Here is a 224,563-nt window from a genome sequence, read left to right on the forward strand (position 1 = left end):
TGTCGTAGCCGCGGAAATCCACGAGGATCACGTTTACCACGTTGGTCCCGCCGCCGCCGGTGTAGGAGTTGGCGAGGTGGAAGTCCGAGATGGTCGAGAAGTCGCGGGTCAGGAAGGCCAGCGCCAGCGCCGCGACCCCGACGCCGGTGGCGACCGCGATGGCGGCATCCCGCCCGCGGCGCAGCCCGCTGCTTTCCAGCGGCGTGGTCTTCGGCATGAAATGCAGCGCCAGCAGCAGAAGCAGGATCGTCACCGTCTCGACCGAGATCTGCGTCAGCGCAAGGTCCGGGGCCGAGAGATAGACGAACCCGCCCGAGATCATCATGCCGATGACCCCGATCAGCACCAGCGACAGGAACCGCTGGCGATGCATCATCACCACCGACCCGGTCGCCACGATCAGCAGCACGAAGCCGATCGCCGCGATGGGAGAGACCGGCAGCATCGCGCGAGTGCCGGTCACATGGCCGCCCCCGCTCCAGGCTACGGCGCCAAGTGTCACGGTGGCCGCGACGAAGATGGCAAGGTAGCGGCTGAGCGCGCCGTCATGCGTCGCCTCGGTCAGGGCGCGGCAGCCCGACACGATGCGGGCGACAAGGCCGTCGAAGATGTCCTTGGCCTCGGGGCGCCGTGCGTTCTGCCAGATCCGGTCGAGCGGGCGATGCCGCGAGAGCAGGATCAGGCCGCCCGCAACCGCGATGATCGACATGAACAGCGCGGGCGTCACGCCGTGCCAGATCTTGAGCGAGTAGTAGGGCAGTTCGGCCTGGATCACCGCGCCGCCCGCGACCGCGACCAGCGGGCCCACGATCAGCGCCGGAAAGATGCCGATCAGCACCACCAGCACGCACAGCAGGGCGGGCGCGGCCCACATGCCGAAGCCCGGGTCATGCGGCTTCGCGGGATAGTCGTCACGCACCGGGCCAAAAAAGACATGCAGGATGAAGCGGAAGGAATAGGCCACCGACAGCAGCGCGCCGAGAGTGGCCAGCGCCGGCACGGCCCAGCTGCTGCCCGCCCAGGCGGTGTGCGATGCCTCTTCCAGCATCATCTCCTTCGACAGGAAGCCGTTGAACAGCGGGATGCCGGCCATCGACAGCGCCGCCACCGTGCCGATGGCAAAGGTGACGGGCATCAGGTGACGCAGGCCGCCCAGGCGCTTGATGTCGCGGGTATGCGTTTCGTGATCGACGATGCCCGCGGTCATGAACAGAGCCGCCTTGAAGGTCAGGTGGTTGATGATGTGGAACACCGCCACCACCGCCGCCAGCGGCGAGCCGAAGCCCAGCAGCATGGTCAGCAGGCCCAGGTGGCTGACGGTCGAGAAGGCGAGCAGCGCCTTCAGGTCATCCTTGAAGAGTGCGATCAGGGCGCCCAGCACCATGGTGATCAGGCCCGTGGTGGCGACGATGTAGAACCACGCATCGGTGCCGGACAGAACCGGCCACATGCGCGCCATCAGGAAGACGCCTGCCTTCACCATGGTGGCCGAGTGCAGATAGGCCGATACGGGCGTCGGTGCCGCCATCGCGTGCGGAAGCCAGAAGTGGAACGGGAACTGGGCTGATTTCGTGAAGCAGCCCAGCAGGATCAGGATCAGCGCCGGCAGGTACCACTCGGACGCGCGGATCTGGTCGCCCGCCTGGAGGATGTCGGTCAGCTGGTAGCTGCCCACGATGTTGCCGAGGATCAGCATGCCCCCGATCATCGCGAGGCCCCCCGCGCCGGTGACGGCCAGCGCCATGCGCGCGCCCTGCCGCCCCTCGGGCAGATGCTTCCAGTAGCCGATCAGCAGGAAGGACGAGAGCGAGGTCAGTTCCCAGAAGATCAGCAGCAGCAGGATGTTGTCCGACAGCACGATCCCCAGCATCGCGCCCTGGAACAGCAGCAGATAGGTGTAGAACTGCCCCATCGGATCCTCGCCCGACAGGTAGAACCGGGCGTAGAGGGTGATGAGAAGGCCGACGCCCAGGATCATGCCCGCGAACAGCAGGCCAAGCCCGTCCAGGAAGAAGCTGACCGACAGGCCCAGTTGCGGCAGCCATTCGATTTCCGCCTGAAGCACCTCGCCGCGCATCACCGCGGGGGCCAGCAGGATCAGCATGGCCAGCGCCAGCGCGGTCGGCACCGCGGTGAAGCTGGCACAGGCTGTTCGCCCTGCGCGGATCATCAGCCCCGGAACGAGTGCCCCCAGAAAGGGCAGGATGGCGATGATGGGTAACAGGGCTCCGGCGTTGGTCATGCTCACTTCCCGTCGGGTACGTTCTTGTTTGCGGTGTCTTATTCGGATTCTGCCCGCGATGGAATTGTCGGATGGTCGGTTCAGGGCTCCTGCGACATAAGAAACGCGTGACCAATGTTACGTTGGGGCAGCCGGAGCAAGGTATCGCAGCGCAAAATGGCGCCGAAGCCTGCCCGGTCCGGTATCCCACGGCATGTGATTCGCCGCGCGCGCGCCATGGCCCGGAAGCGCAGCAATCCGGGCCAAGCCCTTGCATTGGCAGTCGGAGCAGTATTTGAACGCCCGTTCAGTTCGCGCCGTTCGCCCCCGTGACCGTCAGCCCGAGCAGCCGCCAGACCTGCATGCCGCCGCGGTACCAGTGCATGCGCTCTGCCGGAAAGCCCGCGGCGATCATCGCGCGGATCGCCGTGGGCGACTGGCCGCACCAGATGCCGTTGCAGAAAAGCGCGACCTCGGCCGCGTTGGTGCAGTCCCAGCCGTCGAAATCCGGCTCGCAGCCCAGCCGGCCCAGCTCGTCCACCGCCTGCGTGTAGGGGATCGAGATGGCGCCGGGGATGGTGCCGCCCCTGAACCAGTCATGGGTGCGGCTGTCCACGACGACGGCCTCGGGGTCCTGAAGCATCTCGAGAAGTTCCAGCTCTCCGATGGTGGCGACGCCCTCGGCAGCCTCGATCGGCTGGATGCAGAAGTCGGGGCAGGGGCGCGAGGTGCGCGCCCACTCGCCGTCGAGTTCGTGCATTGGGTCCTGGATCCGCGAGATCTCGACCGGGCCGTTCGGCGTTTCGACCGTGACCGAGGGCAGATCGCGGCCAAGGTTCACGGCGCCTTCCTGGGCCACGGCCGGCACTGCGAGCGTCAGCGCGCCTGCGATGACAAGAATGCGTTTCATCTTGTTGTCCTCCCTGGTTCCTGCGGGCAGTGTGGCAGCCGACCGGAGGGCGATCAATCTCGCCCGGTCCGAGGGGCATGGGGCCCCGGCGGCGCATACCGGCATCGGAAGAATGAGACATGACGCTCGACCAGGGATTGATCTTCGCCATTCTGGCCTTGGCCGTGGGCCTTTTCCTTTGGGGCAGGCTGCGGCATGACGTGGTTGCGCTTGCGGCGCTGCTGGCGGCGGTCGTTCTTGGTCTGGTACCATCGGACACCGCCTTCGAGGGGTTCGGCCATCCCGCTGTCATCACCGTCGCCTGCGTGCTGGTCCTCAGCCACGGGCTGCAATCCTCGGGGGCCGTCGACCTGCTGGCGCGTCGCGCCCTGCCGCGCGAGGCGGGGCAGCTTGGCAGCATGGCGGCGCTGATCGGGCTGGGCGCGGTGCTGTCGAGCTTCATGAACAACGTGGGCGCCATGGCGCTGCTGATGCCCGTGGCCCTGCAACTTGCGCGGCGGCTGGACCTTGCGCCCGGGCAGGTGCTGATGCCGCTTGCCTTCGGCACCATCCTCGGCGGCATGACGACGCTTGTGGGAACGCCGCCCAACCTGATCGTGTCCGGTTTCCGCGAGGATGCGGGGCGGGGCGCCTTCGGCTTCTTCGCCTTCACGCCCGTGGGGCTGTCGGTCGCGGTGCTGGGCGTCCTGTTCGTCGTGGCGGTCGGCTGGCGCATCGTGCCGCTGCGCAAGCCCGCCTCGGCGGAGGGGTTCGAGACCGGGGCCTACCTGACCGAGGTGCGCATCCCCGAGGGCAGCCGCGCCGTCGGCTTGACCCCGCGGGAATTCGAGGAAGGGATGGAAAGCAGCGACGCCCAGATCGTCGGGCTGGTGCGAAACGAGGTCCGCATTGCCGCGCCGCAGGGCTGGCGGCGGATCCGGGCGGGGGACATCCTGATCATCGAGGCGGATGTCGAGACGCTTTCCGAGACGCTTTCCGCCTTTGGCATCAGGCTCGAAGAGGATGAAGCCGAGAAGAAGAAGCAGAAGGAAAAGGAGGTGGAAAAGGACGCCGAGACCGCCACCACCGACAAGGACGACAGCGAAGGCACGAAAGAGGGCGAGGAAACCCAGCACCGGGACGAGGAACTTGTCCTGCGCGAGCTTGCGGTGCTGCCCACCGCCCAGATCGCCGGACGTTCCGCAAGCGATCTGCGGCTGCGTACCCGGTACGGCATCAACCTGCTTGCCGTCTCGCGTGCCGGGCGGCCGCCAACGGCCCGGCTGCGGACCCTGAAGTTGAAATCCGGCGACCTGCTGCTTGTTCAGGGCCCGGCCGAGATCATCGCCGACTTCGCCAGCGAGACGGGCTGCGTGCCCCTTGGGGAACGCTCGCTGCGGCTTCCCGACCGGCAGAGGGCGGCGCTGGCCGTCGGCATCATGGCTGCCGCAATCCTGCTCGTGACGCTTGGCCTGCTGCCGGCGGCACCCGCCTTCGCGCTGGGGGTGCTGGCCTCGATGGTGCTGCGCACCGTTCCGCTGCGCGAGGTCTATACCGCGATCGACTGGCCGGTGATCGTGCTGCTTGCCGCGCTGATCCCGGTGGCAGGCGCCATGCAGGCGACGGGGGCCGCCGACCTGCTGGCGCGCTGGCTGCTCGACACCGTGGCGCAGGGCAATGCGGTGGCGGCACTGGGCGTGGTGATGGTGACCACGATGTTCCTGTCGGACGTGATGAACAACGCGGCCACCGCGGCCGTGATGTGCCCCATCGCGCTGGGGATCGCCGCCGGGCTGGGGGTCAGCCCCGACAGCTTCCTGATGGCGGTGGCGATCGGCGCCTCCTGCGCCTTTCTCACGCCCATCGGGCACCAGAACAATACGCTGATCCTGGGGCCTGGCGGGTTCCGCTTCGGGGATTACTGGCGGCTGGGCCTGTTGCTGGAGGTGCTGGTCGTGGCGGTCAGCCTGCCGATGCTGCTGCTTGTCTGGCCGCTCTAGTCGGGGGGCGGGGGGCCTTCGGTCGGCCCCCCGGTCGCATCAGTAGGAGCGGGGCAGCTTCAGCACGTTCTGCGCGATGAAGGCCAGCACCATGTTGGTCGAGATCGGCGCGGTCTGGAACAGCCGGCACTCGCGCCACTTGCGTTCGATGTCGTACTCGCGCGCGAAGGCAAAGCCGCCATAGGCCTGGAAGCAGGCCTCGCCCGCCGCCCAGGCCGCCTCGGAAGACAGAAGCTTGGCCATGTTCGCCTCGGGCCCGCAGGGCTGGCCCGCGTCGTAAAGCGCCGCCGCCTTGCGCGCCATCAGGTCCGCCGCCTCCAGGCTGGCATGGGCGCGGGCGATGGGGAACTGCACGCCCTGGTTCTGCCCGATGGGCCGGCCGAACACCGTCCGTTCCGAGACGTACTGGCTGGCGCGCTGCGTGAACCAGCGCCCGTCGCCCACCGCCTCGCCCGAGAGCAGGATGCGTTCCGCGTTCATCCCGTCGAGGATGTAGCGGAAGCCCTTGCCTTCCTCGCCGATCAGGCTGTCGGCCGGGATCGACAGGTCGGACATGAAGACTTCGTTGGTGTTGTGGTTGATCATCGCGTCGATGGGCCGGATCTCCAGCCCGTTGCCGACCGCCTCGCGCAGATCCACCAGGAATACCGACAGTCCCTCGGTGCGCTTGGCCACCTTGTCCAGGGGCGTGGTGCGCGCAAGAAGCAGCATCAGGTCCGATTGCAGCGCGCGGCTTGTCCAGATCTTCTGGCCGTTCACGATGTAGTGGTCGCCCTCGCGCCGCGCGGTGGTGCGCAGGCTCGAAGTGTCCGAGCCCGATGTCGGCTCGGTCACGCCGAAGGCCTGAAGCCGCAGGTCGCCGCTGGCGATCTGGGGCAGGTACTTCGCCTTCTGCTCGGGCGAGCCGTGCCGCATCAGCGTGCCCATGGTGTACATCTGCGCGTGGCAGGCGCCGGCGTTGCAGCCCGATGCGTGGATCGTCTCGAGGATCACGGCGGCCGCGCGGATCGGAAGACCGACGCCGCCATGTTCCTCGGGGATCAGCGCGGCCAGGTAGCCGCTTTCGGTCAGGGCGCGGACGAATTCCTCGGGGTAGCCCGCTTCTGCGTCCAGCTTGCGCCAGTACTCGCCCGGGAAGCCCGCGCAGATACGTTCCACCTGTTCGCGGATATCGGCATAATCGTTGTCGATGGCCATTTCGGTCATGGCAGCACCTTTCCTGTAGTCCTGTGGGTGGGGCGCCGTGCTCAGCTGGCGCGCGCGATCATCCTGGCGGCATAGGCCGGGCGGGCCGAGACGCGTTCGTGCCAGGCCTGTACCTTGGGCCAGTTCTCAAGGCTGCCGCCCATCCAGAGATAGCGGTGCACCGAAACGGCCAGCGGGATGTCCCCGATGGAGAACGCCGCGCCGCCCACATGGGGGCGGTCGCCAAGCAGCCATTCGAAGCCCGCGAAATTCCTGGCGCCTGCCTCAAGCTCGGCCGTCACCGCCGGGTCGCCCTTTTCGGCCTGGCCCGTCGCAAGCTTCAGATAGGCCAGGCGGAAGCCCGCCCAGAGCACGAGGTGGTTCCAGTCGAGCGCCATGTCCACGCGCAGCATGTCCGCCGGGTCCGACGGCAGCATCCCCGCCTTGGGGTGCAGTCGGGCGTAGTGGCGCAGGATCGCGTGGGATTCCCACATGACCAGCCCGTCATGTTCGATCGTGGGCACGCGGGAATTGGGGTTCAGGGCCTTGTATTCGGGCGTGTCGAGCCCCCCGAAGGACGCCCCGCGGTCGATGCGCTCATATTCGAGGCCCAGCTCGTCGAAGAGCCAGAGCACCTTCTGCACGTTCGTCGAGTCGTTGCGGCCATGCAGGACGATCATGCGTCTGCCCCTTTCTTCCAGCTGAGACGGTCGAGAATGACCGAGACATCGTCGAGATCCCGCATGCCCCAGGCGGCATCCAGCACGGCCCGGGTCGTTGCCTCGTCGATCAGGCCGGCGGCGCAGTCGCGGAACTTGCCCTCGACTTCAGTGTCGCTCAGCGGGTTGTGCGGGCTGCCGCGGTAGTTCTCGTCGGCCCAGCGTTCCAGCACCCGGCCATCCTTCGTCTCGACCACCACCTTCGAGCGGATGCGCTCCCAGCCCATGTCCTCGATCTGCTGGTCGAACAGGGTCTCGACCTTGTGCTGCATGGCCTGGCATTCCTCCGAGGCGACGAACTCGTCGGTGAACTCGGCCTTCCCGCAGCGCCCGCGCAGGATGATGGCCGACAGCAGGAACGCGAAGGAGAACTTGCCCTCGAGCTCTGTCTTCGCGATCCGGTAGCGGATCGGCCCGAGCACGTTCTTGCCCGCGCGCAGCGTCACCCCTGCCACGTCGGCCGCCGTCAGCCCCTCGTCGCGCATCAGGAACAGAAGCGCGTCCATGCTGGGATGGGTCAGCACGCCCGAGGGGTAGGGCTTGATCGACACGCCCGGCGAGACCATCGACAGCGGCGCGCCGAAGCGTTCGCGCACCAGCGCGGGCTCGCCACCGATGCCCGCAACTGCCAGGTAGCCCCACTTGCCGTCCAGCGCCTCGGTGTTGGCGGTGAAGCCACCCCGCGCCAGCAGCGCCGCGGTCACGCCATTCTCGGCGGCACGGCCCACATGCATGGGCTTGGTCATGGTGCCAAAGCCAGCCCGGATGCCGGACGCCATCGAGGCGGCCATGCCCAGTGCCCGGGCGATGCCGTTCTCGTCCAGCCCCAGCATCTTGGCCGCGGTCGCGGCGGCGGCAAAGGTGCCGATCGTGCCCGATGTGTGAAAGCCGCGCATGTAGTGATCGGGGTCGATCGCCTCGGCGACCTTGCAGCCCACCTCGAAACCCGCGTTGAAGGCGGTGAGGAAGCGCTTGCCGTCAACCGGGCGCCCTTCCTCGCGCGCCACCAGGTCGGCGGTCACGAGGGCCGCGGCCAGCGGCGGGATCGTCGGGTGCATCAGCAGCCCATAGGGCCGGCCCGGCCCTTCGGCCAGCTGGGTGTCGTCCCAGTCCATCGCGTGGCCCGCGGTTCCCGCCCAGAGTGCTGCGCGCGTCGCGGGCAGCAGGCGGTCGGCCTGGCCCAGCATCCGCGCCTTGCCGATACCCCCCTCGGCCGCGATGAAGGCGTCGAGCGGCGCCATTCCCGGCTGTTCCGTTCCGGCCAGCATCACGCCCAGACCGTCGATGATGCAGCGGCTCGACAGGTGCAGCGCCTCGGGCGAGAGCTGCGCGAAATCGAGCCCCGCCACGAAGCGCACCGCGGCATCTGTCAGGCCCGAAAGGTCCTGCCCCGGGGCGGTTGCGTGGATATCGACTGCTGCGGGCGTGTTCATATGGGATCAGTCCTCTTTGTTCGGGGGCTCCTTGCCCCGTCTTTCCTCGTCTTCCATGGCCGCCAGCATCCGGGACTTCGCCCGTTCCACATGGCGCCAATGGGTGTTGAAGGCGCGCTCGGGATCGCCCGAGGCCAGCGCGTTCAGCATCTCGGCATGTTCGCGGTTCGACACCGCAAGCCCGCCGCCCTGCACCAGCGACTTCGCGCGGAACAGGTGCATCTTCTTCTCGAAGCGGGTGGATTCCTCGATCAGCGCCTTGTTGCCGCTTGCCTCGATGATGGCTCGGTGGAACTCTAGGTTGATCGGGTAATAGGAATCGAAATCCCCCCGCGCCGCCGCCTCCTCCATCCCGCGCACCAGCGCGGTCAGTTTCTGGAGCAGCTCGTCCGTCATCTTCTGCGAGACGATCCGCCCGGCAAGCCCGAACAGCGCGCCGCGCAGGTCGTAGATCTCGAGCGCCTCCTCGATGGAAAGCTGGCGCACAAACACGCCGCGGTTGCGGATCACCTCCACGAAGCCCTTGGCCTCAAGGCTGCGGGTCGCCTCTCGCAGCGGCCCACGGCTGGTGCCGAAACGCTGCGAGAGCTGTATTTCGTTCAGACGTTCACCGGGGGCGAGTTCGCCCTCGATGATCAGCTTTTCCAATGCCTTCTCCAGCGCGCTTGTGAGCGAACTGGAGCGCAGGATGGCGAGATCGCCTCTGTCGTCATCCATGCCCATGTCCTGTCCAGGATGTTGTAGATTGTTTACAATCATAGCTTTGACAGGACCGTCCGCAACAGTTTCCGACTCAGGACGACGAAAGTGCCGCGATGACCGCGCGAGTGACGTCCGACGTACCGGCCTGACCACCCATGTCCGGGGTGCGCGGGCCGTTCAGCGTGACATGGGAAATCGCCCGCATCAGCCGCTCGGCCGCGGCCGCCTCGCCGAGATGCTCGAGCATCATCGCCCCGGTCCAGAACGCGCCGACGGGGTTGGCGACACCCTTGCCGATCAGATCGAAGGCAGAGCCGTGGATCGGCTCGAACATCGACGGAATGCCCGGGGCGGGGTTGATGTTGGCGGTCGCCCCGTTGCCAAGGCTGCCGGTCAGCGCAGACGCAAGATCCGACAGGATGTCCGCGTGCAGGTTGGTCGCGAGGATCGTGTCGAAGGCGGCGGGCCGCGTGACCATCAGCGCGGCCATCGCATCCACCAGCTTGAAATCGACGTCGAGTTCAGGGAAGTCGGCCAGCACCTCGCGGCAGACGGCATCCCAGAACACCAGCCCGTGGCGCTGGGCGTTCGACTTGGTCACAACGGTCAGCCGCTTGCGCGGGCGCGACATGGCCAGTTCGCAGGCGTAGCGGCAGATCCGGCTGACCCCCTCGCGGGTGAAGACCGAGACATCCATCGCTGTCGCCAGCGGCAGGCCATGATGCACCTGCCCGCCGACGCCCGCGTATTCCCCTTCGGAATTCTCGCGCACGATCACCCAGTCGATCGCCTCGCCCAATTCCGGCTTCATCGGGCCGGTCATGCCGGGAAGAAGCCGGGTGGGGCGCACATTGGCGTATTGATCGAGGCCCTGGCAGATCTTCAGGCGCAGGTCCCAGAGCGTGATGTGATCGGGAATGTCCGGGTCGCCCACGGCGCCGAAATAGATCGCGTCGAAGGGGCGCAATTGCTCCACCCCGTCATCGGGAATCATCTTTCCGGTCGCGCGGTAGCGGTCCGAACCCCAGTCGAAGCCGGTCACGTCGAAGCCGAAGCCGCCGTCGCCCTGGGCGACGGCCTCCAGCACCTCGATCCCGGCTGCGACAACGTCGGGGCCGATGCCGTCGCCGCCGATGGCGGCAATGCGATAGGTTTTCATGGCCTTACGCCTCTGCCCGTTCCATGCCGTCGAGAATGCCCTGCACCATCGAATGCAGGTTGCCGGTGCCCTTGATGTCGCCGGTGCGGGTGGCCGGATCGGCCAGAGCGGCGTCGATCCCGGCGCGCAGGATCTGCGCCGCCTTCACGCCCGCCGGCATTTCATGGGCGCGGCCCAGGTGTTCCAGCAGCATGCGGGTCGACTCGATCATCGCGTAGGGGTTGGCGATGCCCTTGCCGGAAATGTCCGGGGCAGAGCCATGCGTCGCCTGCGCCATCGCGACAGAGCCGCGCCCGATGCACAGGCCTGGCGCCATGCCAAGCCCGCCCACCATGCCGGCGGCCTGGTCGGTCAGGATGTCGCCGAACATGTTGGTGGTCACCACCGTGTCATAGGCATAGGGGTCGCGCAGCAGCTTCATGGCGAAGGTATCGACGATGCACTCGTCGATCTCGACGTCCGGATACTCCTTCGCCACCTCGTAGGCCGAGTCCACGAACATGCCGCAGCCCAGCTTGTAGACGGTGTTCTTGTGCACCAGCGTCAGCTTCTTGCGCGGGCGCGAACGGGCGATGTCGAGTGCCGCGCGCACGACCTTCTTCGAACCCTCGACGGTGATCACGCGGACCGAGATCGTCACGTCATGGGTCGGGCGGAACTCGCCCGAGCCCATGACCACGTTGCGGTCGGGCTGGAAGCCCTCGTTGTTCTCGCGCACGATCACCAGGTCCAGATCCTCGAAAAGGCAGCCGATGCCGGCATAGGACCGGGTGGGCCGCACATTCGCGAACAGGTCGAACCGCTTGCGCAGGATCGGGTGCGGGTTGATGGCCTCGGGCACCTTGGGATATTCGCGGTGGCCGATGGGGCCCAGGATCCAGCCGTCCAGCCCCTCGAGCGTCTCGAGGGTGCCGGGGGGCATGGTATGGCCATGGGTGTCGAGCGCGCGACGCCCGATCGGCACGTCGGTCCAGGCGATGTCCAGCCCGGCCCTGGCGGCGGCGGCCTTTGCCACGGTGACGGAGGCGGGCACGATCTCGTGCCCGATGTCGTCGCCTTCGAGTATCCCGATTTTCAGGTGGTCCTTGCCCATGATCCCTTACTCCACTGCGCGGGTTGCGGCGGGAACCGATGCCGCGGCGATGTCCGCGGGGTTCAGCTCCTCGATCTTCCAGGCGAGCGCCAGCAGGTTGCGGGTGATCTCTTCCCCGACGACCAGCTTGGCCTGGTTGACGAATTTCGTTTCGATCTGCTCGTTGGACAGCGGCCGCTCTAGGCTGCCGATCGCGCGCTCGACGTGCTTTTCCAGCGTCGTGCCGTCCTTGAAGGTGACGGTGATGTCCACCGACGCCTCGTGGCAGGCGGGGTTCGCCTCGGCCGTGATGCGGTCGCGCAGGTCGATGATCTCGGGCAGGGTCACCACCTCGTCGGTGAAGGCGGTGGGTGCCCCGTCGCCGCGCAGCAGGGCGCAGGCGGCCGAGTGATAGACCGAGAACTTGCCCTCCAGCCCGGTGCGCGGCGTCTTCTTGCCCGTCAGTTCCAGCACCAGCGGGTGCGCGCGCAGATGCACCGATGCGATGTCGGCGACCCTTGCGCCGATCTCCTCGCGGATCTGCTGGCAGCCGTCGATGGTCGGGTGGATGACGATGCCGCAGGCAAACGGCTTGTAGCTGTTGAGCGCCGCTTCCCAGCGGGTGCCCAGTTCACCCAGGATCTCGTCGTAGTCCTGCTTGGTCGAGGCGACGTTGGCCCAGCCGCGCTTGGCCTCGATGCCCTGCTCGGAACTGTCGTAGCCGGCTTCCGCCATCAGCGCCGCGAACATGCCGTTCTGCGCCGCGCGGCCCGGATGGAAGGACTTCGTCATCGTGCCGAACATCTCGCGCAGGCCCGAGGACTGCGTGGCGGCAAGGCCGAGCGCCCACTGCATCTGCTGCTTGTTCAGCCCGATCACATGGCCCACGGCGGCGGCGGCGCCGAACACGCCGGCGGTGCCGGTGATGTGCCAGCCGCGGTCGTAGTGATCGGGATAGACGGCATTGCCGATCCGGCATTCCACCTCGACGCCGATCACCAGCGCGGTCAGGAAGTCGTAGCCCGACATCGGCCGCGTCTCGGCCAGCGCCATCAGCGCGGATGCGATGGGCCCGGCGGGGTGGATGATGGTCTTCAGGTGCGTGTCGTCATAGTCGAGCACATGGCTGGTGATGCCGTTCAGCAGCGCCGCATGCAGCGCGTCCAGCTTCTCGGTGCGCCCGATCACGGTCGAGGTCCGCTGCCCCGAGAAGGGCATGACCGCGCGCAGCGCGGCGTCCGCCGTCTCGTGGTCGGCGCCGCCCACGGCGCAGCCCAGCCAGTTTACGAAGGTGCGCACGCCCTCGGCGCGCACGCTCTCGGGGATGTCGCTGCCCTTGAGGCCCACGACCCATTCGGCAAGCTCTGCCGTCACCTTGCGTTCGGTCATTCTGTCGTCCTTTCGATCAAAGCAGGCCGCGGGCGATGCCGCCGTCGACATTCACCGCCTGGCCGGTAACGTAAGAGGCGAGCGGGCTGCCAAGCCAGACCACCATCACCGCGACTTCCGCCGGTTCGCCAAAGCGCCCGGCGGGGATGTCGCGGGAAAAATCCTTCAGGATCTCTTCCTGCGGCCGCCCCTCGTCCTGCGACATCTTCGCGGAGCGGTTCAGCCAGAGCGGCGTCAGGGTGCGGCCCGGCGCCACGCAGTTCACGCGGATGCCCTGGGGCGCAAGTTCGGCGGCAAGGGTCTTGGTCAGGCCCAGAAGCCCGGCCTTGTGTACGTTCGAAACGATCTGATGCGCATAGGGCATCTTCGACGCGGCGGCGCCCAGCGTCACGACCGCGCCGGCGTTGCCCTGTTCCAGCGCCGGGATCAGCGCGCGGATCGCGCGCACGGTGGAAAGCACGTTGAAGGTGTAGTTGCCGATCCAGTCCTCGTCCTTCAGATCGGCAAAGGCCGACCGGATCGAGCCGCCCACGGCGGTCACCAGCAGGTCGAGCGCGCCCCAGCGCCGGGCGACCTCGGCGGCGAGGATGTCGCCGGATCCCGACTCGGTCACGTCGCAGACCAGCACCGACGGGCGCTGGCCGGTTGCGGCCTCGATCTCGTCGGCGGCCTTCGCCAGGTTGTCGGCGCTGCGCGAGGCGATGACGACGTCGGCGCCTTCCTTCAGCATCAGTTCGGCCGCGGCCTTGCCGATGCCGTAGCTGCCGCCCACCACGAGAACGCGGCGCCCATTATAGCCGAGATCCATCGGCCCCTCCTGTAAGCTTGTTGTAGATCCTGAAAACGACAAGGATGGTCGAGCAGACGAGAAAGATCCGCATGACGTGGAACGCGGTCACCACTTCTGCGTCGAGATGCATCACCTTGGCGGTGATGGCCATTTCGGTCACGGCTGCCGGCGCCAGCGCCAGGAACGAGGTCGTCACCGGCACCTCGGTCAGCGAGGCCATGGCGAACGCGCCAAGCCCGGCTGCCGCCACCATGAAGAGCGACACCACCACGCCCGAGGCCGCCACGCGGGGCAGCGCCATCAGGGCCCGGCGTTCGAAGCGGGTGCCGAGCCAGGCGCCGATCGCAAGCTGCGCCGCGATGATCAGAAGCGGCGGCACGGTAAGCCGCAGCAGACCCGACGCGCCCAGCGCGATGCCCAGGAACATCGGCCCCACCAGCCACGGGTTCGGCAGCACGGTCCTTTGCAGCAGCTTCACGACGCCCACCGAGCCGACCAGCGCAAGTGCCAGCCAGATCAGCCCGGCGCCATCGACGGGCGGCGCATCGGGCTGCGTGCCGGGCGCGCCGAAGGCGATGACCACCAACGGGATGATCGCCACGGTCGTCGAGACCCGAAGCGCATGGACCATCGCGACGGCAGAAGTCTCTCCCCCCTTCTGCCGCGCGATGATCGCCATGTCCGCCACGCCTCCGGCGGCGGTGGCGAAGAAGGCGGTGGTCTTGTCCACCGCCGCAAGCGGCCTGAAGATCAGGGCCGCAATGAAGGTGTAGACCATGACGTAGATGGTCGCTGCCAGCATCGCCGGAAACAGCGCGAGCGTCGCCACCAGCGTGGCCGGCGTGAAGCGAAGCCCCACCGCAAGGCCCACGGCAAGCTGGCCGAGTTCCCGGCTCATCGGGACCGCGGCCAGCCGGGCGCCCGCGGCGGCAAAGACGCCGCAGGCGAAGAACGGCCCCAGCATCCAGGGCAGGGGGATCCCCGCCCGGGATGCGGCAGTGCCGCCCGCGAGCGCAACCGCATAGGTCAGCGCGGCGCGGGACCACCAGGTAGGGTCGCGCCACCAGGGGGCGGGGGCCGCCCCCTTGCTGTCCCGGGTTGCACTCATGGCCGCATCACGCCGTGCGCAGGGCGGCCATCAGCGTGTCGATGCTGGGCAGCTTCTCGAAGCCCGACACCATCTCGACCACCTGCTCGGCGCGGGACTTGTCCCAGTTGGCGAACTCGGCGCATTCGAGGAACTTGCCCGCCACCTCGTCGTAGGACATCGGGTTCGCGGGGCTGCCCTTGCCGAAATCGGCCATGCCCGAGATGGTCCGGCCGTCCGTGGTCTCGATGTCGATATAGGTGGTCATCAGGTGGTAGCCGGCGGCCTCGGCGCGCTCGTCCACCACGAAGTCCACCTTCTCGATCATCGCCTTCACGTCCGCACGGTTCACCACCTCGTCGGTGAATTCGTTCAGACCGGCGCGGCCCTCGATCAGCAGGATCGCCATGCAGAACTGCATGGAGAACTTGCCCTGAAGCTCGTTGGTCGGGCGGTGGTGGATCAGCGCGTTCGGCATGTTCGAGTTGGTGCCCACGCGCACATGCTTGACCTGGTCGGCGGTCAGGTTGTTCTCGCGGATCAGGCGCAGCATCTCGGTCATGCCCGGATGGGTCAGAGAGCCCGACGGATGCGGCTTGATCGACACGCCGGGGCTGTCGAAGGTCCAGGGCGCGCCCAGCTTGCCGCGGATCGCACCGGCGTCATAGCCGCCGCCGGCCGCGCGGAAGAAGCCGCGCATCGCCTCGAGGATGTTGTCCGAGGCGGTCCAGCCGTACTCGGCGAACTGTGCCGCGGCAACGCCCGATTCCGAGCTGCGCCCGGCATGGAACGGCTTGGTCATGGTGCCGAAATTCTCGCGCAGGCCGGCCGACTGGCTGCCCGCGACGGAAAGGGCGCGCAGCATCGCGTCGCGCGACAGCCCCATCAGGCGCCCGGCAGCCGAGGCCGATGCGAAGGTGCCGCAGGTCGCGGTGGCGTGAAAGCCGGTCTGGTAGTGGCGCGGGTCGATCGCCTCGGCGATCTTGCACTCCACCTCGACGCCCAGGTGATAGGCCAGCATGATGTCGGCGCCGGACTTGCCCAGCGTCTCGCCCATTGCCAGCGCAGAGGGCAGGGCGGGGGCGGTCGGGTGGGTCAGAAGCCCGTAGACCCGGTCCTTGGCGACGGCAAGCTGGGTGTCGTCGTAGTCGTCCGCGTGGATGCCGACGCCATTCGCGAAGGCGGCAAAACGGGGCGCCACCTTGCGGTTCGAGCCGATCACCGTGGCAGTGCCTTCGCCCAGGTTCAGGTCCGCGAGATGCCTGCGGACATATTCGCCGGACTTCGCGACCGATCCGGACAGCGCAAGGCCAAGACCGTCGAGAATCGACTTCTTGCCGTTCTCGACCACGACGGCGGGCAGGTCGGACAGGCTTGCCGAAAGCACGAAGTCCGCAACCTCGCCGGTCAGGCCGGCGCCCACCTCGGCCCAGGCCTCTGCCGGGCTGGCGTTGGTAACGATCTTGTTCAAGCGGACCTCCTATGGCTGAAAGCGATCTCGGGGGATTTTCCCGGCCGGATCGTGTACATTCATGTGCGACGGGGGCGTGTTCAAAGCCTCGCCGGTATCCTGCGATACTGGCGAGAGCTGTCGATTGTCAACACTTAACGCCAAGGCGCTGACGGGCTGCCATGCGCCTCGACAGGCGCGCCTGGACTGGTTTCATTGCCTGATCCGCTGCCCCCCAAGCCGGGCGGCGACAAACTTGATGAATTAGACACGCCAACATTGTTGACAGTTAACGGGCCGGCCCGTAGCGTCCGAGTCGCGTGTCCGGTATCCGGGGAGGGATCCGGGCGCATGGCCATCGGTTGATGGTCTATCCGTAATGTAAACGGGAGGAGAGCAATGGCTCACAACTATAATCGCCGCTCCGCGCTGAAGCTGGGCGCTGGCGGTCTGGCGGCAGCGACGCTGGCGTCGCCGTCGATCCTGCGGGCGCAGTCGGGGTATCCGAACCGGCCGATCAACATCGTCGTGCCGTTCGACACCGGCGGCTACAACGACCGTCTGGCACGCGCCTTCGCGCCCTTCCTGCAGGAAGCGCTGGGCCAGCCGCTGACGATCATCAACCGTGGCGGCGCCGGCGCCCTGCTGGGCCACACCTTCTTCCTGCAGCAGCCCGACGACGGCTACACCATCCTCTGCACCTCGGCGGCGCCCTACATCCCGCTGAACATCCTGACGCAGAACGCGCAGTTCTCGCTGGATGACTACTACATGGTGAACCTGCCGTCGCAGGACTACACGCTGATGGCGACCAGCGCCGGCTCCAGCGTGCAGTCGATCGACGACGTTCTGGCCGCGCTCAAGGCCGATCCGGGCAGCCTGTCCATCGGCATCCAGCCGGCATCGGCGGACCTGGTGAACCTGAGCATCCTGCTCGATGCCAACGAGATCCCGCTCGATAGCGTGCGCCTCGTCACCTATGACGGCGGCGGCCCGACCCGGAACGCGGTTGCCGGTGGCGTCGTGGACATCGGCCTGGTGGGCGGCGAGGGCTTCCTGCCGCTGGCCGAGCAGATCCGCCCGCTGCTGACCTTCGACAACCGCCAGCGCGACAACTGGGAAGGCAAGATCATCACCGACGTGCTGGGGGCCGATGCGTCCTTCGTGAACGGCTCGCAGCGCGGCTGGGGTCTGCATGCCTCCATGCAGCAGTCGAACCCCGAGGCGTTCCAGACCCTGGTGGCAGCCATCGAGACCGCGTCGAAGAACCCGGCCGCGATCGAGGCGCTGACCAACCAGCAGCTCGCGACCGACTGGTATGGGCCGGAAGAGTCCAACGCGATGCTGCGCCGCACGTCGCAGGTCATGGAGCAGTATATCGAGCTGCTTCAGGGCACCTGACACGGCGTTCGCAGGACAACGGGCCGTTCGCGCAAGCGGGCGGCCCAACTGTATCGGAGGAAAGCACATGAGCAGCAAGCCGGCGCGCAAGGTTGTCTGGGGACATCTCGCGCTTTTGTCCGTCATCGTCGTCGTGATCGTCGCCTATCTGCTGGATGCACGAGCGGTATCGCTTCGTCCCAACAACCTGCTGCTGGTGCAGCCCGCGTCCATCCTTGGCATCATCCTTGCCGCCTTCGTGCTGCCGCAGTGCTTCCCGCGCACGGATTCGCCCGAAGTCGTCGAAAAGGCGGCCGAGACGCCATTGGATCTGCTGCGGATATTCATCCTGATCGCGGCGCTGGGCGGTCTGGCCTTTTCGCTGGAAACCATCGGCTTCGACATCGCCACATTCGGCTTCATGGTGATCGGGCTTGCCGTCTGCGGCGAGCGGCGCTGGTGGGTCAACCTGGGCTACAGCGCGATCTTCACCGTACTTCTCATCTATGGCTACGGGACTATCACGCCGTTCCCGTTTCCGCTGACCGTCCTCTGAGGGGCCCGCGATGATCGAAATCGATTCCGTGAACGGCGCCTTCGCGCTTCTCACCTCCAACCCCGAGGCATGGCTCTACCTGCTGCCGGGGCTTCTGATCGGGCTTGTCTTCGGCGCGATGCCGGGCATTTCCATCACCATGGCGATGGCCTTCGCGCTGCCTGCCACGCTCTACATGGATTTCCTTCCGGCGATCGTGTTCCTGACCGCGATCTATACCGGCGCCGGGTTCGGCGGCTCGGTGCCGGCGGTGCTGATGAACATTCCGGGCACGTCGTCGGCGGTCGCCACCACCTTCGACGGCTATCCCATGGCGCGCGCAGGCCGCCACAACGAGGCGCTGGGCGTGGCGCTCGCCTCGTCGGTGATCGGCTGCCTGGGCAGCTACATCCTGCTTCTGTTCCTGATCGCCCCCGTCTCGCGCGTGGTGCTGAAGCTGGGTCCGCTCGAGATGTTCGCCGTGGCTGTCTGGGGCATGCTGCTTCTGGGCTCGCTTGCGGGCAGCTTTATCGCGCGCGGTCTTCTGGCGGGCGTGTTCGGGGTGCTGCTCGGGACCGTGGGGATGAACACCGCCGGCTTCGTGCGCGGCACGATGGACATTCCCTGGTTGCTGGACGGCGTGCCGCATATCCCCGCGATGATGGGGCTTCTGGCGGCAAGCCAGCTGATCGGGCTGATCAACACCACCTACCTGATCGAGGATGAAAGCGCCCGCAAGATCAGCTTCGGCAAGATCATCGGCGGGGTGAAGCTGGCGCTCAGCTACCCCACCATCATCGCGCGCGGCTCTGCCATCGGCACGATCATCGGGTCGATCCCGGGCGTGGGCTCGTCGATCTCGAACCTGCTGTCCTATTCCGAGACCAAGCGCAACGCGCCCGATGGCGACACCTTCGGGCAGGGCAACCCCAAGGGCGTGATCGCGGCCGAGGCGGCGAACTCCTCCTCCGAAGGGGGCGCTATGGCCACGATGCTGGCGCTGGGCATCCCCGGCGGCGGGGCGACGGCGATCCTGCTGGCGGCCTTTGCGATGCACAACATCGTGGGCGGCCCCAGCTTCATCGCCAACAACAAGGACATCGTCTACGCGGTGATCTTCTCGAACTTCGCGCAGGCGATCCTGCTGCTGTTCGTGGGGCTCGGCTTCGTCTATGTAGCGGGCTATGTCGTGCGGGTGCCGCTGCGCTTCCTGATCCCCAGCGTGCTGGTGGTCTCGACCTTCGGCGCCTACGCGATCGAGGGCAGTTCGTCTGGTCCGATCACGCTGTGGATCTTTGCCGTGCTCGGCTGGGCGATGGTGCGCTACGGCTATCCGCCGGCGGCGGCTGTCGTGGGCCTGCTGCTGGGCAGCCTTCTGGAGGGGAACCTGCTGCGCACCAACCAGATCAGCGGCGGCGATTTCATCGGCTACGCGATGGAGCGCCCCGTGGCGGTCGGCGTCTTCGCGCTGATGCTCGTCTCGATCGCGCTGTCTGCCTGGTCCAAGCGCAAGCGGGCACGCGCGGTCAAGCTGCGGTCCGAGGCGTCGTGACAGCGGCCCTTGACGGTTGAAATGAAAAGGGCGCCGGGATGACCGGCGCCCTTTCTCGTTGGCGGTTTGCTCAGGCGGTCGCAGGCAGCGCGAATTCCGCCCGTTCCTCCGGGTCGAGTTGGGCGATCAGCCCCTGTTCCCAGGTCAGGTACAGGCGCGAGGCGGCCAGATCGCCGTCATGGCGGCCATGGGCGAACCAGGTGAAATCCACCGCCTCGGCATCGCTCGGACTGTTCGGCGTGGCGACGATCCGCGCGCCTGCCTCTACCAGCGCCGCATGCCCGCCTGCGACGACGCGCACCGAGGCGTGACCCATGCGCGACAGATCGGCCGCGGCAAGCGCTGCTTGCTCGGCGGACCCGGCGATCACCAGAAGCGGCTTTGCCGCCACTTCCTCCGGCCCCGGCAGGTGCGCGCGCACGGTCCAGCGGGCGCCCGAGACATGGCCATTGCGATAGGTGCCAGATCCGCGCAGGTCGAGCAGGACCGCCGCGCCGCCCCTGAGCGCGGCAAGCGCTTCAGCCGCGGTCGCGCTGCCAGACTGTTGGATCGCTGCCGCGGGCACTGGCAGCGGGGTCAGGGCCCGCGCCGCATCGTCGATGCGCAGCACATGCACCTCGAAGCCCAACGCCCGCAGCCAGTAGGCGGCGATTGCGGCGCGCAGCCCGGCATCATCCGCAAGGATCAGCCTGGCATGGCGTACGCCCACCCATTGATCCGTCGCCTGCACGATCTGGCCCGACAGCGCGTGGGCAAAGGCGGGCAGGGGATCCGCCTGCGCCTCGGCTTCCGAGCGGACATCGAACAGAAACGTCGTGCGCCCCTGCTCGTGCCGCAGCCGGTCGGCCAGGGCTGCGTCGATCACCGACAGCCCCTCGCGGGCGATCAGCGCATCGGCCCGCGCCCGCGTGCGCGCCAGCGCATCGGCATCGGGGATGGGGAAGTCGTTGACCGGGTTGCCCCGCTCCAGCGTCTGGCCCGAAAGCGCCCAGCCCTGGGTGCCGTTCTCGAGCGCGTGGACCTCGCCCTCGATCCCGGCGACGGCAAGGCCGAGCACGCCGATGATCCCCCGGGTCCGCCCGGCGCAGGTGATGACCACGGGGCCGTCATCCGCCGCCATGTCGAAGCGGTGCGCAAGTTCGCCATTGGGCAGGCACAGCGCGCCGGGAACCCGCATCTTCGCGTATTCCGCCGGCGGGCGGCAGTCGTAGAAGCGGAAGTTCCGGCCTTCCGCCTTCCATGCGGAAAGCGTCGTGGCGTCGATGGTCTTCGGGTGCATGGCATGTTCCGCCAGCTCGCCCAGCGTCTTGGACGGCACGTTCACGCCCTTGTAAAGCGTGAAGCCCGCCGCCGCCCATGCAGGCGCGCCGCCCGTGACGATGGCGATGTCGGCATAGCCCATGGCCGCCATCGCCTCGGCCGCGCGCTCGGCCACGCCGTCGCCGCCATCGATCAGCAGGACCGGCACCGCGCGGCGCGGCACCAGCGTGCCGACCGTCAGTTCCAGCCGGCTGAAGGGACAGGGCACCACGAACAGCGGGTGCCCCATCGAGAAGGGCCCCGCCTCGCGCACATCGAGAAAGGCGATCTCGGTGCCCGCATGGACCGCCGCCTTCGCCTCTGCCGGGGCGAGGTGACGGATCATGCCGCCACCGACTTCGGCTCGACGCCCGCGAAGAACGCACCGAACGCGGCCAGGATCAGGTCCGGGCGCTGCTCGGCCGGGTAGTGCCCGGTGGGGACTGCAAAGCCGCGCAGGTCGTCGGCCCAGTCCGCCCACATCTCGACCGGGCGGAAATGCCGGCCGCAATGGCTGTTCGAGCCCCAGATCACCAGCACGGGGCAGGCGATCTTGCGCTTGCCGAAATCGGCCTTGTCCATCGCGAAATCGACGCCGACGGTGGCGCGGTAATCCTCGCAGACGGCGTGGATCTGCTCGGGCGTGGTGCAGCGCTTGTATTCGGCCATCGCGCGCGGATCGAAGATCGACAGGCCCACGCCCTTCTTGTTCAGCTTGTAGTCGATGTAATAGCCCAGGTCCGCGGTCAGCAGCTTTTCCGGGAAAGGCGCCTTCTGGGCCATGAAGAACCAGTGATAGGACTCGAGGCCCCAGCCCAGCGTCACGTTGCTCAGCACCGCGTGGGTCGGCACGATGTCGAGGGCGGCAAGCCGCGTCACCCGCTCGGGCCGGTCGAGCGCCATGCGGAAGCCCACCCGCGCGCCGCGATCATGGCCGGCGACGGCGAATCGCTCGAAGCCGAAATGGTCCATGATCTCGAAATTGTCCTGCCCCATCGCGCGGAAGGAATAGGCGGCGTGATCCTCGCCGCCCTCGGGCTTGGAACTGTCGCCATAGCCGCGAAGGTCGGGCGCGATCACGGTGTAGGTCTTTGCCAGTTCCGGGGCCACCTTGTGCCAGCTGACATGGGTCAGCGGGTTGCCGTGCAGCAGCAGAAGCGGCGGGCCGTCGCCACCTTTCACCAGCGGGATCTCGGCCCCGGACGTTTTCACCACATGGGATTCGAAGCCGGGGAACATGTCCCGATCGGCTGCCAGCCTTGCCTCGTTCATTTTCTGTCCTCCGAGGTTGTCAATTGTTGACAATCCTACAAAAAGAAGGGATGGTCTGGCAATATCAAGAAAAGAGGCGTCCATGAAAATCAAGGACATCCGCGCCAGCCTGCATGGCTTCTCGATCGAGATCCCGCTGCTCGAGGGCCGTGTGCAGGGCTACGGCCGCGAAGAGCAGACCGTTTTCGTGTTCTGCGAGGTGGAAACCGACGAAGGCATCGTCGGCTATGGCCTGACCGGGCATTTCCTGGCCCGCGCGGTGATCGAGGCGCTGCACAAGCATGTGCTTCCCGCCGTGCGCGACATGGATGTGCGCGACACCGAGGCGATCCACCAGAAGACCTGGAAGAAGCTGAACCCGCGCGCGATGACCGGCACGGTCTCGATGGCGCTGTCCTGCCTCGACATGGCGCTGTGGGACATCATGGGCAAGGCCGAGGGCCGTACGGTCGCGCAGCTTCTGGGCGGCGCGCGCACCAAGGTGCCCGCCTACTGCACCTTCGGCTTCCCGCAGTATGACCGCGACCAGTTGGCCGAAGCGGCGAAGCTGCATGTCGCCAACGGCTTCACCGCGCTGAAATCCGTGGTCGCGGTGGACAAGGGCGGCTGGCGCGAGGATGCGCGCCGCGTCAAGGCGATCCGCGACGCGGTGGGTGACGACATCGACCTGATGATCGACGCCAACTACCTGTTCAACCCGGTCGAGGCGAAATACCTCTGCCGCGAGATCGAGGACTGCCGCATCACCTGGTTCGAGGAACCCTTGCAGCAGAACGACGCCCGCGCCCTGGCCGATCTGCGCCGCGGCACCCGCATCCCGCTGGCCGCCGGCCAGATGGAAGGGCATCGCTGGCGCCTGCGCGAGTTCGTCGAGCACCAGGCGATCGACATTCTCCAGCCGAACGTGACCTATTGCGGCGGCTATACCGAGGCGCGGAAGGTCGCGCACCTGGCGCAGATCTACAACATGCCCATCGCCAATGGCGGCGGATGGCCGCTGTTCAACATGCACCTGCTGGCAGGCATGATGAACGGCTGGATCGTCGAATGGCATCTCGGCATGGTCGCGGTGGGCGAGACGATGTTCACCGACGCGCCGAAGCCCAAGGACGGCTTCATCGAGATCCCCGACCGCCCCGGTCTTGGCCTGACGCTGGATCGCGACGCCTATAACGAAACCCGCATAGCCCTGGACTGACACAATGCGCATCACCGAAATCCGCGAAGCGGTCGTCCCGATCTCCTCTCCGATCCGCAACGCCTATATCGACTTCTCCAAGATGACGGCGAGCGTGGTGGCCGTTGTCACCGACGTGATCCGCGACGGAAAGCCGGTCGTCGGCTACGGCTTCAACTCGAATGGCCGCTACGCCGCCTCTGGCCTGCTGAACGAGCGCTTCCTGCCCCGCCTGCGCGAGGCGGCGCCCGACAGCCTGATCAACGATGCGGGCGACAACCTGGATCCGCGCAAGGTCTGGGCCACGCTGATGAGCAACGAGAAGCCCGGCGGTCACGGCGAGCGGTCGGTTGCCGTCGGCGTGATCGACATGGCGGTCTGGGACGCGGTCGCCAAGATCGCGGGTGTGCCGCTCTATCGCTACCTTGCCGATACCGAGGGCGACGGCACGGTGGACGACAGCGTCTTCGTCTACGCGGCGGGCGGCTACTACTACCCCGGCAAGGACGACACGCAGCTTCAGGAAGAGATGCGGCGCTATCGCGACATGGGGTATGAAGTCGTCAAGATGAAGATCGGCGGCGCCTCGCTCGACGAGGATATCCGCCGGATCGAGGCCGTGCTGGAGGTGGTGGGCGACGGGAAATACCTGGCCGTCGACGCCAATGGCCGCTTCGACCTGGATACCGCCATCGCCTATGCCAAGGCGCTCTCGCCCTACAAGCTGTTCTGGTACGAAGAGGCGGGCGACCCGCTCGACTATGCGCTCCAGGCAGAGCTTGCCAAGCATTACGACGGGCCCATGGCCACCGGTGAGAACCTGTTCAGCCACCAGGACGCGCGCAACCTGCTGCGCCATGGCGGCATGCGCCCCGACCGGGACTGGCTCCAGTTCGACTGTGCGCTGTCCTACGGGCTGGTGGAATACCTGCGCACGCTGGCGATCCTGCCGGAATGCGGGTTCTCAACCCGGAACGTGATCCCGCATGGCGGGCACCAGCTGTCGCTGAACATCGCCGCCGGCCTGAAGCTGGGCGGCAACGAGAGTTACCCCGAGGTATTCGCACCCTTCGGCGGCTTTGCCGACGACACGCGGGTGGAGGCCGGCCGCGTCGGCCTGCCGGATGCGCCGGGGATCGGGTTTGAGAAGAAGCAGGGCCTCATCGAATGCATGAGGAAGGCAACAAGCACCTGACGAGCAGTGAGGCCCCTCGCTCGGCAGCCGGGGGCCTGCAAAAAGAATACTGGGGCGGCTCTGCCGCCCCTTTTTCGTGGCTCACAGAAGCGGGCGAAGATCCTTCGAGACAAGCCCGGAAATCCGCCGCATGCCAAGCGCATCGCGAAGCTGCGCCAGGCTGCGCAACCCGTCGATGACGGCGAAGAATTCGTCCAGATCACTTGCGCCCGGCACATCGGCGCGGGTGCGGAACAGGAAGCGACGTTCGGACAGGCTGGGCGGCATACCCAGCGCCAGGGGCCAGAGGGCGAAGTTCAGGTAGCGATCCTCGGGCGCCCATTGCGAGTGCTGGAGATTGAGAAGCTGGATGAAATCCGCCGTCTGCCGTACCCAGTTCCGACCGGCCCTGCGCGTGAAGCCATGCGCCCTGGCCGCCAGGTCGAGCGCGCCTTCGTCGAGCCGCTGGAAGGGTCCGGTCGGTGCCATGACGCAAGCCTAGGGCAGGGGCGCCGAAGCGGCAATCCTGCCTGCTGCCTTACAGCGCGCGCCAGATCATCGAGCCGCCACCCACGAGGATCAGCGCCTCGACCATCAGCGTATGCACCCGGATCGAGGTGTGGCGCACGACCCAGACGCCCAGCCAGGTGCCGGGAATGGCGCAAAGTCCCATCGCCAGCGCCAGCCCCGTCATCGGCAACGTCAGCGCGTCGAGCCCGCCGTAGAAGATGATCTTGGCGATGTTCACCATCACGGCGATGGCCGCGTCGGTGGCCAGCAGCGCCGGGCCCAGATGCCCCAGCCCCATCAGGATCGGGATGATCAGCATGCCCGCGCCCACGATGATCGAGGTCAGGAATCCGAAGGCGCCCGAAACCGCGATCACCGTACCCTTGCCGGGCCTAAGCTCGCGCCCCTCCATCCAGCGGCGCAGCGGGATCGAGGCGATCAGGATGGCCCCCAGCATGATCTGGATCGCCTCTCCCTCCAGCCGGACATAGACCAGCGCGCCCAGCGCCGAGGCGGGGATCGCGATACCGCCGATCAGCAGCGCATGTTTCCAGACCAGCGCCTCGCGGTAGAACCAGACGCGGGTGCCGTTGTTGATGAGCATGTAGACCGACAGGATCGGCAGCACCGCCTTGGCGCCCACGATGGGCGTGATGAACAGCGTGACCAGCATCCCGCCCCCCATGCCCGAGACGGCGCCAAGCGCCGCGGCGAGGAAGCAGACGACCATGCCGGCGATGGCCACCGCCGGCGACAGGCTGGTCAGGACATCGGCATCCACTTACGCGCCAAGCCTCCCCAGGGGGGCGGCGTCAAAGCGGGCGTCCGCACCGAAAAGGCCGGTCGCGAACTGCTCCAGCGTCTCGGCCGCGCCCGCCTTGCGGCCGGCGAAATCCAGGTTGGCGCGCGCCTTCTTCAGGATGTCGGCCCGGCTCATCGGCTCGCGCGTGCCGCCACGCATCTGGGCCTGCCGCTCCTCGACCACACGGCCGTCCTTCAGCGCGGCCCGGACATGGCCCGTGTAGTTGCGCGGGTATTCGTTGTCGGGGTCTATGACGAAGCTGACCTTCGCGGCCAGCGCCAGCGCGCGCGGGTCGGTCACTGCCTGGTCGGTGAACTGGGCAAGCCCCGCATCGCCCCAGATCAGCCCCGCCGCCACCGTGTAGGGCGACGAGAACTTCGCCGCATAGGCGGTGGGCGGCTTGCGCTTCAGTTCCAGCGGTTCCCACAGCCGGTGAACGGTGCCCTCGCCCACCTCGCAGGTGATGGCGACGATGTCCTCGGGGGCGATGCCCTGCTCCTTCAGGCGGACGGCGCAATCGATGAAAGGCTGGGTCATGGTCCCGCAGGCATAGGGCTTGAAGGCGACGTTGCCGGCCTCCCAGCGGGTGCCCAGCTCGTCCGTCAGCAGCGAGAAGTCGGGCGTGATCGACGGTGCGAAGGCGGCGTAGAGCCCGTGGACCCCCTCGAACACCGTGCGCGGCCCGCGGAAGCCCGCCGCCCCCATCTGCGCGGCGCGCATTCCCGCCTGGGCGGCCCAGCCGGGATGCATGCGCTTGGTCCAGGTCCCGTCCGCGAGGTATTCGATGATGCCCGACGCCATCGACGCGGCGACGCCCAGCGTGTCGCGGATCTGCGCGGGGGTCTGGCCCATGGCGTGCGCGACACCCGCAGCCGCGCCCATGCAGCCCAGGATGGCCGTGGGGTGAAAGCCCGCCGAATGGACCGCCTTGCCCGAAACCTGTCCCAGCCGGTTGGCGATCTCGGTGCCGACGACCATCCCGCGCGCGACCGCGCCCGACGTCAGGCCCATCGCCTCGCCCGCTGCGAACAGGGCGGGGACCACGACGACGCCGGAATGGACCGGGCAGCCCTCGTAGGTGTTGTCGTAGTCCTCGCCGTGGCCGCAGGTGCCGTTGATGACGGCGGCGGCGGCGGATTCGAAGCCCTGCTCCAGCCCCCAGACCGTGCAGGCGCCGCGCTGGTCGAAGGCGCGGCGCACGGCCTGCCCGTAATCGGTGCCGAGTGCGGCCACCGTCAGCCCGACGGTATCGATCACCGTGTTCTCGGTCGCGCGGCGGGCGGCGTCGGGGATCGCGTCATCGGTCAGCCCTGCGATCCAGTCGGCAAGGATCTCGGAAACGCTGCGTCCGGTCTGGTCGGTCATGGGTTATCCTTTCATGCGTGTGGCGGCGGTGTCAGTGCCGGAAGTCGGTCATGGCCGACAGGTCGGGCCGGTCGGCAAGGGTCTGACAGAAATCGAGCAGGCGTTCGGCGCGCCCCGCGTCCCAGCCGCCATGGGCGGCGTTCGAACGGAACTTGGCCAGGATCTCGGCCTCGGGCAGCGGTTCGTGCTGGCCGCCGCGCATGTGGGGCTGGAAATATTCCAGCACCCGCCCGGACTTCAGCGTCACCCGCATGTGGCCGATATAGTTGCGCGGATAGGGGTTCTCGGGATCGATCTCGTAGCGGATCTTGCCGGCGAGCGAGAGCAGTTTCGGGTCGAGCACCTTCGCGTCGTCGAACTGGGCAAGCCCCGCATCGCCCTCGTGAAAGCCCAGCGCCATGCAGAACGGCATGGAGAACTTGGCGGCATAGCCCGATGGCGGGCGATGCTTGGCGGCCAGCGGCTCCCACAGCCTGTGCACCAGCCCCTCGCCGGTCTTGCACAGGATGTCCTCGATCTCGTCGGCCGGGATCCCCTCGGCGCCCAATCGGCGGGCGCAGTCGATATAGGGGTGGATCATCGTCCCGCAGGCATAGGGCTTGAAGACGATGCGCCGGAAATACCAGTCCTCGCCCAGCCCCTTGCGCAGATGGCTGTAATCCGGCGTCGCGGTGGGGGCGAAGGCCTTGAAGAAGTTGTGCCCGCCCTCGAAGACGGTGCGCGGCGCAAAGAAGCCGGTGCGCGCGATCATCGCCGCGCGGTAGCCCGATTGTGCCGCCCAGCCCGGATGCAGCCGCTTCGTGTGCGCGCCGTCGGTGAGGTACTCGATGATGCCCGACGACATGGAAGCGGCCACGCCGAAGGCGGCCGCGATCCGGTCGCGGTCGAGCCCCAGCGCCACCGCGGTGCCCGCCGCGGCCCCCAGCGCGCCGATGATGCCCACCGGATGAAAACCCGCCTTGTGCATGTGCCCGGCCGCGACATGATTGATGCGGCAGACCGACTCGAGGCCCGCGACGATGCCCAGCAGCGTGCGCTCGCCGCTCAGCCCGTGCCGTTCGGCCGCCGCCAGCACCGCCGGGATCACCATGGCCCCCACGCGGATGGGGGCGCCTTCCAGCGTGTCGTCGAAATCCTCGCCATGGATCGCGACGCCGTTGACCAGCGCGGCCCCCGCGGCATCCAACGCGCGCGCATGGCCGAGCGCCGTGCAGGGCCCGTCGCTGTCGCAGGCGTCCAGGATCTGGCCGATGTAGTCCGTGCGCCGCGCCGCAAGGCAGAGCCCTGCCGCGTCGATCAGGTCGCGGATCGCCACGTCTCGCGCGGCGTCGGGAATGTCGGACAGCTTGAGGCCGGCAAGGAAGCCCGCGAAATGCTCCGAGACGGTTTCCGCGATGGGGGCGGTTTCGGCCATGTTGTCCTCCCGTTATTTTTCGACGACATTTTCACCTGATGCGTCAACTGTCAACAATTGACGATCTTTTGTGCAGGCGTCATGGTTGGGCCATTGGCCCGCACAGACGGGATGGCAGCGGAGGGATCCATGACGACGACAGGGGAACAGGCGCTTTCGGGGCGTGTCGCAATGGTCACGGGCGCCTCGCGCCGCATAGGGCGCGCCACGGCGCTTGGGCTGGCGCGCCACGGCGCCGACGTGATCGTGACCGCGCGCAGCGCGCGCGACGAGATCGAGGCGGTGGCCGAAGAGATCCGCGCACTGGGCCGTCGTGCGCAGGTGGTGATGGGCGATGTCACCAGCGAAAGCGACGTGATCCGCATGGGCGAGGAGGCAAGATCCGCCTTCGGCCGCATCGACATCCTGGTCAACAACGCAGCCGTGCGCCGGCAGTCGCCGCTTCTCGACATGAGCCTGTCCGAATGGCGCGAGATCAATTCCGTGGTGCTTGACGGCGCCTTTCTGGTGAGCCGGTCGATCCTTCCGGTGATGATAGAGAACAGCTACGGCGTGATCGTGAACATCGGCGGCGTGACCGGGCATATCGGCGCGAAGAACCGCGCCCATGTCTGCACCGCCAAGGCGGGTCTGGTCGGTCTGACCAAGGCGATCGCGGTGGAATTCGCGGATCGCGGCATCACGGCCAACTGCCTTGTTCCGGGCAAGATCGGCGGAGAGCGGTCAGCCACCTCCGGCGAAAGCCCCGCCATGCCCGCGGACATCCTGCTGGGCCGCGAGGGCGAGATCGACGAGGCGGCCGGCATGGTCGTGGCGCTGTGCCTGCCCGCCGCCCGGTTCATGACCGGGCAGACGGTGCATGTGTCGGGCGGGCTCTACATGCCCTGATGCGTTCAGGCGGCCCCGTCCGTCATCAGAAGGGGCCGCAGGTCGCGCACATCCGCGAGGCGCTCGATATCCCGGACCGCCTCGATCAGGCGCCCGGTCTGGTCTGCGCCCAGCACGGGGGCGATCAGGTCGCGCGCCTTCGCCTCGACCTCCTCGGGCCGCATCGGGTTGTCGGGCGTGCCCAGCACGGCAAAGGTCCTGTGGCGCAGGTGGCGACCGTCCTTCGTGTCGATCTCGATGATGGCCTGACGCGCCGGGCGCGCCTCGGTCAGTTCGGGGCTGGGGATCGCGGTGATCTTCTCCCGCAGGTCCAGCACGCGCGGATCCTGCATCCGCCCCTTGTCGTGGGTCGAGGCGAAGCTCAGTTCGCCATCCACCAGCGCCAGCGCCAGCAGGTGCTGGAGGCACACGTCGGGCATGTCGCGATTGTCCACGATGGTCAGACGGTCGTCGGGCATGATTGCCCGCAGCGCCACCACGTCCGCGGCCGTCAGCCCGTCGCTCGCGATCAGGGCCATGACCGAGTCAAGCGCCGCCTGTATGGGCGAGCCGACGCACCATTTCTTGATCGAGGCGGCCATGATCTCGAAGCGGCTTCCCAGTCCGGCTGCCAGCGCCTCCGGGTCGGGGTTCTCGCCGAAGGCCGAGAGATAGGAGAAGGGGCCGGTCAGCGATCCGGTGCAGCCCGAGGCGCCCGAGGCGACGAACAGCGCCCCGAAGACGCCGTTGCGCGCGCCCATGCCACCGAAATCGAACGCCTTTTCCACATGCTCGCTGTCGCGCTGCCAATAGGCGATGCCGCTGGCCTGCTGGGTCGCGTAGGACAACAGGTGTTCGGCCTGCGCCGGGGTCAGCCCCGCCAGGGCACCGGCGGCGGCGGCGGCGCCGAAATTCGCGCCCAGGCAGTGGGTCGAATGGGTGCCGCTGCGCGGACCCGAGAACCCCAGCGCGATGGTGGCGCGCGCCCCGATGTCGTAGCCGCAGGCGACGGCGCGCAGAAGTTCCGCGCCGCTGCGCCGCCGGTGATCCGCGACCGCAAGCGCCGCAGGCACCACCGCGCAGCCCGGGTGGAAGCGTCCGCCCAGGTGCGAATCGTCGGTTTCGTCGGCATGGGCCGCCATCGCCGCCGCAAAGGCCGCGTCGATCGCGGTGGTCAGGATCGGCGTGCCGGGGACACAGGACTGCGCGGGACCCGTCTGCCCCTGGATGAAGGCCATGGCCTTCCTTCCGGCCTTCAGCCTTGTGCCGCTGATGATCGCGGCCAGGGTGTCGAGCAGATGCAGCTGCGCCTTCTGCGCCACTTCGGGCGGCAGCGCGATCGCGGCCGCGGATGCGACATGCGCCGCGACCTGGGCGGTGATGGTGGTTTCGGTCAATCTGTCCTCCGGCACGAATTCTGACGATCGTTTTGCGTTCCGGCAGTCTCCGAAAATTGTCGGCAGTTGACAACCTTGGATCGCAGCGTGAAACTGGCGGGGCTTGAGACTTGGACAAACCGAGTCCGACAGACACTGGATGGGAGGAGAATCCATGCTACCCAAGATCCGCACAATTGCGGCCGGCTTTGCCATGGCCGCAGCCGTCGGGGGGCTCAGCCTGCCCGCCGTGGCGCAGGATTACCCGCATGACACCGTGGTGCTGACGACGCATTCCTCGCCGGGCGGCGGCACTGACGTGTTCCTGCGCGAGATGACCCGCTACCTGGGCAAGTATCTTGGCGTGAATTTCGCGGTCGAGAACGTGCGCGGGGGCTCGGGCGCGGCTGCAATGGCCGACATCGCGACATCGCCCGCCGATGGATCGCGCTTCTATGGAACGACGCCCACCTACATCAACACCTCGCTGCTGAGCGCGCCGGAATACGATTTCCGCGACATGTCCGGCGTGGCCAACGTCTTCCTCGATCCGCAGATCGTGTTCGTGCGCGCCGAAAGCCCCTTCACCAACCTGGCCGAGGTGGTCGAGGCCTCCAAGGCGAGCCCCACGGCGGTGAAGTTCGGCGTGACCACCCCCGGTTCCCTGGACCGGCAGGTGATGGAGCAGTTCAAGCAGCTGACCGGCGCGCAGGGCCCGGTGATCACCCATGACGGCGGGGGCGAGCTGCTGATCAGCGTGCTGAACGGCACCGTCGACCTGGGCATCGGAGAGATCCAGGAACTGTCCACGCAGATCGAGGCTGGCGAGATCCGGCTGATCACCACCTACACCAAGGAGCGCCTGAGCGACTTCCCCGATGTGCCCACCGCCAGCGAGCAGGGCATCGATCTTGTCGTGAACAAGTTCCGCGGCATCGCCGGGCCGAAGGACATGCCCGAAGAGATCTATGCCGCCTGGGAAAAGGCGATCCAGGAAGTGCTGGAAGATGCCGAATTCAAGGCCTGGTACGAGGCCCAGAGCCTGGTGCCCGCCTTCATGGGCCACGAGGAGTATGACGCGTTCCTTGAGGAATTCGCGACCGAACAGGAAGCGTTCCTGAAGGAATACGGGATCATTCAGTAAAGACTGACGGCGGCACACGGGGAGAGCAGACATGCCCAAGGATTTCTGGATAGGACTGGTCACTTTGGGTGCCGCCACCTTTTACTGGCTGGAGGCGGACAAGATCCGCATCAGCCCGCTGGACGGCCCGGTGGGGGCATCGGGCCTGCCCAAGACGCTGGCGCTGGCGCTCGGTGCGCTTTCCGCGCTGCTGATCCTTCGCGCGCTGTTCGAGAAGCTGCGCCCGCTGCCCGACAGCGGCGCCCCAAAGGCGCCGCTGCGCGAGCGGATGGTTCCGCATCTGCGCGCCATGGGAATGCTGGGGCTCGGCATCGGATACGTTCTTCTTCTGCCGGTCTTCGGCTACGCCCTGACCGTGGCGGGGCTTCTGATCGGGGTCGGGCTCTATATCGGGGCGCGCCCCGACGCCAAGCTCTTCGCCGTCGCCATCGGCGGGGCGATCTTCTTCCATTTTCTCTTCGTCGAGTTCCTCGACGTGCCCCTTCCCGTCGGTGCGGTGATCGAAACGATCCTGTCCACCGGCGCCTGACCCCAGACCAGAGGATACCGGACATATGGAAGGCCTGTCTTACGCCTGGACCGCCCTGACAACGACCCCGGCCGTGTTCGCGGCATTTGGCGGGGTGATCTGGGGCATCCTCGGGGGGGCGCTGCCCGGCATCTCGCCGTCGATCGCGATGGCGCTGCTGCTGCCCTTCACCTATGCGATGGAACCGACGACGGCCATCGTGCTGCTGGCGGCGGTCTATGTGGGCGCCGAGTATGGCGGCTCTATCCCCGCGATCCTGATCCGCACCCCTGGCACCAACGCCGCCGCCGCCACGGCCATCGACGGCTACGAGATGAAGCGCCAGGGCCGCGCCGGCGAGGCGCTGGGCATCTCGCTTGTCACCGGCGTGATCGGCGGGCTGGTCGGCTGGGCCTTTCTCGTCATGCTGACCGAGCCGCTGGCGCAGGTCGCGCTGATGTTCACCCCGCCGGCCTATTTCGCGCTGGGTGTGCTGGGCCTGAGCGTCATCGCCTCGCTGTCGAACGAGTCCCTCGTCAAGGGCCTGATGGCGGGCGTGGTGGGGCTGATGATCGCGACCGTGGGTACCGACCCGCTGTCGGGCGTCAACCGGTTCACCTATGGCTCGCCCGAGTTGCTGGCGGGGATCCCTTTCATCCTTGTCATGGTGGGCGTGTTTGCCGTGTCCGAACTCCTGGTGCAGAGCGACAAGAACGCCTGGGAACGGACCGACGCGGCCCAGGCAAGGATCGTGCTGCCCTCGTGGGGGATGCTGAAGAAACTGCGCCGGTCCATGGGCATCGGTTCCGGGATCGGCGCGGTCGAGGGCGTCATGCCCGGCGCCGGCGGATCGATCGCCGCGTTCATGTCCTACAACGAGGCCAAGCGCTGGTCGAAAGAACCCGAGAAGTTCGGCCACGGCTCGGAAGAGGCGGTCGCCGCCCCCGAGACGGCGAACAACGTGGTGGCCGGCACGGCGCTGGTGCCGATGCTCAGTTTCGGCATTCCCGGCTCGAACTCCACCGCGATCCTGCTGGGAGGGCTGCTGATCCATGGCCTGCGCCCCGGCCCGATGCTGTTCGAGCAGAGCCCCGAATTCATCTATGGCCTCTTTGGCGGCCTGCTGGTGGCGAACGTCTCGCTGCTGGTGATCGGGATCGTGATCATGACGCCGGCGATCTGGCTCGTGAACCGGCCCAAGCCCTATCTGCTGGCCGCGATCTATGCGCTGATCTTCTCGGGGATCTACTCGATCCACCACAGCTTGTTCGATCTTTACATCGTGCTGCTTGCCGGCGGGATCGGCTACCTGATGCGGCTGATGGGCTTTCCGTTCCTGCCGCTCGTCCTGGGCCTGGTGCTGGGCTACCTGATCGAGTCGAACTACCGCCGGTCGCTTCTGCTGACCAATGGCGATCACATGGTCTTCCTTCAGGATCCGGTGTCGCTGGGCCTTCTGATCGTGGCGGTGCTGTTCGTTGTCGGCTCCGGCATCCGCGACTGGCGCGCGATCCGGCGCAAGCGCGCGCAGGCGCAGGCATGAGGCTGCACGAGGTCCGGCCACTGCGTCCCGGCGCCCGGCTGGCGCCGGAGGAGCAGCTCGCCTGGAAGATCGCGGCGATGGCGGCGGACCCTGCGGCGCTGGATCCTGCGGCGGCAGAGATGGCCGCCAACCGGATCGTGGATGACTGGGCGGTGGCGCTGGCCGCGATCAACCGGCCCGCGGTGATCGCTGCGCGCGGCGCGGCGCTGGCCCATCCGCGCAAGGGGGGCGCGAGCGTGATCGGTCTGCCCGCCGATCGGCGCTTCGACTGCCTCTGGGCAGGCTATGCGAATGCCGCCGCGATCCGCGAACTGGACTTCAACGACGCCTTCTTCGCGGCCGAAAGCTCGCATCCCGGCGATGTGATCGGGCCGATCGTGGCCGTGGCGCAGCAGACCGGCGTGGATGGCGCGGCGCTTCTGCGCGGCATCGTCACAGCCTACGAGATCCAGGTCGACCTGGTGAAGGGGATCGACCTGAACCGCCACCGCATCGACCATGTGGCGCATCTTGGCCCGGCGGTCGCGGGCGGCATCGGCGCCATGCTGGGGCTGTCGGTGCCGGTGCTCTACCAGGCGGTGAACCTGGCGGCACACCTGGCGATATCGACCCGGCAGACCCGCAAGGGGCAGATCTCGTCCTACAAGGCGGCGGCGCCCGGCCATATCGGACAGATCGCGATGCTGGCCATCGACCGCGCCATGCGCGGCGAGACCAGCCCCGCGCCGGTCTACGAGGGGGATTACGGGCTTCTCGCCATCCTGCTGGGCGGCCCCGAGACGGTGGCCCATGTGCCCCTGCCGGAACCCGGAGAGCCGAAGCGCGCGATCCTCGAGACATATCCGAAGGAACATTCCGCCGGCTATCACGGGCAGGCGCTGATCGACCTGGCCTTCCGCATGCGCGAACGCATCGGCGATATCGAGGAAATCGGGGACATCGCCATCCACACCAAGAAGCTGACGCATCTGGTGATGGGCTCGGGCGCCGGCGATCCCGAGAAATGGGACCCGCAGGCCAGCCGCGAGACGCTGGACCATTCCGCCATGTTCATCTTCGCCGTGGCGCTTCAGGACGGTGTCTGGCACCACGCCGACAGCTACGCGCCCGCGCGGGTGGCGCGGCCCGACACGGTGCGTCTGTGGCGCAAGATCCGCACGGTCGAGGATCCCGAATGGTCCGCCCGCTTCACCGATCCCGCGCCGCTGGACAAGGATCACGGCGCCCGGGTGGTCGTCACCTACGCCGATGGCCGCGTGCTGACCGAAGAGATCGCTGTCGCCAACGCCCATCCGCGCGGCGCGCGTCCCTTCGGCCGCGAGGATTACCGGCGCAAGTTCCGCAGCTTCGCCGAGGGGCTGGTGGCCGAGGCCGAGATCGACCGCTTTCTCGCCACGGTGGACGGGCTTCATGCGTCGGGCCCGAAGGCGCTGGCCGGTCTTGCGATCGAATGCCTGCCGGGCCGGCTTGAAAGCGGCGCGCCCGGGCTGTTCGACATCCCCGTCTGACCTGCCCTCAGACGCCCAGCCAGCGGTCGGCCTGATCCGGCGACAAGGCGTCAAGCGTCCCGGTCCAGACGGTCTGGCCACGCTCCACGATCACGGCGCGGTCGGCGATGGCGCGCAACTCCTTGAGGGACTTGTCCACCAGCAGGATGGACAGCCCGTCCGCCTTCAGCGCGCGGATGGCGGTCCAGATCTCCTGCCGGACGACCGGCGCCAGCCCCTCGGTCGCCTCGTCCAGCACCAGTAGCCGCGGGTTGGTGACCAGCGCCCGCGCGATCGCCAGCATCTGCTGCTCGCCGCCCGACAGGGTCGCGGCCAGCTGGTCGCGCCGCTCGCCCAGGCGGGGAAACAGCGTGCAGACCCGCGTCATGTCCCAGGATCCGGGACGGGCGGCGACGGCGATGTTTTCGGCGACGCTCAGGGGCGCGAAGCAGCGCCGCCCCTCGGGCACAAGGCCCAGACCCAGCCGCGCCGCGCGGTGCGAGGGCAGGGCGCCCAGGTCATGCCCGGCAAAGGCCAGCCGCCGCGCGTTTGCGGGCATCATCCGCATCAGCGCGCGGATCGTCGTGGTCTTGCCCATGCCGTTGCGCCCCATCAGCGCGACGACCTCGCCTTCGGCCACGCTCAGCGACACGCCGAAAAGCGCCTGCACCGGCCCGTAGGAGGCGGTCAGATCCTCGATCTCGAGAAGGGCTGTCATGCCTCCTCTCCCAGGTAGGAGGCGCGGACCTCGGCGTTGGCGCGGATCTCGTCCACGGTCCCGGTGGCGATGACCCGTCCATAGACCAGCACCGACACGCGGTCGGCCAGCGCAAAGACAGCGTCCATGTCATGCTCGACCAGCAGGATCGGCGCCTGGCTGCGCAAATCCGACAGGATTTCCGTCATCGCGCGCGCACCTTCGGCGCCCATGCCGGCCATCGGCTCGTCCAGCAGGAAGGCGCGGGGCTTCAGCGCCAGCGCCATCGCCAGTTCCAGCCGCCGCCGCTCGCCATGGGAAAGCGCCGCGGCGGCGATGTCCTCGCGCCCCCTGAGCCCGGCATGGGCGACATGCGCGCGCGCGGGGCCGGTCAGGTGCGGGTCGCGCAGGGCGCGCCGGAAGAAGCGGAAGCTCGCGCCCGAGGCGCCCTGCACCGCCAGTACCACATTCGCCAGCACGCTGAACTCGGGAATGACGGACGACACCTGGAAGCTGCGCGCAAGCCCCGCCCGCGCCCGCGCCGCCGTATCGAGCCCGCCGATATCCCTGCCGCCGAAACGGACATGCCCGGCATCGGGGGCAAGCTCCCCCGCGATCAGCTTGATCAGGGTGGACTTGCCCGCCCCGTTCGGCCCGATCAGGGCGTGGATCTCTCCGGGCCGCAGGTCGAGGCTTACGTCGTCGGTCGCCCGCAGCGCGCCGAAGCTCTTGCAGAGCCCGCCCAGGGAAAGGATCGGCTCAGCCATGCCGCCGCCTTTCGGCAAGACCCAGGATGCCGCCCGGTGCGAAGAGCACGATCGCCAGCAGCAGCAGGCCCACCAGCGCCAGCCAGTGCTCGGACACGCCGCCCAGCAGATGTTCGAGCAGGATGAACACCATCGCGCCCGCCAGCGGCCCCGCCAGCCGCGCGACGCCACCCAGGATGACGAAGACCATGATCTCGCCCGACATCTGCCAACTCATCATGGCGGGGCTCACGAAGCGGTTCAGGTCCGCGTAAAGCGCGCCCGCAAGCCCGGTTATCATGCCCGAAAGAACGAAGGCGGTCAGCTGCAGCGGGAACGGGCGGATGCCCAGGGCGCGCGCCCGTCCGGGGTTCTGCCGCGCCGCCTGCAACGCCAGCCCGAAGCGCGAGGCGGTCAGCATCGCGGTCAGCCCAAGCGCCAGCATCAGAAGCCCCGCGCAGATCGCGAAGAACTGAAGCGGCGCGAAGGTGTTCAGCCCCGGAAAGCTGTTGCGGACGTAGAAGGACAGCCCGTCCTCGCCGCCATAGGCCGGCCAGGAGATCGCGAAATAGAACAGCATCTGCGCGAAGGCGAGCGTGACCATGATGAAATAGACCCCCCGCGTGCGCAGCGACAGCGCGCCGATCACCAGCGCCGCCAGCCCGGACAGGATCATCGCCACCGGCCAGATCGCCAGCATCTGGTTGGTGCCGGAAAATCCGAAGGGCAGGGGCTGGCCGCTCATGGCATGGCTTGCCAGCACCCCTGCCGCATAGCCGCCCAGCCCGAAATAGGCGGCGTGGCCGAAGGAGACCATGCCGCCATAGCCCAGGGCAAGGTTCAGCCCCACTCCGGCCAGGCCCAGGATTGCGGCCTTGGTTGCCAGCGTCACCAGATAGGGCTGCCCCATGAATTGGGCTGTCAGCGCCGTTCCGATCAGCAGCGCCAGCACCAGCGCATCGGCAAGCCCCGCACGCGCCATCAGCGGGCCCCCTGTCCGTAAAGCCCCTGCGGGCGCAGCACCAGGACCACCGCCATCAGGATGTAGATCAGCATCGAGGCGACCGCCGATCCGATCGCGTTGGCCGAGGACGGGTCCATCACCTGCGCCAGAGCCGAGGGCAGCAGCGCCTTGCCCAGCGTGTCGGTCATGCCGACCAGAAGCGCGCCCACAAGCGCGCCCCGGATCGAGCCGATCCCGCCGATCACGATCACCACGAAGGCCAGGATCAGCACCGGCTCGCCCATGCCGACCTGTACCGACTGCACCGTGCCGACCAGCGCCCCCGCCAGCCCCGCCAGCGCCGCGCCCAAGGCGAAGACGGCGGTATAAAGCCGGCCGATATCGACGCCGAGTGCCGCCACGATCTCACGGTCGGCTTCACCGGCGCGGATGCGGATGCCAAGGCGCGTGCGCCCGATCAGCCAGAACAGGCCAAGTGCCACGGCAGCGCCGATCACGATGATCGCAAGGCGAAAGGCGGGATAGGTCACCCCGCCCGGAAGCGAGACCGGGCCGGACAGAAAGGGCGGAACCGACAGATAGAGCGGGAAGGACCCGAACACCCAGCGCGTCCCTTCGGAAAAGACGAGTATCAGCGCGAATGTGGCCAGCACCTGATCCAGGTGGTCGCGGGCATAAAGCCTGCGGATGACCAGAAGTTCGACCAGCGCGCCGGCGGCGGCGGCGGCCGCAAGGCTGGCGGCAAGCCCCAGCCAGAACGAACCCGTGGCGGCCGCGACCGCCGCGCAGGCAAAGGCGCCGATCATGTAGAGCGATCCATGCGCAAGATTGATCAGCCCCATGACGCCGAAGACCAGCGTCAGGCCGGCGGCCATCAGGAACAGCATCATCCCGTATTGCAGGCCGTTCAGGGCCTGCTCGATCAGAAGCGTGAGCGGCATGGAACTCCCGGGGGTGCCTGCGGGCCGGGTCACGGCCCGCAGCGCGTGGGGGCGGTATTACATCTTGCAGTCGGCGGCGTAGGCGTCGGCCCGATCCTCGAGCGCCGTTCCGACGATGCGGTTGGTGTAGACGTCACCTTCCTTGATTACCTCGCGGACATAGATGTCCTGGATCGGGTGGTTGTTCGGCCCGAAGGTGAAATCGCCCCGGGTCGAGGCGAAATCCGCCTCCTTCAGCGCCGCGCGGAAGGCGTCGGCGTCCGAGACATCTGCCTTGGCCATGGCCGACAGCAGCAGGTTCGCGGTGTCGTAGCCCTGGCTTGCGTAAAGCGAGGGAAGCCTGCCGTATTCCGCCTGGAAGGCGGCAACGAAGGCGGTGTTGGCCGCGTTGTCCAGGTCCTTGGACCACTGCGAGGTGTTCTTCACGCCGAGCGCGGCGTCGCCCACCGCCTGAAGGATCGCCTGGTCGAAAGAGAAGGCCGGGCCGATCAGGGGGATATCCACGCCCGATTCCGCATACTGCTTCATGAAGGCGATGCCCATGCCGCCGGGCAGGAAGAAGAACACCGAATCCGCACCCGAGGCCCGGATCTGCGCGATCTCGGCGGCGTAGTCGGTCTGGCCGAGCTGGGTATAGACCTCGCCGGCCAGCCCGCCCTCGTAGAAACGCTTGTAGCCGGCCAGCGCGTCCTGGCCGGCGGGGTAGTTCGGCGCAAGGATGAAGCTGTTGGCATAACCCTCTGAATTCGCATAGGCACCGGCGGCCTCGTGCAGGTTGTCGTTCTGCCAGGCGACGTTGAAATAGTTCGGATGGCAGGCCGACCCGGCCAGCTGCGAGGGGCCCGCGTTCACCGACAGGTAGAACTTGCCCTGCGCCACCGCCGCAGGCACCACCGCCATGGCAAGGTTCGACCAGATGATCCCGGTCAGCACGTCCACCTGCTCGGCCTGGATCATCTTGTCGGCCAGTTGCACCGCGACATCGGGCTTCTGCTGGTCGTCCTCGATCACCACCTCGACCTCGGTCCCCGCGTCGCCCGCCATCTTCAGCGCCAGCAGGAACCCGTCGCGCGCGTCGATGCCCAGGCTTGCGCCACCGCCCGAAAGCGTCGTGATCATTCCGACCTTGACCGGCTCGGCGATCGCCGGCGCCGCCATAGCCATCGCCACCGCCGCGATCCCCGCCATCAGTTTCGTTCTGTATTTCATGGACGTGCACTCCCCGTTGCTGTCTTTGGATACCTGTTTAAAGGGCAAATCCCGGCTGTGGTATCCCCTTCGGCGCCCTTTGGCGCGATTTCCACGTCCCCCGGCCCCGGCTCGCATTCCGTGGGCCGGGGGACTAGGGTCCGGCTGCCCGCAGGCAAGCGGCACAAGGGGGATTCGTCCATGGCGCGGCTCTCGCGCGAATGGCTCAGGCTGAAGTTCAGGGCGCTGCTCCGCCGTATCGGGCGGCATGTGCCGCCCGGCATGCGGCTTGTGGTGGGGCTGCTGCTGATGGCGGGCGGGCTGCTGGCCTTCCTGCCGGTGCTGGGCATCTGGATGCTGCCGCTTGGCATCGCGGTGGCCGCGCTCGATGTGCGCACCATCCAGCGGTGGTGGCGCCGGCAGCGGCTGAGGCGCAGGCGGCAGAGGGGTCGCAAGGGTTTGTAAGCGGGTGCGTTCCGGGGCAAGACTTGGGGACCACACCGGAAACGCGCCCATGTCCTTCACGCTTCGCCAATTGCAGTATTTCATGGCCGTGGTCGAACATGGCTCGGTCAGCCTTGCGGCGCAGAGCCTGTCGATCTCGCAATCGGCTGTGACCGAGGCGATCAAGAACCTCGAGGCGGATCTGGGCGTGCAGCTCTTCGAGCGTCACGCGCGGGGGCTTGCCACCACCCATAACGGCCACCAGTTCCTGCGCCACGCAAGCACCGTGCTGGCCAGCGTGTCGGCCGCGCGTCGCGCCTTTGACGCCGAGGCGGACATCCGCGCGGGCCGGCTGCACCTGGGCGTCACCTCGCTGATGGCGGGCTATGTGCTTTCGGACCTGCTGGCAAAGTACCGCCGCGCCAATCCGCAGGTCGAGGTGACGGCGGTCGAGGACAATGGCGAGTATCTCGAGCATCTGCTGATCGGGGGCGAACTGGACGTGGCCGTCATGCTGACATCTGCGCTGCATGACCGGATGGCGCTTCAGACCGAAATCCTCGACGTCTCTCCCTATCGGCTGTGGCTGCCGATGGGCCACCCGCTGGGCACGCAGGAAAGCATCAGCCTGCAGGACGTCACCCGCGAGAAGCTGATCGTGCTGAACGTGGACGAGATGGAGGAGGGCACCGTCAACCTGCTCTCGGTGCTGGGCCAGCGCCCGCAGATCGCCTTTCGCACCCGCTCGGTCGAGGCGGTGCGCAGCCTTGTGGCGACCGGGGCCGGCGTCGCGCTGCTGCCCGATCTGGTGTACCGGCCCTGGTCGCTGGAAGGCGACCGGATCGACTCGCGCGACGTGTCCGGCGCGCTTCCCGTCGTGCAGGTGGGAGTTGTCTGGCGCAAGGGCTCGCCGCTGTCGCCCCAGGCGCGCGACTTCATCGCCATCGCCCAGGTCCACCAGGCGTTGCGGGGGCGGTGATCCCGGTATCGGAAAAACCGATATCGTGTTTCTTCATTATGAATTTGCGAAAGCGCAGGGGCGGCCGCATCCTTTCGGCCAAGTATCGGCACAAGAACCGCCGGACCATCCTCAACAGGGAGCCTCACCATGACCTCACGCCTGAAATCCTGCTCTGCCATGGCGCTAGCCCTGGCCATATCCACGCAACCCGTCCTGGCCCAGATGACCGAGATCGGCGCCGGCGAGGGCGCGCTCTCGATCGTGGCCTGGCCCGGCTACATCGAGCGCGGCGAGACCGACCCCGCCTTCGACTGGGTGACAAGCTTCGAGGAGGCCACCGGCTGCATGGTCAGCGTCAAGACCGCCAATACTTCGGACGAGATGGTGGCGCTGATGAACGAGGGCGGCTTCGACCTGGTCACCGCCTCGGGCGATGCCAGCCTGCGCATGATCGCGGGCAAGCGCGTGCAGCCCATCAATACCGACCTGGTCCCCAGCTGGTCCACCGTGGACGACCGCCTGAAGGAGGCGCCCTGGCATACCGTGGACGGCGTGCATTACGGCGTGCCCTACATGTGGGGCCCCAACGTGCTGATGTACAACACCGAAGTGTTCCCCGAGGCGCCCACATCGTGGAACGTGGTCTTCGAGGAAATGACCCTGCCCGACGGCCAGTCCAACAGCGGCCGGGTGCAGGCCTATGACGGGCCCATCCACATCGCGGACGCAGCCCAGTACCTGATGTTCCACAAGCCCGAGCTTGGCATCACCTCGCCCTACGAGCTGAACCAGGAACAGTACGATGCTGCGCTCGACCTGCTGCGCGGGCAGCGGCAGCTTGTGGCGCGCTACTGGCACGATGCCTTCATCCAGATCGACGACTTCAAGAACGAGGGCATGGTCGCCTCGGGGTCCTGGCCCTTCCAGGTGAACCTGCTGGCCGCCGGCGGGGCGCCCGTCGCCTCGACCATCCCGCAGGAGGGGGCGACCGGCTGGGCCGATACAACCATGATGCATGTGGACGCGCCGAACCCGAACTGCGCCTACATGTGGATGGAGCATTCGCTGGCCTCGAACCTGCAATCGGATCTTTCGGTCTGGTTCGGCGCCAACCCCTCGGTTCCGGCCGCCTGCACCGACGGGCGCGGGATGCAGACCGCCGAGGGCTGCACGACGAACGGCTTCGACGAATTCGAGAAGATCCGTTTCTGGACCACGCCGGTTTCCGCCTGCGAGAGCCAGGGCGAATGCGTGCCCTACTACCGCTGGGTCAGCGACTACATCGGCGTGATCGGCGGCCGCTGAGGCCCCGTCCCATCCATTGAACCAAGGCCCGCCGGGGACACTTCCGGCGGGCGACAGCCGGGGCTTGCATGAGTGTTCCTGCCGTATCCTTCCGGGGCGTCTCGCGCCACTTCGGGTCCGTCCGTGCGGTGGACAGGGTCGACCTCGACATCGAACCGGGCGAGTTCTTCGCCATGCTGGGCCCGTCGGGCTCGGGCAAGACGACCTGCCTGCGCCTGATCGCCGGGTTCGAGCAGCCCACGGCGGGCCATGTCCGCATCTTCGGTCAGGCGGCCGAGGGGGTTCCGCCCTACAAGCGCAACGTGAACACGGTCTTTCAGGACTACGCGCTGTTCCCGCATCTGAGCGTCATCGACAACGTGGCCTACGGGCTGATGATCGCGGGCATGCCCAGGGCGGCCCGCCACTCCGCCGCCGAAGAGGCGCTTTCCATGGTCAAGCTGCCGGGCTTCGGCGCGCGCAAGCCCAGCCAGCTTTCGGGCGGCCAGCGGCAGCGCGTGGCGCTGGCGCGCGCGCTGGTGAACAAGCCGCGCGTGCTGCTGCTGGACGAACCGCTGGGCGCGCTGGACCTGAAGCTGCGCGAACAGATGCAGGAAGAACTGAAATCGCTGCAACGCCAGCTTGGCATCACCTTCGTCTTCGTGACCCACGACCAGGGCGAGGCGCTGTCCATGGCTGACCGCGTGGCCGTCTTCAACGAGGGGCGCATCGTCCAGGTGGGCAGCCCCGAGGACATCTACCACCGGCCCGAGGTGCCCTTCGTGGCGGATTTCGTGGGTTCCTCGAACGTGTTGCCAGCCGAGGCGGTACAGGGGCTGACGGGGCGCGCGGTTCCCGCCAGCCTGCGCCCCGAGGCGGTGCGCCTTCTGCCCGAGGGCGGGCACGCGGCCCGTGTCACCGGGGTCAGCTTCCTGGGTTCCGCGTCGCGCGTCACGCTCGACTGGAACGGCATCCGCCTGGCGGCGCTTCTTCCGGGCGGCACACCGCGCCCCGAAGAGGGCGCCGAGGTCCGTATCGGCTGGGATCCCGAAGCCCTGCACCTGATGGAGGGGCGCCCATGACCGACGCAGCCGCCATCCGCACGGCGCGCGGCGGACTGCTCGACCGCACGTCGGACGCGCTCTGGCGCCGGCCGGGCCTGCTGATCCTGCTGCTGATGGCGCCCCCGGCGCTGTGGCTGGGGATCATCTATCTCGGCTCGCTGTTCGCGCTTCTGGCGCAGAGCTTCTTCTCGATCGACGAGTTTTCGGGCCTCATCAACTACGAGTTCACGCTCAAGACCTATGGCGAGCTGTTCACGCCCGCCAACCTCGACATCATCATCCGCACGCTGGTGATGTCGGCCAGCGTCACCGTCGCCGCCGCCATCGTGGGCTTTCCCATCGCCTATTACGCGGCGCGCTACGCCCGGGGCCGCTGGAAGGCGGTGTTCTACCTTGGCGTCATGTTGCCCCTTTGGTCGTCCTACCTGGTCAAGGTCTATGCCTGGAAGCTGATCCTTGCGAAGGAGGGCATCCTCAACTGGCTGTTCGAGACGCTGCACCTGGGCTGGCTGCTGAACGCCTATCTCTCGCTGCCGGGGGTGGGCGGCAACTCGCTTTCCACCAGCTTCACCGGTACCTTCTTCGTCTTTCTGTACGTCTGGCTGCCCTTCATGGTGCTGCCGATCCAGGCCGCGCTGGAACGCGTGCCCGTCTCCATGCTGGAAGCCTCCGGCGATCTGGGCGCGCGGCCCGGCCAGACCTTTCGCCATGTGCTGCTGCCGCTGGCGCTGCCGGGCGTGATCGCGGGGTCGATCTTCACCTTCTCGCTGACGCTGGGGGACTACATCATCCCGCAGCTGATCGGCACTTCGGCCCGCTTCATCGGGCAGGCCGTCTACCAGTACCAGGGCACCGCCGGGAACATCCCGCTGGCCGCGGCCTTTGCTGTGGTGCCCATCGTGATCATGGGGGTCTACCTGTGGGTGGCCAAGCGCAAGGGGGCTTTCGATGCGCTCTGACCGTGCGCCGCTGGGCCTGAAGATCGCCGCCATCGCGGGGCTTCTCTTCATGCACCTGCCGATCCTGCTGATCTTCGTCTATGCCTTCACCACCGAGGATCGCAGCTACCAGTGGCCGCCGCCCGGCTACACCACCAGGTGGTTCGCGGTGACATGGGAACGGCCCGACGTCTGGCAGGCGCTGTGGCTCAGCGTCCGCGTCGCCGCGATATCCACCGTGATCGCGCTGGTGCTCGGCACGCTCTGCGCCGCCGCCGTCGCCCGCACGAAGTTCTTCGGGCGCGAGACGATCTCGCTACTGGTGATCCTGCCCATCGCTCTTCCGGGCATCATCACCGGCATCTCGCTGCGCTCGGCCTTCAACCTGGCGGACATCCCGTTCAGCTTCTGGACCATCGTGCTGGGGCACGCCACCTTCTGCGTGGTGGTGGTCTACAACAACGCGGTCGCGCGCTTCCGCCGAGTGTCCGGCAGCCTGGTCGAGGCGTCGATGGACCTGGGCGCCAACGGCTTCCAGACCTTCCGATACGTGATCCTGCCCAACATCTCTACCGCGCTTCTGGCGGGCGGAATGCTGGCCTTCGCGCTTTCCTTCGACGAGGTGATCGTGACCACCTTCACCGCGGGCCAGCAGGCGACGCTGCCGATCTGGATGCTCGAGGAACTTGTGCGGCCGCGTCAGCGGCCGGTGACCAATGTCGTGGCGATGGTGGTGGTGCTGGTCACCTTCCTGCCCATCCTCGCCGCCTATTACCTGACGCGCGGCACCGACACGGTCGCCGGGCAAGGCAAATGACGAGGGAGGAGACCCCAATGAACACGCAAATGCTGATCGGCGCATCTTTCGAGTCGGGGACCGAGGCCGAGGAAACGATCCTGAACCCGCGCACCGGCGAGACGATCCTGAAACTGCCCGAAGCCAGCATCGACCAGATCGACCGCGCCGTGGCCGCCGCGCGCAAGGCGTTTGCCGGCTGGTCGCGCACGACGCCCGCCGAACGCTCGGGCTATCTTCTCAGGATCGCCGACCGGATCGAGGCCGAGGCCGACGCCTTCGGCGCGCTCGAGGCGCTGAACTGCGGCAAGCCGATCAACGCCGCCACCGGCGACGAGATCCCGGCCATCGTGGACTGCTTCCGCTTCTTCGCGGGCGCGGTGCGCTGCATGACCGGCAGCCTTGCCGGTGAATACATGGCCGGCCACACGTCCATGATCAGGCGCGACCCGATCGGGGTCGTGGCCTCGATCGCGCCCTGGAACTACCCGCTGATGATGGCCGCCTGGAAACTCGCGCCGGCCATCGGCGGCGGCAACACGGTGGTCATCAAGCCGTCGGAACAGACGCCGCTGACGACGCTGAAGCTGGCGCGCATCCTGGCCGAGGTTCTGCCCGAGGGGGTGGTCAACGTGGTCGTGGGGCAGGGCGGCACGGTCGGCAACGCGCTGATCAACCACCCGGACGTGGACATGGTGTCGATCACCGGGGACATCGCCACGGGGCGCAAGGTGTTGCAGGCCGCGGCAAAGACGGTCAAGCGCACCCATCTTGAACTGGGCGGCAAGGCGCCGGTGATCGTGTTCGACGACGCCGATATCGGCGCGGTGGTGCAGGGGCTGCGGGCCTTCGGCTATTACAACGCCGGGCAAGACTGCACCGCCGCCTGCCGCATCTATGCCGGGCCGAAGGTCTACGACAGGCTGGTCGCGGATCTCAGCAGCGCCGTTTCCTCCATCGCCTTTGCCCAGCAGGACGACACCAGGAACGAGATCCCGCCCCTGATTTCGCAGCGTCAGCGCGACCGGGTGGCGAGTTTCGTGCAGCGCGCCAGGGAGCTGAACCATATCGAGGTGACGACCGGCGGCCACGTCCATGACGGTCCGGGCTTCTACTTCACGCCCACGGTGATCGCGGGCGCGCAGCAGCAGGACGAGATCGTGCAGCGCGAGGTGTTCGGCCCCGTCGTGTCCGTCACCCGCTTCTCGGACGTGGACGAGGCGGTGACCTGGGCCAATGACAGCCAGTACGGCCTGGCGTCGTCCATCTGGACGAAGGATGTCGGCCGGGCGCTCGCCACCTCGGCGCGGCTGCAATATGGCTGCACCTGGATCAACACGCATTTCATGCTGGTCAACGAGATGCCGCATGGCGGGCTGAAACAGTCGGGCTACGGCAAGGACATGTCGTCCTACGCGCTCGAGGATTATACGGCCGTCCGGCATGTGATGATCGCGCATTAGCGCCCGAAGCGCAGCGTCACCGAAAAGGAGAATGCCGGGCCGTCCAGACCGCCCTCGGGCAGGGGGTAGGGGGCGGCCCGGGCAGCAGTTGCCAGCGCCTCGCGGTCCAGCACCTCGTGGCCGGTGGCGCCAAGAAGGCGCGCGTCGCGCAGCGCGCCGGCGGCGTCTATCGTGACCGCCAGCCGCGCGGCCCCACCGATCCGCGCGCGCTGGGCGCTGGCGGGATAGCGCTTGTGGCGTTCCACATGGGCCAGCAGCCTTTGCGCATAGGCGGCGCTTACCCCCGCGCTGGCCGCTGCCCGGTTCGATTGCGCCCGGGCGGGGGCGTCCGGCGCCGCCTCGCGCGCCGCCTCGGGTTCGGCCCGGCGGCTGATCTGCGGCTCGGGCGGGGCTTCGGGGCGCGGCAGGGGGCGGATCGCGGTGGCAAGCGCCCGCGACGGCGGCTCGAACGGTGCGGGGGCGCTTTCCGCGACCAGCGCCTGCGGTGCATCGGGTGCGGGGGCCGTATCGGGCCGGGGGCGGGAAAGCGCCCCGGGGGACGGTAGCGGCGCCACGGGCTGCGCCATGCTCTGCGCCGAATGGACCGGCCGGTCCGGGCGGTCGGGCGCCACCGGCGCTGCGTCGCGCCCGGACAGCGTGGCCAGTTCCATCGGCGCGGTGCGCGCGGGGGGCGGGCTGTCGGTCGGCGCGACGTCGGGCGCATCCGTCGTCTCTGCGGGTGCGACCGGCGCGGCCGGCGCGCCCCCGGCCAACGGGGCCGCCTCTGTCGATGCAAGGCTCGGCGCCTCCAGCACCAATTCGACCGAGATCACCTGCGCCTCTGCATCGCCCGGCGGACGGCCGGGCAGGCCGATCGCCAGCGCCACGGCAGCGGCATGGGCCAGCCCCGACAGTGCCAGCCAGATGCCCAGCGTCGCGGTCCCGCGTGGGCGGGGCGCCTCGGGGATGCGGGCCTTGGGATCGGGGATCATCGCGTCGCCATCCCGGCAAGTCCCGTCGGCGCGACCAGCAGGCCGCACTCGTCCCGCTCGATCCGGGCGGCGATGCCGAAGACCCGCTCCAGCAGGGCCGCCTGCATCACGACCTCGGGCCGCCCGTCGGCCGCGATCATGCCTTCGTCCAGCACCACCAGCCGGTCGCACCAGCGTGCCGCAAGGCTCAGATCGTGCAGCGACACCAGCACCGCGCGCCCTTCGGCCGCGATCCGCCTGAGCGCCGACATCATTCCGATCTGGTGTGCCGGATCCAGCCCCGAGGCCGGCTCGTCCGCCAGCAGCACCGGGGTGTCCTGCGCGATGGCGCGCGCGGCCAGCACGCGTGCCTGCTCGCCGCCCGAAAGCTCGGTCGCCGGGCGCATCGCCAGTGCCGCCACGTCCATCACCGCCATGGCGGCGGCACAGATCTCGCGGTCGCGCGGCCCCATCCGCTGGCCAAGGCGCAGCCACGGGTGACGGCCCAGCGCCACCAGGTCCGCGACCGCCACGGGCCAGCCGACGACACGGGCCTGCGGCAGATAGGCGATGCGCCGCGCGCGCGCCTCCGGTCCCAGCCTCGCCACGTCCGCCCCCTCGGACAGGACCGGTGCGGTGCCGCGCAGCTGCCCGGCCAGCGCGCGGATCAGCGTCGTCTTGCCGGCCCCGTTCGGCCCCAGCAGCCCCAGTATCTCGCCCCGCCGCAAACCAAGCTCCACGCCGCGCAGCACCGGACGCCCCGACAGCGTCAGCCCCAGACCCCTGGTTTCCAGCGCGATCCCCGTCATGCCCCCACTCCCCGGCTGCGGATCACCAGCCACAGGAAGAAGGGCGCGCCAATGAGCGCGGTCAGGACGCCCACATTCAGCTCCCGCCCCTCGATCGCCAGCCGCGCGGCGATGTCGGCCGCCAGCAGGAGCGCCGCGCCGCCCAGTCCCGAGGGCAGCAGCAGCGCGCCCGGCATCCGGTTCGTGAGCGGGCGCAGCAGATGCGGCACCACGAGCCCGATGAAGCCGATCGCCCCGGTCACCGCCGTGCCCGCGCCCACGCAGAGCGCCACGCCCGCGACCAGCCGCAGCCGCACCCGCGACAGCGCCACGCCCATGCCGGTTGCCGCCTCCTCGCCCAGCGACAGCGCGTCCAGCGCACGGGCGGTGGAAAGCACCAGCGCCCAGCCCGCCAGCATCAGCGGCAGGGCAAGCCAGACATGCTCCATCGAGCGGTCCTTGATCGAGCCGAGAAGCCAGAAGATGATCTCGTAGCTGGCAAAGGGATTGGGCGACAGGTTCAGCACCAGCGATGTAAGCGCCCCCGCCAGGCTGGAGATCGCGACCCCCGCAAGGATCAGCGTCAGCGTGCTGGCCGCGCGTGCCGCCAGCGCCAACAGGACAAGAACCGCGACCGCCGCCCCCGTCAGCGCACCCGCCGGCAGTACCCACAGCGCGGCCCCCGCCACACCGGTGTAGAACATCAGCACCGCGCCCAGCGATGCGGTCGCCGAGACGCCGATCACGCCCGGTTCGGCCAGCGGGTTGCGCAGGAAGCCCTGCAACGCCGCGCCAGACAGCCCCAGCCCGAAGCCCACCAGCGCCGCCAGCAGCGCCCGCGGCAGCCGCACCTCGCGCAGGATCAGCGCGGCCGGATCGTCGCCGCCAGCGATCAGCGCGCGCAGCGCATCGGGCGTGGGTATCGGCGCGGGACCGATGGCAAGCGAGGCCGCGAACAGCGCCAGGGTCAGCGCCGCAAGGGGCAAGGTCAGCCGCCCGATCATGCGCCCCCCCCTGGCCGCAGCCGTGCCAGCGCGCGCAGCGCATCCAGCGTGAAGGGCCCGCCGCAGGAGAACGCCGCCTCGGGCAGGGCGCCCCGGCCTTGCGGGGCGAGTAGCGCCAATGCCGGATGGCGCATCGCCAGGTCCGCCAGCGCGGGCGCGCTGCCCTCGGGCTCGGACAGCACCAGCAGGTCGGGCGGATCGCTCAGCAGCAGCTCAAGCGGGTAGGGGGCGACCCCGGTCACGCCGTAGATCTCTGCCTGGTTGCGCAGACCCAGCGCGGCAAGGGCGCTGGAGGCAAGCGTGCCGCCGCCGGACACGACGCCGTTCTGGCCGTAGAACAGCGCCGTCGGGCTGCCCGGCGTCACCGGACGCGTCAGCGCGGAAAGCTCTGCCTCGAAGGCGGCGGCCATGGCCTCGCCCCGCGCTTCCTGCCCCAGAAGCCGGCCCATGCGCCGGATGTCACCGGGGATGGTGTCGAGCGTCTGGGTGTAGTCGAAAGCCTCGATCCGCGTGCCCAGGCCCTCGAGCAGGCGGGCGGTGTCGGTCAGCCCGAAGGTGCCCGTGACCACCAGGTCGGGGCGCGCCGCCAGCACCTCCTCGGCCGCGCCGCCGTTCTTGGGATAGGCGGCCGCGCGTTCCCAGTTGGCCGACAGCGAGGGGTCGTCGGCCAGTACGGAAAGCGATACGATCTGGCCGGGGTCGGCCAGATCCAGCACCAGCTGATCGGTGCACAGGTTCAGCGACATCACCCGTGGCAGCCGCCCCTCGTCGGGGCGGACGGGCGAGGCTGCGACCAGCCCCGCCATCACCGCGAGCCATGCCGCGCGGATCATCTCAGAACCGCGCTTCCAGCCCGGCAAAGATCCCGATGCCGGGGGTGCCGTAGCCCTTGATGACCTGGTAATCCTGATCGAGCAGGTTCTCGCCGCGGACGAACAGCTCCACCCGCTCGCTGGGCCTGTAGGACACGCGCGCGTCCACCAGCAGGTAGTCGTCCACCGGCACGTCCGCGAAGGTGCCGGACCCGGTCGAGACGCGATCCTCCACATCCGCGACCGCGCGGACCGAGCCTGCCACTTCCCACCGGTCGGCGGGCTTCGCCACCGCCGTCAGGCTGAGGGCGTGGCGCGGGATGCGCGGGCGTCGGGCGCCGTCGGGCTGCTCGGTATCGGTGTAGGTATAGGCGCCCCGCACCTCCAGCCGGTCGCCCGGCGACCAGGTAAGCGAGGTTTCCACCCCGCGCCGCTTCGTGGTGCCCGGCAACTGCTCGTAGGAGAAGCTGGCGAAGCTGTAGTCGATCAGGTTGTCGGTATCGAGCAGGAAGCCGGTGACATCCGCGACCAGCGCGCCCCCCAGAAAGGTCTGCTCCAGCCCCAGGTCGATGCTCAGGCTTTCCTCTGGCTCCAGCGCCGGGTTGCCCGTGCCGAAGGGCGCGTAAAGCTCGTAAAGGCTGGGCGCGCGGTAGCCGGTCCCGACCGAGCCGTGCAGCCGGGTCGCGCCGCCGCCCGGCCGCCAGCTGGCGGTCAGCCGGCCGGTGGTCTGGCCGCCGAAAACCTCGTGGTCGTCGTGGCGCAGGCCGGCCGTCAGGCTCAGATCGGCCGAAGGCGTCCAGGTGCCCTGCGCCCAGATCCCGAAGATCGACACCTCGTCCGAGGTCGCGCCGCCGAAATTGTCTGTCACATCGGCGGTCTGCGTCTCGTGATCGGCGCCGAATTGCAGGGTCACGGTGTCCGTGGCATCGAAGCGGCCCTGGTATTCGAGCTTGGTCCGCCGCCCGATGTAGTTGGCCTCGAACGGGCCGAAGCCCGAGACGGTCAACAGGTCGCGATCCACCTCGAAGACCTGCGCGGCGAAGGTGTTGCTGAGCCGCCCGTCCAGCGTCTCGAGCGTGACACCCAGCCGCGCGCCGGTCTGCACCGCCTGCGTCTGGTTGAAGGGGTTGTCCGCCGGGGGGTTGCCGCCGTCGTCGAACTCGGCGTCGCTTTCGATCCTGAGCGCAGAGCCGAAGACGGTGACGCCCTCTCCCACCCGCTGCTCGCCGGCAAGGGTCAGGGTCAGGTTGTCGTAGCCGTCCTTTTCCGCGCCGCCATCCGCCGCGGAAATCCCGTCCGTGCGCAGCCCGCTCAGCCCGAAGGAAAATCGACCGGTGTCCGAGGCCGCGTCGAGCGTGTAGCCCGCGCCCAGCGTGCCCTGCGCACCCGCCTCGATCCGGAAGCCCTGGTAGAGCCCCGGCCCGCGATCCGACAGGGTAGAGATGCCGATGACGCCCGCCACCGCGTCCGCCCCGTAAAGCGTGCTCTGCGACCCCTTGAGCACCTCGACCGAGGCGATGCCCTGGGCGGGCAGATGCTCGAAGGGCACCTGCACCTGGGTCGCGCTCGGGTCGGATATGTCGATGCCGTTGAACAGCGTCTTGACGTATTTCTTGTCCGCGCCGCGCACCGAAAGGCTGGTTTCCTGCCCGGTTCCGCCGGGGGACGAGACGCTGACGCCCGGCAGGGCGGTCAGGTAGTCGGTCAGGCGCGGCTTGCCCTCGGCCTCGATCTCTTCTTCGCTCAGCGTCTCGACCGTGGCGCCGGTCGTCTCAGGGTCCGTGGGCGCGCGGTTCGGCAGGATGACGATTTCCCCGATATCCAGCGTCTGCGCCTGCGATTGGCCATGGGGCGCCAGCCCCGCGCAAAGTCCCGCGAGGACAAGGGGTCCGGTTTTCAGAACGTGCATGCAATCCCTCTTTCGCCCCGACTGGCGGGGGCGTCTTCCGATGTTGCTTTCCACCGGAGGGATCGGACGATTCCACCGGCGATGACGGGCGTCACCACCGATTTGCTCAGTGCCAGGCGCTCCCCGCACCCGGAATGTGACTGTCAGGGCAGGTCTCCTGGCTCGCGGGTCACCGACCTGACCGCCTTCCCGAAGCGCATCGCGCCGCAGTGGCATGTGGATCAGGCCTCACCGCTCACAGTTGCGGGGGCAGCTACGGCAGCGGGCCATGCCCGTTCCGTATTCCCTCTTTCCTCCCGCGCCGACGGTGTCGCCGCGGGAACCTCTGACAGCTTGACGCTAACAGCCGCGTCGGGCGGGGTCAATCACGCAGCCGTGAGAGCCCCGGCTCAGGCCGCCTTCGCTGCGGCCCCCAGCAGCGCCACGTTGCCGCCGGCGGCGGTCGTGTCGATGCAGACATGGCGCTCCAGCCGGCACATCGCCTCCAGGTCGGTGGTGCCGGTCGACAGCGGCAGGATCGCGCCCTTGCGGGCGGCCAGCGCCTTGCGGATCTCGCGCGCCTGTGCCTCCGGACCCCAGAAGGCGACCACGTCGAACCCTTGCAGGTCGCGCAGCGCGCCCGGTGCCAACGTGCCGCGCACGCCGTCGCCCTGGGGCAGGTCGGGGGCCACCATCAGCGCGGTGCAGCGGCGGCCTTCGGCGATGCGGGCCTGTTGCCGCGCCAGTTCCGCCGAGGGGCCGAGGCAGAGCACCCGGCCGCGGGCATAGACCGACAGGCGGTTCGATTCGCCCGTGGGCCCGGGCAGGTCCGCCACCGATTGCGCCTTGCGTGCAGGCCGGGGCAGCGCGGCCAGCGCCGCCGCCACCTTCTGCGGGTCCGCCTCGGCACCCGAGGGCGCATGGCCCTGCACCATGTCCGCGACGGCGAAGCGCGGCAGGTAGTTCGGCCCGCCCGCCTTCGGCCCGGTGCCCGACAGCCCCTCGCCGCCAAAGGGCTGGGAGCCGACGACCGCGCCGATCTGGTTGCGGTTGATGTAGATGTTGCCCACGTTCAGACGCGAGACCGCCTGTTCCACCCTGTCGTCGATGCGCGAATGCATCCCGAAGGTCAGCCCGTAGCCGGTCGCGTTGATCGCATCCACGACCGCGTCCAGATCCTCGGCCCGGTAGCTTGCCACATGCAGCACGGGACCGAAGATCTCGCGCTCCAGATCCGCGATGCCGTTCACGCGGATCACGGTGGGGGCGACGAAGGTGCCGCTTTCGGGCACGTTCAGCCGGTGCAGGACGCGGCCCTCGGCCTCGGCCTGGGCTACATGGGCAAGGATGCCGTCGCGCGCCTCCGCATCGATCACCGGGCCCACATCGGTATCGAGCGCCCAGGGGTCGCCCAGCCTGAGTTCCGCCATCGCCCCGTAAAGCATGCGCAGCACCGTCGCCTCGACATCCTTCTGGACATAGAGCACGCGCAGCGCGGAACAGCGCTGCCCGGCCGAGCGGAAGGCCGAGTTCACGATGTCACGCACCGCCTGCTCGGGCAGGGCGGAGCTGTCCACGATCATCGCGTTCAGCCCGCCGGTTTCCGCGATCAGCGGCGCGGAAGGGGCAAGCGCCCCGGCCATCGCCCGGTGGATCGCCTGCGCCGTCTCGGTCGAGCCGGTGAACGCGACGCCGGCCACCCGCGGGTCCGAAGTGAGCGCCGCGCCTACCACGGCGCCGTCGCCGGGCAGCAGTTGCAGCGCATGGCGCGGCACGCCCGCCTCGAGCAGGATCGCGGTCGCCAGATGGGCTGTCAGCGGCGTCTGCTCGGCCGGTTTCGCCAGCACGCCGTTGCCCGCGGCCAGCGCCGCCGAAACCTGCCCGCAAAAGATCGCCAGCGGGAAGTTCCAGGGCGAGATGCAGGCAAACACGCCGCGCGCGGGCCGGTCCAGCCGCGCCGCCTCGTTGCCGTAGAAGCGCAGGAAATCCACCGCCTCGCGCAATTCGGCCACCGCGTCCGCGGGGGTCTTACCGGCTTCACGCGCGAGCAGCGCAAAGATCTCGCCGAAGCGGCGCTCCATCAGGTCGGCGGCGCGGCGCAGCACCGTGGCCCGCTCGATCGGTCCGGCCTCGGCCCAGGGGCGCGCGGCGGCCAGCGCCGTCTCTACATCCGCGGCCGAGGCAGGCGTCACCGTGCCGACCGTGTCGGCGTGATCGGCCGGGTTCAGCGCGGCCACCGGCTCGCCCCCCGTGGCTTCCCCTGCGATCAGCGGCCCGGCTTGCCAGGCATGGGTGCGGAACGGCGCGCGCTCGGCTTCGAGTTCCGCCAGCAGAACCGGGTCGTGCAGGTCGTAGCCGCGTGCATTGAGCCGCCCCTCGCCGAAGATGGCGGCGGGCGCCACCACCGCGGGCATGCCCGCGCCCAGCGCGCGGTCGAGCGCCGCGAAGGGATCGGCCGCCACGACCGCGGCCGGGATGTCCTCGTCCACGATCTGGTTCACGAAGGAACTGTTGGCGCCGTTCTCCAGCAGGCGGCGCACCAGATAGGCCAGCAGGTCGCGGTGCTTGCCCACCGGCGCGTAGATCCGGCAGCGCGTGCCTTCGGCCTTGCGCACCTGCTCGTGCAGCGCGGCCCCCATCCCGTGCAGGCGCTGGAACTCGTAGGACGCGCCTTCGGGCGCCATTTCCAGAATGGCGGCCACGGTGTGGGCATTGTGCGTGGCGAATTGCGGATAGATGCGGTCCGTCAGGCCCAGCAGCTTCTTCGCGCAGCTGACATAGGACACGTCGGTCGCCACCTTGTGGGTGAAGACCGGGAAATCCGTCAGCCCCTCGACCTGGGCGCGCTTGATCTCGGTGTCCCAGTAGGCGCCCTTGACCAGCCGGACCATGATGCGCCGGTCAAGCCCGGTCGCCAGCGCGTGCAGCCAGTCGATCACCGGCGCGGCACGCTTGCCATAGGCCTGCACCACGACGCCGAAGCCGTCCCAGCCGGCAAGCTCCGGATCGCGCAGCAGCGCCTCGATCACGTCGAGCGACAGGTCCAGACGGTCGGCCTCCTCGGCGTCGATGTTCAGCCCCATGCCCGCCTTGCGCGCCGCCCGCGCGAGGCTCTGGGCGCGGGGGACGAGTTCCTCCATCACGCGGTCGCGCTGGCCTTCCTCATAGCGCGGGAACAGCGCCGACAGCTTGATCGAGATGCCGGGATTGTCCCGGATATCTGCGTTGGTGCAATGGGGTGCCAGCGCCTCGATCGCGTGGCTGTAGGCGCGGAAATAGGTCTCGGCGTCGGGCGAGGTCATCGCCGCCTCGCCCAGCATGTCGTAGGAATAGGTATAGCCCTGGTCCACCCGCGCCTTGCCCCGTTCGAGCGCGTTCTCGATGCTGGTGCCAAGCACGAACTGGCGGCCCATTTCCTTCATCGCGCGGGACACGGCGGTGCGGATCACCGGCTCGCCCAGGCGCTTGACCGCGCGGCGCAGGGTCGAGGCGACGCCGCGATCGGCCGGCTCGGTCAGCACCTTGCCGGTCAGCATCAGCGCCCAGGTCGAGGCGTTGACCAGCGACGAGCTGGAATGGCCCAGATGGCTGCCCCAGGCGGAAGGCGCGATCTTGTCCTCGATCAGCGCGTCGATGGTGTCGGCGTCGGGCACCCGCAGCAGCGCCTCGGCCAGGCACATCAGCGCGACGCCCTCTTCGGTCGAAAGCCCGTACTCGGCGAGGAACACCTCCATCATGCCTGGCGCGGTATCGGCGCGGATCGCCTCGACCAGCCGGGTGCCCCGGACAACGGCGGCGGCGCGCGTCGCCTCATCCACGGGGTGTGCTGCACGCAGACGGGCAAGCACTTCCTCCTGCGGGGCAAGGTGGGTCTGGCGGATGCGGGTGCGCAGATCGGCAAGCGTGGTCATCGGGAACCTCAGGGGAAAAAAGCCTGGGCAGAAGATACCAGATGGCGGGCAGGCATGTTTCCCGTTGATTGCCTTTTGACGGGACGGCATCCTGATCTGAGTGCAGTTTGCAGGATCACATGGGATGCAGGGCTCTGACGACGGGTCATTGGACCGCTACGACCGCGCCATTCTCGATATTCTCTCGCGCGAGGGGCGGCTGGCCATCACCGAGATCGCGAAACGAGTCGGCCTGTCGAAAAGCCCCTGCCAGGTACGCGTGCGCCGGCTGATCGACGATGGCTACATCCTGGGCTTCCAGGCGGTGCTGAACGCCGAGAAGCTGGACCGCACCCATATCGCCTTTGCCGAGGTGAAGCTGTCGAACACCACCGAGGCGGCGCTTGCCGCCTTCAACGCGGCGGCGCGCAAGGTGCCCGAGATCGAGCAGTGCCACCTGATCGCCGGATCGTTCGACTACCTGCTGAAGGTGCGCACCGCCGACATCTCTGCCTATCGGCGGGTGCTGGGCGAGACCATCTCGGCGTTGCCCCATGTGGCAAGCACATCGACCCACGTCTCGATGGAGGCGGTGAAGGAAGCCGGCCACCAGGTGATGGCCGATCCGGGCTGAGGTCTATTCCGCCGGCCGCGGCGCGGGCGCCTCGGGCGCGCGGATCACCCGGCGCAGGATGCGCGGCATCAGAAAGCTGCCGGTGGTGGCCAGCGGTACCGCCAGCGACCAGGCGACCGCGAAGGCCTGCATCCAGCGCCCCGCAAAACCCTCGCCAAGACCGGTATTCACGCCGGTAACGACCCCGGACATGATGAAGGACATGAAGCTTCCCATGATGAAGCCGGCCACCAACGGGGTGAAACGTGGGCTGAACATGATGCGCACCCTTCCGAAATGACATGCGGCGCGGATCGCCCGCGCCGTTCATGCCGATCCTAGGGCGTGCCCCGCGAAAGGAAACCCCCCTGCCGCGGGGAAGGGGCGCACCTGTCCGGCGCGCCCCGTCCGGCCCGGGTCAGGTCAGCCCGGTCTCGAGCGTGACGAAGCGGCGCATGCCCTCGCGCTCCACCAGCACGAGCACGCTGCCGCGCCCGTCGTCCTGCGCCGCCTGCACCACCTCGGCCACCAGCGCCGGGCTTGTCGCCTCGGTCTGGTTCACCGACAGGATCAGGTCGCCTGCGCGCAGGCCGGCCTCGTCCGCGGCCGCGCCGGGCAGCACCTCGGCCACCGCGACGCCCGCCTCGGTCGTGCCCAGCGTCAGGCCAAGCTGCGGCACCTCGACCACGGCGGGCCGGACTTCGGCCGTCCCGGCCATCTCGGCATCGAGCAGGGCCGGCGTGATCGCGAGCGTCGTCTCGGCACCGTTGCGCCAGATGCGGATCTCGGCTTCCGCGCCGACGGGCGCCTCGGCCACCGCGCGGGTCAGGTCGCGCAACTCGCCGACCGGCTCGTCCCCGAAGCCCAGCACCACGTCACCCGGCATCAGGCCCGCCTGCGCCGCGGGGCTGTCGGGCGTCACTTGTGCTACCAGCGCGCCGGTTGCATCCTCCAGCCCCAGGCTTTCGGCGATGTCGGGGCTGACCGGCTGGATCGACACCCCGATCCAGCCGCGCTCGATCCGGCCATCCTCCAGCAGGTCGGCCACGATCTCCTGCGCCTGGTCCGAGGGGATCGCGAAGCCCAGCCCGATGTTGCCGCCCGAGGGCGACAGGATCGCGGTGTTCACGCCGATCACGCGCCCCTCGAGATCGAACAGCGGCCCGCCCGAGTTGCCCCGGTTGATCGCCGCGTCGACCTGAAGATAGTCGTCGTAGGGGCCCGAGTTGATGTTGCGCCCGCGGGCCGAGACGATGCCGGCGGTCACCGTGCCATCCAGCCCCAGCGGGTTGCCGATGGCCACGGCCCAGTCACCCACGCGCACCGCGTCGCTGTCGCCCCAGGCGACGGTGGGCAGATCGCGCCCGGCATCGATGCGCAGCACGGCGATGTCCACCCGGTCGTCGCGGCCGACAAGCTCGGCCTCGTGCTCGCTGCCGTCATCCAGGATCACGGTGATCTCTTCGGCACCCGCGACGACGTGATTGTTGGTCACGATCACCCCGCTTTCGTCGATGATGAACCCGGAGCCGAGGCCCTGCCGCTCTTCCGGCCGACCCTCTGGCGCCGGCGGCATGCCGGGCATGCCCGGCGCTCCGAAGCGCTCGAAGAAATCGCGGAACGGATCGGGGATGTTCTCGGGCATCTGGAACTGGCTCGGGACCATGTCGGGCAGGGCCTGCCGCGTGACGACCGTGACCACGGCGGGTTTCGCCGCCTCGACCAGCGGGGCAAAGCTCTGGAGCTGCGGGGCGGCCTGCGCCCAGACCGGCGCCGCCACCGGCAGCGCCGCCGCCGCGATCGCCGATGCAAGCAGGGCCGACTTGATGGATTTCAATGCAGACATTCCTGTTATCCCTTCACTGGAGTGGTGTCGGTCCGACGCAATGCCGGAGCGTCATGCCTCCCAGATGCGGGCGCTGCCTGTCAGCCGCATGTCGGGAAGATTAAAGATCGTTCATCTGCGACCGCCGGGTTGCACCATTGCGTGAGGTGCCTCACCTATGATGCTCCAGGAAAAGGGTTTCACGGGCGGAAAGAGAGCCATGCGCCTGCTGATCGTGGAAGACGACGCCGAAACCGCGCGCTACCTGACCGAGGGTCTGCGCGAGGAGGGGCATGTCTGCGACCATTGCCATACCGGCACGGCGGGGCTCGCGGCGGCGCTGGGCCAGGATTACGACGCCATCATCATCGACCGCATGCTGCCCGAGCTGGACGGCCTGTCCGTGGTGCGCACCCTGCGCGCCGAGGGGCGCAAGACGCCCGTCCTGGTCCTCAGCGCGCTTGGCCAGGTGGATGACCGGGTCAAGGGGTTGCGCGCGGGCAGCGACGACTACCTCTCAAAGCCCTTCGCCTTTTCCGAGCTTCTGGCGCGTCTCGACGCGCTGACCCGCCGCGCGGTCCCGTCCGAGCAGGGCGAGACGGTGCTGAGGGTGGGCGATCTGGAACTGGATCTTCTGGCCCGCACCGCGCGGCGCGCCGGGCGCGAGATCACGCTGCTGCCGCGCGAATACCGCATCCTTGAATATTTCATGCGCCGCCCCGGCCGGGTGGTGACGCGGACCATGCTGCTGGAAGGGGTGTGGGACTACAATTTCGACCCGCAGACCAACGTGATCGACGTGCATGTCAGCCGTCTTCGGCAAAAGATCGACAAGGGCTTCGACGCGCCCCTTCTGCACACGGTGCGGGGCGCTGGCTACATGCTCAGGGCCGGGGGCTCGTGAGGGGCGTGCTGCGCGGCGCGATCTGGCGCACGACGGCCGCCCGTATCGCGCTGCTCTTCACGGCGCTCTTCTGCGCGGGCCTCGGGATCGGTCTCGGCTCGCTCTATCTCGGCACCATCGGGGTGATCGACCGGCAGACCGACGCCACCCTCGATGCCGAGATCCGCGCCCTGTCCGAAGGCTACCGCGAGGGCGGGCTTCTGCGGCTGGTGGGCGCGATCGAGGCGCGGACCGGGCCCGATGCGCGCAGCGACAACGTCTACCTGCTGGCGGGGCCGCAGGGCGTCCAGATTGCGGGGAACCTGTCGGGCTGGCCCGATGGCGCCAGTTTCGGCGCCGCGTTCAGCTTTCCGGTCCAGCGCCGCGACGGCGCCGAGATCGCCTCGCGCGAGGTGCGGGCGGTCGCCTTCGACCTGGGTGGCGGGTACCGGCTGCTGGTGGGGCGCGACAGTTCCACCCTGGAAGAGTTCCGCGCCCGCTTCATCGACGTGGCGCTCTGGGTGGCCGCCGGCACGCTGGTCATGGGGCTGGCGCTGGGCCTGATCCTGGGCCGCCGGGTGCTGGCCCGCGTCGCCCGCGCGGCCGAGGCGGGCGAGCGCATCGCCGCGGGCAACCTGGATGGCCGCGTGCCGGTGTCGGGCAGCGGCGACGAGTTCGACCGCCTGGCCACCAGCGTGAACGCCATGCTCGACCGGATAGAGGCGCTGATGCAGGGCATGCGGATCGCCACCGACAGCATCAGCCACGACGTGCGCAAGCCGCTGACGCGCGTGCGGGCGGAACTGGATCTTGCCCTGCGGCGCGAGACGGATGCCGCCGGCGCGCAGGCCGCCATGGCGCGGGCTCTGGGCCAGATCGACGCTGCGGTGGGCATCCTCGGCCGGCTGCTGGACATCGCCCGGGCCGAGGCGGGCATGGCCGGGGGCGAGTGGCGGGCGGTGGACCTGTCGCGCATCGCCGAGGATGCGGCCGAGCTGTACCTGCCACTGGCCGAGGAGCGCGGCATCGCGCTGTCGATCGATACCGCCGACCGCAGCCCCGCCCACGGAGAGCCGCAGCTTCTGGCGCAGGCGGTGGCGAACCTGATCGACAACGCGCTGAAATATGCGCCCGCAGCCAGCGGCCTTGTCCGCGTTACCGCCGGGCCCTTGCCGTCTGGCGGCGCCTTTGTCGAGGTGACGGACAACGGCCCCGGCATCCCTACTGAGGCGCGTGACCGGGTGACCGAGCGTTTCGTGCGGCTTGACGCGGCGCGCGGCGGCGATGGGTCGGGGCTGGGCCTGAGCCTTGTGCGGGCGGTGGTGCATCTGCATGGCGGGCGGCTTGCGCTGGGCGATGCCGGGCCGGGCCTGTCGGCGCGGATCGAGTTGCCCCGCTGATCGCCCGCTTGCGCCATGCCCGCACCCGTGCCAATGGGGCAGGCACCGCACTTGACCCGGAGCGCCCGATGACCCGCCGCCTGACCCTGCCGCTGCCCGACGACATGCACCTGCACCTGCGTGATGGTGCAATGCTGAGCGCGGTGGCGCCGATCACCGCGGCGCAGTTCGGGCGCGCGATCATCATGCCCAACCTCGTGCCCCCCGTCGTGACCGGCGCGCAGGCCGCCGCCTATCGCGAGCGGATCCTTGCGGCCCTGCCCGAGGGCAGCCGGTTCGAGCCGCTGATGACGCTCTACCTGACCGAGGAAACGGACCCCGACGATCTGGCCCGCGCCGCTTCGGACGGCATCATCCGGGCCGTGAAGCTCTACCCGGCGGGTGCCACCACCAACTCCGCCTCGGGCGTGCGCGATTTCGACCGGGTCCGCCCCGTGCTCGAGCGCATGGCCGAGATCGGCCTGCCGCTCTGCGTGCACGGCGAGGTGACCGATCCGGCGGTGGACATCTTCGACCGCGAGGCGGTGTTCATCGAAAGCGTGCTCGACCCGATCCGGCGCGCGACGCCGGGCCTGCGCGTCATCATGGAGCATGTGACCACGAAGGACGGCGTGGACTACATCGCCAGCGCGCCCGAGGGGCTGGCGGGGACGCTGACCACCCATCACCTGATCATCAACCGCAACCACCTGCTGGTGGGGGGCATCCGGCCGCATTACTACTGCCTGCCGGTCGCCAAGCGCGAAAGCCACCGGCTGGCCCTGCGCGCCGCCGCCGTGTCGGGCGATCCGCGCTACTTCCTCGGCACCGACAGCGCCCCGCACCTGGATGCGGCGAAGGAAAGCGCCTGCGGCTGCGCGGGCTGCTTCACCGCGCTCAACACGCTGTCCTGCCTGGCGCATGTGTTCGAGGAAGAGGACGCGCTCGACCGGCTGGCGGATTTCGTGGGCGGGTTCGGTGCGGATTACTACCGGCTGCCCCGCCCCGAGGCCACGATCACGCTGGAAAAGGGCGATGCGCCGCTGGAACTGCCCGCGAAGATCGAGACGGGCGAGGGGGCGGTGACCGTGTTCGATCCGGGCTACCCGCTTTACTGGCGGGTCGCCTGAACGAAAACGGGGGCGCGAAGCGCCCCCGTCCGGATGTCTTGCAGGCCCTGCGCGCTTACAGCAGCGACAGGTTGCCAGCCGACTGGCGGCCATCGCGGCCGGTTTCCAGGTCAAAGCTGATCTTCTGGTTGTCGGCGAGGCCGCTGAGGCCGGCGCGCTCGACCGCCGAGATGTGGACGAAAATGTCCTTGCCGCCGTTGTCGGGCTGGATGAAGCCGAAGCCCTTGGTGGCGTTGAACCATTTCACGGTGCCGGTGGCCATCGTGAGATCTCCTGTCTTGTCTCGCTGCCCGCGACGTGCGGCAGCTGTGGCGTCAGTCAGAGCAAGATCGAGTGACTGAGGCCGAAGATCGGAGACAGCAGGTCGATAGTGGTAACGTAGCGGCATTTACATGCCCGTTCCGCGCCGAAAAATCAAGGGGTTTGGCGTGGCCGCGCCGCATGGTCCGCAAGGGTGTGAGCGAAATATTGCCCATTTGTTCCCGGCAAGGATCCGCGCACCGGTTTGGCCCTGCGGTCGGGCGCCCATAGCTCTTTGGGGCGCAGGCACGGATGGCCCGTGTCCGCGAGGAGAACAGACTGAAGGAGAGACCATGACCATCCGCAACACACTGAGCGCCGCCGCGCTTGCCACCGGTATCGCGTTCGGTCCGATTGCAGCGGCCGGAGTGATGGCCCAGGACGCCGGCAGCTACGGCGACGCGGAAATCACCTCTTTCGTGATGGCCGCGCTGGATGTCGAGGAGGTTCGCGCCGCGTACCAGCCGCGCCTTCAGGCCGCGACCGAGGAGGCCGAGCAGCTTGAGCTGATCGAGCAGGCCAACCAGGAAATGGTGCAGGCGATCGAGAATGCCGACGGCATCACCGTCGAGGAATATCTCGAGATCAGCGACGCGATGCAGATCGACCCCGAGATGAACGCGCGGATCAACGAGAAATTCCAGGAACTTGCGCCGGCCGAGTGACGCGCGGCGCATGCGCATGGGGGCGCTGCCCCTTCCCGGTCGGGGCGATCCCGCCCCGGCACACAGACTGTCCCCCGGACAGCGTTCAGGACGAAAGGAGCGATCCATGAAACGCCTGACTCTTACCACTGCCCTTGCCCTGCCGCTGATTGCGGCGCCGATCCTGGCGCAGGATGCCATCGTCGAGAACATGGACCCCGTCGAATTGCGCGGTGACTGGATCATCGGCAGCACCGTCACCTCCCCGCAGGAGGAAACCATCGGCAGCATCGTCGATGTGGTCTTCGATCAGGAGGAAGGCCGGATCAACGCGGCGATCGTGTCCGTCGGCGGCTTCCTCGGGTTCGGGGCCAAGCAGATCGCCGTGGACTGGCAGGAGCTTCAGATCGACTATGACGGCAACGATGTCACGCTGGATCTGACCCGCGAAGAGGCCGAGCTGGCGCCCGAATATGCCTTCCGCGACCGTCAGAGCGCGCCTGCGCCCGAACCCATGATGGATGGCGGCACGACAGGGACAGGCGGCATGGGTGGCGGCACCGGCGGCCTGTAAGCCGGCGCAGCCGGCATCACCGGAATGCTTCCCGCCCCGGCCGGCGCCTGATGTGCCGGCCGGGGCACGTCATGCCACGTCGACCCCGATCTCGGCGATCGCATCCTCTGCCCCGGAATCGAGGGGGACGTCGAAACTGTTGAGAAGAAAGCCCAGCGTCGAATAGAAGCCCACCGTCGCCATCAGGTCGAGCACCGCCTGCTTGCCAAGGCTCTCGATCCCGGCATCGCGCAGCGGGCCGGGCAGGCGGGCGTCGTCCAGCAGGGCATCGACCAACCGTGCCAGCAGCGCGTCGCCCGGCTCCATCCCGTCGGGATGACCGGCCATGGAACGGATGCGTGCATCGCTCAGCCCCTCGCGCCTTGCCCGCAGGATGTGGTGCCCCCACTCGTAGCGCGCCCGCAGGCGGTGGGCGATGCGCAGGATCACCACCTCCAGCCGCTCCGGGCCGAGGGTGTTTTCCAGCACCACATGGGCGCGCAGCGGCGCCCATGCCTCGACCAGCAGGGGATGATGCGCCATCACCCGGTAGACATTGGCCTGGCCCATGAACCGCTCCTTCAGGTGGGAAAGGCTTTCGGGCCAGTCGGCATCGGTCAGGGGGGCGAGGGTCGGCATCGGGATTCTCCGGCTGTGACAGGTCGGCCGCCACACTAGGCGAGGCCGCCCGCGCAGGGTAGGGCCGATGCAGGGCCACGCGCCGGTCACGCCCGCGCGCGGCGGTTCACGCGGTTCACATCGAGAAGCTGGTGCCGCAGCCGCAGCTGGACGAGGCGTTCGGGTTGTTCACCACGAAGCGCGCGCCGATCAGTTCTGCCGTGTAGTCGATCTCGGCATTCGACAGGAAGGGCAGGGACACCGGATCGACCAGCACCCGCTGGCCGCCCTTCTCCAGCACAAGGTCGTCGGCCTCGGGTGCGTCGGCCAGGCTGATGTCGTACTGGAAGCCCGAGCAGCCGCCGCCATCCACCGCGATCCGCAGGCATTTCGCCTCTCCCGCCTGCTCGCAGATTTCCGCAAGGCGGTTGAAGGCTCGGTCGGTGACGCGGGGCGGAACGGCGAGGTCCATCTTTCGCAAGGCCTTTCGATGCTGTAGGGCTGCCAGCCGAATGTAAGCCCGCGCCCGCGCCGCAACAAGACCCGAGGATGCACGCACGGATGCAAGCCCCCTTTGCCAGCGATCCCGGCCGAAGCCGTGGACGCCTTCACCCGGAATCCTCGGCTGGACACCGGTCCGAGTTCCAGCGCGACCGCGACCGGATCATCCACGCCTCGGCCTTCCGGCGGCTGAAGCACAAGACGCAGGTCTTCGTGGAACACGAGGGCGACCACTACCGCACGCGCCTGACCCATTCGATCGAGGTGGCGCAGGTCGCGCGCACCATATCGAAGGCGCTGGGCCTGAACGAGGAACTGACGGAAGCCGTCGCGCTGGCGCATGACCTGGGCCACACCCCCTTCGGCCACACGGGCGAGGATGCGCTCAGCGACTGCATGGCGCCCTGGGGCGGCTTCGATCACAACGCCCAGACGGTCAAGATCGTGACCGAGCTGGAACGCCACTACGCCGAATTCGACGGGCTCAACCTGACCTGGGAAACGCTCGAGGGCATCGCCAAGCACAACGGCCCCGTGACCGGCACGCTTCCGCAGGCGCTTGCCGCCTACAACGCGCGCAACGACCTGGAGCTTCACACCCACGCCTCGGCCGAGGCGCAGGTCGCGGCGATCGCGGACGACATCGCCTACAACAACCACGACCTGATGGACGGGTTGCGCGCGGGGCTGTTCCTGGCCGACGACATCTGCCACCTGCCGATCGTCGGGCCCGCCTTCGCGGCCGTCGATCGCCGGTATCCCGGGCTCGACCCCGTCCGGCGGCGGCACGAGGCGCTCAGGCGCGTGTTCGGCGTCATGGTCGAGGACGTGCTGACGGAAAGCGCCCGGCGGCTGAAGCTGGCCGCGCCCGCGCGGGTCGAGGACATCCGCCAGCTCGGCGCCCCCGTCATCGCCTTTTCCGACGCGCTCAAGGCGGAACTGGACCAGGTGCGCGCCTTTCTGTTTGCCAACATGTACCGCCATCCCCAGGTGCGGCGCATGCGGATCGTGTCGGACCGCATCGTGCGCGAGCTGTTCGCGCATTTCATGGCTGTCCCCGCCGCGCTGCCCGAGGCCTGGCGGGCCGAGGTCGCGGCGCTGGACGAAGCCGTGCGCGCCCGCGCGATTTCCGACTACATCGCCGGCATGACCGACCGTTTCGCCATCGCCGAGCACGAACGCCTCTGTCCGCGCGGCCCCTGAGGGGCGGCGATTTGCGGGACGGGCCCGGTCGCTGCGGCTGGCGGGCCCGGAACGGCTGTGCTAGGCGATGCCCAGGTCGAAAGTGAGTGACAAGATGAACGTCTTTGCAGAGCTGCACGCCGTCGTCATCGCGGCGCTGAACGAGCTGGTGGAAGAGGGCGCGCTGCCCGCTGGCCTGTCCTTCGAGGGCGTGGCGGTCGAGCCGCCGCGCGATGCGGGCCATGGCGACATGGCGACCAATGCCGCGATGGTGCTGGCACGACCGGCGCAGAAAAAGCCGCGCGACATCGCCGAGGCGCTGGCCGCGAAACTGGCTCGCGATGCGCGCGTGACGGAAGCGGCGGTCGCCGGCCCCGGTTTCCTGAACCTGCGGCTTGCCGCATCGGTCTGGCGCGGGGTGATCCCGGCGGCGCTGGCGGTGGGCAGCGATTTCGGCCGCTCGACCGTGGGGGCCGGGCAGAAGGTGAACGTGGAATACGTCTCGGCCAACCCGACCGGGCCGCTGCATGTGGGCCACACGCGGGGCGCGGTGTTCGGCGACGCGCTGGCGGGGCTGCTGGATTTCGCGGGATATGACGTGACCCGCGAATACTACATCAACGATGGCGGCGCGCAGGTCGATACGCTCGCCCGGTCGGTCTATCTCCGCTACCTTGAGGCGCACGGCAAATCGGTGGAGTTCGCCGATGGCACCTATCCGGGCGAATACCTGATCGAGGTCGGGCAGGCGCTCAAGGACAAGGTGGGCGACGCCTGGATCGACCAGCCCGAGGAAGTGTGGCTGTCCGAGGCGCGGGCATTCGCGACCGATGCCATGATGGCGCTGATCCGCGAGGATCTGAAGGCGCTGGGCGTCGAGATGGATATCTTCTTCTCGGAAAAATCCCTCTACGGCACCGGCCGGATCGAGGCGGCGCTGGAAGCGCTTCAGGCCAAGGGCCTGATCTACGAGGGCGTGCTGGAGCCGCCCAAGGGCAAGCTGCCCGAGGACTGGGAGCCGCGCGAGCAGACGCTGTTCCGCTCGACCGCGCATGGCGACGACGTGGACCGCCCGGTGAAGAAATCCGACGGGGCCTGGACCTATTTCGCCCCCGACATCGCCTATCACTTCGACAAGATCGAGCGCGGCTTCGACCAGCTGATCGACGTGTTCGGCGCCGATCACGGCGGTTACGTCAAGCGGATGAAGGCCGCCGTCTCGGCCCTGTCGGACGGGCGCGTGCCGCTCGACATCAAGCTCTGCCAGCTCGTGAAGCTCTACAAGAACGGCGAGCCGTTCAAGATGTCGAAGCGCGCGGGCACCTTCGTGACGCTCCGCGACGTGGTGGACCAGGTCGGCCCCGACGTGACCCGTTTCGTGATGCTGACCCGCAAGAACGACGCGCCGCTCGATTTCGACTTCGACAAGGCGATGGAGCAGTCCAAGGACAACCCGGTCTTCTATGTGCAATACGCCCACGCGCGGGTGTGCTCGGCGCTCAAGCGCGGGGCAGAGGCCGGGGTGGACGTGTCGGACGCGGCACTCGCGACGTCCGACCTGTCGCTGCTCGAAACGGACGAAGAGCTGGGGCTGCTGCGCAAGCTTGCGGAATGGCCGCGCATCGCCGAAGGGGCGGCGCTGGCGCATGAGCCGCATCGCATCGCCTTCTACCTTTACGAACTGGCCAGCGGCTATCACGCGCTCCAGCACCAGGGCAAACTCGACACCGCGCTGCGCTTCGTGCGCGAGGATGCGCCGGAACTGACCCGCGCGCGGCTGGCGATGATCCGGACCACGGCTGTTGTCATTGCGGCCGGTCTTGGTATCCTTGGCGTCACCCCGGCTGAAGAAATGTGATCAACGCATATTTCGGGGTTCCAGACTGAAGCGCCACAAGATAAGGTGGCGCCGGTCAGAGGCGAGCAGATATGCAGGACGTTGATTACGACGACTATGCCGATGATTCCCCCAAGGGGATGCGGCGCTGGCTGGCGGTTTGCCTCAGATGGGGTGGCGCCGTCGTGTCGGTCGCCGTGCTGGTTCTGTTCGTCTTCTGGGCCTATCGGCTGGGCGTGCGCGACGCCCGCGACATTCCGGTGATCCGTGCATCCGAAGGCCCGATCCGCGTCCAGCCCGAGGATCCGGGCGGGACCACCGTGGCGCATCAGGGGCTGGAGGTGAACGACATCCTCGGCGGTTCCGAAGCGAACCCGCCGACCGAAACCGCGCTGGCCCCCCAGGTGCTTCCGATCGGCCCGGACGACCTGCCGCCCGAAACGGCACGGGACGCCGCGCCATCGCCGGAAAGCGCCGGGCTTCTGCCGATGGACGAGACGCTTCTGATCGACGACGCCGTGGCCCGCGCGCTGGCCGAAGCGGCGGGCGAGGAGGTGTCGGAAGCCGATCTCGACCTGGCGCCGGTGGCCGAGGACGACACGGCGGCCCCCGCATCCGCTGCCGGTATCCCGCGCCCGCTGCGCCGGCCGGCGGATTTCGCCACATCGGCCCCGCGGCAGGACGGCGACGCGCTGGCAGGCCTGTCCGAGCCGCCGCCGCCCCCCGTGACCGAGGAACCCGCCCCCGGCACCCGCATGGTCCAGCTTGGCGCCTTTGAAAGCGCCGATGTGGCCGAGACGCAGTGGCAGCTTCTGCTTCAGGGGCATGGCGATCTGCTGGGCCGCAAGGCGCGCTATATCCAGCAGGCGGAATCGAACGGCCGCGTCTTCTATCGCCTGCGGGTGATGGGCTTCGACGACCAGAACGCCCAGCGCGCCATCTGCGAGGCGCTGCGCGCCCGGTCCGTGGACTGCATCCCCGTGACGGTGCGCTAGATGGCCCCGCGCTCGGTGATATACGGCCTGTCCGGCACGGCGCTTTCCGATGCCGAGGCGCGGTTCTTCCGCGAAAGCGATCCCTGGGGCTTCATCCTTTTCGCGCGCAACATCGACGCGCCCGACCAGGTCCGCCGGCTGGTGGATGACCTGCGCGACGCCGTGGGCCGCCGCGCCCCGGTGCTGATCGACCAGGAAGGCGGCCGGGTCGCCCGGCTGACGCCGCCCGTCTGGACCGGCTGGGAGGATGCGCTGCCCTTCCTCTCCCGCCTGCCCGAAGCCGCCCGGGCTGAGGCCATGCGCCTGCGCTACCACGTCATCGGCGCGGAACTCGCCGCGCTGGGCATCGACGTGAACTGCGCGCCCATGGCCGATGTGGCCCAGCCGGATACCCACCCGGTCGTGCGCACCCGCTGCTACGCAACCACCCCGTCAGAGGTCGCGCGCCTGGCCCGCGCCGTGGCCGATGGGCTGGCGCTGGGGGGCGTGCTGCCGGTGCTGAAGCACATCCCGGGCCACGGGCGCACGCCGCTCGACAGCCATGTGGACCTTCCGGTGGTTGCGGCCCCGCGCGAGGTGCTGGAGACCGAGGATTTCGCGCCCTTCCAGGCGCTTGCCGACCTGCCGCTGGGGATGACCGCGCATGTGGTCTATCCCGCGCTCGACCCGGACCGTTGCGCGACGATGTCGCCCGTGGTGCTCGACAAGATCCGTGCAGGCATCGGCTTCGACGGGCTGCTGATGTCGGACGATATCAGCATGGGCGCGCTTTCCGGCGGCTATCCCGAGCGGTCGGCGGCGGCGCTTTCGGCGGGTTGCGACCTGATCCTGCATTGCAACGGCCGCATGTCCGAGATGGAGGAAGTGGCGGCCGCCTGCGCGCCGCTTTCGGACGATGCGCTGCGCCGGCACCAGGCGGTGATGGCCGCCCGTGCGGCGCTGGCGCCGCAGCCGGTCGATATCCCCGTGACACTTGCCCGTATCGCGGCACTCGCAGGGACGGAGGCGCGCGATGCCTGACGATTTCGCCCCGGAACTTCCCTTCGGCAGCACCGCCGAACGGCTGGCTGCCGAGGCGCTGGTCGTCGATGTCGACGGCTTCGAGGGGCCGCTCGACCTGCTGCTGACGCTGGCGCGCACGCAGAAGGTGGACCTGCGCCAGATCTCGGCCCTGGCGCTGGCCGAGCAGTATCTGCGTTTCGTCGAGGAAGCCAAGCGGCTCAGGATCGAGCTTGCGGCCGATTACCTGGTGATGGCGGCCTGGCTCGCCTTCCTGAAGTCACGGCTGCTGCTGCCGCCCGAGCCGGGCGACGAGGGGCCATCGGGCGAGGAACTGGCCGCGCACCTGGCCTTTCAGCTGGAACGGCTGGAAGCGATGCGCCGGGCCGCCGCCCAGTTGATGGGCCGCGACCAGCTTGGCCGCGACTTCTTTGCCCGGGGAGAGCCGCAGGCCATCTCGGCCCGGCGCAAGGTGATCTACGAGGCCAATCTTCTCGACCTGATGAAGGCGTATGCCCGGGTCAAGACGCGCGACGATTTCGAGCCCTTCCACCTGAAACGCGGCCCGATCTACACGATGGAGCAGGCGCTAGAGCGGATGCGCGGGCTGGTCGGCGCGGCCATTGACTGGGAAACGCTGGAAGGTTTCCTGCCCGAAGGCTGGCAGGTCAACCCGAAGAAGCGCCGCTCGGCGCTGGCCGCGACCTTTGCAGCGTCGCTGGAACTGGCCAAGCAGGGTCGGATCGAGTTGCAGCAGGATGCGACATTCGCGCCGATCCGGCTGCGCGCCCGGCGGGAGCCGCGATGAGCGGCGCGCGCGACGAGAGCATCGCCTCGCTCTTCCAGGCGCCGCCGCTGCCCGAGCAGGAGCGCATGGTCGAGGCGATCCTTTTCGCCGCGACCAAGCCGCAGACCCTGACCGAGATCGCCGACCGCATGCCGCATGGATCGGACCCGGCGGCGGCGCTGGTGCATCTGGCGAAGCGCTACGAGGGGCGGGGCGTGCGGCTGGTGAAGATCGGCGATGCCTGGGCCTTTCGCACGGCGCCCGACCTGGGCTTCCTGATGAGCCGCGAGGTGGAGGAAACCCGCAAGCTGAGCCGCGCCGCGATCGAGACGCTGGCGATCGTGGCCTATCACCAGCCGGTGACGCGCGCCGAGATCGAGGAGATCCGGGGCGTGTCCGTCTCGCGCGGGACCATCGACCTGCTGCTGGAACTGGACTGGATCAAGCTGGGCCGCCGCCGTATGACGCCGGGCCGGCCGGTGACGTTCACCATCACGCAGGCCTTTCTCGACCATTTCGGGCTGGAAAACGCCAAGGACCTGCCGGGTATCAAGGAGTTGCGCGAGGCGGGGCTTCTGGACAACCGCCCGCCCCCCGGCATGCGCGCCGACCGCGACGACGACGAGGCGCGCGAGGACGGCGATCAGGACGACATGTTCGACTGAGCCCGCTCACCCCTGCTGGAAGAGCAGGTAGTCCGAGATTTCCGCAAAGCCCAGCCGCCGATAGACCGGGCGCCCCATATCCGAGGCTTGCAGCACGCCTGTCAGCGCACCCGCGTCCCGGGCCAGACCCAGCGCAAGGAGGCTGAGCGCGCCTGCGATGCCGCGCCCGCGCGCCTCGGGCAGGGTGGCCACGGCGTAGAGCCCCGCGACAGTGCCGGTCACAACGGTCGATGCCGTCGCCACGGGCTGGCCGTCGAGGCTGGCCGTGAAGCGCCGCTGCCCGCGCAGCGCCTCGGGCGGGATCTGTTCCTCCAGCCGGCAAAGCGCCTGCGCTGCTTCGGGTGAGAAACCGGTGGCCCGGGCGGCCAGCGCGGCCCAGTCGGCCCGTGCGGCTGCGTCCGCCGCCTCCTCGATGTGAAGGCCGGGCAGGGGCCCCGGCGGCGCCAGCCGCGCCAGGGCGCAGGCCATCGCGGGAAGCGTGCCGCGTTCCTTCAGCCCAAGCGCCGAGAGCCGGTTCTCGATCGCCGGGGTATGCGCGGCGCTGGCGATCCACCACAGGGCCGGGGCATGGTGGCGGGCGATTTCCTCGGCCAGCCGCGTCTCGAAGGCGAGGATGTCGCCACGCTCGTCGCGCGCGATGATCGCCCCGTTGAAAAGCGGGTGCGGAATGCCGGTGTAGAAGAGGATGTTGCCGTCCCGGTCGATCAGCGTCTTGCCGGGCACGGACGCATAGGCGCCGTAGAACCGCGCCATGTTGGTATCCATCGCTGCCTGCGCCGCCGCGACATAGGCATGTTGTTCCATGCGCGCCCCCGACTGGCCATGTAGGCCGCAAGCCTAGCACGGCCCGGGCCTTTAGGGGACGGTTTTCGCGGCCTTACCCGGCCTTGAAGTGCTTGGAGAGTTTCAGCCCCTGGCCCTGGTAGTTCGACTTCAGGTCGGCGCCGTACAGGCGCGCGGGCCGGGCGGCCATATGCTCATAGACCAGCCGGCCGACGATCTGCCCATGCTCCAGCGCGAAGGGGGCCTCGTGGCAGCGCACCTCCAGCACCCCGCGCGAACCCTTTCCGCCCGCGCCCTCGTGCCCGAAGCCGGGATCGAAGAAACCCGCGTAATGCACCCGGAACTCGCCCACCATGGCAAGATAGGGCGCCATTTCCGCCGCGCAGTCGGGCGGCACATGCACCGCCTCGCGGCTGACGAGGATGTAGAACGCGCCGGGGTCGAGGATGATGCGGCCGTCCTGCGCGTGCACGGGTTCCCAGAAGTCGTCGATGGCGTAGTGCCCGATCCGTTCCAGGTCGATCAGCCCGGTATGCGGCTTCGCGCGGTAGCCTATCAGCCGCCCGCCGCCGCGCCTGAGATCGACCGAAAAGCCCAGCCCGCCATCGATATGGGCGGGGCCGTCCACCAGCCCGACGCTGTCATGCAGCGCGCGCAGCCCCGTATCGTCGATCAGCGCCTGGCCCCGACGGAAGCGGATCTGGTTCAACCGCATGCCGGGGCGTGCGAGGACCGAGAAGGAGCGGGGACTTATTTCCGCGTAAAGTGGCCCGGTATATCCCGCATCGATGCGGTCGAACTCGGTGCCGCGATCCGTGATGAGCCGGGTGAACAGGTCGAGCCGCCCGGTCGAGGACTTGGCGTTGGCCACGGCCGAGATGTCGGCGGGCAGGGCCAGCCCCTCCATCAGCGGCACGAGATAGACGCAGCCCTTCTCCAGCACCGCACCGGGCCCGAGATCGATCTCGTGCATGGCGAAAAGCGGCAGCCGCTCGGCGAGGGTCGCTGCGTCGCCGGGCAGGAACGAGGCGCGCACGCGGTAGGCCCTGCGCCCGAGCCGCAGATCGAGCGAGGCCGGCTGCACCTGGTCCGGGGCGGCGGGCATGTCGAGCGTGATGTGGCCCGCGGCGATCATCGCCTCGATCAGGTGGTCGGGCAGCACGCCCTGCGGCAGGTCGCTCATCGGCGGCGCTCCTTCGGTCCGCGGATGCGAGAAGGGCGCCGGCACGATGTGCAACGGCGCCCTTGGAACAGGGTGGTCGGGCTAGCGAGATTCGAACTCACGACCTTTCGTCCCCCAGACGAACGCGCTACCAGACTGCGCTATAGCCCGACGTGCCGGGGTTATACCCGGATTGGCGGCGGGGGCAAGACCGCTCGTCATGACCGCGATGCCATTTTTGTCCTCAGCGCCTCGAATTTCGACAGAAGCCCGCGCAGGCTTTCGGCCCGCGCCTGCCGCGCGGGATCGGGCGGAAAGGGCCGCCGCTCGCGCGCGGCCGCATGGGCGAACAGATCCACCTGCACATCGCGCCCCCGGCCCCGGCCCGGGCGGGGCAGGTCGACCGACGGAAAGGGCCTCCCTACGGGCAGGGAGGCGGGTGCTTCCTCGCGTGCGGCCAGCGGCTCGTCCACCGCCTCCTCGGCTGTGGGGGCGGCGTGGCCTGCTTCCGCAGAGGTGGGTAGCCCGCCGTTGCTTTCTGCCTCGGCAGGAACCGGTTCCTCGGCGGCTCGATCTTCTTCCTCGGGTTCGGCCACCAAGTCGTCCCGCTCCGCATCGGCGGCTACTGCTTCTTCCGCGGCCTCGGCTGGTGCCTCTTCGGGGATATGTTCCGGTTCGGGCAGGGCTTCGGCCTCGACGGCTTCCGGTTCGGGCGGGGCGGCCACGTCAACCTCGGCGTCCGCAGTCACGGCAAGGAGCACCGGATCCTCTTCGGGCGAAAGATGGCCCAACTCCGCCACATGCTTCACGCCCCGCTCGCGCAGGATCTTCTGCACGCCCTTGATGGTCATGCCGTCCCGGTAGAGCAGGTCACGGATGCCGCGCAGCAGGTCGATGTCCTGCGGCCGGTAATAGCGCCGCCCGCCGCCGCGTTTCACCGGTTTTATCTGGGTGAAACGACTTTCCCAGAAGCGCAGCACATGGGCCGGGATTTCCAGGATCTCGGCGACTTCGCTGATGGTGCGGAACGCGTCTGGGGATTTCTGGACCACGATTCCGTCGCCCGCCTCAGGACTTGTTGCCGGCGTCGACGCGGTCCTTCATCAGGTGCGAGGGCCGGAAGGTCAGCACCCTGCGCGGCGAGATGGGAACTTCCTCTCCGGTCTTGGGGTTGCGGCCCATGCGCTCGGACTTGTCGCGCACGCTGAAGGTGCCGAAGGACGAGATCTTGACGCTTTCGCCGCTTACCAGCGCATCCGAAATATGCTGGAGCACCGCCTCCACCAGGTCGGCGGATTCGTTGCGCGACAGCCCCACCTCCTGGAAGACCGCTTCTGCCAGATCCATCCGTGTCAGTGTGGACTCGCTCATCGCAGGAACCTCATTTCCCCTAGCTGCCTGAAAGGTATGGGGAATCGTGAAACGGAGTCAATGGCAAGGGCTTGGCGGTGCGCGCCGGGCCCCGCGCTGCCTACCAGCGAAGCGCGCAGGCGCCCCAGGTCAGGCCACCGCCGATGGCCTCCATGAGGATCAGATCCCCCTTCCTGAAGCTGCCGCGCTGGCTTGCCACAGACAGCGCCAGCGGGATCGACGCGGCCGAGGTATTGCCGTGGTCCTGCACCGTCACCACGACCTTTTCCATCGCGATTCCGATCCGCTGAGCGGTCGCCTTGATGATGCGCAGGTTCGCCTGATGCGGCACGACCCAGGCCACATCGTCGACCGACAGGCCGGCGGCGGACAGCGCCTCCTCGCCTGCGACGGCGAGTTTCTCGACCGCATGCTTGAAGACCTCGCGCCCCTCCATCCGCAAAAGCCCCGCGGTCTGGGTGGATGACACGCCGCCATCGACATAGAGCAGGTCGTGATAGCGCCCGTCCGAGCGCAGCACCGTAGACAGGACGCCGCGATCCTGGGGCCCGCCGTCCCCGGACTGTCCCTCCAGGATGAGCGCGCCGGCGCCGTCGCCGAACAGCACGCAGGTCGCCCGGTCGTTCCAGTCGAGGATGCGCGAGAAGGTCTCGGCGCCGATCACCATGACCCGGCGGGCCTGGCCCGACGCGATCAGCGCGTTGGCATTGGCCACCGCGAAGACGAATCCCGCGCAGACCGCCTGGATGTCGAAGGCGAAGCCTTCTCCCATTCCCAGCGCCGCCTGCACTTTGGATGCGGTCGAGGGGAATGTGTGGTCGGGGGTGGCCGTCGCCACGATCAGGGCGTCGATGTCCGCCCCTGCCAGCCCGGCATCCTCGAGCGCCATGCGCGCCGCGGCGATGGCAAGGTCCGAGGTTCTTTCACCCTCGGCCGCGAAATGCCGCCGCTCGATCCCCGAGCGGCTGCGGATCCATTCGTCCGATGTGTCGATCCGGGCTTCGAATTCCGCGTTCTCGACCACACGCGCGGGCAGGTAGTGCCCGCAACCGATCGCCACCGCGCGCGTGACCGTCATGCTCAGGAGGCCTCTTGTTCTTTGTCGTTGTCGCCAGTGTGGACCCGGGGCGCGCCAGACGCAACGCGGGCGGCCAGCTTTTCCGAAAATCCGTTCTGCTCCAGCCGGAAGGCCAGCTTTATCGCCGCCGAAATGCCCGTCGCATCGGCGCTGCCGTGGGATTTCACCACCGTCCCGTTCAGCCCGAGGAAGACGCCGCCATTCACCCGTCGCGGGTCGATCCGCTTGGACAGGCGCCGCAGCGAGGTCAGCGCGAAGAGCGCGCCGATCCGGCTGAAGATGGTGTGGCGGAACGCCTCGTTCAGCAGGTCGCGGATCAGGCTTGCCGTGCCTTCGGCGGTCTTGAGCGCGATGTTGCCCGAAAACCCGTCGGTCACGATGACATCGGCCCGGCGGCCCGAGATGTCCGAGCCTTCGACGAAGCCCACATACTCGAAATCGCCCGCAGGCGCCGCCTGCTCGATCAGCTGGGCGGCTTCCTTCAGTTCGGCGCGGCCCTTGTGCTCCTCGGTGCCGACATTCAGCAGACCGACGCGCGGACGCTTCAGCGCCAGCCCGTTGCGGGCATAGGACGCGCCCATGATCGCGTAGTTCAGCAGGTCGCGCGCATCTGCCCGGATATCGGCGCCGACGTCGAGCACGACATTGTGCCCGGCCGGGTTGCGCGACGGCCAGAGCACGGCGATGGCGGGGCGGATCACGCCGGGCGCCATGCGCAGCCGCAACATCGACAGGGCCATCAGCGCGCCGGTATTGCCACAGGAAACGGCCACCGATGCCTCGCCTTTCTCGACGGACTCGAGCGCGTTCCACATGCTCGTGCCCTTGCCATGCCGCATGACATGCGAGGGCTTCTCGTCCATCGACACGGTCTTTTCGACGTGCCGGATCTCGGTCCGCTCACGCAGGGTCGGGTGCTTGTTGACCAGCCGCGACAATTCCGGCGCCGGCCCATGCACGATGAACCGGATATCGCTGTTCTTGTGCGCGGACTTGAGCATTCCACCGACGACGGCGGAAAGGCCTCGCTCGCCCCCCAATGCGTCGATCGAGATGATCGTTGATCGATCCGTGCCGCTTTGGGTTTTCATCATCCGACTTGCCGGAAAGCGGCCTTATGCGGCGTCTTCGTCCAGCTCGACTTCGTCCACCATCGCGACGACTTCGCGCGAATCGTAGTGGCCGCAGGCCGGGCACACATGGTGCGGGCGCTTCATCTCGCCACAGTTCGCGCACTCGTTCGGATTGCCCGCGACCAGCGAGTCGTGCGAACGGCGCATACCGCGGCGGGACCGCGTGACTTTACTCTTAGGAACAGCCATCTGTTCAACCTCGGTTCTGGGGGCACAGGCCCGCGTTTTGGCGGGGTGTAGCAGCCCAAGCGACGCTTGTCACCCGCTGCAATCACCCCCTGCGTAAGGAAGCGCGGAAAATACAAGGATCGCGGGCGGCTGCAAGCGGAAATCCGGCGCCTCAGTCCTCGTCGCGTTCCAGCTTTGCCTTCAGCGCCTCCAGCGCCGCGAAGGGGCGCGGCGCGGGTTCTATCGGGGCGGCGCCGCGCGGCCGCGCCTCGAGCGCCAGTTCGGGTGCATCCTCGGCGCGGGGATAGGCGGGAAGGGCCAGCGCCAGTTCTTCTACCGCCAGCGCGCCCAGGTCCAGCGTATCGGGCAGCGGCTCCACCTCGTCGGCGTCGGGGTCCATCTCGACCTCGGTGCTGGTCCGGGCCAGGTCGATATCCGGCAGATAGATGCGCCGCAACTCGACATCGACGCGGGTGCGCACCGGTTGCAGCGTCACCACGCAGGACTGGGTGGCCGTCGCGCCCAGCTGCCCCTCGAATCGCCAGCCATCCGCCCCGGTAGGCGAGAGCGCCCCCGCAATGCGCAGCTTTCGCAGCCCCTGCAGGCCGAGAAACTCCGCGACCGAGGCCTGTTCCTCGACGGTGGCCGTCTCGTCCACGGCGTGGACGCGCGCCCGGTTCAGCCCCGACAGGCGAAGCTTGCGCCGAAAGGAATGCGTGGCCTCCGGACTGTCCTGCGGGTCGTGTCCGGGTTCGGTTTGGCGTGCCATGATGACCTCCCTTTGGGCTGACAGCTTGAATTTAACGATGGGTCGGGCTACGGGACAAGCTGCGACACCGGGCCGAGCGGGAGTGGGTCATCTACATGAAAAGACGTGCAAGGGCGATCCTCTGCGGCTTCACGCTCGTGCTGGCGGCCTGCTCTCCGATCGTGACGGTTCATGGCTATGTGCCGTCGGACGCCGACCTGGCCGAGATCACGCCCGGGACCGACACGATCGAGACGGTCGCCCAGTCGGTGGGCCGGCCTTCCAGTACCAGCCTGCTGGGCAACCGCGAGTGGTACTATGTCCAGACCACGATCGAGCAGTTCACCTACAACCCGCCCGAAGTGACCGACCGCAAGGTGGTGGTGGTGTCCTTCACCGACAGCGGCGTGGTCGAGGAGGTGCAGACCTACGGCCTGGAGGACGGGCGCGTCGTGAACCTGTCGCCCCGCGTCACGCCAACCGGCGAGGAGCGGGCAGGCGCGCTGGCACGGATCTTCGGCAGCCTGCTGAACTTCGACGCAAGCTCCTTCGTGGCGAACTGACGCCGCTGCGTCACTCGTCCTCGGGGTGGAAGGTCAGGGCCACGCCGTTCATGCAGTAGCGCAGGCCGGTCGGCGCCGGGCCGTCGGGAAACACATGGCCCAGATGGGCGTCGCATCGGGCACAGAGTACTTCCGTGCGGCGCATGAACCACGACCGGTCCTCGCGCTCTTCGACGGCGTCGGGCTCGACCGGCTGGAAAAAGCTCGGCCAACCGGTGCCGCTGTCGAACTTCGTGGCCGCGTCGAACAGCGGCGCACCGCAGCAGACGCAGGCGAATGTGCCCGGCTTCTTGGGGAAGTTGTCGTTCGTGAACGCACGCTCGGTGCCATGCTGGCGGGTCACCTTGTAGGCGAGGTCGGAGAGTTGTGCGCGCCATTCCGCGTCGGATTTCACGACCTTGTCGGCCATTTCGTTCCCTTTCGCTGATATTGCCAGAAACCTTTTGCGGCGCATCCGCCACTTCGGTCATAAATGGCTCATGTTCGTCTGACATAAGGCATTTAAACCGCGCAGAGAGGCTTGCAATGGCTGGATTCCGACGCGGCCGCTATGTGGCCCGCTTCGCCGACACGCCAGAAGACCTGACAGCGGCGCAGCGGCTTCGCCATCTCTGCTTTCGCGGGGGTGAGGGGCTTGATGCGGACCCCTTCGACGAGCTGTGCCTGCATGTCCTGGTTGAAGAGGCGGATGGCGGGGATCTCGTCTGCTGCTTCCGCCTGCTGCCCTTCCGTGACGGAACCGAGATCGGCGCCTCCTACGCGGCGCAGTTCTACGGGCTCGAGTCGCTGCGCGACTATTCGGGGCGCATGGTCGAGATGGGGCGCTTCTGCATCCGGCCCGGTCTGCGCGACCCCGATGTGCTGCGCGTCGCCTGGGGCGCGATGACCGAATATGTCGACAGCGAAGGGGTGGAACTGCTGTTCGGCTGTTCCAGCTTCCAGGGCACCGAGGCGGACAAGCACATGGACGCCTTTGCGCTGCTGGCCGACCGACACCTTGCCCCGAAACGCTGGCTGCCCCGGGTCAAGGCGCCGCGCGTGTTCCGCTTTGCCAGCCGGCTGGGCCTTGGCGCGCCCAATCTCAAGCTTGCGCAAAAGGCGATGCCGCCGCTTCTGCGGACCTATCTGGTGATGGGCGGCTGGGTGTCCGACCATGCCGTCGTGGACAACGACCTGGGCACGATGCACGTCTTCACCGGGCTCGAGATCGCGGCGATCCCGAGTGCGCGCAAGCGGTTGCTGCGGGCCACCTGAGGCATCTTGCCAAACTTGGAATCATTCTAATATCCTGTTCCCGAAACGAGAGGGAACAAGAATGCTTCAACGCGTGCTCCGGACCGGGCGCCGGTCCTTCGACAGCCTGTCGGAACAGGAGATCCTCGCGCTGGCCATTTCCTCGGAAGAGGATGACGCCCGCATCTACCGCGCCTACGCCGACGGGCTGCGCGAGGACTATGCCGCATCCGCCCGCATGTTCGACGAGATGGCGGCCGAGGAGGACGAGCATCGCCGCCGCCTGATCGAGCTGCACCAGAGCCGATTCGGCGACGTGATCCCGCTGATCCGGCGCGAGCATGTGCGCGGCTATTACGAACGCAAGCCGGACTGGCTGGTCCGCCCCCTGGGGCTGGAAAAGACCCGCGCCATGGCCGAGCAGATGGAAGAGCAGGCAGCCCGCTTCTACCGCGCGGCCGCCGCCCGCGCGAGCGATGCGGACACCCGCAGGCTGCTGGGCGACCTGGCCTCGGCCGAGGCCGGGCATATCGCGACCGCACAGGCGCTCGAGAAGAAGCACGTTCCCGAGGATGTCCGCGAAAGCGAGGCGGAAAGCGAGCATCGCAGCTTCGTGCTGACCTATGTCCAGCCGGGGCTTGCCGGTCTGATGGACGGCTCGGTATCGACGCTGGCGCCGATCTTCGCCGCCGCGTTCGCGACCGGGGACACCTGGCAGACCTTTCTCGTCGGTCTGTCGGCCTCGGTCGGTGCGGGCATCTCGATGGGCTTCACCGAAGCCGCCAGCGACGATGGCGTGATCTCGGGGCGCGGCTCGCCCATCAAGCGGGGCTTCGCCACCGGCACAATGACCACGGTCGGCGGGCTGGGGCATGCGCTGCCCTACCTGATCCCGGATTTCTGGACCGCAACGATCATCGCCGTGATCGTCGTCTTCGTGGAACTCTGGGCGATCACCTGGATCCAGAACCGCTACATGGAAACGCCCTGGCTGCGGGCGGCGCTTCAGGTGGTGCTGGGTGGCTCGCTGGTGCTGGCGGCGGGCATCCTGATCGGCAACGCCTGAGCAAAGGCCCGCGCAGGGGGGAACCGCGCGGGCCTTTTCCGTCACGCGGCAGGGGTTATTCGGCCGCCAGCGGATCGCGGAAGCCGAACATGATCTTCTGCGCCTCCCGGTCCTTGGTCGCGTCAGAGCGCAGATCCTCGCGCAGGGCCTTGCCGGCCCTGACCGCCGGCCGCTCGCCCACGCGCGCCAGCCAGGCCTTCATGTTGGGGAAACGCTCGATGTCCTGCTGCTGCGCCTCCCAGCCCTGCGCCCAGGGCCAGATCGCCATGTCGGCGATGGAATACTCGCCCGCAACGTAGTCGCGGTCGGCAAGCCGCTTGTCGAGCACGCCGTAAAGCCGGGCCACCTCGTTGCGGTAGCGCTGCTTGGCATAGGGCAGATCCTGCGGCGGCTCCATCGAGGGGGCGTATTTCAGGAAGTGATGCGCCTGGCCCGCCATCGGCCCCACACCGCCCATCTGCCACATGAGCCACTGTTCCACCTCGACCCGCGCGCGTTCGCCCGTGCCACCGAACTGCCCGGTCTTGCGGGCGAGGTATTGCAGGATCGCGCCGCTCTCGAAGATCGAGATGGGCGCCCCGTCAGGGCCGTCGGGGTCGATGATCGCGGGCATCCGGTTGTTCGGGGCGATGGTCAGGAAATCCGGCTCGAACTGCTCGCCCCGGCCGATGTTCACTGGCTTCACCGTATAGGGGAGGCCCATTTCCTCAAGCGCGATGGACACCTTCCAGCCGTTCGGCGTGGGCCAGTAGTAAAGCTCGATCTTGCCGGTCATTCGCGTACCTCCGTTGTTTCGGTTCCGGGGCACTAGCTGGGCATGGATGCCCTGATGGCAAGGTCACGTCTGCGCAACAGGCCGTTGCCAGCCCTGCGGGCGGTCCGGCCGGTCCGGGTGCGTGCCGGCCCGATCTGCCGCCGTCTCGGCCCGAAGCCGCGCCACCGACCAGCGCGCGCGGTCGCGCAGGATCGCCCGGTAGAGCGCCATCGCGCCGGGCCTGGAATACACGCTCCAGTGGCAGACGGGGCGCGTCGCCGGACCGATGGCGATGCCGCGCCGCGCGAGTGCGGGGCGCAGCACCGGCTCTCCCAGCCGCAGGTCGAAGGCGAAGGGCAGGTCGGCCGAAAGCCCGGCCGACAGCGGACGCGCGCCCGGCAGGGGGCCGAAGCCCGTCAGCAGCAGGTCGAACAGCGCATTCTCCGGCGTGCTGACGTTGAAGATCTGCGCCGCGCCGGCGGCCGCGCCAGTCATCAGCGTCAGCGCCCGCTGCCGATACTCGGCCCCGTCGAGCAGGATCACCTGGCCGATCCCCGGCCGGTCGAGCGCGGCGATCGCGTTGAGCGCCACGCGCGCGCCCAGCGAATGGGCCATCAGGTCCACGCTGCGCCCGGGCGCCAGCGCCTCGATCGCGGTGATGATGGCGGCAAGCGCGGCCCCTGCCTCTGCGGCGGTGTCATAGGCGCGGGCGAAGCCGCGGGGCAGGGCACCGGTGACGGGCTGGGCGCCCGCGGGCCAGCCGAAGCCGATGCAGAGCCCGTCTTCAAGCCCGCGCCGCGAAAAGCCCAGCGCGCCGGGCCAGCGCAGCACTCGCGGTGTCTGGCTGGCGGGGTCGGTGCTGAACAGGCAGGCATGCGGATCGGTCTCGCGTCGCGACGGGCAGTAGCGATAGCCATGCACCAGGATCACGATCGGTGCGCGTTCCGGCAATCGTTCGAGCGCCGCGGCGAGCGCCATCTCGAAGGGCAGGTCGGGCGCGAAATGCGGAAGTACCCGGCCCCGGATCAACGACAGGTGCAGCACGGACATCGGGTGGCCCCCCGGTTGCGACATGCGCCAGTCTCGCGCATTTGCATTACGGGGATGTGAAATCCGTCAATCGTTTCCGTGAAACCGCGTCGCCCCCTCGGATTGACGCCCGGGCCGGCTTGGATTACCGAACGGGCCGTGGCGATTTGTGCACCGGATTGCGGGCCACGTTAAAGAAGCCGCTAAAGAGGTCGTGGTCCGCTGCACATGGCCCCGATCGCTTGCCCCCGCTCGGGGCTTTCGCTTGCAAGGAGACCGCGTTCCAGCGGGTGGACCAGATGGCAGACAGACCCTCGAAGACCCTCAGACCCCGGACGACGCTGGTGCATGGCGGGGTGCGCCGCAGCCAGTATGGCGAGATGTCGGAGGCGATCTTCCTGACCCAGGGCTTCGTCTATCCCGACGCCGAGGCGGCCGAGGCGCGCTTCATCGAAAGTGGCCCGGACGAGTTCATCTATGCCCGCTACGGCAACCCGACCGTCGCGATGTTCGAGGACCGCATCGCCGCGCTCGAGGGGGCGGAGGCCGCCTTTGCCACCGCAAGCGGCATGGCGGCGGTGAACGGCGCGCTCTTTTCGCAATTGAAGTCGGGCGATCACATCGTCTCGGCGAAGGCGCTGTTCGGCTCGTGCCTCTATATCGTCGAGTCGCTGCTGCCGCGTTTCGGGGTCGAGGTGACTTTCGTGGACGGCGCCGACCTGAGCCAGTGGGAAGCGGCGGTGCGGCCCGACACGAAACTCGTCTTCCTTGAAAGCCTGTCGAACCCGACGCTGGAGCTGGTGGATATCGCCGGTGTCGCGGCCATCGCGCACAGGCAGGGTGCGCAGGTCGTGGTGGACAACGTGTTCGCGACCCCGATCTTCCAGCGAAGCCTGGATCTGGGCGCCGACGTGGTGATCTATTCGGCCACCAAGCATATCGACGGGCAGGGCCGTTGCCTGGGCGGCGTGGTGCTGGGCAAGCGCGATTTCGTGCGCGGCACGCTGGAAACCTATCTCAAGCACACCGGGGGGGCGCTGTCGCCCTTCAACGCCTGGGTGATGCTGAAGGGGCTGGAGACGATGGACCTGCGCTGCCGTGCGCAGGCCGCCAGCGCGCAGGCGCTCGCCGAGGCGCTGGAAGGCCATTCAAGCATCGCCCGCGTGCTCTACCCGGGCCTGCCCAGCCATCCCCAGCACGCGCTGGCGCAGCGCCAGATGGAAGCCGGCGGCACCGTCATCGCCTTCGATGTGGCCGGCGGCAAGGAGTCGGCGTTCCGGTTCCTGAACGCACTTCGGGTGGTCCTGATCTCGAACAATCTGGGCGATTCCAAATCCATCGCGACCCATCCCGCGACGACGACGCATCAGCGCCTGTCCGACGAGGCAAAGGCGCATCTCGGCATCACTCCGGGTCTGATCCGGCTGTCTGTCGGGCTCGAGGATGTGGCCGACCTGCAAGAGGATATCCTGGCCGCGCTCGAGCAGGCCTGAGGCCTGCCCGCAAGGACGCGGTGGGCTGGCGGACAGCTTGCCGCGCCCGGGCGGTGTCGTGGGGGTTTGAAATTCGAAACTCCGCCCCATCTTGTCGCGCCTGACGACGGAAACCGAAGGGCGCAGTCGATGAATATTCACGACCCCAAGATCAACACAGAGCGCGACGATGCCACCACGCCGCGCAAGCCAACCCGGAACGAGGCAGAGGCTGCCGTCCGTACCCTGCTGCGCTGGGCGGGCGACAACCCCGAACGCGAGGGGCTTCTGGACACGCCGGGCCGCGTCGTGCGCGCCTACGAGGAATGGTTCCGCGGCTATGACGAGGATCCCGAGGCGATGCTCCAGCGGACCTTCGAGGAAGTCGAGGGCTACGACGAGATGGTCGTGCTGCGCGACATCCGCTACGAAAGCTACTGCGAGCATCACATGGCGCCGATCATCGGCAGGGCCCATGTCGCCTATATTCCCACCGACCGGGTGGTGGGCATCTCCAAGCTTGCCCGCGTGGTCGACGCCTTCGCCAAGCGCCTCCAGGTGCAGGAAAAGATGAACGCGCAGATCGCCAACACGCTGAACGACGTGCTCAAGCCCAAGGGCGTGGCCGTGGTGCTGGAGGGCGAGCATCACTGCATGTCCACCCGCGGCGTGCACAAGCCGGGCGTCTCGATGGTGACATCCACCATGCTGGGCGCCTTCCGCGAGCCGGAGACCCGGCGCGAGTTCCTGTCGATCATCGGGAATCCGACCAACCGCGGGGTGTGATCCCGAACGCGAGGCATCGCAGGCGGGGTCCGGCTTGACTTGCCCCCGGCCTGCGGCCAAGCGTGGCGCATGATCGATTTCAGACCCGTCGGCTTCGTCATCGGATGGCTGGTCGCCGCCCTCGGCGCGGCCATGATGCTGCCTTTGGCCGCCGAGCTGGTCTCCGGCACGGGCGAGGCGGGCACCTTCCTGTCCAGCGCCGCGGTCACCTTCCTGGTCGGCGGCGCGATGGTGCTCAGCTGCAACCAGGTGCCGCGGCCGAAGCTGACGATCCAGCAGATCTTTCTTCTGACCACCGGCGCCTGGGTGGTGCTGCCGATCTTCGGCGCGCTGCCCTTCATCCTGGGTGCCCCGGGCGCCAGCATCACGGACGCCTATTTCGAAGCGGTCTCCGCCTTCACCACCACCGGCTCCACCGTGTTCTCGGGGCTCGACCAGATGCCCCGCGGCACGCTTCTGTGGCGGGGGCTGATGCAGTGGCTGGGCGGCGTCGGGATCGTCGTCGTGGCCATGGCCTTCCTGCCGGCGCTGCGGGTGGGCGGCATGCAGATCTTCCGCTCCGAGGCGTTCGACACCATGGGCAAGCTTCTGCCCCGCGCCGGAGAGATCGCAAGCCGCATCTCGATCATCTATGTCGTGCTCACGGTCGCCTGCGCGCTGGGATACAGCCTGACCGGGATGGGCGGCTTCGATGCGCTGGTGCATTCCATGACGACGCTGGCCACCGGCGGCATGGCGAATGTCGATGCGTCCTTCGGCGCGTTCAAGGGCGGGCCGGAATATGTTGCGTCGTTTTTCATGGTGCTCGCCAGCCTGCCCTTCGTGCGCTACATGCAGCTTGTGGCCGGGACGGCGCAGCCGCTTCTGCGCGACAGCCAGGTTCATGCCTTCTTCGGCGTGCTCGGCGCTGTCATCGCCGCACTGGTCGTCTGGCAGCTTGTGATCCTCGACCGCCCGACCGAGGAAGCCTTCCGCGAGGCGCTGTTCAACGCGGCCTCGATCATGACCGGCACCGGATACGCCTCGATCGACTACCAGCTCTGGGGCGCCTTCCCGATGGCGCTGATCTTCGTGGTGGGGCTTGTGGGGGGCTGCTCGGGCTCAACCTGCTGTTCGATCAAGATCTTCCGCTACCAGCTGCTGTTCGCGACCATCCGGACCCAGATCCGGCGGATCAACAACCCGCATGGCATGTTCTCGCCCCGCTACCAGGGGCGGGTGGTCGATGACGACACGATGAATTCGGTGATGGCCTTCTTCTACCTGTTCTTCGTATCGCTCGCGGTGTTCTCGGTCATCCTTACGCTGATGGGGCTCGATCCGGTCACGGCGATCTCGGGCGCAGCCACCGCGCTTGCCAATATCGGCCCCGGCCTCGGGCCCATCATCGGGCCTGCGGGCAACTTCGCGCCGCTGTCGGATCAGGTGAAATGGGTGCTGGTCGTTGCGATGCTGATCGGGCGGCTGGAGCTGATGGCCTTCTTCGTCATCTTCACCCTGTCCTTCTGGCGTCGCTGAGGCGTCCGGCCAGACGCCGCATTGACCCCGGACGCGGCCCTGCCTAGACAGGCGCGCGAGGATCAACCGCGAGGCAGAGCATGTCCAGTCAGACCACCGCCCCCCGCAGCTTCCAGGAGATCATCCTGCGCCTGCAGAATTACTGGGCGGCGCAGGGCTGTGCGATCCTGCAACCCTATGACATGGAAGTGGGGGCGGGCACCTTTCATCCGGCGACCACGCTGCGCGCGCTTGGCCCCCGGACCTGGGCCGCGGCCTATGTCCAGCCCTCGCGCCGCCCGACCGACGGGCGCTATGGCGAGAACCCCAACCGCCTGCAGCACTACTACCAGTACCAGGTGCTGATGAAGCCCTCGCCGCCGAACCTTCAGGAGCTGTATCTCGGCAGCCTCGAGGCCATCGGCATAGATTTCGCCTATCACGACATCCGCTTCGTCGAGGATGACTGGGAAAGCCCCACGCTGGGCGCCTGGGGGCTGGGCTGGGAGGTCTGGTGCGACGGCATGGAGGTCAGCCAGTTCACCTATTTCCAGCAGGTGGGCGGGCATGACTGCAAGCCGGTCTCGGGCGAGCTGACCTACGGGCTGGAACGTCTGGCGATGTATGTGCTGGGCATCGACCATGTCATGGACATGCCCTTCAACGATCCGCAGAACGCCTTTGCGCTGACTTACGGCGACGTGTTCCGCCAGACCGAGGCGGAATACAGCCGCTGGAATTTCGACGTGGCCGACACCGAAACGCTGCTGCGCCATTTCGAGGATGCCGAGGCCGAGTGCCGCCGCATCCTGGCCCGGCCGCAGGACGACCCCAAGACCGGCAAGCGCATCGTCATGGCCCATCCCGCCTATGACCAGGCGATCAAGGCAAGCCACCTGTTCAACCTGCTCGATGCGCGGGGCGTCATTTCCGTGACCGAACGGCAGGCCTATATCGGGCGGGTCCGGGCGCTGGCGAAATCCTGCGCCGACGCCTTCCTCGAGACCGAGGCCGGGGGCGCCGCCGCATGAAGGGCCGCAGCCTCGTCATCGGGTTCCTGGGCTTCACCGTGCTCTTCGGCGCGGGGCTGTTCTATGCCCAGAACTACGCCTTCTACGACCGGGTCGAGGGGCTGACGGAACTGCCCGTCGCGGATCGCGTGATCCCGGTCGAGGGCTATGTGGGCATCGACGCCGAGTCCTCGGGGCTGAAGCGGCGTGGCTGCTTCACCGTCGATCCCGCCGCCTTCGACGGGCTGCCCCCGGCCGAGGATCCCCAGCCGCTGAACCCGCCCTTCTGGTTCGACTGCTTCGATGCGGGCGCCCTGACCGAGGATATCGCCGCGGGCCGGGCCACCGCCTACATGGCGGCGGTCGAGGAAGTGGACGGCATCGACCGGCTGGTGGCGGTCTATCCCGATGGCCGCGCCTACGAATGGCGGCAGCTCAACGCCCGTTTCGCGGAGTAAGCACATCATGGCCAGGACCCTCCTTCAACTTGCCGGCGCCGATCCGAAGCCTGCGGCCCTCTCGGACAGCCTGCTGGTGCTGATCGACGTGCAGAACGAGTATTTCGACGGCCCCCTCGCGCTTGCCGGCGTGGACGAGGCGGCGGCCGTGGCGTCGCAACTTCTGGCGCGTGCGCGGGCGGCCGGCATCCCCGTGATCCATGTCCGCCACCGGGGCCGGCCCGGCGGCGCCTTCGACCTGGACGCCGCTCGCGGGCAGATCCACGAAAGCGTCGCGCCCATGGAAGGCGAGCCGGTGATCGACAAGAGCCTGCCCAACGCCTTTGCCGGCACCACGCTGGCCGAAACGCTCGCCGCGCATCCGGACCGGACGCTGATCCTTGGCGGCTTCATGACGCATATGTGCGTGTCCTCCACCGCGCGGTCCGCGCTCGACCATGGCCGCGCCTGCGTGGTGGCGTGGGATGCGACCGCCACCCGCGACCTGCCCGACCCGATGGGCGGCACGCTTTCCGCAGCCGAGGTGCAGCGCGCGGCGCTTGCCGCCCTGGCCGACCGTTTCGCGGTGACCTGCCGCGCCGACGACATTCCCGAATGAGGCTCTGATGCCCGATCTCCTGCTTGAACTCTTCTCCGAGGAAATCCCCGCGCGCATGCAGACGCGCGCCTCCGTGGATCTGAAGAAGCGCGTCACCGACGGGCTGGTCGAGGCGGGGCTGACCTATGCCCATGCCGCCGCCTTCTCGACCCCGCGCCGCCTGACCCTCGCGATCGAGGGGCTGACCGCGCAATCCGCCACGCTCCGCGAGGAACGCAAGGGTCCGCGCACCGACGCGCCCGAAAAGGCGATCGAGGGGTTCCTGCGCGCGACCGGGCTTGCGAGGGACGATCTGGAAGTGCGCGAGGACAAGAAGGGCGCGGTCTATTTCGCCACAATCGTCAAGCCGGGTCGGAGCGCCGCCGAGATCCTGGCCGAACTGGTGCCGGACGTGATCCGCAGCTTCCCCTGGCCGAAATCCATGCGCTGGGGCGCGGGCAGCTTGCGCTGGGTGCGTCCGCTCCAGTCGATCCTGTGCATCCTGACGGACGAGGCCGGCGCGCAGGTCGTCCCCTTCGACGTGGACGGCATCGCCGCCGGCGACACCACCGAGGGCCACCGCTTCATGGCGCCGGGTCGCTTCACTGTCACCGGCTTCGAAAGCTACGAGCTTGGCCTTGCCCGCGCGCATGTGATCCTAGACCCCGCCACCCGGGCCGAGAAGATCTGGCACGACGCCGAGCAGCTTGCCTTCGCGCAAGGTCTTGAACTGGTCGAGGATCGCGGCCTTCTGGCCGAGGTGGCGGGGCTGGTGGAATGGCCCGTGGTGCTGATGGGCGACATCGGGGACGACTTCCTCGACCTGCCGCCCGAGGTGCTGCAAACCTCGATGCGCGAGCATCAGAAGTTCTTTTCCGTCAGGAACCCGAAGACGGGGCGGATCGAGAAATACGTCACCGTCGCCAACCGCGAGACGGCGGATCATGGCGCCACCATCCTCAAGGGCAACGGCAAGGTGCTGGCCGCACGCCTGTCCGACGCCAAGTTCTTCTGGGAAAACGACCTGCGCAAGGTCCGCGCCGTCGGCATGACCGGCCTGGCGGAACCGCTTGCCAACGTCACCTTCCACAACAAGCTGGGATCGCAGGCCGAACGGATCGCGCGCATCGCCGCGCTGGCCCGCGAGATAGCCCCCCTGGTAGGCGCGAAACCCGACCTGGCCGAGGAAGCGGCGCGGGTCGCCAAGGCCGACCTCGCCTCGGAAATGGTCTATGAGTTCCCCGAGTTGCAGGGGGTGATGGGCACCTACTACGCCCGCGCCGCGGGCCATGACGACGGCGTGCCAGAGGCCTGCGCCCAGCATTACCAGCCGCTTGGGCCGTCGGATGCGGTCCCGACCCATCCCGTATCGGTCGCCGTGGCGCTTGCCGACAAGATCGACACGCTGACCGGCTTCTGGGCCATCGACGAGAAGCCCACAGGCTCGGGCGACCCCTACGCCCTGCGCCGCGCCGCGCTGGGGGTGATCCGGATCCTGCTGGAGAACGGCTTTAGGACCTCACTGAATCCTATTTTTACTTCTGGGCTTAAACGTCATCGCAAGATTGCTAAGCCACGTGAAGAGCTAGAGAAAGAACATGCCGAGCTCGCGAGACTATCAGGTGCTGACGGCCATGTCGTTATTCCGCCAATGAGTTCGGTGGCAGAGCGTCAGGACCTCCTCTCCTTCTTCTTCGACCGCCTCAAGGTCCATCTCCGCGCCGAGGGGCTGCGGCATGACGTGATCGACGCCTGCCTGTCCCTTGGACAGCAGGACGACCTTGTCCTGCTGGTGGCGCGTGTCCGCGCGCTCCAGGCTTTCCTCGAGACCGAGGACGGCGCCAACCTGCTGGCGGGCTACAAGCGGGCGAACAACATCCTCACCGCCGAGGAAAAGAAGGACGGCATCGAATACTCGCTCGACCCGGACGTGAAATTCGCCGAGACCGCCGAGGAAAAGGCGCTCTTCGCCGCCCTCGACCGGGCCGAGGCGGCCATCGTGCCGGCGCTCGGGGCCGAGGATTTCGCCGTCGCCATGGCCGCGATGGCCGCGCTCCGCGCCCCGATCGACGCGTTTTTCGAGGGCGTCATGGTCAATGCCGACAACCAGATCGTCCGCCGCAACCGCCTTTGCCTGCTGAACCGCATCCGCGCGGTGATGAACCGCGTCGCGCTGTTCTCGGCGCTGGAGGGATAATCTCGGTGTAAACCGAAATAGACACTTACAAACAGCAGAATCCCGGTTATGCTGCACTGCACATGGATGACCGGCTGACAGAGACCCAGATCGAGGCGCCGCTCTCGCTTGCCAAGGCGGGCGGACACGGCGATCGTTACGGCGCGCGGGCAGACCGGATGGGCCGGATGGCGGCGCTGGGCCTGCCGCTGCCGCCGGGTGTGGTTCTCGATTTCGCCACCGTTGCCTCCATCGCCGAAGGCGGCCCCATTCCCTGCATCCCCGATCCGATCGGCCCGATCCTCGCGCTGCGCGCTTCGGCCGGGAACCGGCGCTGGGGCGGGCCGCAGTCGATCCTGAACGTTGGCCTGAGCGACGCGACGCTGCCCGCCCTGATCGACAAGATCGGCGCGCGCGGCGCGCTGGAAGCATATCGCCGCGCCATCCGATCCTACGCGGTGCGGGTCGAGGGGATGGACCCCGAGGATTTCGACAACCTGCTCTATGACCAGATGAAATTCGCCTCGCGGCTGGGCGAGCGCGATCTGGAGGCGATCGTCGCCGCCTCGAAGGCGCTTTACGAGGATGAGACGGGCGCGCCTTTCCCGCAGTCCCGCGACGCCCAGATCGAGGGGGCGCTGCGCGCCATGGCGCGCGAATGGAACGCCCCCACCGCCCGCATCCTGCGCGAGGCGAACGGCGCACCGCCCCATGCGGGGCTGGCGCTGATCGTGCAGTCGATGGTGTTCGGGCTGGGCGACAGCCGCTCGGGCGCGGGCAGTTTCCAGCCGGTGGACAGCTCGACCGGGGACGCGGCGCCCACCGGGCGCTACCTGCCCGATGCGCAGGGCGGCGATGCCGGGCGCGGTGTGCGCACGCCCCACATGATCACCGAGGCCGAACGCGCCGAGGCGGGCCAGACCCTGCCCGCGCTGGAGACGCTTGAGCCCGCCGCCTTCGCGGCGCTGGTCGATGGCGCGCAGACCCTGACCAGGGGATTCGGCGACACCTACGAGATGCAGTTCACCGTGGAATGCGGGCGGCTCTTCATTCTGGACGCCGAACCGGTGCGCCGCTCCTCGCGCGCCGCCGTGCAGATCGCCGTCGACTTGGTCGAGTGCGGCGTCATCGGCCGCGAGACGGCGATCCTGCGCATCGAACCCCGCTCGCTGATCGAGACGCTGCATCCCCAGGTGGACCCCAGCGCGCGGCGTGACATCTTCGGCACCGGCCTGCCGGCAAGTCCAGGTGCTGCCACCGGCACCATCTGCTTCTCGCCCGAGGCGGCGATGGCGCTTCACGCACAGGGAGAGCCCGCGATCCTCGTGCGGGTGGAAACCAGCCCCGAGGACATCCGCGGCATGCACGCGGCCGTCGCGGTGCTGACGGTGCGCGGCGGCATGACCAGCCACGCGGCGGTGATCGCCCGAGGCCTGGGCCTTCCTTGCGTGGTGGGCGCCTCGGACCTGCAACTGAGCCTGAAGGCAGGCGAGCTGCGCGCCCGCGACGGGCGCGTGTTCCGGCAGGGCCAGCGCATCACCGTCGACGGCACCAGCGGCGAGGCGCTGGCGGGCGCACCCGCGATGGTGCCGGCGGTGCCCTCGCCAGCCTTCGGGCGGCTGATGGACTGGGCCGACGAGATCCGCGAACTCGGCGTGCGCGCCAATGCCGACACGCCCGCGGACGCCGCCATGGCCCGACGCTTCAAGGTGGACGGCATCGGTCTTTGCCGCACCGAGCACATGTTCTTCGAGGGCGACCGCATCACCGTGATGCGCGAGATGATCATGGCCGAGACCGTCGAGGAGCGCATTGCCGCGCTCGACCGGCTGCTGCCAATGCAGCGCGCCGACTTCGCCGCCCTGTTCGAGACGATGCAGGGCCTGCCGGTCACGATCCGCCTGCTCGATCCGCCGCTGCACGAATTCCTGCCCCATTCCGAGGAAGAGATGGCGGCACTTGCCGCCGCCACCGGCCTGCCGCTTGCCCGCGTCATCGCCCGCGCCGATGACCTGCGCGAGTTCAACCCGATGCTGGGCAAGCGGGGCGTGCGACTGGGCATCACCATGCCCGAGATCTATGACATGCAGGCGCGCGCGATCTTCGAGGCAGCCTATGACGCAGGCAGCCGGACGGGTGCGCAGGTGATCCCGGAAATCATGATTCCGCTGGTCAGCGCCAACCGCGAGGCGGAACTCGTGAAGGCGCGGGTCGAGGCGGTCGCGGGGGCGGTGATGGCCGAGCGGGGCGGATCGCTCGAATACCATATCGGCGTGATGGTCGAGACGCCGCGCGGCGCGCTGCGCGCGGGCGATCTGGCGCGCTCGTCGCATTTCCTGAGCTTCGGGACCAACGACCTGACGCAGATGACCTATGGCCTCAGCCGTGACGATGCCGGGCGCTTCATGCGCGACTACGTCCAGAAGGGTGTCTTCCCCGAGGATCCGTTCCACTCGCTCGATATCGAGGGGGTGGGGGAGCTTCTGCTGATCGCCGCGAAACGCGGCCGCGCGACGCGGCCCGACGTGACGCTTGGCCTGTGCGGCGAACATGGGGGCGACCCGGAATCGATCCGCTTCTGCAAGGTGGCGGGCTTCGACTACGTTTCCTGTTCGCCCTTCCGGGTGCCGATCGCGCGGCTTGCGGCGGCCCAGGCGACCATCCTCACCCGCAATTCCGCGCGCTGAGCGGGCTGCGCCCGCGCATGTCCGTCCGGGCTGCGCCCGGGCCAGAGCGATTCGCATTTCCCACCGGGTGACAAGGGTTTCGGGCGCAAGGCTCAGATCCGGCGCATGATGTTGCGTTGCAATACAGTTGCTTTAAGCAATGTCCCAAAAGACATTGAGTTCTGTCAGTAATCATCGTTCGTTCGATCTTTCGCACCTGCGGCGCGACGTCTCAACCAGGGATATTGTTCTCGACTCGCGTTCCGAATCTACCGCATATGCAGGCGCCCGCCTCTGGCCCCTCGGCGCAGGGGTGGGTTCCTGGGGTCGTGAGTACCCTCCGCACTGGTGGCATGGGGGAAAGTATGAGGTTCGACAGGATTGGCCGGGTGGGAATCCGCCGGCCCGCTATCGTCGTGAGCGGCGTGATCGGAGCGATGCTTGGAACGGCGCTGATCCCGGTCAGCGCGCACCGCGTCGAGCTGGTGGAGCCCGAGACGGCGCTGCATGTGGCCGACCAGATCCGCGTTGTCGGCGAACAGGAACGCGACATCCGCGCGAATGTGGACCCGGCCGCCATGGCCGGACAGACCCTGAGCGATACGGCGCCCCACGCCCCGCGCGACCTGCCAAAGCTGCGCCCGGTCCTGGGTCTTGGCGACGCCGGGCCCGCGCTGTCGCGACGGCTGAACATGATGGATGCCAATGCCATGCGCCAGGCGGGAGAGGGGCAGCGCCTGCGCCTCGGCTCGGGGCTGCGGCTGCCGGAGGCGCTGGACGACGCGGCGCTGGCCGGAATGTCGCCCGCCAGCGGCGGCGAGGAATGGGCCTGCCTGACCGAGGCGCTCTATTTCGAGGCGCGCGGCGAGGACCTGCAAGGCCAGATCGCGGTGGCCGAGGTGATCCTGAACCGGGTCGACAACCGCCGCTACCCCGACACCGTGTGCGGCGTCATCGCGCAGGGCGAGCAGCGCCGCCACGCCTGCCAGTTCTCCTTCCGCTGCGATGGCCATCCCGAGACGGTGCACGAGCAGGGCGCCTACGAGACGGTGGGCAAGGTCGCGCGTCTCATGCTCGACGGGCGCGACCGGGTGCTGACCGACGGCGCCACGCATTACCACACGACGGCCGTGCGCCCCTCCTGGTCGCGGCGGCTGACCAGGACGGCCCAGATCGGCAGCCACGTCTTCTACCGCCCCGCGACGCAATCCGCCCGCAACTGAAGCCGCGTGCGCCGGGGCTGTTGAGCGATACCCGCTTCGTGCTATGCGCGGGGCAGGGCAGGGCATCGAGGCGGGAGACAAGGCATGGCGCGCAGGTTTTTCGGCACCGACGGGGTGCGGGGCACCGCCAACACCTATCCGATGACGGCCGAGATGGCGCTGCGTCTTGGCGCGGCGGTGGGGCGCTACTTCGCCCATGGCGAGCATCAGCAGAGGGTGGTGATCGGCAAGGACACGCGGCGTTCGGGCTACATGCTCGAGAACGCGCTGACCGCCGGGTTGACCAGCGTGGGCGCGAACGTGCTGCTGCTGGGGCCGGTGCCCACGCCGGCGGTGGGGATGCTGACCCGGTCCATGCGGGCCGACCTGGGCGTGATGATCTCGGCCTCGCACAATCCCTACCAGGACAACGGCATCAAGTTCTTCGGGCCTGACGGCTACAAGCTGTCGGACGCCGCCGAAGAGGCGATCGAGGCGCTGCTGGAGCAGGCGCCGCAGCTGGCCCCGTCCGACGGCATCGGTCGCGCCAGCCGGATCGAGGGCGACCGCGCCCGCTATGTCGAGTTCGCCAAGACCACCATCCCGCGCAGCCAGTCGCTGTCGGGGCTGAAGATCGTCGTCGATTGCGCCAATGGCGCCGCCTACCGCACCGCGCCCGAGGTGTTGTGGGAACTGGGCGCCGACGTGATCCCGGTCGGTGTCTCTCCCAACGGGTTCAACATCAACCGCGGCTGCGGCTCGACCGACACCCGGGCCGCCGCCGAGGCAGTGGTGGCGCATGGCGCCGACCTGGGCATCGCGCTGGATGGCGATGCGGACCGGGTGATGATCCTCGACGAGCGCGGGCAGGTCTGCGACGGCGACCAGCTGATGGCGCTGATCGCCGATCTCTGGTCGCGGCAGGGGCGGCTGGAAAAGGGCACGCTGGTTGCGACCGTGATGTCGAACCTGGGGCTGGAACGCTTCCTTGCCGCGCGCGGGCTGCGGCTGGAGCGGACGGCGGTGGGCGACCGCTATGTGGTCGAGGCGATGCGCGCGGGCGGCTACAACCTGGGCGGCGAGCAGTCGGGCCATGTGGTGATGACGGACTACGCCACCACCGGCGACGGGCTGATCGCCGCACTACAGTTCCTCTCGGCGATGATCGACAGCGGCAAGCCTGCCAGCGCGCTGGTGCGCAGCTTCGAGCCGGTGCCGCAACTGCTGGAGAATGTCCGCTACGCTCCCGGCAGCGCGCCGCTCGAGACGGCCGCCGTCAAGGCGGCCATCGCCAGGGCAGAGGCGCGGCTGGACGGCGCGGGGCGGCTTCTGATCCGCAAGTCCGGGACCGAGCCGCTGGTGCGCGTGATGGGCGAGGCCGAGGATCCCGCGCTGCTGCACGAGATCGTCACCGGCATCGCCGCCGAGATCGCGCGCGCAGGCTGAGCATACCGATGTCGGCCATGATCGCCTTTCTCGGGACGAAGCGCACGGGCTCGTCCCAGGTGATGCAGGCGATGGCGGCGCATTCCCGGGTGATGGCCTATGGCGAGATCTTCAATCCCAAGCCCGTGCTCACGTCCGAGCGGCAGGAGGGCCTGACCGCGTTCCTGCGGGAACGGCTTGGGCCGGGGGGTGGCGATACGCGGCCCCTGTCCGACCTGCGTCGGTCCGATCCCGCTGCGACCCTTTCCGCGATCCGCGCCTTCACCGAGGCGCGGGGGCGGCAGGTCACGGTGTTCAAGTGCTTCGAGGGGCAGATGGACACCGTCCCGCTGGTCGACGCGCTGGCCGCCCAGGGCGCGCGCTGCGTGTTCCTGCTGCGTCGCCCCATCGATTGCTACATCTCGCTCATGAAGGCGCGGCAAGCGGACAGCTGGGGCGGGGTGGATACCACGTCCATGAAGGTGCGCCTCGGCGCGCGCCACTATGCGGCCTGGCACCGCAAGGTGCGCGGCTATCACGAGGACCTGCGCGATGCGCTTGTCGCGCGCGGGCTCGACTGGTGCACGATGCGCTACGAGGATGCGTTCGCGGGCGACGACCCCTCTGCCGCGCTGACGGCGCTGGCCGCGCGCTGGGGCATCGACCTGGGAACGGCCGAGGTTGCAGCGCAGGGGATCAGGCAGGACCGCGCCCGAAGCCCCGCGCGCAAGGTGGAGAACTGGGCCTCTTTCCGGCTGGGGCTGTTGCTGCGCGGCAAGGGCGGTCTCGTCTCGCGCGATTTCCTCGCCTAGACCGCGGCCCGGCGCCCGCGCCGGCCCCCCTGCGCCAGGACCAGCCCGGCAAGGATCAGCCCCAGCGCGCCCAGCGCCTCGGCGGGGACCTGCTCGTCCAGGAAAAGAAAGCCCATCAGCACCGCCCACAGCGGCACCTGGTAGTTCACCAGGCTCAGGAAACTGGGGCCCGCGGTCTGGATGACATGCACCAGGATCAGCGTCGCGACCGCGGTGGGCAGCAGCCCCAGATAGACCGCGGCAAGGGCTGCGCGCAGCCCGGGCGCATCCGGCACCCCCTCGATCGTCAGGGCCGTGGGGATCATCACCGTCGCCGCGAGCAGAAGCGCCGCCGCGGAAAACGACAGCATCGGCCCGGCCGGCGCGCGGCGCGTGACGATGGACCCGCAGGCATAGCAGGCCGCGGCCCCGATGCAGGCCAGCCGCGGCAGCGCATCCGCGCCGCCCGCGCTCAGCGCGGCCGGTCCGATCAGCAGCACGACGCCCCCGAAGCCCAGCGCGAACCCCGCCGTCTTGCGCAGGCTCAGCCGCTCTCCGGGCACCAGGAAATGCGCAAGCGGCAGCACCAGCAGCGGCACGCCCGCCATGGTGATCCCGGCGAAGCCGCTGGTCACATGCTGCTGGCCCCAGCCCAGAAGCGTGAAGGGCACCGCATTCGCGAACAGCGCCAGCCCCAGCGCGTGCAGCCAGATCCGCCGCCCCGTCGCCGTCTGCCGCGAGGGCAGGCCCACCCCCATCACCCGCGCAAGAAGCATGACGGCCGCCGCGCCGATGGCGATTCGCAGCGCCGCGATGGTGAACGGGCCAAAGCCCTCCAGCGCCAGCGCGTTGGCGGGAAACGACCCGCCCCAGATCATCCCGAGCAGCAGCAGAAGTAGCCAGGTGGAAAGCGGTGGGGTCTGCATGGTCGCGGCCTTCGTCGTTGCCCGCTTCCCATAGACAAGCGGCCCGGCCGGGGAAAGGGGCCTCGTTTCGGATCGGAAACCCCGCTGCCCCGGGCCGGCGATGTCGTCATGGGGGCGATGCATTTTCCCGGTTGCGGAGCGCCGGTCGAACGGAGTAAGCGGACTGCGGGTCCGGTCCCGGGTTATGGGTGAGCGGGGGCGGGCTCAGGAATTTCACCCTGACGACGGAGCCGTCCATGAGCCTCCCCGAAACGCAGCAGGCGTCGCCTGCCGCGGCAAACGCGAAACCCGAAATCCGTCCTGCGCGCCCCGAATTCTCTTCGGGCCCCTGTCCGAAGCGCCCCGGCTGGTCGCCGGAAGCCGTCGCCGCCAAGGCGTGGCTCGGCCGCTCGCACCGCGCCGCCGGCCCCAAGGCGCAGCTGAAGGACGCCATCGACCGCATGGCCGCCCTGCTGGGCCTGCCCGAAGGCTACCGCCTCGGCATCGTGCCCGCCTCGGACACCGGCGCCTACGAGATGGCGATGTGGTCCATGCTGGGCCCGCGCCCCGTCGACATGCTGGTCTGGGAAAGCTTCGGCGCCGGCTGGGCGACCGATGCCACGAAGCAGCTGAAGCTGGACGATTGCCGGGTGCTGACCGCCGAATACGGCCAGCTGCCCGACCTTTCCGCCATCCGCCCCGAGGCCGATATCTGCTTCACCCAGAACGGCACCACCTCCGGCGCGCGGATCCCGGATTTCGACTGGATCCCCGCCGACCGCCAGGGCCTGACGCTGGTCGATGCCACTTCCGCCGTCTTCGCGCAGCCGGTGGACTGGGCCAAGGTCGATGTGCTCACCTTCTCCTGGCAGAAGGTGCTGGGCGGCGAGGGCGCGCATGGCGTCCTGATCCTCAGCCCCCGCGCGGTGGAGCGGCTCGAAACCCATACCCCCGCCCGGCCGCTGCCCAAGATCTTCCGCATGACCAAGGGCGGCAAGCTGATCGAGGGCATCTTCAAGGGCGAGACGATCAACACCCCCTCGATGTGGGCGGTGGCCGACCTGGTGGACGCGCTCGACTGGGTCGAGGGCATCGGCGGGCTGGACGCAGCGATCGCGCGCGCCAACGCCAATGCGGCCGCGCTTCAGGCCTGGATGGACCGCACCCCCTGGGTCGAGAACCTGGTCGCCGATCCCGCGCTGCGCTCGAACACCTCCGTCTGCCTCAGGATCGTCGATCCGGCCATCGCCGCGCTCGATGCCGACGCGCAGACGGCGTTCACCAAGAAGATGGTCAAGCTCCTCGAGGCCGAGTCGGCCGCCCTTGACATCGGCGGCTACCGCGACGCGCCTCCGGGCCTGCGCATCTGGTGCGGCGCCACGGTCGAGACGGCCGACATCGAGGCGCTGACCCCCTGGCTCGACTGGGCCTTCGCGGAAGCGAAAGCGGCACTCTGAACCGCACCCCATGATCTGCGCGCGCCCCGGCCCCCCTGGCCGGGCGCCCCATCCCATACACACGGAAGGACGCCATCCCATGGCAAAGGTTCTCATTTCCGACAAGCTCTCCAAGGCCGCGATCCAGATCTTCAAGGACAACGGCGTCGAGGTCGATTTCCAGCCCGACCTGGGCAAGGACCCCGCGAAGCTGAAGGAGATCATCGGCAATTACGACGGTCTCGCCATCCGCTCCGCCACCAAGGTCACCGCCGACCTGCTGGAGAATGCCGGCAACCTCAAGGTGATCGGCCGCGCCGGGATCGGGGTGGACAACGTCGACATCCCGGCCGCAAGCGCCAAGGGCATCGTGGTGATGAACACCCCCTTCGGCAACTCGATCACCACCGCCGAGCATGCCATCGCGATGATGTTCGCCGTCGCCCGCCAGATCCCCGCCGCCGACGCCTCCACCCAGGCCGGCAAGTGGGAAAAGTCGCGCTTCATGGGTTCCGAGATCACCGGCAAGACGCTGGGCCTGATCGGCTGCGGCAATATCGGCTCGGTCGTGGCCTCGCGCGCGCTGGGCCTGAAGATGAAGGTCGTGGCCTTCGATCCGTTCCTCAGCCATGACCGCGCGCAGGAACTGGGCGTCGAAAAGCTCGACGATCTGGACGAGCTGCTGGCGCGCGCCGATTTCGTGACCCTGCACCTGCCCAAGACCGAAAAGACCGCCAACATCCTGTCGGCCGAACGCATCGCGAAGATGAAGAAGGGCGCGCGCCTGGTCAACTGCGCCCGCGGCGGCCTGGTGGACGAGGCGGCAGTGGCCGAGGCGCTGAAGTCGGGCCATCTCGCCGGGGCCGCCTTCGACGTGTTCGACGTGGAACCGGCGACGGAAAACCCGCTCTTCGGGCTCGACAACGTGGTCTGCACGCCGCATCTCGGCGCCTCCACCACCGAGGCGCAGGAGAACGTGGCGCTCCAGGTCGCCGAGCAGATGTCCGACTACCTGATGCGCGGCGCCATCTCGAACGCGATCAACGCGCCATCGGTCACGGCCGAGGAAGCCCCGCTGCTCAAGCCCTGGATCGAGCTCTGCGAAAAGCTGGGCGGCTTTGCCGGCCAGGTCACCGAGAACCCGATCCAGTCGATCGAGATCGAGTATGTCGGCCATGTGGGCGAGCTGAACCTCAAGCCGCTGACCTCGGCGCTGACCGCGTGCCTGCTGATCCCGCTGGTGGGCGAGGGCGGCGTCAACATGGTCTCGGCACCGCTGGTCGCGCGCGAGCGGGGCATCAGGATCGCCGAGACGCGCAAGGACGCGCAGGGCGCCTTCGGCTCCTATGTGCGCCTCGTGGTCACGACCGAAAAGCAGAGCCGCTCGGTCGCCGGCACCATCTACTCCGACGGCAAGCCGCGCTTCATCCAGATCAAGGGCATCAACCTCGAGGCGGAACCCACCCCGTTCATGCTCTACACCACCAACACCGACACGCCGGGCTATATCGGCGCGCTCGGCACCACGCTGGGCGAACTGGGCATCAACATCGCCACCTTCGCGCTGGGCCGGTCGGCCAAGGGTGACGAGGCGATCGCGCTTCTGGGCGTGGACGAGAAGGTGGACGCCGCCGCGCTGAAGCGGATCGAGTCGCTTCCGCAGGTGCGCCAGGCCAAGGCGCTCAACTTCTGATCCGATCAAGCGGCGCGCGCGGGCCCCGGCCCGCGCGCAAGACCCTTCAGCAGGGCCCCCGCCAAAGCCGGGGGCCCTGCGCGCATCCGGCCGCCGTGTCGCGCCGCCCCCGTCTTCCACTTTCTTCAAATATCCCCGCCGGAGGCATCCGGCGCCGGCCTGCCCGCGCTACCCGTGGCGATTTCGCCTTTCACCCCCCGGCGGCCCGCGATATACCGCGCGGGGTTTGGCCGGAGGGAGCTTTCATGGCGAATGTATGCGTGGTCGGCGCCCAGTGGGGCGACGAGGGCAAGGGCAAGATCGTGGACTGGCTGTCCGAGCGCGCCGATGTGATCGCGCGCTTCCAGGGCGGGCACAATGCGGGCCACACGCTGGTCATCGACGGCAAGGTGTTCAAGCTCTCGCTGCTGCCCTCGGGCATCGTGCGCCCGGGCAAGCTGAGCGTGATCGGCAATGGCGTCGTGCTCGACCCCTGGGCCTTCATCCGCGAGATGGAGTCGCTGCGCGCCGATGGCGTCGCGGTCGAGCCCGCGAACCTGATGATCGCCGAGAACACGCCGCTGATCCTGCCGCTGCATGGCGAACTGGACCGCGCGCGCGAGGCCTCGACCGCGGTGGCCAAGATCGGCACGACCGGCCGCGGCATCGGCCCGGCCTACGAGGACAAGGTCGGCCGCCGCTCGGTGCGGGTGGCGGACCTGCGCGACCGCGCCACGCTCGAGACCCGGCTCGACCGGCTGCTGACCCATCACGACGCGCTGCGCCGCGGCCTCGGGCTCGAGCCGGTGGACCGCGACGGCCTGATGGCGGCGCTCGAAGAGATCGCGCCGAAGATCCTGCCCTTCGCGGCCCCCGTCTGGCGTGAGCTGGCCGAGCAGCGCCGCAAGGGCGCGCGCATCCTGTTCGAGGGCGCGCAGGGCGCGCTGCTCGACGTGGATTTCGGCACCTATCCCTTCGTCACCTCGTCGAACACGACGGCCGGGATGGCCGCGACGGGAACCGGCATGGGGCCCGGGGCGGTGGATTTCACCCTTGGCATCGTCAAGGCTTACACCACCCGCGTGGGCGAGGGGCCGTTCCCGGCGGAGCTGAAGGACGAGATCGGCCAGCGCCTGGGCGAGCGCGGCCACGAGTTCGGCACCGTCACCGGGCGCAAGCGCCGCTGCGGCTGGTTCGACGCGGTGCTGGTGCGCCAGACCTGCACCATCTCGGGCGTGTCGGGCATCGCGCTCACCAAGCTCGACGTGCTCGACGGGTTCGAGACGTTGAGGATCTGCGTGGGCTACCGCCTCGACGGGCGGGAGATCGACTACCTGCCCACCGCCTCGGAAGAGCAGGCGCGGGTGGAGCCGGTCTACGAGGAACTGGAGGGATGGCAGGAAAGCACCGCCGGCGCCCGCAGCTGGGCCGAGTTGCCGGCGCAGGCGGTGAAGTATGTCCGCCGCGTCGAGGAATTGATCGGCTGCCCGGTGGCACTACTCTCCACCTCGCCGGAGCGGGACGACACCATCCTCGTGCGTGACCCCTTCGCCGATTGAGGAAAGGGAGAGCCGCATGGCCCTGAGCTACAAGACCCGCAGGCGCCTGTCGCTGCTGATCCTGGTGGTGGGCCTGCCGCTCTACATCGTGGTCGCGGTCAACGTGGTGGCGCTGTTCGAGCGCCCCTCGATCCTGCTGGAACTGCTGGTCTATCTGGGCCTCGGGATCCTGTGGGCCTTTCCGCTCAAGGCGGTGTTCAAGGGCGTGGGCCGCGCCGATCCGGACGAGGACCGGACCAAGGGGTGACAGCGTCCGCAGGCGTTCCCATATCTTGCTCCGAGGGTTTCGAGAGGAACGAGGCATGAAACGGATCGCGACGGCTCTGGCACTGATGGTGGCGACCGCGATCGGCGCCCAGGCCGAACAGATCGGCGAGGTGGACACCGCCTTCCGCCTTCTTGGCGCCAATCACAAGATCGTGGTCGAGGCCTTCGACGACCCCGACATCCGGGGCGTGTCCTGCTTCGTCAGCCGGGCCAAGACCGGCGGCATCAGCGGCACGCTGGGGCTGGCCGAGGATACATCGGACGCCTCCATCGCCTGCCGCCAGGTCGGGCCCATCGAATTCGTCGGCGAACTTGAGGAGGGGGAGGAAGTCTTCGGCCGCCGCACCTCGGTCCTGTTCAAGCGGGTGCAGGTGGTGCGGTTCTTCGACGAGAGCCGCAACACCCTGATCTACCTGACCTATTCGGACAGGCTGATCGACGGCTCGCCCAAGAACGCGATCTCTGCCGTGGCGATCCGGCCCTGGGACGCGGGCAGCTGATCCGCGCCCGATCCCCGATCAGACCCCCGATCAGACCCCCGATCAGACCCCCGTGCGGCCGCGCAGGTCCGTAAGCCGCTCTTCGGTCAGCATGAACTGCCCGTCATCCAGCCGCACAAGGTCGCCGCTGCGCATCAGCTTGCCAAAGGCCTTGACCTTTGCCTCGGCCGAGAGCGGCGTTTCGCCCACGATCTCCTGCACCGCCGCCATGATCTGGCCGCGGGTGACAAGGGGCTGTCCACCCACCAGCGCCAGGTAGCCGGTCGCGGCGGTCATCATCTCGGGCAGCGAGGCGGCGCCGGCCGCCCGGGCGAAACCGCGGATCGTGGTCGGATCGTCCTCGCCGGCAACGATTTCCTCGAGCCGCACGGCGCTGGGCGAGACCGGCTCGGGCAGGTCGCCGAAACTCGAATGCAGCCGGTCATGCAGGCTGTCGCCCTCGCCACTTCTCGGCTCGGACATTGCGGCACGCGGCGCGGCCGCCTTCGGCTCGGGCTCGGGCTCGGGCCCTGCCGTGGCGGGGGCGGCCGGCGCGGACGGGCGCCCGCGCAGCAGGGACCGCAGGCCGCGGGATTGCGGCTCGGGTGTCTCCTCGGCCGCTGGCGCCTGCGGCGTGGGCTCCGTCTCCACCGCACGCAGGGGCACGGGGGCTGCGGGCTTCGGCGCCGGGGCCTCGGCGGTGGGCGTCCCGGTCGGCGGCGCGGGTTCCGCTGGCGTCGACCGCCGGAAAAAGCCGCCCAGGCCCCCGCGGCGGGGTTCCTCGCGGCTCTCGGCCCCGGGGTCCGCCGGGGCGGATGGCCCGGCCTGGGCCTTGTCGGCCATCGCGGGCTTTTCCGCCGGCGGTTCGCTTCCGGTTCCCATCACGCGATCGATGAAGGGCGGCCGCGGTTCCGGCTCGATGGGCCGCACCAGGTCCGGGCCCAGCAGCAACCGCTTCGGCGCGGGGGCCGCGGCGCCGGTGTCCGCTGGCGCCGGATTGTCCAGCCGCAGCGGGGCATTGCGAGACGGGGGCGCCTCGGGGGGGCTTGGCACAAGTCGCAGCGGCGCCTCGTCGGGCCTGGCTGCGTCCTTGTCCGTTTCCTGCGCGGTCCCCCTTTCCGCATCGCTTGCGGGGGCTTCGTCCGTCCCGTGCTGTTCGCCGCCGACCGTCTCGTCTGTTTCGGCGTCGTCCGCGGCGGCCTCTGCATTCTCGTCCTGCGTGGCTTCCGCCTCGGCGCTTTGGTCCGCCGCGTCATCGTCCTGCCGGAACTCGTCCGCCACCTCCTCTTCGGGGGCGTCTTCCGCCCCGCCCGCTTCGGGGGCGTCTTCGGCACTGTCCGCCGCCAGCGCGTCGTCGATGTCCGGGGCGGCCTCTGTCATTTCCGCGGTCGGGCCTGCCTCGTCCTGCTCCGCCTCCGGCGCGGCGCCGGTCTCCAGCAGGGCGAAGCGGCGGACATGGACGCCGCCCGCGATCGGCGCGATCTCCACGTCCACCCCTTCGTCCAGTAGCAGCGCGGCCAGTTCGTCGAAATCCGCGATCTCGTCGAAACGCCCGAAGCCGGGGTTCTCCGAGGCCATGCGCTGGAAGTAGCGCACCACTTCATGCATCAGCGGAAACGGATCCTCGAAGCCTTCGATCACGCAGGCGAAACTTCCGAAGGCGACGGACAGTTTGCGGGGGTCTTCCATGCCTGTGCTCCCTGTGCTGGCCCGAGCCGGTTCTTTCGATCCACCATAATCAGGAACGGCTGGAATCCAAACAACTTGCGCGCTAATGCGGGCGTCATGGATTCCATCCTCTTCGACAGTTCCGAAAAGGTCACGCTGATCGGCGCAGCCGCGCAACCGCGCGGGCTGCTCGACATGGCGCTGGAACGCGCGCCGCGGCTGGTCGCGGCCGATGGCGGCGCGGATCGCGCGCTCGAGGCGGGGCGCGCGCCGGAAGCGGTGATCGGCGATCTCGACTCGGCCACCAGCGTCGATCACTGGCGCGCGCAGGGCATCGCTGTCCACCGCATCGCGGAACAGGAAACGACCGATCTGGAGAAATGCCTCTATTCGCTGCGGGCGCCGCTGATCCTGGGCTGCGGCTTCCTGGGCGAGCGGACCGATCACGCGCTTGCCGCGATGAGCGCGCTGGTCGCGTATCGCGCCCGCCCGGTCATCCTGCTGGGCGAGCAGGACCTGGTGTTCCACTGCCCCGAGCGGCTTGTCCTGGACCTGCCCGAGGGGCTGCCGGTGTCCTTCTTCCCGCTGGCCCCGGTCACGGGCCTGCATTCATCGGGGCTCGTCTGGGGCGTGGCGGGCCTCGGCCTTGCGCCGGGGGGGCGGATCGGCACCTCGAACCGGGCCGCCGGCGGGCGGGTCGAGGCGGGCTTCGACGGGCCCGGCGTGCTGGTGATCCTGCCGCTTCAGGCGCTCGATGCGGCAATTGCCGCGCTCAGCATTCCGGCAGGTTGACCGCCAGCCCCCCCTGCGATGTCTCCTTGTAGCGGCTGTCCATGTCGCGGCCGGTCTGGCGCATCGTCTCTATGCAGGCGTCAAGCGAAACCAGGTGCCGACCGTCACCGCGCAGCGCCAGCGACGCGGCCGACACCGCCTTGATCGCGCCAAGGCCGTTTCTTTCGATACAGGGCACCTGCACCAGCCCCCTCACCGGATCGCAGGTCATGCCAAGGTGATGTTCGAGCGCGATCTCGGCCGCGTTCTCGATCTGCGCGGGGCTTCCGTCCAGCACGGCGCAAAGCCCCGCCGCAGCCATCGCCGCGGCCGAGCCGACCTCTCCCTGGCAGCCCATCTCGGCGCCGGAAATCGAGGCGTTGGCCTTGATCAGCCCACCCATGGCGGCCGCGGTCAGCAGGAAATCGGGCACCCTTGCGCGGCTGGCGCCGGGCACATGGTCGAGCCAGTATTTCAGCGTCGCGGGCAGCACCCCGGCGGCGCCGTTGGTGGGCGCCGTGACCACCTGTCCGCCCGCGGCGTTCACCTCGTTGACGGCCATCGCATAGGTCAGGATCCAGTCGTTGATCATGTGCGGCGCGGTCTGGTTGCGGCCCTGCTCGCCCTTCAGCGCGCGGTGGATCGCCGATGCCCGCCTGCGCACGCCAAGGCCGCCCGGCAGCACGCCTTCGTCCGTCAGGCCTCGGTCGATGCAATCCTCCATGACCTGCCAGAGTTTCATCAGCCCCGCCTCCAGCCCCGGCCCGTGGCCTGCCGCGATCTCGTTGCGGCGCTTCATGTCTGCAATGGAAAGCCCGCTTTCGCGCGCCATGCGCAGCATCTGGGCGGCGGTGGTGAAGGGATAGGGCACATGGGCTTGCCCGGCGCTGGTCTCGCCCTGCTCAAGCTCCCGCGCGGTCAGCACGAAGCCGCCGCCGACCGAGTAGTACGTCTCTTGCGCATGCAGCGCGCCGCGAGCGTCATGGGCCATCAGGACCAGGCCGTTCGCGTGCCCGGGCAGGGAAGGACCGGTGTCGAAGGCGATGTCGGTGTCGGGGTCGAAGGCCAGTTCGGGCAGGCCCGGCGGGGTCAGTGGCTGCCCGGCCGCAAGACGCGCAAGCGCCGTGTCGGCGGCGGCTGCGTCATAGCTTTCCGGCAGGATCCCGCACAGCCCCAGCGCCACGGCGCGGTCGGTGGCGTGGCCCTTGCCGGTATGGGCGAGCGAGCCGTGCAGCCGGCAGGAGACCCGCGCGGGCGGGCCTGCGCCGGGGATCGCCTCGGTGCCGGCGCGCAGCAGGTCGAGAAAGCGCCCGGCCGCGATCATCGGGCCCATGGTGTGCGAACTCGAGGGGCCGACGCCGATCTTGAAGATGTCGAAGACGCTGAGAAACACCTTTGCCTCACCTCCGATTGTTGCCGCCACAGTGACATCCCCCGCGTTCCGCGAACAGGGCTTGCGGCGATTCTTCTCTCGAACCCGTGGCGAATAGGGGCTATGGATCGGGCCACGAAATTCACCTTCAGGAACGGAAACGGGATGCCGCTTCACCTCGACCCGAACGACCGCGCCAAGCTGACGGCGGCCTATCACGCGATGGATTTCATCGAGGACGGCATGAAGGTCGGGCTCGGCACCGGATCGACCGCGGCCTGGCTGGTCAAGCTGCTGGGCGCAAGGAGACACCTGGAGGGGCTTGAAATCCTTGCGGTTTCCACCTCCGAGGCGACCGAGGCGCTGGCCCGGAAGATGAAGATCCCGACCACCACGCTGGAAGAGGCGGGCTGGCTGGACCTGACCATCGACGGCGCCGACGAGGCGGATGCCGACCTGACCCTGATCAAGGGCGGCGGGGGTGCGCTTCTGCGGGAAAAGATCGTCGCCACCGCCTCGGACCGGATGGTGGTGATCGCCGATCCGGCCAAGATGGTGGAGACGCTGGGCGCGTTCCCACTACCTGTAGAGGTCGTGAAGTTCGGCTGGGAGGCGTCGCAGAGCCTGGTTCGGGACATATTGGAGGACTCGGACGTGGAGGGCAGCCGGATCCTGCGGCGGATGCGGGACGGGGCGCCGTTCGTGACCGACGAGGGGCATTTCATCCTGGATCTGCACCTGGGCCGGATCGGCGATCCCGAGGGGCTGGCGGCGGATCTGCTGTCGGTGCCGGGCGTCGTGGAAACCGGTCTTTTCACAGACATAGCGGAAACGATGGTGGTGGGCCTGCCATCGGGCGAGGCTGTGTTCCACTTCGTCGACGACGAGCCGCGGCGGCTGGACACGGCCGATGGCGGGCGGCTTGACGACTTCCTGAAATTCATCGGCTGAGGGGCGAAACCGCGTCTGGAAGCCGTCTGGAAAACGTATGGCAAGTGTATGGCAGATTTCGACTACGACCTTTTCGTGATCGGTGGCGGCTCGGGCGGGGTCAGGGCCTCGCGCTGGGCGGCGATGACAGGGGCGAAGGTGGGCCTGTGCGAGGAATATCGCTACGGCGGCACCTGCGTCATCCGGGGCTGCGTGCCCAAGAAGCTGATGGTCTTTGCCGCGGGCTTTTCCGAGGCGGTCGAGGATGCGACGGGCTTCGGCTGGAAGCTGACGGGCAGCGATTTCGACTGGCCCTTCTTCATCGAGAAGAAGGACCGCGAGATCGACCGGCTGGAAGGCGTCTACCAGGCCAACATGGAAAAGCTGGGGGTCGAGCTGTTCCGCGCCCGCGGCGTGCTGAAGGACCCGCACACGGTTGAGCTGTCCAGCGGGCAGACGGTGACCGCGAAGCATATCCTGGTCGCCACGGGGGGCGCGCCCTTCATGCCGGACGTGCCGGGGGCGGAGCATGCCATCAGCTCGAACGAGGTCTTTCACCTGGAGCGTCAGCCGAAGCGCATGCTGATCGTGGGCGGCGGCTATATCGCCTGCGAGTTCGCGGGCATCATGAACGGGCTCGGCACCGAGGTGACGCAGTTCTATCGCGGCGCGCAGATCCTGCGCGGCTTCGACGACGAGGTGCGCGGCCACATCGCCGAGGAGATGCGCAAGAAGGGCATCGCCCTGCATGTGGGCCGCGACCTGGTGCGGATCGACAAGACCGACGACGGGCTGGAAGTGACCTGCACCGACGGATCGCGGACCACCTTCGACTGCGTGCTTTACGCGACCGGGCGGCGGCCTGCGACAAAGGGTCTGGGACTGGAGGAGATCGGCGTGCGGCTGACCCGCAACGGCGCGATCGCGGTGGACGACTATTCCCAGACCTCGGTTCCGTCGGTCTATGCGGTGGGCGACGTGACCGACCGCGTGAACCTGACGCCGGTCGCGATCCACGAGGGCATGGCCTTTGTCGAGACGGTGTTCAAGGCAAACCCCACGCCGGTCGATCACGCGCTGATCCCGACGGCGGTGTTCACCCAGCCCGAGATCGGCACGATCGGACTGACCCAGGAGGCGGCGCGCGACCGGTACGACATCGAGGTCTATCGCAGCACCTTTCGGCCGATGTTCCACGCCTTTGCGGGCCGCGATCAGCGCATGCTGATGAAATTGATCGTGGACAAGGCTTCGCGTCGCGTGCTCGGTGTGCATATAGTGGGGCCTGCGGCGGGCGAGATGATCCAGATGGTGGGCATCGCGGTGAAGATGGGCGCCACCAAGGAGGATTTCGACCGGACCATGCCGGTGCACCCGACAGCGGCCGAGGAACTGGTCACGATGCGGACAGCGGTGGGCGGTCAAGCTTGAATTTCGCCCCTGAGCCTACAGCTAAGGATCAGGGAACATTGATGTCAGAAGAGGTATGACAGGCTGATGCCATACTCGAACAACTCCGGCGGGCCATGGGGCGGCGGCGGCAACAAGGGCGGCAACAAGGGGGGCGGACGCAACCCATGGGGCAGCGGCGGTGGCGGTGGCGGTGACGACGGCGATCGCGGCGGGCCGCCCCAGGGCGGCGGCGGGCAGGGGCCGGACATCGACCGCATCATGCGCAAGGGCCAGGAGCAGCTGCGCGTCCTGATGGGCGGTCGCGGCGGCATCGGCGGCGGTCGCGGCGGCGATGGCGGCCCCAGCATCGGCAAGGGCGGCGCCGCGCTGATCGGCCTTGCGGCCGTGGGCGCCTGGCTGTTCATGTCCTTCTACACGGTGCGCCCCGAAGAGCAGTCGGTCGAGCTGTTCCTGGGCGAATTTTCCGCCGTCGGCAATCCGGGCCTGAACTTCGCGCCCTGGCCCCTGGTCACCAAGGAGATCATCGAGGTCACGCGCGAGCGCACCGAGGAGCTGGGCCGCGGCACGGTGACAGACGAGGGGCTGATGCTGACCGGCGACGCCAACATCGTCGATATCGACTTCCAGGTGGTCTGGACGATCTCGAACCCGGCGGACTTCCTGTTCAACATCGCCAACCAGCAGGACACGATCCGCTCGGTTTCCGAATCGGCCATGCGCGAGGTGATCGGCCGCTCGCAGCTGGGGCCGGTGCTGAACCGCGACCGCGGCATCATCTCCGAAGAGGTGCGCACGCTGATCCAGGACACGCTGGACAGCTATGGCGCGGGCGTGAACATCGTGCGGCTGAACTTCGACCGCGCCGACCCGCCGCGCGAGGTGATCGACGCCTTCCGCGACGTGCAGGCGGCGGAACAGGATCGCGACACCTTCCAGAACCGGGCCGACGCCTATGCCAACCAGCGCCTTGCGGGCGCCCGAGGCGAGGCGGCGGAAATCCTGGAGCAGGCCGAGGGCTATCGCGCGCAGGTCGTGAACCGGGCCCGAGGCGAGGCAAGCCGCTTCGTGTCGGTCTACGAGGAATACGCCAAGGCCCCCGAGGTCACGCGCCAGCGTCTGTACATCGAGACGATGGAGCGGGTGTTCGGCGGCGTGGACAAGGTGATCATCGACCAGGCGCTGGCCGGCGGCGCGGGCGGGCAGGGCATCGTGCCCTATCTGCCGCTCAACGAGCTGCGCCGCTCGGGCGGGGCTGCCGCCGCGCCCGCACCCGGCGGGGCTGCCGGTGGCGGCGGGTCCGCCAACAACGTGGCCGGCCCGCAGCTTCAGATGCAGATGCAGACGGGGGGGAACTGATGAGCAAGGCCTATATCCTGCTGGGCGTCCTGTTCGGCGCCGCCGTCGTCGGGTTGTCCTCGATCTACATCGTGGAAGAGCGTGAAAAGGCGCTGGTGCTTCAGTTCGGCCAGATCAAGGCCGTCAAGGAAGCGCCGGGGCTTTCGTTCAAGATGCCCTTCATCCAGAACGTCGTGCGCTATGACGACCGGATCCAGGCGCTGGATACCCAGCCGCTGGAGGTCACGCCGCTGGACGACCGGCGCCTTGTGGTGGACGCCTTCGCGCGCTGGCGGATCAGCGACGTGGTGCGTTTCCGCCAGGCCGTCGGCGTGGGGGGCATCGCCCAGGCCGAAACGCGGATGGAGCGGATCCTGAACGCCCAGCTGCGCGAGGTGCTGGGGGCGGTGACGTCGAACGCCATCCTGTCGGAGAACCGCGTCGAGCTGATGAACAACATCCGCGACGCCGCCATCGTGGACGCCCGCGCGCTGGGCGTCGAGGTGATCGACGTGCGCATCAAGCGGGTGGAGCTGCCGGCGCAGAACCTGGCCGCCACCTTCGAGCGGATGGAGGCCGAGCGCCAGCGCGAGGCCGCCGACGAGCGGGCCCGCGGCCAGGAAGCGGCGCAGCGGGTTCGCGCGCAGGCCGACCGGACGGCGGTGGAGCTGGTGTCCGAGGCGCAGCGCGAGGCCGAGATCATCCGCGGTCAGGCCGATGCGGAGCGCAACGGCATCTATGCCGAGGCCTATGGCCGCGATCAGGAGTTCTTCAACTTCTACCGCAGCCTGAGCGCCTATGAGCAGGCGTTGCAGGGCCAGACCTCGACCATGGTGATGTCGCCGGACAGCGAGTTCTTCGACTACTTCCGGTCCGAGACCGGGGCGTCCGGGAATTGAGCTGGGCCGACCTGCTGACAGGTCTGGGCATCGCGGCTGTTCTGGAGGGGCTGGTGCTTGCACTGGCCCCTTCGCGTATCGACGAGGTGCTGGAGGCGATCCGCCGCATCCCGCCCGAGGCGCGCCGCTCGCTGGGGCTGGGGGTGGTGGCGCTGGGGGTGACGCTGGTGTGGATCGCGCAAGGGTAGGCGCGCGGGGGGGCAAGCGCGCTTGGCAATGCGGCGGGGGCATCCTAGATTCACGATCAGGTGAGAGGATGTGGGGATTTGTGCCATGTCATTGACGGCCCGGCCGCCTATCTCCTCCATGAGAACGATGTATCCCCGCGGAGGAAGACACGCATGACCCGAGTGAAGACTGCCGTCCGGCCAAACACCCCCGTCGATCTGCTGCGCGCGGCGTTCGTGATCCTTCTCGCGGCGGCGGCGCTTCTGGCGGCGCAGGTGCAGCGGCTGCCGGCGCAGGCGGTGCCGGGCAGTTTCGCGGACCTGGCCCAGCGGCTGAGCCCGGCGGTGGTCAACATCACCACGACGACGGTGATCGCCACCGACCAGGGGATTTCGCCGATGGTGCCCGAGGGGTCGCCGCTGGAGGATTTCTTCCGGGATTTCCTGGACCGGCAGGGCCCGCAGCAGCGCGAGCGGCGCGGCTCGGCGCTGGGTTCGGGCTTCGTGATCTCGGCCGACGGGTACATCGTGACCAACAACCACGTCATCGAGAGCGCCGACGAGATCCTGGTCGAGTTCTTCGACGGCCTGGGCGAGTTGCCGGCCGAGGTGGTGGGGACGGACCCGCGTACCGACATCGCGCTTCTGAAGGTGGAGCCGAACCAGCCGCTGCCCTTCGTGCCGTTCGGCGACAGCGACGGCGCGCGGGTGGGCGATTGGGTGCTGGCCATCGGCAACCCGCTGGGGCAGGGCTTTTCGGTGTCGGCGGGGATCATCTCGGCGCGGAACCGTTCGCTCCAGGGGGCTTACGACGATTTCATCCAGACCGATGCCGCGATCAACCGGGGCAATTCGGGCGGGCCGCTGTTCAACATGGCGGGCGAGGTGATCGGCGTGAACACCGCGATCCTGTCGCCCAATGGCGGGTCCATCGGGATCGGCTTCGCGATGTCCTCTTCGGTGGTGACGCGGGTGGTGGACCAGCTCAAGGAATTCGGCGAGACGCGCCGCGGCTGGCTGGGCGTGAGCATCCAGAACGTCACGCCCGACGTGGCCGAGGCGATGGGACTGGACAGTGCCGCCGGCGCGCTCGTGACCGACGTGCCGCCGGGGCCGGCGATGGATGCGGGGATCCTTGTGGGCGACGTGATCCTGAACTTCGCAGGCCAGGACGTGGCCGATACGCGCGAACTGGTGCGGATGGTCGGCAACACCGATGTCGGTTCGGTCGCGCGCGTCGTGGTGTTCCGCGACGGCGGCACCCAGACCCTGCGCGTGACGCTGGGCCGCCGCGAGGAGGCGGAGGCGAACTACCAGCCGGGTGGCGGCGGCGCGCCGGACCTGCCGCAGGTGCCCGAGACGGTGCTGGGCATGACGCTGAGCGCGTTGACCCCGGAACTGCGGGCCGAACTGGGCCTGCCCGAGGACGAGCGCGGCGTCGCCATCACCGAGATGGACGAGACGTCCGAGGCCTTTGACAAGGGGCTGCGCCCCGGCGACGTGATCGCGGAGATCGGGCAGCAGCCGGTCAGCACGCCGCAGGACGTGGCCGCGCGTTTCTCGGACGCGGCCGAGGCGGGCCGGCGGTCGGTCCTGATGCTGGTGCGCCGCGACGGGCAGCCGCGCTTTGTCGCGCTGACCCCGCAGGGCTGACGCCTCAGGGCAGGATCAGCCAGTCGGTGTCATCCGCAGGCGTGATCCCGTCCAGGAAGATGCGTTCGGGCTGATCGCCCCAACCGATCCAGACGCCGCCCTCGCCAACGGTCAGGGCGGCGTCGTCGTTTCCGGGGCCGCGCAGGATCAGCCGGTCGGCGTCCGGGTCGAAATCCGTCACCACGTCCTGGCCGGAATGCGTTGTGCGGAAGATGAACGTGTCCGCCCCGTCGCCGCCCGCCAGCGTGTCGTTGCCCGGCCCGCCGCGCAGGATGTCGTCGCCGCGCCCGCCCTCGATCCGGTCATCGCCAAGGCCGCCGTCCAGCCGGTCGGCGCCATTCGACGAAACCAGCCGGTCGTCGCCCGCGCCGCCGCGCGCATCGCTGCCCGCGGACCAGGGGCCGAGCGTGACGTGATCGTCGCCCGCCCCCCCGATCAGCTGGTTGCGCCCGCCGGCATCCGCGATGCGGTCCTGGCCCGCGCCGCCGCGGATCACGTCGGAGGCCAGCGTGCCCGTCAGCCGGTCGTCCCCGCCGCGCCCGTCAAGCGTGACGCCGCCCGGCATCGGCAGGGGCAGGGCGGAGGCGTCGAGCACGTCCGCCCCCGGCCCACCCATCAGGCCGAAGCCATCCGCTTGGAGCCGTTCGGCGAGGGGGGCTGCGGCATGGCCTGACCAATGGCCCAGTTCCAGGTCGTAGGTCACCTGGATCTTGAGCGGCCGCTCGAACCCCATGCGGCCGATGGCTTCCGGCCCGGCCGGGGCGTCGCGAAACCAGGTGAGCGATGTCACGGCGATGGTGGCCTGCCAGGTGTCGCCCGGATCCGGCAGCGGCGTGTCCGTGCCGAGCGCGACATGCCCGCCCGCGTCCTGCGCGATGAAGCCCGGCGCGCCCGGTCCGAGCCGGACGCTGCCCGCGATGTCCGGGGCGGCGTTCAGAAGGGCGTCGGGCGCCAGCGGCAGCCCGGTGCCGCCGGTCAGGTGGAAGCCGTGGCGCGTGGCTTTTATCGTGGTCATGGCAGGCGCTCCGCTCGGGTTGGGCCGAGGCGGAGATCCCACGGAATTGCCGAAAATCCAAAGCAATCGTTAAGCTTTGGTTAACCTCTTGCCGGATGTGCCGGGGCGTGGCGCCGCAGGGGTTGGCTAAGGCGGGGTGCAAGGTCTATGTATCGCCAGGACAGGCGTAGCGAAGGAACAGCCCAGGAATGGCCAGGATTACCTATATCGAGCACAACGGCAAAGAGCATGTGGTTGACGTGCCCAACGGTCTGAGCGTCATGGAAGGCGCGCGGGACAACGGCATCCCGGGTATCGAGGCGGATTGCGGCGGGGCCTGCGCCTGTTCGACCTGCCATGTCTATGTCGCCCCGGACTGGGTGGACCGGCTGCCCCACAAGGAGCCGATGGAAGAGGACATGCTGGATTTCGCCTGGCAGCCCGATGCGGAACGCTCGCGCCTGACCTGCCAGCTGAAGGTCAGCGACGCGCTGGACGGGCTGGTGGTTCACCTGCCGGAAAAGCAGATCTGATGCGGGCCGCCGCGGCAGCGCTGGTGCTGCTGGCCGCGGCAGGGGGCGCCGCCGCGCAGGAGGCCTGTCCGCAGGACGCGCGGCTGGGGCAGATCCTGGTGCCGCCCGCGCCCTGTTTCGGGGTCGAGGCCCGGTTCGAGGGCGAGACGACGCGCTATCCGCACGGCGCGCTGGGCGACGGGATCGAATACACCACGCTGGTCGTGCAGCGCGAGCGGCGCAGCCTGCGCATGAGCCTGCCGGTCACGCGCGTCTTCGAGGACGTGGCGCCGCGACTGGCGGACCTGGATGGCGATGGCGCCCCCGAGATCGTGGCGGTGGAAAGCGACCAGGCGGGCGGTGCGTCGCTGGTGGTCTATCGCGCGGTCGGAATGGAGACGGCGCGCCCGAAGATGGAACAGGTGGCGCGTTCGGGGATCCTGGGCCAGCGCAACCGCTGGCTGGCGCCGGTGGGGATCGCGGATTTCGACGGCGACGGGCGCGCCGACATCGCCTATGTCGAGACGCCGCATCTGGGGCAGGTGCTGCGCTTCGTGACGCTCGACGGCACGCGGCTGGTCGAGATCGCCTCGGCGGAGGGGTTTTCCAACCACCGTTTCGGCGAGGATTTCATCTCGGGCGGGGTGCGCGATTGCGGCGCCGGGCCGGAGGTGGTGACCGCCAGTGGCGACTGGAGCCGGGTGCTGACCGCGCGGCTGGAAGGTGGCGCTGTGGTCGTGGAGGACCTGGGGCCGCTGGAGGGGGTGGAGAGCCTTGCCGCAGCGCTCGACTGCGGCGGCTGAGGGTCAGCTTTCCGGCAGCCAGCGCGATTCCAGCGTCCGGATCGCGGCGATGCGTTCCTCGGTCTTGGGGTGGCTCAGCAGCCAGGCGGGCTGGCCGGCCATGGAAACGCCGGTCATTGCCTCGAGTTTGCGGAACAGCGAGATCTGCGGCGCGGTGCCGATGCCCGCGCGGGTCAGCAGGGCGGCGGCATAGGCGTCGGCCTCGTACTCGTCCTGGCGGCTGAGGCGTGCGCCCAGCAGCGTGACCAGCATGTTCGCGATCCAGGCCCCGATGCCGGGGATGATGCGGCTGAAGAGCATGGTCAGGATGACGCGGATCGCGTTCTGTCCCGAGAAATCCACCATCCGCCGCCGCGAATGGCCCAGCGCCACATGGCCAAGCTCGTGGGCGATGACGCTGGCCATTTCCTCGGCGGTGACGGCGCCCTCGCGGTATTTCTGGTAGAAGCCGCGGGTGATGAAGATGCGCCCGTCGGGGGCGGCGAGGCCGTTGACCGGGTCCACCTCGTAGATGTGGACGCGGATGCGCGGGACGTCCAGCGCCTCTGCCAGCCGGGCGGTGACGCGGCCGAGCGCCGGGTCGGCAAGTTCGGTCGAGCGGGCATCCAGCTGCCGTTTCAGCCGCCAGGCCGAGAGCAGGTACATGCCCACCGCGACGGCGATCGCCATGAGGATGGGGGTCAGTTTCAGCATCCTGCGAATATGGGGCTGGCGGGGGCTTCGGGCAAGCGGCTCAGCGCCGCAGCGCGGTCAGCAGGCGGGCGCCCAGCCACATGGCGGCGCCAAGGCTGAAGGCAAGCCAGACCAGGTCGCCGGCAAGGGTGACGAGGCCCGCGATGCTGCCCGAGAAGGCGTAGCCAAGGCCGGCATAGAGGCCGACCCAGACCACCTCGCCGGCCAGGTCGGCGGCGGTGAAGCGGGCGAGCGGCAGGGCCGCGGCGCCGGCGGCGATGTTGGTGGGCGGCCCCAGGGGCGCGAGAAGCCAGCGGCTGAGGAACACCGCCGCCATGCCGTGGCGCTGCACCGCCGCCTCGGCCCGGCGCAGGCCTTCGGCCCGGCGGCGGTTGGCGGTCAGCCAGCGGCGGAGCGACCCGCGCGAGAGGCGGCCCAGCGCATAGCCGGCATGGTCCCCCGCGACGGCGCCCAGAAAGGCCGCCGCCAGCACCGCGGCAAGGTCCATCTCGCCCGCTGCGGCCAGCGCGCCCGACATCACCAGCGCCAGCGTGGCCGGCAGGGGCAGGCCCAGCGCGGCCAGCGCCACGACAAGCGCAAGAAGCGGCGGCCCGAGATCGGGCACGAGTTCGAGAAGCTCCTCGCTCACGGCTGCCCGCTTTGCTTCAGGTCCGCCAGCGCGGCATCGATGCGCGCGATCACCTGTTGCTCGGTCAGGCCGGTGCGCCAGGCGATCTCGGCCACGGTTTCCCGCGCGCCCGGGGTCAGGGCCAGATCCCCCTCCAGCGCGTCGAAAAGCGCCTCGCGCGGGACCTGGTGCGAGCGGGCGACATAGCCGACGGTCATCCAGCTGGTCACCTCGGCGTCGCGGTTGGCGGCGAAGTAGAACCAGCTCATGACCACCCGGGCCGAAAAGGACAGGCTGAGCGCCAGCGCCAGTCCGAAGGCCAGCAGCAGCAGCCGGTGGTGGCGCCAGGCCTTGCGCAGCATCGCGTTCATCGCCTGAGCGCCCCCACCGCGCGCCCGATGCCCTGAAGCGTCATGGGAAACATCCGCCCCTCGAAGATGTCGGCGACCATGCCGACGCTTTGCGTGTGGTCCCAGGACTGGCGGGGCAGGGGGTTGATCCAGACGCTGGCGGGCCACTGCGCCCGCAGCCGGTTGAGCCAGACCTGGCCGGGTTCGGTGTTGTAGTGCTCGTTCGCGCCGCCGGGATGGATCAGCTCGTAGGGGCTCATCGCGGCGTCGCCCACGAAGATGCAGCGCCAGTCCGCGGCATAGGTGCGCAGGATCTCGGCGGTGGGCGTCTGTGCGTCCCAGCGCCGGCGATTGTCGCGCCAGACGCCTTCGTAGACGCAGTTGTGGAAATAGAAATGCTCCAGATGGCGGAACTCGGCGCGGGCGGCGGAAAAGAGTTCCTCCACCATGCGCACATGCGGGTCCATCGAGCCGCCCACGTCGAGAAAGAGCAAGAGCTTCACCGCGTTGCGCCGTTCGGGGCGGGTCTTCACGTCGAGCCAGCCCTGGTGCGCGGTCGCGCGGATCGTGCCGTCGAGGTCGAGTTCCTCCGCCGCCCCCTCGCGCACCCAGCGGCGCAGGCGGCGGAGTGCGATCTTCAGGTTGCGGGTGCCCAGCTCTACCCCGTCGTCGAGGTCGCGGAACGCGCGGCGGTCCCAGACCTTGACCGCGCGGCGGTGGCGGCTTTCGTCCTGCCCGATGCGGATGCCTTCCGGGTTGTAGCCGTAGGCGCCGAAAGGCGAGGTGCCCGCGGTGCCGATCCATTTCGAGCCGCCCTGGTGCCGGCCCTTCTGTTCCTCGAGGCGCTTTTTCAGCGTTTCCATCAGCGCCTCGAAGCTGCCCAGCCCGTCGACCGCGGCGCGTTCCTCGGGGGTCAGGTGGCGCTCGGCCAGCTTGCGCAGCCAGTCCTCGGGCAGGTCGGCGGCCTTCAGCAGCGCCTCGACGCCGACATCCTCGAGCCCGTCGAAGACGCGGGCGAAGGCGCGGTCGAAGCGGTCGAGATGGCGCTCGTCCTTGACCATGCTGAGGCGGGCGAGATGGTAGAAGCCCTCGGGCTCGAATGTCACCAGATCGGCGGACAGCGCCTGAAGAAAGTCGAGATATTCACGCAGGCTGACGGGGATCCCCTCGGCACGAAGTGCGGCGAGGAACCCCGCGTACACGGCCGCCTCAGACCTGCCCCATGCGGGCGATCAGGATGCCCAGCGCCACGCCCGCGATGGCGAAGCCGATGCCGTGGGCGGCGCCGTATTGCAGCTTGTCCAGCCGGTTCCCCCCGCGTTTCGTGGCGCGCAGCCAGCCGAAGGCGAAACCGAGGAAGAAGGCGATCACGGGAAGCATGGGGCACTTTCGGGTCAGGTTGCGTCAGGACGGATCGACACCGGAAACCAGCCCTTCGAGCGCGGCCTGTGCCCGCGCCCGGCTGCCGTTGCCGTCGCCATAGGCATAGCGGGCCCAGCGCAGATGGTCCAGTTGCGCCACGCGGGCCGCGTCACTCTCGCCCAGGGCGGTCAGCGCCGCGCCCTTGACCGCCAGCAGGCTGGACAGCAGCACCGCGTTCTGGCCGCGCCGCGCGACCGGGATCGCCTGATCGGCCAGCCGCTCTGCGCTGTCGTAGTCGCGCCCCTCGAGCGAGACCAGCGCCACATGGAGTGCCGCCTGCGCGGTGCGGATGTCGTCCGTGCCAAGCTGGGCGCGCAGAAGCCTGTGCGCCTCGATGAAGTCGGCGGCGGCCGCGGCGGGGGCGGTGTCGCGGGTCAGCCGGCCGCGGGTGACAAGCGCCACGCCCAGCCGGTGATCGGGCGGCTGCATGGCGCGCGCGATGCTGACCGCGCGTTCGGCCGCGCGGATGCGCGCGTCCGGGCCGCTGCGGCGGGTCAGCGCGGTTTCGATCTGGGACTTCCACTCGGCCGAGGCGGGCGCGCGCGGCAGGCTGCCGCGGCCGGTGCCGCCGGGGTTGATGCGGTCGAGGATCCTGATGATGCGCGCCGCGACCGCCTCTCGCGGCATGCCCGAGCGCAGGTCCGGGTCGTAGAGCGCGCGCAGCATCAGCATGTCGAACCGGGTCAGGATCGAGTGGTAGTTGTCGTCGTTGAACACCGTGTCGGGCAGCCGGTAGAGGTCGTTCGCCGGTCCCAGCGCCTGGGCCAGTTCCTCGTGCAGGCAGTCGCGCACGTCCTGCGGGAAGGTGTCCACCGGAATGAAGATCGCGATCTGGTTCAGCGTGGTCTGCTGGGACCAGCGCAGCCGGTTGCGGGGCGACTTGCGGCGGAAGCCTTCCCAGTCGGTCTCGCCGGGGACGAGGAAGCAGGCGGCGCCGGGGTCGACGGTCTGCAACTGCTGAAGCGTCACGCCGTCGACATGGATCTGGGCGGCGCCGGGATCGGCGACCCGGGCAATGTCGATCCCCGCCTCCTTGCGGAGCCGGTCGAGCAGGTTGTCCAGGTCATCGGCATAGGCCGACAGCCCGCCGGGGCGCATGTAGACCCGGACCGGCCCCTCGTAGCGCAGGAGCCCGCGCAGCCGCTCGCCGCGTTCGAGCGCGAAGGTCAGGTCGAGGAAATCCTCGGCCAGCGCGATGTTGGAACGCGGCACCCCGCGCGGCATCGTGCCGGGGCCGAAGGCGACCGAGGTGACGACGGGCGCGGTTGCAACCGCCCGGCTGGGGCTGTCGCTGGGCGGCTCGCAGCCCGCAAGCGCCAGGATCGCGCCAAGGGCCAGCAGTCTGCGGATCATTGCGCGGGCCTCTGGTACTTGAGGAAGGGGGTCAGCCGGGCCACCCGGCCGCAGAGCGCGCGGCCCAGGCCAATGCCGCGCGCGCGGGGCGCGACATAGAGATCCTGCGGGTAGACGACGTTCTCCATGCGCCAACAATGCCGGTGGAACAGGAACTGGACAAGACCCACCGCCGCGTCACCGCGGCGCGCGATCCGGCCCCGGAACGCGCCTTTCGCCCCTGACAGGAGCCGGGCGAGGGTGGTGGCGCAGACCTGCCCGGGCACCTGGGTGCGGTGGAAGGCGAGGCAGCCGCGCCAGAGCCTGCGCCAGTCGGGCGCGTGGTCGGGCGCGGGCGGGCGGATGTGCAGGTCGCTCATCCCTGGCGTCGCGCCATGAAGGCCAGCCGCTCGAAGAGCTGCACGTCCTGCTCGTTCTTCAGCAGCGCGCCATGCAGCTTGGGCAGCGCCTCGCGCGGGCTGCGGCGCAGATCCTCGGGGGCGAGATCCTCGGCCAGCAGCAGCTTCAGCCAGTCGAGCATCTCGGATGTGGAGGGCTTCTTCTTCAGGCCCGGCGTCTCGCGGATCTCGAAGAAGCGTTCCAGCGCGGCGGTCAGAAGCGCGGGCTTGAGCCCCGGGAAGTGCACCGCGACGATGGCGGCCAGCGTGTCGGCGTCGGGAAAGCGGATGTAGTGGAAGAAGCAGCGCCGCAGGAAGGCGTCGGGCAACTCCTTCTCGTTGTTCGAGGTGATGATGACCACGGGGCGGTGGCGGGCGCGCACCGTCTCGCCGGTTTCGTAGACGTGGAATTCCATGCGGTCGAGTTCCTGAAGCAGGTCGTTCGGGAACTCGATGTCGGCCTTGTCGATCTCGTCGATCAGCAGCACCTGGCGGGTGTCGGCGGCAAAGGCCTCCCACAGCTTGCCGCGGCGGATGTAGTGCGCGACATCGCCCACCCGCGGGTCGCCCAGCTGGCTGTCGCGCAGGCGTGCGACGGCGTCGTATTCGTACAGCCCCTGCGCCGCGCGGGTGGTGGATTTCACCGTCCATTCGATCAGCGGCATGCCCAGCGCCGTGGCCACCTCGCGGGCAAGCTCGGTCTTGCCGGTGCCCGGCTCTCCCTTGACCAGCAGGGGGCGTTCCAGCGTGATCGCGGCGTTCACCGCGACGGCAAGCTCGGGCGTGGCGACGTAACGCTCGGTCGATGCGAATCTCATGCCTTCTCCGCGGTTTGGGGCGTGGTCCCCGGTTTTCCGAAGCCTGCCGGGAAGGCGCGGGGAATTCCAGCCCCGTGATCAGGGTTTATTTATCGACATTCGTGCCGTTTCCGGCTACACCCCAGCGCCATAGAGAGAGCAGCGGTGCGGAATCGCGCCCTACCCCTTCGGCGCGGCGACGCATGCAAGAACCAGGGGTTGCGCACCGATATGAAAGCCGAAACCAATTTCGACTCCGACTATCGTCCGGCCGAGGACGAGCCTTTCATGAACGAGCGGCAACTGGCCTACTTCAAGGCGAAGCTGCTGGCCTGGAAAGCGGCGATCCTGACCGACAGCCGCGGCACCATCGAGGGCATGCAGGAAGGCACCCGCAACATTCCCGACATCGCCGACCGCGCGTCCGAGGAAACCGACCGCGCGCTGGAACTGCGCACCCGCGACCGGCAGCGCAAGGTGGTGGCCAAGATCGACGCCGCCCTGCGCCGGATCGAGGATGGCAGCTATGGCTACTGCGAGGAGACCGGCGAGCCGATCTCGCTCAAGCGGCTGGACGCGCGCCCGATCGCGACCCTGAGCCTTGAGGCGCAGGAACGCCACGAGCGGCGCGAAAAGGTGCATCGCGACGACTGAGCGCGGCCGCCCGATGAAAGAGATGGAACCGCAGACGGGGCCCGAGGGCCCCGTTTCGTTGTCCGGCCGACGCATCGCGGTCGCCGGCGGCGGCATCGGCGGCATGGCGGCGGCAGTGTGCCTGGCCAGGCGCGGCGCGGATGTGGTCGTCCACGAACGCGCCCCAGGCCTGGGCGAGGTGGGCGCGGGGCTTCAGATCGGGCCGAACGGGCTGAAGCTGCTGGACCGGCTGGGGCTGGGCGCGCAGGTCCGGGCCGCGGCCACGCTGCCCGAGCGGGTCGAGATGCGCTGCGGGCTGACGGGGCGACGGATCGCCGGCATTCCCTTCGGTGCCACGGCGCAGGCCCGCTACGGCGCGCCGATGGCGCAGATGCACCGCGCCGACCTTCTGGGGGTGCTGACCGATGCGGCGCTGGCCGCGGGGGTCCGGATCAGCCTTGGCGAGACGCTGGACCCGGCAACCCCGCCCGAGGCCGATGCGGTGATCGCCGCCGATGGCGTGCGCTCTGGCTTTCGCGCGCGGCTGGTGCCGGATGCGGCGCCGCGCTTCACCGGGCAGGTGGCCTGGCGCGCGCTGGTCCCCGCCGGTGCCGCCGAGGGGCCGCCGCCCGGGGTGACGTGGCTCTGCCTGGGGCCTGGTCGCCATGTGGTGATCTATGGCCTGCGCGGCGGCCGCCTGTGGAACGTGGTCGCAGTAGAAGAACGGAATAGCTGGACCGGGGAGGGGTGGAACACAAGCGCCGATCCCGCCGATCTTTGGCGCGCCTTCGCGGGCTGGGATCCGCGCGTCACCGCCCTGCTGCGGGCGGCACGGGAGGTGCTGCTCTGGGGGCTTTTCGCCCATCCCCCCCTGCCGCGCTGGCAGGATGGCCGCGTGGCGCTGCTGGGCGATGCCTGCCACCCGATGCTGCCCTTTCTCGCGCAGGGCGCGACCATGGCGATCGAGGATGCCTGGGTGCTGGCCGACCGCCTTGCACGCATCGGGGACATACCCGCAGCCCTGGCCGCCTACGAGGCTGCGCGCAAGCCGCGCACGACTCGGGTGCAGGCCGCCAGCCTGCGCAACGCCCGCGTCTATCACCTGCGCCCGCCCGCGCTGCGGCTGGCGCGCGATACGGGGCTGAGCCTCGCCGCGCGGCTGGCGCCCGGCGGGCTGCTGGGCCGCTTCGACTGGCTTTACGGGTGGGAGGCGCCGGACTGACGGCGCCTCACAGATCCAGTTCCACCCAGACCGGGACGTGGTCCGAGGGCTTCTCGCGGCCGCGCACCTCGGCGTCGGTGCCGGCGGTCACCATCCGGTCGGCGGCCTGCGGGGTCAGCAGCAGGTGGTCGATGCGGATACCGTTGTTCCGTTCCCACGACCGCGCCTGGTAGTCCCAGAAGGTGTAGACGCCCGGCTCGCGGTGGAGGGTGCGGATCGCATCCGTGAAGCCCAGGTTGACGATCCGGCGAAAGGCGGCGCGCGTCTCGGGCAGGAACAGCGCGTCCGTGAGCCAGTCCTTGGGGTTGGCGGCGTCCTCGGCCTGGGGGATCACGTTGTAGTCGCCCGCCATTATCGCCGGGATCTCTTCGGCCAGCAGCGCCTCGGCGCGGGTCTTGAGGCGTTCCATCCAGGCCAGCTTGTAGTCGTATTTCGGCCCCGGCGCGGGATTGCCGTTGGGCAGATAGAGCCCGCAGAGCCGCAGCTTTCCGTCCACCAGCGCCTCGATCCAGCGGGCCTGCGCGTCGCTGTCGTCTCCGGGCAGGCCGTGGCGGACATCCTCGAGCGGCAGGCGCGACAGGATCGCCACGCCGTTGAAGCCCTTCTGGCCGTGGGTCTCGACCCGGTAGCCCAGATCCTCGATCGGCTCGCGCGGGAATCCCTCGTCCTGGGACTTGATCTCCTGCAGGACGACCACGTCGGGCCGTGCCTCCGAGAGCCAGTCGGTCAGCGCCCCCAGCCGCGCCTTCACGCCGTTGATGTTGAACGAGGCTATCTTCATGCGGCTCACCCTTGCTGATGCCGGCTTGCTAGCAAAGGCGCGCGATTAATCCAATGTTAATCGGCCCGCGTCCAGGCTGCGCGCTGAAACGCGGGGGCAGGATGTCCGGAACAATCGTCAAGATCTTCGGGGAACGCAACACCGGCACGCGGGCGCTTCAGCAGATGCTGCGCCAGGTGCCGGGGCTGCGGTTTCGCGTCGAGAGCGGGACGCCGGTGCCCGGGGATGCCGCGGTCGAGGCGGCGATCGAGACGCGGATGAAGGGGGCGTGGAAGCGGCTTTACCTGCACGCGCTGCGCGACGAGCAGGCGGCGCTGCGCGCGGCCCATGACCCCTGGAAGCACGCCGCCCCCCGGCTGACGCCGGCGATGGTCGCGGCGGGGGTGCGGGTGCTGATCCTGGTGCGCGATCCCTATTCCTGGCTGATCGGGCTGGCCCGCCGGCCCTATCACCTGAAGGGGCCGAACGAGCGTTCGCTCGAGGAATTCGCCGCACGGCCCTGGATGACCGAACGGCGCGAGGGGCTGGCGCCGGTGCTGGCCTCTCCGGTCGATCTCTGGGCGCTGAAGGCCGCGGCAAGCCTTGCATGCCGGGCCGAGGCCAAGGCGAGGGGGCTGCCCTGCGCGATCCTGCGGTTCGAGGATTTCGTGCGGGATCCGGGCGGGGCGGCCACGGCGGCGCTGGCGCAGATCGGCATCGAGGCGGAGCATCTTGCGCCGCGGCAGGACAACACCAAGCCCGGAGAGGACGGGCTGCCGCTGTTGCAGCGCTATTACCGCGACCGGCTCTGGCAGGCGCGGCTGACGCGGGAGACGGTGGCGCGGGTCAATGCGCGGATCGACTGGGCGGTGGCGGCGGAACTGGGCTATGCGCCGCTCGACCCCGAGCGGTTTCCGCGGGTGCTGCCGCCGGCACTCCAGGAACAGATCGCGCGCGAGATGGCGTGCCTGACGACGCCCACGGATCGCGCCGATGCGTAGGGGGGGGATCCCCGCCTACGCGGGGATGACAGGGTGTGGGATCGCGGGGGTGATCCGCCAGGCCCTTGTCCCCAAACGAAAATACCCCCGGCAAAGCGGGGGTATCCACAAGCGGACCCAGCGGTCCGAAGCCGTGTCGGGCTGGCCCCTGGGGGCCGCCCGGAGCAACGGTCAGGCGAGTTCGAGGTTCGCCGCGGACTGGCGTCCGTCGCGGCCCGACTCGAGGTCGAAGGTGACCTTCTGGCCGTCATCGAGGTGGCTGATCCCGGCGCGTTCCAGCGCGGAGATGTGGACGAACACGTCCTTCGAGCCGCCATCGGGCTGGATGAAGCCGAAGCCTTTGGTTGCGTTGAACCATTTCACGGTGCCATTGGCCATCGTGATGTCTCCTTAATTGTTGCTGCCCACGAAATGCGGCAGCCCGGCATCTGTCAGAACAAGATCGAATGACTGAGGCCGGTTAGGGAGACAGCTGGTCGATAGAGAAATAACGTTGCACCGGGTACATGGGCTTATCAGCGCCGATATGCAAGGCAATTCGGGAAAACGGCCGGATTTATTTTTCATCCGCGTGGCACGATTTGCGGCCCAAGGGGCCGGCGGGCATCTGCCATGTGTCTGGAAAGCGTATGGAAAGTGTATGGCAGGCGTATGGCACCTTGCCCGACGCGAGGGGCGCTTCATGGTTTCGCAAGGGTTCCGCGGCAGGGTCGCGCCATGCCACCCTATCGCCGCCCAAGGCGCCCGGGTGCGACGGTGTTCTTCACCGTGGCACTGGCGGAGCGCGGATCGGACCTGCTGACGCGGGAGGTGGAGGTGCTGCGCGACGCCGTGCGCCGGGTGCGCGCGCGGCGACCGTTCGGCATACACGCCTGGGTGGTGCTGCCCGACCACCTGCATTGCGTCTGGACCCTGCCCGAGGGGGATGCGGAGTACGGGGTCCGCTGGGGCGCGATCAAGGCGCATTTCTCCCGCAGCCTTCGCGAGAGGGACGCGGCGCGTGGGCCGGGTGCCGGTGCGCCCTTCCTCCCGACGGAGTTTCCGGTCGTGCGGTCGGGGCGGTATGCCGGGCTGAAGCCCGGTCTACGGGTCGGCAAGCGCGAATGCGCGATCTGGCAGCGGCGGTTCTGGGAGCATCACATCCGGGACAAGGCGGATCTTGTCGGGCATGTCCGGTATTGCTGGGCCAATCCGGTCAGGCACGGGTTGGTGGAACGGCCCGAGGACTGGCCGTTCTCTTCGGTGCATCGGGATATGGCCGCGGGGAGATATCGGTGATCGCCGCCGGGGATCCGTAGACCGGGCTTCAGCCCGGGAAAAAGACCGGGCCGAGGCCCGGTCTACGTCTTTTACCGCGCGAACTTCTTGTACTTGATGCGCTTTGGCTCCACCGCATCCGGGCCGAGGCGGCGGATCTTGTCGGCCTCGTAATCCTCGAAGTTGCCTTCGAACCATTCGACATGGCCTTCGCCCTCGAAGGCCAGGATGTGGGTGCAGAGGCGGTCGAGGAAGAAGCGGTCGTGGGAGATGATGACGGCGCAGCCGGCGAAGTCGGCCAGCGCGTCTTCCAGCGCGCGGAGGGTTTCGACGTCGAGATCGTTGGTCGGCTCGTCCAGCAGCAGCACGTTGCCGCCCGCGCGCAGCAGTTTCGCCATGTGGACGCGGTTGCGCTCGCCGCCCGACAGGAGGCTGACCTTCTTCTGCTGGTCGCCGCCCTTGAAGTTGAAGGCGCCCACATAGGCGCGGCTGTTCATCTCGGCGTCGCCCAGCTTGATCACGTCGAGCCCGTCGGAGATTTCCTCCCACACGGTCTTGTTCGCGTCGAGCGCGTCGCGGGACTGGTCCACATAGCTGAGCTTCACCGTGTCGCCGAATTCGATGGTGCCGGCGTCGGGCTTTTCCTGCCCGGTGAGCATGCGGAAGAGGGTGGACTTGCCGGCGCCGTTCGGGCCGATCACGCCGACGATGCCGCCGGGCGGCAGGGCGAAGCTGAGCCCCTCGATCAGCAGGCGGTCGCCATAGCCCTTGTCGAGGTCCGTCACCTCGATCACCTTGCCGCCCAGGCGCGGGCCGTTCGGGATCACGATCTGGGCGCGGCCCACGCGCTCGCGCTCGGACTGGTTGGCCAGTTCGTTATAGGCGTTGATGCGCGCCTTCTGCTTGGCCTGGCGCGCCTTGGCGCCGGCGCGGATCCATTCGAGTTCCCGCTCCAGCGTCTTCTGCCGGGTCTTGTCCTCGCGCGCTTCCTGTTCCAGGCGCTTGGCCTTCTGTTCCAGCCAGCTGGAATAATTGCCCTCGTAGGGGATGCCGCGGCCGCGATCCAGTTCCAGGATCCAGCCGGTGATGTCGTCGAGGAAATAGCGGTCGTGGGTCACGATCAGGATCGTGCCCTTGTACTCGATCAGGTGCTTTTGCAGCCAGGCGATGGTTTCCGCGTCGAGATGGTTGGTCGGCTCGTCCAGGAGCAGCATCTCGGGCGCCTCGAGCAGGAGCTTGCAGAGCGCGACCCGGCGCTTTTCGCCGCCCGACAGCGTGGCGGGCATGGCGTCGTCGGGCGGGCAGCGCAGGGCTTCCATCGCGACGTCGATCTGGCTGTCCAGATCCCACAGGTTCTGCGCGTCGATCTGGTCCTGGAGCGCGGTCATCTGCTCCATCAGCTCGTCCGAGTAATCCTCGGCCACCTTCATGGCGATGTCGTTGTAGTCGTCGAGCAGCTTCTTCTTGGCGGCCACGCCTTCCATGACGTTGTCGCGGACGGTCTTGCCCTCGTCCAGCTGCGGCTCCTGCGGCAGGTAGCCCACGCGCGCCCCCTCGGCGCACCAGGCCTCGCCGGTGTAGTCCTTGTCGATGCCGGCCATGATCCGCATGAGCGTCGACTTGCCCGCGCCGTTGACGCCGACGACGCCGATCTTCACGCCGGGAAGGAAGTTGAGGCGGATGTTCTCGAAGCATTTCTTGCCGCCCGGATAGGTCTTCGAGACGCCGTCCATGTGATAGACATACTGGTACTTGGCCATGCTTCCTGGTCCTTTCGGGGCGGGAATCTTTAGGGGTTTCCGTGTATCTAGACAGTCCCCGCGCCGGGGGCAATGGCAGCGGGGCGCGCGCGGGATTGACAAGGACCGCGGGGCTGGGTTCTTGGGCGGCGGTGAAAACGGGGGCAGGGCGTGCGGCAGGGCTATCCACGGGCGGGCGCGGGCATGCGGATCGGGCTGCTGGGCGGGTCGTTCGATCCGCCGCATGCGGGGCATGTCCACATCTCGCGCCAGGCGCTGGCGCGGCTGGGGCTTGACCGGGTGTGGTGGCTGGTGAGCCCCGGCAACCCGCTGAAGCCGGACGCGCCGGCGGCCCTGGCGCGGCGGATGGCGGCCTGCCGGGCGCTGGTGGCGCACCCCAGGATCGAGGTCACGGACATCGAGGCGCGGCTTGGCACGCGCTACACGGCCGACACGATCGCGGCGGTGCAGGCGCGCTATCCCGGGGTGCGCTTCGTGTGGCTGATGGGGGCGGACAACATGGCCGGGTTCCACGCCTGGGTGCGCTGGCGCGAGATCATGGCGCGGGTGCCGGTGGCGGTGACGCCGCGGCCCGGCTGGCAGATCGCGGCGGGGCTGTCGCCGTCGGCCCGGATCCATGCGCGCGACCGGCTGGCGGCAGAGGAGGCGGGGCGGCTGGCAGGCATGGCGCCGCCCGTCTGGGTGATGCTGCCGGGGGCGATGGTGGCGCTTTCCTCGACGGCGCTGCGGGCCCAGGGGCGCTGGCGGCGCTGAGGCGGTTGCCGGGCGGGCCCCGGGGCGGCATAGTCGGCGGCGGGGGACGCAAGGAGCGAGGCTTTCCATGACCCTATCCCGACGCGCGCTTCTGGCCGGGCTTGCCGCATCGCTGCCGCTGGCGGCCGAGGCGCGGGTGGACCGGGCGATCCGGCCCTTTCCGCGGCCCGAGGGCCTGGGCGCGCCGCCGGGTCCGCAGGCGATCCTGGCCGAAAGCGGCCTGGCGGGGGTCAGCGCGTTTGCGCTGCGCGACCTGGCGACGGGGCGGCTGATCGAGGCGCACCGGCCCGAGGCGGCGCTGCCGCCGGCATCGGTCAGCAAGGCGGCGACCGCGCTTTACGCGCTGGATGCGCTGGGGGCGGGCTACCGGTTCCGCACGCTGCTGCTGGCCAGCGGGCCGGTGGCGGGCGGGCGGCTGGAGGGCGATCTCTACCTGGTGGGGGGCGGCGACCCGCACCTGGATACCGACGGGCTGGCGGGGCTGGCCGAGCAGCTGGTGCAGGCGGGGGTGAAAAGCGTCGCGGGGCGGGCCTTCGTGGTGGACGGGGCCTTGCCCTATCACGCGCATATCGACCCGCTTCAGCCGCCGCATGCGGGCTACAACCCGGCGATTTCCGGGACGAACCTGAATTTCAACCGGGTGTATTTCGAGTGGAAGCCGGACGCGGGCGGCTACTGGGTGGCGATGACGGCGCGGGGCGAGCGGTTCGATCCGCCGGTCCGGATGGCCGAGATCCGGATCGCGGAACGGTCCTCGCCGGTGTTCGAGCATCGGCTGGAGGGCGGGCGCGACGTGTGGTCGGTGGCGCGCGGCGCGCTGGGGGGCGGCGGGTCGCGCTGGCTGCCGGTGCGGATGCCGGGGCTTTATGTGGCCGAGGTGTTTGCGGTGCTGGCGGCGCAGAAGGGGGTGCGGCTGCCGGCGGTGAACGTGGCGCGGACCTTGCCGGGCGGCCTGCGGGTGCTGGGCACGGCCGAGAGCGCGGAGCTGGCCCCGATGCTGCGGTCCATGCTGCGCTATTCCACCAACCTGACGGCCGAGGTGGTGGGCCTGCGCGCCCATCAGCAGAGCGGCGGGCAGCCGGGCAGCATCGCGCAGTCGGCCGATGCGATGACGGGCTGGCTGCGGCGCACGCAAGGCTTGGGGGACGGGCGCTTCGTGAACCATTCGGGGCTGACCGACGAGACGCGGGCAAGCCCGGCGGAGCTGGTCGAGATGCTGGCGCGCGCGGCGCGGGGTCCGCTGCCGGGGTTGCTGAGGGACCATCCCGTCAGCGTGGCGGAGGGATCGCGCGAGCCGGTGCGCGGGGTGCAGATCACGGCCAAGACCGGGACGCTGAACTTCACCCGCGGGCTTGCGGGCTATATCGGCCCCGCGGGCGGGGCGCCCAGGCTGGCCTTCGCGATCCTGGGGGCCGACATGGCGGCGCGGGCGGCGAGCGATCCGCGGATCGAGCAGCCGCGCGGCAGCCGGGCCTGGATCGGGCGGGCGCGGCGGCAGGAGGATGCGCTGTTGCGGCGCTGGGCGCAGCTTTACGTCTGACCCCGCCGGGCGGACCCGGCGGGGCAGGGGGCGGGCTCAGGCGTGCTGGTGCGCCTCGGCGTTGCCATTGGCGCGGTTCCAGCGCACCGAGGACCAGAGCGACAGGCCGATCAGCGTGACGCCGCCCAGGCCGGTGATCACCTCGGGGATATGCACCAGGCTTTGGGTGTACATGATCACCGACAGGATCAGGATGGCGTAGAAGGCGCCGTGTTCCAGGTAGCGGTACTGCTGGAGCGTGCCCTGGCGGACCAGCGCGATGGTCATGGAACGCACATACATCGCCCCGATGCCAAGCCCGATGGCGATGATGAACAGGTTCTGCGTCAGCGCGAAGGCCCCGATCACCCCGTCGAAGGAAAAGGACGCGTCGAGCACCTCGAGATAGAGGAAGGCGCCAAGCCCGCCCTTGGCCGCGCCTTCGAGCATCTTCTGCGAGCTGTCGAGCAGGCCGCCCAGCACCTCGACCAGAAGGAAGGTCAGCAGGCCGTAGATGGCGGACTTGAAGAACAGCACGCCCTCGGGTCCGCCGATCACGCGCGAGAAGCCGAGGATCAGCAGCAGGACGAAGGCGATCTCGACGCCGCGGATGGTGGCGAAGCGGGCCATGTGCGCCTCGATCCAGCCGACCCAGTGCACGTCCTTCTCTTCGTTGAAGAAGTAGGTAAGGCCGACCATCATCAGGAAGGTGCCGCCGAAGGCCGCGATGGGCAGATGCGCGTCGTGCATGATGCGCGAATATTCCTGCGGCTCGGTCCAGGCGAGGCTCATGGCGGCGATCGGGCCGATATTCGCGGCGATCGCCACGATGGCCAGCGGGAACACGATGCGCATGCCGAAGACGGCGATCAGGATGCCCCAGGTCAGGAAGCGCTGCTGCCACTCGGGCGTCATGTCCTTGAGCTTGTTGGCGTTGACGATGGCGTTGTCGAAGGAGAGCGAGATCTCGAGGATCGCCAGCACGGTGCAGATGAAGAAGACGGTGGCGGTGCCCGATACGGTGCCGGTCATGCGCCAGCCGAGCACCGCGCCAAGCGCGAGGCCCAGGGCCGTGACGATGAAGGCCCAGCGGAAATGGTGGAGCATCTCGCGGCTCATCGCGCGGCCCCCCGTGTCGGAATGGGGTCGGGGCGGCGGCACGCGGCGCGCAGCGTCAGGGGATCCCGGAGCATGTCGTTGTCTCGTTCAGGCGGCTGTTCCGCTCAGGTGCCGACATCGCGAGACAGCCGCCTGTCACTCGCCAGAGGGGCCCGGTCACCAGGGTTCGCGCGGCATTGGCGCAGCCCCTGCATATGCGCAGAATTGTCGCGGTTGCAAGCCCCGGGCTTTACCCGCGCGTCAGCCGCCAAGCCCCCGGGCGACGCCGAGGCTTGCGTCGATCATGTCGAGAAGGCGCGCCATGTAATGCTCGTTCGAGCGGAACGCGCTGCGCCCGTCGCGCAGGAGCGTATCCTCGAGCCCGTCGATCAGCCGGTGAAGGCGGCGCTGGTGCAGGCCCAACCGGGTCTGGAGCGGATCGGCGAGGATCCCCGCGAAGGCGGTGGCCATGGCGCCGAAGGCAACCATGCCGAGCGTGACCAGCGCCGTGCGCGGCAGCCCCGCCTCGGGGGGGAAGGTGGTGTACCAGACGGCGCCCGCGGTATTGCCAAGGGGGAAGCCCTGGATCGCCTCTTCGAGCGCCATGGCATCGGCGAGGTTGGGCCCGAGCGAGACCATGCCGGGGGTGAGCGCGTGGAACACCGCGCCGCCCACCGACAGGGCCACCAGCGCGACGGTCATTTCCGCGACCGCCGCGCGGCTGCCGGAATATTCCCTGAGCGCGGTGGCGAGCCATGTCTCGAGCGGGTCGGTGGGGCGCAGGGGGGCTGCGCGCAGTTGCAGCACCTCGCGGCGGATGTCGATTTCCAGCCTGCGGGCCACGTCGGTGCGCAAGAGGAAGTTGCGCGTGACCAGCCAGCCGCCCGCGCGGCGCAGGCCCAACGCGCGCAGGGCGTGGCCCGCAAGCCGGCAGATCACCAGAAGGGGCGACAGCAGCAGGTTGACCGGCGCGCGCACCACGTCCCAGCCCAGCGCCGCGCGGTGCAGCCGCGCCGAGCCCGCCAGCGACAGGTGGCGGCGGGCGAAGGGCTGGATCCGGGCGCGGCATGCGTCCAGCCAGGCGCGCAGCGCATCCTCGTCCTGGAAGGGGGCGGGTCGTGTCATCGCCGGGGGATCACCGGGGTTGGGTTCGAAGGGTCGACCAGAATGTAGGTAGTGCCCCCTTCCGGCAAGAGGGGCGGCTGCGGGCCGTCTTGAAAAATTCACGAAGGCGCGAGAGGCCGTTGTTGCCTGAGGGCGAAAAATCGCGCCTTATTGCGGTGGCGGCCGGCCCCCGGGGGCGCGGCCCCGTTTCAGTTGCGGCGCCGTGCGCCGAGATGCCGAGGAAAAGAGATGTCTTTGAGAACGCTCAACAAATTGATGGCGACGGCCTCGCTCGCGGTGTTCGCCGCGCAGGGCGCCGCGGCCCAGGACATGGATGCCCTGATCGAGGGCGCCCGTGCCGAGGGGATGCTGACGACCATCGCGCTGCCGCACAGCTGGTGCGGCTATGGCGACGTGATCGCCGGCTTCAAGGAGAAGTATCCCTTCCTGACCATCAACGAGCTGAACCCCGACGCGGGCTCGGCCGACGAACTGGAAGCGGTGCGCGCCAACAAGGACAACAAGGGCCCGCAGGCGCCCGACGTGCTGGATATCGGCCTGTCCTTCGGCCCGGCGGCGCAGGCGGAGGGGCTGCTCCAGCCCTACAAGGTCGCGACCTGGGACACGATCCCCGACGAGGCGAAGGAAGCCGACGGCCACTGGTATGGCGACTATTACGGGGTGATGTCGTTCCTCGTGAACACCGACATCGTGGACAACGTGCCGACCTCGTTCGAGGATCTGCTGAAGCCGGAATATGCCGGCATGGTGGCGCTTGCGGGTGATCCGCGCACCTCGAACCAGGCGATCCTGGCGGTGATGGCCGCCGGCATGGCGCGCGGCGCAGAGCCCGGGACTGCCTCGGCCGAGGCGGGGCTTCAGTTCTTCAAGGAGCTGAACGAGGCCGGCAACTTCGTTCCCGTGACCGCGCGCGCGGGCACGCTGGCGCAGGGCACCACGCCCATCGTGATCGCCTGGGACTACAACGCGCTCAGCTGGCGCGACGGCTTCGAGGGCAACCCGGCGGCCGAGGTGACGGTGCCCTCCGATGCGGTTCTGGCCGGCGTCTACGTTCAGGCGATCAGCGCCTATGCGCCGCAGCCCAACGCCGCGAAGCTGTGGATGGAGTATCTTTATTCCGACGAGGGTCAGCTGGGCTGGCTTGCGGGGTACTGCCACCCGATCCGCTTCAACGACCTGGTCGCCAACGACAAGGTCCCGCAGGATCTGCTGGACGCGCTGCCGCCGGCCGAGGCCTACGAGGCCGCCGTGTTCCCCAGCATCGAGCAGGTGAACGCGAACTCGGCCGCCGTCACCTCGGGCTGGGATGCGGTTGTCGGCGCGAACGTCGTCGAGTAAGCCTGTCGCCAGACTTGTCGTGCCCGGGGCCTTGCGCGCCGGGCACGTCTTCATCGGGATCGGGCGGACCATGATCCAGAATACCGAGCGAGGGATGGCTGCATGCGCTGGCTAGGCGTGCTGCCCTTCCTGCTCTTCGTCGGGCTGTTCCTGCTGCTGCCGACGATGCATGTCGTGGTGGGCGCGTTCCGCACGGCGGATGGCGCCTTCACCTTCGACAACGTGCTGGCGCTGAACCAGGCCTCGATCATCAACGCCTACTGGCTGTCGCTGCGGGTGTCGTTCTTCTCGGCCATGCTGGGCTGCGCGATCGGCTTCGCCATGGCGGCCGCGATCGTCTTCGGCGGGCTGCCGCGCGCGATCCGCTCGCCGCTGCTGACCTTTTCGGGGGTCGCGTCGAACTTCGCGGGCGTGCCGCTGGCATTCGCCTTCATCGCGACGCTGGGCCCCGTCGGGCTGATCACCGTCTGGCTGCGCACCGAGTTCGGCATCAACCTGCGCGCCATGGGCTTCAACCTGCTGTCGGCGCAGGGGCTGATCATCACCTACCTGTTCTTCCAGATCCCGCTGATGATCCTGATCATCACCCCGGCGCTGGAGGGGATGAAGCGCGAGTGGCGCGAGGCGGCATCCGTGCTGGGGGCGAGCGGGCTGCAATACTGGCGCATGGTGGCGCTGCCGATCCTGTTCCCGTCGCTGCTGGGCACGCTGGCGCTTTTGTTCGCCAACGCCTTCGGGGCGGTGGCGACGGCCATCGCGCTGACCGGATCGTCGCTGAACCTGGCGCCGATCCTGCTGTTCGCGCAGATCCGGGGCGACGTGCTGGGCAATCCGGGCCTGGGCTATGCGCTGGCGCTGGGCATGATCGTGATCACGGGCGCGGCCAACACGGTCTATATCGTGCTTCGGACCCGGTCCGAGAGGTGGCTGAAATGACCCGTTTCATCGCCTGGACCGTCTTCCTGCTGGGCTGCCTGTTCTTCTTCCTGCCGCTGCTGGGCACGGCCGAATTCTCGCTTTCGATGCGGCGCGAGGGCTATACCTTCGACGCCTACCGCTCGGTGCTGGCGAACGAGAATTTCCGCGCCACATTCGGCTATTCGGTGGTGATGGCGCTGATGACCATCGCGGTGGGCGTCCTGCTGGTGGTGCCGACCGCCTACTGGGTGCGGCTGCGCCTGCCGCATCTGCGCCCGGTGGTCGAGTTCATCACGCTGCTGCCGCTGGTGATCCCGCCCATCGTGATCGTGTTCGGCTATATCCGGCTCTACAACACCTCGTCCTTCCTGCCGCTGACGGGCAGCACGACGGGCACCAACATCCTGCTGTTGTTCGGCTATGTCGTCCTTGCGCTGCCCTACATGTACCGCGCCGTCGATACCGGGCTGCGCACGATCGACGTCGGCACCCTGACCGAGGCCGCGCAGAGCCTGGGCGCGGGCTGGGTCACGATCCTGGCGCGGGTGATCCTGCCCAACGTGCTGGTGGCGGTGATGTCGGGCGCGTTCCTGACATTCGCCATCGTGATCGGCGAGTTCGTGCTTGCGGCACTTCTCAACCGGCCCGCCTTCGGGCCGTTCATGCAACTCATCGGCGCCAACCGCGCCTACGAGCCGTCGGCGCTGGCGGTGATCGCCTTCGCCATCACCTGGATCTGCATGGGGCTGATCTCTCTGGTGAGCCGGTTCACGCGACATACAAGGGCGGAACGCTGACACATGGCCTTTCTCGAACTGGAGCGGCTTCAGAAATTCTACGGCAAGAACCATGTCGTGAAGGACTTCAACCTGAGCGTGGAGAAGGGGGAGTTCATATCCTTCCTCGGCCCGTCGGGCTGCGGCAAGACGACGACCCTGCGCATGGTGGCGGGCTTCGAGACGCCGTCCGAGGGGTCCATCCGCATCGACGGGCAGGACGTGGTGAAGCTGCGCCCGAACCAGCGGCAGATCGGGATGGTGTTCCAGTCCTACGCGCTGTTCCCGAACATGACGGTGGCGCAGAACGTGGGCTTCGGCCTGCGGGTGGCGGGCGTGCCGCGCCCCGAGCGTGACGCGCGGGTGGCCGAGATGCTGGCGCTGATCGGCCTGCCGGATCTGGGCGGGCGGTATCCGAGCCAGCTGTCGGGCGGCCAGCAGCAGCGCGTGGCGCTGGCGCGCGCGCTGGCGGTGCGGCCGCAGGTGCTGCTGCTGGACGAGCCGCTGTCGGCGCTGGACGCGAAGATCCGCGTCTCGCTTCGGGCCGAGATCCGCAACATCCAGCGCGAGTTGGGGATCACCACGATCTATGTGACGCATGACCAGGAAGAGGCGCTGTCGATGTCGGACCGCATCGTGGTCATGCATGACGGCATCGCCCAGCAGGTGGGCGAGCCGTTCGAGATCTACAACCGCCCCGCGACGCGCTTCGTCGCCACCTTCGTCGGCACGCTGAATTCGCTGGGGGCACGGGTGCTGGACCCGGATGCCGGCCGGCTGGAGCTGTCCGGCGTGGAGGTGGCGCTGGGCCGGGCGGTGTCGGCCGCGCAGGGCGCGCGGATCGACGTGGCGCTCAGGCCCGAGGTGCTGTCGCTGGATCCGCGCGAGGGCTGCGACGTGCGGCTGCCCGGCACGGTCGAGGAGGTGAGCTTTCTCGGATCGGTGGTGCGGATCCGGGTGGCGCTTGCCTCGGGGCAGGTCCAGCTCGATGCGTTCAACGACACGACCCGCCACCCGCCGCGCCCGGGCGATGCCTGCGCGGTGCATTTCTCCAGCCGCAACCTGTTGCTATGAGTGCAGCCTGCGATAGGGTCCGGCGGGGGAGGACGGCATGATCCGAGGGTTCACATGCGAGGGCGGGCGGCTGCGGCCGGTCGAAGATGCGATGGCGCGTCTCGACGCGCTGGTGTGGATCGACATGATCGCCCCCGATGCCGAGGAAGAGCGGCGGGTCGAGGCGGCGCTGGGCCTGAACGTGCCGACCCGCGCCGAGATGGAAGAGATCGAACTGTCCTCGCGGCTTTATACCGAGGACGGCGTGTCCTACATGACCGCGATCCTGCCCGCGCGCGCCGAAGGGCAGGACCCCTACATGGGTCCGGTGACATTCGTTCTGGCGGGCCATTGCCTGATCACGGTGCGCTACCACGAGCCGCGCGCCTTCGCGACCTTTCCCGCCATGGCGGAAAAGGGCGACATGGGCTGCACCGGCGCCGAGACGGTGCTGATCGGGCTGCTCGACACCATCGTGGACCGGCTGGCCGACATCCTGGAGCATGTCGGGCGCGAGATCGATGCCATGTCGGGCAAGGTGTTCAAGCCCGCCGAGGGCAAGCGCCCGCGCGGCAGCGATTACCAGGCCGTGCTGGAGCATCTGGGCCGGACCGGCGACCTGACCTCGAACATCCGCGACAGCCTGGTGACGATGGAGCGGCTGGTCGGTTTCCTGGGGCAGGCGCTGACGGCGCAGCGCATGGAGAAGGTGATGCGCGAGCGGGTGCGCGGGCTGGCGACGGACCTGCGGGCGCTGGCCGATCATGCGAATTTCCTGTCGCAGAAGACCACCTTCCTGCTGGAGGCGGTGCTTGGCCTGATCCAGATCGAGCAGAACGCGATCATCAAGATCTTTTCGGTCGCGGCGGTGGTGTTCCTGCCGCCGACGCTGATCGCCTCGATCTACGGGATGAACTTCGAGCACATGCCGGAACTGGGCTGGCGCCTGGGCTATCCGGCGGCGATTCTGGGGATGATCGCCTCGGCCATCCTGCCCTTCGTGTATTTCAAGCGGCGCGGCTGGCTCTGAGCCGGCCGGGCGCGGCGGCGTCGAAATAAGACGCCGTTTCCGCCTGGCTTTGCGGCGGAAGAACATTCGACCGATATCAGGGCATCGGGTGGAACAGGCTTCCGGTTTCGGGCGGCAATGCGTCGATCAAATTCCTGTTTGCGGCGCCTTCGGGCCGGTAGCGCGGGATTTTGTCCCCTTGTGTTTCGGCGCCGAAGCGCCAATTGCTGCCACAGACATCACCTTCAGGAAAGGTCGATCCGATGAAGAACATGATTTTCGCAGCCGTCACCGCCGCCTTCATGGCCGTGCCCGCGCTGGCGCAGCAGGACCAGGGCTTCGGCCCGCTGATCGCCGCCGAGGAACTGGCCGAGGTGAAGGACAGCGTCGAGCCGCTGATCCTGGATATCCGCATGGGCGAGGTGGACGGCAAGCCCGCCTACGAGGCCGGCCATATCGAGGGGGCGGTCTTCGCGCCCTACCGGATGTTCCGCGGCCCGGACGAGAACCCCGGCCAGCTGCCCTCGAACGAGGAGCTGACCCAGAACTTCCGGCTCTGGGGCGTGGAACAGGACCGGCCCACGGTGATCGTGCACCAGGGCAACGACGAGACCGATTTCGGCGGTGCGGCGCGCGTCTACTGGACGCTGAAATCCGCCGGCGTGAGCGAGATCGCCATCATCAACGGCGGCATGAACGCCTGGGTGAAGGCGGGGCTGCCCACCACCACCGAGGCGTATACCGAGTTCCCGAGCGACATCACGGTCGAGATCTCGGACCAGTGGCTGGCCACGCAGGAAGAGATCCTGGCCATCGTCGAGGGGCAGGACACGGGTCTTCTGCTGGACAGCCGGCCCGAGGCGTTCTGGACGGGCGATGCCGCCCATGCCGCCGCCGCGCGCCCCGGCACGCTGCCGCAGTCGCAGTATTTCACCCACTCGCGCTGGTTCTCGGACGATCCGTCGCTGATCGACGTGGCCGCCGTGACCCGGCTGGTCGAGGAGAACGGCTATACCGGCCAGGACCAGCTTGTGTCCTTCTGCAATACCGGGCACTGGGCCGCGACCAACTGGTTCGTGCTGTCCGAACTGGGCGGGGTCGAGAACGTGAAGCTCTACCCCGAGTCGATGGTCGGCTGGTCGAATGCGGGCCTGCCCATGGACAACGTGCCCGGCCCGCTGAAGAATCTGTGGAAGCAGGTCACCAGCATCTTCTGAGGAGGCTTACATGGCCGACACGACACTTGCGGACCCCCGCCCGGCGGGGGTCTTTCTCAAGCGCGGGGGCCTGATCGTCCTGGCGCTTGCCGCCGTTCTGGCGGTCGCGGCGATGGCGGGCGCGCGCTACGGCGCGCTTCTGCTGATCGGGCTCGGCTTCGGCATGGCGCTGGAGGGGCTGCGCTTCGGCTTTGCCGGCCCGTGGCGGGCGATGATCCTGCGGCGCGAGCCGGCCGGGCTGCTGGCGCAGTTGCTGGCGATCGGGCTGGTCGCGGTGGTGGCCTTTCCGCTGTTGCAGTCGAACGGCGCCGAGTTGAACGGCGCGCACGCCCCCGTGGGCATCGCGATGATCGGCGGCGCCTTCGTCTTCGGCGCAGCCATGCAGATCGTGCTGGGCTGCGGTTCCGGCACGCTGGTCAACGCGGGCAGCGGCAACGCGATCGGGGCGGTGGCGCTGCCCTTCTTCGCGCTGGGCAGTTTCGCGGGCGCGCTGCACCTGAACTGGTGGACGGGGCTGGGCACCGCGCCGCTGGTGGTCCTGAGCGGCACCGGCGGCCTTGCACTCACGCTGGCGGGGCTGGCGGCGGTGGCGGTCGTGGCGCTGGTGCTGGCCGCGCCCGGCACGCGTTCCATCCCGCGCCGGCTGATCTGGGCGGCGGTCGCGGTGGCGGGCCTGGCGCTTCTGAACCTGGTGGTCGCGGGCCAGCCCTGGGGCGTGGTCTATGGCCTTGGGCTGTGGGCCGCGAAGGGCGCTCAGGCGCTGGGCGCGGACCTGTCGGCCAACGCCTTCTGGGCGGCCCCGGTCAATGCCGAGCGGCTGGCCGAAAGCGTGCTGACGGATGTCACCTCGCTGACCAATATCGGGATCATCGGCGGCGCCTTCCTGATCGCGTCCTGGCGCAGCGGGCTGGCGGCCCGGGTGCCGAACCTGCCGCTGAAGGCCTGGGTCGCCACGATCCTGGCCGGGCTGGTGCTGGGCTATTCCTCGCGCCTGGCCTTCGGGTGCAACGTGGGCGCCTTCTTCAGCGGCGTGTCCACCGGCAGCCTGCATGGCTGGGTCTGGTTCGTGGCGGCCTTCGCCGGGTCGGTCATCGGCGTGCGGATGCGCCCCGCCCTGGGGCTGGAGGCACGCGCATGAGCCGCCGTCCCGTAGCCCTGCTGGTGCTGGCCGGCCTGATCGCGGTGATCGCGCTGGATCTGGGCGCAAGCGAACCGCTGAACCCCTACCAGGCGCCGCCCCTGCTGGCGCTGGGATCGGGGCTGGCCGCCGGTGGCGCGCACTGCTCGGCGCCGCCGTCGAACTGAGCGATCCCCGCTGCCACGAAAAGGGCCCGCCTTGCGCGGGCCTTTTGCTGTCTGCGCGCGCGCCTGCCTTCGGGTGAGGAGTTTTCGACACCGGGCGGCCTGTCGGGTATCGTCGGGCCATGAGACTGCGCAGCGGATATCTTCTGGCGGGGCTTGCCTGGGCGCTGTTGCTGGGGCCGCTGCTGGCCCTTGGTGTGCTTGGCACGCTTATGGGCGTCCTGTGGCTTCATGTGTTCGGGGACGATCCCTGGCCCGCGGCGGTGGATTGGGCGGTCCCGGTCCTTGGCGTGGCGATCCTGGCGGCGACGGCCCTGGGGTGCGGTCTATTCGCGCTTCGGCTTGGTCGCAGGCGGGAGGCGCTGGCGGCCGCGGGCCATGCGCGAGAGTGGCGTCGGATCGCCCTCTGGACCCTGGAGCCGGTGGTCGATGCCGCCACGCGGGAGGCATGGCCCGAGCATGAACGCCAGCGCCGGGATCAGGGAGAGACGCCTCTTGCAAGCCGCGTGACCGTGCCCCTGCCGATGGCCTTCACGGTTCGCGCAGACGGAAGCATCGAGCAGCTTGCGCGGTAAGGCGGCGGTGCGTTCGGAACGAAAAGGGCCCGCATCATGCGGGCCCTTCCGATTGTGCTGGCCTTGCCGATCACTCGGCGGCGATGGCCTCGATCCGGCCGTCGCGGGCGGCTTTCAGGGCGCCGGTCCACCAGGCGAGGTCGTCCAGCATCTTGATGGCCGAATCCTCGAGATAGGGGAAATCGGCGAAGGTCTTTTCGCCCTTGGCGATGCCCATGAATTCCTGGAGACCGATGTGCACCGCGTTGCGCAGCGGCGCGATCTGGAGTTCGACCGCGATCTGGCGCAGCTGCTGAACGGCGCGCGCGCCGCCCACGCCGCCATAGCCGACAAAGGCCGCGGGCTTGCGGTTGAACTCGGTATAGGCGTAGTCGAGCGCGTTCTTCAGGGCGCCGGAAATCGAGTGGTTGTATTCCGCGGTGATGAAGATGAAGCCGTCATAGGAGGCCACCTTCTCGCCCCAGGCCTTGGCCACGTCGTTCTTCGGCTCGGCCCAGGCGGGGGAGGCGGGCTCGTCGAACAGCGGCAGGGGGAAATCGCGCAGGTCGACCAGCTCGTAGGTCGCGTCCTTGCGCGCCTCGGCCAGCGCCTTGATCCAGGCGGCGGGCGTGTCGGCAAAGCGGCCCTCGCGGGTGGTTCCGATGACGATGGCGATTCTAGGCAGGCTCATTCCATGCTCCTTGTGCGGGGGAAAACGTCTGTTTGTCGATGTATGACGCCTTCCGCCCGACACAAGGCGGTTTTTGATGCTTGTTTCTGAACAATCCGTTCCGCTGCGGTGCAATATGACGGGGGCGCGCCCCGGCTGCGGTTCCCGCAGTCCGGGACGCCCCGCCCCCCGTTCGGTCGGGCGTCAGGACCCCTGTCCGTCGCCCCGTGACTCCAGTCCGCGGCCCGCGCCGATGGCGGTGTTCAGCGCCACGAAGGTCTGCGCATGGCGGCGGTTGGCGGCAGCCAGCTCGTTCCGCGCCCGGCCCACGGCGCGTTCCGCGTCGAGCACCGCGAGAAGCGAGGTCTCGCCCCGCTCGTAGCTTTCCTGCGCCAGGCGCAGCGCCTCGGCCAGCGAGTTGACCGCCCGCCGCTGGGCGCCGACGGCGTCGCGGTCGCGGCCAAGTCCCACGATGCCGTTCTGCACTTCCTCGACCGCGCGCAGGACGGTGTTCTGCCAGACCAGCATCTGCGTGCGGGCCTGCGCCTCGCGCTGGGACACGGTGGCGTTCAGGCGTTCGCGCCCGAAGAGGGGGATGTTGATGATCGGCCCGAAGCTCCAGGTGCTTTCGTCGGGGCTTTTCGCCGCCGCCGTGCCGGTGATGACGCCCAGCAGCCCGATCGAGGGGTAGAGATCGGCCCGCGCGATGCCGATGCGGGCCGTGGCCGCGGCAAGGTCGCGCTCGGCGATGTGGATGTCGGGGCGGTTGCGCAACAGGTCCGCGGGCACCCCCGCGCCGTAGATCCGCCTTGGCCAGGGCTGTGGCGCGCCGCTTGACAGGAAGCCCACATAGGTGTCTGCCGGCTGGCCCATCAGCGTCGAGACGCGGTGCGCCGCGCGCCGGAAGCCGGTCTCGAGCACGGGCAGCTGCGCGCGCGTCTCGTCCACCAGGCCGCGGGCCTGCGCCACGTCGAGCGCCGTGGCCGATGCCGCGTCGAACAGCCGGTTGGTCAGGTCGAGCGTGCGCTGGCGCGAGGCGAGCGTCTGGCGCGTGAGCGCGATGCTTTCCTGGAAGAAGCGCGCGTCGATATAGGCCGCGGTCAGTTCCGCCACGAAGAGCAGCCGCGCCGCCTCGACCCCGTAGCCGGCGGCGTCCAGCTCGGCCGCGGCGGCGCGGCGTTCGCTGCCAAGTCCGCCGAAGAGATCGGCCACCCAGGACACCCTGAGCGCGCCGGTCGCGTAGCGTTCGGTGGGATCGTCGGGGCTGCCGCCGCGGTAGCCGCCATCGGCGCCGATCCCGCCGGCAAAGGGCACGCCTGCGCCGCGCGCGACGGCACCTGCCGCCGCGACCCGTTCGCGGGCGATGCGGATGTCGAGGTTCTGGGCAAGGCCGGCCGCGACCAGCTGGTCGAGGCGGCGGTCGCCGAACGCGCCCCACCAGGCGATGGCGCGGGTCTCTCCGACGCTGGCGCTGCTGCCCTCGGCAAAGGTGGCGGGCATCGTCATTTCAGGCGGCTGGTAGGGTTCGCTGACATCGCAGGCGGCAAGGCCCGCCGTGGTCAGGAATGCGAGGCCGATACGGTATGTGTACATGGTCAATCTGTCCCTCCAGTCGCTGGTTTCCTGTGATTTGCGGGCGAATGCCAACGGGCCGCCCGGTGGCGGGCAGCCGTTGATGACCGGAACTTGTGGGACGGGTGGGGACGGCCGCGCGCGGGGCGCAGGCTCAGTCCTTGAGGTCGCTTTCGACCAGGTCGGCCATGCGCCTGGGAAGGCTGGGCCGGTAGGCGGCGAGAAGGGCGCTGATCGCGATGGCGATGGCACCGGTCAGCGCATAGGCGAGCACGGCAAGCCAGGGCCCGGCGCCCGCGATCAGCGCCAGGATGGCCGCGATCAGCCCTGCAACGAGTCCGATTGCCAGTGAAAAGGTCATGCTGCCCAAACTCTCCCTCGGGTCCACCATACCCGACCGGGTGGGGAACGCGCGCCGGAGTTGATCGCGCGGGCCCGATCGGCCGGATCCTGCCAAGAATGCCGGCAAAAGGGGGCCAAATCAGGGCAGCAGCCCGATCGTCCGGCCCGCACCGGGGGCGGGGGTCAGGCCGACGCGCGCAGGGCATGGGAAAACATGTTGTCGCCATAGGCGCCCGCGCGGACGGTGTTCACGCGGGTGGCCACCACCGCGCCTGGGCGCACGCCGACATCCGAAAGGATCCGCAGCGTGCTTTCGACGGCCCCCCGCGGCGTCGCGTTCCAGCGGGTCATCAGCAGGATGGAGTCCGCCGAGCGGTAGAGCGCCGCCGTATCGACATGCGCCAGTAGCGGCGGCGTGTCGAGGATCACGCGGTCGTAGCGGGCCTGGAGGAATTCGAGAAGCGCGCGGAACTCCTCGGAGATCAGGACCGCGGCCGGATCCTCGACCCCCATGGGCGCGGGCAGCAGGTGGAGCCCGTTCTCGCCCGTCTCGCGGATCAGCCGGTCGCTGTGCTCGGGATCGAACAAGGCTTCGGTGAAGCGGTCGAGCTCGTTTCCGTCGGTGCCGCGATAGGGGCTGTGCCAGAAGTCGCAATCGACCAGCAGCACGCGTTCGCCGGCAAAGGTGCAGGCGCGCGCCAGCAGCAGGAGCGCGGTGGATTTCCCTTCTCCGGGCATGCTGGAAACGCCCGCGATGATCTGCCCCTTGGTGGTGCGCAGCGCGGGCAGCCGCTGGGCGGAGGCCTGCTCGGGTGCGGGCCGGGGCCGCATCCTGCCGCGCAACGACACGCCGCGCGGCTTTGCCTCCAGCTCGGTCACGATGCTGGAATAGAGCTTGCGCGCCGAGGTCATCAGCCCCGGCCAGACCGGCGCCGTGGCCTGGAGCAGCGCGGGCAGCGCGACCGCCTTGGGCGATGCCTCGGGGACGAGGCCCAGGACCGGCAGGCCGCTTGCCCCTTCGTATTCGCCGACGGTGCGCAGGCTGGTCCGGCGCAGCTCGGTCAGGATCACGAGCGCCGCGGCGCCCAGGGTGGCGAGAAAGGCCGCCCCCACCGCCATCACCTTGCGCCGCGGTTCCGACGGATAGGGAGAGGGGCGGGCGGTCGCGATGATGCGCGCGTCGGGGTTCAGGTAGCGGTCCTGCTGGGTCCGGCGGCTGAGCTGGGCCATGAAGTCCTGGTAGATCGCCTCGGACACGCGGATGTCGTTCTCGATCCGGCGCAACTCGGCGTCTCGCTCGGCCTGGGCGGACAGTTCGGCCTGGGTCAGGTCCGCCTCGCGCCGGATCGATGCGGCCGAGGCGGCGGTTGCCGTCGCCTCTTCGCTCAGCCGGGCCGCGGCGGCGTCGAGCGCGGCGTCGAGCACCGCCAGGTCGCCGGCGCGTGCCTCGAAGATTGCCTGCGACAGTTCCGGGCCGGGGACCGCGATCATCGCGGCGGCGTCGAGCGGGTTGCCATCGGCCCGAAGCCGCGCGATCGCGGCGTGGGTCGTCTCGAGGCGGGCGGCCTCTGCCTCCAGGTCGGCGATCCGTCGCTCCATCGAGGCGCGGGACGCCTTCATGGTCTGGAGATCTTCCGGCGTGTAAGGCTCTGCAAGGATGTGATTTTCCCGCTCTACCCCAAGGGTGGTCAGGCGCTCCTGGATTTCCGTGGTGCGGTCCGACAGCCACGCCTGGGAACGGTCGAGGGCGCGCAGCTTCTCCTCGATCTGGGCGGCGATGTATTCCTCGGCAAGGGTATTTGCCAGAAGTGCCGCCTTTTCAGGGTCTTGCGACGTGAAGGTGATGGAAAAAACCGCCGACATGTTTCCGATCTGCTCGACGCTGCTGCGGTCGCGCACGGCGCTGACCACGGCGGCGTCGGGGTCGGCAGGCAGGGGCGCGGCCCCAGCGTCCCCAGCGCCCCCAGCGTCCGTGGCCTCGTCCTGCTTGGCGAATTCCGCGTCGCTGCGCAGGTCGAGCCGGTCCACGACGCGCTGGATCAGGTCCGGCGATTGCAGCACCTCGAGCTCGCTTTCCAGCGCGGTGATCGAGGTGGGCAGCCCCGCCATGCCGGGGGCGAAGGCGGGGTCGTTGGTGACGCGGGTCTCGATCATCACCTGCGCCTCGGAGGTGTAGCGGACCTCGAAGAGGTAGCTGAGCGCATAGGCGGCGATGCCGCCCAGAAGCGCCGCGCCCACCAGCCAGTAGCGCGCGCGCAGGAGCGCCATCCAGAGCGCCATCAGCATCGCGTTGTCCCCGTCATCCTGCGCTGCGCCGATGCCTGCACCGAAGAACTCCCGCTCGAGCGTTTTCGTGTACTCATGGCGCATCGCACTCTCCCGGACGGAGGGATCCGCGGCGGACCCCCGGAATGTGGCCGACGATCGCACGGGGAACGGCCCCGGCGGCGGTCTTCGGTTCCAGCGTTACGGCCTGCGTCCGAACCGGGACTGACATTTCTCAATCAAAGGTAGTGCCGCCCCGATAGGACTGGACCGAGGGAAGCCCGCGCCGGTGACGCGGCGCGGTGGAAGAACGGGGCAGCCCATGAAGGCGCAGCACATCATGCTAGGCGGGGTGCCGGTCGCGACCTTGACCGAGGCGGGCCTGGTCGCGCGGATGCTGGAGGATTGCGCGCAGCGGCGCGCGCGACCGGGCACGCCACCGGTGCTGGTCTTCGACAGCAATGCCCAGGCCATATCGCTGAGGGCGACCGACCCTGCCTATGCGGCGGCCCTGTCGGGCGCGGATATCGTCCATGCCGACGGGCAGGCGGTGGTCTGGCTGTCGCGGCTGCGGCGGGGGCCGCAGGTGCCCGAGCGCACGGCGACGACCGATCTGATCCACGCGGCCGCCCGCGCGGCCGAGGGCGCGGGGCTCGGTTTCTACCTGCTTGGCGGCACTGAGGAGGTGAACCGCCGCTGCGCAGAGCGGCTGGTTCAACTCTATCCCCGGTTGCGGCTGGCGGGCCGCCGGAACGGGTATTTCCCCTGCGACGAGGAGGCTGCGGTCTGCGATGCGGTGGCCGCATCGGGTGCCGACGTGGTCTGGGTCGGGCTTGGCAAGCCGCGCGAGCAGGTCTTTGCCCATGCCAACCGCGAACGGCTGGGCTGCGGCTGGGTCGTGACCTGCGGGGGCTGCTTCAACTTCGTGGCGGGCGACTATCGCCGGGCGCCGCGGTGGATGCAGCGCGCGGGCCTGGAATGGCTGCACCGGGCCGCGACCGGGCCGCGCTACCTGGTCGGGCGCTACGCGGTGACGATCCCGCACGCGCTGTGGCAGGTGGTGCGCCGCGACCTGCTGGGGGCGCGGGAGGATCGCCATGCCGGCTGAGCTGCGGGCGGTGCTGGCCGCGCAGCGGCTGGGCGATCTGGGGCGGCTTGCGCGGCGGGCGGCGGGGCTGTCCTGGCTGACGCGGGCGGATTTCCTGCCCGAGATCGCGCCCGCCGACGCGGCGCGGCTGGCGGCGCTTGCGCGGGGGGCACGGGGCGAGGGGCCTGCGCCGGTGCTGATCCTGGGCATCATGCCCCGGTCCGGCACCAACTACCTGCACGACCTGCTGGCGCTGCATCCCGACATCTGCGCCGGTCCGGGGCGGCTTTACGAGTTCCCGCTGCTACAGGCCGCCCGCGGCTTTCGGGGCGCGATGGACGAGTTCCTCGCGGGCTTTCCCCGCAATGCCGAGGTTCTGGGCCGCTGGGACGCGCTGGCCCTGCTTGGCGGTGCGTGGCTGCGCGGCCTGCAATCCGAGGCGGGGGCGCGCCATGTCCTGCTGAAATCGCCCCATGTGCAGAACCTGACACTGGCGCCGCTGATCTTTCCGGGCGCGCGGATCATCCTGTGCCTGCGCGACGGGCGTGACGTTCTGGACAGCACGCTGCACAGCTTTTCGCGCTGGCGGCCGGGGCGCAAGACCTTTGCCCAGCTGGCGCAGGAATGGCGGCTCGGGACCGAGGCGATCCTGTCCTTCGCGCCCGGTGGGCCGCGGGCGCATCCCGACATCATGGTGCTGCGCTACGAGGCGGCGGTCGCCGATCCGCCGCGCGCGCTGGGGCAGATGCTGGCCCATTGCGGGCTGGATCCCGCAAGGCTGGATCCGGAGCGGGCCTTGCGGCTGCCGGTGCGCGGCTCGTCGCGCTCGGCGGCGCGGGGCGATGCGCGCTGGGCGCCCGAGGCGGCCGCGGCCGATTTCGCACCCGTCGCGCGCTGGGCCGGCTGGAGCGCCGCGCGCAAGGCCCGCTTCGAGCGGATCGCCGGGCGGGCGCTGGATCTGGCGGGGTATCCGCGCCATGCGTGACACGCTGCCCGCCAGACCGAATGTCGCCATCTGCGTTTCCACCTTTCGCAGGCCGCAGGGGATCCGGGCGCTGTTGCGCAGCCTCGACGCGCTGATCTTCGACGGGCCCGCGCCGAATGTCCTTCTGGTGATCGTGGACAACGACCCCGCCGCGCCCGCCTTTGCCGATGCGGCCGAACTGGGCCGGGCAAGCCGCTGGCCCGCGGTGCTGGTCCCGGAGCCCGCGCGCGGCATCGTCGCCGCCCGCAACCGGGCCCTTGCCTGCGTGCCCGAGGATGCGGACCTCGTGGGCTTTCTTGACGATGACGAGACGGTCGCGCCGGGCTGGCTGGCCGCGATGATCGCGACCTTGCGCGAGACCGGCGCCACGGTGGCGCAGGGGCCGGTGGTGCCCCATTACGCCGAGGCCCCCCCCGACTGGGTCGAGGCGCTGGGGATCTTTCGCCTTGGTCCATGGCCGCAGGGGGCGGCGCTGCATTTCGCGGCGACCTGCAACTGCGTGGTGCGCGCGGGGTTCCTGCGCATGCACGGACTGCGCTTCGATCCCGCCTTCAACCTGAGCGGCGGCGAGGACGAGGAATTCTTCGCCCGGCTGCGCGACCGGGGCGGGCGCATCGTGGCGGCCGAGGGCGCGGTGGTGCATGACTGGATCCCTTCCGCGCGGCTGGGCCCCGACTGGGCGCTGAGGCGTGCGCGGCGGATGGGCAACACGCTGGGCCGGATCGCGCGGCTGCGGAGGCGGGGTCGTGCGCTGAGGGTCGCCAAGGGGATCGGGGCGGTCGGCTGGGGCGGCTTGCGGATGCTGGCCGGTCTGGCCGACCCGGTCCTGCGGATGCGCGGCCGGCTTCAGCTCGCGCGCGGGCTGGGGATGCTGTCGGCCTTTGCCGATGTGGTGGTGCTGGAATATGCGCCCGCCGCCCCGGCGCTGCGCCCCGGATCGGGGCGCTGAGATGGCCGCGCCCGTTCCCGTCGTGTCCGTCATCGTCGCCGCCCGCGACATGGAACGCTTCATCGGCGCCACGCTGCGCAGCCTGTCGCGCCAGAGCCTGGCCGACCTGGAGGCGGTGATCGTCGATGACGGCTCGACCGACCGGACCGCGGCGATCGTGCGGGCGCATCTGGCGCGCGACGGGCGGATGCGACTGATCCGGGGCAAGGCGGCGGGGGTGAGTGCCGCGCGCAACCGCGGGCTTTCCGAAAGCCGCGGGGACATGGTGCTGTTCGTGGATGCCGACGACCTGCTGGCGCCCGACGCGCTGGCGCGGCTGGTCGCGCGGCTGAAGGCCGGGGATGCGCCCGCGGTTCTTGGCGGGGTCGCCCGCATGGCCGAGGATGGCACCCGCATCGACGGGCCGGACAACCGCGCGCTGGTCCCCGCGGCGGATCATCTGACAGGCCTGCTGCGCAAGAATTTCGTCGTGAATGGCGGCGCGCTGCTGATCCGGCGCGCGGCGATCGCGGCCGCGGGCGGCTACGACCCGGACCTCGGGTTCGGTGAGGACTGGGAATTCTGGTGCCGTCTGGCGGCGCAGGGGGATTTCGCCCTGCTGGAGGGGGCGCCGGTGCTGTCCTACCGCCAGCGCGCGCAGGGCGCCAACGTGATCCGGCGCGGCGGTGCCTTTGCCCGACGGCTTGCCTGCATCGAGGCCGTGCGCGCGAACCCGGTGCTTCGCGCGCGCCTTGGCCGGCAGCTTGGCCGGCACCTGCGGGCGCGGCGGATCGACATCTTCTGGACCGGGGTGCGGGCCGAGTTCGAGCATGGCAGCCGTGCCCGCGCCCTGCTGCGGGGGCTTGGCGGCCTTGTGGTCTATCCCGACAGCCTGCTGCATCCGCGCCTTGCGCTGCGCTTCGTCTCCAGCCTGAGGGCCTAGGGCATGGGGGGGGCAGCGCAGACCGGGGACCGGCGAACGGGGGCCGCGCCGCGCGACCGGCGGGCGGTGCTGGGGCTGATGCTGGCGCTGGTGCTTCTCGTGGGCAGCGACGTGTTCCAGGTCGTGCTTGGCGGTGGCGGGCTGAGTTCGATCATCAAGACCGCGCTCTATCTGCCGATGCTGGCCCTGATGCTGTTCTACCGCCACCACCTGCTGCGGGGGCTGCGCGCGGCCCCCGAGGTCACGGCGCTGCTGGCGCTGGCGGCGCTGTCGCTGGGCTGGAGCGTTTCGCCCTATGACACGCTGCGCGCGCTTGTCCCGCTTCTGGTGACCAGCGGCTTTGCCATCCTTCTCGGATCGATGCTGTCGCTGCGCGGGCTTCTTCTGTGGCTGGCCGCGCTGAGCCTTGTCATCATGCTGGTCAGTTTCGGCATGGCGGCGGTCTTTGCCGAGGCGCGGACCTCGCCGCCCTGGGGCGATGCCTGGCGCGGGGCCTTTTCGCACAAGAACGGGCTGGGGGCCGCCTGCAGCGCGGGGCTGGTGCTGACGCTTGGCGCGGCGCTGATGCTGCGCGGCTGGCGACGGGGGCTGATGCTGGCGGGCGCGCTGGGACTTGGCCTGCTGCTGGCGCTGTCGAGCGCCCGTTCGGCGCAGCTTTTCGTCCTGGCCGGGCTGCTGGTGCTGGCGACCGGCGCCGCCGTCCGCCGCTGGCGCCTGCTCTGGGCGTGGGCCTGCCTGGCGGGGCTTCTGGCAACGCTCGCGCTTGGATCGGCGGTCCTGGGCACCGACCTCGCGCTTCCGCTGTTCGAGGCGATCGACCGCAGGCCCACCCTGTCGGGGCGGCTGCCGCTCTGGCAGCTGCTTCAGCCCCATATCGCAGAGCGGCCGCTGCTGGGCTATGGCTACAACGCCTTCTGGGTCGAGGAATCGCGCCGCGTCTACGAGATCGGCCGCGACCCCTCGCTTTTCCACGAGCCGTTCTATTCCCATAACGGGCTGATCGAGACGCTGCTCAATCTCGGGCTTCTGGGAACCGCGATGCTGGCGCTTGCGGTGCTGCGGCTGATCCGGGGGATCCTGCGCGTGCTGCCGGGGCCTGCCGGTGCGCTGGCGGTGCCCTTCATGGCGTTTCTCGTGATGTTCGTCCTGCAGAATGTGACCGAAAGCTACATCCTGTCGCGCGAGACGATCTACTGGATGATCTTCGTCGCGGTCGCTGCGCGCTTCGGCATCCTGTCGGACGCGTTGCGGGGGGCTGTGCCCGCCCACCGACCACCGGTCGGGCACGGGGCGACGGCGGGGGGGCGGCCGTGAGCTGGTTCTTCCTGTCGCGCCTGGCCTCGGCGGGGATCATGCTGCTGGTGCTGGTGCTGCTGACCCGCATCCTGGGGCCGGTGGGCTTCGGGCTTTACAACATGCTGACGGTGGCGGCGACCATCGCCTTCGGGGTGCTTTTCGCCTGGCTGCGCATAGGGATCATCCGCTTTCACGCCGCATCGGACTTCGGGGGCCGCGCCTTCGGCATCGCGCTGGGGGCGGGGCTGGTGGTGATCTTTGCGCTTGTGGCGGTGATGGCGGCGGCGGCGCTGTGGCTGGAGGGGGCGCCACGCGCCCTGCTGCTGGCGGGGGCCGCCTATTGCCTGGCCCATGCCGGGCACGAGGTGGCGATCGCGGGGCTGCGGGTCCGGCGCGAGGGGCCGGCCTTTGCCGCGGTGCTGCTGGCGCGGCCCCTGCTGGGGGCGCTGCTGGTCATGGCGCTGGTGCTGGCCGGGGGCGGGGCGGTGGCGGCCGTCCTTGGCATGGCGCTGGGCGCGGGGCTTGCGGCGCTCTGGCCGCTCGGGCGGCTGGTCCGGGCGCTGGGCCGCCCGGCCTTGCCCACGCGCGCGCAGCTGCGGGCGATGCTGTCCTTCGGCGTGCCGCTCGGCATCGTCGCGAGCGGGTCCATGATCTTCGTCCTGATCTCGCAGCTTGTGCTGTCGCGCATGGTCGGGCTGGCCGAGGTGGGCGCCTTCGCCGCCGCGCAGACCATCGCGCTGCGGGCGATCGCCATGCCGATGATGACGCTGGCGATGTCGGCGGATGCCACGATCTTCGAGTTGTACGAGCGCGAGGGCGGTCCCGCCACGCGCACGGCGCTCGAGCGCTACGTTTCGGTCCTGCTGCTCGTGTCGGTGCCGGTGACGGCGGTGATCGCGCTTTCCGGCGACACGTTGGCGCGCCTTCTCTTCGCGGGCGGCTTCGAGGCCGAGGTCGCCCGGCACATGCCGCCGCTTGCGCTGGCCGCCTTCCTGACCGGGTTGCAGGGGGCGTATTTCGGCTTTTCCTTCACCATCGGCCGCCGCTCGGGCCTGCAGTTGAAGATGATGGCGGGGCTTGCCGCGCTGCACGGCCTTGTGTCGCTGGTGCTGGTCGCGGCGCTTGGTGGCATCGGCGCCTCGGTCGGGGCGCTGGTGACGGGGGGGGCGGGGCTTGCGGTCTTCGTCGTGATGGGGGCACGGGTGCACCGGATGTCGCTGCCCGGCGGCGAGTTCCGCAAGATGGCGCTGGCGGTGCTGGCGGCCGCGCCCTTCCTGCTGGGCGCGGACCGGGTGGCCGGGCCTTGGCTGGCCTTCGGCCTGATCGGCTGCGGGCTGCTGGTCTTTGCGCTGGCGCTTCTGGTGCAGGCCCATGACGGGATCCTGCTGGCGGGCAGGCGGTTGCGCGCCCGGATGGGGGTCTGAGCATGGGCATCACGCGACGCGGGCTGATCCTGGGGGCAAGCGCGCTGGCGCTGGCCGTGGCCACCCGGCCCCGGGGGGCGTGGGCGCTGGTCGAGGGCGTCCGGATCCTGCCGCCCGATCCCACGCCGGTCGCGGGCTTCGCCGGTCCGGCGCTGGTGACGGTCGAGATGCTGGATGCCCGGTTCGAGATCCCGTCGCCCGTTCCTGTGCCACCCGATGCGCGGGTGGTGTGGGCCCGCGACCCGGTCGCCCGGCTGGGCGGGCAGGGGCTGATGGACGGGACCGCGGGCAATTTTTCCGGTCGCCGCAACCATGTGGCACCCTGGCTTTTCACGCCCTGGCCGCGGCGCGTCGGGGCCTTGCAGGCGGCGGACCGGCCCCTGCCCGGCGACGATCCGGCGCAGTGGCGGGTCAGGCTGGACGGCGCGCCGGCAAGGGTGCTGCGGGTGCTGCGCAAGACCGGGCCTGCCGCGACGCTTCAGACCGCGCCGGGGCGGCGCGAGAACGCGCGCAGGCATCTCGTGACGCTGGAGCTTGACCGGCCGGTGCCGCCGGGCGCGATGCTGAAGATCGCGCCCCCCGGCGGCGTTCCGTTGTCGCTGCGGCGGGCCATGGCGACACCCTCGCCGGTGCTGCACCATTGCCATCCGGGCTATGCGCTGGATGGGCCCAAGAAGGTCTATGCCGGGCTCTGGCTGGGGCAGGATGCGGGCGGCGCGGCGGGGGCGACGGATGCGGCGCTGTCGGGGGGGCGGACCTGGGTGCTGCGCGACCAGGCGGGCGCGGCCGTTGCCGAGGGGCCGCTTGCGCTGGTGAAGCCCGCCGCCGAGCCGCATGGCGCGGAGGGGCGGAACTTCAGCGGTTGCGACATCTGGGAGGCGGATTTCTCGCGCGTGACAACCCCCGGCCGCTACCGGCTGGAGGTGGAAGGCGTCGGCGCCACCCCGCATTTCGCCATCGCGCGCAATCCCTACCGAAGGGCGCTGCGGCTGGCCGCGCGCTGGTATTTCCACCAACGTTCCGGCTGCGCCATCGCCGAGCCGCAGGGCGAGGGGCGGGTCAGGCCGCGCAACGGCCATCCCGCGGACGGGCTGGAGGTGATCGCGACCGGCGTGCAGCTTGGCCGCACCTCGGAGGGGTTCCGGGCCGAGCCCTATGCGCCGGGCCTGCTGGCGAGCCTGGGCGAGGGCGGCCCGCGCGCGCCCCGTGCCTGGGGCGGCTGGCACGACGCCGCCGACTGGGACCGCCGCATCCAGCACATGGAGCCGGTGCAGGTCATGGCGGCGATGGTCGAGCTGTTCCCGACGGTTCGGGCGCTTGACCTGAACATCCCCGAAAGCGGGTGCAGCTTCGCCGATCCGGCGGTTGCCGCGCGGCGGGACGCGGGCGACAGGGGCGACGGGGCGACGGTGCTGCCCGACCTGATCCACGAGGCGCTCTGGGGTCTTTCGCTCTGGCGGCGGACACAGGGGCCGAATGGCGAGATCATCGGGGGCGTGGAATATTCCTCGGACGGGATCATGGGCTCGGTGTCCTGGGATCCGGTCCAGCGCGCCTATGCCTATGCGCCCGAGGAATGGTCCGCCTATACCTTCGTGGGCGGGGCGGCGGCGCTTGGCCGGGTCATAGCGCAGGTCTGCGGCGACAGGGTGCTGGGCGCGGCCCTGATCGCCGAGGCGGTGGCGGCCTGGGACTGGGCCGAGGGGGAGCGGGCGCGGCTTCTTTCGGGATACGCGCCCGACGAGGCGGCAGCGGTGGCGCGCGCCCGGATCCGCGCCGCAGCCACCCTTTTCCGCGCTACCGGAGAGGCCGCCCATGCGGCGCCCTTCGAGGCAGGCAACCCTTTCCTTCCACGGCAGGAAGCAGAGCCCTCGCTCAACCGTGCAGACTGCGCCTGGGCGGCGGCGGACTATCTGCGTGCGGCCGAGGAGGGGTTGCCCGCCGATCCGGAGCTTGTGGCCGAGATCCGCGGCTGGCTGTCCTGGCAGGGGGGTAATGGCGGGCGGATGGGGCGCGATTACGGGCTGCACACGACGACCGACTATCCCTGGGGGCCGGCCTGGTACCGCTTCGGGCCGGGGTCGAACTGGCGCGCGCGACGCGCGGCGCTGGCGGTGATCGCGGGCGGCGGGGACTGGTCCGCGCTTGCCCCGCTGGCCATCGAGGGGATGTGGTTCGCCCTGGGCTGCAACCCCGCAAATGTCTCGTTCATCCAGGGGTTGGGCCTGCGCGATTTCGCCGATCCCGCCTCGCTCGACCTGGCGGCCCAGCCAACCGTGCCGGGGATGCCCAGCTTCGGGGTCGCGGCCGGGCCGCTCAGGGCCTACGAGCGCGACCGCATCGCGGATGCGCTCTGGCCCGCCGATCCCGATGCCTGGCCGGAATACGCCCGGATCTTTGAAAGCCGCACGGTCATCGCCTGCGCCGAGCACGGGATGCGGTCGAACGCGATGGAGTGGCTGTTCGCCTGCGGGCTGGTGACGGAATGCCTGGAAGGCGAGGGGCGCGGGTGATCGCGCGCCCTGCTACTGGATGACCGGCGCGCCCGGGCCTGCCAGCATCACCTCGATCGTGTCGCCGGGCATCACCATGTCGTCGAGCGCGAGGTAAAGCCGTTCCACCCCGGCCCCGTCGCGGCGGTAGACGACCACCTGCGGCTCGGCCACGCCGGCACCGGCCGCCAGCATGGCGGAGTTCTGCCCACCCTGGAGCCGGGTCGCGTTCTCCATCCGGATCCCGGCCTGCATCGCCTCGCGGCGGGCAAGTTCGCGCGCATCGAGACGCTGGGCGCTGCGGGTTTCCTCGAACTCGTCGATGGCGCGCCGCAGCCGCGTCACTTCCAGCACGCCCCGCGCAAGCGCGTCCTCGATCTCCAGCAGCCGGGTCGCGGTCAGGACCGACGCCCGCCGCGCCTCGGCCGCGCGGCCGGCCATGGCAAGGCCGTTCTTCAGAAGCTCGGCGACGCGCGCCTCTTCCTCCTCGTCGGAGGCCAGCGCCTCGCGCAGCTTTTCCTGCTGCTGGCCCAGGATGCGCACCCGGTTCTCGGCCTGGCCCAGCGCGCGGGTCAGGTAGTCGCGCTGGCCGTCGGTCGCGGCGTGCGAGATGGCAAGCAGGCGGTTCTGTTCCTCAAGCAGGCGGGCATGCACATCGGGGCTGATGCCCAGCGTGTCGGCCGTGGGCGGGATGCTGTCGTAATCCTCGTCAAGCTCGGCCCCCAGCCGCCAGAGCCTGAGGCTCGCCATGGCGTGATCGAGCACCGCGCCCTCGTGGTCGTTCTGCCAGCGCAGCATGTTCAGCGGATCGCGTTCGCGCAGGCCGGCCAGCATCGGATCCTGCGCGCCGCCCGCGATGCCGATGGCGCTGCGCAGCGTCAGGCCGGGGCGGTAGGGCAACTCGCCGGGGCGCAGCACGTCGCCGATCACGATGATGGGCTGGTGCAGCGCCACCTCGATGATGATGTCCTCGGGGCGGGGCTTGATCAGGTTCAGCTGCCCCTCGAGCGTGTAGCGTTTCACCACCTGCCCGTCGGCCATGCGGCGCACCTCGGCCAGCAATTCCTCGAGCGTGCGGTCGGCGGCGTGGAAGGTGCCGAACCAGGCAAGGTTGACGTTGCCGTCGATATCCACCCGCGCCTGCACGTCCGACATCGGCAGCCCCGCGATGGCAAGGCGCAGCGTGTCGCCGGGCTGCAGGCGATAGGCCGCAAGCGCCGGCCCCGCCAGAAGGCTGGCCGCCAGCGTCAGCGCAAGCGTCGCACGACGAAAGCCGGATGGCAGGGACTTGGAGCGGGTCTTGGTCATCGCGGTGTTCCTCTTGCGCAGGGAAAGGGCGGCCGCCGGAGCAGCCCCTTCTGCAACCCAGAGTGTCGCGTCCCGGTCGCGCGCCGGTTGACAACGGTCAATCGTCCGCGCGTCGGATTGCCCATATTTGGCCATATTTCGTCTCGCCTTCGAGTTGCGTTGCGTGTGCGGTCGCGGGTCGCCGTCAGGGCCGGGCCGGTGTTGTGTGTGCTGGAGCAGGAATGATGAAGGATGCCGCCTATCTGGACTGGTCCCGCAAGGCCGACCCGTCCGTCCTGGGCAGGGGGATCTACCGCCAGCGGCTGAAGCGGCTCATGGATCTTGTGCTGGCGGTCGCCCTGCTGCCGATGGTGGCGCCGCTGGTCGCGATCCTGTGGCTGATGGTGCGGCTGGATGGGGGCCCGGGTTTCTACTGGCAGGAACGCGTCGGGCGCGATGGCAGGCGGTTCCGGTTCTGGAAACTCCGCAGCATGGTGACGGATGCCGATGCGGCCCTCAGGCGCGCCTGCGAGGCCGACCCAAGGGTCGCGGCCGAGTGGCACGAGATGCAGAAGCTGCGCCACGATCCGCGCGTCACCCGGCTGGGCGCGGTGCTGCGCAAGACCAGCCTCGACGAGTTGCCGCAGCTCTGGAACGTGCTGCGGGGCGACATGAGCCTGATCGGACCGCGCCCCTTCACGGTGGAGCAGGAAAAGCTTTACGTCGAGGCGGGCGGCACCGCCTATTTCCGGCTGCGTCCCGGCGTGACCGGGCTCTGGCAGGTGGAGGGGCGCAGCGCCACCAGCTTTCTCGAGCGCATCCGCTTCGACAACGCCTATTACGCCAATCTTTCGCTGCCGCTGGATCTTCGGATCCTGTGGCGGACCTGCGCGGTCGTGCTGCGCGGCACCGGCTGCTGAACCGGGGATGATCCGATGATCGATCTTGCAACGCATGGGGTGGCCTCGCGGTCCCCGATCACCCGGCGGCGGGTGCTGGGGGCGGGACTTGGCCTGGCCGTGGCGCTGCCCGCCGCGCGCATCGGCTGGCTGCGGCTTCAGGACAACCCGCTGCCGCAGGTGCCCGCGCCCCGGCCCGTGCTGCGCAACGGCTGGGTGCTGGACGCGACCGACCCGACCGGAGAGCCCCGATGATCCGCGACGCGAATTCCGGGGTGCCCCGCCTCGAGGGCGACTACGACTGCTGCATCGTGGGGGCGGGGCCCGCGGGCATCGCCATCGCGCTGCGGCTGGCGCGTGCGGGGCGGCGGGTGCTGCTGCTGGAGGCGGGGGACCGCGACTACACCCACGAGTCCCAGTCGCTTTACGATGGTGAGGTCCTGGGCCTCGACTACGACCCGCTGGACGCGCCCCGGCTGCGCCATCTGGGGGGGACCACCGGGCATTGGGGCGGGCAGTGCCTGCTGTTCGACCGTTTCGATTTCGCGCCGCGCGCCGACGTGCCGCTGAGCGGCTGGCCCATCGGCTATGACGACCTGGAGCCCTATCAGCGCCCGGTGGCGGACCTGCTGGGCTTTACCCCCTTCGGCGCCCCGCGCCGCGCGGGGCGTTATGGCGACACGCTGGACGAGCTGTCCCAGCGCTGGGCGGTGGATCGCGCCTTCCACGAGTTGCGCAGCTACACGCCGCTTCATTTCGGTATCCGCTTCGTGGGCGAACTCGAGGCGGAGCCGGGCATCGACCTGGTCCTGAACGCGAATGTCACGGGGCTGGACGTGGACGGCACCACGGGCCGCGTGACGGGCGCGCGGGTGGAAAGCTATTCCGGCCACCGCTTTATCGCGACGGCCGGGCGGTTCGTCCTGGCGATGGGCGGGATGGAGGTGTCGCGCGCGCTGCTGCACCTGAACGAGGAGCGGGGCAACCTGTTCGGAAACCAGGGCGGCATGGTCGGGCGCTGCTTCATGGAGCATCCGGTGCTGCACAACGGGAGCTATTTCATCACCCGCCGGCTTTATTCCCATTCCCGCCACTGGGAGTTCGAGCGGCTGCTGCGCCACCAGAAGCCCGAGGTGGTGCTGAGCCCGACAGAGACGCATATGCGCGCGGCCGGCATCCTGAACGGCGCGCTCCATCTCGACCGGATGTATCCGCGCGAGATCGAGGCCGGGGCATCGACCGATCCGTTCGTCGCGGGGCTGGTGCAGGGGCGGGACTATCATTTCACCGGCACGGCCTGGGTGGTGGGCGAGCAGGCGCCCAACCCCGACAGCCGGATCGTGCTGACCGATGGCCGCGACCGCTTCGGCCTGCGCCGGGTCGGCATGGACTGGAGGCTTCTGCCCATCGATGTCGCGACGCTGCGCGAAACCTCGCTGGAAGTCGCGCGCATGTTCATCCGCACGGGGCTGGGCCGGATGCAGATGCACGAGGGGCTGTGGGCGCGCGACGCGGAGATCGCGTTCGACTATTCGCGGCACCACATGGGCGGCGCGCGGATGGCGGCGGATGCGCGCACCGGCGTGGTCGATGCGGATTGCCGGGTGCACGGGGCGCAGAACCTGTATGTGGCGGGCTCGGCGGTGTTCGCCACCTCGAGCCATGCGAACCCGACCTTCACCATCCTGCAACTGGCGATGCGGCTGGCCGATCACCTTACCGGCCAGACCGCCTGAAAGGTCTCAGTCCCAGGCCACCTGCTCGGCGCGCAGCCGGTCGGCGAGACGATCCTCGGGCAGGTCCACGTCGTCATAGGTCAGCACGCGGTCCTTCGGCACGTCGCGTTTCAGGCGGCACCCCTCGGCCAGCCCCATCGGCAGAAGCCCCTCGGCGACCGAGATGTCGGCGTTCTCGCACTGGCCATAGGTCATGTACCAGCCGATGCCGTCCAGCGTATCGCCCGCGCGCAGGTCCGTCTTGGCGGTGGCGACCACGTCCACGATATGCCCGGCCTCGGGCGCGCAGGTCGCATCGCCGAACAGCGCCGCGCGCGCGATGGTGGTGGGCGCCTCCAGGTGGCACAGGTGATAGGGCGTGTAGAAGGTGTAGAACGGCCCCTCGCCCAGCTTGTAGAGCTTCAGCCAGTGGGTCTGCATGGGGCGTTCCTCGTGGCCGATGCAGAAGACGCCCGGCGCGGGTTCGGCGCCCACGATGTAGTCAACGATCCCGTGGCGGATCATCTGTTCGGGCGGGTAGTGGCCGACGGCTTGCGTCACATGGGCGCAATCCGGGCCGTAAAGCCCGCGCCGGCCCGCGCGCAGTCCGGTCGCGTTCGCCACCAGCGCCATCTCGAAGGACATCTTGGTGCCGTCGGCGAAGCTTGCGGCCATGTGCGGCGTCAGACCCGTGCGGCGCGAGAAGTCGGCCTGCGTGGTCGGGTTGCGATAGGCGTCGTGCAGCCCCTTCATGTTGCCCAGCACCACCGGGCGGATGCCCAGGCCCTGCACGAAGCGGTAGAGGTTCATCATCACCCCCGGCTGGTCGCCGTCGCTGTCGGTCAGAAGAACGCCGGCCGCATCGGCGCGGGCCTTCAGCACCGGGCCGATGGTGCCCTGCACCTCGGCATTCATGGTGACCACGGTCTTGCCGTTGGCGATCGCCTCCAGGATCACATGGGTGGCATGCTCGACCGTGCCGGTCACCTCGTGGATCACGTCGATGCCCTCGGCGCGGCAGAGAAGCATCGGATCGGTGGTGATCGCCGGCAGCCCGTCGGCGAGGGCTGCGGCCAGTCCCTGCGGGGTGGTGACATGGCGGCTGCCGGTGCGGCCGGCGTCCAGAAAGCTGCGCTCGGCGCTGTTGAGCGAGCGGTTGGCGATCGCGACCACCGTCATGCCGGGGGTGCAGCGCTCGATCTGGTAGGCGATGGCGCGGCCCATGGCGCCCGCGCCCACGATGCCCACGCGGATGGGTTGTCCCGCCTCCTCGCGCCGCTTCAAGGCACTGTCCACCAGGATCATGCCATCACCTCTGCCTTGAAGTCGGGCCAGCCCGCGTCCTTGTCCGAGATCGCGGCCACCGGCAGCGGCCAGTCGATGCCGAAGGCGGGATCGTCGGGGCGGAAGCCTGAGCCATGCGCGGGCGAATAGGGGGCGCTGACCTGGTAGGTCAGTTCGGTGTCGTCCGCGAGGGTCTGGAAGCCCTGGCCAAAGCCTTCGGGGACATAGAGCAACCGGCCATCCTCGGCGTTCAGTTCCACGCTGATCCATTGCAGGCGGGTGGGCGAGCCCGCCCGCAGGTCCACGATCACGTCGAAGATGGCGCCGCGGGTCACGCGGAAAAGCTTCGTCTCGGCGAAGGGCGGGCGCTGGTAGTGCATGCCGCGGATCGTGCCGCGGGGGCCGTTGCGGATCACGTTGACCTGCGCGATGCGCGTGGTCAGCCCATGCGCGGCCATCTCCTCGGCGCACCATGCGCGCGCGTTGAAGCCGCGATGGTCGCGGATCCTTTCCATCTCGATCAGCCAGGCGCCCGCAAGGGGCAGGGGGGTGAATTTCATCGCATGCCCTTTCAGTCGTGGAACGGGCGCACGACCTGCGAGCCCTGCGCCTCGAAGCCGGCCTTCATCTCGACCAGCCCGCTCATCGCGGTCCGGATCGCGGCATGGCGGTCAGGGGGTGCGAGGAACATCAGGAACCCGCCCGATCCGGCACCGCAAAGCTTGCCGCCCCAGGCGCCCGCCGCGCGGCCCGCGGCGTAGAGCCGGTCCACCTGGTCGTTGGAGATCTTGCTCGCAAGGCCGCGCTTGAGCGTCCACGCCTCGTCGAGCATGGCGCCGATACCGGCGATGTCGATGGACCCTTCGGCGATGCGCCGGTGCAGGTCGGTGGCCTGGTCGCGCATCGCGCAGAGCTGGGTCATGCGGGAATTGGTGTTGCGGTTCTGCTCGCTCAGGACAGCCGAGGTGTCGCGCTGGTGCCCGGTCCAGAACATCAGCATGCACCCGAACAGATCGCAGAGCGGCGCATGGCCGTTCACGGTCAGGTGTTCGATCGTCACGCCCTCGTCGGGCTTGAAGGTGAACAGGTTCATCCCCCCGAAGGCGGCGGCGTACTGGTCCTGCTTGCCGATGGGCTCGCCCAGCACCTCGATCTCGATGTGGCAGGCCTCGTCGGCAAGCTGCCCCGCCGACACCCGCTCGCCGCGAAAGGCGTGGAGCGCGTTCAAAAGCCCCACCGCGAAGGCGGACGACCCGCCCAGGCCCGTCGAGGCGGGCACGTCGCCCACGGTCGAGACGTAGATCGGCGGGTCGATTTCCAGGAACTTCAGGCACTCGCGGGCGATGTTGTTGCGGATCTCGTCGATCCGGTCCACCTGCTCGGAGGTGGAGTAGTTGATCCGGATCGGTTCGAAGAACAGGTCGCTGTGGCGCTTCACCGTCACATAGACGTAGCGGTCGATGGCGGTGGACAGGCACGCGCCCCGGTCCTGCCGGTAGAAGGCGGGCAGGTCGGTGCCGCCGCCGAAGAAGCTGACGCGCAGCGGCGTGCGGGTGACGATCATGCCCGGATCGCCATTGGTGCGGCCCTCAGCCATGGCGCAGGCTCCAGTCATAGGGGATCTGGTCGGTGAAGGGCGGCATCCGCTGCATCTCGTCGGGGTCGTGCGGGTGGGTGGCGGCGTTCGCCAGGATCACCTGCTTGTCGCCATAGGCCTTGTAGCCGTTGGCGATGCCCGGCGGGATCTGGACAAGGACGTGGTTGTCCTCGCCCAGGAATACCTCCATCAGCGCGCCCTTCGTGGGGCTCGCCTCGCGGATGTCGTACATCACCAGCTTGGCGCGGCCCGACAGGACCGCGTTGTTGACGGTCATGTAGGTGTGGATGTGCCACGCCTTCACCGCGCCGGGCCAGGCGGTCGAGAAATAGATCTCGCCGAAGCTGATGAAATGCGGGTCGGTCGCCTTCAGCATGTGCATGATCTTGCCGCGCTCGTCCACGATCTGGCGCAGCGGGATCACCTTGACCCCGTCGATGGCGGATGTGGCGCTCATGCGATGCGCCTTTCCTCGGCGCTGGCCCAGCGCAGCTTGCGGTCGAGCTGGCCGGTGTCGAGCAGGTGGTTCAGCCATTTCAGCCGGGTGAAGTTCCGGCCCCCGAACTGCTCGGCGGTCAGACCGATCTCGGCGAAGGTGCGGGCCAGTTCGTCCGCGCCCGCCCGCGCGGTCCATTTCCATTCGAACCCGGGGAAGGTGCGGGCGAACTTGGCGAAGGACGCCTTGTAGGTGCGCTGGTCCGCGCCGGGCTGGTTGAGCACCTGCAGCTTCGCGCCCGGCACCGCCTCGACCGCGAAGCAGGCCAGATCGATCACCTGGTGGTTCAGGTGGTCGGCGCCATTGTTGAACGCCTCGTTGTGGATGTCGGCCTCGGGCGCGCTCAGCACATGGGCGAAGGCGCGGGCGACATCCTCGACATGGATCACCGGGCGCCAGGGCTTGCCGTCGGAATGGACCTGCACGACGCCGGCGGTCGCGGCGGCGCCCACCAGGTTGTTCAGCACCGTGTCGAACCGCATCCGGGGCGAGACGCCATAGACGGTGCCATTGCGCAGGTAGACCGGAGAGAAGCCGTCGCGCGCCATATCGCGCAGCGCCATCTCGCTTTTCACCTTGGAACGGGCGTATTCCGTCTTGGGATCGAGCGGCGAGCGTTCGTCCACCACGCCCGCCTCGGACATGCCGTACATGATGCAGGAGGACGAGAACAGGAACCGCCGCACGCCCGCATCCCGCGCCAGTTCCGCAAGCCGGACGGTGGCCGTGTGGTTGATGTCGGTGGTCCAGCCCTGGTCGAGATTGCCGATCGGGTCGTTCGACAGCGCGGCAAGGTGGATCACCGCGTCGAAGCCCTTCAGGTCGGCTGGCACCACGTCGCGGATGTCCTTGACGATGGCCGGGATGGTGGTGCGGTCGGGGACCAGCGTGCAGGGGGCATAATAGCCGGTGTCGAGACCCACCACCTCGTGGCCCAGCGCCACCAGATGCGGCGCCATGACAGAGCCGATATATCCGTCATGGCCGGTCAGCAGAATGCGTTGCGGGGCGGTCATGTTCCTGTCTCCTGCAATGGGGCCCCAAGGGCACGGTCAACAATGTCGGCAAGCGATCGGCCGGGGCCGACCATCTGGAAGGGGCATCCGGCGGCACGGGCCGCTTCCGCATCGCGCGGGTCGTCGCCCACGAAGAGCGTCCGTGTCAGGTCGAGATGCCAGTCGCGCTGGGCCTGGAACAGCATCCCCGGGGCGGGCTTGCGGCAGGCGCAGCCGGCGTCCCAGTCGTGCGGGCAGTGGTAGATGGCATCGATCCGCCCGCCGGCCTGCGCCACCTCGGCCCTGAGGCGGTCGTTGACGGCCGCAAGGTCCGCCTCGGTCATCACGCCGCGCCCGATGCCGGCCTGGTTCGAGACGACGATCACCCGGTAGCCGGCGCGGGTCAGCCGGCCCACGGCCTGGGCCGCGCCGGGCAGCGGGCGCAGGTCCTGCGCACGGCGGACGTACTCGGCGCGCGGCGCCCTGGCGTTCAGCACCCCGTCGCGATCGAGCAGGATCGCTGGCCGCCGCGCGAGGAATTCGTCGGTGACGGGCAGCCGGTCCAGGTTGCCGACGCTGTAATAGCGATGCCCGCTCCAGTAGGCGCCCAGCCGGTGCGCGCGGGCGAGTGCCGGATAGACCGCCTGCTCGAACAGCTCCTGCCGGTCGGTGGGCAGCAGCGGCAGGACGGCCGATTTCCGCAGGATCGCGTAGGAGATCTCTATCCCCTTCAGCCCCGGCGTGGTGCGCGTTCGGTCGAACACATCGACGAAGCCGTCGGGCCCGACGATCACGCTGTCCTTCGAGAAACGATCCTCGTTGGCATAGACCGTGACCTGCCCGTCGGCGCCCGAGGCGACGAACCGCGCCCACATGTCGTCCAGCCGCATCGGCCAGTAGTTGTCGCAATAGAGCAGCAGGAATGTCTCGTCGATCCGGTCGGCCGCGTGCAGCACCCGGTGGGCGGTCAGGTCGTCCGGGTCGGTGATGTCATACTCGATCGAGACGCCCAGCCGGCTGCCATCGCCGAAATGGTCGGTGATGACCCCGGGCAGGTAGCCCAGCAGCATGAGGATGCGTTCGATCCCCTGATCGCGCAGCATCTCGACGATGTATTCGAGGAAGGGCTTGCCGTGGAACACGACCATCGGCTTCGGGCGGGTCAGCGTCAGCGGCTGAAGCCGCGTGCCGCGCCCGCCCGCCAGGATCACGGCCTGCCGGGGGGGCGTGGGTCTCATTCGGCGGCCATCCCCAGGGGGCGGTCCGCCATCAGGCAGGCGTTGATCAGGTCGACCACCACCGAATGCGCGCTTTCGACCGGGCCATAGGCGCCGACGGGCGAGGGCAGCCAGATGCACTCGTCCACCATGTCCTTGAGCCGGCCGCCCTCGAAGCCCAGCACGCCGATGGACCGCACGCCGGTTTCGCGCGCGAGTTCCACCGCGCGGACCAGGTTGGCCGAATTGCCGCTGGTGGAGATCGCGATCAGCACGTCGCCGGGTTTCGCGAAGTTCTCCATCTGGCCGGCGAAGACGCGGTCATAGCCCTCGTCATTGCCGAGCGCGGTCAGCCAGGAGACGTTGTCGCTCATCGACAGGGCCCGGATCGGGTTCAACCCGGAAACCTTGGTGGCCTTGCCCAGGTCGTTGGCCAGGTGGGTCGCCGTGGCGGCGCTGCCGCCGTTCCCGGCGATGTAGATGACGCCGCCTGTATCGCGGGCCATGCGCAAGGTGTTCACCGCGCGTTCAAGCGCCTTGGGGTCGATATCGTCGATCAGTTTCCTGAATATGTTCATGTAATTGTCCAGCACATCCGAAATGCTGGCCGCGCGACATGAATTGAACATAGGCTCGCCCATGACGATCCCCCACTCTTTAAGACGGTTTCACAGAGACGGAGTTCCGCGCCCCGTCATTTGTGGCGCGTCACGATCCCTCAGGGTTGAAATTATGGTCGGGCAGTGTCGGGAATGTTGATATTTGTCAGTCCCGCGCGGGCCATCCGGTTTTCCATTTCCCCGGGGCGCATGCGGTGCGCGGAGCAGGGGGCGCGTGATGACGACGGCGGACCGCCGGGTGGCGATCTTTTCTCAGCGGGCGATCCGGCGGGACGTCTCGCGCTGTTCCGGCTACGAGTTCGAGGACGTGGTGACGGCACTCGAGGGCGCGCGCCTGCACATCGCCGAGCGCCCCCCCTCGCGCGAGATCCTGATGCGCGCCCGGCGGTGGAGTTCCAAGCGCACGCGGCTGTTCGAATGGGTGCCCTCGGGGGCGGTGCGCGCGCCGCTGGGCGAGGATGTGGACCTGTTCGGCTGCTTCGTGCAGAAACCGGTGGAGTTGCTGGCGCTCGACGCCGTGCCGGACTGGCGGGCGCGGTCGCGGCTGGCCTTCTGCGTGCTCGAAGAGCTGTGGCTGACCACGATCGACGACTTCCGCCCGCTGGTGGCGTCGCTTGGCCGCTTCGACCTGATCGCCTGCGCGTTCGAAAGCTCCTGCGCGCGGGTGGCGGAACTCACGGGGCGCCCGGTGATCCACCTGCCCGGCGCGGCGGACCTGCTGCGCTTCGCGCCCCCCATAGCGCCGCCCGAGCGGGTGATCGACCTGCACTACATGGGCCGGCGGCGGCCCGAGCTGCATGCCCAGGTCAAGGCGGTGCTGGATGCCAGGCGGCGCTTCTATCTATATGACAGCGCCGCGCTGCCGCCCGTTGTCGAGGATCACGTCCTTCACCGGGAATTGCTGGCCAGCCTGATCCAGCGCGCGCGGCTCTTCATGGTGGATTACGGCAAGATCGGCCATGCCGACCAGCGCCGTGGACAACTGATCTGGGGGCCGCGCCATGTCGAGGGGATGGCCGGGGGCGCGGTGCAGGTGGGCTATGCGCCCGACAGCCCCGACTACCATCGGCATTTCGACTGGCCCGAAGCGGTGGAACGGCTGCCCGAGCATCCGACCGAGGCCGCCCGCGCGATCATGGCCCTGCTGGAGGATCCGCAGGAGCAGGAGCGGCGCAGGCGCGTCAACCTGGTCCATGCGCTGGGCCGCCATGACTGGCTGCACCGCTGGGCGCTGATCCTGGGCCATTTCGGCCTGCCCGAGACGCAGGCGATGACCCGGCGGCGCGAGCGTCTGACAGCACTTGCCCGGGCCTATTCGGGCGGCATCCGCGCCGCCTGAGCCTGCGGTTGCGCTTGGGCCGCGGCTGTCGCAGGATCGCCCGAAAGTCATCAGGGGCAAGTACATGAAGGTCGTCGTGATGGGCGCGGGGGTGATCGGGGTCACCACCGCCTGGTATCTGGCGAAAGCCGGGGCAGATGTGGTGGTGCTGGACCGCCAGGCGGGGCCGGGGATGGAGACGAGCTATGCCAATGCGGGCGAGCTGTCCTACGGCATGACATCCCCGTGGGCGGCGCCGGGCGTGCCGATGAAGGCGCTGAAATGGCTGTTCATGAAGCGCCGGCCGCTGTTCATCTGGCCGCTCATCAGCCCCACCATGTGGGCCTGGGGCGCGCAGATGCTGGCGAACTGCAATCCTAGCGCCTACGAGGTGAACAAGGGCCGGATGGTGCGGATATCCAACTATTCGCGCGACTGCCTGCCGGACCTGGTGGCGGATACGGGCGTTTCCTTTGACATGCGCGAGCAGGGCACGCTGCAACTTTTCCGCACCGAGAAGCAGATGAAGGCCTCGAAGGCCGACCAGGAGATCCTGAAGCGGTACGGCTCTCCCTTCGAGGTGCTGGACCGCGACGGCTGCATCGCGGCCGAGCCGGCGCTGGCGCGGGTCAGGGACAAGTTCGTGGGCGGGCTGCGCCTGACCGCCGACCGCACCGGCGATTGCCGCCTGTTCACCATGGCGCTGGCCGAGAAGGCCCGGGCGCTGGGCGTCTCGTTCCACTACGGCCAGACGATCGAGCGGATCGTCGCGGAAGCCGGGCGCGTGATCGGGGTGGATACCGACAAGGAGGGTCGCGTCACCGGCGATGCCTATGTCTGTGCGCTGGGCAGCTACGCGCCACGGGTGCTGAAGCCCGTGGGCATCAACCTGCCGGTCTATCCGGTGAAGGGATATTCGGTGACCCTGCCGGTGGTCGATGACGCCATGGCGCCGCAATCGACCATCATGGACGAGACGCACAAGGTGGCGATCACCCGGCTGGGCGACCGGATCCGCGTGGCCGGCACCGCCGAGATCGCGGGCTACAGCGGCAGGCTTGGCCCGCACGCGACCGACACGGTGCGGCATGTGGTGCGCGACCTCTTTCCGCTGGGCGGAGACATGGAACGGGCCGAGGGCTGGACGGGGCTGCGGCCTATGACGCCGGACGGAACCCCGGTGCTGGGGCCGACGCGGCTGCGCAACCTCTGGCTCAACACCGGCCACGGGACGCTGGGCTGGACGATGGCGGCGGGATCGGGGCGGCTGGTCGCGGACCTGGTGCTGGGCCGCGCGCCGCAGATCGACATGGACGGGCTGACCGCCGCCCGCTACGGGCGCTGAGCGATGGAGCGTGTCGATGCCATCGTGATCGGGGCCGGCGTCGTGGGGCTTGCCTGCGCGCGGGCGCTGGCGCAGTCGGGGCGCGAGGTGGTGATCCTGGAACGCGCGGGCGCCTTCGGGACCGAGACCAGCGCGCGGAATTCCGAGGTGATTCACGCCGGGCTCTACTATCCGCCGGGCAGCGCCAAGGCGCGGCACTGCGCGCGCGGGCGGCAGATGCTGTATGACTATTGCGCCGCGCGGGGGATCGCGCATCGCCAGTGCGGCAAGCTGATCGTCGCGGCGGAACCGGCGCAGGAGGCGGATCTGGACGGGATCCGCACCCATGCCGCTGCCGCCGGCGTCACCAATCTCGAATGGCTGACCGGCGCGCAGGTGCGGGCGATGGAACCCGAGTTGCGCGCGACGGCGGCGCTTCATTCGCCTTTCACGGGCATCGTGGATTCGCATGGGTTCATGCTGTCGCTGCTGGGCGAGGCAGAGGAGGCGGGGGCGATGCTGGCGCTCAACGCCCCTGTAGAGGGGGGCGAGGCGACCGGCGGCGGCATCCGGCTGCGCGTGGGCGGGGCCGAGCCCATGACGCTGGAGACGGGCGTGGTGATCAATGCGGCCGGCCTCTGGGCGCAGCCGGTCGCGCGCGCGATCGATGGGATGCCCCCGGCGCTGGTGCCTGAGTTGCATTTCGCCCGCGGCACCTATTTCTCGCTTGCCGGGCGGCAGCCCTTCTCGCGCCCGGTCTATCCGGTGCCGGAACCGGGGGGGCTGGGGGTGCATTACACGGTGGACCTGGCCGGGCAGGGCAAGTTCGGCCCCGACGTGGAATGGATCGACCGGGTGGATTACAGCGTCGATCCGGACCGGGCCGCGCGGTTCTACGATGCGATCCGCAGCTACTGGCCGGGGCTGGCGGACGGGGCGCTTCAGCCTTCCTACGCGGGCGTGCGGCCCAAGACGGCCGGGCCGGGCGGGACACCGACGGATTTCATGCTGCAAGGCCCGCAGGCGCATGGCGTGCCGGGGCTCGTGAACCTGTTCGGGATCGAGTCGCCGGGCCTGACCAGCGCGCTGTCGCTGGCCGACGAGGTGATGACGCTGCTCTGAGATCGCCCGCGGGCCGGCGCCGGGGCCGGCCCCCGGGCGCTGTCCTATTCGGCCGGGGCGACCGCGCCATGACGCGTCTCGGGCGTCTCGGGCTCGGGTTTCATGTCTTCCCGCGAGATCAGGGTATAGAACATCGGCACCACGAACAGGGTGAAGATGGTCCCGATCGAGATGCCCGAGAAGATCACCAGCCCCATCGAGTACCGCGCCGCGGCCCCCGCGCCGGAGGCGACGATCAGCGGCACCACACCAAGCGCCATCGCGGCGGTGGTCATCAGGATCGGGCGCAGGCGCACCCGCGCCGAGGCGATGATCCCCTCGCGGCGCGACAGGCCCTGCTCGCGGCGCAGCTGGTTGGCGAATTCGACCAGCAGGATGCCGTGCTTGGTGATCAGGCCGATCAGGGTGATCAGCCCCACCTGCGTGTAGATGTTCACCGTCCCGAGGCCCAGGTTCAGCGGCACCACCGCCCCGAAGATCGACAGCGGCACCGACATCAGGATGATGAGCGGGTCGCGGAAACTTTCGAACTGCGCGGCCAGCACCAGGTAGATCACGACGACGGCGGCGGCAAAGGCGATGAGGATTGTGTTGCCCTCGGTCACTTCCAGCCGCGACTGGCCGGAATAGTCGATGAAGAAGCCGTCGGGCAGCAGCGGACGGGCGATCTCCTCGATCAGGGCCAGCCCCTCGCCGGTGGAGACGCCGGGCAGGGGCAGGGCGCTGATGGTGGCGGAGTTGAGCTGGTTGAACTGCTCGATCGCCGCCGCCGAAACCCCCGTCGATATGTTCACCACAGCCGAGAGCGGCACCATTTCCCCGGTGGTGGAGCGGACGTAGAAATCGCCCAGCCTCTCGGGGTTGTCGCGGTATTCCGCGGGCACCTGGAGGATCACGTCATAGCTGTTCGAGTCCCGGTCGAACTGCGCCACGGCGCCGCCGCCGACCAGCAGGCCCAGCGTCGTGCCGATCTGCGCGGGTGGCAGGTTCAGCGCCGCCGCCCGGTCGCGGTCGATGGTCACGGTGACCTGCGGCGCGTCGAAGGCCAGCGAGTTCTGCACGATGATGAACCGGCCCGAGGCCTGCGCCTCGGCGCGGATTTCCTCGGCCACCTCGTAGACGCGCTGCGGATCGCCGGTGGACTGGATCACCATGGAGATCGGCAGCCCGCCGCCCGCACCGGGCAGCGAGGGGGGCGCGAAGACGAAAGCCTCGACTCCCGCGACCGCCGATATCCGCCCTTGCAGGTCCTGCTGTATCTCGGCCTGCGAGCGGTCCCGGTCGGCCCAGTCGTCGAAGGCCCAGAGCGCGATGCCCGAATTGGTCGCGCCGCCGAAGCCCACGATCGAAAAATTCGCCCGCAACTCCGGCAGATCCTCGGTCAGGGCGCGCATCTGGTCGATATAGACCTTGGTATATTCCGATGTGGCATAGCGCGGCGCGTTGACGATCGCGAACAGCGCGCCCGAATCCTCCTCGGGGGCAAGCTCGCTCGAGGTGCGCTGGAACAACCAGCCGGTCAGGGCGACCAGCACCGCCACCATCAGCAACGTCGCGGGCCGGTAGTCGAGAGAGCTGGACACGCGGCGCTCGTACCAGCCGGCCAGCCGTTCGAACCCGCGGTCCACGCGCTGCTGGAAGCGGCTGTGCCCGCCCTGCTTCAGAAGCCGGGCCGACATCATCGGCGTGATGGTCAGCGCGACGATGCCCGAAATCACCACGGCGCCCGCAAGCGTCATGGCGAATTCGCGGAACAGCGCGCCGGTCAGGCCGCCGGTGAAGGCAAGCGGCGCGAACACCGCCGCAAGCGTGATCGTCATGGCCACGACCGGGCCCGAGATCTCGCGCATGCCCCGGAACGAGGCCTGCATCGGCGTCATCCCGTCCTCGATGTGGCGGTGGATGTTCTCGACCACCACGATGGCGTCGTCCACCACGAGGCCGATCGCCAGCACCATCGCCAGCAGCGACAGCAGGTTGATCGAGTAGCCCAGCATCAGGAGGATGAACATCACCCCGATCAGCGACAGCGGGATCGTCACGATGGGCATCAGGACGGACCGGAACGAACCCAGGAACAGCAGGATGATGAGAATGACGATCAGCACCGCCTCGGCGATGGTCTTGAACACCTCGGTGATGGAGGCGCTGATCTGCTCGGTCGCGTCATACATCAGCGTCATGTCCATGCCGTCGGGCAGGCTGGCCTGGATCTCGGGCAACTCGGCCAGCACCGCCTCGGACATGTCGAGCGGGTTCGCGCCGGGGGTCGGGAACACCCCGATGAAGGTGCCCGGCTCGCCGTTGAAGTTCACGATGGTGTCGGTGCTTTCCGCCGCCAGCTCGATCCGCGCCACATCCGCCAGGCGCACCACCTCGTCGCCGTCGGCCCGGATCGGCAGCGCGCCAAATGCCTCGGGCGTCTGAAGCGTCGAGTCGAGCGTGATGGAATAGGTGACGAACTCGTTCTTCGTGCTGCCGGGGGCGGCCAGGAAGTTCGCGTTGTTCACCGCCGACAGGACTTCGGCCGGGGTCAGCCCGCGCCCCGCCAGCCGGACGGGGTCGATCCAGACCCGCATCGCGTAGTTCGCCGCGCCGATGACCTGCACCTCGGCCACGCCGGGGATGGTGGACATGCGCGGGCGGATCACCCGCTCGATGTACTCGGTCAGCTGCTCGGCGCTCATGTTGGGGTTCTGCATCGCCAGATACATCGTGGCAAAGGTCATCCCCGTGCCCTTGACGATGGTCGGATCCTCGGCGTCCTGGGGCAGCTGGCTGCGCACCTGCTGGACCTTGGACATGACCTCGGTCAGGGCCACGTCGGGATCCGCGCCAAGGCGCATGTTGATCGTCACCGTCGAGGCGGAGGGCCGCGAACTGGAGGTGACGTAATCCAGGTTTTCCGTCGTCGCGACCGCCGCCGCGATGGGCGAGGTCACGAAGCCCTGGATCAGGTCCGCGGATGCGCCGGGATAGACCGTGGTCACGGTGATCACGGTTTCCTCGACCTCGGGGTACTGGCGGACCTGAAGCCCGGACATGCCTTGCAGGCCCAGCAGCAGGATCAGCAGGCCCAGCACCGTCGACAGGACCGGGCGCTGGATGAAGATGGCCGAGAGGTTCATCGCAGGCTTGCCTCGATCATGTCGGCGGCCGGGTTCACGCTGTTGTCCACGCGCGCGGGCGCGCCGTTGGTCAGCCGGTTCTGCCCGGCGGTGACGACCGCATCCCCCACCTGCACGCCCGAGACGATCTCGACCATCTGGCCGGAACGGCGGCCGGTCTGGACGAAGACCTGCCGCACCTCGAGCTGTTCGGGATCGTTCTCGCGCGGGCGGACGACGAAGACGTAGTCCCCGTAGAGGCTGCTCACCACTGCGGTCAGCGGCATGGCGATCACGCCGGACTCCTCGGGCAGGACGACCGAGATGCGCACGAACTGGCCCGGGGTCAGCCGGCCGTCGGGATTGTCGATGCTCGCGCGCACCGACACCAGCCGCGTGGCCGGATCCACGCGCGGGTCGATGCCGACGATCTCTCCCTCGAAGCTGCTCTGACGCTCCTCGTCGCGCACGACGATGGGCTGGCCGATCCGCAACTCGCCAAGGCGCTGCTCGGGCACGGTGAAATCCACCCGCATGCGCGACAGGTCCTGAAGCGTCGCCACCACGGTCCCAGGGGTCACATAGGCGCCCAGATCGACGCGGGGCAGGCCGATCGTGCCGCTGAAGGGGGCGAGAAGCTGGCGCTTTTCCAGCACCGCCTCGAGTTTGGCGACCTGCGCGCGCGAGGCGGCGGCGGCGGCCACGGCCGATTCCAGCGTCACGGTCGTGGTGGCCCCGCGGCTGACAAGCTCGCGCGCCCGCACCAGGTTCTGCTGGTCCAGCTCGGCCTGGGTCCGCGCGGCCTCCAGATCCGCGGACTGCACGGCATCGTCGAGTTGCAGAAGCACCTGGCCCTCGGTCACGGCTTCGCTTGGCCCGAAGCGGATGTCGCCGATGACGCCGGATGCCTCGACCGTCAGCTCGACGCCGCGCAGTGCGCTGACCGTGCCGATCGCGTCGATCGTGGGCGTCCAGGTGACCGGCTTCGCCTCGATGGTGGAGACGGTGACGGGGGGCGTCGGCATGTTGGCGAAGTATTCGCCGATCATCTTGTCGCGGAAAAGATTGAAGCCGACCAACCCGCCAGCCACGGCCGCAAGCAGCACGACCATAATTACAATGCGTTTGATCATCGGTTTATGCCTGTGTCGATGGTATCGATGTCTCCTGACGCATGCGATCGGCGTGAGGGAGATGCGAGTGAGCTGTGCTTACATGCGGAACACGCTCCTACTTTGCCTCCGGCGCGCGGTTGTCAAGTCTGAAACGGTGTTTACGCGGGGGCAGCGGCGGGCCGGTGCTTGCGTGCAGCTAGGCGCTAATTACATATGAATGTGTAAGAAGAAGCGGCATTTCCTGCCGCCTTTCTGGCCAAGGAGAAGTCAAATGTCCATCGATCGCATCGTTCTGGCCTTTGCCGGCGGCATGGTTCTGCTGAGCCTTGCGCTGGGTCTGACCGTGTCGCCCTGGTTCTTCGCGCTGACCGCCCTTGTCGGCGCGAACCTGATGCAGTCGGCCTTTACCGGCTTCTGCCCGCTGGCGTTGGCGCTGCGCCGGCTTGGGGTGAAACCCGGCGTTGCCTTTCGGTAAGTCCGCGCGAAGTGCCTGAAACCGCTTTCCGGCCCGGCACTTCTTGACTAGACATCCTCCCGGACAAACCGGGAGGAAGAACATGTCGGAGAACGGCAGCGCGGGCAGCATCGTCCGCGAGCAGGAGCGCCCGCGCGTCGCGCGGGGCGGTGGTGCAGCCACGGTGCAGATGGTCACCGCCGCGGCGGGCGCGCGGACGATGATCAACGGTTTCACCGACATTCCGCCAGGCGCGGGCATCCCGCTGCATTTCCATGACTGCGAGGAAAGCGTGCTCGTCGTCTCGGGGCGGGCGCTGGTGGAACTGGACGGCGTGCGCCACGAGGCCGAGGCGGGTTGCGTCACCTTCGTGCCCTCGGGCGTGCCGCACCGTTTCCTGAACCCGTCCGAGGCCGAGCCGCTGCGCATCTTCTGGACCTATGCCTCGGGCTCTGCCACCCGGACCCTGGTCGAGACGGGCGAGACCCGCCCGATCGCCACGGAAACGGAGTGACGCCGATGCCTATTCATGTGCAACCAGATGCGCTTCGCCAATTCGCCACGCAATCCTACGCCGCGCTCGGCATGCCCGAGGAAACCGCGGCGCTGGTCGCCGACACGCTGGTGCAGGCCGACATGTGGGGCCACCAGTCCCACGGCGTGATGCGCCTGTTCTGGTATGGCGCGCGGCTGGAAAGCGGCGCGATGAACCCGAATGCCGAGCCCGAGCTTGCCGGGCTGGGCGGGCTGATGACCATGGACGGGCGCGACGGGGTGGGCCAGCTCATCGCCCTGCGCGCCATGGAAGCGGCCATCGCGGGCGCGAAGAAGCACGGCATCGCAGCCGTCGCGGTGCGCAATGCGGGCCATTTCGGCACCGCGATGTATTTCACGCGGATGGCCGCGCGGGCGGGCTGTCTGGGTTATCTCTGCGCCAATGCCAGCCCCGCCATGGCGCCCTGGGGCGGCATGAAGAAGCGCATCGGCACCAACCCCTGGTCGTGGTCGGCGCCCGCGGGGCGCTATGCCCCGATGATGCTGGACATCGCCAACACCGCGGTCGCCCGCGGCAAGCTGTATCTCGCGAAGCAGCGCGGCGAGAAGATCCCCGAGACCTGGGCGATGGATGCCGAGGGGCGGATCACCACCGATCCCGCCGCCGGGATCGAGGGCACGATCCTGCCGATGGCGGGCCACAAGGGCTATGCGGTTGCGACCATCGTCGACGTGCTGTCGGGCGTGCTGTCGGGATCCGGCTTCGGTGCGTCGATCACCGGGCCCTACACGCCCGAGGGGCGCAGCGGCTGCGGGCACCTGGCGCTGGTCATCGACATTGCCGCCTCGCGCCCGCTGGCCGAGTTCGAGGCCGACATGGAACGGCTGATCGAGGAGTTGAAGGCGACCCCGCGCCAGCCCGGCGTGGACGAGATCTTCTATCCCGGCGAGATCGAGGCGCGGAACGCCGCCCGCGCCGCGGCCGAGGGGATCCTGCTGCCCGACGCCACGGCAGACGAGCTTCGCGCCCGTGGCGCGGCGCTGGGCGTGACGGCGCCGTTCTGAATAAGGGGCGCCGGGGGCTACTCCGGCGCCAGTTCGCGGAACATCGCGGGCAGCCGCGCCTCGGGCACCCGGCGCAACGAGTAGTAGACCGGGCCGACCGGGTCGGGCAGTTGCACGCGGAATTCCAGGCTGTCGCCGCCGCAGTAATAATCCATCTCGGGCGCGAAACCGCTGGCCGGGCCCATGCCCGGCGAGACGAAGGTCGTGGCGCTGCCGCCGCTCGAGCTGACGGCCTCGGTCCTGAGCATCACCTCGGATGGGGGGATGGTGCAGAAGCTGAGCCTGTCCCCCTCGGTCATCAGGCGCCCCACGGCGGTCGGGATCGCCAGGTCCATCGCCACCTGCGTGCTGCCTTCGTCGGTCACGTCTTCCCAGCTCAGGTTCTGGTGCAGCGGCATGGTGACGTAAAAGCCGTCGCGGTAGATGCTTATGCCCAGAAGCGCGGGCATCGGCGGGAACACGACCCGCGAGGTCCCCGGCGGGGTCATGCGCTCCAGCATCGCGGTCATCGCCTCGGCCGCCGTGTTCTGGCCGATCCAGTGCCCGGCAAGGCAGGGATCGGGCGCGGGCGTCGCGGGTGGGCATAGCTCCTGCGCGCGGGCGCCGGTGGCGATCAGGCCAAGCAGGGCAAGGCAGGACAGTCGCAGCATGGAACGCCTCCTCTCGGGGCGACGGTAACATGAAAGCTGTCGGTTCCGAAGCGGTGGGCCGGGCTTGCGCGTGGCCCTGAACCGGGCAAGATGGAGAGCGATCAGCAGAAGGACAGATACAGGTGAGCGACCGCCAGGCCATCCGCCCGCACGAGATCGCGACCGATGCGCCGCTTCCCCGCGATGCCAGCATCGCCTTCATCGGGGTGATCCGCACGCCCTGGACGCGGCGCGAGGACTGCCCGCACCAGGGCAAGCCCGACGGGCCGGAATGCGTGATCGAACTGACCCCGCCCTGGGACCGGGCGCTTGACGGGATCGAGGGGTTCGACACGATCGAGGTGTTCTACTGGCTGCACCTGTCGCGCCGCGACCTGCTGGTCCAGAACCCGCGCCACGCCAACGCGCCGCGCGGCACCTTCTCGTTGCGCTCGCCGATCCGGCCGAACCCGATCGGTGCCAGCACCGTGCGGCTGGTGCGGCGCGACGGGCCGCGGCTGGTGGTGCGCGGGCTCGAATGCGTGGACGGCACGCCGCTGATCGACCTCAAGCCCGATCACTGCCACTACACGCCGCCGAAAGCGGGGGACTAGGTCTCGGCCCGCCCCGAAAGCGCCGGGTGGGTCCAGCTTTTCCCCGCGCGCCAGTTGAGCGCCAGCACCACGAGGATCAGGGCCGCGCCGGCGGCCTCGATGCCGATGTCGGGCCAGAAGATGGCGACCGTGCCCGGGACGATCGCCAGCCGCTGCCAGAGCGGCATGGGCGCCCAGAGGAACCCCTCGAGGGCGGCGGCGAAGGCCGTGAGCGCGATGATCGCGATGATCCCGTTCCACAGCACCAGCGGCAGCGGGCCGCCCAGGATGATCGACTCGTTGTAGACCATGAACATCGGGATCAGATACAGGCCCTTGGCGTATTTCCAGGCCTGGACGCTGGTCTCCATCGGTTTCGATCCGGCGATGGCCGCCCCCGCGAAGCCCGCCAGCGCCACGGGGGGTGTCACGTTCGAGTCCTGCGAGTACCAGAACACCACCAGATGCGCGATCAGCAGCGGCACGCCGAACTCGCTGGTCAGCGCAGGGCCCACCAGGATGATCAGCACGATATAGGCCGCCGTCACCGGCAGCCCGAGACCCAGGATAAGGCTGGCCAGCAGCACCAGGATCAGCGCGAGGAACAGGTTGCCGCCCGAGAAGGCCAGCATCATGGCCGAGAATTTCAGCCCCAGCCCTGTCAGGCCGACGACGCCCACGATGATGCCCGCGACCGCGCAGGCCATCGACACCGCGACCGCGTTGCGCGCGCCAAGCTCCAGCGCCTGAAGCGTCTTTTCCACTCCCGCGCGGCAGAGCGCGACAAAGCCCGCCGCCGTGGGGCCGCCTGCGGCAAAGGTCCACAGCGCGCGGGCGGCGGCGGCGCCCACCACGGCGAGGATGGCGTAGAAGCCCACCCGCATCGGCGAATAGCCCGCGATCAGCAGCCAGGTCAGCGCCACCAGCGGCAGCAGGAAATGCCAGCCTTCGGCCAGCACCTGGCGCACGCGCGGCAACTCTTCCGACGGAAGGCCCGTCATGCCCTGCTTCACGGCGGCGATATGCACCAGAAGATAGACCGCGCCGAAATAGAGTACGGCCGGGAAGATCGAGACGAGAACGATGTCGATGTAAGGAACGCGCGTGAACTCGGACATCAGGAAGGCGCCTGCCCCCATCAGCGGCGGCATGATCTGCCCGCCGGTGGAGGCGGCCGCCTCGATCCCGCCGGCCTGCGCCGGGCGGTAGCCGAGGCGCTTCATCAGCGGGATGGTGAAGGCACCGGTCGTCACCACGTTGGCGATGGCCGAGCCCGAGATCGAGCCCATGCCCGCCGAGGCGATCACCGCGGCCTTGGCCGGCCCGCCGCGCTGGCGGCCCGTGGCGGCATAGGCGAGGTCGATGAAGAACTTGCCCGCGCCGGTGACTTCCAGAAAAGCGCCGAACAGCACGAAGACGAAGATGAAGGTGGCGGCCACGCCCATCGGCAGGCCGAAGATGCCCTCGGCGCCCAGGGTCAGCTGGCTTGCCAGCCGCTCGATCGAATAGCCGCGATGGTTCAGGATGCCCGGCAGCCAGTCGGCGAGGAACGGCAACTCGCCCCGGCTGCCCGCCAGCGCATAGAGCACGAAGACCGCCCCGATGATGGTCATGCCAAGGCCCACGGCCCGGCGCGCGGCCTCCAGCACCACGATGGTGGTGATGATGCCCACCGTCACGTCGATCTGGCGCGGGATGATCTGGTTCGCGATGGTGTCGATGTTCATGGGCAGCCACGCGCCCACCAGCACGCCGCAGGCGATGAGCGGCAGGTCGATGGCCCAGCCCAGCGCGCCGCGCGGCTTGTTCTGCCCCCAGACCGGGAAGATCAGGAAGGTCAGGACAAGGATGAAGCCCAGGTGGATCGGGCGCTGGAAGAACAGCCCCAGCGGCTGGATCCCCGCCCCGTAAAGCTGGAAGACCGATAGCGCGATGGCAACGGCGGCGGTGATGCGCAGCACGAGCCGCGGTTGGGCCTGGGGGGTCATCCGTCCTCTCCGGGGTGAAGTGCGATGGTCACGCGTTGCCGCGGGGCACGGGCGCTGAGCGAGATCTCGGCATCACCCGCGCGCAGCCTGTGATCGACCTCGGGGCCGCCGGGGCGCAGGACATAGGCATTGCCGGGGACGGGCTCGTCGATATCGAGGATCCAGTATCCGCCCATGCCGTCCGAGACCTGCCGCCCGCGTCCGGGGATGTGGTCAAGGCCGGCGGCGAAGTCGGGCAGGTGCGAGTCGGTCAGGACCATGTGCCCGCCGCGGTTCGCGTAGCGGTCCTCGACCTCGAAGCCTTTCACGGAATGGTTCCAGAGCACGCTCCAGCCTTCGCCTTCGGGGATATCCAGCCGGGCGATCTGGGTGCCGTCGGGCAGGGTGGCCGTCAGCGTGCCCGCCACGGCCGGTGTCGCGAGAAGAAGGGCGGCCCCGAAGAGCCGCCCCGCCATGGCCCGGATCACGGGCGCAGGTTGTCAGGGATCGTCGCGCCGATTTCCTCGTAGTAGCGGATGGCGCCGGGATGCAGCGGAACCGGGGTCGCGACCATGGTGAACTCGACCGTGGTCTCGTTCGCGGCCGGGTGGACGGCGCGCAGATCGGCGATGTTCTCGAACATGGCCTTGGTCACGGCATAGGCCAGGTCATCCGACATGTCGGCCGAGACGACCAGCACGTTCGGGATCCCGACGGTGGGGGTGTCGCTGTCGACGCCTTCATACATGCCGGCCGGCAGCGGCAGCGGGGCAAAGGTCGGGTCCGCCTCGCGGGCGGCGGTGATCTCTTCCTCGCTCAGCGGGATTATCCGGATGCCCGTGGTCGTGGCGAGGTTCAGGATCGACGAGGTGGGGGCGCCCACGCTCCAGAAGCCCGCATCGATGTCGCCGTCGCGCAGCGCGTCGGCCGTTTCGTTGAAGTTCAGGCGCTGGGCGTCGAAATCGTCGAAGGAGATGCCGTTCGCCGCAAGCAGCGTCTGCGCGTTCACCTCGGTGCCGGAACCCGGGGCCCCGACCGAGACGCGCTTGCCGGCCAGATCGGCGATCGACTGGATGTCGCTGTCGGCCAGCACCACCAGCTGGACCATGTTCGCATAAAGCGACGACAGGGCGCGCGTCGCCTCGATCTGCTGGCCCTCGAAGCGGCCCGTCCCGAGATAGGCCTGCTGCACGGTGTCGGCCAGCGCGATGGCGAAGTCCGCGTCGCCGGTGGCGATGAGGCCCATGTTCTCGACCGATGCGCCTGTCACCTCGGCGGTCGCGGAATAACCCTCGACATGGTTGTTGATGATCTCGGCCAGGCCGCCGCCCATCGGATAATAGACGCCGCCGGTACCGCCGGTCGCCACCGAAAGCTGCTCCTGCGCGATGGCCGGAGAAGCCGCGACAATGGCTGCCGCAGCAATGGTCTTGAAAAGGTTCATTTCATGCCTCCCAGATGAACGCAGCGACTATAGCATCCATGATATCCGTGCCAACCCTTGTAGGCTTCGGCGGCGCCACGACCGCGGGGGTGTTTCCGAACGGGGGACGCTTCGTCACGCAGTCGCGACTTTCGGATTGCCGCAACAGGCTTATGCTGTGCGCCAGCGAATTCCTGCGAGCCGGGGCGTGCCGCGGCCCGTGGATCAGCCAGAGAAAGGATTTTCATGGCCTATACCATTTCCGTGAACGGCGAGGCGCGCAGCGTCGATGCGGCGCCGGGAACGCCGCTACTGTGGGTGCTGCGCGACGAGTTGAGCCTTACGGGGACCAAATTCGGCTGTGGCGTCGCCGCCTGCGGCGCCTGCACCGTGCATCTGGACGGCGCGCCGGTGCGCTCGTGCCAGACGCTCATCGAGGATGTGGGTGACGCCGCCATCACCACGATCGAAGGGGTCGAGGGCCGCGCCGCCGCCGCCGTGCAGCAGGCCTGGGCGGAACTGGACGTCGTGCAGTGCGGCTATTGCCAGTCGGGCCAGATCATGTCGGCCGTGGGGCTTCTGACCGAAACCCCGAAGCCCGGCGTCGAGGAGATCGACAGCTACATGTCCGGCAATGCCTGCCGCTGCGCGACCTACCAGCGGATCCGCGCCGCGATCCAGCGCGCATCCCAGATCATGGAGGCCTGAGCATGGGATACGACACGACACGCCGCGGGTTCCTTGCATCCGCGACCGCCACCGCCGCGGCCCTTGTGGTCGGCTTCACGCCGCGGGGCACGCTGGCCGCAACCGGCGAGGGGAACCTGACACCCTTCGTCAAGATCACGCCCGACGGGCGGATGATCGCCATTCTCAAGCATTTCGAGATGGGGCAGGGCACCACGACCGGCCTGACCGCGCTGATCGCGGAAGAGCTGAACGCCGATCTGGACCTTGTCGAGTTCGAATTCGCGCCGTCGGACAACAGCCGCTACGCGAACACGCTGATGGGCGCGCAGGGCACAGGTGGGTCGACCGCCATCGCGAACTCATACCTACAGTACCGCAAGGCGGGGGCTGCCGCGCGCGAGATGCTGGTCGCGGCCGCGGCCACCGAATGGGGCGTCGATGCGGCAACGCTGACGCTGGAAAACGGCGTGATCTCGGGCGGCGGCAACTCGGCGCCGATCGCCGATTTCGTTGCAGCCGCCGCGGGGCTTGCGGTGCCCGAAGAACCCGCGCTGAAGGATCCCGCCGATTTCCGCGTGATCGGGCAGGCCGGCCTGAAGCGCCGCGACACGGGGGGCAAGATCGACGGCAGCGCGCTTTTCGGCATGGACATCCAGCTTCCGGGCCAGATCGTCGCCGCCGTGCTGCGTCCGCCGCGGCTGGGCGCACGGCTCGACAGCTTCGATGCCGCAGCCGCCGCCCAGGTGCCGGGTTTCATCGACGCCAAGGCGCGGCCCGAGGGGGCGGGCGTGATCGTCTATGCCCGCAACACCTGGGCCGCCTTCCAGGCCCGCGACGCCATCGCGGCCAACTGGGATTTCAGCGCAGCCGAAAGCCGCAGCTCGGCCCAGATCCGCGAGGAATTGCTGGCCAGGGTTAACGCCGCCCCGGACTACAACGCCACGCCCGGCTCGGACGCGGCCGCCGTGGCCGAGGCCATCGCGGGTGCGGCGCAGGTCGTCGAGGCGGAGTTCTACTTCCCCAACCTCGCGCATGCCCCGATGGAGCCGCTCAACTGCACCATAGAGCCGGTCGAAGGCGGCGTCGTCGTGCATGACGGCTGCCAGTTCCCCGCCATCGCGCACCCCACCATCGCCGCGATCCTGCAACTCGATCCCGCGCAGGTGCAGATCAACACGATCTATGCCGGCGGGTCCTTCGGGCGGCGGGCGAACCCGGCGGCGGACTACCATGTCGAGGCGGCGCAGGCCTTCGCGCTGAGCGACCGCAGCGCCCCGGTCAAGCTGGTCTGGTCGCGCGAGGACGACATTCGCGGCGGCTATTACCGCCCTGCCTTCGCGCACAAGGTGCGCGTGGGGCTGGATGCGGCCGGCGCCATCGTCGGCTGGGAGCATCGCATCGCCGGGCAATCCATCTTCAAGGGCACCGCCTTCGAGGCCTTTGTCGTGAAGGACGGGGTCGATCACTCTTCGGTCGAAGGGGTGGCCGACACGCCCTACGCGATCCCCGGCATGCATGTGGGGCTGAGCGATGCGGCCCCCTCGGTCACAGTGCTGTGGTGGCGGTCGGTGGGGCATACCCACACGGCCTATGTCATGGAAAGCATGATGGACATGGCCGCGCGGGCCGCGGGCCGCGATCCGGTCGAGTTCCGGCTGGCGCACCTGTCGGGCGACAGCGCCGATCACGCGCGCATGGCGGGCGTGCTGCGGCTGGCGGCGGAAAGGGCCGGATGGGACCAGCCTGCCCCCGAGGGCCGGTCGCGGGGCGTTGCCGTGCACAAGTCCTTTGGCAGCTATGTCGCGGAAGTGGTTGAAATCTCGGGCGATGCCGAAAGCGGTGTGCGCGTCGAAAAGGTCACCTGCGCAGTCGATTGCGGCCTTGCCATCACGCCGGACGTGGTGCGCGCCCAGGTCGAGGGCGGCGTCGGCTACGGCATGGGGGCGGTCATGCGCAACCAGATCACCCTGGAAAGCGGCGAGGTGGTGCAGACCAATTTCTGGGATTACGAGCCGCTGCGCATCCAGGACATCGGCGCCATCGAGGTGCATATCGTCCCCTCGGCCGAGGCGCCCAGCGGCATCGGCGAGCCGGGCACCCCGCCCGCGGGCCCGGCGCTGGCCAATGCCATCGCCGCGCGCGGGCCGCGTGTGACCATGCTGCCGATGTCGGAGAACGGCGTCAGCTTCGCCTGATCCATGACGATGCCCGGTCCCGCCGCGCAGGCGGGGCCGGGCCTCAGGCTTTCGGAGAGGGAGCGAACTCGCCCGCGTCCAGCACCGGGGCGGCATCCATGCCCGTCGTGTCGAGCATCCCGGCGACACGCTCCAGCACCGCTACGACCATCGCCTGTTCCCACTCCTCCATCGCCTCGAACTGGCGGACGTAGAGCTGCTGCAAAGGGTCGGGCGCGTCGTCGACGGCCTGTCCGCCCTTGACGGTCAGGACCACGTTGGTCTGGCGCTTGTCCGCGTCCGAGCGCCGCCGCTCGACCATGCCCTTTGCCGCCAGCTTGTCGATCAGCGCGGACATGGTGGCCTGCGAGACCCCCATCCGGCGCGATATCTCCTTCGGGGTGGCGTGGCCCTTCTCGGCCAGGATCTGAAGTACCCGGATCTGCACCGGCGTCAGCCCGGCGGCGCGGGCAAGCTCCCGGCCGTAAAGCTCGGTTGCGCGCAGGATGCGGCGAATGGCGATCAGGCTCTGGTCGGTGCGATCCATGCGGACCCGGCGGAAACTCTGAGAATCGGACACCAGTTAGCACCACGGGCCGGATCCCGCCAAGGGAATAACGCATCGCAAGGCTAATGATAAATGGGCAGGTTTTGTGCACTTATCCGCCTGATTGCGCAAAACTTGACTTTTGGGGCGGGAAAAACTAATTAGTATGACGAACTAAACAAAGGGCCCAAGATGACCCAGACCAGCCTTGCCGCCAGGCGGCAGACCATAACCTTCCGAAAGCCCGTGGCAGAGGACGGCGCCGAAATCTGGGCGCTCATCAAGTCCTGCCCGCCGCTCGACGTGAACTCGATGTACTGCAACATGGTCCAATGCGACCATTTCCGCGAGACCTGCGTCCTGGCCGAGATGAACGGTGAGCCGGTCGGCTGGATTTCAGGCTACCTGGTGCCGAACGACCCCGAGACGTTGTTCGTCTGGCAGGTTGCGGTGTCCGAAAAGGCCCGTGGCTGCGGCCTCGGCAAGCGCATGCTCGCCGAATTGCTGGAGCGTACGGCCTGCCGTCGCGTGCGGCGGATGCAGACCACGATCACCCGCGACAACGCGGCCTCCTGGGGGCTGTTCCGCAGCTTCGCGGATGCGCGCGACGCGGAACTCGATCACGCGCCGCACTTCACGCGCGACGATCACTTCAACGGGGCGCACGCGACCGAGCACATGGTCACGATCGCGCTGCCCGCGCGTCTGCGCAAGGCCGCCTGAGCCAGAATTTTCCCATATCCGAGGTATTCCCATGACGACTGTTCCGACAGCCGAGCCGGCGATCTTTGCCCGCCGCGAAAGCGCGGTGCGCAGCTATTGCCGCAGCTTCGATACCGTGTTCACCCGCGCGACCGGCGCGACCCTGACCGACACCGACGGGCGTGACTACATCGACTTCCTTGCCGGGTGTTCGTCGCTCAACTACGGGCACAACGACCCCGACATGAAGGCGGCGCTGATCGAGCATATCACCCGCGATGGGATCACCCACGCGCTGGACATGTACACCGACGCCAAGGCGGAGTTTCTCGAGACCTTCGAGAAGCTGATCCTGAAGCCGCGTGACATGGACCACCGGGTCATGATGACCGGCCCCACCGGCACCAACGCCGTCGAGGCGGCGCTGAAACTGGCGCGCAAGGTGACGGGCCGGCAGAACGTGATCGCCTTCACCAACGCGTTCCACGGCATGACGCTGGGCGCGCTGGCCTGCACCACCAACCCGGGCAAGCGGGCGGGCGCCGGCATGCCGCTTTCCGACGTGACCCACATGCCCTATGACGGCGCCGCCGGCGAGGGGGTGGACACGCTGCCCATGCTCGAGGCGATGCTCGACAATCCCGCAAGCGGCATCGATGCGCCCGCCGCCTTCATCGTCGAGCTGGTCCAGGGCGAGGGCGGGCTGACCGCCGCCCGCACCGAATGGGTGCAGGGCATCGCGCGGCTGGCGAAGAAGCACGGCGCGCTGCTGATCATCGACGACATCCAGGCGGGTATCGGCCGCGCGGGCAGCTTCTTCAGCTTCGACGAGATGGGGATCGAGCCCGACATGGTCACGCTGGCCAAATCGCTCTCGGGCTTCGGACTGCCCTTCGCCTGCGTGCTGGTCCGGCCCGAGCACGACATCTGGAAGCCGGCCGAACACAACGGCACCTTCCGCGGCAACACCCACGCCTTCGTCACCGCCCGCGTGGCGCTGGAGAAGTTCTGGGCCGATGACCGGTTCAAGTCCGAGATCGCCGAGAAGGCGCTGGTGCTGACCACCGCGCTGCAAGGCATCGCCGACCGCATCCCGGGTGCCTTTCTCAAGGGGCGCGGCATGATGCAGGGCGTCGATGTCGGCAGCGGCGATCTGGCTGCCGCGATCTGCGCCGAGGCATTCCGCAACGGCCTGGTGATCGAGACGTCGGGCGCCCATGACCAGGTGGTCAAGGTGCTCGCGCCGCTGACCATCCCGATGGATCAGTTCCGCAAGGGGCTGGGCATCGTCGAGGCCGCTGTCCAGACCTGCACCGAAACCAAGATTGCTGCGGAGTAAGATAAATGATCGTTCGTGATTTCAACGAGTTGAAGAACAGTCCTCGCGCGGTTTCCGATGCGCGCTGGACGTCGGTCCGGATGCTTCTGGCCGACGACAAGATGGGCTTTTCGTTCCACATCACCACGCTCGAGGCGGGCTCGGAGCATACCTTCGAGTACAAGAACCACTTCGAAAGCGTCTATTGCATGAGCGGCAAGGGCTCGATCACCGACCTTGCCACCGGCGAGACGCACGAGATCCGTCCGGGCGTGATGTATGCGCTCAACCTGCATGACCGGCACACGCTCCGGGCCGAGGAGGAGCTGGTGATGGCCTGCTGCTTCAACCCGCCCGTGACCGGCAAGGAAGTGCATCAGGCCGATGGGTCCTATGCGCTGGAGGATGCCTGACATGGCCGAACGAAGCCGCAACAAGGGGCCGACGGTCGAGAAGATCGGCGGCACCTCGATGTCGCGCCTGACGGAACTGGTGGACACGCTCTTCATGGGCGGCCGCAAGGACGGGGATCTCTACGGCCGCGTCTTCGTCGTGTCGGCCTTCGGCGGTATCACCAACCTGCTGCTGGAGAACAAGAAGACCGGAGAGCCGGGCGTCTACGGCCTGTTCGCGAACGCGGAAAGCGATCACGGCTGGTCCGAGGCGCTGAGCCGGGTGGCCGAGGCGATGGGCAAGGCCCATGCCGCGGTGCTGGACGATCCGGGCGACCGGTCCTTCGCCGATGATTTCGTCCGCGAGCGGATCGAGGGCGCGCGCAGCTGCCTGATCGACCTTCAGCGGCTGTGTTCCTACGGGCATTTCCGCCTGTCGCAGCACATGATGGTCATCCGCGAGCTGCTGTCGGGCCTGGGCGAGGCGCATTCCGCCTTCGTCACGTCGTTGCTGCTGCGCCGCCGGGGCGTGAATGCGCGGTTCGTGGATCTCAGCGGCTGGCGGGACGAGGACGAGTACACGCTGGAAGAGCGGATCGCCTCGGGTCTGGACGGAATCGACCTGGCCACCGAGATGCCGATCGTGACCGGCTACGCGCAGTGCCGCGAGGGGCTGATGCGGGAATTCAACCGCGGCTATTCCGAGGTGACATTCTCGCGGATCGCGGCGCATATCCCGGCGCGCGAGGCGATCATCCACAAGGAGTTCCACCTGTCCTCGGCCGATCCGAAGCTGGTGGGCGAGGGGCGCGTGCGCAAGCTGGGCCGCACGAACTACGACGTGGCCGACCAGCTGTCGAACATGGGGATGGAGGCGATCCACCCCCGCGCCGCCAAGACGCTGCGACAGGCGGGCGTGCCGCTGCGCGTGACCAACGCCTTCGAGCCGCACGATCCCGGCACCCTGATCGACGACGAGGGCGCAGAGGCGCCCGGCGCCGAGATCGTGGCCGGGCTGGACGTGCTTGCGGTGCAACTGTTCGAGCAGGACATGGTCGGGGTGAAAGGCTACGACGCGTCGATCCTCGACGTGCTCAGCCGGCACAACGTGCGCATCGTTTCGAAATCCTCGAACGCCAACACGATCACGCACTACGTCGACAGCTCGCTCAAGTCGATCCGGCGGGTGGAGCGGGACCTGAACGACCGCTACCCGGCCGCCGACCTGAGCGTGCGCAGCCTGTCCATCGCCTCGGTGATCGGCTGCAATCTCGACGGGTTGCGGGTGCTGGCAAAGGGTGTCGCCGCGCTGGAGGCGGCGGGCATCGAGCTGGTCGCCGTCCACCAGATCCCGCGCAGCGTGGACGTGCAGTTCGTGGTGGGGCGCGAGGATCTGGATGCCGCGATCAAGGCGCTGCATGACGCCATCTTCACCGAAGGTCCGGCGGAGCTGGCCAAGGCCGCCTGAAAGGCCGCGCCGTGAGAACGAACAGAGGGCCCGCGCGCATCGCCGTGCGGGCCCTTTTCACGGGTTTTCCCGGAAGTCAGAGTCCGTAGGCGCGCAGGAACCTGTCCACCGCCGCCTCGATCGCCGGCATCGGATCCTCGGGCGTGGGCATCTGGTAGATGTGCCGGCGGATGCCGATATAGATGATCCCGCCATGCAGGTTCCAGATATCCTCCACCCCCGGCAGGTCGGGGCCGGGGGCGGCTGCGCGGATCTCTTCCAGCATCGGGCCCAGCAGGACCGTGCCCATATGCTCCAGGTAGCGGCGGTTGAGCGCGGTTCCCGCAAGGCCCGAGAACATGAAGATCCGCAGCCATTCATGCTGGAAGATCGCGGCGCTGTATTCCGCGTAGAAGGACAGGATCCGGTCCCGCAGCGGCTGCGAGCGGTCGGTCAGATGTGCCTGCCAGTCGGGTGACATGCGGTCGATATAGACATGCTCGTAGACCGCCTCGATCAGTTCAGCCTTGTTCGCGAAGTAGTTGAAAAGCAGCGATTGCGTGACCCCAAGCCTGCTTGCGAGGTCGCGCGTCTTCCCGTCCAGCCCGACATCGGCGAAGAAGGCGGCGGCCCCCTCGACGATCATCCGCCGCCGTTCCTCGGGCGGCAGGCGGCGGCGTTCCGAAGGCTCGGGCGCCCCCTGCGATGCGATCTGGTCCATCACTCCTCCGCCGTTGCCTGCTGCGCGTTCCGGGCGCCTTTCTGACGCCTGCAAATTGTTCTTGCAATCTTATCCGATTTAAAGATCATCCGATCAACAAGAATGATCAAATGATCAACAAGGCGCGCCTCGCGCCGTGCAAGGGAGGACAGGCGGATGAAGGCATCCGTGGGCGGCTACGCCCGTGCAACCGATCTGCGCCACGCGCTGGACCTGCTTGCCCGCTCGGGCGGGATGGGGCGGGTGCTGGCCGGCGGGCAGAGCCTTGTCGCCGCGATGAACATGCGGCTGAGCACGGGCGATCTGCTGGTCGACATCACGCGCATCGATGGCCTGCGCGGCGCCACGCTGAATGGCGACCGGTTGCGCATCGGCGCGCTGACGCGCCATGCCGAGGTGGGGCGCGACCCACTGATCGCCACGCACGCGCCGCTGCTGGGGCAGGCCGTGGGCCACATCGCCCATGCCGCGATTCGCAACCGCGGCACCATCGGCGGCGCGCTGGCGCATGCCGACCCGGCCGCCGAATTCCCGGCCTGCGTGCTGGCGCTGGGCGGAACCATCCATATCGAGGGGCCGGAAGGCGCGCGCGAGGTCGCGGCCGAGGACTTCTTCATCGACGTGTTCGAAACCGCCATCGAGGAGGGCGAGATCCTGACCGCGATCAGCCTGCCGGTGGCGGCAGCGGGCGAGCGGCAGGTGATCCGGGAGACAGCCCGCCGCTCGGGCGACTACGCCCTGGCCGGTCTTTGCCTGGTCAGGCGGCCTTCGGGCCATCGCGTGGCCGTTTTCAGTGCGGGCCCCAGGCCGATCCTGGCGAAGGGGGCGGCGGCTGCTCTCGATGAGGGCAAGCTCGATGACGCGGTTGCCGCGCTTCAGGACGAACTGGACCCGCCATCCGATACCCAGGCCAGCGCCGCATACCGCCGCCATCTGGCCGGCGTGCTCTTGCGCCGCGCCGTGGCCGACATCGAAGGAGAGACGGCATGACCGAGGCGTTTCGCGATCGCATCGACATCGCCCTGACCGTGAACGGAGAGCCGGTCGAGGCGCGCGTGCCCGCCGGGCGGCACCTGATCGACTTCCTGCGGCTGGACCTGGGCCTGACCGGGGCGCATGCGAGTTGCGAGCATGGCGTCTGCGGCGCCTGCACGATCCGGGTGGACGGCGAAAGCGTCCGGGGCTGCCTGATGCTGGCGGCCCAGGCCGATGGCGCCGATGTGTGGACCGTCGAGGGGCTCAGCGACACCGGGGCCGTGCGCGATCTTCAGCAGGCCTTTGTCGAACGCAACGCGCTTCAGTGCGGCTTCTGCACGCCCGGCATGCTGGTCGCGGCCGAGGAACTTCTGTCGCGCGGCACGGTGCCCAGCCGGACGGAAATCCGCGAACATCTGTCGGGCAACTATTGCCGCTGCACGGGCTACGAGGCCATCGTGGACGCGGTCGAGGGCGTGGCCATCGCGCGCGCCGGAAAGGGGGCGGCATGAACATTCCCTTCGGAAACCCGGACCGGCCGAACAGCTATATCGGCAAGACCGTCCCGCGCCCCAATGCCGGCCGCCTGGTCGAGGGGCGGGGGCGCTATGTCGACGACATCACCCTGCCGCGCATGACGCATGTCGTCTTCGTGCGCAGCCCCCATGCCCATGCCCGCATCACCGGGATCGACGCCGCCGAGGCGCTGAAGGCAAAGGGCGTGCTGCGCGTCTTTACCGGCGCCGACCTGGCCCGGGTCTGCACCCCCTGGGTTGCCGTGCTGGCGCATCTGAAGGGCCTCAAATCCCCGCCGCAGCATGCGATCGCCGTGGACCGCGCCACCTGGGTGGGAGAGCCGGTCGCGGCCGTCGTCGCCACCAGCCGGGCCGCGGCCGAGGATGGCGCGGCACTGGTCGAGGTCGGCTACAAGCTGCTGCCCGCCGTCACCGACATGCGCAGCGCGCTCGACGATGCGACGCCGGTGCTGCATGACGAGATGGGCGAGAACCTGGCCTTCCGCCGCCTGCACGAGGAAGGCGATGTCGAGGCGGCCATGGCATCGGCGCACAAGGTCGTCTCGGCCAGGTTCCGCACCGCGCGCCACACGGGCGTGACGCCCGAGCCGCGCTCGATCCTTGCCGACTGGAACCCGGCCGAGGGGCAGCTGACCGTCTGGCACGCGACGCAGGCGCCGCACATGATGCAGACGGTGTTCGCCAAGCATCTCGACCTGCCCGAAGGGCGGGTGCGGGTGATCTGCACCGATGTCGGCGGCTCCTACGGGATCAAGGTGCATGTCTACCCCGACGAGGTGGCCGCCGTCGCCATCGCCAAGGTGATGGGCCGCCCGGTCAAGTTCGTGGCCGACCGGCTGGAGAGTTTCACCACCGACATCCACGCCCGCGACCACGAGATCGAGGCGCGGATCGCGGTGGATGCCGACGGCAGGATCCTGGCCTTCGACGTGGACGACTGGACCGCGATCGGGGCCTATTCGGTCTATCCCCGCACCTCGGCGATCGAGGGGAACCAGGTCGTGAACCTGTGTGGCGGCCCCTATGATTTCGCGCACTACCGCGCCCGCACGTCCGTCGTGTTCCAGAACAAGACGCCGACCTGCCAGTATCGCGCGGTGGGCCACCCGATCGCGGTTGCCGTGACAGAGGGGCTGGTGGACATGGCGGCGGCCGAACTGGGCATGGACCCGGTCGAGATCCGGCGCCGCAATCTTTTCCCCGATGACGCCTACCCGGTGACATCCCCTGCAAAGATGCGCTTCGAGGGGCTGTCGCATCACGCAAGCCTCGACAAGCTGATCGCGCTCATGGACTACGACGCGCTGCGTGCCGACCAGGCCGAGGCGCGCAAGCGGGGCATCCACCGCGGCATCGGCATCGCGAGCTTCATCGAACTCACGAACCCCTCGCCCTTCATGTACGGGATCGGCGGGGCGCGCATCTCGGCGCAGGACGGCTGCACCGTGCGGATGGATCCAGACGGGTCCGTGGTCGCGCTGTCCGGCGTCACCGAACAGGGGCAGGGCACCGAGGCGATGCTGTCCCAGATCGTGGCCGAGGGCGTGGGCGTAACCCCCGACAAGGTGCGCGTGATCACCGGCGACACGCAGGTCACCCCTTATGGCGGCGGCACCTGGGCCTCGCGCGGGGCGGGCATCGGCGGCGAGGCGGCGCTGCAATCGGCGCTGGCGCTGAAGGACTCGATCCTCGAGGTGGCGGGCGCGATGCTTCAGGCGCCGAAGGACGCGCTCGACATCCGCGCGGGCCAGGTGGTGGACAGCGCCACCGGCGAGCCGCGGATGCCGCTGGAGGAACTGGGCCGCATCGTCTATTTCCGCGGCGACACGCTGCCCAAGGGCCTGCCGCGCGAGCTGGTGCAGACTCGGCATTTCATCACCTCGGACTATCCCTTCGCCTTCACCAACGGCGTGCAGGCCTCCTACCTGGAGGTCGATACCGAGACCGGCATGGTCACACTGCTGAAACACTGGTGCGTCGAGGATTGCGGGCGCATCATCAACCCGCAGCTGGTGGACGAGCAGATCCGGGGCGGCATCGTGCAGGGGCTGGGCGGCGCGCTTTTCGAAGAGATCCACTACGATGCCGACGGCCAGTTGCTGAACGGATCGATGGCGGACTACCTGGTGCCGATGGCGGCCGAAATGCCCGACATGGTGATCGGCCATGTCGAGACGCCGACGAAGGAAAGCCTGCTGGGCGCCAAGGGCGCGGGCGAGGCGGGCACGGCGGGTGCGCCGGCCGCGGTGATGAACGCGATCAACGATGCGCTCCGCCCGTTCGGGGCGCAGGTGACGGAAATGCCCTTCACGCCCGAGAGGATCCTCCGGGCGCTGGGGAAGATCGACGACTGAAATCGAAAAGGGCGCGGCAAAGCGCCCCTTGCCTGGGAGGAAACGGAATGACGATCAGAACACTCATGGCGGCCACCGCGATCGCGGCGCTTGGCGGCGGCTGGGCCGCGGCGCAGCAGACCGTGACGGTCAACATCGGCTCTAGCCACCCGGAAGCGAACATCTGGGTCTATGCGATGAAGAACACCTTCCAGCCGGAGGTGGACCGCATCCTTGCCGAGGGCAACGAGTACAAGGTCAACTGGGTCGAAGCCTATGGCGGCACGCTCTACAAGTTCACCGACACCCGCGAGGCGGTGATGGACGGGATCGTCGATGTCGGCATGGTCGGCACGGTCTGGGAAGGCGCGACCATGCCGCTTCAGAACGTGACCTACTTCACGCCCTTCGCGACCTCGGATCACAAGATGATCATCGACATCTTCGACGAGCTGACGGCCGAACTGCCCGAGCTGCGCGACAGCTGGACGGCGCAGAACATGGTGCACCTGTCGTCGCTGATCACCGACAGCTACGACATCTACGCGACCTTTCCGGTCACGTCGCTGGCGGATCTCCAGAACCGCAAGCTGAACGCGCCCGGCACCTCGGCCAACTGGTTGCAGCAGACCGGGGCGACCCCGGTGGATGGCGCGCTGACGACGTACTACACCAACATCCAGACCGGCGTGACCGAGGGGGCGCTGTCCTTCGCCTCGGGCATCCTGCCGACCCGCGTCTACGAGGTGGCGCCGCAGCTGACCCGCGTCGGCATCGGCTCGATGTATTTCGGCGGCATCGCGGCCAACAAGGACTTCTTCGACGGCCTGCCCGAGCCGGTGCAGGCGGCCTTCATGGAGGCGGCGAAGGCCACTTCGGCTGCGCATGGCCAGTATGTCGAGGATCTCGCGAACCGCGCCATCACCGAGATGCAGGTCGCCGGCCTGACCATCACCGAACTGCCCGATGCCGAAAAGGCCGCATGGGTGCAGAACCTGCCCAACATCATCGAGCCCTGGCTCGAACAGACCGGCGATGCGGGCAAGGTGGTTCTGAAGGCCTATTTCGACGCGCTGCGCGAGCGGGGCGTGACGCCGCTGCGCAACTGGGACGAAGGTCTCTGACACCTCTGTCCAAGGACTGACACCCGACCCGCCCGGACCCGTTCCGGGCGGGTCTTCGCAAGGGAAGGGGCGTGGCATGGCGGATGAAAGCAGCACGATCGACGACCGGGGCTACATTCCCCGCTTCGCCGATGCGCCGGTGGGGGCGGTGCTGGGCGGCGTGGCGGCGTTCCTGTCGTCCATCGGCACCATCTGGATCGGGCTTCTGATGCTGCTGATCGTGGCCGATGTGCTGGGCCGCAACTTCTTCAACGCGCCGATCACCGGCGTGGCCGAGATCGCCGCCCGTTCCGTGGTGGCCATCGTGTTCCTGCAGGTGTCGGCCGCGATCCTGCAAGGGCGGCTGACGCGCGCCGATTTCCTTCTGCGCCGCATCGGGCGTGCCAGTCCGGGCGCTGTGAATGTGCTCGAGATCGTCTTCGCGCTCTGCGGGGCGACGGTCCTCGCGGTGCTGCTCTGGGCGTCATGGCCAAAGACGGTCGAGGCCTGGGTGACGGCGGAATTCTTCGGCGTGCAGGGCGTGTTCACCATCCCCACCTTTCCCTTCCGCGCCATCACCGTGGTCGGCTGCACCGTGGGTGCGCTGGCCTGTCTCTACCGCGCCGGCCAAAGTCTGCGCGCGCTGCGGGGGGCTGCCGAATGACCACGCTTGCAATCGGCTTCATCCTGATCGCGGTGCTCGTGATCCTTGTCCTGATGGGCATGCAGATCGCCTGGGCGCTCTTGGGCGCGGGTTTTCTTGGCATCTGGCTGATCCGGGACAATCTCGACCTGGCCTTCCGCATGCTGGAACTGACGGCCTATAGCGGCATTGCCGACTACCTGTTCGCAACCATTCCGCTGTTCGTGCTGATGGGGCTTCTGGTCAGCGTATCGAATGTCGGGCGCGACACCTTCGAGGTGGCCGAGGAACTGCTGCGCCGCGTGCTCTGCGGGCTGGGCGTCGCGACGGTCGCGGCGAACACGGTCTTTGCGGCCGTCACCGGCGTTTCCATCGCCTCGGCGGCCGTTTTCACGCGGGTCGCGGTGCCCGAGATGACGCGCCACGGTTATCGCCCGGCATTCGCCGCCGGCACCGTCGCCGGCAGTTCGGTGCTGGGCATGCTGATCCCGCCCAGCCTGTTGCTGATCGTCTACGGCGTGCTGGCCGAGGTTTCCATCGGGGGCATGTTCATCGCGGGCGTGATCCCCGGCATCATGCTGGCGCTGGGCTTCGTGGCGATGCTGATGGGGCTGACGTTGGTAGCCCCCGGCTTCGTCTTCACCGACCCCGCCGCGGCCCGCGAACGCCGCACCCTGCGGGATATCGAGCCGATGCCGCTGCGGGTGATGCTGTCAAAGCTTCTGCCCATCGTGGTGCTGGTCTTCCTCGTGCTGGGCGGGCTCTACAGCGGCTTCTTCACCCCGACCGAAGCCGGGGGCGTCGGCGCCTTCGGCGCGCTTCTGGTGGCGCTGGCGCGCCGCAGCCTTGACCGCAAGCGGCTCTGGCACGTCATGAAGCAGACCGGGGCGATCTCTGTCTCGATCCTGCTGCTGCTGCTGGCGGCCAGCTTCTATTCGCGGATGCTGTCGGTCGCGGGCCTGCCCAACGCGATCGCCGACCTGGTCCGCTCGGGTGGCTTCTCGCCGGTGGGTTTCATGTTTCTCTATGCCGTCATCATCCTTCTGATGGGCATGATCCTGGACAGCACGTCGATCCTGCTGATCATGGTCCCGATCGCCGCGCCCATCGCCCAGAGCCTGGGCATCGACCTGATCCATTTCGGGATCATCACCGTGCTCGCGGTGGAGATCGGGCTGCTCACGCCACCCTTCGGGATATCGGTGTTCACGGTGCAGAACACGCTGAACGATCCGGACGTGTCGGTCGAACAGGTCTTCGCCGCGACGCTGCCCTTCGTTCTCGTGATGCTGGCCGTGCTGGTCATCGTTGCGCTGGTGCCCTCCACGGCCACGGCACTGCTCTAGCCACCAGGCGCGAGGCGCCCCCGGCGTGGGGGCGCCCGCCGGTCTCAGATGATCGCGTGACGCACCCGCGCGGACACCCATTCGCTCAGGACCACGGTGGCCAGGATCAGCAGCAGGATCATCGTCACCTGCGGCCAGGCCAGCACGTTCAGCGACGCTTGCAGCTTCAGCCCCAGCCCGCCCGCGCCGACCAGCCCCAGGATCGCGCTTTCGCGGATGTTGATGTCCCAGCGGAACACCGAGATGCCCCAGAACGCCGGCATCACCTGTGGCACGATCCCGTAGCTCAGCACCTGCGCGCGGCTGGCGCCGGTCGCCTCGATCGCCTCGATCTGGGCGCGGTCGGTTTCCTCGATCGCCTCGTAGAGCAGCTTGCCCACGAAGCCGATCGAGCGCAGCGCGATGGCGATGATGCCGGCCAGGATCCCCGGGCCGATGATCGCCACCAGAAGCAGCGCCCAGATCAGCGAATTGATCGAGCGGGACGCCACGATGATGAAAAGCGCGATGGGCCTGAGAAACGTGACCGACGGAGAGGTGTTGCGCGCAGCCATGAATGCCACCGGCACAGCAAGGATCACGCCACCGATCGTGCCCAGCGTCGCGATGTTGAGCGTGTCCCAGAGCGGCACCATCAGTTCCGGCAGATAGGACCAGCGCGGCGGCATCATGCGGCTGCCGATGTCGGCGGCCTGCCTGGGCGCGTCCTGCACGAAGATCCAGATCGTGTCCTTGGTCATCACCTGCCAGCACCAGACGAACAGCGCGACCAGGGCCAGCCAGCCGGCCCAGATCAGCAGGCGCTTCTTCGGGGTCCGGTAGGTCCAGACCTGCGAATGATGGGTTATCTCGGTCATTGCAGGTATTTCCGCAGGTGGCTGGAACTGTATTCCGCGACCATCACGATGCCGATGATGATGAGCAGGATCGCCCCGGCGCTGTCGTATTCGTAGCGGTCCATCGCCGTGTTCAGCGTGGCGCCGATCCCGCCCGCGCCCACGATGCCGATGACGGCGGATTCGCGGAAGTTGATGTCGAGCCGGTAAAGCGACAGCCCGATCAACCGCGGCATGACCTGCGGCTGCACCGCGTAGTTCAGCGCCTGCCACCACGACGCGCCGGTCGAGCGGATCGCCTCGGCCTGGGCCTCGTCGATTTCCTCGATGTCGTCGGCCAGCAGCTTGGCCAGGAAGCCGATGGTCGCGAAGGACAGCGTCAGGAAGCCCGCGAAGGGGCCGAAGCCGAACATCGCCACCAGAAAGATCGCGATGATGATTTCCTGTAGCGCGCGGCTGACCGCGATGATGCCGCGGCAGAAAAGATAGACCGCGCGCGGCGCCATGTTGCGCGCGGCGCCGATCCCGATGGGGATGGAGACCAGGATGCCCACCACGGTCGAGGTCAGGGTCATCGTCAGGCTTTCCACCAGCCCGCGCGAGATCTCGTTCCAGCGGCTGGTGAAATCGGGCTGAAGGAAGCCCGCCACGAAGCGCTGGCCGCGTTCAAGCCCGTCGGCCACGCGGGCCCAGTTCACCTCGACCGAGCCGATGGCCAGCACCAGGTAGACGAGGATTCCGACCTGCAGCGCGATGCGCCAGCGCCGGTCGGTCACGATCTGCGGCGGGCGCCGCCAGGTCGTCGGGTAGCTGGCCGTGCTCATCGGGCGATGGCCTCCAGCCGGCGGGCGGCGTCGGCCTCCGCCTCGGCCTGTTCCTCGTCGCCGCGGCGCATGGCGTTCCAGTCCTCGGCGCCGTAGATCGTGGTCAGCACGTTTTCGGTCAGCTGCTCGGGCGGGCCGTCGAACACGACCTGACCGGCGCGCAGGCCCACGATCCGCTGCATGAACTGCTGGGCAAGCGGCACGTCGTGGATGTTGACGATGGCGGGCAGGCCGCGCTCCTCGCAGATCTCGGTCAGCAGGCGCATGATCTGGCGGCTGGTCTTGGGATCGAGGCTGGCGGTGGGCTCGTCCACCAGCAGGAGCTCCGGCTCCTGCGCAAGCGCGCGGGCGATGCCGACGCGCTGGCGCTGGCCACCCGACAGGGCGTCTGCGCGCTTGTCTGCATGTTCCAGCAGCCCCACCCGGTCGAGCAGGCGAAAGGCGTTCCGGATGTCATCGGGCGGAAAGCGGCGCAGCCAGCTGCGCCAGAACGGAACATAGCCCAGCCGGCCCGACAGGACATTCTCCATCACCGTCAGGCGTTCGACCAGCGCATATTCCTGAAAGATCATGCCGATCCGCCGGCGCTGCTGGCGCAGCTGGCGCGCCCCCAGCGCCGCGAGGTCAACATCGCCCAGCAGCACCTTGCCCGAGCTTGGTTCGACCAGCCGGTTGATGCAGCGGATCAGCGTGGACTTGCCGGCCCCCGAAGGTCCGATCAGGCCGACGATCTGGCCCTTTGGAACGCGCAGCGACACATTCTTCAACGCCGCATCGCCGGTCTTGTAGGTTTTCGACAGAGCGTCGAGCTGAAGCATCGGGGAGCCTCCGGAAAATGCAGGCACGGGCGGCTGTTGCCGCCCGTGCGTCAGGCTGGTGTCGCGTGGCTCAGTTGCACTCGTAGACGACGCCATTGGCCTCGTCGATGGTGCGGATCACCGACCAGTCTTCCTGGAAGGTGATCTCGATGAACTGCTCCTCGCCGCTGCGGCCGAATTCCTCGGCCAGCTTGGTGCCTTCCCAATCGAAGCTGAAGAAAGCCTCGCGGATCTTGTCCTGGAGTTCGGGCGTCAGGTTGTGCGCCACGCCGTAGCCGGTGGTGGGGAAGGTCTGCGACTTGTAGATGCTGACGATCTGGTCGGCGCTGACGACATCGCGCTCCAGCATGCGGCCCATCACCGAGTTCGCGACCGCGGCAGCGGTGTAGTCCTTGTTGGCGACGCCCAGGATCGAGTTGTCATGCGCGCCCGAAAAGGCCGGGGTGAAGTCCTCGCCCGCGACCATGCCGAATTCGGCCTGAAGGATCGCCGACGGCGCCTTGAAGCCCGAGTTCGAGGTCTCGGAGGTGAAGGCCATGTCCTTGCCGCGCAGGTCCTCGACCGTCTCCACGCCCGAGCCGGGATAGGTGATGATCTCCATCTCGTAGCCGAAGGAGCCGTCGGCCGCGGCCATCATCGCGAAGGGGCGGAAGCCGGCGCAGGCGACGGCCAGCGGGTTCGAGCCGGTGTTGAAGCCCGCGACATGCAGGCGGCCGGCGCGCATCGCCTCGATCTGGGCGGCGTTGGACTGCACGGGGAAGAACTGGACGTTCTTGCCGGTCAGCTCGGCCATGTGGTCGAGAAAGCCCTGCCATACCTCGGCATAGACGGCCGGATCCTCGACCGGGGTGTAGGCGAAGATCAGCGTGTCGGGATCGACCAGCTGTGCCGGATCGGTCGGGATGTCGGCGATCAGGTCGCCATCGGCGTCGGTGTAGCGGTCGCTCAGCTTGAACTCGGCATGGGCCGGAAGGGCTGCGGCAAGGGCCGCGACGGCTGCGAAGGTGGCTACGGCTTTCATGGTGCTCCTCGGTTTGCTGGAGGTGTCGTGCGACGCGCGGGCTATTCGAGAAGCGTGACATCTGCATGACATTCGCGACGAAATTCGGGGACTTGACATGGCGATCCGTCACATCTGCTTCCTCTGTTCGGGAAGGATGCTTTGGGAAGCCGTTCTCTGGCAACGAAAAAAGCGTCAATGCTTCAGTTTTGTGACACTTCCGGGGCGCTCCCCGTGACCGACTGACACAGGGCCACCCGGGGTGGGGCCGGGGGCTGGCGATGTCTCAGGCGATGGCTCAGGCGATTCCGGGTCGCGGGGGGGCCGGCCGGTCCAGCACCAGCGCGTGAAACGCGGCGATCGCCTCCTCGAGCGGCCCCTCGTTGCGGATGGTGACGCGCGGGCCGAGCCCCGCGTCCAGGGTGGCGGCCCGTTCCAGCCGCGCCTCGATTTCGGCGCGGGTTTCGCGGCCCCGGCCCGCAAGCCGTGCCGCAAGGATCGCCGGCGCGGCGGTCAGGTGCACCACCGTCAGCCGCGCGCCGAAGCGCGTCCGTGCCTGGTCGAGCGCCCCGCGCGAGCCGTTGGCGATGACGCTCAAGCCGCAATCGAGCCAGGCCTCGACCTCTGTCCCGATCCCGTATGACAGGCCGTGGCTGTCCCAGTCGAGCGCGAAGGCGCCCGCCGCGCGCAGTCGGGCAAACACCTCGGGCGTGACGGCGACATGCTGTTCGGGCGCGCCGGGGATCACCGGGCGGGTAATCAGGCGGCGCGCAAGCGCGACATTGTCCTCGGGCCGCAGTCTTGCGGTCAGTCCCGAAAGCACGCTGTCCTTGCCCGCGCCCGAGGGGCCCACCAGCAGGAACAGGCGCCCGGCGTCAGCTATCGTCATGCTCGCCCCCTTCCTGCGCGGACAGCCGCGCCGCACTTTGCGGGAACAGGCCGAAGGCCAGCGGTGCGATCCCGAGGATCATCAGAAGCCGCGCGACATGGTGCAGCGTGACAAAGGCAAGATCCGCGCCGATAGCCACCGCGACAAGGCTCATTTCTGTCAGCCCCCCCGGCGCATAGGCAAGGATCACCTGGTCGCGGGACAGCCCCAGCGCCGCCTCGAGCAGGATGGCGAAGCCAAGGCCGATGGCAAGCGCGATGAAGGTGGCGCCGATCCCCAGAAGTCCCGAGCGGCGCATCTCGGGAAGCGTCGCGCCGATGAAGCGGCAGCCCAGCACGCTGCCCAGCACGATCTGCGCGGCGATCACCAGCCATGCCGGCGGCACCCCGTGCACCAGGCCGGCCAGATGCAGCCCGGCGGACAGGATCAGCGGCCCGGTCAGGGCGGCCGCGGGCAGCCGCAGCCTTGGCCCGAGCCACAGCCCCGCGATGCCGCAAAGGGCCATCAGCGCCAGGTCGCGGGGCCCGGCCAACTGGCCATCGGGTGCGACCGGCACGCCCGATACCTCGTGCCCCTCGATCACCCGGAACCACAGGGCGATCAGCGCGATCACGATGACGATGCGCAGCACATGGGCCAGCACGATGGCGCGCGCGTCGGCGCCGCGGTCGGCGCCAAGTTCCACCATCTCGGTCAGCCCGCCGGGCATGGCGCAGAGAAACGCCGTCTCGCGCCCGTAGCCGCCCACCCGCATCAGGAACAGCATCACCGAACCGCCCGCCAGCACGAGAAACCCCGCAAGCGCCGCCAGCGACAGGGTCCAGCCCGCCGCCTGTTCCAGCACCTGCGGGCTGAACCCGCCGCCCAGCAGCACGCCGATGACCGCGACCGTGTGCGGGCGGATGCGTGCGGCGGGCGCGATGGGCAGGCGCGCCAGCGCCGCCACCATCACCGCGCAAAGCGCGCCAAGCATCCAGGGCAGGGGCAGGCCAAGGGCCGAGAACAGGAACCCGCCGCCGGTGGCGATGCCAAGGCAGGACAGGACGGCGCGGGCGGGCAGAAGGCGTTGCAGGTCTTCGGGGATCAATTTCCGTATTTCTCGATGAAGGCGTCGATCGGCAGGTCGCGAATGTCCGGCAGGGCCGCGCGCAGGGCCTCGTGGCTCCAGTCCCACCAGGCGATGGCCAGCAGCGCCTCGGCCTGGGTTTCGCTGAAGCGGCGCCTGATCTCGCGTGCGGGCACCCCGCCGACGATGGTGTAGGGTGCCACGTCCCGCGACACAACCGCCCCGGCGCCGATCACCGCACCCGTGCCCACGGTCACGCCGGCAAGGATCGTCACGCCGTGGCCGATCCAGACGTCATGGCCGATGCTCACCCAGTGGTCCCTGCGCCACTGGAAGAAGTCGGCATCGTCGGGGCCCATGCCATACTGGGCCGAGCGATAGGTGAAATGGTGCTGGCTGGCCCGCCAGGTGGCGTGGTTGCCCGGATTGATCCGGGCCCCCTCGGCGATCGAGCAGAACTTGCCGATGGTGGACCACACCACGTTGCCACCCTTCACGATGTAGGAATAGTCGCCGAACCCGACCTCGCGCAGGGTCACATGCGCGCCCACCTCGGTGTAGCGGCCCAGGGTGCTGTCGATGACGGTGGCGGTGTCGTGGATCGTGGGGATGTCGCTCAGATGTTTCATGTCAGGCGTTCCATGTGCCGATGAAGCGCGAACGGATCAGGCCGGACAGCCAGTCCACCAGGTAGACCATCGCGATGATCAGGAAGATGATCGACCAGGCCTCGTCCCAGCGATAGGCCGAGATGCGGTCGCTCAGCAGGAAGCCGATGCCGCCCGCGCCCACGATGCCGAGGATCGTGCCCGAGCGGACGTTCGACTCGAAATTGTAGAGGATCACGGACAGCAGCACCGGGTTCACCTGCGGCAGGATCGCGTAGCGGATCGACTGCAACCGCGAGCCGCCCGCCGCGCGCACCCCGTCCACCGGACGTTCCGAAGTGTTCTCGATCGCCTCGGAGAACAGCTTGGCAAAGGTGCCGATCTCGCTGACCGCGATGGCCAGGATGCCCGCCAGCGGGCCAAGCCCGAAGGCGCGAATGAAGATCAGCGCCAGGATGAGTGTTTCCACCGCGCGGATCACGTCGTAGCCGCGCCGCACGCCCAGCCGCAGGAAGCTCAGCCGGTTGATGTTCTTGGCGCCAAGGAAGGACAGCGGAAAGGCGAATACAGCACCCAGCACGGTGCCGAGAAAGGCCATCGCCAGTGTCTCGCCCAGGCCGTTCAGGACTTCGGCGAAGTCTTCCCAGTTGTCCCAGACATGCGGCGGGAACATGAAGCCCAGCACGTTGCCCAGCCGTCCGATCCCCTCGACGATGCGGGCTGGCGCGAAGTTGAACGCCCACAGGCAGTAGCCGAACAGCAGGCCGAAACCGGTCCAGAGCGCGATCCGGCGCAGGCGGACGGGCAGGGGGGCACGGAACGCCTCGGGCATGCGCGCCTTGGCGCGGGCGATGTCGGTGGCGGTGATGGTCATGCGCGCTCTCCCAGTCCGATGATGCGGTGGCGCAGTCTTTCCGAGCCGTAGTCGATCACGGTCACGGTGACGAGGATGATGACGAACAGCGCCGAAAGGTCGGTGTATTCCTGAAGGCTCATGGCGGTGCGGAACTCCTGTCCCAGCCCGCCCGCGCCGACATAGCCGATGATCGACGAGGCGCGGACATTGATCTCGAACCGCAGCAGCGTGTAGCTGATCACGTTGGGCAGCACCTGCGGCACCACCCCGTAGCGGATCTGGTCGAACCAGGTCCCGCCCGCGGCCTTGACCCCGTCAAGCGGCCGCATGTCGATGTTCTCGTTCGCCTCGGAGTAAAGCTTGCCCAGCGCGCCCGCGGTGTGCAGCCCGATCGCCAGCACGCCGGCCAGCGGTCCGACCGAGAAGCAGAAGACGAAGATCAGCGCGAAGACGAGCTCGGGCACGGTGCGCGCGATTTCCAGGTAGCGGCGGGTGATCCACAGGATCGCGCGGTTGGGCGCCAGGTTGCGCGAGGCGGGAAAGGACAGCAGCAACCCGCCCACCACGCCGAACACGGTGGCCATGAAGGCGATGAGGACGGTTTCCAGCAGCAGCGCCGCCCAGGTCTTCCAGCGCCAGAACCATTCGGCCAGATCGGCGCCCAGGGTTTCCCAGCGCAGGACCGGGATCATCTTCTCGACATATTCGCCCAGGCGCGGAAGCCCGGCGGGGATGATCCAGCGCCAGTCGCGGCTGCCGTCGGGCAGGGTGACCTGCGTCACCTTGAAGAAGTCGCCCAGCCACGAGGTCCACATGAACAGGGTGAGAAAGATCGCCGTGCCGATTGCCCACCACAGGCGGGCCTGGCGGCGCCGGGCCGCATAGTCGCGTTCGAAGGCTGTGATCGTCGCGCGGGGGTGTCCGGGCGCGATGTCAGGGAAATAGGTGAACGTGGCCATGGGGATCCTGTCCTGCTGCAAACGGATGGCGCGGGCCGATGGCCCGCGCCCCGAAGGCGTTTCAGCCCGTCAGCTGCGGCGCTGCTCGCGCAGCCACTGGCGCATGTCGATGATCCACTGGTAGCGCTCGTGGTTGACTTCCGAGTAACCGACGGTCGGGTTCTCTTCGTCGGGTTGCGTGTTGCGCATGATCGCGAACTGCTCGGGCTCCTTCACCGGGAAGGCAAGCATCGCCTGCTTCACGTCCTCGATCATCTCGGCGGGCAGGTTGGCGCGGGCCGTGAACGGGCCCGAGGTGATCTCGGGGCTTTCCCAGATCTTGCAGATCGTGCCCTCTTCGAGCATTCCCTTCGACACCATGCGCTGGGGGATGCCGTTGGTGTCGCTGTCCTGGTAGGTCGCGGCGGCGTCGAAGGTCCCGTTCGCCACGGCCTGCACACCGGCCTCGTGGCTGCCCGAGAAGGGGACGGCCGCGAAATACGTCTCGGGCGTAATGCCCTCGCGCTCGACCAGGTTGTAGTAGGGCACGGCGTAGCCGCTGGTGCTGTCGGGATCGGCGAAGGCAAGCACCTTGCCCTGAAGGTCGGCAAGGCTCTTGATGCCGCTGTCGCAGCGCGTCACGATGATCGAGTAGTAGCCGGTCGAACCGTCGGCGTTCTGCGAGGTGAAGAGCGGGACCACGCCGCCGCCGGTCTCGGTGTAGAGCGCCGCGTAGGACGACGAGCCGTGGAATGCGAATTCGATCTGGTCCGCGGCCTGCGCCTGAACCACGCCGTCATAGCTGCTGGCCGAGAAGATCTCGACCTCCACGCCCAGCTCGCGCTCGAGATACTCCTCGAGCGGGGTGTAGCGCATGATGCGATCCTGCTCGTTCTCGCCCGACAGGATGCCGAAGCGGATGATCTGGTAGTCTTCCTTCCAGCCCTGGGCGACCGCGGGGGCGGCAAGCAGGGCGGCAAGGGCCGTCATCGTCACGAATTTCATGGTTCACTCCATGGTTGGCAGCGGTGGGAAAGGGAAAGTCTGATGCCCGGTCAGGCCGGAACCGCGACCCGCGCGGCGGTCGAGGTCACGCTCTCGTCGATCTCGCTCAGATCCTCGGTGCCGTAGATGTCGCGCACCACGTCCGGGGTCAGCTGCGCGGCCGAGCCGTCGAACATCACGCGGCCCGCGCGCATGGCGACGATGCGGTCGCAATAGGCCCGCGCGGTGTCGAGCGTGTGCAGATTCACCAGCACCGTCAGCCCGTCCTCGCGGTTGATCGCGCGCAGCGCCTCCATCACGCGGGTGGCGTTGCCGGGGTCCAGGCTGGCGATGGGCTCATCGGCCAGCATGATCCGCGGCTTCTGCACCAGCGCCTTGGCGATGGCGACGCGCTGCTGCTGGCCGCCCGAAAGCGTGCCCGCGCGTTGCAGCGCCTGCGGGGCAAGATCGAGCCGGTCCAGCGCCTCGATCGCCAGGGTCCGTTCCTCGTCGGTGAAATGCATCGCCATCGAGGACAGGAAGCCACGCTCGGCCAGGCGCCCGACCAGCACGTTGGTCAGCACGTCGAGCCGTTCCACCAGGTTGAACTGCTGGAAGATCATCGCGCAGTCCCGGCGCCACTGGCGCAGCGCCCGGCCGCGCAGCGCGGTCACGTCGGTATCGCCGTAGCGGATGACGCCGTCGCTGGGGTCGACCAGCCGGTTGATCATGCGCAGAAGGGTCGATTTGCCGGCACCCGAGCGTCCTATGACGCCCACGAACTGGCCAGGCCGGATATCCAGCGAAACGCTGTCCACCGCGCGGGTTTCCCCGAAGGTGCGGCTCAGCTTGGTGAGGGTGAGTGTTTGCTGTTCCATGCCGCCCTTGTCGCCCGAATCTGTAACTCCGCCCTGTCATCCGAATGAATTTTTGGTGACAGATCCCGCGGTCCCGAAAGGCGTCCGCCGCAGCCTCAGGCTGCGGCGGACAGGTGGACGGTGCCGTCGGTGTAGATCGTGCGCCCCCCGCGCAGGGTCGCCTGCACATGGCCCACACCGCTGTCGTCGGCGATCACCAGGTCGGCGCGCAGCCCCGGCGCGATCCGGCCCCGGTCGGCCATGCCCAGCGCGCGCGCCGGGTTGGCCGTGGCAAGCCGTGTCGCGCCGACGATCCCTTGCGGGTCGGTCTGCCCCAGCACCAGCACCGCCGGCAGGATCGCCGATGGGTGGTAGTCTGCCGCAAGGATATCCAGCCGACCGGCCGCATGGGCATCGCGCGCCGACAGGTTCCCCGAATAGCTTTCGCCGCGCAGCGCGTTGGGCGCGCCCATGATGGTCAGCAGCCCCTGCGCATGGGCGGCCTCGGCTGCCTCCAGCGTCACGGGAAACTCGCTGATGGTGGCGCCCAGCGATTTCATCAGCGCGACCTTGTCGGCCGTGTCGTCGTCATGGCTGGCCATCGGGATGCCCTGTGCCGCGCAGGCCGTCGAGATGCGGCGCAGCGTGGCCGCCAGGTCGCCCGCGCCCTCGGTCTTGACCGCGATGCGGCGGTCGATCTCGGCGCGGGCATCGTCCTCGGTCATGTCGTGGTTCCTGGCAATCGTGCGGACCATCCGCTCCAGGTCGCGGTACTGGCCCTGACCCGGCGTGTGATCGGTCAGCGATACCAGGTCGATCACCCCGTCGGTGATCAGTTCCTCGACCACGCCCAGCGCGTTCGGGAACGTCACCTCGAACCGGGCATGGACCCGGTGATCCACCGACAGCCGCGCGCGCATCGCCTTGAGGTCGCGCAGCATGGAACGGGTATGCTCGTAGCTGCGCATGTGGCCATAGGCGCTGCCGGGGTGGAAGCTGACGGCGGCAAATCCGGTGGTGACACCCGCCACCTTCAGCCGGCGGTCGAGATCGCGCAGGCCCAGTTCCATCGGCATCTTGACGTTGGGGCGCGGCTCTACCTCGCGCTCGATCATGTCGCCATGCAGGTCGATGAAACCCGGCATCAAGAGCAGGCCGTCGCCCGACAGGGCCGCGCCCGCGACGGGGGCGTCGGCGATCTCGGCGATCAGGCCGTTCTCGATGCGGACCGAGCCGCGCTCGATCAGCCGGTCCTCGAGGACGATACGGAAATCAGACAGCCACATCGGCAAGCTCCTTGGGCTTGAGGTCGATCGTCCGGTCGATCAGGTGTTCGACATCGCCGGGATGGTGAAAGACGCCGATCATCGCGACGCCATGGGATTTCAGATCCGCCAGCCGCCGCACCAGCGCCGCGCGCGCGCCCGCATCGAGCGAGGCCGTCGGCTCGTCCAGCAGCAGCAGCCGCTGCGGCAGGATCAGCGCGCGGGCCAGGTTCACCTTCTGCTGCTCGCCGCCCGAAAACGTGGTCGGATAGGCCCGCCACAGGTCGCGCTTCACGCCGAACTCGCCCAGCCAGCGGCGGGCCTCGTCCAGCGCCTCGTCCGCCGGTCGGCCGATGCGGCGCAGCGGCTCGGCGACGATCTCCTCGGCCGCGACGCGGGGGCGGGCGTTCAGGAACTGGGTGACGAAGCCGATCTCGTCGCGGCGCAGCAGCGTCACGTCCACGTCGGCCGCGCGCGCCAGGTCCACCGCGCCGTGGCGCGAGTGGAAGGTGACGCGCCCCGCCTCGGGCAGGTAGCTGCGGTAGATGGTGCGCAGCAGCGTGGACTTGCCCACGCCGTTGGGGCCGCGCAGCAGCAGGAACTCGCCGCGATCCAGGGTGAAGCTGACATCCGCGAAGGGATGCAACTGCTGGCCCAGGTGGTGCATGTGAAAGGTCTTGGCCAGACCTTCGACTTCCAGAACGACGGTCATGGCAACCTCAGAGTTTCGCATGGACAAGGGTCTGGGTGTAGGGGTGCTGCGGGTCCTGGAAGACCTGGTCGACCAGCCCCTCCTCGACCACGCGGCCCTGGCGCATGACCATCACCCGGTCCGCCATGGTGCGGATCACGCCCAGGTCGTGGCTGACGATCACCATGGTGATCGCGCGGTCGCGTTGCAGCCGCTTCAGCGTATCCAGCACCAGCGCCTGCACGCTGACATCGAGCCCGGTGGTCGGCTCGTCCAGCAGCAGAAGCGCCGGCTCCAGCGCGATCGCCTTGGCAAGCTGCACGCGCTGCTGCATGCCGCCCGACAGCTGGATCGGCGGCGCATCCATCCGTGCCAGCGGAAACTCGGACGCCTCCAGCGCGGCGCCCGCCTTTTCGCGCAGGGTGGCGAAGCGGCGTTCGCCCGCGACCAGCAGGCGTTCCGCCACGTTGCCCGACGACGAGTTGCGCATCAGCAGGCCCAGATGCGGGTTCTGGTAGACGATGCCGATCTGCCGCGCGCGCAGCTGGCGCCGCGCGTAGCGGTCCAGGTCGAACAGGTTCTGGGGCGTCCCCGGCAGGGCCAGCGCATAGCGCCCCGCCTGCGGGGTTTCCTCCAGGTTCATCATCCGCAGAAGCGTGGATTTGCCCGACCCGCTTTCGCCGACGATGCCCAGCACCTCGCCGGGATAGACGGTGGCCGACACGTCATCCAGCGCCAGCACCTCGCCGTAGCGGTGGGTGATGCCCCGCATCGTCAGAAGCGGTGGCGTCGTCATCAGTTGCGGTTGCAGCCGCTCTGCGGTGGCCAGGGCGCTCATGCGCGATACTCCCCGTTCTCGTACCAGGTCTCGCCGATGGGCGCGGCATCGCCCTCGGCGCGGCGGATCGCCTTGATGCCAAGGTTGCTGTCGGACAGCTCGAAGGCCGAGCCGCCATCCTCCAGCGGGATCTCGTTCATGAAGAAGCCCTTCACGCCGGATCGCGCGCAGGTCAGGCCCGCGTGATCCTCGACCTTGTAGGGCACGTCCGAGAAGACCAGCGGTTCCACCCTGGTGAAGGGCGGCACCGCGTGCAGCCGCTTCTCGCGCCCCGCCGACAGGAATGTCAGGTGGCGCGCCATGTGCAGCTTGGGCAGATCCCAGCGCGGGATGGGCGAGGGCGTCATGACGTGCCGGCCATTGACCAGCGCGGGGTAGCTCGCCCCCTGCATGACCCGGCCGGAGCGGACGATCTGTTCGTACAGGATCAGCCACAGCCGGCTGTAATCGGCATCGGCATGCATCTGCCGCGCGACGGACATGTTCGGCTCCACCGGGCGCAGCGGCTCGGGGTTCGGCACCTGAAGCACCAGAACCTGGTCCTCGCGCATCTTCTCCTCGGGGATGCGGTGGCGGCTTTGCACGATGGTGGCGTCGATCGTGTCCCATGTCTCCCGCGCGCCGGAGACGCGCGAGAGGAACTTGCGGATCGAGGCGGCGTTCACGGAATCGTCCGCGCCCTGGTCGATCACCTTCACCACGCTGTCGGGCCGGATCAGCGTCAGCGTCACCTGAAGCCCCCCGGTGCCCCAGCCGCGGGCGATGGGCACCTCGCGGCTGGCATAGGGCATCTGGCAGCCCGGCACGGCGATGGCCTTGAGCATCTTGCGGCGCAGCTCTCGCTTGGCCGAGGCGTCGAGGAAGCCGTAGGAAAACGCCTCCCAGCTGCGGGACAGGGCAGAGAGTGTCATACGGTCTCCTTTTCCGCCGGCTGGCCCTTGGCGGGGCGCGTCTCCTGGCGTTTCTTCGCGTCGCGCATGGCGTCGAGCGAGGACTGGAAGGTAACGTAATGGGGCAGCTTCAGGTGGATGCAGAAGCCTGACGCCTCCATCGGTTCGGTGTGGTAGAGGAAGAATTCCTCTTCCACGGGCGAGCCCTTGGCGGCCCCTGGCGCGTTCAGGTCCAGCGTGGCGCCCGCGATCACCTTGACCTCGTTCCAGCCGAAGGTGGCGCAGAAGCCCACGCTCAGCTGCGGGCCCTTGCCCTTGGACACCACCTCGGCCTGGCTGATCTTGACCCTTCCGGCCGAGAAGCGCGCGCCGGAGGGGTGACGCACCACGACTTCCGCCTCGGACAGGCGCAGCTCGTTCACGGTGGGGTGGTCGGTGCCGTAGCCGCGCATCGCCGAATAGCCCAGCGCCAGAACGCCGCCGGTGTCGGCGCGGGCCAGCGATTGCAGCGTGTGCGCGCGCCTGGCGGGAAAGAGCAGCGGCTCGCGCGTCAGGTCGGGGATGGCGTCGGGCGCGACCGGCACGGGTCTTGTCTCGGCGATCAGGCCGTGGGCCTTTTCCCAGGCGGCGACGGATGGGTGCTGCGGACGGGCCGGCACGGCGGCAGGCTCCACCGGCGGCGGGGTGAAGGGGGTCCCCTCAAGCACGCCGGTCGCCAGCAGGCGGTGCGAATAGTCCAGCGTGGGCCCAAGGATCTGGCCGCCCGGAATGTCCTTGAACGCGGCCGAGATGCAGCGATGCACGCGCTGCGCCTGCGGCGTCACCGGCTCGGCCACCGCAAGGCGGGGCTGGGTCGTGCGCCAGGCCCTGAGCAGGAGCACCGCCTCGTAGAGATCGCCGCCGGACTGCGCCAGCGCCAGCGCGGCCAGATCGGGCGCGTAGAGCGAGGCCTCGCCCATCACCCGGTCGATCAGCGCGGGCATCGAGGCGCGGATCGTCTCGACCCGGTCCGCGTCGATGCTGCCCAGTTCCTCGCGGTAGAGCCGCTCGGCCTGTTCGATGGCGCGCTCGCCGCCACGGGTTGCCACATAGGCCATCAGAGCACCTCCACTCTGGTGGAACGGGGCAGCGCGACAAGGCGCGCGCCGTCCACGATTGCGATGTCCACCCCCTCGGGGTAGCGGATGCGGGCGTCGCGCAGGGCGAAGAAGCCCTCGGGCAGGCCGCCCAGGCTGATCCGCGTCTCGGTCTCGATCCCCGGTCCGGTCAGGCGCAGCGTGGCGCCCTCGCCGATGGTCGCGGCCACGATCAGCGTGGCGCCGTCGTCGGGATAGAGCGCAGAGCCGGCGGGCAGCGCCTCCAGCGTCTCCCGCGCGCGGGAGTGGCCGGAAAGGAAGGCGTGATCGGCCTCGGCCGCCGGCACGAGGGAAGCCCCCGCTCGGCTGACCAGCGCAGACAGATGCGGGGTGTCGGCAAATACCCTGCATTCGCGGTCGATGAGCGCCAGCGCAAGGCAGTCGAGCCCCGGCTCGGGCAGCGCCTGCACGCTGCCGGGGCGGGAAAAGGCCCACATCAGCGCCTCGAAGGCGGCGTTGTCGCGGATCTCGTCGACATTCGGTTGGGGGGCGGTCAGCATCAGAACGTCTCCATGTCGACGCGGGTGGCCTCGACCGCGCGCATCCGCGCAATGTCTTCGGCGTCCTGCCGGGCGGACTGGCCCGCGACGAAATCGGCAACCTCGGCGCGCGCGATGCCCGAGGCCCAGGCCGCGTCCAGCACCGCCATCGCCATCGCGCGTTCCATGTCGCGCCCCGTGACCATGCCGTAGCCTTCGACGCCCGCTGCGCGGACATGCGCCTCGGCGACCAGCACCTCGCCCAGGTGGAAATCGACCTCCTGCACCGGGTCGCGCAGCGGCTGCATGACAAGTCCGGTGCGCGAGGCCAGCACCTCGACCTCGCCCAGGCCGGGCAGCAGCCGCTCGGCCAGCGCCTTCATCGGCGCATCGTCAGCGCGGGCGAGCACGGACAGAAGCCGGCCATGCTCTGCCCCGCCATGCGGCGCGGTTTCGCTGTCAAACATCGTTGCGATCCTCTTCCTCGGTATCGAGCGTGAATTTCACGCGGTCGCCGGCCCAGACCGCCTCGGAGTAGCCGATCACCGTGCCATCGGCGGTCACGTCGGCCTTGGTCACGACCAGGACCGGGCTTTCGGGATGCTGGCTGAGTAGCGCCGCCTCCTCGGGCTCGGGGCGGCGGGTGAAGATGGTGGTGCGCCGGCGGAAATAGTCGGCAATTCCGTGGTCGCGGTAGATGTCCGAGACCGACTCGCCCGCCGCGCGGCGGGCGCCCAGGTCCGGGAAGCGCGCGACCGGGAACCAGCCGATGCCCAGGCTGATCGGCACCCCGTCGGCAAGGCCGCGCCGCACCAGGCGGTGCACCGGGGCCTCGGTCTCGATCCCGAGAATTGCCGAGATCGCGTCCGGGGCGGGGCGGATGTCGTTGGCGATATGCTCCCCCGATGGTGTGACGCCCTGCTCGCGCAGGTTCTTGCGGAACCGGGTCCGCCGTCCGATGTGGTACTCGATGAGCGGCGCGTTCTGGATGAAGGTGCCGTTGCCCTGCACGACCTTCAGCTTGCCCTCGAGCGCCAGTTCGCGGATCGCGCGGCGCACCGAGTGGCGGCCCACGCCGAATTCCCGCGCCAGTTCCGGCTCGATCGGCAGCCGGCTGCCCGGTTTCAGCTCGCCACGCGCGATGCGACCGGCAATGTCGTCGCGGATATCCCTCCAGCTTTCGCGTCCCACGATGTCCCCTCATTCATTCGGATGAATGATGGGATGCCAGATTCGTGTGACAGCCGGATGAAGCCTGCGCGACGTTTCGCTGAAGCCACGCGTCAGGCGCGCAGCGCAAATCGGCGCAGGATGTGGAACATGCCCGCGCCATCCTCGCCGAAAAGACAGATCTCCCCGATGGGGAAGGGGCGGGGCAGCAGGGGCGCCACCACGGGGGCGAGCGCTGCCTCGACCGCCGCCGCGTCCTGCGGGTCGAGCTTGCCGCTCAGCGTCAGGTGGAAGCGGAATTCCTCCATCACATAGGGATAGCCCCAGCGGTCGAGCAGTTCGCGCTGCCGCGGGCTCAGCCGGTCCGGCGCGCGCCGCGCGATCTCCGACCCGGTCGGCGGTGCGCGGAAAGGATCGAGGTCGCGGACGCAGGCTGCCGCCAGTGCCGCCAGCGGCGCGGCGTCCCCTTCGGGCACCAGCGCAAGGAAGCCACCAAGCCGCGCAAGGCGAAGCCCCTGGAGATCGAACGGCGCAATGCGCGATGCCAGAGCCGCGCAGGCGTCCGCCAGCGCATCGGCGGTCTGGCCCTGGGCAAGCCGAAAGGGCGGCTTCAGGGTTCCGTGAAAGCCGTATTTGCGCGGCGTTCCGGTCAGTTCCGCCACGGGGCGGGGCAGGCCCGCCACGTCGGGATGGGCAACGGTGCTGCCCGTGGCCGGATCCCAGCCCAGCCATGCGGCACCGAAATCCGAAAGCCCGCCCGCAGGCGGCGCGTAATAGATCGCGAAGCGTTTCATGCTGTCCATGCCGGGGCGTCTACCGCGGCAACGTCACGATTCCATGACGGCCGGGCTACCGCAACTCCACCAGGCACCGGGCGCCCGCGGGGATCCGCCCCTCGGGGTTCGGCAGGACCAGCCGCACGCCGAAGGTGCCGCTGGCCGCGTCGAGGATCGGGTCGACCACGTCGATCACCGCCTCGTGCCGCCCCTCCAGCGGGGGGGCAAGCGCGACCGCGTGGGTCTGTCCCGGCGCTATGCGGCTGAAATAGGCGGCGGGCAGATAGACCTCGACGTAAAGCGGGTCGATCTGCGCCAGCGTCAGGATGCCGGCCTGTTCGGTCGCGTATTCGCCTTCCGTCGCCAGCAGCTGGGTCACGACGCCATCGAAGGGGCTGTTCAGGGTGCGCCGGTCCAGCAGCGCGCGCGCCTGGCGTTCCTGGATCGCGGCCAGCTCTCGCGCGATCGTCGCCTGTTCCAGCGACAACTCGCTCAGCGCCACCTCGATCTCGGCCTGCTCCAGCGTGGTCGCGGCGGCGACGTTGCGTTCCTGCAGGCTGCGGGCGCGTTCGTATTCCTTCCGGCGCAGCTCCAGCCGCGCAGCGCTCGCCCGCACCTCGACGTCCGAGCGTGCCTGCGCCTCGGCCAGTTCCAGCTGCAACTGCTGCACCGCATCCTCCAGCCGGACCAGCGGCTGGCCCGCGCGGACAAGCTGCCCGCGATCGACGAAGATCTCCTCGATCGTGCCCTCGTCCGGGGCGCTGAGCGTCGCCACCGACTTCGGCTCGATCACGCAATCGAAGGTCTGCGCCGCTGCCGCGCCGACAAGAACAGGTGTGGCGAGAAGGGTAATCAGGGTTGCCCTGGGGCCAATCGCAAACGACATGTTGTCCTGCCTGAAAGCTGTTCGCCCGACACTGGCGCATTTGCCGCCGCCGCTCAACCCGCACGCGTGATTGTATTGGCGCCCGCACCCTGCTTTGATCGCGGCGGACAGGCAGGACGGCGGTATCATGGACGCGGACACGGCACGGGCGCTGGCCCGGACAGAGGCGCGGTTTCTGGGCGACTACCCGACGCTGGTCGCGCTGAACGCCGGCCTTGCGACGGGCCTGCTGGACCGGCTGTGCCGCGACGGGCTGGCCCGCGATGGCGCGCATGCCGAACTTCTGCTGCATCTTCTCGAAAGGGGCGGCGCGATCGTGCCGCGGCAGGACCGCTGGGTTGCGGGGGAGGACCTGGCCCGGCTGCACGCGATCCGCTGGGAGGGCTTCGCCGCGCGGCTTCGCTTTACCGCGATGGCGGCGGCGGATCTGCTGACCGGCGGGGCTGCCTGTTTCGGCGATCTTCCCGCCTTCATGGCGCAGAGCCGCACCTTCGGCTTCTTCAACTACGCCCGCGCGCTGGGCACCGGGGCCGCGAACCTTCAGGATACCGAGCCATGGTGCGCCTATGTCACCGCACTCAGCGAGCTCGAGGCGCCGGTCCTCGCGCCGCTGCTGCCGCTGGAAGGGGTTGCGCGCCTTCTCGAGATCGGCGGCAATACCGGTGCGTTCGCCCTTGGCGTCCTGGCGCGGTGGCCGGGGCTGCACGTCACCGTGCTCGACCTGCCGGCCGTGGCCGGACTGGGCCGGCGGCACGTTGCGGCGCGGGGGCAGGGTGGCCGCATCGATTTCGTGGCCGGTGACATGCGGGCGGATCCGCTGCCGCATGTGGCGGGCCAGCCGCCGCGGGCGATCCTGTTCAAGTCGGTGCTGCACGACTGGCCCGAGGATCAGGCGCGAGGCATGATCGCACGCGCGGCCGCCCATCTGCCCCCGGGCGGGAGGCTGATCGTCTGCGAGCGCGGAGCCTTCGCGGACGAGGCGGATGCCGGCGGGCTGGCGGGGGCCGCGAACCTGGTCTTCGCGCGCTTCTATCGCAGGCCCGGCTTCTACGAGGATGCGTTCCGCGCCGCGGGCCTGACGCTGCTGCCCGGGCGGGACGCGATGCTCGACATGCTCTTTCACGTCATCGCGGGGCAGAAACCATGAGGGTGATCGCGGTATCGGGCGTGCCGGGGTCCGGCAAGACCACGCTCGCCCGCGCCCTTGCCCAGGGGCTTGGGGCGCGGCTGGTGGAGTATGACCGCCACGAGGCCATGACCCGGCGCCCGCCCGCAGAGATCGAGGACTGGCTCGGCCGCGGTGCGCCCTATGCGGAAATTCCGGTGCCGGGCCTGCGGGCGGCGGTGCAGGAGGCGGCCGCGCTCGGGCCGGTCGTCTTCGACACGCCGCTTGGCCGGGCCCTGCCCGAGACCGCGGACCTGATCGACCTGTCCGTCTGGCTGGACTGCCCCCGGGACCTGGCGCTCGCGCGCAAGATCGCGCAACTGTCCCATGGGGTGAAGCCCGGCTCGGGAGATCAGTTCGCACGGTGGTTGTGCGGTTATCTTGGCGCCTATGAAAGCGTGATCGGCCCGGCCTGCCGTCTTCAGGAATGCCGGGTGCGCCCGCTGGCGGATCTGCGCGTCCCCGAGGCGCAAACGCCGGATGCCGCCATTTCCCTGGTGATGCGCGCCGTTGGGGCGAATACTTGAAATTTTGTTTCGTCACTCATGCGTTGTGAGAAAAAACACAACGTTTCTGACCTCCTGGGAAATCAAAAGTGGAAACGAGTCACTTTTTCGCGCAGGCTGCGCCCAGGCTTGGTGGCAGTCAGGCTGTATTGAGAAGACAGTTGATCCGGCGCAGCGCTGCTCTGCCGGAGCTTGGTTTTGATGTATGGAGCCTTAGATGGCGATCCCCTTTGTCAAGCAGGAACCCGGCCTGCTTCCGCGCCTTCCACTCAACCGCAAGTCGCGCGCGCGCCTCAGGCACAGGGATCGTCGGCGCTATGCCCAGCTCGAACATGCAGCCCGGCGGCTGGTGCTCGACCCGCTGGAGCCGAGGGTTCTTCTCAATGCCGACGTGCTGGCGCTGGATCTTGCGGCGCTCTACCAGGACCAGCGGAACCATGACCTACTGATCCGGCTCCATTCCGAAGTGGCCGAGGCCGATGCCTCGGCCACTGTCGTGGAACGGGTCGAGATCGTGGACCGCAATGGCGGGCAGGTACTGGCCTTCGGGGATCTGGCGGAAATTTCGGCCGTCACGATCCTGGGCGGGGCCGGCAACGAGACTGTCACCATCGACGCCGCCAGCTTCGGCGGTACCACCCCGTTCACGGTTTCCTTCGACGGGCGCGACGGCGCCGACAACATCGTCATGGACACGGCGCGCAATGTCGGCTGGACCATCGATGCCATCAACATGGGCAGCGCGACCGACGGCCTTGTCACCCTCGACTTCGTGAATGTCGAGATGGCGGTCGGCGCCGAGGGGAACGAGGACAGCTTTACCGTGGCCGCCACCGGCGGAATGACCGGCGGCATCGACGGGGGGGCCGCGGGCTTCGACACGCTGATCCTGGGCGAGGGCGTGTTCGATTCCGTCACCTACCGGACGGTGGATGAAACCTCGGGCTACATCCTGCGCGATGGCGACAGCCTGTTCTTCACCGGGCTCGAGCCGATCTTCGACAACCTCTCGGCCACGAACCGCATCATCGATATCAGCCCGGAAAACCCGCTGACGCTGGGGCGAACCACGGCGACGCTGACCACGGGGACGACGACCGACTTCTTCCTCGACGGTCCCGCCTTCGAATCGATCGCCTTCGATGCGCCCACGGGCAGCCTGAAGATCACGAGCACCTATCTCGTCGGCGAACCGCTTCTCGATCCTTATGTCACCCTGACGATCGACGGTTTTTCCAGCGCCTTCACGGGCGACCTGATCGTCGAGACGGAAGCGATCATCGTCTCGGGTGGGGTGTCGATCGGGACCGCGCTCGATCCGCTGTCCTCGGTGCGCCTGACGGCGACCGATACCGCGAACGAAGGCTCGCTCACGCTTGCGAACCTGACCGGCATCGGCGGGGCAGAGGCCAGCGTCGCGGTCGGCGGCAGCATATATGCCGATGGCGCGGTGGTGATCTCCGCCAGTGCCGAGCGGATCCTTGACGCCACGGGCGATCTGTCCTTCGACAGCCCGGGCGAGTTGAGCCCGATCCAGGTTCCCACGCTCAGCGCCACCGCGACCGTCGCGGGGACCGCCACCATCGACGCGGGCAGCTTCCTGCTGGAGGCGCGCAGCAATCTGGACATCTCGGTCGATGGCAACCAGACCCTGCTGGGCGATTTCACCCAGAACATCATAGCCGATACCACGACCACCGCGCAGATCGCCGATGGCGCGACCGTCCGGATCGGCAGCGGCACAATCGCCGACCGGACCGCAACCGACGGCACCGCGCTGAGCGGCCTCGTGCGGGCCGAGGACACCACGAATCTGTCCATCGAACTGATCCCCGATGAAAGCGAACTCGGGCTGCTCGGCAGTTTCGGAGGCGTGCTCGAGGATTTCGGCCTGTCCTTCGCGATCCTCACCCTGACCCGGAACACGCAGGCGCTGGTCGGCGATGCCACTTTCGGAACCACCGGCTCCGGTGCGCTGGCGGTCGAGGCGCTGAACACCGGCACGGTCACGAACAAGGTCAAGGCCAGCCTGATCGGCGTGACCTATCTGAACGGCGACGACACGCTGGTCGCCCGCATCGACGGGGCGACCGTGCGCGGCGCGTCGCTTTCGGTGCTGGCGCAGAACACCAGCACCTATTCCAGCGGCGCCAAGGTCGCGGTCAACACCATCGATGGCACCACGCTTGCCGGCATCGCCGATGCGAATGTCGATGTCACCGGCAACGTGACCGTGCTGGCCAACGACGAGACGCGGCTGGAAGTCGCGTCCGAGGATTTCGAGGGGCTTCTCACCTCTCTGAGCAAGATCGACGTCAGCGTCGCCGCCGCGATCAACCAGATGACCAAGGCGGTCACGGCGATGATCTCGGGCGGGGTGCTCGAGGGTGCCAACGTCTCGGTCACGGCGGACAACTCGCAGGTGCTGGTAAGCCGGGCCGACGCGCTCCAGGTGCAGGACGGCGATCCGACCAAGCCGAAGGCTGCGACCGTGAAATTCGGCGGGGCCTTGTCCACGAACGAGATGCTGGGCGATGCAACCGCCTATATCGCCGGCGGCGCAGATGTCACCGCATCCGGCACGCTCGACCTGATCGCGCGCAACGAAGCGATCATGGACAGCACCACCCAGGCCACGACGCGGGCCGAGGGCAGCGGCGATCAAAAGGCCTTCGCCTTCTCTGTTGCCTTCAACGTCGTCGGCTTCGACGTTGAAAACTATCTGCTTCTTGGCATCGAAGCCCTGCTTGGCCTGGGCCTTGGCGCCACCGAGGACGCGGCCAGCGCGCATGCCTATATCGATGCGGCCACCGTCACGGCGGGCGGTGCGCTGACCGTGCGGGCCGAGAACAAGGCCCTGATGAACGCGACCGTATCGAACGCGGCCGAGTCCGCGGCCACGGGCGATCCGTTCTACCAGGCGTCCGGCATGGGCTTCTCGATGATCCTTGCCAGCAACAAGGTCTCGGGCGAGGCCATCGCCGAGATCACGAACGCGCCCGGAGCCGACGCGATCGGCGGCGCAACCGTCACGGTGGAGGCGCTGGACGAAAGCGGGCTCTTCTCGAATTCCAAGGTGGTATCGTCCTCTGTCACCACCAATGACGGCGGCGCCACCGAGGTGGACGAGGCGCTTGGCGTTTCGGTCCCCGCGAAGTTCCGCACCGACGGTACCGCGGTCTTCGACGAAACCGGCGTCGAACTCGGCACCACCACGCAGCAGGTGTCGTTCGGGGACCGGATCGGCACGACCGCCGATTACGAGGCGGGCGAGGATGCGGTGGGCGATCCGGCCACCGTCTATCGGTACATGGGCGCCGGCACCGTTTCGCTGGACCTGACCGCCGTCGATTTCACCGACAAGGATCTCTGGCAGGCCGTCCCCGAGACCGAGTTGATCCCCACCGGCTACAACCTGACCGAAAGCGACAGCGTGGGCTTTGGCGGCCTTGCCGTGCGCAACGAGCTGGACGCCAAGACCATCGCGCGGATCGTGGGCTCCAACGTCTCCGCGACCGGCGACATATCGGTCAAGGCGGTAGAGGCCGCGACCCTGCGCGCCACCGCGGACCTGTCGGTGGAAAGCTCGGGCGGCAGTTCCATCGACGGCGAGGGCGACTCGCTTGCCGTTGGCGGGGCGCTGACGATCAACACCGCGAACGCCTCGGCGCTGGCCTCGATCGAGGGTGGCTCGACCGTCGTGTCCAGCGGCGGCAGCGTATCGGTCGATGCGCGCAACACCGCAAGGCTCGATGCCAAGCTGACCAGCGCGGTCAGTTCTGCGGGTGACACGTTCGGCGTGCTCGTCGCCTTCAACACGCTGGGCTACGCGCCCGAGAACCTGCTGTTCCAGACGCTCGATGCGCTGATCGGCACCGATATCGGCGACAAGACCCCCTCGGACGCAGTGGCGCGGATCGTGGATTCGACCGTGCGGGGCGATACCGGCGTCAGCGTGAGCGCGACCAACTCGGCCGAGCTTGACGCGCTGATCAATTCGGACGCCTCCTCGCTGTCCGAAGCGGCGACGGGCGCCTCGGCCAAGACCGCCTCGGGCGTGCTTGCCTCCAACATGCTGGCGGGGGCGGCGCGGGCCTATATCGCGGATACCGACGGCACGACCTCGAGCGAGGAAGTCCGCTCGGACGCCGGATCGGTGACAGTCGCTGCCAAGGACAAGACGGTCCTGACCTCCCAGACACTGATGATCAGCGGGGCCGCGCGCACGAACGACCTGGGCCTCGGTCTGCTCAACAGCTTCGCCCAGCAGCTTCTGGACCAGTACCAGTTCACCACCAGGTCCGGCACCCAGGCGATCGATTTCGGCGCCAAGGTCTATGTCGCCTCGGACCACCCGGACGAGGCGCAGCGCGGCAAGGTCTATCAGTACATGGGGACCGCCGGGACGGTTGACCTGGGGACGATCAATTTCGCGGGCGGAACCGAGCTTAACGCCGGAGGCGCCATCAACGGCCAGGAATACTGGAAGGAACTCGACGAGACCAACGTCGTGCCGTCCTCGATCGCCTCGATGGCGATGAAGGCCATGGGGATCGGCGCGGGCGATGCCGAGGCGTATTACGCCCTGATCAGCCGCAACGAGGCCGAGGGCGGGGCCGATGCCTATATCGACGAGTACGACGTTCACGCCGCGCTCGATGTCGGTGTTACCGCCCACGAGATGGCCACGCTCAAGGCGGTCGAGGGCAGCACCGTCAGCGCCAAGGACGCCACCGGCGGCATCATCGCCACGAACGAGCTGAACTCGGCCGCGACCGCGCGCATCACCGACAGCAACGTCACCACCGTCACGGGCGATATCCGGGTGCAGGCCTTCAACCTTGCGGTTCTGGACGCCACCACGGTGACCGAGATGAGCGTCGCGAGCGACGCGATCAGCGTCGTCGTCGCCTTCAACTCGGTCGGCTTCGACGGCTCCAACATCCTGTTCCAGGCGATCGACGCGATCCTTGGCTCCGACTACCTGATCGACACCGACCCGGTGGGCGCCAAGGCCTGGATCGAGGATTCGGTGATCGATGCGGGCAGCGACGTGGACGTCTCGGCCACCACGCGGCTGCACCTGTTCGATCTTTCCGGCGTGAGTGCGCAGGATCTGGACGACCTGGGCGACGCGCAGGCCGACGAGGACGACATTACCGGCGACGAGGCCGTGCGGGCCGCGCTGACCCAGGAGTTCAAGGACGCCGAGATCGAGTTCGAGGGCGAGCTTTCGGTCGAGACGCTGGCGGTCCAGAGCCTGTGGTACGTCTCGGACGAGGCGGGGCGGACCTGGCAGGTGCGCCTGAACGCCGAGACCGGCGCGCTCGAGGTGAGCCTTGTCAACCTGCTCGATGCGCGGGTCGGCAATGACGCGACCTCCAACGCCGGGAACGACCGCGCGCTCTTCGACGCCTTTGTCGAGGGCGGCAAGGCGGACAATGCCGGCAAGGGCATCAAGGATCTGAAATACGGCGCCAACGGCTCGGCCGCCGGTGGCGTGCTAGCGACGAACCGCGTCGCATCGGAAACCAGCGCCTGGATTTCCAATACTGGCCCCGACCACGAAAGCACGCAGACCGTGACCGGGCTGCGCGCCGGCGACACGGTGCGGGTCGGCACCGATGTCTACGAATATGTCGGCGCCGATCAGCTGCGCCAGACCGCGTTCGACTTCACCAGCCGCGGGATCATCCGCATCCTCGAGAGCGGCGACCTGATCCGCCTGCACGAGGCGATGGGCGGCTATGGCGAAGGCACGATCCTGCGCTACACCGGGGCCGAGACGACCGAGGCCGACATCGCCGCGCTGCTTCTCTCGCAGGCCGGTGATTTCACGGTGGCGAACCCGGTCCTGGCCATCGACCTGTCGGATGCCGAACAGGATTATGCCAACAACGCCAACTGGATACTGCGCGATCCTGCACTGCCTATCGGCAGCGTGAACGCCGGCGGCGCGGTCAATGTCTTCGCCGAGGACACCGCCAATATCCGGGCCGACAGTTCGCTGCTCGTCTCGTCCGTGGTGACGAACAACATCGACGCCTTTGCCGACCTGGCGGCGGCGCAGCTTGCCAAGGAGTTCAGCTACACCACGCGCTCCGGCAGCCAGACGCTGGTGACCGGGGACCTGGTCTATATCGGCTCGAACGTCGCGGGGCAGGAAGGCAAGGTCTATCGCTACACCGGCGCGGGCGAGACGCTGAACCTGGGCACGCTGAACGCGATCACCCTGACCACCGGCACCTGGGAGGATATCACCGGCAGCAGCTCGATCGAGGATGCCTTCCCGAATTTCGGCAACCTGGCGGAGTCGAACTCCAAGGCCTATGGCGGCATCATCGTCACCAACGACGTTCGCGGCAGCGCCAGCGCCCGGATCGAGGGTGTCAGCGTCACGGCAGGTGGGAACATCACCGTCGAAGCCACTGAAAGCGCGACGCTTCTGGCGTTGCTTCAGGCGGTCACGTCGTCGTCTGGCGGCAGTGCCTGGGGGACCGGGGAGTCCCTTGCGGTGAACGGCACCATCGCCACCAACATGATCCTCGCCTCGGCCACCGCCACGGTGCGCGACGCCACCCTGGACGCGGGCGGCGCGGTCGAGGTGCTGGCCGACAACGCCGTGGTGATGGATGCGACCGTCGATGCCTCCGTTTCGACCGGTGATACCGGCGTTGGCGTGACGCTTGCCTTCAACACCATCGGCTGGAAGGCGTCGAACCTGCTGTTCAACGTCGTGGACACGATCCTGGGCGATCCGCTGATCTCGACCGCGCTGGATGGCGAGCAGCCCTCCAACGCGACCGCGCTGATCGAGAACACCACGGTCGCCGCGGATGGCGCGATCTCCGTGCGCGCCTTCTCGTCCGAACTGCTGAACGCGACCGTGTCGAACACGGTGCTCAGCGCCGCCTCGGCCACCACCGATGCCAGCGGCAAGGCGATCGGCGTCATCCTTGCGTCCAACAAGGTCAGCGGTCGGGCAAACGCCCTGATCGACAACAGCGGGCTGGCGGGCGCCGACACCATTGCCGCCGGCGGCAATGTCGAGGTCGAGGCGAAGGACCGGATCCGGCTGTTTTCCAACACCAAGATGATGTCGTCCTCGACGACCACGAATGACGGCGGCGCCGCCGTCCTCCAGGAGACGCTGAACGACCGCCAGCTTGCGGACTGGAACGCGCTCGACGGTTCCGAGAACCGCGCCGACGTTAAGTTCGGCGACAAGGTGCGGCTGGCCGATGGCTATACCGGCGGCGGCGATGCGGGGTCGGTCTATGTCTTCCTCGGCAGCGATGCGCTGGGCGAGAACCTGGACCTGAATTCCCAGGATTACTCGAACGAGGACCTGTGGAAGAAGACGCTGGAAAGCGACGTCGCGACCACCGGTCTGAACGTGTCGGACTCGGATTCCGTCGGCGTGGGCGCGATGATCGTCTACAACGACCTGCGCTCGGACGTGAATGCCGGGATCATCGACGCGACCGTCACCACGACGGACGGCCGGATCGCGGTCCTTGCCGAACAGGCGGCGGAACTGGACGCCACCGTCGACGCGGCAGTCAGCTCCTCGGGTGGCAGCGCCACGGGCGACGGCACCTCGGTTGCCGTGGGCGGCGTGATCGTGACGAACATGCTGCTGGGCGGGGCGCAGGCCCATGTGCTGGACAGCGCGCTGACGGCGAATTCGCTGGGGGCGGAAGGTGCGGGCAGCGTGCTTGTGCGCGCGCTGAACACCAGCGCCCTGACCGCGCTGAATTCGGCCGTGATCACCAGCGGCGACACGGCGGTCAGCGTCTTCCTTGCCTTCAACTCGATGGGCTGGGCACCGTCGAACCTGCTGTTCAACACGCTCGACGGGCTGATCGGATCGCCCGAGATCGCGACCGCCTTCGATGGCGAGCGGCCGGTCGATGCGCGGGCCTATGTGCTGAATTCCTCGGTCGATGCGGATGGCGCGATCGAGGTCAGCGCCAAGAGCGAGGCGACGTTCGATGCCACCGCCTCGAACGAGGCGACATCGGCCGCGGCAGCCGCCGAAGGCGCCAGCGGCACCTCGGCGGGGGTGACGCTTGCCACGAACAAGCTGTCGGGCAAGGCGGTGGCCTATATCGACCTGGCGAACCTGCGCGCCGAAGACGGCGAGCAGCTGGTCCAGACCGGCGACCGGGTCATGGCGACCGACGGGCGGGTCTATGAATACCGGGGCGACACGGGCGTCATCGATTTCGCGACCATCACCTTTACAGGCGCCGACTGGGCGATGGTCTACGGGCCGGACGCGACCGCGAACGATATCGATGCCGGCGCGGGCCTGACGGTGAAGGCCGAGGACACCAACACCATCATCGCGACCAATTCGGTGCAGGCGACCACCACGGTCACGAACAATGTCGGCACCTCGGTGATCCTGCCCAAGCTGGAGAACGCGGCCAACAGCTATTCCTACACCACGAAATCGGGCGAGCAGCGCAACCTGCTGACCGGCGAGAAGGTGCGCATCGCATCCGACTACGACGCGGCCAAGGGCGAGCCCGGCACGCTTTACATCTATGTGGGCCCCTCGCGGACAGGCACGCCGGTCGACCTGGGCGACATCGACTACGCCAACAGCGCCGAGTGGGAACTGTTCGAGCCTCTGGACCTGAGCGGCGACCAGATCCCGCTGGTGAACTTCAACACGTCCGAAAGCGGTGCGACCGCGGTGGGCGGTCTGATCGCCCTGAACGACGTGCGTGGCGGCGCCGATGCGCGGCTTGGCCATGCGGACGTGGATCTGAGCGGCGGCAACCTTCTGGTGGAGGCGATCGAGACCGCAACGATCGAGGCGCATAACAGCGGCATCGTGAAGGCCGATGGCGGAACCGCCTTCGGCGACAGCGGCAACACGCTGGCGATCAACGCGCTGATCGCGACCAACCTGGTGCAGGCGACGGCGGATGCCGTGATCGCCGACAGCGACGTGAGCGTGCCCGCCGGCAAGGTCGAGGTGCTGGCCAGGAACACGGCCACCATCGACAGCGACATCGACATGGAAACCATCGCCGAGGGCGGCGGTGGGACGACCCTGGCCGTGGGTGTGACCATGGCCTTCAACACCATCGGCATGGCGCAGCAGAACGTGCTGTTCAACATCGCCGACACCCTGTTCGGCCTGTCGATCCAGAACGAGGAGCCGAGCCTTGCCTCGGCCCGGATCCTGAAAAGCGACGTGGTCGCGCGCGACGACATCACCGTGGATGCCGATGCCGTCCTGACGCTGGACGCGGACATCCTGAACGCGGCGCTGGCGACGGCCGTCTCCGCCACCTCCGAGACGACCGCGATCACCGTCGCACCCATCATCGCGCTGAACCGCGGCAGCAGCGGCGCCGTTGCGCTGATCGACGGCTCGGACGTGCTGCGCAGCACCAACGGCGACATCAGGATCGGCGCCGAGGATAGCAGCGGCATCCGGGCCGAGGTGGTCGCGGCCAGCCTGTCGGTGGCCGTGGGGGCCGAGAAATCCATCGCGGTATCCGCCGCGACCAGCTTCGCGCGCAACGAACTGCGCTCCACCGTGGATGCGGGCCTGCTGAACAGCGGCAGCCTTGCAACCCCCGTCAGCGCGGTGAACGGCGCGATCGAGGTGACCGCCCTGCGCCAGGCCACCATCGAGGCGACGGCGATCGCCGCGGCCGCCAGCCTTTCGGGCAGCGCCAGCGGCAGTGGCGTGGGCGTCGCCGTCGGCGGGGCCGTGGCCGTCAACCGCATCTTCGGGGCGGCCGATGCCAGCATCGAGGACAGCGTGCTGCGCACCGACAGCATCCTGATCGACGCGGACAGCAGTTCCACCATCAACGCCCAGGTCATCGGCGTCGCCGCCAATCTGAGCGGCTCCGGCGGCGGGTCCGCAACGGGCGTCGCCGTGGGCCTGTCCATCGCCGACAACCAGATCGGCTGGGCCGATGCGGATGTGACCGAGGATTTCACCAATACCGGGACGCGCGACCTGCGCGCCGGTGACATCGTCAAGGTGACGAGCGGCGGCCATAGCGGGCGGTATTACGAATATGTCGGCGGCGATGCCGATGACGTGGACATGAGCCTTGTCGATTTCGGCGACACGCAGGCCTGGCAACAGGTGGGGCTGTCGCGCGAGGGGGCGCTGACATCTGCCCATATGGACGACACCACCGTCCAGAACGTGGCTGGCGCGAACCCGCACCTGGTGATCGAGGCCGTGACCGGCAACCGTATCGCCGCGACCGTGCTGGCCGGTGCCGCCACCGCCGCGGTCAGCGGAAGCAGTTCCACCAGCGTCGGTGCGACGGGCGCCTTCGGGCGCAACCGCATCGCGTCGGACACCATGGCCTATGTCTCGGGCGACGGGCCCGGGTCGATCAACGTGGCAAGCGCCCGGATCGAGGCTTTCGACCGCTCCTCCATCGACGCCTTCACCGGGGCGGCATCCCTGTCGGCGGCCATAGGCGCCGGCGGAACTGCGGCCAGCGTCGCGCTGGGCGTGTCCATCGCGATGAACGAGATCTCGAACATCGCCGAGGCCTATGTCGCGGATGCGGACCTGAACGTGAACGGGCAGGCGCCCGATGACGGCTCGGACGACGTGCCCTATTCGCTGAAGGTGGGGGCCTACACCTCGGGCGGTGCGAACTACCGTTTCGAGACGCCCGGCCTGACCGCCGCCGATCTCGACAATGCCGCCGAAGAGGCGATGGTCGAGAACCCGGCCGAGCAGCCGGCCGAGGGCGAAGAAGGCCACGATGAATATCAGGAACTTATCCGCGACGCCGACGACGCTCTTTTCGACGAGGGCATCCTCGACACCCTGCGCGACCTGCTGAACGAGCAGCTTGTGGCGGCCGAACAGATCGACGGCCCGATCCGCATATCCAAGGACGGCCTGCGCGGCTGGGTGGCGGTCTCCGAGAAGGATGGCCGCAGCTTCAACCTGCGCTTCGACGGCACGGCCCTGGTGGTCGAGCGGGCCAGCATCAACGCCGTCTCGGCGGCGGCGGCCCTGTCCGCGGCGATCAGTTCCGCCACTGCGGTCAGCGTGGCGGGCGCGGGTGCCTATGCCGAGAACGTCATCACCTCGCGCACGCTTGCGCATGTGGATGCGTCCGACGTGTCCGCACCCGGCGACATCGTGATCGAGGCGGAAAGCGCCAGCACGATCAACGCCACCGTGCTTGCGGCCTCGGTCTCCGTGGCGGTGGGCGGCGGCACCGGGGTCGGTGCCTCGATCGGGCTTGCGCTGGCGCGCAACCTGATCGGGCAGGACCGCCTGGGCAATGACGACGCGCTGCTGATCCATGCCAGCAC

General features: G+C 68.7%; 210 protein-coding genes, 1 tRNA gene, 1 pseudogene and 2 riboswitches (2 of these 214 running past the window's edge). Of the genes and pseudogenes, 105 read left to right on the top strand and 107 right to left on the bottom strand.

What is annotated here, in order from left to right; genetic code table 11:
* A protein-coding gene (locus HMH01_RS06850) for a monovalent cation/H+ antiporter subunit A (RefSeq protein WP_171323667.1) crosses the window boundary here: on the bottom strand, positions 1–2,242 show its 5' portion. The gene continues 626 nt to the left of window position 1, outside the view; only the first 2,242 of its 2,868 coding nucleotides appear in the window; its start codon is at positions 2,240–2,242; its stop codon lies off the left edge, out of view.
* Between the two features lie 286 nt (positions 2,243–2,528).
* Positions 2,529–3,131 (bottom strand): rhodanese-like domain-containing protein, encoded by a 603-nt coding sequence (locus tag HMH01_RS06855; protein WP_171323669.1) that lies wholly within the window; start codon positions 3,129–3,131, stop codon positions 2,529–2,531.
* Between the two features lie 119 nt (positions 3,132–3,250).
* On the opposite strand from HMH01_RS06855, the gene HMH01_RS06860 reads away from it, so the two are divergent.
* Positions 3,251–5,110 carry an SLC13 family permease gene (locus tag HMH01_RS06860; protein ID WP_171323671.1) on the top strand — a complete coding sequence of 620 codons (1,860 nt, stop codon included), beginning with the start codon at positions 3,251–3,253 and terminating at the stop codon, positions 5,108–5,110.
* 39 nt (positions 5,111–5,149) lie between these two features.
* Here HMH01_RS06860 and HMH01_RS06865 read toward each other — a convergent pair whose 3' ends face one another.
* The 10 genes from HMH01_RS06865 to HMH01_RS06910 form a co-directional block, all read right to left on the bottom strand.
* Entirely contained in the window at positions 5,150–6,316 is a 1,167-nt protein-coding gene (locus HMH01_RS06865; protein ID WP_171323673.1) for an acyl-CoA dehydrogenase family protein, read from the bottom strand.
* A gap of 41 nt (positions 6,317–6,357) precedes the next feature.
* Positions 6,358–6,975, bottom strand: coding sequence for a glutathione S-transferase family protein (locus HMH01_RS06870; RefSeq protein WP_171323675.1), 618 nt, complete (start codon positions 6,973–6,975; stop codon positions 6,358–6,360).
* Complete coding sequence (locus HMH01_RS06875; protein WP_171323677.1) at positions 6,972–8,447, bottom strand: MmgE/PrpD family protein; 1,476 nt, start codon at positions 8,445–8,447, stop codon at positions 6,972–6,974. The genes HMH01_RS06870 and HMH01_RS06875 overlap by 4 nt, the downstream gene beginning before the upstream one ends.
* Positions 8,448–8,453: 6 nt before the next feature.
* Positions 8,454–9,164: an FCD domain-containing protein gene (locus HMH01_RS06880; RefSeq protein WP_171323679.1), complete on the bottom strand. Its 711-nt coding sequence runs from the start codon at positions 9,162–9,164 to the stop codon at positions 8,454–8,456.
* 76 nt (positions 9,165–9,240) lie between these two features.
* Entirely contained in the window at positions 9,241–10,308 is a 1,068-nt protein-coding gene (locus tag HMH01_RS06885) for a tartrate dehydrogenase (protein WP_171323681.1), read from the bottom strand.
* Positions 10,309–10,312: 4 nt separating this feature from the next.
* Positions 10,313–11,401, bottom strand: a complete 1,089-nt coding sequence (locus tag HMH01_RS06890) for an isocitrate/isopropylmalate dehydrogenase family protein (protein WP_171323683.1) — start codon at positions 11,399–11,401, stop codon at positions 10,313–10,315.
* A gap of 6 nt (positions 11,402–11,407) precedes the next feature.
* Positions 11,408–12,769 carry an MmgE/PrpD family protein gene (locus tag HMH01_RS06895; RefSeq protein WP_171323685.1) on the bottom strand — a complete coding sequence of 454 codons (1,362 nt, stop codon included), beginning with the start codon at positions 12,767–12,769 and terminating at the stop codon, positions 11,408–11,410.
* 16 nt (positions 12,770–12,785) lie between these two features.
* The gene (locus HMH01_RS06900) at positions 12,786–13,577 is read right to left on the bottom strand and encodes an SDR family NAD(P)-dependent oxidoreductase (protein WP_171323687.1); all 792 of its coding nucleotides are present in this window, start codon (positions 13,575–13,577) and stop codon (positions 12,786–12,788) included.
* Positions 13,561–14,667 carry an AbrB family transcriptional regulator gene (locus HMH01_RS06905; protein WP_171323689.1) on the bottom strand — a complete coding sequence of 369 codons (1,107 nt, stop codon included), beginning with the start codon at positions 14,665–14,667 and terminating at the stop codon, positions 13,561–13,563. Before HMH01_RS06905 ends, HMH01_RS06900 begins: the two co-directional genes overlap by 17 nt.
* Before the next feature lie 7 nt (positions 14,668–14,674).
* On the bottom strand, positions 14,675–16,117 hold the full coding sequence (locus tag HMH01_RS06910) for an MmgE/PrpD family protein (protein WP_171323691.1): 1,443 nt from the start codon (positions 16,115–16,117) through the stop codon (positions 14,675–14,677).
* Positions 16,118–16,495: 378 nt separating this feature from the next.
* On the opposite strand from HMH01_RS06910, the gene HMH01_RS06915 reads away from it, so the two are divergent.
* From HMH01_RS06915 to HMH01_RS06925, 3 genes are all read left to right on the top strand, one after another.
* A complete protein-coding gene (locus tag HMH01_RS06915; protein WP_171323692.1) occupies positions 16,496–17,497 on the top strand; it encodes a tripartite tricarboxylate transporter substrate-binding protein in 1,002 nt (333 codons plus the stop codon).
* A 67-nt stretch (positions 17,498–17,564) separates the two neighbouring features.
* Complete coding sequence (locus HMH01_RS06920) at positions 17,565–18,032, top strand: tripartite tricarboxylate transporter TctB family protein (protein WP_171323694.1); 468 nt, start codon at positions 17,565–17,567, stop codon at positions 18,030–18,032.
* A gap of 10 nt (positions 18,033–18,042) precedes the next feature.
* Positions 18,043–19,563 carry a tripartite tricarboxylate transporter permease gene (locus HMH01_RS06925; RefSeq protein ID WP_171323696.1) on the top strand — a complete coding sequence of 507 codons (1,521 nt, stop codon included), beginning with the start codon at positions 18,043–18,045 and terminating at the stop codon, positions 19,561–19,563.
* Positions 19,564–19,633: 70 nt separating this feature from the next.
* Here the strand turns inward: HMH01_RS06925 and HMH01_RS06930 are convergent, their stop codons facing one another.
* Together HMH01_RS06930 and HMH01_RS06935 are read right to left on the bottom strand one after the other, a co-directional pair.
* The gene (locus HMH01_RS06930; RefSeq protein ID WP_171323698.1) at positions 19,634–21,208 is read right to left on the bottom strand and encodes a rhodanese-like domain-containing protein; all 1,575 of its coding nucleotides are present in this window, start codon (positions 21,206–21,208) and stop codon (positions 19,634–19,636) included.
* Entirely contained in the window at positions 21,205–22,134 is a 930-nt protein-coding gene (locus tag HMH01_RS06935) for an alpha/beta fold hydrolase (protein WP_246237290.1), read from the bottom strand. Before HMH01_RS06935 ends, HMH01_RS06930 begins: the two co-directional genes overlap by 4 nt.
* A gap of 82 nt (positions 22,135–22,216) precedes the next feature.
* Here HMH01_RS06935 and HMH01_RS06940 point away from each other — a divergent pair, with 82 nt between their 5' ends.
* Positions 22,217–23,332 (top strand): mandelate racemase/muconate lactonizing enzyme family protein, encoded by a 1,116-nt coding sequence (locus HMH01_RS06940; protein ID WP_171323700.1) that lies wholly within the window; start codon positions 22,217–22,219, stop codon positions 23,330–23,332.
* A gap of 4 nt (positions 23,333–23,336) precedes the next feature.
* Positions 23,337–24,506, top strand: a complete 1,170-nt coding sequence (locus tag HMH01_RS06945; protein WP_171323702.1) for a mandelate racemase/muconate lactonizing enzyme family protein — start codon at positions 23,337–23,339, stop codon at positions 24,504–24,506.
* Between the two features lie 81 nt (positions 24,507–24,587).
* Here the strand turns inward: HMH01_RS06945 and HMH01_RS06950 are convergent, their stop codons facing one another.
* Genes HMH01_RS06950 through HMH01_RS06965 form a run of 4 tightly spaced genes read right to left on the bottom strand, consistent with a single transcriptional unit; the run spans position 24,588 to position 28,576 of the window.
* On the bottom strand, positions 24,588–24,974 hold the full coding sequence (locus HMH01_RS06950) for a DUF4304 domain-containing protein (protein ID WP_171323704.1): 387 nt from the start codon (positions 24,972–24,974) through the stop codon (positions 24,588–24,590).
* Positions 24,975–25,023: 49 nt separating this feature from the next.
* Positions 25,024–25,776, bottom strand: coding sequence for a TSUP family transporter (locus tag HMH01_RS06955; RefSeq protein ID WP_171323706.1), 753 nt, complete (start codon positions 25,774–25,776; stop codon positions 25,024–25,026).
* Positions 25,777–27,162: an MmgE/PrpD family protein gene (locus tag HMH01_RS06960; protein ID WP_171323708.1), complete on the bottom strand. Its 1,386-nt coding sequence runs from the start codon at positions 27,160–27,162 to the stop codon at positions 25,777–25,779.
* Positions 27,163–27,193: 31 nt separating this feature from the next.
* Positions 27,194–28,576, bottom strand: coding sequence for an MmgE/PrpD family protein (locus tag HMH01_RS06965; RefSeq protein WP_171323710.1), 1,383 nt, complete (start codon positions 28,574–28,576; stop codon positions 27,194–27,196).
* Between the two features lie 129 nt (positions 28,577–28,705).
* Between HMH01_RS06965 and HMH01_RS06970 the strand changes: the two genes are divergently transcribed.
* The gene (locus HMH01_RS06970) at positions 28,706–29,464 is read left to right on the top strand and encodes an SDR family NAD(P)-dependent oxidoreductase (protein WP_171323712.1); all 759 of its coding nucleotides are present in this window, start codon (positions 28,706–28,708) and stop codon (positions 29,462–29,464) included.
* Positions 29,465–29,469: 5 nt separating this feature from the next.
* On the opposite strand, the gene HMH01_RS06975 is transcribed toward HMH01_RS06970, so the two are convergent.
* On the bottom strand, positions 29,470–30,840 hold the full coding sequence (locus tag HMH01_RS06975; protein WP_171323714.1) for an MmgE/PrpD family protein: 1,371 nt from the start codon (positions 30,838–30,840) through the stop codon (positions 29,470–29,472).
* Between the two features lie 154 nt (positions 30,841–30,994).
* On the opposite strand from HMH01_RS06975, the gene HMH01_RS06980 reads away from it, so the two are divergent.
* The 4 genes from HMH01_RS06980 to HMH01_RS06995 are packed head-to-tail and all read left to right on the top strand — an operon-like array spanning position 30,995 to position 35,522.
* Positions 30,995–31,963: a Bug family tripartite tricarboxylate transporter substrate binding protein gene (locus HMH01_RS06980; RefSeq protein WP_171323716.1), complete on the top strand. Its 969-nt coding sequence runs from the start codon at positions 30,995–30,997 to the stop codon at positions 31,961–31,963.
* Between the two features lie 31 nt (positions 31,964–31,994).
* Positions 31,995–32,492 carry a tripartite tricarboxylate transporter TctB family protein gene (locus tag HMH01_RS06985; protein ID WP_171323718.1) on the top strand — a complete coding sequence of 166 codons (498 nt, stop codon included), beginning with the start codon at positions 31,995–31,997 and terminating at the stop codon, positions 32,490–32,492.
* A 25-nt stretch (positions 32,493–32,517) separates the two neighbouring features.
* Entirely contained in the window at positions 32,518–34,014 is a 1,497-nt protein-coding gene (locus tag HMH01_RS06990; RefSeq protein ID WP_171323720.1) for a tripartite tricarboxylate transporter permease, read from the top strand.
* Positions 34,011–35,522 (top strand): MmgE/PrpD family protein, encoded by a 1,512-nt coding sequence (locus HMH01_RS06995; RefSeq protein ID WP_171323721.1) that lies wholly within the window; start codon positions 34,011–34,013, stop codon positions 35,520–35,522. The genes HMH01_RS06990 and HMH01_RS06995 overlap by 4 nt, the downstream gene beginning before the upstream one ends.
* Before the next feature lie 7 nt (positions 35,523–35,529).
* On the opposite strand, the gene HMH01_RS07000 is transcribed toward HMH01_RS06995, so the two are convergent.
* The 6 genes and pseudogenes from HMH01_RS07000 to HMH01_RS07020 form a co-directional block, all read right to left on the bottom strand.
* The gene (locus HMH01_RS07000; RefSeq protein WP_171323723.1) at positions 35,530–36,219 is read right to left on the bottom strand and encodes an ABC transporter ATP-binding protein; all 690 of its coding nucleotides are present in this window, start codon (positions 36,217–36,219) and stop codon (positions 35,530–35,532) included.
* Positions 36,216–36,485 carry an ABC transporter ATP-binding protein C-terminal domain-containing protein gene (locus tag HMH01_RS18045; RefSeq protein WP_425483600.1) on the bottom strand — a complete coding sequence of 90 codons (270 nt, stop codon included), beginning with the start codon at positions 36,483–36,485 and terminating at the stop codon, positions 36,216–36,218. The genes HMH01_RS07000 and HMH01_RS18045 overlap by 4 nt, the downstream gene beginning before the upstream one ends.
* Before the next feature lie 9 nt (positions 36,486–36,494).
* Positions 36,495–36,893: pseudogene (locus HMH01_RS18050) on the bottom strand (ATP-binding cassette domain-containing protein); the annotation flags it as partial.
* Positions 36,894–36,957: 64 nt separating this feature from the next.
* Positions 36,958–37,926 carry a branched-chain amino acid ABC transporter permease gene (locus tag HMH01_RS07010; RefSeq protein WP_171323727.1) on the bottom strand — a complete coding sequence of 323 codons (969 nt, stop codon included), beginning with the start codon at positions 37,924–37,926 and terminating at the stop codon, positions 36,958–36,960.
* Positions 37,926–38,849, bottom strand: coding sequence for a branched-chain amino acid ABC transporter permease (locus tag HMH01_RS07015; RefSeq protein ID WP_171323729.1), 924 nt, complete (start codon positions 38,847–38,849; stop codon positions 37,926–37,928). The genes HMH01_RS07010 and HMH01_RS07015 overlap by 1 nt, the downstream gene beginning before the upstream one ends.
* A 57-nt stretch (positions 38,850–38,906) precedes the next feature.
* Positions 38,907–40,058 carry an ABC transporter substrate-binding protein gene (locus HMH01_RS07020; RefSeq protein ID WP_171323731.1) on the bottom strand — a complete coding sequence of 384 codons (1,152 nt, stop codon included), beginning with the start codon at positions 40,056–40,058 and terminating at the stop codon, positions 38,907–38,909.
* A 180-nt stretch (positions 40,059–40,238) separates the two neighbouring features.
* On the opposite strand from HMH01_RS07020, the gene HMH01_RS07025 reads away from it, so the two are divergent.
* The 7 genes from HMH01_RS07025 to HMH01_RS07055 all read left to right on the top strand — a co-directional run bounded on the left by HMH01_RS07025 (position 40,239) and on the right by HMH01_RS07055 (position 46,987).
* Positions 40,239–40,502, top strand: a complete 264-nt coding sequence (locus tag HMH01_RS07025; protein ID WP_171323733.1) for a hypothetical protein — start codon at positions 40,239–40,241, stop codon at positions 40,500–40,502.
* 49 nt (positions 40,503–40,551) lie between these two features.
* Positions 40,552–41,460, top strand: a complete 909-nt coding sequence (locus tag HMH01_RS07030; RefSeq protein ID WP_171323735.1) for a LysR family transcriptional regulator — start codon at positions 40,552–40,554, stop codon at positions 41,458–41,460.
* A gap of 129 nt (positions 41,461–41,589) precedes the next feature.
* A complete protein-coding gene (locus HMH01_RS07035) occupies positions 41,590–42,747 on the top strand; it encodes an ABC transporter substrate-binding protein (protein WP_171323737.1) in 1,158 nt (385 codons plus the stop codon).
* 68 nt (positions 42,748–42,815) lie between these two features.
* On the top strand, positions 42,816–43,808 hold the full coding sequence (locus HMH01_RS07040; protein WP_171323739.1) for an ABC transporter ATP-binding protein: 993 nt from the start codon (positions 42,816–42,818) through the stop codon (positions 43,806–43,808).
* Complete coding sequence (locus HMH01_RS07045; protein WP_171323741.1) at positions 43,805–44,749, top strand: ABC transporter permease; 945 nt, start codon at positions 43,805–43,807, stop codon at positions 44,747–44,749. The genes HMH01_RS07040 and HMH01_RS07045 overlap by 4 nt, the downstream gene beginning before the upstream one ends.
* Positions 44,739–45,545: an ABC transporter permease gene (locus HMH01_RS07050; protein WP_171323743.1), complete on the top strand. Its 807-nt coding sequence runs from the start codon at positions 44,739–44,741 to the stop codon at positions 45,543–45,545. Before HMH01_RS07045 ends, HMH01_RS07050 begins: the two co-directional genes overlap by 11 nt.
* Positions 45,546–45,562: 17 nt before the next feature.
* Positions 45,563–46,987 carry a gamma-aminobutyraldehyde dehydrogenase gene (locus HMH01_RS07055; RefSeq protein WP_171323745.1) on the top strand — a complete coding sequence of 475 codons (1,425 nt, stop codon included), beginning with the start codon at positions 45,563–45,565 and terminating at the stop codon, positions 46,985–46,987.
* Here the strand turns inward: HMH01_RS07055 and HMH01_RS07060 are convergent.
* The 6 genes from HMH01_RS07060 to putA all read right to left on the bottom strand — a co-directional run bounded on the left by HMH01_RS07060 (position 46,984) and on the right by putA (position 56,340).
* The gene (locus tag HMH01_RS07060) at positions 46,984–47,958 is read right to left on the bottom strand and encodes a TonB family protein (RefSeq protein WP_171323747.1); all 975 of its coding nucleotides are present in this window, start codon (positions 47,956–47,958) and stop codon (positions 46,984–46,986) included. The two genes, HMH01_RS07055 and HMH01_RS07060, sit on opposite strands and share 4 nt — an antisense overlap.
* Positions 47,955–48,746, bottom strand: coding sequence for an ABC transporter ATP-binding protein (locus tag HMH01_RS07065; RefSeq protein WP_171323749.1), 792 nt, complete (start codon positions 48,744–48,746; stop codon positions 47,955–47,957). Before HMH01_RS07065 ends, HMH01_RS07060 begins: the two co-directional genes overlap by 4 nt.
* On the bottom strand, positions 48,743–49,729 hold the full coding sequence (locus tag HMH01_RS07070; RefSeq protein WP_171323750.1) for a FecCD family ABC transporter permease: 987 nt from the start codon (positions 49,727–49,729) through the stop codon (positions 48,743–48,745). The genes HMH01_RS07065 and HMH01_RS07070 overlap by 4 nt, the downstream gene beginning before the upstream one ends.
* Positions 49,726–50,562, bottom strand: a complete 837-nt coding sequence (locus HMH01_RS07075) for an ABC transporter substrate-binding protein (protein ID WP_171323752.1) — start codon at positions 50,560–50,562, stop codon at positions 49,726–49,728. The genes HMH01_RS07070 and HMH01_RS07075 overlap by 4 nt, the downstream gene beginning before the upstream one ends.
* 1 nt (position 50,563) lies before the next feature.
* Entirely contained in the window at positions 50,564–52,450 is a 1,887-nt protein-coding gene (locus HMH01_RS07080; protein ID WP_171323754.1) for a TonB-dependent receptor plug domain-containing protein, read from the bottom strand.
* Positions 52,451–52,580: 130 nt separating this feature from the next.
* A riboswitch (cobalamin riboswitch) is annotated at positions 52,581–52,793 on the bottom strand.
* 46 nt (positions 52,794–52,839) lie between these two features.
* A complete protein-coding gene (gene putA / locus HMH01_RS07085) occupies positions 52,840–56,340 on the bottom strand; it encodes a bifunctional proline dehydrogenase/L-glutamate gamma-semialdehyde dehydrogenase PutA (protein ID WP_171323756.1) in 3,501 nt (1,166 codons plus the stop codon).
* Between the two features lie 124 nt (positions 56,341–56,464).
* On the opposite strand from putA, the gene HMH01_RS07090 reads away from it, so the two are divergent.
* Positions 56,465–56,953, top strand: a complete 489-nt coding sequence (locus HMH01_RS07090; RefSeq protein WP_171323758.1) for an Lrp/AsnC ligand binding domain-containing protein — start codon at positions 56,465–56,467, stop codon at positions 56,951–56,953.
* A gap of 3 nt (positions 56,954–56,956) precedes the next feature.
* Here the strand turns inward: HMH01_RS07090 and HMH01_RS07095 are convergent, their stop codons facing one another.
* Complete coding sequence (locus tag HMH01_RS07095; protein ID WP_171323760.1) at positions 56,957–57,211, bottom strand: DUF2798 domain-containing protein; 255 nt, start codon at positions 57,209–57,211, stop codon at positions 56,957–56,959.
* Positions 57,212–57,350: 139 nt separating this feature from the next.
* On the bottom strand, positions 57,351–58,778 hold the full coding sequence (locus tag HMH01_RS07100) for a Do family serine endopeptidase (protein WP_171323762.1): 1,428 nt from the start codon (positions 58,776–58,778) through the stop codon (positions 57,351–57,353).
* A 199-nt stretch (positions 58,779–58,977) separates the two neighbouring features.
* Here HMH01_RS07100 and HMH01_RS07105 point away from each other — a divergent pair, with 199 nt between their 5' ends.
* The 3 genes from HMH01_RS07105 to pyrC all read left to right on the top strand — a co-directional run bounded on the left by HMH01_RS07105 (position 58,978) and on the right by pyrC (position 62,149).
* Positions 58,978–59,661: a response regulator transcription factor gene (locus tag HMH01_RS07105; RefSeq protein WP_171323764.1), complete on the top strand. Its 684-nt coding sequence runs from the start codon at positions 58,978–58,980 to the stop codon at positions 59,659–59,661.
* Positions 59,658–61,040, top strand: a complete 1,383-nt coding sequence (locus tag HMH01_RS18010; protein ID WP_171323766.1) for an ATP-binding protein — start codon at positions 59,658–59,660, stop codon at positions 61,038–61,040. The genes HMH01_RS07105 and HMH01_RS18010 overlap by 4 nt, the downstream gene beginning before the upstream one ends.
* Positions 61,041–61,108: 68 nt before the next feature.
* Positions 61,109–62,149, top strand: a complete 1,041-nt coding sequence (gene pyrC, locus HMH01_RS07115; RefSeq protein ID WP_171323768.1) for a dihydroorotase — start codon at positions 61,109–61,111, stop codon at positions 62,147–62,149.
* A 55-nt stretch (positions 62,150–62,204) separates the two neighbouring features.
* On the opposite strand, the gene HMH01_RS07120 is transcribed toward pyrC, so the two are convergent.
* Positions 62,205–62,411, bottom strand: coding sequence for a cold-shock protein (locus tag HMH01_RS07120; RefSeq protein WP_171323770.1), 207 nt, complete (start codon positions 62,409–62,411; stop codon positions 62,205–62,207).
* A 331-nt stretch (positions 62,412–62,742) separates the two neighbouring features.
* On the opposite strand from HMH01_RS07120, the gene HMH01_RS07125 reads away from it, so the two are divergent.
* Entirely contained in the window at positions 62,743–63,114 is a 372-nt protein-coding gene (locus tag HMH01_RS07125; RefSeq protein WP_171323772.1) for a DUF4168 domain-containing protein, read from the top strand.
* A 106-nt stretch (positions 63,115–63,220) separates the two neighbouring features.
* Positions 63,221–63,667: a PRC-barrel domain-containing protein gene (locus HMH01_RS07130; RefSeq protein WP_171323774.1), complete on the top strand. Its 447-nt coding sequence runs from the start codon at positions 63,221–63,223 to the stop codon at positions 63,665–63,667.
* A gap of 69 nt (positions 63,668–63,736) precedes the next feature.
* Here the strand turns inward: HMH01_RS07130 and HMH01_RS07135 are convergent, their stop codons facing one another.
* Both HMH01_RS07135 and HMH01_RS07140 read right to left on the bottom strand, forming a co-directional pair.
* A complete protein-coding gene (locus HMH01_RS07135; protein WP_171323776.1) occupies positions 63,737–64,285 on the bottom strand; it encodes a carboxymuconolactone decarboxylase family protein in 549 nt (182 codons plus the stop codon).
* A gap of 115 nt (positions 64,286–64,400) precedes the next feature.
* Positions 64,401–64,736 (bottom strand): HesB/IscA family protein, encoded by a 336-nt coding sequence (locus HMH01_RS07140; RefSeq protein ID WP_171323778.1) that lies wholly within the window; start codon positions 64,734–64,736, stop codon positions 64,401–64,403.
* Between the two features lie 89 nt (positions 64,737–64,825).
* Between HMH01_RS07140 and HMH01_RS07145 the strand changes: the two genes are divergently transcribed.
* The 6 genes from HMH01_RS07145 (at position 64,826) to scpB (ending at position 71,230) form a co-directional block, all read left to right on the top strand.
* Positions 64,826–65,968, top strand: coding sequence for a deoxyguanosinetriphosphate triphosphohydrolase (locus tag HMH01_RS07145; protein ID WP_171323780.1), 1,143 nt, complete (start codon positions 64,826–64,828; stop codon positions 65,966–65,968).
* 94 nt (positions 65,969–66,062) lie between these two features.
* On the top strand, positions 66,063–67,805 hold the full coding sequence (argS, locus tag HMH01_RS07150; RefSeq protein WP_171323782.1) for an arginine--tRNA ligase: 1,743 nt from the start codon (positions 66,063–66,065) through the stop codon (positions 67,803–67,805).
* A gap of 71 nt (positions 67,806–67,876) precedes the next feature.
* Positions 67,877–68,779, top strand: coding sequence for an SPOR domain-containing protein (locus HMH01_RS07155; RefSeq protein WP_171323784.1), 903 nt, complete (start codon positions 67,877–67,879; stop codon positions 68,777–68,779).
* Positions 68,780–69,799: a glycoside hydrolase family 3 N-terminal domain-containing protein gene (locus HMH01_RS07160; protein WP_171323787.1), complete on the top strand. Its 1,020-nt coding sequence runs from the start codon at positions 68,780–68,782 to the stop codon at positions 69,797–69,799. It abuts the gene before it with no gap.
* Positions 69,792–70,586 (top strand): segregation and condensation protein A, encoded by a 795-nt coding sequence (locus HMH01_RS07165; RefSeq protein ID WP_171323789.1) that lies wholly within the window; start codon positions 69,792–69,794, stop codon positions 70,584–70,586. Before HMH01_RS07160 ends, HMH01_RS07165 begins: the two co-directional genes overlap by 8 nt.
* Positions 70,583–71,230, top strand: a complete 648-nt coding sequence (scpB, locus tag HMH01_RS07170; protein WP_171323791.1) for an SMC-Scp complex subunit ScpB — start codon at positions 70,583–70,585, stop codon at positions 71,228–71,230. Before HMH01_RS07165 ends, scpB begins: the two co-directional genes overlap by 4 nt.
* Before the next feature lie 6 nt (positions 71,231–71,236).
* Here scpB and HMH01_RS07175 read toward each other — a convergent pair whose 3' ends face one another.
* The 9 genes from HMH01_RS07175 to HMH01_RS07215 form a co-directional block, all read right to left on the bottom strand.
* Positions 71,237–72,034 carry a GNAT family N-acetyltransferase gene (locus HMH01_RS07175; protein ID WP_171323793.1) on the bottom strand — a complete coding sequence of 266 codons (798 nt, stop codon included), beginning with the start codon at positions 72,032–72,034 and terminating at the stop codon, positions 71,237–71,239.
* Positions 72,035–72,107: 73 nt separating this feature from the next.
* A complete protein-coding gene (locus HMH01_RS07180; protein ID WP_171323795.1) occupies positions 72,108–73,196 on the bottom strand; it encodes a 2'-deoxycytidine 5'-triphosphate deaminase in 1,089 nt (362 codons plus the stop codon).
* Between the two features lie 73 nt (positions 73,197–73,269).
* Positions 73,270–73,346, bottom strand: a tRNA-Pro gene (locus HMH01_RS07185).
* A 47-nt stretch (positions 73,347–73,393) separates the two neighbouring features.
* The gene (locus HMH01_RS07190) at positions 73,394–74,227 is read right to left on the bottom strand and encodes a MerR family transcriptional regulator (RefSeq protein WP_343035174.1); all 834 of its coding nucleotides are present in this window, start codon (positions 74,225–74,227) and stop codon (positions 73,394–73,396) included.
* Positions 74,228–74,243: 16 nt separating this feature from the next.
* Complete coding sequence (gene ihfA / locus HMH01_RS07195; RefSeq protein ID WP_171323797.1) at positions 74,244–74,546, bottom strand: integration host factor subunit alpha; 303 nt, start codon at positions 74,544–74,546, stop codon at positions 74,244–74,246.
* A gap of 100 nt (positions 74,547–74,646) precedes the next feature.
* Positions 74,647–75,624: a beta-ketoacyl-ACP synthase III gene (locus tag HMH01_RS07200; protein WP_171323799.1), complete on the bottom strand. Its 978-nt coding sequence runs from the start codon at positions 75,622–75,624 to the stop codon at positions 74,647–74,649.
* 2 nt (positions 75,625–75,626) lie between these two features.
* Positions 75,627–76,715 (bottom strand): phosphate acyltransferase PlsX, encoded by a 1,089-nt coding sequence (plsX, locus tag HMH01_RS07205; RefSeq protein ID WP_425483583.1) that lies wholly within the window; start codon positions 76,713–76,715, stop codon positions 75,627–75,629.
* A gap of 24 nt (positions 76,716–76,739) precedes the next feature.
* The gene (gene rpmF / locus HMH01_RS07210; RefSeq protein WP_171323803.1) at positions 76,740–76,946 is read right to left on the bottom strand and encodes a 50S ribosomal protein L32; all 207 of its coding nucleotides are present in this window, start codon (positions 76,944–76,946) and stop codon (positions 76,740–76,742) included.
* A gap of 151 nt (positions 76,947–77,097) precedes the next feature.
* Positions 77,098–77,694 carry a YceD family protein gene (locus HMH01_RS07215; RefSeq protein ID WP_171323805.1) on the bottom strand — a complete coding sequence of 199 codons (597 nt, stop codon included), beginning with the start codon at positions 77,692–77,694 and terminating at the stop codon, positions 77,098–77,100.
* Between the two features lie 95 nt (positions 77,695–77,789).
* On the opposite strand from HMH01_RS07215, the gene HMH01_RS07220 reads away from it, so the two are divergent.
* Positions 77,790–78,236, top strand: coding sequence for an outer membrane protein assembly factor BamE (locus HMH01_RS07220; protein WP_171323807.1), 447 nt, complete (start codon positions 77,790–77,792; stop codon positions 78,234–78,236).
* 10 nt (positions 78,237–78,246) lie between these two features.
* On the opposite strand, the gene msrB is transcribed toward HMH01_RS07220, so the two are convergent.
* On the bottom strand, positions 78,247–78,645 hold the full coding sequence (gene msrB / locus HMH01_RS07225) for a peptide-methionine (R)-S-oxide reductase MsrB (RefSeq protein WP_171323809.1): 399 nt from the start codon (positions 78,643–78,645) through the stop codon (positions 78,247–78,249).
* A gap of 116 nt (positions 78,646–78,761) precedes the next feature.
* Here msrB and HMH01_RS07230 point away from each other — a divergent pair, with 116 nt between their 5' ends.
* Both HMH01_RS07230 and mbfA read left to right on the top strand, forming a co-directional pair.
* Entirely contained in the window at positions 78,762–79,490 is a 729-nt protein-coding gene (locus tag HMH01_RS07230) for a GNAT family N-acetyltransferase (protein ID WP_171323811.1), read from the top strand.
* Positions 79,491–79,551: 61 nt separating this feature from the next.
* Positions 79,552–80,535, top strand: a complete 984-nt coding sequence (gene mbfA / locus HMH01_RS07235; protein WP_171323813.1) for an iron exporter MbfA — start codon at positions 79,552–79,554, stop codon at positions 80,533–80,535.
* Positions 80,536–80,590: 55 nt separating this feature from the next.
* Here the strand turns inward: mbfA and HMH01_RS07240 are convergent, their stop codons facing one another.
* Both HMH01_RS07240 and HMH01_RS07245 read right to left on the bottom strand, forming a co-directional pair.
* Positions 80,591–81,310 carry a glutathione S-transferase N-terminal domain-containing protein gene (locus tag HMH01_RS07240; RefSeq protein ID WP_171323815.1) on the bottom strand — a complete coding sequence of 240 codons (720 nt, stop codon included), beginning with the start codon at positions 81,308–81,310 and terminating at the stop codon, positions 80,591–80,593.
* Between the two features lie 63 nt (positions 81,311–81,373).
* Positions 81,374–82,363 (bottom strand): alpha/beta hydrolase, encoded by a 990-nt coding sequence (locus HMH01_RS07245; protein ID WP_171323817.1) that lies wholly within the window; start codon positions 82,361–82,363, stop codon positions 81,374–81,376.
* Between the two features lie 104 nt (positions 82,364–82,467).
* A riboswitch (SAM riboswitch) is annotated at positions 82,468–82,546 on the top strand.
* A gap of 71 nt (positions 82,547–82,617) precedes the next feature.
* On the opposite strand from HMH01_RS07245, the gene metZ reads away from it, so the two are divergent.
* The 11 genes from metZ (at position 82,618) to HMH01_RS07300 (ending at position 96,399) form a co-directional block, all read left to right on the top strand.
* Positions 82,618–83,811: an O-succinylhomoserine sulfhydrylase gene (metZ, locus tag HMH01_RS07250; protein ID WP_171323818.1), complete on the top strand. Its 1,194-nt coding sequence runs from the start codon at positions 82,618–82,620 to the stop codon at positions 83,809–83,811.
* A gap of 129 nt (positions 83,812–83,940) precedes the next feature.
* Positions 83,941–84,576, top strand: a complete 636-nt coding sequence (gene folE, locus HMH01_RS07255) for a GTP cyclohydrolase I FolE (protein ID WP_171323820.1) — start codon at positions 83,941–83,943, stop codon at positions 84,574–84,576.
* 69 nt (positions 84,577–84,645) lie between these two features.
* Positions 84,646–86,094 (top strand): TrkH family potassium uptake protein, encoded by a 1,449-nt coding sequence (locus HMH01_RS07260; protein ID WP_171323822.1) that lies wholly within the window; start codon positions 84,646–84,648, stop codon positions 86,092–86,094.
* 80 nt (positions 86,095–86,174) lie between these two features.
* Positions 86,175–87,104 carry a glycine--tRNA ligase subunit alpha gene (locus HMH01_RS07265; protein WP_171323824.1) on the top strand — a complete coding sequence of 310 codons (930 nt, stop codon included), beginning with the start codon at positions 86,175–86,177 and terminating at the stop codon, positions 87,102–87,104.
* Entirely contained in the window at positions 87,101–87,541 is a 441-nt protein-coding gene (locus HMH01_RS07270; protein ID WP_171323826.1) for a DUF6446 family protein, read from the top strand. Before HMH01_RS07265 ends, HMH01_RS07270 begins: the two co-directional genes overlap by 4 nt.
* Before the next feature lie 7 nt (positions 87,542–87,548).
* On the top strand, positions 87,549–88,139 hold the full coding sequence (locus HMH01_RS07275; protein WP_171323828.1) for a cysteine hydrolase family protein: 591 nt from the start codon (positions 87,549–87,551) through the stop codon (positions 88,137–88,139).
* Between the two features lie 7 nt (positions 88,140–88,146).
* Positions 88,147–90,315 (top strand): glycine--tRNA ligase subunit beta, encoded by a 2,169-nt coding sequence (gene glyS, locus HMH01_RS07280; protein ID WP_171323830.1) that lies wholly within the window; start codon positions 88,147–88,149, stop codon positions 90,313–90,315.
* Between the two features lie 62 nt (positions 90,316–90,377).
* Complete coding sequence (gene ppdK, locus HMH01_RS07285) at positions 90,378–92,981, top strand: pyruvate, phosphate dikinase (protein WP_171323832.1); 2,604 nt, start codon at positions 90,378–90,380, stop codon at positions 92,979–92,981.
* Positions 92,982–93,376: 395 nt separating this feature from the next.
* Positions 93,377–94,183 (top strand): cell wall hydrolase, encoded by an 807-nt coding sequence (locus HMH01_RS07290; RefSeq protein WP_343035176.1) that lies wholly within the window; start codon positions 93,377–93,379, stop codon positions 94,181–94,183.
* 84 nt (positions 94,184–94,267) lie between these two features.
* A complete protein-coding gene (glmM, locus tag HMH01_RS07295; RefSeq protein WP_171323834.1) occupies positions 94,268–95,608 on the top strand; it encodes a phosphoglucosamine mutase in 1,341 nt (446 codons plus the stop codon).
* 8 nt (positions 95,609–95,616) lie between these two features.
* The gene (locus HMH01_RS07300; RefSeq protein WP_171323836.1) at positions 95,617–96,399 is read left to right on the top strand and encodes a sulfotransferase; all 783 of its coding nucleotides are present in this window, start codon (positions 95,617–95,619) and stop codon (positions 96,397–96,399) included.
* On the opposite strand, the gene HMH01_RS07305 is transcribed toward HMH01_RS07300, so the two are convergent.
* A complete protein-coding gene (locus tag HMH01_RS07305) occupies positions 96,396–97,304 on the bottom strand; it encodes a DMT family transporter (RefSeq protein WP_171323838.1) in 909 nt (302 codons plus the stop codon). The two genes, HMH01_RS07300 and HMH01_RS07305, sit on opposite strands and share 4 nt — an antisense overlap.
* Positions 97,305–97,540: 236 nt before the next feature.
* On the opposite strand from HMH01_RS07305, the gene HMH01_RS07310 reads away from it, so the two are divergent.
* From HMH01_RS07310 to HMH01_RS07330, 5 genes are all read left to right on the top strand, one after another.
* Positions 97,541–98,740, top strand: a complete 1,200-nt coding sequence (locus HMH01_RS07310; protein WP_171323840.1) for a phosphoserine transaminase — start codon at positions 97,541–97,543, stop codon at positions 98,738–98,740.
* 79 nt (positions 98,741–98,819) lie between these two features.
* Positions 98,820–100,412: a phosphoglycerate dehydrogenase gene (gene serA / locus HMH01_RS07315; protein WP_171323842.1), complete on the top strand. Its 1,593-nt coding sequence runs from the start codon at positions 98,820–98,822 to the stop codon at positions 100,410–100,412.
* Positions 100,413–100,657: 245 nt separating this feature from the next.
* Positions 100,658–101,950 (top strand): adenylosuccinate synthase, encoded by a 1,293-nt coding sequence (locus HMH01_RS07320; RefSeq protein WP_171323844.1) that lies wholly within the window; start codon positions 100,658–100,660, stop codon positions 101,948–101,950.
* Positions 101,951–101,966: 16 nt separating this feature from the next.
* A complete protein-coding gene (locus tag HMH01_RS07325; RefSeq protein WP_171323846.1) occupies positions 101,967–102,197 on the top strand; it encodes a DUF2842 domain-containing protein in 231 nt (76 codons plus the stop codon).
* A 55-nt stretch (positions 102,198–102,252) separates the two neighbouring features.
* Complete coding sequence (locus tag HMH01_RS07330; protein ID WP_171323847.1) at positions 102,253–102,717, top strand: CreA family protein; 465 nt, start codon at positions 102,253–102,255, stop codon at positions 102,715–102,717.
* Positions 102,718–102,759: 42 nt separating this feature from the next.
* Here the strand turns inward: HMH01_RS07330 and HMH01_RS07335 are convergent, their stop codons facing one another.
* Complete coding sequence (locus HMH01_RS07335) at positions 102,760–104,385, bottom strand: hypothetical protein (RefSeq protein ID WP_171323849.1); 1,626 nt, start codon at positions 104,383–104,385, stop codon at positions 102,760–102,762.
* Positions 104,386–104,481: 96 nt separating this feature from the next.
* Here HMH01_RS07335 and HMH01_RS07340 point away from each other — a divergent pair, with 96 nt between their 5' ends.
* Entirely contained in the window at positions 104,482–105,156 is a 675-nt protein-coding gene (locus HMH01_RS07340; protein WP_171323851.1) for a thiamine diphosphokinase, read from the top strand.
* Here the strand turns inward: HMH01_RS07340 and HMH01_RS07345 are convergent.
* A complete protein-coding gene (locus HMH01_RS07345) occupies positions 105,137–106,528 on the bottom strand; it encodes an L-serine ammonia-lyase (RefSeq protein ID WP_171323853.1) in 1,392 nt (463 codons plus the stop codon). The two genes, HMH01_RS07340 and HMH01_RS07345, sit on opposite strands and share 20 nt — an antisense overlap.
* Before the next feature lie 144 nt (positions 106,529–106,672).
* Between HMH01_RS07345 and rpiA the strand changes: the two genes are divergently transcribed.
* The 6 genes from rpiA (at position 106,673) to HMH01_RS07375 (ending at position 112,904) form a co-directional block, all read left to right on the top strand.
* Complete coding sequence (gene rpiA, locus HMH01_RS07350) at positions 106,673–107,458, top strand: ribose-5-phosphate isomerase RpiA (protein WP_171323855.1); 786 nt, start codon at positions 106,673–106,675, stop codon at positions 107,456–107,458.
* Between the two features lie 48 nt (positions 107,459–107,506).
* A complete protein-coding gene (gene gor / locus HMH01_RS07355) occupies positions 107,507–108,868 on the top strand; it encodes a glutathione-disulfide reductase (protein WP_171323857.1) in 1,362 nt (453 codons plus the stop codon).
* A 66-nt stretch (positions 108,869–108,934) separates the two neighbouring features.
* Positions 108,935–110,206 (top strand): FtsH protease activity modulator HflK, encoded by a 1,272-nt coding sequence (gene hflK, locus HMH01_RS07360; RefSeq protein ID WP_171323859.1) that lies wholly within the window; start codon positions 108,935–108,937, stop codon positions 110,204–110,206.
* On the top strand, positions 110,206–111,084 hold the full coding sequence (hflC, locus tag HMH01_RS07365) for a protease modulator HflC (RefSeq protein WP_171323861.1): 879 nt from the start codon (positions 110,206–110,208) through the stop codon (positions 111,082–111,084). Before hflK ends, hflC begins: the two co-directional genes overlap by 1 nt.
* On the top strand, positions 111,081–111,272 hold the full coding sequence (locus tag HMH01_RS07370) for a DUF2065 domain-containing protein (RefSeq protein ID WP_171323863.1): 192 nt from the start codon (positions 111,081–111,083) through the stop codon (positions 111,270–111,272). Before hflC ends, HMH01_RS07370 begins: the two co-directional genes overlap by 4 nt.
* Positions 111,273–111,425: 153 nt before the next feature.
* Entirely contained in the window at positions 111,426–112,904 is a 1,479-nt protein-coding gene (locus tag HMH01_RS07375) for a DegQ family serine endoprotease (protein ID WP_171323865.1), read from the top strand.
* A gap of 4 nt (positions 112,905–112,908) precedes the next feature.
* Here the strand turns inward: HMH01_RS07375 and HMH01_RS07380 are convergent, their stop codons facing one another.
* Complete coding sequence (locus HMH01_RS07380; protein WP_171323867.1) at positions 112,909–113,919, bottom strand: calcium-binding protein; 1,011 nt, start codon at positions 113,917–113,919, stop codon at positions 112,909–112,911.
* Between the two features lie 188 nt (positions 113,920–114,107).
* On the opposite strand from HMH01_RS07380, the gene HMH01_RS07385 reads away from it, so the two are divergent.
* Together HMH01_RS07385 and HMH01_RS07390 are read left to right on the top strand one after the other, a co-directional pair.
* Complete coding sequence (locus HMH01_RS07385) at positions 114,108–114,431, top strand: 2Fe-2S iron-sulfur cluster-binding protein (RefSeq protein ID WP_171323869.1); 324 nt, start codon at positions 114,108–114,110, stop codon at positions 114,429–114,431.
* Positions 114,431–115,213, top strand: coding sequence for an FG-GAP repeat domain-containing protein (locus tag HMH01_RS07390; RefSeq protein ID WP_171323871.1), 783 nt, complete (start codon positions 114,431–114,433; stop codon positions 115,211–115,213). The genes HMH01_RS07385 and HMH01_RS07390 overlap by 1 nt, the downstream gene beginning before the upstream one ends.
* 3 nt (positions 115,214–115,216) lie before the next feature.
* On the opposite strand, the gene HMH01_RS07395 is transcribed toward HMH01_RS07390, so the two are convergent.
* From HMH01_RS07395 to HMH01_RS07430, 8 genes are read right to left on the bottom strand one after another with little or no spacing between them, the layout of a single operon-like run.
* On the bottom strand, positions 115,217–115,906 hold the full coding sequence (locus HMH01_RS07395) for a M48 family metalloprotease (protein ID WP_171323873.1): 690 nt from the start codon (positions 115,904–115,906) through the stop codon (positions 115,217–115,219).
* Between the two features lie 40 nt (positions 115,907–115,946).
* Entirely contained in the window at positions 115,947–116,534 is a 588-nt protein-coding gene (locus tag HMH01_RS07400) for a VTT domain-containing protein (RefSeq protein ID WP_171323875.1), read from the bottom strand.
* Positions 116,531–116,884, bottom strand: coding sequence for an AsnC family protein (locus HMH01_RS07405; protein ID WP_171323877.1), 354 nt, complete (start codon positions 116,882–116,884; stop codon positions 116,531–116,533). The genes HMH01_RS07400 and HMH01_RS07405 overlap by 4 nt, the downstream gene beginning before the upstream one ends.
* A complete protein-coding gene (locus HMH01_RS07410) occupies positions 116,881–118,065 on the bottom strand; it encodes a VWA domain-containing protein (protein ID WP_171323879.1) in 1,185 nt (394 codons plus the stop codon). Before HMH01_RS07410 ends, HMH01_RS07405 begins: the two co-directional genes overlap by 4 nt.
* 7 nt (positions 118,066–118,072) lie before the next feature.
* A complete protein-coding gene (locus HMH01_RS07415; RefSeq protein ID WP_171323881.1) occupies positions 118,073–118,243 on the bottom strand; it encodes a hypothetical protein in 171 nt (56 codons plus the stop codon).
* Between the two features lie 24 nt (positions 118,244–118,267).
* Positions 118,268–119,638, bottom strand: coding sequence for a DUF2927 domain-containing protein (locus tag HMH01_RS07420; protein ID WP_171323883.1), 1,371 nt, complete (start codon positions 119,636–119,638; stop codon positions 118,268–118,270).
* Positions 119,635–119,997, bottom strand: coding sequence for a GNAT family N-acetyltransferase (locus tag HMH01_RS07425; RefSeq protein ID WP_171323885.1), 363 nt, complete (start codon positions 119,995–119,997; stop codon positions 119,635–119,637). Before HMH01_RS07425 ends, HMH01_RS07420 begins: the two co-directional genes overlap by 4 nt.
* Positions 119,994–120,833: an AAA family ATPase gene (locus tag HMH01_RS07430; protein ID WP_171323887.1), complete on the bottom strand. Its 840-nt coding sequence runs from the start codon at positions 120,831–120,833 to the stop codon at positions 119,994–119,996. The genes HMH01_RS07425 and HMH01_RS07430 overlap by 4 nt, the downstream gene beginning before the upstream one ends.
* 210 nt (positions 120,834–121,043) lie before the next feature.
* Here HMH01_RS07430 and dksA point away from each other — a divergent pair, with 210 nt between their 5' ends.
* Entirely contained in the window at positions 121,044–121,466 is a 423-nt protein-coding gene (gene dksA, locus HMH01_RS07435; protein ID WP_171323889.1) for an RNA polymerase-binding protein DksA, read from the top strand.
* Between the two features lie 22 nt (positions 121,467–121,488).
* Positions 121,489–122,667 (top strand): FAD-dependent monooxygenase, encoded by a 1,179-nt coding sequence (locus HMH01_RS07440; protein ID WP_171323891.1) that lies wholly within the window; start codon positions 121,489–121,491, stop codon positions 122,665–122,667.
* 7 nt (positions 122,668–122,674) lie between these two features.
* On the opposite strand, the gene xth is transcribed toward HMH01_RS07440, so the two are convergent.
* Positions 122,675–123,448, bottom strand: coding sequence for an exodeoxyribonuclease III (gene xth, locus HMH01_RS07445; protein ID WP_171323892.1), 774 nt, complete (start codon positions 123,446–123,448; stop codon positions 122,675–122,677).
* Positions 123,449–123,549: 101 nt separating this feature from the next.
* Between xth and HMH01_RS07450 the strand changes: the two genes are divergently transcribed.
* Complete coding sequence (locus tag HMH01_RS07450; protein ID WP_171323894.1) at positions 123,550–124,428, top strand: sulfotransferase family protein; 879 nt, start codon at positions 123,550–123,552, stop codon at positions 124,426–124,428.
* A gap of 171 nt (positions 124,429–124,599) precedes the next feature.
* On the opposite strand, the gene HMH01_RS07455 is transcribed toward HMH01_RS07450, so the two are convergent.
* Complete coding sequence (locus HMH01_RS07455; protein ID WP_171323895.1) at positions 124,600–124,806, bottom strand: cold-shock protein; 207 nt, start codon at positions 124,804–124,806, stop codon at positions 124,600–124,602.
* A 339-nt stretch (positions 124,807–125,145) separates the two neighbouring features.
* Here HMH01_RS07455 and HMH01_RS07460 point away from each other — a divergent pair, with 339 nt between their 5' ends.
* The gene (locus HMH01_RS07460; RefSeq protein WP_171323896.1) at positions 125,146–125,706 is read left to right on the top strand and encodes an REP-associated tyrosine transposase; all 561 of its coding nucleotides are present in this window, start codon (positions 125,146–125,148) and stop codon (positions 125,704–125,706) included.
* A 71-nt stretch (positions 125,707–125,777) separates the two neighbouring features.
* Here HMH01_RS07460 and ettA read toward each other — a convergent pair whose 3' ends face one another.
* A complete protein-coding gene (ettA, locus tag HMH01_RS07465; RefSeq protein WP_171323897.1) occupies positions 125,778–127,445 on the bottom strand; it encodes an energy-dependent translational throttle protein EttA in 1,668 nt (555 codons plus the stop codon).
* Between the two features lie 150 nt (positions 127,446–127,595).
* On the opposite strand from ettA, the gene HMH01_RS07470 reads away from it, so the two are divergent.
* Both HMH01_RS07470 and dacB read left to right on the top strand, forming a co-directional pair.
* Entirely contained in the window at positions 127,596–128,198 is a 603-nt protein-coding gene (locus HMH01_RS07470) for a nicotinate-nucleotide adenylyltransferase (RefSeq protein WP_171323898.1), read from the top strand.
* Positions 128,199–128,265: 67 nt separating this feature from the next.
* The gene (gene dacB, locus HMH01_RS07475; protein WP_171323899.1) at positions 128,266–129,738 is read left to right on the top strand and encodes a D-alanyl-D-alanine carboxypeptidase/D-alanyl-D-alanine endopeptidase; all 1,473 of its coding nucleotides are present in this window, start codon (positions 128,266–128,268) and stop codon (positions 129,736–129,738) included.
* Positions 129,739–129,774: 36 nt separating this feature from the next.
* Here dacB and HMH01_RS07480 read toward each other — a convergent pair whose 3' ends face one another.
* Positions 129,775–130,824 carry a DUF475 domain-containing protein gene (locus tag HMH01_RS07480; protein ID WP_216366770.1) on the bottom strand — a complete coding sequence of 350 codons (1,050 nt, stop codon included), beginning with the start codon at positions 130,822–130,824 and terminating at the stop codon, positions 129,775–129,777.
* Positions 130,825–131,076: 252 nt separating this feature from the next.
* Positions 131,077–131,940, bottom strand: coding sequence for a DUF6635 family protein (locus tag HMH01_RS07485; RefSeq protein ID WP_171323903.1), 864 nt, complete (start codon positions 131,938–131,940; stop codon positions 131,077–131,079).
* 255 nt (positions 131,941–132,195) lie between these two features.
* Between HMH01_RS07485 and HMH01_RS07490 the strand changes: the two genes are divergently transcribed.
* The 5 genes from HMH01_RS07490 to HMH01_RS07510 all read left to right on the top strand — a co-directional run bounded on the left by HMH01_RS07490 (position 132,196) and on the right by HMH01_RS07510 (position 137,055).
* Positions 132,196–133,278 (top strand): ABC transporter substrate-binding protein, encoded by a 1,083-nt coding sequence (locus HMH01_RS07490; RefSeq protein ID WP_425483584.1) that lies wholly within the window; start codon positions 132,196–132,198, stop codon positions 133,276–133,278.
* Positions 133,279–133,380: 102 nt separating this feature from the next.
* Entirely contained in the window at positions 133,381–134,214 is an 834-nt protein-coding gene (locus tag HMH01_RS07495) for an ABC transporter permease (RefSeq protein WP_171323907.1), read from the top strand.
* Complete coding sequence (locus HMH01_RS07500; protein ID WP_171323909.1) at positions 134,211–134,993, top strand: ABC transporter permease; 783 nt, start codon at positions 134,211–134,213, stop codon at positions 134,991–134,993. The genes HMH01_RS07495 and HMH01_RS07500 overlap by 4 nt, the downstream gene beginning before the upstream one ends.
* Positions 134,994–134,996: 3 nt before the next feature.
* A complete protein-coding gene (locus HMH01_RS07505; RefSeq protein ID WP_171323911.1) occupies positions 134,997–136,046 on the top strand; it encodes an ABC transporter ATP-binding protein in 1,050 nt (349 codons plus the stop codon).
* 37 nt (positions 136,047–136,083) lie between these two features.
* Positions 136,084–137,055 (top strand): magnesium transporter CorA family protein, encoded by a 972-nt coding sequence (locus HMH01_RS07510; RefSeq protein ID WP_171323913.1) that lies wholly within the window; start codon positions 136,084–136,086, stop codon positions 137,053–137,055.
* A 76-nt stretch (positions 137,056–137,131) separates the two neighbouring features.
* Here the strand turns inward: HMH01_RS07510 and HMH01_RS07515 are convergent, their stop codons facing one another.
* Positions 137,132–137,308: a hypothetical protein gene (locus HMH01_RS07515; RefSeq protein ID WP_171323915.1), complete on the bottom strand. Its 177-nt coding sequence runs from the start codon at positions 137,306–137,308 to the stop codon at positions 137,132–137,134.
* Here HMH01_RS07515 and HMH01_RS07520 point away from each other — a divergent pair.
* The 4 genes from HMH01_RS07520 (at position 137,298) to HMH01_RS07535 (ending at position 140,128) form a co-directional block, all read left to right on the top strand.
* Positions 137,298–138,251 carry a sulfurtransferase gene (locus HMH01_RS07520; RefSeq protein ID WP_171323917.1) on the top strand — a complete coding sequence of 318 codons (954 nt, stop codon included), beginning with the start codon at positions 137,298–137,300 and terminating at the stop codon, positions 138,249–138,251. The two genes, HMH01_RS07515 and HMH01_RS07520, sit on opposite strands and share 11 nt — an antisense overlap.
* Before the next feature lie 10 nt (positions 138,252–138,261).
* Positions 138,262–139,389, top strand: coding sequence for a YeeE/YedE family protein (locus HMH01_RS07525; protein WP_171323919.1), 1,128 nt, complete (start codon positions 138,262–138,264; stop codon positions 139,387–139,389).
* Entirely contained in the window at positions 139,386–139,556 is a 171-nt protein-coding gene (locus HMH01_RS07530) for a hypothetical protein (RefSeq protein ID WP_171323921.1), read from the top strand. The genes HMH01_RS07525 and HMH01_RS07530 overlap by 4 nt, the downstream gene beginning before the upstream one ends.
* 119 nt (positions 139,557–139,675) lie before the next feature.
* The gene (locus tag HMH01_RS07535; protein ID WP_171323923.1) at positions 139,676–140,128 is read left to right on the top strand and encodes a hypothetical protein; all 453 of its coding nucleotides are present in this window, start codon (positions 139,676–139,678) and stop codon (positions 140,126–140,128) included.
* Positions 140,129–140,198: 70 nt separating this feature from the next.
* Here the strand turns inward: HMH01_RS07535 and HMH01_RS07540 are convergent, their stop codons facing one another.
* From HMH01_RS07540 to HMH01_RS07555, 4 genes are all read right to left on the bottom strand, one after another.
* A complete protein-coding gene (locus HMH01_RS07540) occupies positions 140,199–140,798 on the bottom strand; it encodes an NADPH-dependent FMN reductase (RefSeq protein ID WP_171323925.1) in 600 nt (199 codons plus the stop codon).
* 183 nt (positions 140,799–140,981) lie between these two features.
* Entirely contained in the window at positions 140,982–142,370 is a 1,389-nt protein-coding gene (locus HMH01_RS07545; RefSeq protein WP_171323927.1) for an efflux transporter outer membrane subunit, read from the bottom strand.
* Positions 142,371–142,503: 133 nt separating this feature from the next.
* Complete coding sequence (locus HMH01_RS07550; protein WP_171323929.1) at positions 142,504–142,710, bottom strand: hypothetical protein; 207 nt, start codon at positions 142,708–142,710, stop codon at positions 142,504–142,506.
* A gap of 164 nt (positions 142,711–142,874) precedes the next feature.
* Complete coding sequence (locus HMH01_RS07555; RefSeq protein ID WP_171323931.1) at positions 142,875–145,061, bottom strand: GumC family protein; 2,187 nt, start codon at positions 145,059–145,061, stop codon at positions 142,875–142,877.
* A 217-nt stretch (positions 145,062–145,278) separates the two neighbouring features.
* On the opposite strand from HMH01_RS07555, the gene HMH01_RS07560 reads away from it, so the two are divergent.
* The 7 genes from HMH01_RS07560 to HMH01_RS07590 are packed head-to-tail and all read left to right on the top strand — an operon-like array spanning position 145,279 to position 154,132.
* A complete protein-coding gene (locus tag HMH01_RS07560) occupies positions 145,279–146,064 on the top strand; it encodes a WecB/TagA/CpsF family glycosyltransferase (protein WP_171323933.1) in 786 nt (261 codons plus the stop codon).
* Complete coding sequence (locus tag HMH01_RS07565) at positions 146,054–147,028, top strand: sulfotransferase family protein (RefSeq protein ID WP_171323936.1); 975 nt, start codon at positions 146,054–146,056, stop codon at positions 147,026–147,028. Before HMH01_RS07560 ends, HMH01_RS07565 begins: the two co-directional genes overlap by 11 nt.
* Positions 147,021–147,977, top strand: coding sequence for a glycosyltransferase family 2 protein (locus HMH01_RS07570; protein WP_171323938.1), 957 nt, complete (start codon positions 147,021–147,023; stop codon positions 147,975–147,977). The genes HMH01_RS07565 and HMH01_RS07570 overlap by 8 nt, the downstream gene beginning before the upstream one ends.
* A gap of 1 nt (position 147,978) precedes the next feature.
* Positions 147,979–148,899 carry a glycosyltransferase family 2 protein gene (locus tag HMH01_RS07575; RefSeq protein ID WP_171323940.1) on the top strand — a complete coding sequence of 307 codons (921 nt, stop codon included), beginning with the start codon at positions 147,979–147,981 and terminating at the stop codon, positions 148,897–148,899.
* A 3-nt stretch (positions 148,900–148,902) separates the two neighbouring features.
* Complete coding sequence (locus tag HMH01_RS07580) at positions 148,903–150,213, top strand: O-antigen ligase family protein (protein ID WP_171323942.1); 1,311 nt, start codon at positions 148,903–148,905, stop codon at positions 150,211–150,213.
* Positions 150,210–151,619, top strand: coding sequence for an oligosaccharide flippase family protein (locus tag HMH01_RS07585; RefSeq protein ID WP_171323944.1), 1,410 nt, complete (start codon positions 150,210–150,212; stop codon positions 151,617–151,619). The genes HMH01_RS07580 and HMH01_RS07585 overlap by 4 nt, the downstream gene beginning before the upstream one ends.
* 2 nt (positions 151,620–151,621) lie before the next feature.
* Positions 151,622–154,132, top strand: a complete 2,511-nt coding sequence (locus HMH01_RS07590; protein WP_171323945.1) for a glycoside hydrolase family 9 protein — start codon at positions 151,622–151,624, stop codon at positions 154,130–154,132.
* Between the two features lie 12 nt (positions 154,133–154,144).
* On the opposite strand, the gene HMH01_RS07595 is transcribed toward HMH01_RS07590, so the two are convergent.
* Positions 154,145–155,419 (bottom strand): polysaccharide biosynthesis/export family protein, encoded by a 1,275-nt coding sequence (locus HMH01_RS07595; RefSeq protein WP_171323948.1) that lies wholly within the window; start codon positions 155,417–155,419, stop codon positions 154,145–154,147.
* 221 nt (positions 155,420–155,640) lie between these two features.
* Here HMH01_RS07595 and HMH01_RS07600 point away from each other — a divergent pair, with 221 nt between their 5' ends.
* Genes HMH01_RS07600 through HMH01_RS07610 form a run of 3 tightly spaced genes read left to right on the top strand, consistent with a single transcriptional unit; the run spans position 155,641 to position 158,033 of the window.
* Entirely contained in the window at positions 155,641–156,318 is a 678-nt protein-coding gene (locus HMH01_RS07600; protein WP_246237291.1) for a sugar transferase, read from the top strand.
* A 15-nt stretch (positions 156,319–156,333) separates the two neighbouring features.
* Positions 156,334–156,552 (top strand): hypothetical protein, encoded by a 219-nt coding sequence (locus HMH01_RS07605; protein WP_171323950.1) that lies wholly within the window; start codon positions 156,334–156,336, stop codon positions 156,550–156,552.
* The gene (locus tag HMH01_RS07610) at positions 156,549–158,033 is read left to right on the top strand and encodes an FAD-dependent oxidoreductase (protein WP_171323952.1); all 1,485 of its coding nucleotides are present in this window, start codon (positions 156,549–156,551) and stop codon (positions 158,031–158,033) included. Before HMH01_RS07605 ends, HMH01_RS07610 begins: the two co-directional genes overlap by 4 nt.
* A 6-nt stretch (positions 158,034–158,039) precedes the next feature.
* Here HMH01_RS07610 and HMH01_RS07615 read toward each other — a convergent pair whose 3' ends face one another.
* The 7 genes from HMH01_RS07615 to HMH01_RS07645 are packed head-to-tail and all read right to left on the bottom strand — an operon-like array spanning position 158,040 to position 164,179.
* Positions 158,040–159,317, bottom strand: coding sequence for an NAD(P)H-dependent oxidoreductase (locus HMH01_RS07615; protein ID WP_171323954.1), 1,278 nt, complete (start codon positions 159,315–159,317; stop codon positions 158,040–158,042).
* Positions 159,314–159,856, bottom strand: coding sequence for a dTDP-4-dehydrorhamnose 3,5-epimerase family protein (locus tag HMH01_RS07620; RefSeq protein WP_171323956.1), 543 nt, complete (start codon positions 159,854–159,856; stop codon positions 159,314–159,316). The genes HMH01_RS07615 and HMH01_RS07620 overlap by 4 nt, the downstream gene beginning before the upstream one ends.
* A gap of 11 nt (positions 159,857–159,867) precedes the next feature.
* Entirely contained in the window at positions 159,868–160,893 is a 1,026-nt protein-coding gene (locus tag HMH01_RS07625) for a GHMP family kinase ATP-binding protein (RefSeq protein WP_171323958.1), read from the bottom strand.
* On the bottom strand, positions 160,886–161,350 hold the full coding sequence (locus HMH01_RS07630; RefSeq protein WP_171323960.1) for a dTDP-4-dehydrorhamnose 3,5-epimerase family protein: 465 nt from the start codon (positions 161,348–161,350) through the stop codon (positions 160,886–160,888). The genes HMH01_RS07625 and HMH01_RS07630 overlap by 8 nt, the downstream gene beginning before the upstream one ends.
* Positions 161,347–162,405 (bottom strand): NAD-dependent epimerase/dehydratase family protein, encoded by a 1,059-nt coding sequence (locus tag HMH01_RS07635; protein ID WP_171323962.1) that lies wholly within the window; start codon positions 162,403–162,405, stop codon positions 161,347–161,349. The genes HMH01_RS07630 and HMH01_RS07635 overlap by 4 nt, the downstream gene beginning before the upstream one ends.
* A complete protein-coding gene (locus tag HMH01_RS07640) occupies positions 162,402–163,622 on the bottom strand; it encodes an HAD-IIIA family hydrolase (RefSeq protein ID WP_171323964.1) in 1,221 nt (406 codons plus the stop codon). The genes HMH01_RS07635 and HMH01_RS07640 overlap by 4 nt, the downstream gene beginning before the upstream one ends.
* The gene (locus HMH01_RS07645; protein WP_171323966.1) at positions 163,619–164,179 is read right to left on the bottom strand and encodes a D-sedoheptulose-7-phosphate isomerase; all 561 of its coding nucleotides are present in this window, start codon (positions 164,177–164,179) and stop codon (positions 163,619–163,621) included. Before HMH01_RS07645 ends, HMH01_RS07640 begins: the two co-directional genes overlap by 4 nt.
* Before the next feature lie 259 nt (positions 164,180–164,438).
* On the opposite strand from HMH01_RS07645, the gene HMH01_RS07650 reads away from it, so the two are divergent.
* The 3 genes from HMH01_RS07650 (at position 164,439) to HMH01_RS07660 (ending at position 167,985) form a co-directional block, all read left to right on the top strand.
* Positions 164,439–165,560 (top strand): glycosyltransferase family protein, encoded by a 1,122-nt coding sequence (locus tag HMH01_RS07650; RefSeq protein ID WP_171323968.1) that lies wholly within the window; start codon positions 164,439–164,441, stop codon positions 165,558–165,560.
* 64 nt (positions 165,561–165,624) lie between these two features.
* Positions 165,625–166,884, top strand: a complete 1,260-nt coding sequence (locus HMH01_RS07655; RefSeq protein WP_171323970.1) for a D-amino acid dehydrogenase — start codon at positions 165,625–165,627, stop codon at positions 166,882–166,884.
* A 3-nt stretch (positions 166,885–166,887) separates the two neighbouring features.
* A complete protein-coding gene (locus HMH01_RS07660; RefSeq protein WP_171323972.1) occupies positions 166,888–167,985 on the top strand; it encodes an NAD(P)/FAD-dependent oxidoreductase in 1,098 nt (365 codons plus the stop codon).
* Between the two features lie 44 nt (positions 167,986–168,029).
* Here HMH01_RS07660 and HMH01_RS07665 read toward each other — a convergent pair whose 3' ends face one another.
* Both HMH01_RS07665 and HMH01_RS07670 read right to left on the bottom strand, forming a co-directional pair.
* Positions 168,030–171,113 carry an efflux RND transporter permease subunit gene (locus HMH01_RS07665; protein WP_171323974.1) on the bottom strand — a complete coding sequence of 1,028 codons (3,084 nt, stop codon included), beginning with the start codon at positions 171,111–171,113 and terminating at the stop codon, positions 168,030–168,032.
* Positions 171,110–172,225, bottom strand: coding sequence for an efflux RND transporter periplasmic adaptor subunit (locus HMH01_RS07670; protein ID WP_171323976.1), 1,116 nt, complete (start codon positions 172,223–172,225; stop codon positions 171,110–171,112). The genes HMH01_RS07665 and HMH01_RS07670 overlap by 4 nt, the downstream gene beginning before the upstream one ends.
* 253 nt (positions 172,226–172,478) lie before the next feature.
* Here HMH01_RS07670 and HMH01_RS07675 point away from each other — a divergent pair, with 253 nt between their 5' ends.
* The 3 genes from HMH01_RS07675 (at position 172,479) to HMH01_RS07685 (ending at position 174,221) form a co-directional block, all read left to right on the top strand.
* Positions 172,479–172,682, top strand: coding sequence for a YgaP family membrane protein (locus HMH01_RS07675; protein WP_171323978.1), 204 nt, complete (start codon positions 172,479–172,481; stop codon positions 172,680–172,682).
* An 82-nt stretch (positions 172,683–172,764) separates the two neighbouring features.
* A complete protein-coding gene (locus HMH01_RS07680; protein ID WP_171323980.1) occupies positions 172,765–173,175 on the top strand; it encodes a cupin domain-containing protein in 411 nt (136 codons plus the stop codon).
* 5 nt (positions 173,176–173,180) lie between these two features.
* Positions 173,181–174,221, top strand: coding sequence for an Ldh family oxidoreductase (locus HMH01_RS07685; protein WP_171323982.1), 1,041 nt, complete (start codon positions 173,181–173,183; stop codon positions 174,219–174,221).
* 17 nt (positions 174,222–174,238) lie between these two features.
* Here the strand turns inward: HMH01_RS07685 and HMH01_RS07690 are convergent, their stop codons facing one another.
* Positions 174,239–174,871, bottom strand: a complete 633-nt coding sequence (locus HMH01_RS07690) for a hypothetical protein (RefSeq protein ID WP_171323984.1) — start codon at positions 174,869–174,871, stop codon at positions 174,239–174,241.
* A 122-nt stretch (positions 174,872–174,993) separates the two neighbouring features.
* Here HMH01_RS07690 and tsaA point away from each other — a divergent pair, with 122 nt between their 5' ends.
* Positions 174,994–175,464, top strand: coding sequence for a tRNA (N6-threonylcarbamoyladenosine(37)-N6)-methyltransferase TrmO (gene tsaA, locus HMH01_RS07695; RefSeq protein ID WP_171323986.1), 471 nt, complete (start codon positions 174,994–174,996; stop codon positions 175,462–175,464).
* On the opposite strand, the gene HMH01_RS07700 is transcribed toward tsaA, so the two are convergent.
* Genes HMH01_RS07700 through HMH01_RS07710 form a run of 3 tightly spaced genes read right to left on the bottom strand, consistent with a single transcriptional unit; the run spans position 175,461 to position 178,854 of the window.
* Entirely contained in the window at positions 175,461–177,431 is a 1,971-nt protein-coding gene (locus HMH01_RS07700; RefSeq protein WP_171323988.1) for a TRAP transporter permease, read from the bottom strand. The genes tsaA and HMH01_RS07700 overlap by 4 nt on opposite strands.
* The gene (locus HMH01_RS07705) at positions 177,428–177,886 is read right to left on the bottom strand and encodes a DUF1850 domain-containing protein (protein ID WP_171323990.1); all 459 of its coding nucleotides are present in this window, start codon (positions 177,884–177,886) and stop codon (positions 177,428–177,430) included. The genes HMH01_RS07700 and HMH01_RS07705 overlap by 4 nt, the downstream gene beginning before the upstream one ends.
* 8 nt (positions 177,887–177,894) lie before the next feature.
* Positions 177,895–178,854 (bottom strand): TAXI family TRAP transporter solute-binding subunit, encoded by a 960-nt coding sequence (locus HMH01_RS07710; protein ID WP_171323992.1) that lies wholly within the window; start codon positions 178,852–178,854, stop codon positions 177,895–177,897.
* 225 nt (positions 178,855–179,079) lie between these two features.
* Here HMH01_RS07710 and HMH01_RS07715 point away from each other — a divergent pair, with 225 nt between their 5' ends.
* Together HMH01_RS07715 and HMH01_RS07720 are read left to right on the top strand one after the other, a co-directional pair.
* On the top strand, positions 179,080–179,541 hold the full coding sequence (locus tag HMH01_RS07715; RefSeq protein ID WP_171323994.1) for a (2Fe-2S)-binding protein: 462 nt from the start codon (positions 179,080–179,082) through the stop codon (positions 179,539–179,541).
* Between the two features lie 2 nt (positions 179,542–179,543).
* A complete protein-coding gene (locus HMH01_RS07720; protein ID WP_171323996.1) occupies positions 179,544–181,718 on the top strand; it encodes a xanthine dehydrogenase family protein molybdopterin-binding subunit in 2,175 nt (724 codons plus the stop codon).
* Positions 181,719–181,761: 43 nt separating this feature from the next.
* Here HMH01_RS07720 and HMH01_RS07725 read toward each other — a convergent pair whose 3' ends face one another.
* Positions 181,762–182,244, bottom strand: coding sequence for a MarR family winged helix-turn-helix transcriptional regulator (locus HMH01_RS07725; RefSeq protein WP_171323998.1), 483 nt, complete (start codon positions 182,242–182,244; stop codon positions 181,762–181,764).
* A gap of 192 nt (positions 182,245–182,436) precedes the next feature.
* Between HMH01_RS07725 and ectA the strand changes: the two genes are divergently transcribed.
* From ectA to HMH01_RS07745, 4 genes are read left to right on the top strand one after another with little or no spacing between them, the layout of a single operon-like run.
* Complete coding sequence (gene ectA / locus HMH01_RS07730; protein WP_171324000.1) at positions 182,437–182,967, top strand: diaminobutyrate acetyltransferase; 531 nt, start codon at positions 182,437–182,439, stop codon at positions 182,965–182,967.
* Between the two features lie 31 nt (positions 182,968–182,998).
* Positions 182,999–184,285: a diaminobutyrate--2-oxoglutarate transaminase gene (gene ectB / locus HMH01_RS07735; protein ID WP_171324002.1), complete on the top strand. Its 1,287-nt coding sequence runs from the start codon at positions 182,999–183,001 to the stop codon at positions 184,283–184,285.
* A 5-nt stretch (positions 184,286–184,290) separates the two neighbouring features.
* Positions 184,291–184,677, top strand: coding sequence for an ectoine synthase (locus HMH01_RS07740; protein WP_171324004.1), 387 nt, complete (start codon positions 184,291–184,293; stop codon positions 184,675–184,677).
* Position 184,678: 1 nt separating this feature from the next.
* Complete coding sequence (locus HMH01_RS07745) at positions 184,679–186,124, top strand: aspartate kinase (RefSeq protein WP_171324006.1); 1,446 nt, start codon at positions 184,679–184,681, stop codon at positions 186,122–186,124.
* A 76-nt stretch (positions 186,125–186,200) separates the two neighbouring features.
* On the opposite strand, the gene HMH01_RS07750 is transcribed toward HMH01_RS07745, so the two are convergent.
* Positions 186,201–186,824, bottom strand: a complete 624-nt coding sequence (locus HMH01_RS07750) for a TetR/AcrR family transcriptional regulator (protein ID WP_171324008.1) — start codon at positions 186,822–186,824, stop codon at positions 186,201–186,203.
* A 156-nt stretch (positions 186,825–186,980) separates the two neighbouring features.
* On the opposite strand from HMH01_RS07750, the gene HMH01_RS07755 reads away from it, so the two are divergent.
* The 6 genes from HMH01_RS07755 to HMH01_RS07780 all read left to right on the top strand — a co-directional run bounded on the left by HMH01_RS07755 (position 186,981) and on the right by HMH01_RS07780 (position 193,760).
* Entirely contained in the window at positions 186,981–187,814 is an 834-nt protein-coding gene (locus HMH01_RS07755; protein WP_171324010.1) for an FAD binding domain-containing protein, read from the top strand.
* Positions 187,811–188,311 (top strand): (2Fe-2S)-binding protein, encoded by a 501-nt coding sequence (locus HMH01_RS07760; protein ID WP_171324012.1) that lies wholly within the window; start codon positions 187,811–187,813, stop codon positions 188,309–188,311. The genes HMH01_RS07755 and HMH01_RS07760 overlap by 4 nt, the downstream gene beginning before the upstream one ends.
* Positions 188,308–190,689 carry a xanthine dehydrogenase family protein molybdopterin-binding subunit gene (locus HMH01_RS07765; RefSeq protein WP_171324014.1) on the top strand — a complete coding sequence of 794 codons (2,382 nt, stop codon included), beginning with the start codon at positions 188,308–188,310 and terminating at the stop codon, positions 190,687–190,689. Before HMH01_RS07760 ends, HMH01_RS07765 begins: the two co-directional genes overlap by 4 nt.
* 47 nt (positions 190,690–190,736) lie before the next feature.
* Positions 190,737–191,792 (top strand): C4-dicarboxylate TRAP transporter substrate-binding protein, encoded by a 1,056-nt coding sequence (locus tag HMH01_RS07770; RefSeq protein WP_171324016.1) that lies wholly within the window; start codon positions 190,737–190,739, stop codon positions 191,790–191,792.
* A 76-nt stretch (positions 191,793–191,868) separates the two neighbouring features.
* Positions 191,869–192,435 carry a TRAP transporter small permease subunit gene (locus HMH01_RS07775; RefSeq protein ID WP_171324018.1) on the top strand — a complete coding sequence of 189 codons (567 nt, stop codon included), beginning with the start codon at positions 191,869–191,871 and terminating at the stop codon, positions 192,433–192,435.
* Complete coding sequence (locus HMH01_RS07780; protein ID WP_171324020.1) at positions 192,432–193,760, top strand: TRAP transporter large permease; 1,329 nt, start codon at positions 192,432–192,434, stop codon at positions 193,758–193,760. The genes HMH01_RS07775 and HMH01_RS07780 overlap by 4 nt, the downstream gene beginning before the upstream one ends.
* Before the next feature lie 44 nt (positions 193,761–193,804).
* On the opposite strand, the gene phnE (HMH01_RS07785) is transcribed toward HMH01_RS07780, so the two are convergent.
* The 21 genes from phnE (HMH01_RS07785) to HMH01_RS07885 form a co-directional block, all read right to left on the bottom strand.
* On the bottom strand, positions 193,805–194,617 hold the full coding sequence (gene phnE, locus HMH01_RS07785; RefSeq protein ID WP_171324022.1) for a phosphonate ABC transporter, permease protein PhnE: 813 nt from the start codon (positions 194,615–194,617) through the stop codon (positions 193,805–193,807).
* Positions 194,614–195,420: a phosphonate ABC transporter, permease protein PhnE gene (gene phnE, locus HMH01_RS07790; RefSeq protein WP_171324024.1), complete on the bottom strand. Its 807-nt coding sequence runs from the start codon at positions 195,418–195,420 to the stop codon at positions 194,614–194,616. The genes phnE (HMH01_RS07785) and phnE (HMH01_RS07790) overlap by 4 nt, the downstream gene beginning before the upstream one ends.
* A complete protein-coding gene (phnC, locus tag HMH01_RS07795; RefSeq protein WP_171324026.1) occupies positions 195,417–196,238 on the bottom strand; it encodes a phosphonate ABC transporter ATP-binding protein in 822 nt (273 codons plus the stop codon). Before phnC (HMH01_RS07795) ends, phnE (HMH01_RS07790) begins: the two co-directional genes overlap by 4 nt.
* Before the next feature lie 70 nt (positions 196,239–196,308).
* On the bottom strand, positions 196,309–197,259 hold the full coding sequence (phnD, locus tag HMH01_RS07800) for a phosphate/phosphite/phosphonate ABC transporter substrate-binding protein (RefSeq protein WP_171324028.1): 951 nt from the start codon (positions 197,257–197,259) through the stop codon (positions 196,309–196,311).
* 277 nt (positions 197,260–197,536) lie between these two features.
* Positions 197,537–198,127, bottom strand: a complete 591-nt coding sequence (gene phnN / locus HMH01_RS07805) for a phosphonate metabolism protein/1,5-bisphosphokinase (PRPP-forming) PhnN (protein WP_171324030.1) — start codon at positions 198,125–198,127, stop codon at positions 197,537–197,539.
* Complete coding sequence (locus HMH01_RS07810; RefSeq protein ID WP_171324032.1) at positions 198,114–199,214, bottom strand: AbrB family transcriptional regulator; 1,101 nt, start codon at positions 199,212–199,214, stop codon at positions 198,114–198,116. The genes phnN and HMH01_RS07810 overlap by 14 nt, the downstream gene beginning before the upstream one ends.
* On the bottom strand, positions 199,211–199,822 hold the full coding sequence (locus HMH01_RS07815; protein ID WP_171324034.1) for a DapH/DapD/GlmU-related protein: 612 nt from the start codon (positions 199,820–199,822) through the stop codon (positions 199,211–199,213). The genes HMH01_RS07810 and HMH01_RS07815 overlap by 4 nt, the downstream gene beginning before the upstream one ends.
* A gap of 1 nt (position 199,823) precedes the next feature.
* Positions 199,824–200,675: a phosphonate ABC transporter, permease protein PhnE gene (phnE, locus tag HMH01_RS07820; protein ID WP_171324036.1), complete on the bottom strand. Its 852-nt coding sequence runs from the start codon at positions 200,673–200,675 to the stop codon at positions 199,824–199,826.
* Positions 200,672–201,616, bottom strand: coding sequence for a phosphonate ABC transporter, permease protein PhnE (phnE, locus tag HMH01_RS07825; protein ID WP_171324038.1), 945 nt, complete (start codon positions 201,614–201,616; stop codon positions 200,672–200,674). Before phnE (HMH01_RS07825) ends, phnE (HMH01_RS07820) begins: the two co-directional genes overlap by 4 nt.
* Before the next feature lie 69 nt (positions 201,617–201,685).
* Positions 201,686–202,600: a phosphonate ABC transporter substrate-binding protein gene (gene phnD / locus HMH01_RS07830; protein ID WP_171324040.1), complete on the bottom strand. Its 915-nt coding sequence runs from the start codon at positions 202,598–202,600 to the stop codon at positions 201,686–201,688.
* A gap of 50 nt (positions 202,601–202,650) precedes the next feature.
* Positions 202,651–203,457, bottom strand: a complete 807-nt coding sequence (phnC, locus tag HMH01_RS07835; RefSeq protein WP_171324042.1) for a phosphonate ABC transporter ATP-binding protein — start codon at positions 203,455–203,457, stop codon at positions 202,651–202,653.
* A gap of 95 nt (positions 203,458–203,552) precedes the next feature.
* Entirely contained in the window at positions 203,553–204,722 is a 1,170-nt protein-coding gene (locus HMH01_RS07840) for an alpha-D-ribose 1-methylphosphonate 5-triphosphate diphosphatase (RefSeq protein ID WP_171324044.1), read from the bottom strand.
* The gene (locus HMH01_RS07845; protein ID WP_171324046.1) at positions 204,709–205,413 is read right to left on the bottom strand and encodes a phosphonate C-P lyase system protein PhnL; all 705 of its coding nucleotides are present in this window, start codon (positions 205,411–205,413) and stop codon (positions 204,709–204,711) included. The genes HMH01_RS07840 and HMH01_RS07845 overlap by 14 nt, the downstream gene beginning before the upstream one ends.
* Positions 205,414–205,420: 7 nt before the next feature.
* The gene (locus HMH01_RS07850) at positions 205,421–206,230 is read right to left on the bottom strand and encodes an ATP-binding cassette domain-containing protein (protein WP_171324048.1); all 810 of its coding nucleotides are present in this window, start codon (positions 206,228–206,230) and stop codon (positions 205,421–205,423) included.
* Positions 206,227–207,141, bottom strand: coding sequence for an alpha-D-ribose 1-methylphosphonate 5-phosphate C-P-lyase PhnJ (locus HMH01_RS07855; protein WP_171324050.1), 915 nt, complete (start codon positions 207,139–207,141; stop codon positions 206,227–206,229). The genes HMH01_RS07850 and HMH01_RS07855 overlap by 4 nt, the downstream gene beginning before the upstream one ends.
* Positions 207,138–208,217: a carbon-phosphorus lyase complex subunit PhnI gene (locus HMH01_RS07860; protein ID WP_171324052.1), complete on the bottom strand. Its 1,080-nt coding sequence runs from the start codon at positions 208,215–208,217 to the stop codon at positions 207,138–207,140. The genes HMH01_RS07855 and HMH01_RS07860 overlap by 4 nt, the downstream gene beginning before the upstream one ends.
* Positions 208,217–208,756 (bottom strand): phosphonate C-P lyase system protein PhnH, encoded by a 540-nt coding sequence (phnH, locus tag HMH01_RS07865; RefSeq protein ID WP_171324054.1) that lies wholly within the window; start codon positions 208,754–208,756, stop codon positions 208,217–208,219. The genes HMH01_RS07860 and phnH overlap by 1 nt, the downstream gene beginning before the upstream one ends.
* A complete protein-coding gene (locus tag HMH01_RS07870; RefSeq protein ID WP_171324056.1) occupies positions 208,756–209,202 on the bottom strand; it encodes a phosphonate C-P lyase system protein PhnG in 447 nt (148 codons plus the stop codon). Before HMH01_RS07870 ends, phnH begins: the two co-directional genes overlap by 1 nt.
* The gene (phnF, locus tag HMH01_RS07875) at positions 209,195–209,926 is read right to left on the bottom strand and encodes a phosphonate metabolism transcriptional regulator PhnF (protein WP_171324058.1); all 732 of its coding nucleotides are present in this window, start codon (positions 209,924–209,926) and stop codon (positions 209,195–209,197) included. The genes HMH01_RS07870 and phnF overlap by 8 nt, the downstream gene beginning before the upstream one ends.
* A gap of 92 nt (positions 209,927–210,018) precedes the next feature.
* Complete coding sequence (locus tag HMH01_RS07880) at positions 210,019–210,708, bottom strand: DUF1045 domain-containing protein (protein ID WP_171324060.1); 690 nt, start codon at positions 210,706–210,708, stop codon at positions 210,019–210,021.
* Between the two features lie 46 nt (positions 210,709–210,754).
* Positions 210,755–211,567, bottom strand: a complete 813-nt coding sequence (locus tag HMH01_RS07885; protein WP_171324062.1) for an efflux RND transporter periplasmic adaptor subunit — start codon at positions 211,565–211,567, stop codon at positions 210,755–210,757.
* A gap of 127 nt (positions 211,568–211,694) precedes the next feature.
* Here HMH01_RS07885 and HMH01_RS07890 point away from each other — a divergent pair, with 127 nt between their 5' ends.
* From HMH01_RS07890 to HMH01_RS07900, 3 genes are all read left to right on the top strand, one after another.
* Complete coding sequence (locus HMH01_RS07890) at positions 211,695–212,714, top strand: methyltransferase (protein ID WP_171324064.1); 1,020 nt, start codon at positions 211,695–211,697, stop codon at positions 212,712–212,714.
* Positions 212,711–213,259, top strand: a complete 549-nt coding sequence (locus HMH01_RS07895; protein ID WP_171324066.1) for an AAA family ATPase — start codon at positions 212,711–212,713, stop codon at positions 213,257–213,259. Before HMH01_RS07890 ends, HMH01_RS07895 begins: the two co-directional genes overlap by 4 nt.
* 196 nt (positions 213,260–213,455) lie before the next feature.
* On the top strand, positions 213,456–224,563 hold the 5' end (the start) of the coding sequence (locus tag HMH01_RS07900) for an LEPR-XLL domain-containing protein (protein ID WP_171324068.1). The gene runs 20,206 nt beyond the window's last position; 11,108 of the gene's 31,314 nt are visible here — the first part of the coding sequence; the start codon lies at positions 213,456–213,458; the stop codon falls past the right edge of the window.

This window comes from Halovulum dunhuangense (assembly GCF_013093415.1).
GTDB lineage: Bacteria > Pseudomonadota > Alphaproteobacteria > Rhodobacterales > Rhodobacteraceae > Halovulum > Halovulum dunhuangense.

Bases quoted from the DNA above. Each gene is read 5' to 3' on its own strand.
- HMH01_RS06880 (WP_171323679.1), bottom strand. From the start codon at position 9,164: ATGGATGACGACAGAGGCGATCTCGCCATCCTGCGCTCCAGTTCGCTC.
- phnE (WP_171324022.1), bottom strand. From the start codon at position 194,617: ATGACCGAGATAACCCATCATTCGCAGGTCTGGACCTACCGGACCCCG.
- HMH01_RS07580 (WP_171323942.1), top strand. From the start codon at position 148,903: ATGGGGGGGGCAGCGCAGACCGGGGACCGGCGAACGGGGGCCGCGCCG.
- HMH01_RS07095 (WP_171323760.1), bottom strand. From the start codon at position 57,211: ATGTTCAGCCCACGTTTCACCCCGTTGGTGGCCGGCTTCATCATGGGA.
- phnD (WP_171324028.1), bottom strand. From the start codon at position 197,259: ATGAAAGCCGTAGCCACCTTCGCAGCCGTCGCGGCCCTTGCCGCAGCC.
- dacB (WP_171323899.1), top strand. From the start codon at position 128,266: ATGACCCTATCCCGACGCGCGCTTCTGGCCGGGCTTGCCGCATCGCTG.
- HMH01_RS07700 (WP_171323988.1), bottom strand. From the start codon at position 177,431: ATGACCCCCCAGGCCCAACCGCGGCTCGTGCTGCGCATCACCGCCGCC.
- HMH01_RS07535 (WP_171323923.1), top strand. From the start codon at position 139,676: ATGAGACTGCGCAGCGGATATCTTCTGGCGGGGCTTGCCTGGGCGCTG.
- HMH01_RS06940 (WP_171323700.1), top strand. From the start codon at position 22,217: ATGAAAATCAAGGACATCCGCGCCAGCCTGCATGGCTTCTCGATCGAG.
- HMH01_RS07340 (WP_171323851.1), top strand. From the start codon at position 104,482: ATGGATTCCATCCTCTTCGACAGTTCCGAAAAGGTCACGCTGATCGGC.
- HMH01_RS07815 (WP_171324034.1), bottom strand. From the start codon at position 199,822: ATGAAACATCTGAGCGACATCCCCACGATCCACGACACCGCCACCGTC.
- HMH01_RS07415 (WP_171323881.1), bottom strand. From the start codon at position 118,243: ATGCTTCCCGTGATCGCCTTCTTCCTCGGTTTCGCCTTCGGCTGGCTG.
- HMH01_RS07560 (WP_171323933.1), top strand. From the start codon at position 145,279: ATGAAGGCGCAGCACATCATGCTAGGCGGGGTGCCGGTCGCGACCTTG.
- HMH01_RS06950 (WP_171323704.1), bottom strand. From the start codon at position 24,974: ATGGCACCGACCGGACCCTTCCAGCGGCTCGACGAAGGCGCGCTCGAC.
- glyS (WP_171323830.1), top strand. From the start codon at position 88,147: ATGCCCGATCTCCTGCTTGAACTCTTCTCCGAGGAAATCCCCGCGCGC.
- phnN (WP_171324030.1), bottom strand. From the start codon at position 198,127: ATGACGATAGCTGACGCCGGGCGCCTGTTCCTGCTGGTGGGCCCCTCG.
- HMH01_RS07180 (WP_171323795.1), bottom strand. From the start codon at position 73,196: ATGAGCGACCTGCCGCAGGGCGTGCTGCCCGACCACCTGATCGAGGCG.
- HMH01_RS06980 (WP_171323716.1), top strand. From the start codon at position 30,995: ATGCTACCCAAGATCCGCACAATTGCGGCCGGCTTTGCCATGGCCGCA.
- serA (WP_171323842.1), top strand. From the start codon at position 98,820: ATGGCAAAGGTTCTCATTTCCGACAAGCTCTCCAAGGCCGCGATCCAG.
- HMH01_RS07305 (WP_171323838.1), bottom strand. From the start codon at position 97,304: ATGCAGACCCCACCGCTTTCCACCTGGCTACTTCTGCTGCTGCTCGGG.
- argS (WP_171323782.1), top strand. From the start codon at position 66,063: ATGAACGTCTTTGCAGAGCTGCACGCCGTCGTCATCGCGGCGCTGAAC.
- HMH01_RS07155 (WP_171323784.1), top strand. From the start codon at position 67,877: ATGCAGGACGTTGATTACGACGACTATGCCGATGATTCCCCCAAGGGG.
- HMH01_RS07240 (WP_171323815.1), bottom strand. From the start codon at position 81,310: ATGACCGGCAAGATCGAGCTTTACTACTGGCCCACGCCGAACGGCTGG.
- gor (WP_171323857.1), top strand. From the start codon at position 107,507: ATGGCAGATTTCGACTACGACCTTTTCGTGATCGGTGGCGGCTCGGGC.
- HMH01_RS07485 (WP_171323903.1), bottom strand. From the start codon at position 131,940: ATGACACGACCCGCCCCCTTCCAGGACGAGGATGCGCTGCGCGCCTGG.
- HMH01_RS07505 (WP_171323911.1), top strand. From the start codon at position 134,997: ATGGCCTTTCTCGAACTGGAGCGGCTTCAGAAATTCTACGGCAAGAAC.
- HMH01_RS07565 (WP_171323936.1), top strand. From the start codon at position 146,054: ATGCCGGCTGAGCTGCGGGCGGTGCTGGCCGCGCAGCGGCTGGGCGAT.
- metZ (WP_171323818.1), top strand. From the start codon at position 82,618: ATGGCAGACAGACCCTCGAAGACCCTCAGACCCCGGACGACGCTGGTG.
- HMH01_RS07385 (WP_171323869.1), top strand. From the start codon at position 114,108: ATGGCCAGGATTACCTATATCGAGCACAACGGCAAAGAGCATGTGGTT.
- HMH01_RS07030 (WP_171323735.1), top strand. From the start codon at position 40,552: ATGTCCTTCACGCTTCGCCAATTGCAGTATTTCATGGCCGTGGTCGAA.
- hflK (WP_171323859.1), top strand. From the start codon at position 108,935: ATGCCATACTCGAACAACTCCGGCGGGCCATGGGGCGGCGGCGGCAAC.
- phnC (WP_171324026.1), bottom strand. From the start codon at position 196,238: ATGCTTCAGCTCGACGCTCTGTCGAAAACCTACAAGACCGGCGATGCG.
- HMH01_RS07050 (WP_171323743.1), top strand. From the start codon at position 44,739: ATGCGCTCTGACCGTGCGCCGCTGGGCCTGAAGATCGCCGCCATCGCG.
- HMH01_RS07275 (WP_171323828.1), top strand. From the start codon at position 87,549: ATGGCCAGGACCCTCCTTCAACTTGCCGGCGCCGATCCGAAGCCTGCG.
- HMH01_RS07870 (WP_171324056.1), bottom strand. From the start codon at position 209,202: ATGTTTGACAGCGAAACCGCGCCGCATGGCGGGGCAGAGCATGGCCGG.
- HMH01_RS06920 (WP_171323694.1), top strand. From the start codon at position 17,565: ATGAGCAGCAAGCCGGCGCGCAAGGTTGTCTGGGGACATCTCGCGCTT.
- HMH01_RS07635 (WP_171323962.1), bottom strand. From the start codon at position 162,405: ATGACCGCCCCGCAACGCATTCTGCTGACCGGCCATGACGGATATATC.
- rpiA (WP_171323855.1), top strand. From the start codon at position 106,673: ATGCCGCTTCACCTCGACCCGAACGACCGCGCCAAGCTGACGGCGGCC.
- HMH01_RS07105 (WP_171323764.1), top strand. From the start codon at position 58,978: ATGCGCCTGCTGATCGTGGAAGACGACGCCGAAACCGCGCGCTACCTG.
- HMH01_RS06935 (WP_246237290.1), bottom strand. From the start codon at position 22,134: ATGAACGAGGCAAGGCTGGCAGCCGATCGGGACATGTTCCCCGGCTTC.
- HMH01_RS07440 (WP_171323891.1), top strand. From the start codon at position 121,489: ATGGAACCGCAGACGGGGCCCGAGGGCCCCGTTTCGTTGTCCGGCCGA.
- HMH01_RS07620 (WP_171323956.1), bottom strand. From the start codon at position 159,856: ATGAAATTCACCCCCCTGCCCCTTGCGGGCGCCTGGCTGATCGAGATG.
- HMH01_RS06915 (WP_171323692.1), top strand. From the start codon at position 16,496: ATGGCTCACAACTATAATCGCCGCTCCGCGCTGAAGCTGGGCGCTGGC.
- HMH01_RS07645 (WP_171323966.1), bottom strand. From the start codon at position 164,179: ATGAACATATTCAGGAAACTGATCGACGATATCGACCCCAAGGCGCTT.
- scpB (WP_171323791.1), top strand. From the start codon at position 70,583: ATGAGCGGCGCGCGCGACGAGAGCATCGCCTCGCTCTTCCAGGCGCCG.
- HMH01_RS07070 (WP_171323750.1), bottom strand. From the start codon at position 49,729: ATGATCGGGCGGCTGACCTTGCCCCTTGCGGCGCTGACCCTGGCGCTG.
- phnH (WP_171324054.1), bottom strand. From the start codon at position 208,756: ATGCTGACCGCCCCCCAACCGAATGTCGACGAGATCCGCGACAACGCC.
- HMH01_RS07720 (WP_171323996.1), top strand. From the start codon at position 179,544: ATGGGATACGACACGACACGCCGCGGGTTCCTTGCATCCGCGACCGCC.
- HMH01_RS07450 (WP_171323894.1), top strand. From the start codon at position 123,550: ATGTCCGGAACAATCGTCAAGATCTTCGGGGAACGCAACACCGGCACG.
- HMH01_RS06865 (WP_171323673.1), bottom strand. From the start codon at position 6,316: ATGACCGAAATGGCCATCGACAACGATTATGCCGATATCCGCGAACAG.
- ectB (WP_171324002.1), top strand. From the start codon at position 182,999: ATGACGACTGTTCCGACAGCCGAGCCGGCGATCTTTGCCCGCCGCGAA.
- HMH01_RS07725 (WP_171323998.1), bottom strand. From the start codon at position 182,244: ATGGATCGCACCGACCAGAGCCTGATCGCCATTCGCCGCATCCTGCGC.
- HMH01_RS07045 (WP_171323741.1), top strand. From the start codon at position 43,805: ATGACCGACGCAGCCGCCATCCGCACGGCGCGCGGCGGACTGCTCGAC.
- HMH01_RS06945 (WP_171323702.1), top strand. From the start codon at position 23,337: ATGCGCATCACCGAAATCCGCGAAGCGGTCGTCCCGATCTCCTCTCCG.
- HMH01_RS07745 (WP_171324006.1), top strand. From the start codon at position 184,679: ATGGCCGAACGAAGCCGCAACAAGGGGCCGACGGTCGAGAAGATCGGC.
- putA (WP_171323756.1), bottom strand. From the start codon at position 56,340: ATGACCACGCTTGCCGATCTGCGCACCCGCATCCGCCAGACCCACCTT.
- HMH01_RS07200 (WP_171323799.1), bottom strand. From the start codon at position 75,624: ATGACGGTCACGCGCGCGGTGGCGATCGGTTGCGGGCACTACCTGCCC.
- hflC (WP_171323861.1), top strand. From the start codon at position 110,206: ATGAGCAAGGCCTATATCCTGCTGGGCGTCCTGTTCGGCGCCGCCGTC.
- HMH01_RS07625 (WP_171323958.1), bottom strand. From the start codon at position 160,893: ATGGCTGAGGGCCGCACCAATGGCGATCCGGGCATGATCGTCACCCGC.
- HMH01_RS07390 (WP_171323871.1), top strand. From the start codon at position 114,431: ATGCGGGCCGCCGCGGCAGCGCTGGTGCTGCTGGCCGCGGCAGGGGGC.
- xth (WP_171323892.1), bottom strand. From the start codon at position 123,448: ATGAAGATAGCCTCGTTCAACATCAACGGCGTGAAGGCGCGGCTGGGG.
- phnD (WP_171324040.1), bottom strand. From the start codon at position 202,600: ATGAAATTCGTGACGATGACGGCCCTTGCCGCCCTGCTTGCCGCCCCC.
- HMH01_RS07080 (WP_171323754.1), bottom strand. From the start codon at position 52,450: ATGCACGTTCTGAAAACCGGACCCCTTGTCCTCGCGGGACTTTGCGCG.
- HMH01_RS07500 (WP_171323909.1), top strand. From the start codon at position 134,211: ATGACCCGTTTCATCGCCTGGACCGTCTTCCTGCTGGGCTGCCTGTTC.
- HMH01_RS07380 (WP_171323867.1), bottom strand. From the start codon at position 113,919: ATGACCACGATAAAAGCCACGCGCCACGGCTTCCACCTGACCGGCGGC.
- HMH01_RS07770 (WP_171324016.1), top strand. From the start codon at position 190,737: ATGACGATCAGAACACTCATGGCGGCCACCGCGATCGCGGCGCTTGGC.
- HMH01_RS07495 (WP_171323907.1), top strand. From the start codon at position 133,381: ATGCGCTGGCTAGGCGTGCTGCCCTTCCTGCTCTTCGTCGGGCTGTTC.
- HMH01_RS07040 (WP_171323739.1), top strand. From the start codon at position 42,816: ATGAGTGTTCCTGCCGTATCCTTCCGGGGCGTCTCGCGCCACTTCGGG.
- HMH01_RS07270 (WP_171323826.1), top strand. From the start codon at position 87,101: ATGAAGGGCCGCAGCCTCGTCATCGGGTTCCTGGGCTTCACCGTGCTC.
- HMH01_RS07145 (WP_171323780.1), top strand. From the start codon at position 64,826: ATGCAAGCCCCCTTTGCCAGCGATCCCGGCCGAAGCCGTGGACGCCTT.
- HMH01_RS07425 (WP_171323885.1), bottom strand. From the start codon at position 119,997: ATGAGCGACCTGCACATCCGCCCGCCCGCGCCCGACCACGCGCCCGAC.
- HMH01_RS07260 (WP_171323822.1), top strand. From the start codon at position 84,646: ATGATCGATTTCAGACCCGTCGGCTTCGTCATCGGATGGCTGGTCGCC.
- HMH01_RS07780 (WP_171324020.1), top strand. From the start codon at position 192,432: ATGACCACGCTTGCAATCGGCTTCATCCTGATCGCGGTGCTCGTGATC.
- HMH01_RS07550 (WP_171323929.1), bottom strand. From the start codon at position 142,710: ATGACCTTTTCACTGGCAATCGGACTCGTTGCAGGGCTGATCGCGGCC.
- HMH01_RS07750 (WP_171324008.1), bottom strand. From the start codon at position 186,824: ATGGACCAGATCGCATCGCAGGGGGCGCCCGAGCCTTCGGAACGCCGC.
- plsX (WP_425483583.1), bottom strand. From the start codon at position 76,715: ATGAAAACCCAAAGCGGCACGGATCGATCAACGATCATCTCGATCGAC.
- HMH01_RS07090 (WP_171323758.1), top strand. From the start codon at position 56,465: ATGCAGGGCTCTGACGACGGGTCATTGGACCGCTACGACCGCGCCATT.
- HMH01_RS07685 (WP_171323982.1), top strand. From the start codon at position 173,181: ATGCCTATTCATGTGCAACCAGATGCGCTTCGCCAATTCGCCACGCAA.
- HMH01_RS07590 (WP_171323945.1), top strand. From the start codon at position 151,622: ATGGGCATCACGCGACGCGGGCTGATCCTGGGGGCAAGCGCGCTGGCG.
- HMH01_RS07015 (WP_171323729.1), bottom strand. From the start codon at position 38,849: ATGCCGCTCACGCTTCTGATCGAGCAGGCCCTGAACGGCCTGCAATAC.
- HMH01_RS07140 (WP_171323778.1), bottom strand. From the start codon at position 64,736: ATGGACCTCGCCGTTCCGCCCCGCGTCACCGACCGAGCCTTCAACCGC.
- HMH01_RS06995 (WP_171323721.1), top strand. From the start codon at position 34,011: ATGAGGCTGCACGAGGTCCGGCCACTGCGTCCCGGCGCCCGGCTGGCG.
- HMH01_RS07395 (WP_171323873.1), bottom strand. From the start codon at position 115,906: ATGCTGAAACTGACCCCCATCCTCATGGCGATCGCCGTCGCGGTGGGC.
- HMH01_RS07330 (WP_171323847.1), top strand. From the start codon at position 102,253: ATGAAACGGATCGCGACGGCTCTGGCACTGATGGTGGCGACCGCGATC.
- HMH01_RS07335 (WP_171323849.1), bottom strand. From the start codon at position 104,385: ATGGAAGACCCCCGCAAACTGTCCGTCGCCTTCGGAAGTTTCGCCTGC.
- HMH01_RS07460 (WP_171323896.1), top strand. From the start codon at position 125,146: ATGCCACCCTATCGCCGCCCAAGGCGCCCGGGTGCGACGGTGTTCTTC.
- ppdK (WP_171323832.1), top strand. From the start codon at position 90,378: ATGGATGACCGGCTGACAGAGACCCAGATCGAGGCGCCGCTCTCGCTT.
- HMH01_RS07325 (WP_171323846.1), top strand. From the start codon at position 101,967: ATGGCCCTGAGCTACAAGACCCGCAGGCGCCTGTCGCTGCTGATCCTG.
- HMH01_RS06885 (WP_171323681.1), bottom strand. From the start codon at position 10,308: ATGAAAACCTATCGCATTGCCGCCATCGGCGGCGACGGCATCGGCCCC.
- glmM (WP_171323834.1), top strand. From the start codon at position 94,268: ATGGCGCGCAGGTTTTTCGGCACCGACGGGGTGCGGGGCACCGCCAAC.
- HMH01_RS07705 (WP_171323990.1), bottom strand. From the start codon at position 177,886: ATGGCGGGGCGGCTCTTCGGGGCCGCCCTTCTTCTCGCGACACCGGCC.
- HMH01_RS07555 (WP_171323931.1), bottom strand. From the start codon at position 145,061: ATGCGCCATGAGTACACGAAAACGCTCGAGCGGGAGTTCTTCGGTGCA.
- HMH01_RS07175 (WP_171323793.1), bottom strand. From the start codon at position 72,034: ATGGAACAACATGCCTATGTCGCGGCGGCGCAGGCAGCGATGGATACC.
- HMH01_RS07035 (WP_171323737.1), top strand. From the start codon at position 41,590: ATGACCTCACGCCTGAAATCCTGCTCTGCCATGGCGCTAGCCCTGGCC.
- HMH01_RS07680 (WP_171323980.1), top strand. From the start codon at position 172,765: ATGTCGGAGAACGGCAGCGCGGGCAGCATCGTCCGCGAGCAGGAGCGC.
- HMH01_RS07405 (WP_171323877.1), bottom strand. From the start codon at position 116,884: ATGAACGCGATGCTGCGCAAGGCCTGGCGCCACCACCGGCTGCTGCTG.
- HMH01_RS07100 (WP_171323762.1), bottom strand. From the start codon at position 58,778: ATGTCTGCATTGAAATCCATCAAGTCGGCCCTGCTTGCATCGGCGATC.
- HMH01_RS07575 (WP_171323940.1), top strand. From the start codon at position 147,979: ATGGCCGCGCCCGTTCCCGTCGTGTCCGTCATCGTCGCCGCCCGCGAC.
- HMH01_RS07430 (WP_171323887.1), bottom strand. From the start codon at position 120,833: ATGAGATTCGCATCGACCGAGCGTTACGTCGCCACGCCCGAGCTTGCC.
- HMH01_RS07665 (WP_171323974.1), bottom strand. From the start codon at position 171,113: ATGAACCTCTCGGCCATCTTCATCCAGCGCCCGGTCCTGTCGACGGTG.
- HMH01_RS06900 (WP_171323687.1), bottom strand. From the start codon at position 13,577: ATGGATCTCGGCTATAATGGGCGCCGCGTTCTCGTGGTGGGCGGCAGC.
- HMH01_RS06965 (WP_171323710.1), bottom strand. From the start codon at position 28,576: ATGGCCGAAACCGCCCCCATCGCGGAAACCGTCTCGGAGCATTTCGCG.
- HMH01_RS07310 (WP_171323840.1), top strand. From the start codon at position 97,541: ATGAGCCTCCCCGAAACGCAGCAGGCGTCGCCTGCCGCGGCAAACGCG.
- phnE (WP_171324024.1), bottom strand. From the start codon at position 195,420: ATGAGCACGGCCAGCTACCCGACGACCTGGCGGCGCCCGCCGCAGATC.
- HMH01_RS07610 (WP_171323952.1), top strand. From the start codon at position 156,549: ATGATCCGCGACGCGAATTCCGGGGTGCCCCGCCTCGAGGGCGACTAC.
- HMH01_RS07320 (WP_171323844.1), top strand. From the start codon at position 100,658: ATGGCGAATGTATGCGTGGTCGGCGCCCAGTGGGGCGACGAGGGCAAG.
- HMH01_RS06855 (WP_171323669.1), bottom strand. From the start codon at position 3,131: ATGAAACGCATTCTTGTCATCGCAGGCGCGCTGACGCTCGCAGTGCCG.
- HMH01_RS07765 (WP_171324014.1), top strand. From the start codon at position 188,308: ATGAACATTCCCTTCGGAAACCCGGACCGGCCGAACAGCTATATCGGC.
- HMH01_RS07075 (WP_171323752.1), bottom strand. From the start codon at position 50,562: ATGATCCGCGCGGCATGGCTCGCGGTGATGGCGGGGCTGGTCGCAGCC.
- ettA (WP_171323897.1), bottom strand. From the start codon at position 127,445: ATGGCCAAGTACCAGTATGTCTATCACATGGACGGCGTCTCGAAGACC.
- HMH01_RS07480 (WP_216366770.1), bottom strand. From the start codon at position 130,824: ATGCTCCACCATTTCCGCTGGGCCTTCATCGTCACGGCCCTGGGCCTC.
- HMH01_RS07715 (WP_171323994.1), top strand. From the start codon at position 179,080: ATGGCCTATACCATTTCCGTGAACGGCGAGGCGCGCAGCGTCGATGCG.
- HMH01_RS06985 (WP_171323718.1), top strand. From the start codon at position 31,995: ATGCCCAAGGATTTCTGGATAGGACTGGTCACTTTGGGTGCCGCCACC.
- HMH01_RS07020 (WP_171323731.1), bottom strand. From the start codon at position 40,058: ATGAAATACAGAACGAAACTGATGGCGGGGATCGCGGCGGTGGCGATG.
- HMH01_RS07650 (WP_171323968.1), top strand. From the start codon at position 164,439: ATGACGACGGCGGACCGCCGGGTGGCGATCTTTTCTCAGCGGGCGATC.
- HMH01_RS06870 (WP_171323675.1), bottom strand. From the start codon at position 6,975: ATGATCGTCCTGCATGGCCGCAACGACTCGACGAACGTGCAGAAGGTG.
- HMH01_RS06990 (WP_171323720.1), top strand. From the start codon at position 32,518: ATGGAAGGCCTGTCTTACGCCTGGACCGCCCTGACAACGACCCCGGCC.
- HMH01_RS07630 (WP_171323960.1), bottom strand. From the start codon at position 161,350: ATGAGCGCCACATCCGCCATCGACGGGGTCAAGGTGATCCCGCTGCGC.
- HMH01_RS07860 (WP_171324052.1), bottom strand. From the start codon at position 208,217: ATGGCCTATGTGGCAACCCGTGGCGGCGAGCGCGCCATCGAACAGGCC.
- HMH01_RS07880 (WP_171324060.1), bottom strand. From the start codon at position 210,708: ATGGACAGCATGAAACGCTTCGCGATCTATTACGCGCCGCCTGCGGGC.
- HMH01_RS07890 (WP_171324064.1), top strand. From the start codon at position 211,695: ATGGACGCGGACACGGCACGGGCGCTGGCCCGGACAGAGGCGCGGTTT.
- HMH01_RS07455 (WP_171323895.1), bottom strand. From the start codon at position 124,806: ATGGCCAATGGCACCGTGAAATGGTTCAACGCAACCAAAGGCTTCGGC.
- HMH01_RS07375 (WP_171323865.1), top strand. From the start codon at position 111,426: ATGACCCGAGTGAAGACTGCCGTCCGGCCAAACACCCCCGTCGATCTG.
- HMH01_RS07160 (WP_171323787.1), top strand. From the start codon at position 68,780: ATGGCCCCGCGCTCGGTGATATACGGCCTGTCCGGCACGGCGCTTTCC.
- HMH01_RS07690 (WP_171323984.1), bottom strand. From the start codon at position 174,871: ATGCTGCGACTGTCCTGCCTTGCCCTGCTTGGCCTGATCGCCACCGGC.
- HMH01_RS07510 (WP_171323913.1), top strand. From the start codon at position 136,084: ATGATCCGAGGGTTCACATGCGAGGGCGGGCGGCTGCGGCCGGTCGAA.
- HMH01_RS07520 (WP_171323917.1), top strand. From the start codon at position 137,298: ATGAAGAACATGATTTTCGCAGCCGTCACCGCCGCCTTCATGGCCGTG.
- HMH01_RS06925 (WP_171323696.1), top strand. From the start codon at position 18,043: ATGATCGAAATCGATTCCGTGAACGGCGCCTTCGCGCTTCTCACCTCC.
- HMH01_RS07670 (WP_171323976.1), bottom strand. From the start codon at position 172,225: ATGATCAAACGCATTGTAATTATGGTCGTGCTGCTTGCGGCCGTGGCT.
- HMH01_RS07885 (WP_171324062.1), bottom strand. From the start codon at position 211,567: ATGTCGTTTGCGATTGGCCCCAGGGCAACCCTGATTACCCTTCTCGCC.
- HMH01_RS07515 (WP_171323915.1), bottom strand. From the start codon at position 137,308: ATGTTCTTCATCGGATCGACCTTTCCTGAAGGTGATGTCTGTGGCAGC.
- HMH01_RS07615 (WP_171323954.1), bottom strand. From the start codon at position 159,317: ATGATCCTGGTGGACAGTGCCTTGAAGCGGCGCGAGGAGGCGGGACAA.
- HMH01_RS07065 (WP_171323749.1), bottom strand. From the start codon at position 48,746: ATGACGGGGATCGCGCTGGAAACCAGGGGTCTGGGGCTGACGCTGTCG.
- HMH01_RS07525 (WP_171323919.1), top strand. From the start codon at position 138,262: ATGGCCGACACGACACTTGCGGACCCCCGCCCGGCGGGGGTCTTTCTC.
- HMH01_RS07055 (WP_171323745.1), top strand. From the start codon at position 45,563: ATGAACACGCAAATGCTGATCGGCGCATCTTTCGAGTCGGGGACCGAG.
- HMH01_RS06875 (WP_171323677.1), bottom strand. From the start codon at position 8,447: ATGAACACGCCCGCAGCAGTCGATATCCACGCAACCGCCCCGGGGCAG.
- HMH01_RS07605 (WP_171323950.1), top strand. From the start codon at position 156,334: ATGATCGATCTTGCAACGCATGGGGTGGCCTCGCGGTCCCCGATCACC.
- HMH01_RS07265 (WP_171323824.1), top strand. From the start codon at position 86,175: ATGTCCAGTCAGACCACCGCCCCCCGCAGCTTCCAGGAGATCATCCTG.
- HMH01_RS06970 (WP_171323712.1), top strand. From the start codon at position 28,706: ATGACGACGACAGGGGAACAGGCGCTTTCGGGGCGTGTCGCAATGGTC.
- HMH01_RS06860 (WP_171323671.1), top strand. From the start codon at position 3,251: ATGACGCTCGACCAGGGATTGATCTTCGCCATTCTGGCCTTGGCCGTG.
- HMH01_RS07000 (WP_171323723.1), bottom strand. From the start codon at position 36,219: ATGACAGCCCTTCTCGAGATCGAGGATCTGACCGCCTCCTACGGGCCG.
- HMH01_RS07420 (WP_171323883.1), bottom strand. From the start codon at position 119,638: ATGATCCGCAGACTGCTGGCCCTTGGCGCGATCCTGGCGCTTGCGGGC.
- HMH01_RS06960 (WP_171323708.1), bottom strand. From the start codon at position 27,162: ATGACCGACCAGACCGGACGCAGCGTTTCCGAGATCCTTGCCGACTGG.
- HMH01_RS07125 (WP_171323772.1), top strand. From the start codon at position 62,743: ATGACCATCCGCAACACACTGAGCGCCGCCGCGCTTGCCACCGGTATC.
- HMH01_RS07490 (WP_425483584.1), top strand. From the start codon at position 132,196: ATGGCGACGGCCTCGCTCGCGGTGTTCGCCGCGCAGGGCGCCGCGGCC.
- HMH01_RS07640 (WP_171323964.1), bottom strand. From the start codon at position 163,622: ATGAGACCCACGCCCCCCCGGCAGGCCGTGATCCTGGCGGGCGGGCGC.
- HMH01_RS06930 (WP_171323698.1), bottom strand. From the start codon at position 21,208: ATGATCCGTCACCTCGCCCCGGCAGAGGCGAAGGCGGCGGTCCATGCG.
- HMH01_RS07755 (WP_171324010.1), top strand. From the start codon at position 186,981: ATGAAGGCATCCGTGGGCGGCTACGCCCGTGCAACCGATCTGCGCCAC.
- mbfA (WP_171323813.1), top strand. From the start codon at position 79,552: ATGCTTCAACGCGTGCTCCGGACCGGGCGCCGGTCCTTCGACAGCCTG.
- HMH01_RS07300 (WP_171323836.1), top strand. From the start codon at position 95,617: ATGTCGGCCATGATCGCCTTTCTCGGGACGAAGCGCACGGGCTCGTCC.
- HMH01_RS07775 (WP_171324018.1), top strand. From the start codon at position 191,869: ATGGCGGATGAAAGCAGCACGATCGACGACCGGGGCTACATTCCCCGC.
- HMH01_RS07600 (WP_246237291.1), top strand. From the start codon at position 155,641: ATGATGAAGGATGCCGCCTATCTGGACTGGTCCCGCAAGGCCGACCCG.
- HMH01_RS07230 (WP_171323811.1), top strand. From the start codon at position 78,762: ATGGCTGGATTCCGACGCGGCCGCTATGTGGCCCGCTTCGCCGACACG.
- HMH01_RS07165 (WP_171323789.1), top strand. From the start codon at position 69,792: ATGCCTGACGATTTCGCCCCGGAACTTCCCTTCGGCAGCACCGCCGAA.
- HMH01_RS07135 (WP_171323776.1), bottom strand. From the start codon at position 64,285: ATGCCGACCCTCGCCCCCCTGACCGATGCCGACTGGCCCGAAAGCCTT.
- HMH01_RS06890 (WP_171323683.1), bottom strand. From the start codon at position 11,401: ATGGGCAAGGACCACCTGAAAATCGGGATACTCGAAGGCGACGACATC.
- HMH01_RS07130 (WP_171323774.1), top strand. From the start codon at position 63,221: ATGAAACGCCTGACTCTTACCACTGCCCTTGCCCTGCCGCTGATTGCG.
- HMH01_RS07220 (WP_171323807.1), top strand. From the start codon at position 77,790: ATGAAAAGACGTGCAAGGGCGATCCTCTGCGGCTTCACGCTCGTGCTG.
- ectA (WP_171324000.1), top strand. From the start codon at position 182,437: ATGACCCAGACCAGCCTTGCCGCCAGGCGGCAGACCATAACCTTCCGA.
- HMH01_RS07740 (WP_171324004.1), top strand. From the start codon at position 184,291: ATGATCGTTCGTGATTTCAACGAGTTGAAGAACAGTCCTCGCGCGGTT.
- HMH01_RS07570 (WP_171323938.1), top strand. From the start codon at position 147,021: ATGCGTGACACGCTGCCCGCCAGACCGAATGTCGCCATCTGCGTTTCC.
- HMH01_RS07710 (WP_171323992.1), bottom strand. From the start codon at position 178,854: ATGAACCTTTTCAAGACCATTGCTGCGGCAGCCATTGTCGCGGCTTCT.
- HMH01_RS07840 (WP_171324044.1), bottom strand. From the start codon at position 204,722: ATGTGGCTGTCTGATTTCCGTATCGTCCTCGAGGACCGGCTGATCGAG.
- HMH01_RS06905 (WP_171323689.1), bottom strand. From the start codon at position 14,667: ATGAGTGCAACCCGGGACAGCAAGGGGGCGGCCCCCGCCCCCTGGTGG.
- HMH01_RS07595 (WP_171323948.1), bottom strand. From the start codon at position 155,419: ATGACCAAGACCCGCTCCAAGTCCCTGCCATCCGGCTTTCGTCGTGCG.
- rpmF (WP_171323803.1), bottom strand. From the start codon at position 76,946: ATGGCTGTTCCTAAGAGTAAAGTCACGCGGTCCCGCCGCGGTATGCGC.
- HMH01_RS07540 (WP_171323925.1), bottom strand. From the start codon at position 140,798: ATGAGCCTGCCTAGAATCGCCATCGTCATCGGAACCACCCGCGAGGGC.
- HMH01_RS07675 (WP_171323978.1), top strand. From the start codon at position 172,479: ATGTCCATCGATCGCATCGTTCTGGCCTTTGCCGGCGGCATGGTTCTG.
- ihfA (WP_171323797.1), bottom strand. From the start codon at position 74,546: ATGAGCGAGTCCACACTGACACGGATGGATCTGGCAGAAGCGGTCTTC.
- msrB (WP_171323809.1), bottom strand. From the start codon at position 78,645: ATGGCCGACAAGGTCGTGAAATCCGACGCGGAATGGCGCGCACAACTC.
- HMH01_RS07530 (WP_171323921.1), top strand. From the start codon at position 139,386: ATGAGCCGCCGTCCCGTAGCCCTGCTGGTGCTGGCCGGCCTGATCGCG.
- HMH01_RS07120 (WP_171323770.1), bottom strand. From the start codon at position 62,411: ATGGCCACCGGCACCGTGAAATGGTTCAACGCCACCAAGGGCTTCGGC.
- HMH01_RS07845 (WP_171324046.1), bottom strand. From the start codon at position 205,413: ATGACCGTCGTTCTGGAAGTCGAAGGTCTGGCCAAGACCTTTCACATG.
- HMH01_RS18045 (WP_425483600.1), bottom strand. From the start codon at position 36,485: ATGGCGCTGGCGCTGAAGCCCCGCGCCTTCCTGCTGGACGAGCCGATG.
- HMH01_RS07245 (WP_171323817.1), bottom strand. From the start codon at position 82,363: ATGTCGCAACCGGGGGGCCACCCGATGTCCGTGCTGCACCTGTCGTTG.
- pyrC (WP_171323768.1), top strand. From the start codon at position 61,109: ATGACCCGCCGCCTGACCCTGCCGCTGCCCGACGACATGCACCTGCAC.
- HMH01_RS07895 (WP_171324066.1), top strand. From the start codon at position 212,711: ATGAGGGTGATCGCGGTATCGGGCGTGCCGGGGTCCGGCAAGACCACG.
- HMH01_RS07760 (WP_171324012.1), top strand. From the start codon at position 187,811: ATGACCGAGGCGTTTCGCGATCGCATCGACATCGCCCTGACCGTGAAC.
- dksA (WP_171323889.1), top strand. From the start codon at position 121,044: ATGAAAGCCGAAACCAATTTCGACTCCGACTATCGTCCGGCCGAGGAC.
- HMH01_RS07850 (WP_171324048.1), bottom strand. From the start codon at position 206,230: ATGAGCGCCCTGGCCACCGCAGAGCGGCTGCAACCGCAACTGATGACG.
- HMH01_RS07010 (WP_171323727.1), bottom strand. From the start codon at position 37,926: ATGGCGCGTGCGGGGCTTGCCGATGCGCTGGTGCTGGCGCTGCTGATC.
- HMH01_RS06895 (WP_171323685.1), bottom strand. From the start codon at position 12,769: ATGACCGAACGCAAGGTGACGGCAGAGCTTGCCGAATGGGTCGTGGGC.
- HMH01_RS07025 (WP_171323733.1), top strand. From the start codon at position 40,239: ATGGCGCGGCTCTCGCGCGAATGGCTCAGGCTGAAGTTCAGGGCGCTG.
- phnC (WP_171324042.1), bottom strand. From the start codon at position 203,457: ATGGAACAGCAAACACTCACCCTCACCAAGCTGAGCCGCACCTTCGGG.
- HMH01_RS07215 (WP_171323805.1), bottom strand. From the start codon at position 77,694: ATGGCACGCCAAACCGAACCCGGACACGACCCGCAGGACAGTCCGGAG.
- HMH01_RS07545 (WP_171323927.1), bottom strand. From the start codon at position 142,370: ATGTACACATACCGTATCGGCCTCGCATTCCTGACCACGGCGGGCCTT.
- HMH01_RS07660 (WP_171323972.1), top strand. From the start codon at position 166,888: ATGGAGCGTGTCGATGCCATCGTGATCGGGGCCGGCGTCGTGGGGCTT.
- folE (WP_171323820.1), top strand. From the start codon at position 83,941: ATGAATATTCACGACCCCAAGATCAACACAGAGCGCGACGATGCCACC.
- phnE (WP_171324036.1), bottom strand. From the start codon at position 200,675: ATGACCATCACCGCCACCGACATCGCCCGCGCCAAGGCGCGCATGCCC.
- HMH01_RS07655 (WP_171323970.1), top strand. From the start codon at position 165,625: ATGAAGGTCGTCGTGATGGGCGCGGGGGTGATCGGGGTCACCACCGCC.
- HMH01_RS07855 (WP_171324050.1), bottom strand. From the start codon at position 207,141: ATGACACTCTCTGCCCTGTCCCGCAGCTGGGAGGCGTTTTCCTACGGC.
- HMH01_RS07060 (WP_171323747.1), bottom strand. From the start codon at position 47,958: ATGATCCCCGATCCCAAGGCCCGCATCCCCGAGGCGCCCCGCCCACGC.
- phnE (WP_171324038.1), bottom strand. From the start codon at position 201,616: ATGGCCACGTTCACCTATTTCCCTGACATCGCGCCCGGACACCCCCGC.